Here is a 220,131-nt window from a genome sequence, read left to right as displayed (position 1 = left end):
GTGCAAGATCTGTAAGGGAGGCAATTGAAAGCGGCGGCATAACGTTGGTTCCAACTGGTGACGCGAAAGATTACGGACGGAATCTAACAAACGCTGGATTTGTTGAGACAAATACAACCATGCCAATTGCTGGAGACGTTGTAGTTATACAGGGAATAGATGGGCATCTTTCCGGACACATGGCTATCTATGACGGTAGAATATGGATTTCCGATTTCATTCAAAATGAAAGTCTTTACCCAAATCGGGCTTATCGGCAAATAAAGCCTAAATATAAAATTTACCGTTACCCCTGAGAGAACGCCGATAGCGTGGTTTGAAGGTAGCCGCCTCAGTCTTCAGCCGCCGGTCTGAACTTTCGGACGATCATCTCGAACAGGATGTCCGAAATCCACATGGCTGAAACGCCAACGAGACATGCCGCTGCCTAGACCGCCAAAGCACTCCGCGCATCGTGGCGCCCGCCTGTGGCCGCGTGCCACCGCAACCAGACCGCCTCCAGCCTACTCCGATTTAGCGATCTCTCATGGATGGACTCAACCCCCGATTGGAAGCATTCTGCCCTCCGGGGAGAGAGGGGCGTGGGCAAGGTCTACCGTCACCCTGGCAATCGGTCTAACCAGTGGCGTAAGCACACTGGTGCGAGGCGCTATCGCTGGCGCAGCCTCGCCGGCGTGCCGATGCGGCTCGTTTTCGTGACCGTGGCGGCGATTGCCGCCTACGCGACGCAGTTCGTCATGCAACACGGCGCCGGCCTTCAAGGCACGATATCGAGTTGGACGGAACCGCTCCCCGACCCGATGGATGGTCGCGCCTCTGTCGTCGATGGCGACACGGTCGAGATCGCTGGCCAGCGCATCCGTTTCAATGGCATCGACGCACCAGAGAGCCAGCAGTATTGCGACGACGCTAAGGGCGTCAAATATCCTTGCGGGCGCCGCGCCGCCGATGCGCTGGACGAGTTCCTGGCAGCATCGCGACCGTTGCATTGCAGTTTTGTTAACCGCGATCGGTACGGTCGGCTTGTCGGAAACTGCGATCGCGCGGACGGTCGCAGCGTCCAGCGCTGGCTAGTCGAGCAGGGCCTAGCATTGGACTGGCCGCGCTATTCCAACGGGGCTTTCGCTGCCGAGCAAGGTACAGCCAAGGCCGCGCATCGCGGCGTTTGGCAAGGCCGGTTCGATCAACCTTGGGATTGGCGTGCAGGGCATTCCGACAATCCGCAGCCGGCGATCAGCCAGCCGCTCGGCATCGTGGGCAGTGGGCAGGTCGCACAAAGCTATTCGTGCCAGCCGCGGCGGTATTGTGCGCAGGTCGGCTCGTGCGCCGCGGCGCAGTGGTATCTTCATAATTGCTCGTGGGGCCACAAGCTTGACGCCGATGGAGACGGCAAGGCATGCGAAACGCTCTGCTGATCCAGCCAGAAAGCATGTGAGGGAGGAACAGTTGAAGATCGAGCCCGAAGCGGAATGCAAAACCCTAACTGAGGCTTATGCAAGACTAGGCGCCACGGTCCGCAATCCGCGGCGCACCTGGTCGGCAATCACCGATGATGGAAAAGCTGTGGTGGTGACCCTCTGGACCGACCGATTCCTAGACCTCGAGCAATCCCAGTACAGCACTTTCGGACTTTCTGGGAAGGGATGGATCGACCGGCCGGAGAACCGCCGGCGGGCCAAGCATCTTCAGCATGCGATGTCAAAGCGCGGTGGCCTCTTTCGTTCGATTATCGTGACGTCGAGCGATCGCATGCATAGCAGGATCGTAGCGCGTAGGGTCGGCCCACAAATGCGGGTCACAGAAATTGATGAGGAGACAGGACGTTTCAAAGCAGAGCGAGCCTAGACGGCCGCTCGAATGGGGAAAGGACCAACAATCTATGGCGCGGGAGTAACACCCGTCGGGATCTATATGCTAGGCCAGTCATACCGCGCACATGCCGACGCCTTGGAGTTCGCCCCCTCGCACATTCGGTTGCATTTTTCGGACCACCCACGGCGCCTATTGTACTTCCAGGCGCTTGAGCACTTTCTTCGCGGCTTCCTCAGGCTCAATAGGGTGGATCCGGTTCAAATCCGGGCCTACCAGCACAATTTCACGGCAATGCTGGATTGTGGCAAATCTCATGGTTTGCGCATCTCCGGCGTCGCCGAGGAGTTCATTTGGTCCAGCACTTTCCGGAACGATTATGTGCGGATCCGGTATCTCTTCAATATCGAAGAAGACCTTGACGCCGACACCGACTGGGACGTCGATCCCGAAGACCTTAAGCGGGAGTCGATGAGTGATCTTCGACAAGCGGTGTTCGAGGTTGAAGATTTCTTTGCCAAAGAGATCAATGCGACGGGCCGAGAGGTGATCCTGCCGCCTGAGATTTCTGCTGTCGACCGTTGACGGGCCTCAACGCATCGCCTGCCTAGCCGCGCGGTTCACCGCCCACTGTATTAAGTTCGCTGTCACACACGCCTACTGGAATGAAATCCCGGCGACCATGAGGCTGGTTGCACCAGCGAGTGTGAAGCTGTCGATCGGTGTCCTGCTCAATGCCAAGAGCCGGTAGACAACCAGCGTGCAATTGAAGGCCGTCCCGAAGCGGGGACGATCAGCCCCGGCTTGACCCACTGCGTCGCCGCCCGCTTCATCTCATTTGGCGCCATGCCTTGCGTGGTCCTGAACGCGAGGCCAGAGCCGTTCGCGCATCTCGCGGCTCAAGGTGAGGAACGCAGAGCCGACCTATCGGCCTCGACGCCAAGCAGTTCATATTCGTCGATCGCGTAGCATTTGGCCTTCAGCCCTTTCGGCAGCGGACGAAGTCAGGATTGTGCTGAGATCAACCAGCATAGGGTCAACGAACGGCCAAGGGCTTGGTTTCCCTGCCCGTCCTTGACCCGCCCCGGTTCTTGTTGACGCCAACAATTCGGGCCGCTCCTGCACAGTCTTTAAAGACGCAGCCTCAAACAAGGCTCTGGACTTCTACTCCGTATTTGCTTCAAGTATTTTCTGGGGGGAGAAATCAATGAAAACGATCGCGCTTCTTGTAGGCGCAGCAGTTTGCGTCAGTGGCTGCAGCACGACTGCTAACGTCTCTGACAGCGACCTAACTGCCATGAACACCATAAATCTGTGTCATGCTCTGGCGAGCAGCACTGACGAGCAATATCGAACTCGTGTGGCGGCGCTTCTAGTTCGGCGCGGTGCAACGGCAGAGAAATGCACCAGGCTCATACAAACTGACAACGCTGTAGCAACTGGAATAGCGGTGGCGGCGGTAGGCGGCGCAGCCGCCGCGGCCGCTGCCAACAATGGCTATGGCGGCGGCGGATATTACCGTCCACCTCCGGCCTATGGCGTCGCGTGGGACCAATTCTACGACCAATACTACAATCTCACGTGGCGGTGCCGTGACAAGGGAACCGGGCGGTTCGTGGACGACTATTACTGCAACGGCATGCCCATGTTCGACAGCACATGGCCAGGTTGGTCGGCGTAGGACAGGCTATGGATCGATTCGCGCAATGGCAATCGATCGGCACGCCGGCTTGCGAGCGTGCCGTTGCGGCTTTTGTTCGTGACGGCAGCTTAGTGGCCCATTTCGTGTGCAGCGTAGCGATCGCCTTCCTGAGACTAACCTATTGGGCTGGATTGGGTCGAAACCGGCGCCGATCACAGGCGTCGCGTCGAGCACCCATGTTCCGTCCCGCACAAAAAGCCCGCCACCTTTCGGCAGCGGGCCCAGGTCGAGGAGGTTGCGCTAGGCGTGCGGTCGCGGAGTGGGGGTAGCGCGGTCGGTCTGACGGTGCGCTACTCCGGCGATCCGGCCGGAACTCCCGCCAAGGCTCGACCCATCCTCTGCCGCTGAACGGCCGCATTGCGCCGCATGTCAGACGTTTACGTCTACTCTGTCGGCTCCTGGAAGCCGACATCTCCGTTGACCCGGATTTGTCGGTTGCGGCGTAGGACATGTGTGGCCCAGCTTTCCCCGTTCAGAACCATGGCCGGCTGCTGACGTCCCCAAAACAAAAGTCGCTCTAAACATCCGACAGCTGGCCCATCCGGTCTTCGGTAGCGAGCGTCGCATCACAAGCCTTAGCTGTTCTTATCTTAAGTGACTACATGCTTGCCCACGTAACTTACATTCCGGCGCCAGCTCTTTGGGGCCTACTATCCATGAACAAATGCTCGCAAGCGAGATGGCTGCCGTAGCCGGGGCGGAGGAAAGCGCATGACGTTGCTCAGGGAGCCTCTGCTGCATTTTGCCGTCGTCGGCGCGATCCTGTTTGGCGGCTATTCCTGGCTGAATGACAGGCATGTCGAAACAACGGCCGCGGAGCCGGTCCGTATCGGCGAAGGCGACGTGCGGTGGCTCAAGCAGACCTGGTCGAGCCAATGGCTGCGCGAGCCAACCGCCGATGAACTCAAGGGTCTTGTCGACGATCTGCTGAATGAGAAGGTGATGGCGCGCGAAGCGCAGGAGATGGGCCTCGAGAAGGACGACACCATCATCCGCCGCCGCTTGGCGCAAAAGCTCAAATTCCTTCTCGAGGACACGGCCCAGCTTGCCGAGCCAACCGAAGCGGAACTGCGGCAGTTCTATGCCGCCAACCCTGCACACTTCGAGACGCCCGGAAAACTGTCGTTCCGACAGGTCTACTTCAACCCGGAACATCGCAAGGACGCCGCGGCGGACGCGGCCGCGGCGCTGGGTGCGCTGACAACGAATGTCGAGGACGATTCGACCGAGGGCGACCAGCTGCTGTTCGGCGACAGCTTTGCCGATACTGACGAACAGGCGCTGTCCGGAATGTTCGGTGCCGATTTTGCGCGCGAGGTGTTTGCACTTGAACCGGGCGGGTGGCGCGGTCCGGTGAAATCCGGCTATGGCCTTCATCTGGTCCTCGTCACGCAGCGCACGGCGACCGCGCCGAAGCCCTTCGAGACCGTGAAAGATGCCGTGCTGGCTGAGTGGCGCTCCGCGAAGCAGACCGAACTGAGCAAAGAGTATCTGGTCGAGCTGCGCAACAAGTACGGCGTCGAGCTTGACGACAGTACGAAAGCGGCACTGGGGTCAGGGCCTGCAACGAACGTGGCCGCACAATGAGACGGCCGGCCAAGTGGCCCGAGTTCGTGCGTGGAGGCCGCTCCGCGTTGGAGTGCCTTCGACTGGTCCTGCTGACGGCAGCCATTGCTGCGCTGTTCTGCGAAGCTGCCTACTCCCACGAGGTGCGCCCCGCCTATCTCAGCCTGAAGGAGGAGGCGCCGAACGAGTTCAGCGTTCTGTTCAAAACGCCGATGCAGGGCAATGCGCGACTGGCGCTGTCGGCACTCTTTTCCGGCAAGATCGAGACGGTGACGCCGATCATCTCGCATCCGACCGGGGATGCCATGGTGCAGACCTGGCGCATGCGCACGCTGGAGCCGCTCCCAGGCCAGAACGTTGTGATCGACGGGTTGCAGAACAGCATGACCGACGCGCTGGTCCACGTGGTGTTCGCGAACGGCAACAGCTGGACGGCGCGGCTTACCCCCAGCGAGCCGTCTGCAGCCATCCCGGCGTCGCAGAGCGCCTGGGCGGTGTTCGTCACCTACGTCCGTCACGGCATCGAGCACATCGCCTTCGGCTTCGATCATCTGCTGTTCGTCACCGGGCTGATGCTGATCGTGCGCGACTGGCGCAAGCTGGTGAAAGCGATCACCGCCTTCACCGCTGCTCACTCAATCACCTTGAGCTGCGCCACCCTTGGATGGCTGACGCTGCCGTCGCGGCCGGTGGAGGCGATGATCGCCATCAGCATCGTCATGGTCGCTGCCGAGGTTGTGCGGATGGAGCGCGGGCAGCTCAGCCTGGCCATTGTGAAGCCGTGGATGGTGGCCTTCGTTTTCGGCCTGCTGCACGGCTTCGGCTTTGCCGGCGCGCTGGTCGAGCTCGGCCTGCCGCAGGGCGACATTCCGCTGGCGCTTCTGGCCTTCAATGTCGGCGTCGAGCTCGGGCAACTGGCCTTCATCGCCGTCTTGCTGACCGCGGTTTATTCGGTGATGCGGTTCGTCCTGATCCCGCGGCAGGCGATCGTCGCGTCGGCCTATGCCATCGGGATCATCGCGGCATTCTGGAGCGTCCAGCGGCTGGACGCAATGTTCTTGTAGGAGGAGCAAATGGGACCCGCCGCAAGACTGCCGCGCCGACCTTGCCTGAGGGGCCGGAAACTTGCACGCGCAACCACCGTGGCGCTTGCCGCGTCTTTGATGGCTGCTGCTCCGGTCTCCGAAGGACGCACTTGCGGCTATGATAGTCCGCAAACGGTTTCGCAGGGCTTCCTGAATTGGCTCTATCCGGATTCACTCTACGTCGTCGGCGCGATATCGAGGGAGGTGGCGGCGGGACGGCTGCCGCTGGCGAACTTCGATCAGACCGGACCAGATCTGTTCGGACACAGATTCAAGCTGACGGCAACGACGCTGGAGCAATTCGGCGACATGCTCCGCTCGGCATCGCCGGGCCCCTCCCAGGCTTCGGTCTCTCTGGTCGTCGTTGAGCCGATGCTGTGGACGCGCTTCGATCAGGGTCCTGACGGCTTGCGCACAACGGTTCATGTCTCGGGGGCACAGCCCGGGGATCTGGTCATCGTTGCCGGCGAAGCCGTAATAGCAGAAATCGCGGCACGGCGATTGACCTTCGGCCAGGCTGTTGAGCGCGGCGTGGCGCGTCTCTATGGGCCGGCGTCGCAGATTGCCCGATTCCTGCTCAGTTATTCGGATGTCGGCGCAACCGACAGTGCTGTCGAATTATCTCAGAAACAGGCCGTTCCGCCGGTACGCCCGGCGGCCGGCTCACCCCATTTCGCTCCGGTGCAATCGCACCCGGTTGGCATCGCGCCGGCCGAACTCGGACGCACACCTGACCACACCGAGATTTCATTCCATGAGGGAGAGAGACAATGATCCGGAGACCGCTGACAATTACAGGTCTTGTATTGCTTGCCGTCTGCGCAGGCTCCGTGGCGCGGGCCCAGGATGCCGGCACCTATACCGTCGAGGAAGCGGGACAAGCCATCAAGGCCCGGCCCTACTCACCTTATGCCGGACGCAATTTCCCGACGCGGCCGCTGTTTGGCGACACGCATTTGCACACGGCCCTGTCCTTCGACGCTGGAGCAGCCGGCGCCAGGCTCGGACCGCGTGAGGCCTACAAATTTGCGAAGGGCGAAGAGGTCATTTCCTCGACCGGACAGCCGGCCAGGCTGTCGCGTCCGCTCGACTTCCTGGTCGTCGCGGATCACTCGGACAATATGGGATGGTTCACCGATTTCATGGCCGGAAAGCCGGAGATCCTGCAGAACGCGCAGGCCCGCGAGTGGTATGACATGATACAGTCGGGGCACGCTGGGGAAGCGGCGTGGTCCATCGTCATGACCTTCTCGCAAGGCAAATTTCCGCCTGACATCATCTACCAGCCGGGCAACCCCGCCTATCGGTCGGTGTGGCAGAGCATCATCTCGGCAGCCGAGGAAGCCAACGACCCGGGGCGCTTCACCGCTTTCATCGGGTTCGAATGGACGTCGCTGTCCAAGGGCAACAATCTCCACCGCAACGTCATCTTCCGCGATGGAGCCGAAAAGGCCGGTCTCGTCGAGCCATACACGACGCAACCGCCCGTCGGCAGCAACAACCCGCGCGACCTGTGGAAATGGCTGCGGAACTATCAGGACAAGACCGGCGGCGATGTCCTTGCCATCGCCCACAATGGCAATCTGAGCAATGGCGAGATGTTCCCGATCATCGAGCCGGTCACGGGCAAGGAGATCGATCGCGAATACGCCGAGCAGCGCGCCCAGTGGGAGGTGCTTTACGAGACCACCCAGATGAAGGGCGACGGCGAGAGCCACCCCTTCCTTTCCCCCAATGACGAATTCGCCAATTTCGAGAAATGGGACAAGGGCAATCTTGACCTCAGCGTGAAGAAGACGCCGGACATGCTGGAGTTCGAGTATACGCGCTCGGCGCTCAAGAACGGGCTGAAGCTGGAAGCCAAGCTCGGGGTCAATCCCTACAAGTTCGGCCTGGTCGGCAGCACGGATTCGCACACGGGCCTCTCCACTGCCGACGACGACAACTTTTTCGGGAAGATATCGACCGGCGAGCCAAGCCCGGAACGCTGGTCGCACCCCTTCATGGCGAACCCCAAGCTCGGGCTCAAGATCCTGGGCTGGGAGACAACTGCGTCGGGCTATGCCGCCGTCTGGGCGCAGGAGAACACACGCGCATCGATCTTCGACGCCATGAAACGGCGCGAGACCTATGCCACGACCGGGCCGCGGATGGCAGTTCGGTTCTTCGGCGGTTTCGATTTCGTCGAAGCCGACGCCAATACCCGCAGCCCGGCCATCGCCGGTTACACCAAGGGCGTGCCGATGGGCGGCGACCTCAAGCAGGCGCCAGCGGGCAAGGTGCCGACCTTCCTGGTTGCGGCATTGAAGGATCCGATCGGCGCCAATCTCGACCGCTATCAGATCGTCAAAGGTTGGCTGGACGCCGCCGGCGAGGTGCATGAACAGGTGTACGATGTCGCCTGGTCCGGCGACCGCAAGCCGGGCACCGACGGCAAGCTGCCGCCGGTTGGCGACACGGTCGACGTAGCCAATGCCACATGGACCAACACGATCGGAGCGCCAGAGCTCAGTGCCGTATGGAAGGACCCCAATTTCGATCCGTCCCAGCGGGCTTTCTACTATGGCCGCGTCATTGAGATCCCGACGCCGCGCTGGCCCGCCTATGACGCGAAATACTTTGGCATCAAGATGTCGCCGGATGTGACCATGACCACGCAGGAACGAGCCTACACATCGCCGATCTGGTACACGCCAGCCGGCTAAGGAAAGGCTGATTTGCTTGCGGAAGTCCACGGCAGGCGGATCGTGCGCCGCCTGTAAGCATAGGAAGGCTTAAACACGCGACAAGCTTTCTCCTTCCTCAAAACGACCCTGATCGGCGATCTGGTTGTCGTGTTGCCGGTCTGGCTGGTTGGCTTCGTGCTTATTCGCGGGCGTATGTCGTCTGACACCAGACAGGCAAATTCCGTGGTTGGAGCCGGATCGGGCCGTTCAAGGCGTCGATGTAAGAGGCACGGTTTCTCCTGGCGGGACGCCTTGTGGCAAGGCCGTCGGAACCTCGTGATTCTCTGATTTCCTCTGGTGTCGGTACGCGCGGGAGCCGTCGCGCGTCCGCACGACGGGCGGCGATCCAATTTCTTGCCGTCGAACAATTCCTGAATTGTGCGAAGTTGGACGCGAGGTCAAAGCCCACGGAAATCATGCGGGTCATCCTCAAAGAGACGCGCTAGCGATTGATGTCGTTGAACGCCGATTAAAGGGCATGAAACTAAGCAGAAATATTTGCGCTGACGTTGAAGGCATTCCCCGCAATTGGGAAGGTGCGTCGCCCGGTTACATCGATGCCGATCCATCTGCGCTCAAGCTTTTTGGGCAGCCTCGATGGCCGTTCCGCAGCCGCAGAACGGATCAGGCACTACATCTCCCGGCTTCGCGCTTAGGCCGATTATCCGCTCCAGCAACGCCAGAGGTTTTTGTGTGGTGTAGCCAAGCAGTTCTTGGGCCTGAGAGTTGATCGGGGGCGATATCCGCCCATACGTCACCGAGCGGCATACCTCGCATCTTCGTCGCGATCGGCACCACCTGCGAGGATCAAAAGCGCTGGGATCTGAACGTCCCGGCGCTGATCGAGGCTAAAAGGAATCTGCGTCCGATATTCGCCTTCGTATCGGCCGAGCCGCTGCTCGGCGAGATCCGCGCGCGGGCGGCGCCAATACCGGACGGCTTGCGCTCTTGGTTTCGGCCGCGCGACACGCATTACGATCCGCTGGACCCAGCCCAACATTCGCTTATGCGCATCGATCAGATCATCACCGGCGGCGAATCCGACCAATGCAAGCACCGGGCGCGGCCGAGCAACCCGCAATGGTATAGCTACTTCCGCAACGACTGTGCCGCCAGGGGCACGATCTTCCACCACAAGCAGAACGGCGAATGGGTGTCAGTCAGCGAAGTTTGACAGGGGGCCCACAAAGCCACCCCCGCCCCCCGCCGTCAGGCAGCCGCCCCGGGTCGATCCGCTATCTGACGCACGATTGCAGTCTCGACTAACTTCAGTCCTTGTTCTTGATCATGCCCATGATGCGGGCGCTATGTGCCGAAATCCGCGCTCCTGTCATAGCCGGATGCACATCACCCTCGAAACGCACACACCGCACACAGAGACGTGCTCCGGCCTCGCTCGGCACCTCGGTCACCCAGCCACAGTACCGGCACGAGTAGGGCACGATACCGGGACTCCGCGCGCTGGCGGTCGGCGTCGGCTTGTCGCCTATCATGTCGGCCCCTCAAATTCCTTCTGCAATTCGGATTGGCAGCTTCAGATCGATCAGCCGAGCCTGCAGGAGGGATAGCGTGAGTTCGTCACGTGCATCGACCCATCTGCTATCGTCGTTGGCGACATCACCATCGCGGAATACTAGATGGGGTTCATCGCTCCCGCGCTGGAGCTTTGGGCCGAGGTCCAGCTTCTTCAGCAGGCGGTAGGCCTTGGCAGTCGGACCCGTCTCAAGATCGAACCGGGTCTCCCAGAAAAATCCGTCAACGTCGTCATCGTAATCTCCGGGATCGATCTCGTGTATCTCCCAAATGGCGCGATGTTCGGCCTCAGCCTCGTGTGCGATGCCCTCGCTGATGAAGAACTCCCGCCAGGTTGGCGGCGGGGGCAGAAGGTCCAATGGCCGACAGTCAACAGATAGCCCTGCTCGCCACTGTCATACCAGAACATGGTCTCGGCGACCTGCGCCGGGGACGCGAGCAGGGGCTGGCCGGTCCTACCAACGAACGCTCGCGCGTCCTTGACGAACGCCGCTGTGAGCAGGCTGCCTGCTCCGATCAAAAAACCACGTCGTGAGAGCATAAGAAAACTCCAGAATTCACACACGCATCTGGAGAGAGACCTACTGTTGCCTCGAGAGAGGCCACATCATTGTCACCACCGTTGCCGGTCAAGGCTGGTTGGCGGGGCCGAAGCCCTCTCTGGATGTGGGTTGGCAGTAGCAGAGCCGCTGTCTCAGTGCAACCGACGGTGTCGTGCGCCTCAGCTATTCGGCCTGCTGGTGGGCCCCACAAGCCACTCCCCATCCCCACCTGCCGATGAACCCGGTTGGTGCCGACCGCCATCCGCTGCCGCCTGTGGGGGAGATCGGTTGGAAAGCTGCTGTTCGGCTTTATCTGCAAAACGAGCAGTAGCGTCAGGTGCAGACCTTCGGAACGTACCCCGTAGACGACCGCCTTGCGCCATGAGCGGCCCTTAGGGACAGGCAGCAAATGACCGAAGTGGGGCCGTGTATGGACGGCTCTCCGTTGGCAAGGGATTTTTTGAGGCTTTTGCAGTCGCTGGTTGGTGCGGCCATGTATCCGACCTGTAGGTGCGGCCTTTCATGTGCCGCTGGCCATAATGCCATACGCGCGGCTCAGGTCCCGATCGTAAGCACGCACTCGAGGTGCACGGCCCCAGTGGGTTTTCCTGATCCGGCGGTTTCAACCGGCTTTGTGCATTAGCTCCTGTGCGCCCTTTCCAACCTCGTCGGCGATCGCTCGCCCTGTCTATCCTATGCGAATGTCCGGCTCCCTGTAGCGCCCGCCGTTTGTCATCAATGCCCAAACCATCCGGGCTGTCTTGTTGGCCAGCGCAACCGCTGCAACCTTGGTCGTTCGCCTCGCCATCAACTGCATAAGCCATGGCCTCCTGGTTCCGTTCCGCTCGGCATAGCGGATGACCGCCATAGAACCGACCACGAGCAGCTGTCGCAGGTAGCGATTACCAGCCTTGGAGATGCTGCCGAGCCTCTCCTTGCCTCCGCTCGAGTTCTGCTTTGGAACGAGCCCGATCCAGGCCGATAGACAGCGTCCCGACTTGAACGCATGCGGATCGGCGACGGTCGCTATGAACGCGCTCGCCAGCAGCGGACCGACCCCGGGGATCTCCATCAGCCTGCGCCCGAGTTCGGTCTCTCGCGCATTCGCGCGGACCCGGCGATCGTTTTCGAGGATCTGTTCCTTCACGACCCGGAGCTGTGCCTCCAGCATTCGCAGGCATAGCCGTGCGTCAGCGGGTATTCTAGTGTCGTTTTCGTCATTGATGACCATGAGCAGTTGCTCGATTCCATTCCGCCCGATCGGCGCCACGACCCCGAACTCGGACAGGTGGGATCGCATCGCGTTCGATATCTGCGTGCGCTGGCGGTTGAGCATTAACCGCACCCGGTGCAGCATCATCACGCTTTGCTGCTCGGGCGACTTTACCGGAACGAAGCGCATGGTCGGTCGGGTCACCGCCTCGCAAATGGCCTCTGCATCGGCCGCATCATTCTTCTGACGCTTCAAATAGGGCTTCACATATTGTGCCGGCAGCAGCCGAACATCGTGGCCTCGCGCGATGAGCTCGCGAGCCCAATAGTGCGAGGAGCTGCAGGCCTCGATCCCGACCAGGCATCTTGGTAGCCTCTCGAAGAACCCTAGCACGCGCCCGCGGGTCAGCTTCCTGCGAACGACAACCTCGCCCGCCGCATCCACGCCATGGATTTGAAACACGGACTTCGCGATATCCAGACCAATCGTCATAACGTTGCTCATCATAGCGCTCCTCCATCTCTGATCCCGCGAACATACCCGCAGGGAGGGAGGAGAGCCGTCCACCGCATCAGAAGGGGACGGTCCGGTTCTGGGACGAACTAGCCAGAAAGGTGCCATTTCGCTGGCGCCCATCTTGGCCGCAACGACGTTGCTTGCGATGCCGCAGTGTTGCAGTCCATTTGAATCCGGCGGGCGTGGTAATGCCCATATCGGGTCTCCTGCGACCAATATGGATCATAAGCCGTCCATCAAAGGAATTCTGGATTTGGCCAGCCTGAATTATCTGCTGCGGCCGGATGCAGCGAAATGGTCTTCCCTTGCCCTGCCCAACCGTTCTATTTCGAGCGAATAGCAAAACAGGCTGAACAGAACCAGCAGGACTTCCAACAGCTTGACTGCTCCCTGAATGAAAGAAGGAAATTGATCGAGTTCCGGCACGTGGCGGAAAAAGAAAACCGAAAACAAAGCGCCTCCAAAGAAGAAGCTGACCCGGCTGGCAAACAGGAACAAATGCCTGACTAAGGCATTGCGAAACGGTGCGGGGATCGCAACCCAGCGAAACCTGACCCAGTAGCAGGTCTGTAGAACGAGGGCACCACAAACCACCGCGGACTGCTCGTAGGGACTGATATCCTGTGGTTCTCCCAATTGGGTGATCACTTGCCGGAACATTGGGAAAATCGTCAAAAACAGGAATATCGCCGCGGCCGTCTCAACGACCATTAACAGGGCGTAGCGGACATTATTGCTGATCATACTGGACCATCCCCGGCGGGCGATACTAGCGTCGGCCCTCACCGCGCGATGCAACGGAAACCCAGATGGCTGGTCGATGTGTCGGCCGGCTGAGCCATTCGCGCCGCCGGGCGGTAGCGCCGGCAATAATTCGGGGCGCAAAGATGCGACCCGCCTTTCATCACCTTGCGCGGTATCCTGATCGCTGGCTGCCTGGGATCGAGACTGTCCTCGCGCCTGGCGCCTCGCGGGTTGTCAATCGTGCAGCACGGGCTGTCGATCCGGCTATGCTCCTGGTACCAGTCGGTCGTCCATTGCCAGACATTGCCGGCCATGTCGTGCAGGCCGTAGCCGTTGGCGGGAAACGAACCGACCGGCGCCGTATATTCGAACCCATCATCGAGCGTGTTGCGGTAAGGGAACTCGCCCTGCCAGATATTGGCCATATGCTTGCCGCCCGGCGTCAACTCATCACCCCATGCGAACTCGGCACCCTCGAGCCCGCCACGCGCAGCGAACTCCCATTCGGCCTCGGTCGGCAACTCCTTGCCGGCCCATTTTGCATAGGCTTCGGCATCCTCATAGGCCACATGGACAACAGGGTGGTCGGCAAGCTTCTTGATCGAGCTCGCCGGGCCGCGTGGACGACGCCAATTGGCGCCGCGCACATACACCCACCAATTGTAGTGGTCGCGAAGATCGACCTGTTGCTTAGCCTTGATGAACACCACCGACGAAGGCGCAAGCATGTCCGGCTGCCAACCGGGGTAGTCGTCCGGGTTCGCCGGCCGCTCGGCCGCCGTCACATATCCGGTTTCCTCGACGAAGCGCGCGAAGTCGCGGTTGGTAACGGTGCAAATGTCCATCCAGAAACCGCCCACCGTCACTCGGTGCGCTGGCGCCTCTTCCGGATAATGCTTGTCAGATCCCATGAGGAACGTGCCGCCGGGAATCCAAACCTGGGGTGAACTGACCGGCGTTGAGCCGGCGAGCGTTCTTTCGGTGTCGGCAAGTTTTGTCATGGCTTGTCGCGTCGTCCTTGATGCAATGCCCGTGTGGCCAACTCAGGGCTCGAACGAAAACACTTTAGCCCAGTCTGCCTTCATGTCGACGACCGTCCAACCACCTTTGGCGGCCTCGTCGAGGCCCTTATCGAGCCGGCCAATGGACGACGTCCTGTCGTAGGCCCATTCCCGCTCCGCGTCGGTGTGGTGGACATAGAGGCAGAAGTGGGGGCCGTCCGTGACACAGGTCCATTGCAGCATTGCAAGATCGCCGTCGGAATTGCCGAACGCAGCGATCGGCCGGCGACCGATGAAGGTCTGGATCGCGGCGGCTTTAGCCTCCTTGTCGTCATAGAAGTTGATCTCGGGCAGCTTGATCAGCACCGGCTTGCCGTCGCGCATTTCGAATTTCAGTTTGCCACTGCTGCCGATAACCTGCTCTGGGGGGACGCCATAGGCCTGCTCAGCGAAGACGCGCATGAACTCGACGCCGCCGCCCGAAACGATGAACGTCTTGAACCCGTTGGCGCGGAGATAGGCGAGGAGTTCGACCATCGGCTGGTAGGTCATTTCGGGGAAGGCTTTGCCGGTCTTAGGATGCCTGGCGATGGAGAGCCAGTCTCCTACAATCTTAGCGTATTCATCGGTCGTAAGCCCGGCGACGCTGCTGCCCACAATCGCCATCAGGGCGTGCTCCCCGCCGGCCAGCGCGCCCTTGATGTCGCCCTTGAGCAGCGAAGCGAATGGCTCCTCGGTCTGCCACTCCGGATGCTGCGGCGCCACGGCCTTCACGCGGTCGATGGCGAAGAGGAACTGGAAGTACAAAGGCTGCTCGGACCAGAGCGTGCCGTCGTTGTCGAAGGTGGCGATGCGCTCGGCTGGCGGGACGTACTGCGGGCCGCCCTCCTTGGTTAACTTCGCTACGAAGTCGAGGATCGCCTGCTTCGCAGCGCCATCGTTCCACGACGGAAGCTGGTCCGTTTGAGCCATTGCCGGCGAAGCCGCCAACGTGGCTATTCCCAAACCCGTCAGGGCCATCAGCACGAAGATCGCGTGGGTGAGCCTCATTCAAGCCTCCTCTCGAGGTCGACAGGGAGCCCCACAAGCGGGGTACCCTGTCGCAACTAAGTCGTGCGAAGGCAGTGGCTACCAGGGACCTAATTCCCGGCGCCGCTGGCTCCGTTCTGGAGGGCCTCCAGGAATTGGCTTACGCCAAACGATCCGGACTTCTGGCTTGGCGGATAGTCCTTGAAGGTTGCGAGGAACTCCGCAACGATCGACTGAGCGGGAACCATCGTCCACAGTTTATCGCTCCACCACCGTTCATAGGCTCCCGCTTCGTCTTGGTACTTCTCGAACGGGTCCTCTCTAAGGTTGACCACGTACGGCACATTCTGCGTAACGCGCTTGCCGGTGAACAGATTGCCCTCGATCCAGGCGAACGAGATCTTCCAATCGCCATAGCGCATCGCATTGATGTTGGCCTGATCGTCGAAATAGAAGAATTCTTTGCGCGGCACGTCTTTGGTTTCGCCCTTGAAGAAGGGCATGAAGTTGTAACCGTCGAGATGGGTCTTGAAAGTCTTGTCTCCGACTTTCTCGCCCTTGAGCAGTTTCTCCTTGATATCCGGCGCGCCGGCCCCGGCGAGCAAGGTTGGCAGCCAATCTTCGTGCGACATCGTCGTGTTGACGATCGTGCCGGGTTGAATGACGCCTGGCCAACGGGCCACGCACGGCGCACGGAAGCCCCCCTCCCAGGTGGTGCCCTTCTCGCCGCGGAATGGTTGCGTTCCGCCGTCGGGCCACGAGAAACTCTCTGCGCCGTTGTCGGTAGAGAAGACGACGATCGTGTTGTCCGCGATCCCGAGATCGTCCAGCTTCTTCAGCAGCCGGCCGACCACGTCGTCAAGCTCGGCTATGCCGTCGGCATAGAGGCCGTAGCCGGTCTTGTCCTGCCACTTGGGCGACAGGCGGGTCCAAACATGCATGCGCGTCGTGTTGTGCCAAAGGAAGAACGGCTTCTTGGCGGCTACCGCTCGGTCCATGACGTCCAGCGACCGGGCGAGCAATTCTTCTTCGGCGGTTTCCATTCGCTTGCGCGTCAGAGGGCCGGTGTCCTTGATGACTTGTTTCCCGACGCGACCGAAGCGCGGATCTTCCGTCGGGTCGTCTACATCGGTGGCTTTCACGTCGAGGACTCCGCGCGGACCGAACTTCGCGTGGAACTCGGGGCTCTTCGGATAATCCGGGTCTTCGGGTTCCTCTTCCGAATTCAGATGGTAGAGGTTGCCGAAGAACTCATCGAAGCCGTGCCGGGTCGGCAGGAACTCGTTACGGTCGCCGAGATGGTTCTTGCCAACCTGAGCGGTGGCATAGCCGAGCGGCTTGAGCAGTTCGGCGATGGTTGGGTCCTTGTCCTGCAAACCCTGCTTTGCTCCCGGAAGGCCGACTTTCAACAGTCCGACCCGGAAGGGGCTCTGGCCGGTAATGAACGCAGCCCGCCCGGCGGTGCAGGAATTCTGCGAGTAGTAGTCGGTGAACAGCGCACCCTCCTTGGCAAGCCGGTCAATGTTGGGCGTCGAGCCGCCCATCATGCCACGGTGATAGGCGCTGAGGTTCCATATGCCCACGCCTGGAAGCCTGTCCGCGCCTTCGCCCTAGACTTCGCCGGCAAGCTCGTCATGGGTGTCGCTATCGGCCTTGGCGTCGCCTTTGGTCGCGCTCTAACGGGCTGACCCTCCGTAGGTAAAAAAAGCGTACAGAGTTTCGAATTGAAAGGGCTCGTTCGCCGGTCGTAAAATTCAGGACGTTCCCCATTGCTTTCTAAGGGAGGCTGCGATGAGGTTCACCCCTGCATTGAGGTGGTCGAAGCCTGCGGCGAATGGCACGTCCGCGTCATCGAGGTTGACCGAGAAACGACGCTGACTTTCGAGCTGGAATCTTTCGCTCTCGCCTATGCGGAGGGCCAGCGAATACGCCTGGGGCTTGCCGAGTTCAAACGGGTATAAACTGCCCCTGGTTCAAAAGCCCGCGCCGCTTGCGGGGGCGGAAGCGACATCCACGAGTTTGCGATGCCCTGGGATGAATGATGGTCCCAAAAGCGTTTAATCGTTAGTTCGCCGGGTGCTCCCAAGACTCCGAGCGCCCCAACAATCAAAAACGCATTGGGAAAACAACCATGAAACACCGCCTCATTCCGATAGTGCTAGGCTTGTTCGTAGCCTCCGCTGGCACTGCTTTGGCTGCCAATGTCCACACCGTAACAGGCAAGACAGGTCAGCCCAGCCAAACGATTGGAACCGCTGAAACAGGAAGTGCCACCCCTGGCCACGCCAGTTCTGCTCCGGGCTCAGCCTTCAACCCCGAGGGCAATGCGGGACGCGCTTGATCCCGATCGACTTGGCGTCAGCAATCAGCTTGTGGGTGAGTTCATCGACCGAAATGACATCTGCCTTCGTCGTCTCTGGGACGTTGTTGGCAATCCATTGATCGAGGAAATTGATTCCGCGTGTGCTCATCGAGCCATAAGCTCGTGCCTAGGTTTCAGTTCCGTACCGCTACCGTATTCGGGCGGCCAGGACGCGCGCTTCCCGCATAAGCGATGGCCAATTGTAAGGCCCAAGGAAGGCGATAAGCTCGCGTGCTTGTGCTTCGGTGATGCCTGTTTCTTTAATCAAGCGATGAACTGCAACGTTCTCAGCGCTTGGGGGTATTTCGGCCATTGCTAGGGGCGCAACGTGCCTAGGGGCTTCTAGTTCCGTAGATAAATGACTCGCCAATTGCGCACCGAAGCGTACAATTCGATTGTCGCTCGATCTGCACGGCAACGAGCGCTTGGAAGAGTAGATCACGCTTTCGCCCGACTAGGGAGAAGCGCGATGACCTTTCGTGGCATAGCTGACGAGAAGCAGTTAGCAACACTTACCAAGATTCTGGACGACTATTGCGAGCAAGCTGGCATGGAAGGCTCGCACCCTGCGCGCGAGCATTTGGCACGTCGCCTGATCGCTCTTTTCAGCGGCGGCATCGATAGTCCTGACGATATCAGGATGGCTTTAGACAGCATCGCAAAAGACTGCAAACCAAGCGGCATCCATCCGTAGGGACCGCAAAGTTTGTCGAACGTCTGCGCCCGGATAGCCCGACCTGCTCATCGAGGGTGACACAGGATTTTGCAGGTCGGGCCATTTGCCGGCTGTATTATTGCCGGCGGGGGTGCAAGCGATCCTGCTGCCGAAGCGCCTCGCGGCGCAAGTCGAACTGCTTTACAAATTCGTAAGGTCGAACGGTCACTGCTCTTCCCTGAAATCCTTAAAATGGTTCCAAAACCGGAACCGGAGCTGCAACAAAGGGGCCGGCCGGGCGTTGCGCATCAACAAACCGCGACGAGGAACCGATGATGACGGAAACTTCAAGTATCCTCCTCACCGCTCCCATCGAGCTTGCCGGCGACTGGGGCCGCATGCTGGAGGGCGCGGCAGATCAGGTCGTCGAGCGCATGCGGCATGCATGCCTTGACGGCGTCCGCCTGCTCTCCGACCGCCAGCCGACGCGCCTGCGTGTCGACGAGCACACTTCCGGCACGCCGGCGGTCTGGCTGCATCCCGACGGCAGCAGCATGGCCTGGATCATTGTCGATATCGGCGAGCGCGATTGGTCGAAGCTAACCTACCAGTTCGGACACGAGCTCGGCCACGTGTTTGCTAATAGCTGGCAGCCGGATGCCAAGCCGGCAACGCCCTGCCAGTGGCTCGAGGAAGCGATGGTTGAAGCATTCTCGCTGCGCGGCCTCGGGCGTCTGGCGGAGGACTGGAAGGAGAACCCGCCGTTCACCGGCGACAACGCTTTCGGCGATGCCATTGCCGCGTACCGCGAGAATATCATCCGAGGCTATTCCGCGCTCGCCGGCAGCCAGGGGCTGACGCGCGACGCCGCGGCGTGGTTCGCCGACCATCGCGGCGAGATTGAGATGCCCGCCCTCAATCCGTTCGCCCGGGCGATGTCTGTGACCATCCTTGCCGCATACGACCGCGCGCCGCAGTGCGTCGAGGCGCTCGGCGCACTCAACCGCTGGCCCGGCCGCACGGGTGTGCCGATCGGCGAGTATCTCGGGCGATGGGAGGCGAGTTGCGCCGAATTGGGCGCTTCGCCCAGCTTGCCGATCCACCTGCGTGACCTGCTGCACGTTCCGCAGTGAGGCAAGTAAAGGAATTCCGGCGTTGAATGTGGACCTGAAGCGCCGACCGCAGCGGCCTGCTGCGCCTTGGAGGCGCGCTTTGCTGGACGGGAAGCCGACTACCGGTTCTGGCGCCTTCAAGGAGCTCGACGCGGCAAAAACGGAAGCCCGCCACTGAGGAAGAAATCGATGCTCGCTAAGAGAACCGCGATTGCTCTGCTCTCCTGCCTGGCCATTTCGGGCTGTGGTATGGCCAAAGCTGCGAGGGAAACCGGTCAGACGTTCGACAAGTATGGATGCCTTGCTCGTGCCTTCAAAGGCCAGCCCCCCTGCGAACCTGACAATGCCGCAGCGCCCTGACGGGGGAGGCAGAGCACGGGCCAACGAGGTGTGCCCGGTAATGTTTGCAGCACGATCAAGCTCGGACGCGAAGCACTGGCAATGGCGACATCAACGGAACTGCTTATTTTTAGTCAATCTGCATATATTTAGCACCTTGGTTGGCTTCATGCAGGCGTCACAATGGCGATGAAGATTAGTAACGCCGAAGGGGTTCGATCCTCCCCTTTCGGGGTTCCCAATCGATCCTCCCAAGGCCCGGCTTCAAATTCAAATCGCTCGGACCACCCGGCGAGTCGGCACCGTATTACCGGGAGCCCGGCAAGGGAGCCGAGGACACCTTATGTCACACTAGTGCCACCTCAGACGCCGAAGAAGTAACGACCTTATCGCCTCTTCGGCTTTGGCGTGATCTCCTCGATCCTCACCTTGTCGCCGATCTCCTTCGCCATGGCAAAGGCCCTTTTCTCGAACACGGTTGTCGGCTATCTCTTCCCGCGCCTCGGCAAAGAGCGGCCCGATCAGAAGCCGCCAACTCATATATCGCGCCAAGCCTGTGGACAGTAACCGGCTGTTCCTTGACGGCCAACACCTCGCGCGCTTGGTCTGTTTTCCTCTTTGTGGCTTGGCCATGGAACCAGACTGAGCCGGCTTTCGTTGCTGTAGGGCGAGTCTACCGAGAGAGGGATAAACCGTCCATGAAAACATCCACATATGCAGTCATCGCGCTGCTCGCCAGTGCGCTTTTGGTATCGGCCTGCGCAAACACAATCCGTGGCGCCGGCAAGGATGCTGCCAACACCGTCAACGCTACCCAGAACGCCGGCAAGAGAGTTGCCACCGCCGCGAACTGAGCCTCGCGGTGGTCTGCCCAAGTGAATGGCCGCCATGATTGGGCGGCCCTTTCTTTTTCAGGCCGAAGCGCGTTGTGCTCGCGCTTCACTAATTGCCCTTGGATTTCCCCTTTAGGCGCCGGGACTGCTGTCCGGCGTATAGATCAGGCCGACTTTCCTGCCGCCACACCTGCCGCATTTCAGTTTTCGAACGAGGTCATCTGCCATTGCCGGCGCATCCGGTCCGAACCGATCGCGGAGCTTCACTAGGTCGAGCGACTGGCTATGGTTGCAAGGCGCGTAATGGCAAAACGCCGTCACCGTCATCTTCGCGTCGATCAGTGATTGAAACGTCCAGCCCTTTGCCATCCGGCTGATATAGCCTTCAATCTTCCTCTCGAAAATCCTGGAGCAATGCGTGCGTGCTTAGCGTTCGGTTCCCACGCGTGCTAGTCGACCTCGATAATCTTCCGACCTGGCTTCTTGGCTGCCGGTTGACGACGTTTGACCGGAGCCGTCTTTTCGATAGATGCTTCCACAGAAAGGCGCTGCTCGCGCAGTCGCGCCGTCTTGGCATCTCTCGCTAGACGCTCAGCCTCGATCGTCAGTTTCGATTCGCGATCAGCGCGGTCAATCCGTTCCTTGTCGACGCGTCGTTGGGTCAAGAAAGCCTCCCTTGGCTAACTGACCGATGGAATGCGGCTCATGCTAAAATGTTCCGTGCTTTAGAGCGCCGTGATGAACGGTTGTGTTAGCCAAACCGTTTCACGCCTTTTTCCCTTATTAGCGCTCGCGAATGGATGTATGATCGACTTGACGACATCGGTCGCCGTTAGGGGACCATTCGGTGCATGCGGTCGGCACACGACACATGGCGGGACTGGCAGGCGTGGTAGCCGCGGCTGCAGTGCTGGAGGATGGCTCTGCGTTAGCGCACAGGCCGAATAGCACCTGGACCTATCCGCCGGCCTGCTGCCACGGCGATCCGGTGACGGGAGAATGTGGCCAGATCCCAAGCAGAACCGTCACACCACGACCCGACGGTTATGTCGTCGGCGGCGAGGATGTCGATGTCGAGCATGTCGCCCAGTGATCGAGCAATGGGCGAGGTGCGCAAGGTCGGCAAGCACGGGAACGGCTATGTCGCCAAGCTGGTCAACAACCAGCTCTGGAAGGTCCACGCTGCGGCGATCGGCGAGGCGATGATCACAGCCAAGCTCGCCGGCCTTGAGCCGGAAATTTGGTGGTCGGCCATGAAGGGCGGCGCAGCCGACAGCTTCGTTATGCAGCATGACGTGCCCTCTGTTTTCGCCGGTCATTATGACCCCTCGTTCCCCTTGGCGCTCTGTCTCAAGGATCTGGGCCTGATCGAAGACCTGATGAACGAGACAGGGACGCGCAACGAACTCACCCGCGCGACGCATGATCGGTTCAAGGAAGCGGCTTCGCGCTATGGCAAGGAAGCTGGAGAGATGACCGTATGCAAGGTGATCGAGGATGATGCCGGCGTGGAGCTTCGCGTTGCCGGCAACTGGGTGGCGCCGTGGGAAGTGAAAGTCCCGGAAACCTGAGTCTGGTCGATGCCACATTGGATGGCATCGGCGCATTACTCTCGCGCTGACCGGACGCTGGCGACTGCAGTCGGCCAGGACGCGGAGAGCGACTGGGCATTGGGCGAGCTTTCCAAACTGGGTGTCCACGCCCTACCCATCCGCAGCACGCCGAACAACCGGCTGTCACAGGCGATCGTCATCATCGAGCGCAACGGCAGCCGCACCATCATCAGCGAGCCGTTCGAGCTGGGCGAGGTCGACCTTACGGCCAACCTCGATATCCAGCCCGAGCAGCGCCCGACGTGCCTGCACATCGAGGGCTTCCACTATGAAACGATGACGGCGTCCATAGCTCGTTTTCACCAGGCGGGCTGGAAGGTGAGCCTGCATTCGCCCGGCCTGCCCAAAAGCGCGCGCACGCCTGAGGTCTTTGCGCAGATGGTCAAACAGATCGACCTCACCTTCATCAACGACGTGACGATCAGGGAGATCTACGGCTTCGGCGCGCGCATGGCGTCTATGATCGATGAGGTGCGGCAGGTGCTGTCACGCATCAAACCACGCGGGACGGTCGTGCTCACCTTGGGGGAATTCGGCGCAGTTGTCTTTCCGGCTACGGGCGGACCGCAGATCGAAGTGCCGGCGCTGCCGGTCAACCGGGTGGACGCGACCGGCGCCGGCGACAGCTTCGCCGGCATCTTCCTCAGTCTCTGGCTGCATGGCGCGTCGCAGGAGACGGCCGCCCGCTACGCCGCGACCGGCGCAAGTCTGACGACGACGGTCGAGGGCGCGCAGGGATACATTGCCGACTTTGCCACGCTGAAGGCCGCCGCCGCGGCCAACAACGACGCGGTAGCAAGCTAGATCAATGGCTTACCAGACCCGCGCCACCCAGAAAGCAACAGGCTGACCAGCCAGAATTGGAGAACGTCACCATGACCAAAGCAAAAGTCCTGCTGGTCGGCGAGAGCTGGATGAGCTCGGCGACGCATTACAAAGGCTTCGACCAGTTCGGCAGCGTCACCTTCCATCTCGGCGCGACGCCGCTAGTCAACGCCTTGAAGGACAGCGAATTCGACCTTGACTACATGCCGGCCCACGAGGCCGTCGAAAAGCTGCCCTTCACCATCGGAGGCCTGTCGCAGTACAAGGCGATCATCCTCTCCGACATCGGCGCCAACTCGCTGCTGTTGCATCCCGACGTCTGGCTGCATGGCAAGACGGTGCCCAACCGGCTCAAGCTGCTGCGCGATTGGACGCATGCCGGCGGCGGCCTGGTGATGATCGGCGGCTATTTCTCCTTCCAGGGCATCGACGGCAAGGCGCGCTGGCATCGCACCGCGGTCGAGGAGGCGCTGCCGGTGACCTGCCTCCCTTATGACGATCGGCTCGAAATTCCCGAAGGTTTTCGGCCCGAGATCATCGGCGCCGCGGATCATCCGCTCTTTGCCGGCATAAAGGGCGAATGGCCGATCCTGCTCGGCGCCAATGAGGTCATCGCACGCGATCGCGGCGACGTCGAGATCCTGGCGCGGCTGCCGCAGGACCAGGGCGGCCATCCATTGCTCGTGACCGGGCGTCATGGCGAGGGCCGCACGCTGGTGTGGACATCGGATATCGGCCCGCACTGGCTACCGAACAGCTTTGTCGAATGGCCGGGATATGCGCGCCTTTGGACCAACGTGCTGCGCTGGGTCAGCAAAGCTGCTTGAGCCAATCCATCACCGCCGGAGCAACTGCCATGACGGCACCCTTTCTCGTCGCCAGGAACATCGCCAAGCGCTTCGGCGCGTTGACGGCGCTTGCCGACGTCGACCTTGAAATCCGCTCCGGCGAAGTGCTGGCGCTGCTTGGCGATAATGGCGCTGGCAAGTCGACCTTCATCAAGATCCTGGCCGGCGCTCACCCGCCGAGCGATGGCGAACTCGTCATCGAGGGCAGCCCGGTCGTCTTCTCCTCGCCCAAGGACGCGGCCGCGTCGGGGATCGCGACGATCTTCCAGGAACTGGCGCTGTCCGAAAACCTGTCGATCGCCGAAAACGTCTTTCTCGGGCGAGAATTGAAACGCTCCATTTTTGGCATCCCATTCCTCAAGCGCAAGGAAATGCGCCAGCGCGTCGATGGTCTCCTGCAGGAACTCGACGCCCATATTTCCGATCCTGAAGCTCCGGTCGGCAGCCTGTCCGGCGGTCAGCGCCAGGCCGTCGCCATCTGCCGGGCGCTTAATCTGAACGCCAGGCTGGTGATCATGGATGAGCCCACAGCCGCCCTTGCCGTCGCCGAAACACGCAAGGTGCTGGCGCTGACGCGGCGGCTCGCTGCGCGCGGCTGCGCCGTGGTGCTGATCAGCCATAACATTTCCGAAGTCTTCGAGGTTGCGGACCGCATCGTGGTGTTCCGGCGCGGCCGCAAGGTGGCCGAACGGCTGGCCGCCGAGACCAACCACGAGGAAGTCGTTTCGCTCATAACGGGCGCCCATCCCGACGTGCGGGCGCTCGAAAAAACAACATGAAACGCGCGTCATTCCAGAGAGGATCAAACACAATGCTTTCGCAGTTCAAAAAAGCGCTCGCCGTCTCCGTACTGTCGCTCGCCATTGCCTCGGCCGCGTCCGCCGCCGATAAGCACAGGATAGCCTTCGTGCCGCAGCTGATCGGCATTCCCTATTTCAACGCCATGGAAGCCGGCGGCAACCGCGCCGCCAAGGATCTCGGCGTCGACTTCATCTATTCCGGCCCCGTCGACACCAATCCGGTCGACCAGTTGCAGATCGTCCAGAACCTGATCGACCAGGGCGTCGAGGCGGTCTCGGTCAGCGTGCTCGATGCCTCCAGCATCGCCCCCGTAGTCGAGAGCGCCAAGGCGAAAGGGATAAAGCTGTTCACCAGCGACAGCGATGCGCCCGACAGCGGCCGCGCCGTCTATGTCGCGCAGGCAACCGATGAGGGCCTTGGCACCACAATCATCGACGAACTCGTCAAGCGCGTCGGCGAAGACGCAACAATCGGCATCGTCTCCGGCGAGGCGACGGCGTCCAATCTCAACGCCTGGATCGGCTTCATGCAGAAACAGGCCGCCGCCAAATATCCGAAGCTGAAGCTGCTCGACCCGCAATTCGCCGGCGGCACGGCCGAGCGCGCCGCGCAGATTTCCGGCGACCTGATGGCGGCCAACCCCGACATCAAGGCCATCATCGCCGTTGCCTCCTCGACCTGCCCGGGTGTCGCCCAGGCGATCGAGACCGCCGGGAAAATCGGCTCCGTCATTGGCGCCGGCTATTGCAGCCCCAACACCGCGCGCTCCTACCTGAAGAGCGGTGCCTTCGGCTTCACCGTGCTGTGGGATCCCGAGCAGCTCGGCTATCTCACGGTCTGGGCTGGCAAGCAGCTCATCGACGGCAAGGCTTTCGAGGCCGAAAACAAAATTGCCGGCCTGGAGAAGCCCGCCACCTATGACGCCGCCAAAGGCATCTTGTTGCTCGGGCCGCCAGCTGTCTTCACCAAGGACAATGTCGACAAGTTCAACTTCTGAGCCCTGACGTGAGCGCGGTGCGACAGTCTGGAAACGGTGTCATCTCCATGAACGGGCGGGAGTGGTCTCTGCTTGTCGCCTGTCTGCTGGCGATCGTCGTCTTTGCTGTCGCATCGCCGCACTACGCCACCTCCGGCAATGCGGTCACCGTGCTGCGCAACAGCGCCGAACTGCTTTTGATCGGCCTCGGCATGACCCTGCTGCTCGCCATGGGCGGCATCGATGTGTCGATCGGCATCGTCATGGGTCTGGCGGCCATTGCGATCGGCCGCATGCTCGGCACCGACGGCAATCCGCTGCTGGCGCTTGTCGTCGGCCCGTTGGTCGGCGCGCTGCTCGGCTGTGTGACCGCCGCCGTCGTCGTCCTCGGTCGCGTTCCGGCCATTGTCGGAACGCTCGGCCTGCTCGGCATCTACCGCACCGCCGTGTTCGTGCTGCTTGGCGGGCAATGGCTCTCCGGCCTGCCCTCGACCCTTACCGATCTGCTCGCCGCGAGTGTGCTCGGCATTCCTGTCCCCGCCCTGGTGATCGCTGCAGCCTATTTCACGGTCTGGCTGGCGCTGCGGCGCACCCCCTATGGGCTGCATCTGCTGGCGATCGGCAATTCGGAGGAGAAGGCGCGGCTCTCAGGTATCCCGGTGGTCAAGGTTCGCTTCATGACCTTCGTCGTCAGCGGTATCCTGACCGGCATCGCCGCCACCTTCTACGTCGCAACCTACCGCAATGTCGAAATGAGCATCGGCAGCACGCTGGCGCTTGACGCCATTGCCGCGGTCATCCTCGGCGGCACCAGCATACTGGGCGGCCGCTGCAGCCTGCTCGGCACCGTGCTTGGCGTGCTGCTGCTCAGGATCCTCCAGAACGGCCTGCTTCTGATCGGCATCCCTTCGCTCTGGCAGCCTGTCGTCACCGGCGTTCTCATCATCGGCGTGCTTGGCTTCGAAGCCATTTCCAATCGCCTTCCGCTGACCCGCTTCCAGCGAGCCCGCACATGAAGACGCTGCGCAATCTGCAAGGCCCGGCCCTTACGCTCGCGCTTCTGTGCGGGCTTTGGCTGATCGTCATTGTCGGCTTGGCTGTGCTCAAGCCCGCGGTCTTCAACCTTGGCACCGTCACCACCATCCTCCAGTTCTCGACCATTCTGGCGCTGGTCGGGCTTGGCCAGGGCCTGGTCATCCTCGCCGGCGGCGCCGGCATCGACCTGTCGGTCGGCGGCGCGGTTTCGCTCTCCGCCATCATCGCCATGCTGTCGCTCAAACTGGGTTTGCCGCCGGTGCTGCTGCCGCTAGCTTGCGTCCTGGCCGGCGCACTGCTCGGCGCCCTCAATGGCGTGCTGGTCAACCGGCTCGCGCTTCTGCCCTTCATCGCGACGCTCGGCACCTTCTTCGTCTATTCCGGCACAGCGCTTGCCGTTACCGGGGGTGCGGCTCAATCCGGCGTGCCGGCCTGGCTGCTCGTGTGGGGGCGTGGCGTCGTCATAGGCATCCCCATGCCGTTTCTCACCCTCGCCATCCCCTGCTTTGCGCTCGCCGGCCTGGTGCTGATGTCGACCGCCTGGGGGCGTTGGATCTACGCCATGGGCTTCAATGAACGTTCGGCCAGGCTGGTCGGCATTCCGGTCGATCGCGTCCGCCTCATCCTCTATGCGCTGAGCGGTGCGCTCGCCGGCGCCGCCGGCCTTGTTTCGCTCGCCTGGCTCGGCAGCGGCAGGCCCAATATCGGCCAGAACCTCGAACTGGAATCGCTCACCGCCGCGATGCTTGGCGGCATCGCTATCACCGGCGGGCGCGGCGGCGTCGGCGGCGTGTTCGCGGCCGTGCTGCTTTTGGTCACGCTGAAGACCGGCCTGCTGCAATTGAACATCAACACGGTTTGGCAAGTGGGGATTGTCGGCGCCCTTCTGGTGTTCGTCCTTCTTGCCGACCGGCTTTCCCAACGTTGGAGATCATGATGCCTTCCATGGAAGAGACTATCGCCGCCCGCGTCGAGGCAGCGGCCGATCGTATCGTCGAAACGCTGAGCGATCTCGTCGCCTTCCCCTCGATCGTGAAATCCAATCCGAAGGAGGCCGGGCCGGGTGAGCGTGATTGCCAGCTCTATCTGCAAAAACGCATCGAAGCGCTCGGCTTCACGTCCGATCTCTGGGATCCGGACGGCCCGGCGCTTTATGAAAAATACAAGGGACGTGCCGGCGCCAACAAGGGCAGGACCTTTGACGGCCGGCCCAATCTCGGCGGCGTCCTGAAGGGTACCGGCGGTGGGCGTTCGATCATGCTCACCGGCCATATCGACGTCGTGCCGCCGGGCGCCGCCGGACACTGGGCAACCGATCCGTTCCAGCCCGTGCTGAAAGACGGCTTCCTGCACGGCCGTGGCACCGTCGACATGAAGGGCGGCGTCGCCTGCATGCTGATGGCGGTCGAAATCCTAAGGGAGCTGCAAATCCCCCTTTCCGGAGACATCGTCTTTACCACTGTCGTCGACGAGGAGATCGGCGGCATGGGCTCGCTTGCCATGGTCGACCGCGGCTTTCACGCCGACGCCGGCATCATGACCGAGCCGACGGCAAACAGGATCGCGCCGCTCTGCCACGGCATACTGTGGGGCAGGATCGTCATCGACGGCATAGGTGGGCATGCCGAGCTGACGCCGAATGCCTGGTATTCGAGCGGCCCGGTCGATGCCGTGCAGTTGTGCCGGCAAATCCTCGACGGCATCGACATCCTCAACCGGCGCTGGATGTTCGACCCGAAAAAGAACCATCCGCTGATGGATTTGCCCAACCAGATCATCGTTACTCAGATCAATGCCGGCGAGCACCCCTCCTCCATGGCCGGGCGCGGCGAGATCATCATCGACGCGCAGTACCTGCCGAGCGAGCATGACGAATTCAGGTTGGGCGGCAACGTCAAGCGCGAGATCGAAGAGCATATTGCCCATGTCTGCCAGGCGGACCCTTATCTGCGTCTGCACCCTGCCCGCGTCGAATGGATTCTTGATGCCGACTGCGCCGAAATCCCCTCCGACAGCCCGTTCGTGAGTGTCTTCCAGGAAGCTGTGAAGGACGCCAATCTGTCGCCGGTGCTCAGCGGCTTCGGCGCGCACAGCGACATTGGCCTGCCGACCGGCCTCGGCAACACGCCGACGGTCAACTTCGGCCCGGGCGACCCGGCGCAGGCGCATCAACCCAATGAGCGTGTCTCGGTGCGAGACCTCGTCGATTGCACCAAGGCGATCGCCATTGCCGTCGAAAAGTGGTGCCGCTAGCGAACCTCGCCCCCTTGCTGTCGACGTATTCTTGCACCTGGGAGGGGCTGCAAAACGGCCTTGAGGGCACCCGATCCCATGAAATTCCCCGATGCTTTTTGAATTTCCGGCGATGATCGTCGCATTGGTGGATATGGTACCGATTTGCCAGCCATGGCCTGCTAAGAGTACGTGAAAACAGATCAATAAATCTCTACCCCCCACTACTACCTTTAGACATGATGTCTCACCTCCCAATATCCGTTAAATTCAAGTACGCCGCAGCGTTGCTTGGCATTCAAGCTACCGCTGGACTAAAGGGGCGCGTTATGCACCAAGTCAAAGTCGTTTGCCCTAACTGCCAGATGCCGGGCGCTGGACCACTGAGGATGAACTGCACAAAGTGCGGCGGAACCGGCTTTGTCTACGAGTCGAGAATGGATCCCGGTCCAGCTAGGGGCTTCCTCCGGCTGGTTGTTATTGGCGCCGCTATCATGCTGACCTATTGGTACGTTACCGGCATCACCTACCATGGGTATTAAACCGCTAAGCGCCTTCCGCCTCTGCGCTATCGCCGTTGACGGTCGGGGTGCATTTCCCCTCATGCGCGCGATCCCAGACTGACGCGCGAAAAATCCGCCTGACTTGGGCGGGTTCGCGGCGCATCTCTACACCTTAACGGAGACGCCGAAGCCTGCCCGTGGCGTCATAGCACATCGTCGAGTGAAACAACTTTGCGCTCGTTGGCCCACCAGCGGATTTGATTTGCTTGGTGATCCCCCAACCTTAGGGCAAACTACCTGCCGGGGCTCCAGGAGGAGAAATGAGAGCACGCGCTGCAACGCTCGGGGATCTCGAGGATGTCTTTCGCGGCCTGTCGAAGCGGATGTCGGACGAATACGTCGCTGCCGGCAAGGACAGCAAGATCGCTTACGACAATTTGATGATGAACTTGAAGGAAGGCCGTGCGCATGCGCTTGTCGAGGGCGACAAGACCGTGGCGATCATCGCCTGGCATGAGAACAGCGACGCTGCCAATACGCTGTTCGCCGCACAGGAGGATTTCTTCCGTGCCGCGACCATTCGCTTCTGCAAACGGCATATCAGGCACATCCAGGCACTCGCCGGCAACCTGCCCATCCACTCGCGCAGCTGGCTGCAGGGGTCGGATGTCGCAAGATGGTTTCACCTAATCGGCTATGTCGAGCGCGGCCAGGAGAACGGCGCCACTGTCTTCGAGCTGCCGCCGGCTCGCGGATAGAAATCGCGGTGTCGGGACAGAAGTTTGGCCGCATGCCTTGGCGATCAATGGATACGTTCACATTTCGTCATCTTGGGTCGGAGCAACGAGCAAAGCGACGCGGCGCAGGCCATCAGCGGCTTGAAACGCGCCGCATGAAACTGTGGCGATGCGACGCGTCCTGAGCGATCAGGCTGTCGGCGAGCGACGGCAAGGCGATTCGGCCACGCTACGCACAGTGCGACGTCACGTCCCACCGAAAATCGCCGCACGGATGACCAATCCATGTTCAGCATCATTTTTCCTCCACGAATTCGTTCCATGACAGGATGGTCCACGGCAGCCTTCGGGCAGGTGTGCCCAGGATTATCCGAGATCAAAGACGGCCAAGGGCACGAATCAAAAAAGTCGGCGGCACGCTGCGGCGGAAAGGTGTAGAAGACCGTGCCGAACGCATCGAGGGCAGTGCGATCGGGTTGCGCTCGGCAAGGCTTGATGATTTGTTGCCGCTATACGGAGAACGAGTAATGCGTGAGCCTGCCGGTCAAGACGAATATGGGTCGACCAATCCCTTCGACCCGGACGATCTGCCGACGTTGAATGCGATAGGTCCAAGCATGGGAAGCGGCAACGACTTCGAGAAATATGCGGTTGCCGTGATCATCGTGTTCGGCGCGCTGATCATTGGTGGGTTGATGGCCGCGTCGATGACCTTCGGGCACCGCAATGGGTTCCTGTTTGCACTTGGCGGCGCCACATCGGCCTGGATATCGGGAAACGCGCTGCTGCTCGACCGGCCGCGCATTTACGCGCTGTTTGTCGGCATCGCCGCCTTGTTGCTGATAGCGTCGACCGTCACGCTGATTTCGTGACGGTCCGGCTTGTGAATTAAGACATCAATATCCGAGCGCTTCGCCCGATGCGGCACGGCTGTCGATAGCGCCATTGTAGCGCGCGCCGCCGCCCTTCTCGATCTCCGCCAGGCTCTTGCCACCGACCAGGATGCCCGCAGCCTGGCCCCAGGTCTTATCGCCGAGACCGAGGTGGTAGCCCATGCCGGCCAACAGTTTTTCGGTATCCGGCGACAGGCCGAACGGCTCGATGTAAACAGTGTCGGGGAGCCATTGGTGGTGGATGCGCGGCGCGTCGATCGCCTCCTGGATGTTCATGTCATGGTCGACGACGTTGACGATGGCTTCCAGCGTGATGGTGATGATGCGCGAACCGCCCGGGCTTCCGATGACCATGAACGGCTTGCCGTCCTTGGCCACGACGGTCGGGCTCATCGACGACAGCGGCGTCTTCTTCGGCTGGATGGCATTGGCCTCGCCCTGAACCAGACCATAGAGGTTAGGCACGCCGGGTTTCTGGGTGAAATCGTCCATCTCGTTGTTGAGCAGGATACCGGTGCCGTCGGCGACGACGCCGGCGCCGAACGAGCCGTTCAGCGTATAGGTAACGGCGACCGCATTGCCGTCATTGTCGATGATCGAATAATGCGTCGTCTCCTTGCTCTCGCCAAAGCCCTTCGGCATCAGGTCCTGCGACACGCCGGCCCGGAACGGATCGATCTTGTCGCGAATGTCCTTGGCATAGGCCTTGTCCAACAGTTTCGAAACCGGGTTGTCGACGAAATCGGGATCGCCGAGTGCTGAATTGCGGTCGACATAGGCATAGCGCATCGCCTCGACCATGACATGGACAGTGTCGGCGGAACCGGCGCCGAGATAAGACAACGGATAACCTTCCAGCACGTTGAGGATTTCGCAGATGATGACGCCGCCGGAGCTTGGCGGCGGCGACGATGTGATCTCATAGCCGCGATAGGTACAGGTCACGGGCTTCAGTTCGCGAACCGCATATTGCTCGAAGTCCGGCTTGGCCAGGATACCGCCCTTGGCGCCGCTTGCCTTGACGATGGCGTCGGCAATGGCACCTTTGTAGAAGGCATCAGCGCCTTTCTCGGAAATGGCGGCGAGCGAGGCGGCAAGGTCCGGCTGGACCAGCCGCTCGCCGATGCCATAGGGCTTGCCATCGGGTTTCAGGAAGATGGCGGCAGCCGCGGGATCCTTCGCCAACCTGTCGGCACTGCCGGCAAAGGAGGCGGCGTCGCCCTGATTGAGGATGAATCCATCCTTGGCATAGCTGATCGCCGGCGCCATCAGATCCTGTCTGGACAAGGTGCCGTATTTCTCGCGCGCCATCTCGAAGCCGGCAACGGAACCAGGCACGCCGACCGCGAGATAGCCGTCGAGGCTGGCGCCCTTCACCGGGTTGCCATCCTTGTCGAGATACATGGTCTTGGTCGCCGCCAGCGGCGCCCGTTCGCGAAAGTCGAGGAAGGTCGATTTGCCGTCCTTGAAGCGGATGGTCATGAAGCCGCCGCCGCCGATGTTGCCGGCATTGGGGTAGACGACGGCGAGCGCATAGCCGACGGCGACTGCCGCATCGATCGCATTGCCGCCCTTCTTCAGGATCTCGACACCGACTTCAGACGCCAGATGCTGGGCTGTCACCACCATGCCGTGCTCGCCCTTGGCCGGCGCGGGTGACGCGGCGAAGGCGTTCGTCAAGGGCGCCAGGACGAAGGTGATGGAAAGACTGGCGGCGATCAGTGTTCGACGGTTGAGAGGCATGGCGGTTCTCCGGGCGGGGGGACGCCTAGAAGAACCCCTCGGGATCGCCGAGTCCACCCGTCAATGATGGACCAGACGGATCAATTGAGATGTCAGACAATGCCACCCGAGCCGCCGGCGACCGCCGGGCGTTCCGCGGCCACCTTGGCGCGGTAGCCTGCCGCCCGGTAGGCGGCGACCGGATCGATGGCGCCACCGGTCTTCAACCGCGCCATGGCGAGGATAGGCTCGACATCGGTGCGGTAGGCGGCTTTCAGCGTCTGCGTCGCCATCAGCGCGTCATTGCCGTCCTGATAGACTTCCAGCGCCCTGCGGTCGACCAGCAGCGCCTGCGCATAGGCGCGCTGGACCTCGACCGCCGACAGCATCAGGCTTTCGATAGGGTCGGTGACGTTGTGGCTCTGGTCGAGCATATGGGCCGGGTCAAAACCTTCGGCGCTGGAAAGCTCGGCATCGACCAGTTCGTTGAAGACAAGGAACAGCCGGTAGGGATCGATCGAACCGGCATCGAGGTCGTCGTCGCCATATTTCGAATCGTTGAAATGGAAGCCGCCGAGCTTCTTGAACTGGATCAGCCGCGACACGATCATCTCGATGTTGACGTTGGGCGCGTGGTGACCAAGGTCGACCAGGCAGAACGCTTTGTCGCCCAGTTCCTGCGCGATCATGTAGTTGGTGCCCCAGTCCTGCACGACGGTGGAGTAGAAGGCCGGTTCGTACATCTTGTGCTCGGTGAACAGCTTCCAGCCGTCCGGCAGTCCGGCATAGACCTCTTTCATGGCGTCGAGATAGCGCTCGAAGGCTTTGGCGAAATTGACCTGGCCGGGGAAGTTCGAACCGTCGCCGATCCACACCGTCAGTGCCTTGGAGCCAAGCGTCTTGCCGATCTCGATGCATTCGAGATTGTGCTCGACCGCTTGCCGGCGCGTGCCGGCATCGGCGTGCGACAGCGAGCCGAATTTGTAGGAAAGCGTCTGGCCCTTCGCATCGGAGAAGGTGTTGGAATTCATGGCGTCGAAGCCGAGGCCGAAGCGCGAGGCCGCCTGCTTCAGCCGGTTCGGGTCGGCCTTGTCCCACGGAATGTGCAGGGACACCGTCGGCGTCGCCTGCGTCAATTGCCTGATGACGGCGCAGTCCTCGATCTTGTCGAAAATGTCGCGTGGCTCGCCGGCACCGGGAAAACGAGCAAAGCGGGTGCCGCCGGTGCCGACGCCCCAGGACGGGATCGCCACGGCGAATTTCTCGACCTTATCGCGGATGGCGTCGATGGCGATGCCGCGACGGTCGAGGCGCTCGCCGAGCGAGGCGTAATCACGCTCGAGATCAGCCTTGCGCGCGGCATTGTCCTTGTCGACGAGGTCGGCGGAGATGATGGATTCGGACACTGTTGTTTCCTCCCAGATAGCGTTCGGTCGCCGCTGCCCCTCATCCGCCTGCCGGCACCTTCTCCCCGTATAGAGACGGGAGAAGGGAAGCGCTCCGGCACCGACTCAAACGATTATCGCGTAAAGCTCTGGGCGTTGCCGGCGTCGACATTGATGATGTTGCCGGTCGACTTGGCCGACATGTCGGAGGCGAAGAAATAGATGGCTTCGGCGATGTCCTCGGGAAACACCGAGCGCTTCAGCATCGAGCGCGAGCGGTAATGCTCCTCCAGATCGTCGGTCGACATCTTGTAGGCGGCGGCGCGCTGTTCCTTCCACTCGCCGGTCCAGATCTTCGACCCGCGCAGCACGGCGTCCGGGTTGACTACATTGACCCTGATCTGCGCTTCCGCGCCCTCCAGCGCCAGGCAACGCGCCAGATGGATCTCGGCAGCCTTGGCCGTGCAGTAGGCTGCGGCATTGGGCGAGGCGGCGAGGCCGTTCTTGGAGGCGACGAAGACGATGTTGCCGCCGATCTTCTGCACCCTGAACAGCCGGAATGCCTCCCGCGAGACCAAGAAATAGCCGGTCGACAGGATGTCCATGTTCTTGTTCCACAGCGCCAGCGTGGTCTCCTCGATCGGCGCCGAGGACGCCAGGCCGGCATTCGACACCAGAATGTCGATGCCGCCGAATTCGACCGCGGTCTCGGCGAAGCCCGCGATCACTTGATCCTCCGAGGTGACATTGATCAGCACCGGCCGGACGAAATCCTTGCCGTAGGCCTTGGCCAGTTCGTCATTGGCGCTGGCGAGCGCTGTCTCGTCGATGTCGGCCAGCACGACGCAGGCGCCTTCGCGCAGCAGCCGGTTGGCGGTCGCACGGCCGATGCCGCCGGCGCCACCGGTGACCAGCGCAATCTGACCGGCAAGCGCCTTCGGCTTCGGCATGCGCTGCAGCTTCAGGTCCTCGAGCAGCCAGTATTCGATGTCGAAGGCTTCCTGTGCCGGCAGGCCGACATAGGACGAGACCGTCGAGGCGCCGCGCATGACGTTGATGGCGTTGACGTAGAATTCGCCCGAAATGCGCGCCGTCGCCTTGTCGCCGGCGAAGGTGAACATGCCGACACCAGGCATCAGGTAGACCACTGCGTTGGGATCGCGGATGGCGGGCGAATCCGGATGCTTGCAGCTGTCGTAGTAGGCCTGGTAGCCGACGCGATAGGCGGCGATGTCGTCGGCGAGGCGCGCGATGACGGCATCGACATCGAGATTGGCCGGATCGAATTCGATCACCAGGGGGCGGATCTTGGTGCGCAGGAAATGGTCGGGACATGAGGTGCCGAGTGCGGCCAGCGGGCGCAAATCCCTGGAGTTGACAAATTCGAGCACGGCGGGCTGGTCGTCGAAATGGCCAAGCTTGTGGCTCTTTTCCGAAATCAGGCCGCGAATCCTCGGCATCAGTTTGGCGGCGATGGCGCGACGTTCGGCAGCTTCGAGCGACTTGACCGCTTCACCGCCGAAGATGGCAAGGCCTTCGGAGCGGCGCTCGAACCATTCGATCGCCTGATTGATCACAGAGATCGTCGTCTCGTAGCATTCCCGAGGGGTGTCGCCCCAGGTGAACAGCCCATGGCTTTCCAGGATGACGCCCTTGGCGGCGGGATGTTCGAGGCAGAACTTCTCCAGCCATAGGCCGAGTTCGAAGCCCGGCCGCTTCCACGGCAGCCAGCCGATGGCGTCGCCGAAGATCTCCCTGGTCAGGGCCTTGGAATCCTTCGCGGCGGCGATGGCAATGATCGCGTCGGGATGCATGTGATCGACATAGGGTTTCGGCACGAAGGCATGCAGCGGCGTGTCGATCGAGGCCGCGCGTGGGTTCAGATTGAACGTGCAGTGCGGTAGGAAGCCGACCATCTCGTCTTCATGCGCGAGGCCGCGGTAAAGTCCCTTCAGCGCGCGCAGCTTGTCCATGTAGAGCGTGGCGAAACCATCTGTTTTAATCGAGGCGCTGTCGCCGCCCGAACCCTTGACCCAGAGCACTTCGACGTCCTCGCCGGTGAGCGGATCTTTCTGCCATATCTTCGAGGAAGTGTTGCCGCCGCCATAATTGGTGACGCGTTTATCGGAACCGAGCGTGTTCGAGCGATAGACCAGCCGCTCCGGCTCGCTCATCGATTGGGCCTTTGCCTCGTCCCACAGATTGGCGAGGCGCGCGCCGGTGCGCTTGTCGAGCATGGATGATCCTCCCGAAGGCACGCAAACGGTGCGGCCCATTTGGTCCGAATTTCCACGGAAGCGTCCGACTTGTCAATCACAAACGATCAACATCGAGCATATTGCACTGCACAATGAAATTATATGATTGGAAATGATTGACACTGCGCGGTTTGGGTGCCTAGATGTTTGGGCAGGGAGGAACCATGCACGAAAAAGAGCGCCACAGGATCATTCTGTCCGCCGTCCAGGAAAAGCCTGTGGTGACGGTGCAGGAGATGGTCGACCTGACGGAGTCCTCCGAGGCGACGATCCGGCGCGACATCGCTGCACTCCACGTGCAAAAGCGCCTGCGCCGTGTGCGTGGCGGCGCAGAGGCGATCTCGCCGCCGCAGTTCATCGGCCTTGCCGGCCGGCCCTTTTCCGTCAACGAAACCCTCAACGCCGCGCAGAAACGGGCGATCGCCCGCGAAGCGGTCGAGCTTTGCAAGGACGGCGAACCGATCATCATCAATGGCGGCACCACCACCTTCCAGATGGTGCATTTCCTGACCGGCCGCCGCATGCCGATCTTCACCAATTCGTTCCCGATCGCCGAGCACCTGCTCAAGCATTCCAAGAACACGGTCATGCTCTCGGGCGGCACCATCTACCGCGAACAGAACATCATCCTGTCGCCCTTCGACAATGACGTGACCCGCAATTTCTACGCACGGCGCATGTTCATGGGCGCGCAGGGTCTTGGGCCGCTCGGGCTGATGGAAGGCGACCCGCTGTTGATCCAGGCGGAGCAGAAGCTGATCGACCAGGCCGACGAACTGGTGGTGCTGGTCGATTCCTCGAAATTCCGCAAACGCTCCAGCCTGATCCTGTGCGGCCTGTCGCGTATCGCCACCGTCATCACCGACGACGGCATCGAGGACCGTGAAGCCAAAATGCTCGAGACCGCAGGGGTGGCGCTGATCGTCGCCCGCAAGTCGGCAACCAACAAGGAAGAATCTTCACTGCAGGCCTGAGACCAACTCACGCCCGCAGCGGCGATGGAATGCAACGCTCAAGGGAGGATATTCGATGAGCTTTTTGAAGAAATTGATGGTGACGGCGGCATTCTCGGCCGCCATGTTCGTGAATGCAGCCTACGCGGAAAACGTCAAGATCGCGCTGGTGGTGAAGTCGCTCGGCAACGGCTTCTTCGATGCCGCCAACAAGGGCGCCGAAGAGGCGGCCAAGGAACTCGGCGGTGTCGACATCATCTACACCGGCCCGACCAAGGCGACCGCCGAGGCCCAGATCGAAGTGGTCAATTCGCTGATCGCCCAGAAGGTCAACGCCATCGCCATTTCGGCCAATGACGCCGACGCGCTGGTGCCGGTGCTGAAGAAGGCCATGGAGCGCGGCATCACCGTCATCTCCTGGGATTCGGGCGTCGCCAAGGAAGGCCGCCAGCTTCACCTCAACCCGTCCGACACCGGACTGATCGGCGAGACCATCATCAAGCTTGCCGCCGACTATCTGCCGGAAGGCGGCGACGTCGCCATCCTGTCGGCGTCTTCCACCGCGACCAACCAGAACGCCTGGATCGACGCGGCCAAGAAAATCCTGCCGGAGAAGTTCCCCAAGATCAAACTCGTCGCCACCGTCTATGGCGATGACGATTCGGCCAAGAGCACGGACGAAGCCAAGGGCCTGCTGAAGTCCTACCCGAACCTCAAGGCGATCATCGCACCGACCACCGTCGGTGTTGTTGCCGCCGCCCAGGTGGTCACCGACGAGAACCTGATCGGCAAGGTCAATGTCACCGGTCTCGCGCTGCCGTCCGAGTTCAAGAAGTTCATCGACAACGGCGCCTCGCAGGCGGTTGCGCTGTGGAACCCGATCGACCTCGGCTATTCGGCCGTCTACCTCGCCCATGATCTGGCGGTGAAGAAGGAAGAGGCCAAGCCTGGCGCCACGCTGTCGATCGGCCGCGTCGGCAAGGTCACGCTCGACGACACCAACTCGGCTGCGATGGCTCCGCCCTTCCAGTTCGACAAGAGCAACATCGAGAAGTTCTCCAAGATCTATTGATCTCGGACGCTTGCACCCTCCCCCTTGTGGGGAGGGTCGGCGAGCCGGCTTTGCGCAGCAAAATCGGCGAGACGGGGTGGGGGTGGCGACATCTCCACACACCAGGACCTTGATATGCTAGACAACACCCACCCCGCTCAAATTGTTCGCGACCTTCCCCACAAGGGGGTGGGTGACGCAACCCCTCGCCTGACGCTGTCCGGCGTCTCCAAGAGCTTTCCCGGCGTGCGCGCATTGCACGATGTCAGCCTGTCGCTCTATCCGGGCCAGGTGACGGCGCTGATCGGCGAAAACGGCGCCGGCAAGTCGACGCTGGTCAAGATCATGACCGGTATCTACCAGCCCGATACTGGAACCATCAGCATTGACGGCCAGGCCGTCACTCTGCCCAGCGCGCATGCCGCCTTCGGCTATGGCGTCACCGCCATCCATCAGGAAACCGTGCTGTTCGACGACCTGACAGTGGCTGAAAACATCTTTCTCGGCCACGCGCCGCGCACGCGCTTGGGCACTATCGATTGGCGCACGATGCGCAAAAATGCGCGCGAAGTGCTCGATACAATGCACGCCGGCCATATCGACGCCGATACAAGGCTGAAGGACCTCGGCATCGCCAACAAGCATCTCGTCGCCGTCGCCCGCGCGATGTCGATCGACGCCCAGATCGTCATCATGGACGAGCCGACGGCCGCGCTTTCGATGAAGGAGATCGAGGAGCTTTTCCTGCTCATCGAGTTCCTCAAGAGCGAAGGCAAGGCGATCCTGTTCATCAGCCACAAGTTCGACGAGATCTACCGCATCGCCGACCGCTACACGGTGTTTCGCGATGGCGAGATGGTTGGTGAAGGGTTGATCAAGGATGCCGGCCAGAGCCAGATCGTGCGCATGATGGTCGGTCGCTCCGTCGACCACATCTTTCCGCAGCGCAAGGCCGAGATCGGCGCGCCGGTGCTTTCCGTTTCCGGCTTGTCGCACCCAACCGAATTCAACGACATCGGCTTCGAATTGCACAGGGGCGAGATCCTCGGCTTCTATGGCCTTGTCGGCGCCGGGCGCAGCGAGGTGATGCAGGCGATCTCCGGCATCACCCGCACCACAGGCGGCACGATCACCCTGGAAGGCAAGACGATCGCGCCGAAATCGGCGGCGGATTCGATCGATGCCGGCATCGTCTACGTGCCGGAGGAGCGCGGCAAGCAAGGCGTGGTGATCGGCCTGCCGATCTTCCAGAACGTCTCGCTGCCTTCGCTCAAGCGCACCTCGAAATCCGGCCTGCTGCGGCTGTCGGAGGAGTTCGCGCTCGCCCGCTCCTACACCGAGCGGCTCGACCTGCGCGCCTCCTCGCTCAGCCAGGATGTCGGCACCCTGTCAGGCGGCAACCAGCAGAAGATCGTCATCGCCAAATGGCTGGCGACCGCGCCCAAGGTGATCATCCTTGACGAGCCGACCAAGGGCATCGACATCGGCTCCAAGGCCGCCGTGCACGGCTTCATGGCCGAGCTGGTGGCGCAAGGCCTGTCAGTGATCATGGTGTCGTCCGAATTGCCCGAAATCCTCGGCATGTCCGACCGCGTCGTTGTCATGCGCGAGGGCCTCGTCGCAGCCGTCTACGACAACAAGGAACTGGACGCCGAGACGCTGGTCAGGACGGCAGCGGGGATCGCGGCATGAAAGCCTTTCTCAAATACCGCGAAATCTGGCTGCTCGCAGCAATCATCGTGCTGATCGGACTGATCTCGACACGCTTCCCGGCCTTCGCCGATCCCGGCAATCTGCGCCAGGTGTTCAACGACACCTCGATCCTGATGATCCTGGCGCTCGGCCAGATGGTGGTGATCCTGACCCGGTCGATCGATCTGTCGATGGCGTCCAACCTCTGCTTCACCGGTATGGTGGTGGCGATGCTGAACGCAGCGCACCCGGCAATCCCGATCCCGCTGCTGATCGTCATTGCACTGGCCGTCGGTCTGGTGCTCGGCGCCATCAACGGCCTGCTGGTCTGGCGGCTGAACATCCCCTCGATCGTGGTGACATTGGGCACGCTGACCATCTATCGCGGCGCCACTTTCGTCCTGTCCGGCGGCGCCTGGGTCAATGCCGACAAGATGAGCCCCGACTTCATCGGCTTTCAGCGTGCCGCCTTCCTCGGTATTCCGGTGCTATCGTGGATCGCCATCCTGGTGATCGCGTTGTTCTTCGTCTTGATGACGCGCACGGCGCTCGGCCGCTCGATCTACGCCATCGGCGTCAACCCGACGGCATCGGTCTATGCCGGCATCGATGTCGGCCGGACGAAATTCATCGTCTTCTGCATCTCCGGCATGATCGGCGGCCTTTCCGGCTACCTCTGGATATCACGCTACGTGATCGCCTCGGTCGAAGTCGCCAACGGTTATGAGCTCAACATCATAGCCGCCTGCGTCATCGGCGGCATTTCGATCGCCGGCGGCATCGGCTCGGTCGGCGGCGCGGTGCTCGGCGCGTTGTTTCTCGGCATCATCTCCAACGCGCTGCCGGTCATCAACATCTCGCCCTTCTGGCAAATGGCGATTTCGGGCAGTGCCATCATCCTTGCCGTCGTGCTCAATGCGCGCAGCGAACGCCAGCAGGGCCGCATCATCCTCAGAAAAGTGGAGGCGGCATGACCGAAATCCCTGCCCCGCGCCACATTCCCGACCGGCTCGACAAGCCGCTGAGCTCGGCGATCTTCTCCTGGGAAGCGCTGCTGGTTGTGGTGGCCGTCGCCATCTTCGCCATCAACAGCTTCGCCTCGCCCTATTTCCTTGATCCCTATTCGCTGTCGGATCTCACCTTCAACTTCACCGAGAAGGGTCTGATCGCCTTCGCCATGGCGCTGCTGATCATTTCCGGCGAGATCGACCTGTCGGTCGCCGCCATCATTGCGCTGGCGTCGACCATGATGGGCATGGCGGTGCAGGCCGGCGCCGGCACACCGGTGCTGGTGCTGATCGGCATCGTCGTCGGGCTCGGCTGCGGCGCCTTCAATGGCCTGCTGGTCACAAGGCTGGGATTGCCGTCGATCGTCGTCACCATCGGCACGATGAGCCTGTTTCGCGGTATCGCCTTCATCATCCTCGGCGACCAGGCCTACAAGGGTTACCCTGAAAGCTTTGTCTTCTTCGGTCAGGGCTATGTGTGGTGGGTGGCGTCGTTCGAGCTGGTGCTCTTCCTCATCGCGGCTATCGTCTACTGGCTCGTGCTGCACCGGACGAGTTTCGGCCGCCGCGTCTTTGCCATCGGCAACAATCCGGTCGCGGCGCAGTTTTCCGGCGTGCGCGTCGGCCGGATCAAGTTCATCTTGTTTTGCCTGACCGGGCTGATGTCGGGCATCGCCTCGGTGCTGATCACCTCGCGGCTCGGATCGACGCGGCCGTCGATCGCTCAGGGCTATGAGCTCGAAGTCATCACCATGGTGGTGCTTGGCGGCGTCAGCATCCTGGGCGGCGCCGGCAGCATTTTGGGCGTCGTGCTTGCCGCCTTCATCATGGGACTGGTGACCTTCGGGCTTGGCCTGCTCAACGTGCCCGGCATCGTCATGTCGATCTTCATCGGCCTGCTGTTGATTATCGTCATCGCGCTGCCGATCGTCTGGCGGCGGCTGCGCGGAGGACGATGATGGCTGAGAAATACGCGTTCAAGATGAAGCTCAAGCCGGGCATGAAGGCCGAATACAAGAAGCGTCACGACGATATCTGGCCGTCGCTGGTCGCTCTCCTGAAGCAGGCGGGCATTTCCGATTATTCGATCCACCTCGACGAAGAGACCAACATCCTGTTTGGCGTGCTGTGGCGGCGAGATGGCCATGGCATGGACGACCTGCCGAGGCATCCGGTGATGCAGCGCTGGTGGGCTCACATGGCCGACATCATGGAGACCAAGCCGGACAACGAGCCGGTGGCCGTGCCGCTGGAAACCGTGTTCCACATGGCATGAGCGCGATGCGCCACATCGCCGTCATCGACATCGGCAAGACCAATGCCAAGGTGGCGCTGGTCGATCTCGCGACGTTGAGTGAGGTCGCGCTGCGCCGCATGGCCAATGCGCCGGTGCGGCAGGCGCCCTATCCTCATCACGATGTCGAGGCGTTGTGGGCGTTCATCCTCGACAGCCTTGCCGACATCGACCGCGAACAGCGCATCGACGCCATTTCGATCACCACGCATGGCGCGACGGGCGCGCTGGTCGACGCCGCGGGCGAACTGGTGCTGCCGGTGCTCGACTATGAGTTCGACGGCCCCGACAGGCTGGCAGCGGACTATGATGCGATCCGCCCATCCTTCGCCGAGACCGGCACGCCGCGGCTGCCGCTCGGCCTCAATCTCGGCGCGCAATTCTTCTGGCAGCAGAAAAGCTTCCCGGCGGAGTTCGCCAAGGCCGCCGCGATGCTGATGTATCCGCAGTACTGGGCCTTGCGCCTGACTGGCGTCGCCGCCAACGAGGTGACCTCGCTCGGCTGCCACACCGATCTTTGGAACCCGTGGACAGCCGACTTTTCGTCGCTGGTCGATCGCCTGGGTTGGCGCGAGCTGATGGCGCCGGTGCGGCCAGCCAAAGACCGCCTCGGCCCGATCTTGCCTGCGCTCGCCGCGCGGACCGGGCTCGCTCCGCAGACGCCGGTGTTCTGCGGCCTGCACGATTCCAACGCCTCGCTGCTGCCGCATCTTCTGTCCGACGCGCCACCCTTCTCCGTGGTTTCGACCGGGACCTGGGTCGTGTCGATGGCGGTCGGCGGCAAACAGATCGTGCTGGACGCGGCCCGCGATACGCTGGTCAATGTCAGCGCCTTGGGCGATCCCGTCCCTTCGGCGCGTTTCATGGGTGGCCGCGAATTCTCCCTGCTGACCGAAGGCCAGCCGGACAACTGGACCGAAGCTGATGTCGGCGCCGTGCTGACGCAAAAGACGTTGCTGCTGCCCTCGACCCAGCAAGGGTCGGGGCCGTTCCCGCATCATGCCGCGACATGGCTCAACACCGAAGGCATGAGCAATGGGCAGCGCTTTGCCGCCATCTCGTTCTATCTGGCGCTGATGACGGCGACCTGTCTCGACCTGATCGGCGCCGACGGACCGACCACGGTCGAGGGGCCCTTTGCCCGCAACGGGCTCTTCGTCGGCATGCTGGCGGCCAGCACGGCGCGCGCCGTTGGCGCTTCAGAGGCCGCCACCGGCACCAGCATCGGCGCCGCGTTGCTGGCAACGGACCGGGTAACGGCCCACGGTAAAGGCGAGAGAATGAGGCCGCCGACCGATCCGGCCTGGGCTGATTATGTCAGTGCATGGCGGGCAGCGGTCGAAGCGCAATGCTGATCACAATATCCGCTTGCCGAAGGCCGACATAACGAGGTTGACCGTATCGGTGCCGATCCGCGGCTCTAGATCCGCGGTCAGGCCCGAAACATCCATCGACAACAGCCCGCCGGAGAGCGCGATCGCCTCCATCGCCTGATGGGTTTCCCGTAAGGTGAGGCCACCGGAACCTGCCGCCCAGCCAGCGAATTCGGTGACATCAGGCGAATAGCTGACATGAAAACCCTGCGTGCCCGAGGTGGCGATGCGGATCGCTTCGTGCATCAGGTCGCGCATGCCCATGGCGTCGATGTCGGTCATGGTGAAGGCCGAGACGCGCGAATCCTTGAGCACCCGCGCTTCCGCCGGATCGGCGTGGCGCAGGCCGATGATGACGACATTTTCCGGCGACAGCTGCGGCTGCAGCGCGCCCGCCTTGTGGTCGAGGCCGAGCGCGCGGGCCAGCACCGAGCGTTCCGGCAGATCGATGCCGTCCTCGTCCTCGGGCATCAGGGCGGCGATGGAATCGATCCAGATCAGGCCGAAGGAGTGCGTCGCGCGCGCCGTTGCGGTCAGCGCCTTGTGCGCGATGCGACGGTCGGCACCCGCCGCCAGCCGTATCAGCCCCGATGGCGGCCGCTCGATATCGGCCAGTTCGACGACATCGAAATTCATCGCTTCGAGCCGCGCGCCGGTTCCTTCCCGAGCCAGGATACCGGCGGCGCCCTGTTCCGCCAGTATCGACACCATCTTGCGGCCGGAAAAGTCCTCGACATCGTGCATCGGGGCCTTTTCGACATATTCCGAGGTCATCGCCAGCAGCATGGCGCCATAGCTCATGCGGAAGGCGACGCGGTCGCCGACGGCCGGCGGCGGGTCGGCGTCGGCCACATCCAGCAGCAGATGGTCGCTGGAGGCGCCGAGCACCCGCACCCCCTTGGCGATCGGCGTCAGTCCCTCGACCAGCACGTCCTCGCGGCCGATATTGGCGATGGCGCGCAGCCTGTCGCCCTCGTCGGGGAAGACCGGCTGGTTGCCGAAGGCGTCGTAGCCGGATTGCCCGATCGGCCGTGACGGCTTGAGCTTGACCTCGATGATGTCGCTGGTCAGGCGGCAGGCGTCGGGTTCGAGTTCAGCCCACGGCACATCGCGGAAGGTTTCGACGCCGCCTTGCAGGATCGCCTCGCCGACGCGCAGATTGTTGATGCCGGCCGGCAGCTTGCCTTCGAGCAGCAGCGGCAGCGATGACGAGGCGCCGCCGGAAATCCAGTCGAGGCTTTTGCCGGACAGGCGCTCGGTCTTGTAGGCGTGGGCGACGAGCTGGCCGAGATTTTCCTGCGTCGGCATGATGGCGCCGAAACAGCCGAGATTGGTGCCGATGCCGGCGATCCGCACGCCCTTGAACTGCAAGATCTGCTCGACCGTTGGGATCAGATCGCTCGGCCAGATGCCTTCGCGGAGATCGCCGAGGTCGATCATCAGCATGATGTCGTGGACGCGGCCCATGCGCTCGGCGATGCGTGAAATCTCTCGGATGATGGTCAGTTCCGACTGCAGGCTGATGTCGACGGTGCGCACCACCTCCTCGACACGCGCCATCGGTGGACTGCGCAGCAGCATGATCGGCGCGTTGATGCCGCTGTCACGCAGCCGGCGGATGTTCTCGAAGCGCGATTCGGCGATGCCGGCGACACCACCGCGCAGCATGGCGCGCGCCACTTGCGGCATGCCGCAGGTGCCCTTGGTGACGCCGAACACCTTGATGCCCGACAGCGCGCAACGCTCGACGATCGTGCGCGTGTTGCGCTCGATGCGGCCAAGGTCGATGGCGACTTGCGGTCCCGACATTCCTAGCCTCCGTAGACCAGTCCCTGTGGGTCGATCTCCGGCTTGCGGCCGGCGACGAGATCGGCAAGGAATTTCCCCGAGCCGCAAGCCATGGTCCAGCCGACATGGCCGTGCCCGGTGTCGAGATAGAGGTTCTTGTAGCGCGCCTGGCCGATGACCGGCACGGAGTTGGGCATCATCGGTCGCAGCCCAGCCCAGAGTTCGGCCTTCTTCTCGTCAAAGGCGCCGGGGAAGAGATCCTTGCCTGTTCTGAACATGGCGGCGAAGTCGCTTGGCTTGTGGGTGCGGTCGAAGCCGGTGAATTCCGCGGTTGAGGCGAGCCGCAGCCGGTTACCCAGCCTGGAATAGGCGATCAGCTGGTCCTCGTCGGCGCCGCCCATGGTCGGACCCTTGCTCTCGTCCTCCAGGGGGATCGTCGCCGTATAGCCCTTCACCGGATAGACAGGCAGGTCGATGCCATAGCGGCGGCCGAGCAGGCCGCTCTCCGGTCCCATCGAGATGACCACGGCATCGCCGGCAATCGGACCGGCCGAGGTCATCACCGCACCCACCCGGTCGCCCTCGATGGCGAGGCCCTCGACCGTCGTGCCATAGAGAAATTTCACGCCGAGCTTTTCGGCGGCGTGGGCGGCGAGCTTTTCCACAAACTGCCGGGAATCACCGGTCTGGTCGATCGGCGAATAGACGCCGCCGGCGATCTTTTCCTTCACGCCGGCAAGACCTGGTTCAAGCTCGATCAGTCGGTCGCGGCCGACGATCTCGATCGGCAGGCCATGCTCGGCCAGAAAGCGGTAATTGTCGGTGCCGGTGTCGAGACTGTGCTGCGAGCGAAAGAAATAGAGGATGCCCTTCTTGCGCTCGTCATAGCCGATCCCGGTATCGGCGGAGATGGCGTTGATGCAGTCGCGGGAATAGAGCGCCAGGCGCAGCTTGACCCGGCTGTTGGCGCGCAAGCGCTCTTTCGTGCACTGGCGCAGGAAGCGCAGGCTCCAGGCGAGGAAATAGGGATCGAAGCGCAGCCGCACCTTGATGCCGAGATCATGGTTATAGAGCGCGCGCAGGAATGTCTTCAGCGCCGCCGGCGAGGCCCAGGCGGTGGCGTCGCCCGGCGATACCAGGCCGGCATTCGACTGGCTGGTGCCGCGCGCCGGCGCCGGATGGCGCTCGATCACGGTGACCTCGTGGCCGTCGCTGGCCAGATAGTAGGCGGCCGCCGTACCGACGACGCCGGCTCCAAGCACCGTTATTTTCATACCATCCCCCAAAACTCTTCGCGGCGCAGCGCCCTGCCGCGAATGCCTTCAATAGCGCTTCGCTGGGCGCCTTGCGAGCCCTGGGGAGGACCCGGCTCATCCTCGTGCGGAGTTCTTGCCGGTCAGGATGCGCTCCCAGGCGAGCGCGTCGGCAACGATCTGGTCGAGATCGTCGCGTTGCGGGGTCCAGCCGAGTTCGGCGCGGGCGAGATCCGAATTGGCGACCACTGCCGCGGCATCGCCGGGACGGCGAGCGCCCATCTTGACTTCGAAATCATGGCCAAAGGCGCGGCGCACGCTGTCGATGACCTCGAGCACCGAATAACCATGGCTGTAGCCGCAATTGGCAACGAGACTTGTGCCGCCTTCGCGCAGTCGTTGCAGGGCAAGGCGATGCGCCGCCGCCAGATCGCTGACATGGATATAGTCGCGCATGCAGGTGCCGTCCGGCGTCGGATAATCGGTGCCGAACACCTGCATGAACGGGCGCTTGCCGAGCGCCGTTTCGCAAGCGACCTTGATCAGATGGGTGGCGCCCGGCGTCGACTGGCCGGTACGGCCCTTCGGGTCGGCGCCGGCGACGTTGAAGTAGCGCAGCGCGGTGTAGCGGAGCCCATGCGCGATCGCCGCATCGCGCAGCATCCATTCGCTCATCAGCTTGGACAGGCCATAGGGCGATTCGGGAGCCAGGCGGGCATCTTCGCGCACCGGCTCCAGCCCGGCACCGCCATAGACGGCGGCGGTCGAGGAGAAGATGAAATTGGGCACGCCCTCGCGCACCGCGGTCTCGATCAGCGTGCGCGTCTTGCAGGTGTTGTTCTCGTAGTAGCCGAGCGGATCGGCGACCGATTCCGGGACCACGATGGAGCCGGCAAAATGGATGATCGCGTCGACCTTGTTGTCCCTGATGATCGAGCCAACCAGTTCCCTGTCGGCGACATCGCCGACCACCAGCTTCGCCTCCGGCGCCACTGCCCATTCGAAGCCGGCGGAGAGGCGGTCGAGAACGACCACGCTCTCGCCGGCATCCAGCAACTCCCAGACCATATGACTGCCGATATAGCCGGCACCGCCTGTTACCAAAACCGTCATCCCAGTCCTCGCATCTCAAGATTTATCGGAAACTGTCTCAACCACCGCCTTACTGGAAAGCCTGCCGCATGGCCATTACAACCCTTGGTAACCGGCATCATCGGCATGTGGCATCATGCTGAAACAAAATTGATCCACATCAAGGGAATAGGCCACGATCCGTGGTCGTTAGGAACAGGTCCGGGGCGTGGCATTTTGACCAAAAAGGCCCGGTGGACGACCAATGGGCCAATGATTATGATCCCGCGCAAAATTGGGAAGTCGACATGAACTATCAGCGGTTCTTCGAGGAAGCGATCGACCAGCTCCATGCCGAGCGTCGCTACCGCGTCTTCGCCGACCTCGAGCGCATTGCAGGCAAGTTTCCGCGCGCCATCTGGCGTTCCAATGGGCGCGCCGAGGAAATCACCGTCTGGTGCTCCAACGACTATCTCGGCATGGGCCAGCATCCCGATGTCATCGCCGCGTTCCAGAATGCGGCGGGCAAGATGGGCTCCGGCGCCGGCGGCACCCGCAACATTTCCGGCACCAGCAACCCGCTGGTCGAGCTGGAACTGGAGCTTGCCGACCTGCACGACAAGGAAGCCGCACTCGTCTTCACCTCCGGCTTCGTCTCCAATGAAGCGTCGATCTCGACCATCGCACGGCTTTTGCCCAATTGCCTGATCATTTCGGACGAGCTGAACCACGCTTCGATGATCGAAGGCGTGCGGCGATCGGGTGCGGAAAAGAAGATCTTCCGTCACAATGACGTCGCGCACCTGGAAAGCCTGCTGCAGGCGGCGGGCCGCGAACGCGCCAAGCTGATCGTCTTCGAAAGCGTCTATTCGATGGATGGCGACATCGCGCCGATCAAGCAGATCGTCGAACTCGCCGAGCGCCACAACGCCATGACCTATATCGACGAGGTCCATGCCGTCGGCATGTACGGATCTCGCGGCGGCGGCATCACCGAGCGCGAAGGCCTGGCCGACCGCATCGACATCATCGAAGGCACGCTGGCCAAGGCGTTCGGCACGCTGGGTGGCTATATCACCGGCACCAGTGCCGTCATCGACGCCGTGCGCTCCTATGCGCCGGGCTTCATCTTCACCACGGCCCTGCCGCCGGCGATCGCCGCCGCCGCGACCACCTCGATCCGCCATCTCAAGCGCTCGCAGGCCGAGCGCGACGCGCAGCAGCGGCAGGCGACGCGAACCAAGCAGATCCTCTCGGCCGCCGGCCTGCCGGTGATGGAGTCGCCGACGCATATCGTGCCGCTGCTGGTCGGCGACCCGGAACTCTGCAAGATGGCCAGCGACCGCCTGCTTGGCGTGCACGGCATCTACATCCAGCCGATCAACTATCCGACCGTGCCGCGCGGCACGGAGCGGCTGCGTATCACGCCGACACCGTTCCATTCCGACGCGCTGATCGCCGAACTGCAGGACGCGCTGATCGAGACCTGGGATGCGCTGGGCATACCCTATGGCTCCGCTGGTCGCCCCTCCGTCGCCAAGAGCGACCGGATCATTCCACTGCTGGTGCCCAAGTCAGGCGGCTGAACCCCGTTTGAACCTCGGTCCGACGGCGGCTCAAACAGTCTTCATCCACTTCGCCAGCCGGTGCGCCGCTTCCTCGACCTGGTCGAGGCGGCGGTGGAAGCACAGTCTGAGGAAGGCTTCGCCACCGGGGCCGAAGGCCGTGCCGGGCGCCAGGCCGACATTGGCCCTGTCGACGATGTCGAAAGCGGCGGTGCGTGAATCGGTGATGCCGTCGACCGTGAAGAACAGATAGAACGCCCCTTGCGGCACGGTGAACCGGGCGCGGCCGGTGGCACCGAGAATGCCGCAGACCAGGTCGCGCGCCTTCCTCGCCCGCTCGACCTGTTCGGCAATGAAACCATCCCCCTCATCAAGGGCGGCGACCGCGCCGCGCTGCATGAACTGGGCGACGCCCGAGTTGGAATACTGGATCAGGTTCTCGAACACCTGCTGCAAGGCAGGATGGGTCTTGATCCAGCCAACGCGCCAGCCGGTCATCGCCCAGTTCTTGGAAAAGCTGTTGACGAACAGGATGCGATCCTCAGCCGTCGCGATGTCGAGGAAGGAGGGCGCACGGCCATGGCCGTAGTGGAACAGCGCATAGATCTCGTCGGCGATGATCCAGAGGTTTTTGGCGCGGGCGAGATCGAGGATCGCCTGCAAGGTCTCGTGGTCAGCGGTCCAGCCGGTCGGGTTCGACGGCGTGTTGATGAACAGCGCCTTGGTGCGCGGCGTGATCGCCGCCGCGATCTTCTCGACGTCGCAGGACCAGCCATTGCCGGAGTGATCGAGCGTGACCGCCACCGGAACGGCTCCCGATATCGCCGCGGCAGCGTCGAAATTAGGCCAGGCCGGCGACAGATAGACAACCTCGTCGCCGGCGCCGGCGAGCGCATCGAGCGCCAGCTGGATGGCATGCATGCCAGACCCGGTGACGATGAACTGTTCCTCGGGGAACGTCTTGCCGAAATGCCTGGCATAGTAGCGGGCAAGCGCCTGCCTCAGATCGGGGATGCCCCTTTGCCAAGTGTAGAACGTCTCGCCGCCGGCCAGAGCCTTCGAAGCTGCATCGGTGATGAAGGCCGGCGTCGGCAGGTCGCCCTCACCGGCCCAGAGCGGGATCATGCCCTCGCGCAGGCGGCCGTAATTGACGACGGCGACAATACCGCTTTCGGGCGCCGCACGGGCTTCCGCGCGCAAGCTGTCGATCAAGGTCATGGCGGGTCCGTTCCAATCTCGGGCGTCAATCAGCGCTCCTTACCAGATGCGAAAGCAGAAAACCCCGGCCGCGAACGACCGGGGTTTTGGTCCAGCAAAGCCGCCAGAGAGGTTAGCGCTTGGCGAGCAGATCGCGAATTTCGGTCAGCAGCGCAACGTCGGCGGGCGGCGGCGCGGCAGGTGCCGCAGGCTTCTCGGCCTCAAGCCGCTTGCGCATGCTGTTCACCGCCTTGACCATGAGGAAGATGATGAAGGCAAGGATGAGGAAATTCAGCACCGCGGTGATGAAGCTGCCATAGGCGAAAACAGCGCCTTGCTTTTTGGCGTCCGCCAGCGCGGTGGCGTTGACTGCCGAGGACAGTCCAAAGAAATAGTTGTTGAAGTCCAGTCCGCCGAAGATCGCGCCGACGATCGGCATGATGACGTCGTCGACCAGCGAAGTGACGATCTTGCCAAAGGCCGCGCCGATGATGACGCCGACCGCAAGGTCCATCACATTGCCCTTGGAAATGAATTCCTGGAATTCCTTCAGCATTCGACCCTCCTTGTCGTGACCGGCCGCTCTGCCGTTCCGTCCTTGCGGCATCGACCCGAGGGCAACATAACAAAAACCTGGGGTTGCAACATGGGCAAAAAGGGGAAAGCAACCGGTTTCTCCTTACATGACGGAACCTCGGGCGGAACCTCGGGCAGCGCCTTGGACGTCAGCTTGGTTGCTGTCTGAATGTCGCCACCATGCTTCCAAAGCCGCAATGGACTCGGACGCCAAGCTGTGATTGCGTTCGGACAAGCCGGATAAAAAGGCGGCAAAGGAGGAAATTCCAGGCGTGCAGGGCTTGTTCATCGTCATCATCGCGATCGCCTATGTGACGCTGCTGTTCGCCATCGCCAGCCTGGGCGACCGCCGCTCGGCGATATCCGGGCCGAGCCGGGCGCGGCCGTTCATCTACGCGCTCAGCCTTGCCATCTACTGCACGTCCTGGACCTTCTTCGGCTCGGTTGGCCTCTCCTCAGAGCGCGGTCTTGAATTCCTCGGCATCTATACCGGCCCGGTGCTGGTGTTCGTGTTCGGGTTTCCGCTGCTCAACCGCATCGTGCGGCTGGCCAAGACGGAGAAGATCACCTCGATCGCCGACTTCCTCGGCGCCCGCTATGGCAAGAGCTTCACCGTCTCGGCGATCGCGACGCTGATCGCGACAATCGGCGCGGTGCCATATATCGCGCTGCAGTTGAAGGCGATCTCCGGTTCGGTCAGCCTGATGGTCGAGCATTACACCGGCTCGCCACCCTCCTTCGATCCGTTCGTCAGCGACATCTCGCTGGTCGTCGCCATGCTGCTGGCGCTGTTTGCGGTGCTGTTCGGCACACGCCATGCCGATGCCACCGAACACCAGGACGGGCTGGTGCTGGCAGTTGCGGTCGAGACCGTAGTCAAGCTCGCCGCTTTCCTGGCGATCGGCCTGATGGTCACCTTCCTGATTTTCGGCGGCCCTGGCGACATGTTCGACAAGTTGGCGCAGAACGCACAGGTCCGGCAGGCGATGGGCTACAACACCTCCCTTGCCACCTGGCTGGTGCTGACTTGCCTGAGCGGTTTCGCCATCATCATGCTGCCGAGGCAATTCTACGTCACCATCGTCGAGAACCGCGGCGAGAGCGAATTGCGCACCGCGACATGGGTGTTTCCGCTCTATCTGGTGGCAATCAATTTGTTCGTGCTGCCGATCGCCTTTGCAGGCCTGTCGCTGGTCGGCACCGGGACCAGCAGCGATCTCTATGTGCTGTCGCTGCCTCTGTTCAGCGGCCATGATCTGCTGGCGATGGCAGCCTTCATCGGCGGCCTGTCGGCGGCAACGGCCATGGTGATCGTCGAAAGCGTGGCGTTGTCGATCATGATCTCCAACGACCTCGTCATTCCGCTGTTCGTGCGCCGCCTGCTCAAGACGTCGACCTCCGAGGATGAAGACTGGTCGACGCTGATCCTCAATGTGCGGCGCGGGGCGATCTTCATCCTGCTGTTCATCGCCTTCCTCTACTACCGCGAGAGCACCAACAGCGCGCGGCTGTCGTCGATCGGCCTGATGTCGTTTGCGGCCATTGCCCAGTTCGCGCCCGCGCTGATAGGCGGACTGATCTGGCGTGGCGCCAATGGCCGGGGTGCTGCACTCGGCATGGTCGCCGGCATCCTCGTCTGGGGCTACACGCTGCTGCTTCCATCGCTTGCCGCACCCGACACCGACATCATCGCGCACGGGCTGTTCGGCTTCGAGGCGCTGCGGCCGCAGGCGCTGTTCGGCACAGTCGCCGAACCGCTGAACCACGGCGTGTTGTGGAGCCTGTCGATCAACGCGGTGTTCTTCGTGCTCGGCTCCCTGTCGCGCGCGTCGGTGCCGTTGGAGCGCATCCAGGCGTCGATCTTCGTGCCGCGCGATGCCGGCCCGATGCCCAGCCTGCGCCGCTTCCGCACCGCCATCACCGTCAACGACCTCAAGGACACGATCTCGCGCTATCTCGGCGTCGAGCGCACCGAGCGCTCCTTCCAGTCGTTCGAAAAGACCAATGGCGCCTCGCTGCACGGCAAAGAGCAGGCGAGCATGGACGTCATCCGTTTTTCCGAGCAATTGCTGGCCAGCGCCGTCGGCTCTTCCTCGGCACGGCTGATCCTGTCGCTGCTGTTTCGGCGCCACGACCGCGAATCCAGGGATGCCTTCCGGCTGCTCGACGACGCCACCGAGGCACTGCAGCACAATCGCGACCTCTTGCAGATCGCGCTCGATCAGATGGAGCAAGGCATCACCGTTTTCGACCGCGATTTCCGCCTGATCTGCTGGAACCGCCAGTACCGCGCGCTGTTCGACCTGCCCGACGAGATGGGTCAGGTCGGCGTCTCGCTCGACCGCATCCTGCGCCATCTTGCCGAGCGCGGCGACATTCCATCGGACCAGCGTGTGGCCATGCTCAACCGGCTGACCAGCTTCGTCAGTCCGTGGCAGATGGAGTTGAAGACCAGCGGCCGCATCCTCGAGCTGCGTTCCAACCCGATGCCGGATGGCGGCATTGTCGCCACCTATGCCGACATTTCCGGACGCGTCGAACAGGACCTGGCGCTGAAGCGCGCCAATGAATCGCTGGAGCAGCGCGTCAAGACCCGCACCATCGAGCTGACCCGCGTCAACGAAGAGCTGGCGCAGGCACAGATGCTGGCCGAGGAGGCCAATCTCGGCAAGACACGCTTCCTTGCCGCCGCTGGCCACGACATCCTGCAGCCGCTGAACGCTGCCCGGCTCTATTGCTCGTCGCTGATCGAGAAGGCCGGCAAGGGGCCTGCCGGCAAGGCAGCGGTCAACATCGAATCCTCGCTGGAATCGGTCGAGACCATTCTCGGTGCCGTGCTCGACATCTCCCGCCTCGATGCCGGCGCGATGAAGCCGGACGACACCGCTTTCAACCTTGACGGATTGCTGCGCCAGATCGGTAACGATTTTCGGCCACTGGCTGCCGAAAAGAAACTCGGCCTGACGATCATGCCGTCGTCGCTGACCGTGATGACGGACCGCAACCTGCTGCGCCGCCTGATCCAGAATCTCGTCTCCAATGCCATCAAGTACACGCGGAACGGCCGTGTGCTGGTCGGCGTTCGCCGTCGCGGCGACCTGGCCGAAATCCAGGTGATCGACACCGGTATCGGCATCGCCGGCGACGAACTGAACACCGTCTTTCACGAATTCACCCGGCTGGACGAAGGTGCGCGCGAAGCCGAGGGCCTCGGTCTCGGCCTTTCCATCGTCGATCGTATCGCCCGGGTTTTGCGCCTGGAGATCCGGATCTTTTCCAATCCGGGCAAGGGCACGCGCTTCTCCGTCATCCTGCCGGTCGCCGCCGTGCAGGAGCCACGACGCGAGATCGAAACCAGGGCCCCTGCCCGCGCGACAGCTTCGCTGGCCGGCCTGCATGTGCTCTGCATCGACAACGATGCCCGCATCCTCGAAGGCATGCGGCTCCTGCTCGAGGGCTGGGGCTGCAATGTCGACACGATATCAGGCTCGAGGGATCTGGCGGGTGCCACGATGCACCGCCCGGACATTGTCCTTGCCGACTACCATCTCGACGGTGAAACCGGCCTCGACATCATCGTCAGGCTGCGCGCGATCCATGGCGACGCGCTGCCGGCTGTGCTGGTCACTGCCGACCGCACCAACGAGGTGCGCACGGCCGCGGCCGGGCTCGAGATTCCGGTGATCAACAAGCCACTGAAGCCGGCGGTGCTGCGTTCGATGATGGCCAGGGTCAGGCCGCTGGCATCGGCCGCCGAATGACGATTCCGACGAGACCCGCGTGTCAGCCGGCTGGCTGCAGCGGGTCACTGCCGATCTTGGACAGCAGGATCACTGCCTGGGTGCGGCTGTCGACGCCGAGCTTCTGCAGGATGGCCGAGACATGCGCCTTGATCGTGGCCTCGGAGACGCCGAGCTCATAGGCGATCTGCTTGTTGAGCAGGCCCTCGGCCAGCATGCCGAGCACGCGGGTCTGCTGCGGGGTCAGCGCCTGCAGGCGCTTGATCAGGTCGGAAATCTCGGGATCGCGCTCGACGCCGAGATCGATGCCGACGGGCGCGGCGATGTCGCCGGCAAGCACCGACTGCACGGCGTCGCGGATCTCCTCCATACTGGCCGACTTGGAGATGAAGCCGGAAGCACCGAGATCGAGCGCACGCCTGATGGTCGCCGGATCGTCATGCGCCGAGACCACGACCAGCGGCACCGCCGGATGGATGCCGCGAAGCGAGATCAGGCCGGAAAGGCCGCTGGCGCCCGGCATCGACAGATCTAACAGCACCAGATCGACATCTTCGTTGGCCACGACCAGCGCCTTGGCGCTCTCGAAATCACCGGCCTCGTGGATTGCCGCGACATTGCCTATGCCGGCGAGCGCTTCGCGCAGCGCACCGCGAAACAGCGGGTGGTCGTCGGCGATGACGAAAGAATAGCCTGACGGCAAATGTCCCTCCCCGAATCCCGATGATTTTTTAGCTCTTTCCGGGACCAGTTGGACGATTATGAGGGGCTGCGCGCTGTTTTCAAGCGGCAAAGCCAGCGCGCCGCGTTTTCCCTGTTTCGAGCGCTCAGGTCTTCTGCGAGTTGAGCTGCGCGCCGTTGTCCTTGTCCATATCCTTGACGATGCCCATGAAACCACGCAGGAAACGCTCCATGTAGCTCATCGTCTTGTTGAAATCCTCCTCGCTCGGCAATTGCGATTCGAGGCGGGCGGAGAGCGAATTCTCGAGCTTGGTAACGCGCTCGTCCATCGCCTTCATCGAGGTCTGGAGGCGGTCGACCTCATCCTGGAAAGCGGCGCGTTCGTCAGCCGCCATCTTGCAGACGAGCTGGCCGGAGCGTTCCTCGCAGATCGACATCGCACCGGTCTGCGTATCCATGCGGACAAAGCCGTTATCAGACTTTTCCAGCCGGTAGCGATCGGTTTCTTCCGAATACGCTGAAGCCGCGACCAGCGAAACGAGCGCGGCGGGGATCAAGATGTGCTGCAGACGCATGTTGTCCTCCATGGCCAAAGCCTGATTTATCGCATGTTTGCGCCGGAATTGGGGAAGACCCTTGGCGTGGTCTTTCCCGCGTGGCTGGTTCGGACTATAGCGCAACCATGTCTCAGTTTATCTACAAGATAACCCCGGAAGGGCCTTGGCGCGAGGCCGAAGCCAATGGCCGCTTCACCGGCGCGCAGATCGATGTCGCCGACGGCTTCATCCATTTCTCCACGGCAGGGCAGGTCAGGGAAACCGCGGCGAAGCATTTTGCCGGCCAGACCGGCCTCCTGCTGGTCGCCATCGACGGCTCGCGTCTGGGCGCCGCGCTGAAATACGAGGTCTCGCGCGGCGGCGCGCCGTTTCCGCATCTCTATGGCGTGCTGGACCTGAAAGCCGTCCTTTGGGTCCGACCGCTGCCGCTTGGCGCCGACGGTACCCACCAGTTCCCGGCACTGGAGGCCGAATGAGCGTGCTCGACAGGCTCGGCCAGAAGCTGCTGTTCACATTCGATCCGGAAACCGCTCATGGCATGTCGATCGCAGCGCTGCGATGCGGCCTGCCTGTCGGCGCGCGGACAACGCGCGATGCGCGGCTGAAGGTGACGGTCTGCGGCCTCGATTTCCCCAACCCGCTCGGCATGGCGGCCGGCTATGACAAGAACGCCGAGGTGCCCGATGCGCTGCTTGGGCTCGGCTTCGGCTTTGCCGAGGTCGGCACGGTCACGCCGCTGCCGCAGGCCGGCAACCCGAAACCGCGCATCTTCCGGCTGACGGCGGATGAGGCGGTGATCAACCGGCTGGGCTTCAACAATGAAGGCCACGCGGCCGCCGAAAAGCGCCTCACCGCCCGCAAGGGGCGTCCCGGCATCGTTGGCGTGAATATCGGCGCCAACAAGGACAGCGCCGACCGCATCGGCGACTATGAGCGCGGCGTTACCCGCTTTGCGCCCTATGCCAATTATCTGACGGTCAACATCTCCTCGCCCAACACGCCGGGGCTGCGCAACATGCAGGCGCGCGAGCAGCTCGGCGAGCTTTTGTCACGCGTCATGGCCGCGCGCGCCGCCGCAACGGCGCAGCCGCCAGTCTTCCTCAAGATCGCGCCGGACCTGGTCGAGGCCGAGCTGGAAGACATCGCCGCCGAGGTCACCGAGAAGCGGATCGACGGTGTCATCGTCTCCAACACCACCATCTCCCGGCCAGGGCTGCGCAGTGGCGACGCCGCGCGCGAGACAGGCGGGCTCTCCGGCAGACCACTGTTCGAACGCTCGACCATCGTGCTGGCCAGGATGCGCAAACTGCTCGGGCCAGAGCTTGCCATCATCGGCGTCGGCGGCGTCGATTCGACCGACGCGGCGCTGGAAAAGATCCGAGCCGGCGCCGATCTCGTTCAGCTCTACACCAGCATGATCTATGCCGGCCCCGCACTGCCGGGCCGGATCGTCGCCGGGATGGCACGCTTTGCCGAAACGGGGCGCCTCAGATCCATTCGCGATTTGCGCGACAGCCATCTCGATCAATGGGCGTCGAAACCGCTCAGCTGAACGCCGTCCGCAGTCGCAGCCGCAAAATCGTCAGCAGGCTGAAGCCCCGCGCCAGCAAGAAGACGTGCAACGCCGCCCACAGGCCATGGTTGCCAAAGGCAGGCGCCAAGGTGAGCAACGCGACTACAAAGACCAGGAACGACAGCAGCATCATGTTGCGCATGTCACGCGACCAGGTCGCGCCGATGAAGACGCCATCCATCTGGAATGCCAGCACGCCGCTCAACGCGGTGAACGCTGCCCATGGCAGGTAGATATCGGCCACTGAACGGACCTCCACCGCCGTCGTCACGAGAGCGACCAGATTGGCGCCGGCCAGCAGCAGCAACAGGGTCGCCGCACCCGCCAGCCCGAACCCCCAAAACAAGGTGAGCCGCACTGCCTGCCGGAACGGTGTTGCCGCACGCGCGCCGACGGCACGGCCGGCCAGTTGTTCGGCGGCGGTGGCAAAGCCATCGAGGAAATAACCGGCAACGAGAAAGAAATTCATCAGGACGGCGTTGGCGGCCAGCGTCACCGTGCCGAACTGCGCACCCTGGCGGGTGAACAGTGCGAAGGCGGCCAGCAGCGAGAACGAACGGATCATGATGTCGCGGTTGAGCGACAGCATGCGCAGGAAGGCAGCCATGTCGAGCAGACGGTGGCGTGGCAAGGACGGCGCCGCCCGGAACCGGAGGACCACGATCGCCAGGCCGAGCAGCATGGCAAGGAACTCACCGGCGACGGTAGCCCAGGCGACCCCTGCCACGCCCCAGCCAAGCTTCAATCCAAGCAGGAAGCAGAGCGCGATGTTGATGCCGTTCAGCACCAATTGCAGCATCAGCCCTAGCCCGCCCTCGCCGCGCCCCAGGACATAGCCGAGGATGGCATAGTTGATCAGCGAGAAGGGGGCTGCGAGCATCCTGATGTGGATATAGACGGCCATTGCCTCGCTGACGCGCGGTTCGGCGCCCATGAACTTTTGCCCGGCGATGGCAACCAGCGGCGCAAGTGCGGCGAGCACGATGCCGGCGACAACCGCGATCAGCACGGCGCGCCAGAACACCGCCTGTTCCTCCAGTTCGTCGCCGCGCCCGAAGGCCTGGGCGACGAGGCCGGTGGTACCCGAGCGCAGGAAATTGAAGGTGGTGAAGACGACGTCGAAAACAAGTGCGCCTGCCGCCAGGCCGCCGAGCAAGGCGGCGTCGCCGAACTGGCCGACGACAGCCGTGTCGACCAGGCCGAGCATCGGTGTCGTCAGATAGGCAAGCGTCATCGGCACCGCGATTGCGAGCACGGACCGGTTGGTGACGACAAAGGACCTGGCGTCGGCTGGGATTGCACCCTTGTCCAAAGGATTGCTGCCTTGCTGATTGCGGCTTGATCGAACAGCCGGTGTGCCCCATTTTGCCGGCATCGCGCAATCACCCATCCCGTGACGGCCAACCGAATCCCCTTTCTGGCGCGAGCCCGCCGGACCCAGTTCATGCCCCTGCAGATCGTCCACCATCCCGACTACGACGCCGGCTTCGCCGTCAACCATCGCTTTCCGATGAGCAAATATCCGCTGCTGATGGACGCCTTGCGCGCACGCGGTCTGGCCGGGCCCGACGCGCTCAACATCGCCGAACCGGCGCCGGCATCATGGCTGAAACTTGCCCATGCGGCGGAGTATGTCGACCAGGTCATCAGCTGCTCGGTGCCTGAAAAAATCGAGCGCGAAATCGGTTTTCCGGTTGGCCCACGCGTCTCCTTGCGCGCACAGCTTGCAACCGGCGGCACGGTGCTGGCGGCGCGGCTCGCCTTGCGCCACGGCATCGCCTGCAACACCGCCGGCGGCAGCCATCATGCGCGGCGCGCGCAAGGCGCCGGCTTCTGCACCTTCAACGATGTCGCTGTCGCCGCGCTGGTCCTGCTTGCCGAGGGCGCCGCACAAAACATCCTGGTCGTCGACCTCGACGTACATCAGGGCGACGGGACGGCCGACATTCTCGCGGGCGATCCGCGCGTGTTCAGCTTTTCCATGCATGGCGACCGCAACTACCCCGCGCGCAAGATCGCCTCCGACCTCGATGTCGCGCTGCCCGACGGCACAGGTGACGCTGCCTATATCGAAAGGCTCGCCGCCATTCTGCCGGAACTGTCGGCCCAAGCGCATTGGGACATCGTCTTCTACAATGCCGGCGTCGACGTCCATGCCGAGGACAGGCTTGGACGGCTGTCGCTATCGGATGACGGCTTGCGCGCTCGCGACGACATGGTGATCCGCCATTTTCGCACGCTGGGCATTCCCGTCTGCGGCGTCATCGGTGGCGGTTATTCAACCGATGTGGCAACGCTCGCCGCTCGCCACGCCATCCTGTTCGAGGTGGCGTCAAGCTATATCAGATAATCCTTTTACGCATGATCTTGCCCGAAAACCGGTTCCCACTTTTCGGGATCATGCTCTACTTCCGGTAGCTGGCGATCCTGATCAGGATGAAGGCCGGGACGACGATCGCCGCACCCAGCAAGATGTAGCCGAGAAAGCGATCGATGGCGTGGAAGCCGAGATTCCAGAGATCGGTGAAGAACTTCCGGATGCCATAGAACACGTCCATCGGCGACCAGCCGAAGGCATTCATGACCAGGCCGACGAGGAACGACACCACCAGCAGCTTCAGGATCACCCTGAGCGGCGAGTCGCCGAGAAAGCGCGTCAATGCGGACAAGGCCCGTCTCCCGATTGAGGTGCCCAGACTCGAGGGCGTCGGCCCAGACATACGCACTTGGCTTCCTGGCTTCAAGCCGACAGGTTTGCCTGGATAGCCTAGGCCTTGGGCGAGACAGAGCGCGGCCCTGTCGTGCGAATGATACTGATCGAGCCCATGCCGATTTGCTAAGAATCGGTAAACAGCACCTATCTAATTTGTTGAAAATAAAGCGAAAAATCTTCATTTTTCGATTTCTCGCAATGTGCGTGCAATTTTCGACTGCGAGATAACCCACGTCTTTCAGGCAGAGGTTGCGCGAAAAGATCCGGTCACCCACCACGACTGCCTTGTGTCAGTTTCCGTGACCAGCGCGACCGTTCCCGGCGAGACAAGTGAGCGGGAGCGCGACCGCCCCAATGGTCAGGCTCCCAAGAGATCAACCTGCGTATCTTCGGATGCGCGTGCGTGTTGGAGTAATGCAATGTCCCCCCAAGCAATGATGCTGCTGACGGCAAGTGCGCTTGCCATGTGCCTGAACGGCTCGGCAATGGCTGCCGATCTCGCGCCTGCCTACAACGATCCTCCCGCCTTTCAGTGGAGCGGCGCCTATGTCGGCGTACATGGCGACACGGCATTCACTGGGATGCCGAACCCGTTTGCCGGCAGAAACGGCCTCAGCGGCGGTATCCAGGCCGGCTACAATCAGCAGCTAGGCTCGGGAGTCCTGGGGGCCGAGATCGAAGGCTCCTACCTGGGCGGCGCCGAGCACGACGTCGAGGGCGGCAAGGTCAAGGAAAAGTGGCGCGGTGCCGCCAAGGCCAAAGCCGGCGTGAGCATCGACCAGACGCTGCTGTTCGAAACCGGGAGCGTTGCGCTGACCAAATTCGACAAGGGCGACAAGGTCAGCAGCAGCGACGGATGGAAACTCGGCTATCTCTTCGGCGCCGGTATCGAGCAGGGTTTAGCCGGTGGCCTCTCGACCAAGGTCGAACCTTGCCTGCCAGATCGCGCTTCTGCATGACGGCACAATCCGGATATTGGCCGGGTCCTGGCGCGGCGCGCGCATCCGCATGGAACTGCCGGTTCGGTCGTGACCGTGGCCGCCGGCGGCGGAAAAAGGCGACCGGCCAATGGCCGCGACCGACCCGCTGGCTTATCTGTTTTCTAACCAATTGCCGCTATTCCCAATCGAATAGCGGGAGCAAGGCTTTTGGTGGAAATGGAGAAAAACACCGCGCGACGCGCCGTCATGCTGTCGGTGGTCGTCCCATGCTACAATGAACTGGACGGGGTGGCCGAACTTCATCGACGGGTGACGGCCGCATGCCTGGAACAGGGATCCTCCTATGAGATCGTGCTTGTAATCGACGGCGCGACCGACGGTACACGCGAGGCCATTTTCCAATTGGCGGAAAAGGACGACCATGTCGTCGCCATCGACCTTGCCCGCAACTACGGCCACCAGATCGCGTTGAGCGCGGGGCTCGAATTCTGTCGCGGCCAGCGCATTCTCATTCTCGATGCCGACCTGCAGGATCCGCCTGAACTGCTCGGCGCGATGATGGCGAAGATGAATGAAGGCTTCGATGTCGTTTACGGCCAACGGCAGAGCCGCGACGGGGAAAGCTGGTTCAAGCTCGCCTCCGCCTCGATGTTCTATCGCTTGCTGCGCCGCATGGTCGATGTCGAGATCGCTTCGAATTCAGGGGATTTCCGGCTGATGAGCCGCCGCGCGCTCGACCATCTGAACGCGATGCCCGAACGCTACAGGTTCATTCGCGGCATGGTGAGCTGGATCGGGCTGAAGCAGGTGGCCTTCCCCTATGAACGGCATCGGCGCTTTGCCGGCACCACCCACTATCCCCTGAAGAAGATGGTTCTTCTGGCGGTCGACGCGATGACCAGCTTCTCCATCGCACCCTTGCGGTTCGCCTCGCTACTTGGAATGTTGTTCGGGCTTCTGGGCCTGGTCGTGCTCGGCTACACCCTGGTCGAATGGTCGGTCGGAAACGTGTTGCCCGGCTGGACCAGCCTTGCCGCGATCGTGCTGATTCTTGGCAGCGTCCAGCTGATGGTGCTTGGTATCTTCGGCGAGTATCTCGGGCGCATGTACATGGAGACAAAGCGGCGGCCGCTTTACTTCGTCAACGAGATCGTTTCGCGCAGCCAGGCAGTCGAGGACAAGGATCTGCCCGTCCACCGCCTGCAGGAGATGGCAAAGAGGGCCGCACGTGCTTGAGGCGGAGTTCGACCAGTTTGCACGAGAGTACCAGGAACAGCATGCCGCCAGCATAAGGCTGAGCGGCGAAACCCCGGACTTCTTCGCCAAGTACAAGATCGACGACATCGCCGCGACGCTGCGGCGGGCCGGCGTAAAACCGCGACGGATACTCGACTTCGGCGCCGGTGTCGGCAACTCGCTCGGCCATATGCGCAACGCTTTTCCGGACAGCGAGATCACCTTGCTCGATCCTTCGCGGGAATCGCTCGACATCGCCAGCAAGCGCTTCCCCGGCCAGGCCGCCTTCACGCATTTCGACGGCGAGACAATTCCCTTTGCCGACGGCAGCTTCGACCTGGCTTTCGCGGCCTGCGTCTTCCACCACATTCCCGAGGACCTCCAGGTCGGACTGCTCGCGGAGATTGGCAGGGTGCTGGCCGGTGGCGGCAGCTTCTTTGTTTTCGAGCACAATCCGTGGAACCCGCTGACCACGCACGCGGTGAGAAATTGCGCTTTCGACGAGAACGCGGTTTTGATCAATTCGCACGAGATGCGCAGGCGCATGGCCGAGGCGGGTCTTGCCAACACCCGGATCATCTACCGGATCTTCTTTCCTCGGCTGCTTGCGCGGCTGAGGCCGTTCGAGCGTTTCCTCACCAAGATTCCTGTCGGAGCCCAATATTTTGCGCATGCGGTCAAACCTGCCGTTTGACTATCCGAGGATGCTGCGATTTGGCGTCGTCGGTCTGTTGAACACGGCGCTGGGCTACGCCGTCATTCTGGCCGGACTTGCGTTGGGTTTTGGCGACATCGTCGCCAATGCCACGGGCTTTGGCGCCGGCCTTGTCCTCGGCTTCTTCCTCAACCGCCAATGGACCTTCACCAGCGCCGATGGCTTCCGGTCAGGAACCCTTTTGCGATATGGGGGCGTCTTCCTGGTCGCCTACAGCATCAATCTGGCAGTCGTGATCGCCGCCCGGTCAGCAGGCATCACAGAAAGCCCCCTGGTTCACCTCGCGGGAATCTGCGTCTATTCGGTTGTTTTCTACCTCGGTTCGGCTCACTTCGTGTTTGTCGGGCGCGGAGGTCGCGAAGACGATGAAGCCGACCGGAACCTTCCGATGGCCGGTGGGTCTCGGCGGATGCCGACCAGTCGAAATCCTTGAACCAACTGTCATCGGAAGCGATTAGAGGCGGCGCCATGAACAACGCTCAGGCCAGTGCGGGCGCGGCAACGTACGATCAGCGTATCCAACTGATATTCTGCCTGTTCACCGCCTGTATCATGGCGGCGGTGCTGGCCGCCTTTGCCCCTTCCATCCTGCAGGATCCCGACAGTTGGTGGCAAGTAAAGGTAGGACTGGATCTCCTGGCAAGCCGGACATTTCCGACAGTCGACCCTTATTCCTACACGTTTGCCGGCCAGCCATGGATCGCCAAGGAATGGCTGGGGCAGGTCCTTTTGGCTCTTGCCTACCGGGCGGGAGGCTGGAACGGCGTGGTCACGCTGATCATCGCCATGATTTCCCTGACGGTTTTCCTGATGGGGTGGTTTCTCAGCAGATGGCTGAAGCCGATCCTGTCGATTGCGCTGGCCTTCATTGCAATGGCCCTGATCACCCCGATCTTTACGGGGCGTCCACATATCTTCACTTTCCCGATCATCGTCGTCTGGACGGCGATGCTCTTTCGTGCGGCATGGGAAGAACGGGCGCCACCCTGGTGGCTGCTTGTGCTGGTTGTGTTGTGGGCGAACCTGCACGCCACCTTTACCTTGAGCTTCGTCATAGCAGCTTTCGCCGGTCTCGATCTGCTGACGCGTACAGGTCTCACAAAACCGGCCCTCGTGGCGAAATGGATCGCATTTGGTCTGCTTTGTCCGCTGGTCAGCCTGATCCACCCCTATGGCGTCCAGGCCATCCTGGCGACCTTCGCCGTGGCCTATGGCAACGAGGCGGTGTCGCTGATCGCGGAATGGCGACCGTTCAATGCGCAGGATCTCGTTGTCCAGGAAGTTGCGATGCTGGTGGGGCTGTTCGGGCTGCTGGTGTCACGGTTGCGAATTGGCTGGGCCAAGGCGTTGTTCATCGTCTTCACCTTGCATGCCTTTCTCGCCCATCTGCGTTTCATGTATCTGTTCTTCCTCCTGGTTCCGGTGGTGATCGCGATGGAGGTCGCACAGCAATATCCCTCGCTTTCGGCTACCGCATGGCTGGCTGAAAAGCGCGACGGACTGGAACAATTCTTCGCCAGGCGGTTTTACGCGATCTGCGGCGCGGCAGCTGTTTTGGTCATCGGCGCGGTCGCCATGTTCGGCAGCGTCTACCAGGTCGCGCCGAGCCCGAAGACGTCGGCCAGTGGGGCGCTGGCATTCGCCGAAAGCCATCATCTGTCCGGCAACGTGCTGAATTCCTACAATTTCGGCGGCACGCTGATCTTCCACGGGATCAAGACCTATATCGACGGTCGGACGGACCAGCTGTTCCTCGGTGGTTTCACAAAAGCCGATGACGAGACGGGACACAGCAACGGCAAGCCCCTTCTCGAAGCCCAACTGAAGAAATACGCGATAGGCTGGGCGCTGATTGCAGCCGACGACAGTCGCATTCCCTTCTTCGACCAACTGGGCTGGAAGCGGGCCTATTCGGACGATCATGCGGTGATCTACCTGCCCGGCGCCTGATCCCGCCGCGCCGGCGCGGATCGGCCTCGCCGGCATTCGAACTGGCACATGCCTTGACACTTATGTTGCGGTGCAGCAAAGTTGCACCGCAGAGGATAGGCATGTGAGAGCGACGAGCCGGAATTTTTTGCACGAGCGGGACATCGCCGCATGAGCGGCGTCTTGAACTCGCAGAACCAAAGCTTCCGGCCGCGGCGCGCGAGCCTGTCCGGATGAACTACAGGCGCGACATCGATGGCCTTCGGGCCGTGGCGGTGCTGCCCGTCCTGCTCTTCCACTTCGGCGTCTCCGCCATTCCCGGCGGCTTCACCGGCGTCGACATCTTCTTCGTCATATCGGGATACCTGATCAGCGGCAGCCTGCTCGACGATCTCGAGCGCGGCGAGTTTTCGATCGGTCGCTTCTATTGGCGCCGCGCACGGCGGATCCTGCCGGCGCTGACCTTCGTCATCCTGCTCGCCAGCATTGCCGCCTGGTTCATCCTGCTGCCGTCGGATCTGCACGAATTCAGCTTGAGCGTGATCGCCGCCTCGACCTTCTGGTCGAACATCTATTTCTGGAAGACGACGAACTATTTCTCCATCGACGCCGAACTGCGGCCACTGCTTCACACATGGTCGCTTTCGGTCGAAGAGCAGTATTATATCTTCGCACCGATCCTGCTCTATTTGATCTACCGATATGTCTCGAAGCGCTGGCTGACGGTACTGCTGCCGATCGCCATCGGCAGCTTTGCCGTAGCGGTCATGGCAACCTCGCTGGCGCCGACAGCCGGCTTCTACCTTTTGCCGACGCGCTTCTGGGAACTGGCGCTTGGCGCCATGCTGATGCTGAAGAAGCCGCCGGCGCTTGCCAGCCGGTTGGCGATGGAACTTATCGGCCTCGCCGGCTTTGCCCTGATCGCCTTCGGCTTTCTAACGATTTCGGAGAGCGACCCGTTTCCGGGCTACAATGCCTTGTTCCCCTGCATCGGAACCGCCCTGCTCATCTATGCGGGCCACGATCACCCCGGCGCCGACAGGCCGGCACCTCTTGCGACCCGCGTCCTTCGGTTCGCGCCGCTGGTCTGGGTTGGCCTCATTTCCTATTCGCTCTACCTCGTTCACTGGCCGATAAATTCGTTCGTCCACTATCTCTCGCTGAAGGCCATCGGCGTGCCGACGGTCATCGCGATGATGGTAGCCAGTTTCGCCCTGGCGACATTTTCCTGGAAATATGTCGAGCAGCCGTTTCGCCGGAAACGGGCGTTCACCGCCCCATTGCCGATCTTCGCCTTTTCGGGGGCGGCGATCGTCCTGCTCTGTGTCGGCGGCTTGGCCGGCGCGCTCGGCGGTGGTTTTCCGCAACGGTTCCCGGACTTCTCGACCGAGCCGATCCGGGTCGGCGACTGGCGCAACGGCGTCTGCTTCAACGAAGGGGCCCGCATCGACACCTGGAACCTCGCCGACTGCACCCGCACCCAAGGCTTTGCCACCAACGTGCTTTTGTGGGGCGATTCCTTCGCCGCCCACTATGTTTCGGGACTCGACGCCAACGCCCAGAAAATCCAGGCCAATGTCATCCAGTACACCTATGCCGGCTGCCCGCCCGACCTCACCTATTTTTCCTATGCCCGGCCAAGCTGTACGCTTTTCAACGAACGAGCCTTGTCGATTATCCGCGACGCTAACATCCGGGCGGTGATCCTGAGCGGCCGATGGACCGACTACCAGGTCAGGGGCTTCGATGGCCTGCAAAAAACGATCGATCGGCTTCGCGACATGGGCGTCAAGGTCTATGTCATCGGCCAGTCGCCCGAATTCATCGCCGACGTCCAGAAAATCGCTTTCTTCGCAAGGCGGGAGCATGCCGGGAACACGTCCTGGCCGACTGCCATGGATCCGGGGATCAACAAGCGGGTGCTGCCGTTCGCCAAAGGGGCGACATTCATAGATCCGCTGGCATATCTGTGCGATGCGGCCGGCTGTTCGTACGCAGATGCCGACAGCAAGCAATTTCTCTATTTCGATTATGGTCATTTCTCTTCCGCCGGCGCGACGTTAGCCATCTCGAAGTACTGGCCAAGCTTTGCCGCCGGCAACAAGCTCGCCAGGGCAAGATAGCAATCGCAGGTCGATATGCATCGCCGCAGCCTGCGGTGTAAAAGCCGCTTTGCGATTGCCCGAAGGCCAACCCGCATGGTAACGAGGGATCGCGCGGGTATGATGTAATGGTAGCTTGTCAGCTTCCCAAGCTGAACGCGAGGGTTCGATTCCCTCTACCCGCTCCAGCCAATGGCGCCAGCAACAATTTCAGCGCCCGCCTGTTCGTCGAACACAACCGAGCAGCCTCGTGCAAGCGCAACCGTTGCAAGCGCGTTTGCCACTACGTCATCCGATGAGACGAAATCGCCGGTCAGTACCCGCAATTCTTCCACGCCTTCAGCCATCGACACGAAATTCCCGACCGATCGTTCGTGCTTGCAGGCCTCGACCACGCAAAGCAGGTCGATCATTTCGAAGCTGCGCATGTTCGGTCTCCTGAAGAAATCGTCCGTTGCAGGAATATCAACGCATCGGCAGGAAATAATGTTCCCGCCTTGCTGTTCGCCAGCCCCGAACCCGAAGCCTGGCTGAGCCGTCATCCCACCTCTCGCAGGATGAAGTCGTGCAGCATCTTGGCGGCCGGCGACAGCACACGGTTCTTCACCGTGATCAGGCTGTAGGGTCTGACCTCGATGTCGAATTCGGTCTGGACGACGTCGATGGCGCCGGCCAGCCCATCGGGATTCTGGATGAATTTCGCCACCTGGACCGATACCGGCGCAATCGCATCGGAATGTGCGACCATGACCAGGGTCAAGAGCAGCGAGCTGGTGTTGAGGATACGGTCCGGCAAAGCGATGTTGCGGTTGAGGAAATTGCTCTCCATCGCCTGGCGCAAAGGCGACCCGCCCGACTGGAAAACCCAATCGTAGGCGGCGGTGTCCTCCAGCCGCACTGCCTCGCCCTTGGTGAGCGGATGGCCCCTGCGCACGATCAGGCAGGCCTTCTCGACGCCGATGACGCGCGACTCGAACAGCCGCGGATTGAGATCGTCAGGGATGCGCGCGATGATGAAATCATGGCGCGTGGCGATCAATTCGCGTGCCAGCACGTTGGAGGTCTCGACCTGCATGGTGATCTCGATGCGCGGATAGATACGGCGGATTTCGCGAATCGCCGGCACCGCCAGCTCGATTGCCGGTGCCGTCACAGCGCCGAGGAACACCGAGCCGCCTTTGCCCGCCTTAAGTTCGGAAATTTCGCGGTCGACCTCGCGCATTTCCAGGAGGATCGAGCGCGCGCGCCTGGATAATGCCTTGCCGAAAGGCGTCAAGGTGATGCCGCGCGGCAGCCTTTCGCACAGCTTGACCTCCAGCACGGCCTCCATTTCGCTGATCATGCGCGAAGCCGCCGGCTGAGAAATGTTCATAACTTGGGCTGCCGCGCTCACCCGGCCATGGTCGTCGAGCGCGACGATCATACGCATGTGGCGCAAGCTGAGGCCACTGCGCAGCAAGGTTTCGCCGTCGCCCGGCATCTCTCTGTAACCATTTGAAATCGCAGTCGGATTCCTTAGCGCCGCCATAGCCTCTCCTTGCTTCTGCGCGCAGGCGGCCAGCGGTCGTGCCAGCCGTCTCGCCTCGATAGCATATACCAATATTGATATAGCAATCATCAAAGATCGCATTTGACAGTTATGGCAAAGGATCACAACCTTCGCGCGTTCCGAGACGCGACGGTCGCAGACGAGAAAAATCGTATCGATTGAAATCAGCGCCTCGGGGCCATGGGAGGATACCGGAGATCGATATGACGGCAGCAGTGCCTTGGCGCTTCTGCACGATTGCGCGGCCCGCGACCCCCGGGGTGCCGCGTCCATCAACCAGGGAGAGTTAAGTGAAAATCATCAAGACGTTAGTCGCCGCCTTGGCGGTCAGCATCGCGGCCATGTCGGCCACCGCCTACGCAGCCGACAAAGGCCTCGTCGGCGTGCTGATGCCGACCAAGACCTCGCAGCGCTGGATCAACGACGGAGACGCCGTCAAGTCCCAGCTCGAGGCTCTGGGCTACACCGTCGACCTGCAATATGCGCAGGACGACATTCCAAACCAGCTCAGCCAGCTGGAAAATGAAATCACCAAGGGCCCGAAGGCGCTGATCATCGCCTCGATCGACGGCACCACCCTGTCGGACGCGCTGCAGAAGGCCGCTGACGCCGGCGTCGTCGTCGTCGCCTATGACCGCCTGATCAAAAAGACCGCCAACGTCGATTACTACACGACCTTCGACAATTTCGGCGTCGGCGTCATCCAGGCGAATTCGCTGGTCAAGGGCCTCAAGGAGCGTTTCCCGAACACCAAGCCGTGGAACGTCGAACTGTTCGGCGGCTCGCCCGACGACAACAACGCCTTTTTCTTCTACAATGGCGCGATTTCCGTCCTGCAGCCACTGATCGACGACGGCTCGATCAAGATCAAGTCCGGCCAGACCGGCATGGACAAGGTCGGCACGCTGCGCTGGCTGGCGGCCACCGCTCAGGCCCGCATGGACAATCTGCTTTCGGCCAACTACTCGGACGGCAGCCGCGTCGATGGCGTTCTGTCGCCCTATGACGGCCTGTCGCGTGGTATCACCGCATCGCTGCGCGCTGTCGGCTACGGCACGGACGCTCAGCCCTGGCCGATCGTGACCGGTCAGGACGCCGAGACCGCCTCGGTCAAGCTGATCATCTCGGGCGAGCAGTACTCGACCGTGTTCAAAGACACCCGCGAACTGGCCAAGTCGACCGTTGAGCTCGTCGACAAGGTGCTGTCGGGTGGCAAGCCGGATGCCCTCGACACCAAGACCTACAACAACGACGTCAAGGTCGTTCCCTCGATCCTCTTGACGCCACATGAAGTCGACAAGTCGAACTACCAGGCGCTGGTCGTCGACTCCGGCTACATCAAGGCCGACGAGCTGAAGTAATTCGGTTTCAAATCCAGGGGTCCTGCGCAACGCAGGGCCCCTTTTCGTTCACCAGCAGGCCCGGTATTGTTACCGACCTCGCCGGCAGTGTTTGCCGACCTCTCAGGGAGCGGTAGTCCCAATGGCCTCGACGATTTTGGAGATGCGCGACATCACCAAGACGTTCCCCGGCGTGAAGGCGCTGTCGAACGTCAACCTCAGCGTCGAGGAAGGCGAGATTCATGCCGTGGTCGGCGAGAACGGCGCCGGCAAGTCGACGCTGATGAAGGTGCTCTCGGGCGTCTATGCGTCCGGCACCTATGATGGCGCGATCGTCTACCGTGGCGAGGAATGCCATTTCAAGGGCATTCACGACAGCGAGCACAAGGGCATCGTCATCATTCACCAGGAGCTTGCACTGGTGCCGATGCTGTCGATCGCCGAAAACATTTTCCTTGGCAACGAACACGCCAGATTTGGCATCATCGACTGGAATGCCAACGAGACACGTACCAGCGCCTTGCTGAAGAAGGTGGGCCTCAAGGAGGACCCCAAGACGCTGATCACCAATATCGGCGTCGGCAAGCAGCAGCTGGTCGAGATCGCCAAGGCGCTCAGCAAGGAAGTGCAGTTGCTGATCCTCGACGAGCCGACGGCGAGCCTGTCCGAAAAGGACAGCCAGGCACTGCTGGACCTGCTGCTCGAATTCAAGCGGCAAGGCATCACCTCGATCCTGATCTCGCACAAGCTCAACGAGGTGAACCGGGTCGCCGACAAGGTCACCATCATCCGCGACGGACGGACCATCGAAACACTTGCCAAGAAAGACATTTCGGAGGACCGCATCATCACCTCGATGGTCGGCCGTTCGCTCGACGACCGTTATCCGCCGCGCGAGCCCAAGATCGGCGAGGTCGTGCTCCAGGTGAAGAACTGGTCGGTCTATCACCCAATCCATGCCGAGCGGCAGGTGATCAAGGGCATCGATATCGATGTCCGCAAGGGTGAGGTGGTCGGCATTGCCGGGCTGATGGGCGCCGGACGCACCGAATTCGCCATGAGCCTGTTTGGCCGCTCCTATGGCCGCCGCATCACTGGCGACGTGCTGCTCAAGGGCAAGCCGATCGATGTTTCGTCGGTGAGCAAGGCTGTGGAACACGGCATTGCCTACGTCACCGAGGACCGCAAGACCTACGGTCTCAATCTCATCGATCACATCAAGCACAACATCACGCTGGCCAACCTGCCCGGCGTGTCGCGCCACGCCGTGATCGACGACCTGCGCGAACTTGCCGTCGCCAATGACTACAAGGCCAAGACCAACATCCGCTCGTCCAGCGTCTATCAAATGACCGGCAATCTGTCGGGCGGCAATCAACAGAAGGTGGTGCTGTCGAAATGGCTGTTCGCCAATCCGGAAGTGCTGATCCTCGACGAGCCGACGCGCGGCATCGACGTCGGCGCCAAGTATGAAATCTACACCATCATCGCCCGCCTCGCCTCCGAGGGTAAGGCGATCATCGTCATCTCGTCGGAGATGCCAGAACTGCTCGGCATCACCGACCGCATCTACGTCATGAACGAAGGCCGCATCGTCGGCGAAATGGCGGCGAGCGAAGCCAGCCAGGAAAAGATCATGCGCGCCATCGTTCGGGGAGAAGGAAAAGCATCATGACCACCGAAAGCGCTCCCGCGCCGAAAAGCGGCGTCGCCGAAGATGTGCAGCAGGGGCCGCGTGTGGCCGTCTCGGCGCTGATCACGAATCTGCGCGAATACGGCCTGATCCTGGCGCTGATCGCCATCATGGTGTTCTTCCAGTTCACCACGTCCGGCACGCTCTTCAAGCCGGTGAACCTGAGCAATTTGGTGCAGCAGAACAGCTTCATCATCGTGATGGCGCTGGGTATGCTTCTGGTGATCGTTTCGGGCCATATCGACCTCAGCGTCGGCTCCGTCGCCGGTTTCATCGGCGCGCTGGCGGCAATGATGATGGTCATCTGGCCGCTTGGCCCCCTCAGCAATCCGCTGGTTGTATCGATCATCTGCCTCATCATCGGCGGCGGCATCGGCGCGGCCCAAGGCTACTGGATTGCCTATCACCGAATACCGAGCTTCATCGTGACGCTGGCCGGAATGCTCATCTTCCGCGGCATCTGCCAGGCGCTGCTGGGTGGCGGGTCTTCCGTGGGACCGCTTCCAGATGGCTTCAAGGCGCTCAGTTCCGGCTTCATTCCGGACGTGATCGGCCCCTTGACGCTGATCCCGCCGACGGTGAACGCCGCCGGCAAGACCATCATCGGCAGCGGCCTGACACTGCACATGACGACGATCCTGATTGGCGTCGTCGCCGTGCTCGCCTATGCGTATTTCGGGCTCAAGGCACGGCGCACGCGCGAGCAGCACGGCTACGAAGCCGAGCCTTTCACGCTGTTTGTCATCAAGACCCTGGTGACCAGCGCGCTGGCGCTGTTCCTAGTCTACCAGTTCGCCAGCTACAGGGGCCTGCCAATCGTTCTCATGGTGATGGGCGTGCTGATCGCACTGTTCGTGTTCGTCACCAAACGCATGACGATCGGCCGGCGCATCTACGCAATGGGCGGCAATGCCAAGGCGGCACAGCTATCGGGCATCAAGACCGAGCGACTGACCCTGATGGTGTTCGTCAATATGGGCGTGCTGTCAGCGCTTGGCGGCCTGATCATCGCGGCCCGCCTTGGGCAGGCAGTGCCGGCGGCAGGCCTTGGCAGCGAGCTCGACGTCATCGCCGCGGTGTTCATCGGCGGCGCCTCGGCGATGGGTGGTGTCGGCCAGGTCATCGGCGCGGTGGTCGGCGGCTTCATCATGGGCGTGATGAACAACGGCATGTCGATCATGGGCGTCAATGTCGACTGGCAGCAGGTGGTGAAAGGCCTGGTGCTGCTCGGCGCGGTGGTGTTCGACGTCTACAACAAGAACAAGGGCTGAGGGAACCAGGAAGGCATACGGGTCACATCGCGGCGCTGCCCGGCGGCACGAAAAGAAGTCCCTGAGGGACCAGGCTCGCGAGCGCAATCCGAATGGAGAATTTCACCCGTGGCATGGACGAGGTCCTGGCCGCGCTGGGCAAGGTTTGCCGTCCCGGCAGCCCCTGCCAAGGCAAATGAGAGAGGATTCATCATGCTGATCTCCCAGATTCTCGATGACGCCGAGACCATCCGCGTCGTTGCCCGCAACGGCGGCAAGACCCGGATCATCAATGGTGCGCGCAGCGTCTATTCGCTGGCGATGGAGGCCGCCCGCACCGGCGTCGGGCTCGTCGCGCTGATCGAACGCAAGGGGCTTGGCGAGACAATCGATCTCGATGCCGCCTACAAGAAGGGGCGGCTGCTGTCGCCGATCAACCACCCCGATCCGGCGCACCTGCATCTGACCGGCACCGGACTGACGCATCTCGGCTCGGCCGCGACGCGCGATTCCATGCACAAGAAGCTCGGCGCCGAGGGCGAGGAACAGCTGACCGATTCCATGAAGATGTTCCGCATGGGGCTGGAGGGCGGCAAGCCGGCGAAAGGCCAGATCGGTGTGCAGCCGGAATGGTTCTACAAGGGCAACGGCACGATGGCTGTGGCGCCAGGTGCCGCACTGCTGTCGCCGGCTTTCGCCAAGGACGCCGGCGAAGAGCCGGAAGTGGCCGGCATCTATGTCATCGGCGACGATGGCGCACCGTTCCGTGTCGGCTTCACGTTGTCGAACGAGTTTTCCGACCACGTCACCGAGCGCGTGAACTATCTGTTCCTGGCCCACTCCAAGCTGCGCAACGCCTCGTTCGGGCCGGAAATCCTGATCGGCGACCTGCCGTCCGACATCCGCGGCAGCTCGCGCATCTATCGTGACAACGAGGTGCTGTGGGAAAAGCCGTTCCTGTCAGGCGAAGCGAACATGTCGCACACCATCGCCAATCTCGAACACCACCACTTCAAATATGCGGCTTTCCGCCAGCCAGGCGACGTGCATGTGCACATGTTTGGAACGGCGACGCTGTCCTTTGCCGACGGCATCAAGACCGAGGCTGGCGATGTGTTCGAAATCGAGGCCAAGGATTTTGGCCTGCCGCTGCGCAACCCACTCGAGATCGAGCAGCCGGTGAAGGTGGCGGTGAAGGCGCTTTGACAGCACGACCTCCCCTACGAGTGGGGAGGTCGGCCGTTCGAAGCTCAATAAATATCGAAGTCGAAGTACTTGGCCTGGATCTTCTTGTAGGTCCCGTCGGCAACGATGGCGTCTATTGCCGCATTGAGCTTGTCGCGTAGCGCGGTGTCTTCCAGGCGAACGGCAATGCCGGCCTGGGTCTCCGTGCCCTTGACGTCACCGACCAGCTTGCAGCAGCCGTCGCTTGCCTTCTTCAACCAGTCCACCAGCACGAATTTGTCAGAGATGACGGCATCGAGACGGCCGTTCGTCAGATCGGTGATCGCCTCTTCCTGGGTCGGGTAGAGTTTCGCCTCCGCGCCAGCCTTGCCATAGACATTCTGGGCATAGTCGGCCTGCGTGGTCGAGGCCTGGGCGCCGACCGTCTTGCCGGCAAGGGCCGCCGGTTCGGTCGAGGTGAGTTCGGTATCCTTCGGCGCCACCAGCGCGAGTGGCGTCGTATAGTATTTGTTGGTGAAGGAGACCTGCTTCTTGCGTTCCTCGGTGATGCTCATCGAGGCGATGATGGCATCGAATTTCTTGGCCTGCAGGGCGGGGATGATGCCGTCCCAGTCCTGGGTGACGATCTCGCACTCGACCTTCATCTGCGCACACAGCGCATTGGCGATGTCGATATCGAAGCCGACGACCTTGCCGTCCGGGGTGATGGTGTTGAACGGCGGATAGGCACCCTCGGTGCCGATCTTCAGTTTCTCAGCAGCCTGCGCCGACAGAGAGCCGGCCGCCATCAGCAACACGGCAGCACCTGCTGCCGATATGATCCATTTTGAAATCCGCATTTTCTTGGTTCCCTTGAACGCCGCCAGCTTGGCGACCAGAAAGCCAGCCAAGCATGACGAGCCATCGCAGGCAAGTGTATTGCCCGACGGGAATTGGGTTCAGCGCGCTGGGCGGAAATGCTTGGACAGCTTCAGGCCTTGCGCCTGGTAGTTGGAGCCGAGATCGGTGCCGTAGAGTGCCTGCGGCCGCTTCAGCATATGCTCGTAGACCAGCCGGCCGACGATCTGGCCATGGTCGAGGATGAACGGCACTTCGTGGCTGCGCACTTCGAGCACTGCGCGACTGCCGGTGCCGCCGGACGCCGAATGGCCGAAACCCGGATCGAAGAAGCCGGCATAGTGGACGCGGAACTCGCCGACCAGCGGATCGAACGGCGTCATCTCGGCGGCGTAGAGCGGCGGCACATGCACCGCTTCCTGGCTGACGAGGATGTAGAATTCATCGGGATCGAGCACCAGTTCGCCGGCGCCGCTCTTGTGGATCGGCTCCCAGAAATCGACGACCTCTTGTGCCGCGCGCTTGTCGACATCGACGAGACCGGTGTGATGCTTGCCGCGATAGCCGACCAGGCCGTTCTGATCGCCGTTAAGATCGATCGACAGCGCGATGCCGCCGCCGGAAATGTTCGGCGGCTCGGTTGCGACCAGCATCTCGGCGCGATGCAGGTCATGCAGCTCGGCTTCCGAGAGCAGTGCATTGCCGGTGCGGAAACGGATCTGGGACAGACGCGAACCGGTGCGCACGACGATCGGAAAGGTGCGCGGGCTGACCTCGAGATAGAGCGGGCCGTGATAGCCGGCGGCGATCTTGTCGAACTCGTGTCCGCGATCGGTCATGACGCGGGTGAAGATGTCGAGCCGCCCGGTGGAACTCTTCGGATTGGCCGAGGCCGAAATGTCCGCCGGCAATGCCAGGCTTTCAAGCAAGGGCACGATATACACGCAGCCGGTCTCCAGCACCGCCCCCTCTGCAAGATTGATCTCGTGCAGCTGCAACCGGTCGAGCTTTTCCGAAACCTTGTGGTTGGGACCCGGCAGGAACGAGGCCCGCACCCGCCAGGCCTTGTCGCCGAGGCGCAGATCCAGGCTCGCCGGCTGGATCTGATCGGCATCGAACGCGCGCGCCGACTTCAGCGCGCCGGACCGGAACAGCGCCGAAATGTCCTGATCGGGAAGAATGCCTGTCTGCCGCAAGGCTCCACTCCTAGGCCAGGCGATTCTTGGGGCCAGGCGATTTTCTGTTCGCAGGTTCTTGCCGCAAAACCGTGGAACACTGCTGCGGAACCTGCTTGGTACAAACCTCTTAATCAAGCCGGCAATTGACGCAAGCGTGGCGCGGGTCTAAAGGGTCGTTATCCCGTGGTGATTTGGCCGGTCGGCTTGCAGCCACGTTAAACAAGTCGCTAAAGGACCGTCGGGCCGCAAGGCCGTATGGACCGGTTGCGACTTTCGCGGCCGGTTTTTTTGTGTCTGGAACAAAAGCGATGAGCACCAAGAAGCGTAACTGGAAGCCTCAAACGACACTCGTGCATAGCGGAACCCTGCGTTCCGGTTTCGGCGAAACCTCCGAGGCGATGTACCTCACCCAGGGCTATGTCTACGAAACTGCGCAGGCCGCCGAAGCCCGCTTCAAGGGCGAGGAGCCGGGGTTCATCTACTCGCGCTACGCCAACCCGACCGTCGACATGTTCGAAAAACGCATGTGCGCGCTCGAAGGCGCCGAGGACGCGCGCGCCACCGCATCCGGCATGGCCGCGGTGACGGCCTCGCTGTTGTGCAGCGCCAGGGCCGGCGATCATATCGTGGCAGCACGCGCGCTGTTCGGCTCCTGCCGCTGGGTGGTCGAGACGCTGGCGCCGAAATATGGCATCGAGGCGACGCTGGTCGACGGCACCGACATCGCCAACTGGGAAAAGGCGGTCAAGCCGAACACCAAGCTGTTCTTCCTGGAAAGCCCGACCAACCCGACGCTGGAAGTGGTCGACATCGCCGCGGTTGCCGCGCTTGCCAATTCGATCGGTGCGCGGCTGATCGTCGACAATGTCTTTGCCACACCCCTGCAGCAGAAGCCGCTGCAGCTCGGTGCGCACATCGTCGTCTACTCGGCGACCAAGCATATTGACGGCCAGGGCCGCTGTCTCGGCGGCGTCATCCTGTCGGACAAGAAGTGGATCGACGAGAACCTGCACGACTATTTCCGCCACACCGGCCCCAGCCTGTCGCCGTTCAATGCCTGGACGCTGCTGAAAGGGCTGGAGACGCTGCCGGTGCGCGTGCGCCAGCAGACGGAAAGCGCCAGCAGGATCGCGGATTTCCTGGCCGAGCGGCCCGAAATCGTCCGCGTCATCTATCCCGGCCGCGCCGACCACCCGCAGGCGGCCATCGTCAAGAAGCAGATGTCGGGCGGCTCGACGCTGATCTGCCTGGACGTCAAGGGAGGCAAGCAGGCGGCCTTCGCCTTGCAGAACGCGCTCGACATCGTACTGATCTCCAACAATCTCGGCGATGCCAAGAGCCTGATCACCCATCCGGCGACGACGACGCACAAGAATCTGAGCGACGAAGCGCGTGCCGAACTCGGCATCGGGCCGGGCACGCTCAGGCTGTCGGTCGGCCTGGAGGATACCGACGATCTTCTGGAAGACATCGAACAGGCGCTGAAGTCGGCCAAGTAAAAGGCCTTTGGCCATCAGGCGCCGGACGGCGTCTCTTCCAACTCGGCCGCCTTGGTGCCGATGGTCATCGCGTTGCCGCGCCAGTCGACGGCGCCACCCAGCCAGCCGCGCGCCCACATCGCCGGCAGGATCAGGTCGCGCATCATGATCGCCGCGACCATGCGCGACGACAGGTACCAGCCTTTGGACCAGGCCAGGGCGCATTCAGGAAGGTAGAAGGCCGCCAGCACGGCAATGGCGGTTGCCCAGAGGCTGACGCCCGCGCTTGCCGCCGCCAACAGCGCGAGTGCCAGCGGCACCACTGCCCCGGTCAGGATTTCGGGTGCGAAAAACCATGGGAAAGTGACGCGGCGCAGGCGCGCCCAACGGGCCTGACGCGACCAGATCTCGTCAAAGGTGCGCCGGCCGAGCGGTTGCTCGAAGGGCGCGGCGACGAGATTGACGCGCAGGCCAAGGCCATTGACCAGCTTGGTCGCGGCAGCGTCCTCGGCGATCTCGGCGGCGAGCGCACGGATGCCACCACTGGCGTCGAGCATCGGCTTGTTCCAGAGCATGCTCTTGCCCTGGGCAAAGCCGAGGCCAAGCGCCTCGCCGGCATATTGCCAGCGCGCTTGCAGCGTGTTGAGGAAAGCGCATTCGACCTCGGCCCAGAAGCCAGCGGGCCGCGAGCCTATCGGCGTCGAGCAGACAAGGCCGGTGTCGGGCCGCCATGCAGCCATCAGGTGCTGCACGTAGTCTCTCGGCATCAACACGTTGGAATCGGCCAGGACAACCCAATCGTGGCGCGCTGCCTCCCAACCCTTGACGCAATTGTTGAGTTTCGGATTGGCGCTGATGCGGTCGTCGCCGATCAGCAGCCGCGCCGGCACCTTGGGAGAACGGGCGATGGCGGCACGGATCAGCCTGACCACCGGATCGTCCGCATGGGCGACGCAAAAGACCAGTTCATAGCGAGGCCAGTCGAGCGAGAGGGCGCGCTCCAGCGTCTCCTGCGTGAACGGCTCGACGCCACGCGATGGCACGATAATCGACACCGGCAGCGGCTTGCCGGCCGGCGGCGCGATGGTGCGGTGGCGCTTCAGACGCGAAGCGGCGAGCAGGATGCTGGCGAGGTTTGAAAGGATGAGAGCGATCGAAAGCGAGGCGGCTATGAGGGTGAGTTCCATCGAGACCTGGCCACTCCAGAAAAGACGGCCCGCGTGATGGCCGTTTTCAACAGTTCGACAGAGCGCCGAGTCGCCCGCTTCGTGCACACCACCATTGTCATGTGTCACTTAAATGACATTCTTTGTCGGCACCTGCCTTTCAGGCCGGGCGCGACAAGACGCGCACGTTGACCTGCTCGCCCGGAGCGAGGACAGTTCGACTTGGATTGTTTTGGAGCCGCTTATGTACCGCGCCGTGACGCGCAACATCGAAGTGCAGGTCAGGCCGTTCTATCTGGAGGACCGTTCGGACCCGTCGGAGAACCGCTATGTCTGGGGCTATCAGATAACGATCGACAACCAGTCGGATGAGTTCGTGCAGCTGTTGTCGCGCTATTGGCACATCACCGACGGCACCGGACGGGTCGAGGAGGTGCGCGGTGCCGGCGTCGTCGGCGACCAGCCCGAACTCAATCCCGGCGACAGCTATCAATACACGTCCGGTTGCCCGCTTTCGACACCGTCCGGCATCATGGTCGGGCACTACACGATGCGCAACAAGCGGGGCGAGACGTTCGACATCGCCATCCCCGCCTTCTCGCTGGATCTGCCGGGGACGCGAAGGACGGTGAATTAGCTTCGCCTCACCGGCCGCCAAGCAGCCGGTGAGGCTCGTTCTCTACTGGGCCGCCGCAAATTCCGCCGGATCGAAGTCATATTGCTTCGAGCAGAATTCGCAGGCGACGTGGATGCCGCCGTCTTCGGTGCTGTCCTTGATCTCCTGCGCCGAGAAGCCCTCGAGGATGCCACGGATCTTGTCCCTCGAGCATGAGCACTGGTCGGCGACCGGTACGCCGCCGAAGACGCGCACGCCATGCTCGTGGAACAGCCTGTACAGCAGCCGCTCGGCGCCGATCGTCGGGTCGATCAGTTCGGTCGGCTCGATGGTGCCGAGCAATGCCAGCAGCTCCTGCCAGGAATTGTCGGCCGGATCGTGGATCTCCTCGCGCGGATCGCCATCGCCGCCCGGCAGGTCCGGAACGCGCATGCGCTCGGGCGACTGCGGCAGGAACTGCGCCAGGATGCCACCGGCACGCCACTGCTCGCGAGCGCCGCCGACGCCAGGCGTCAGCAGCTTGGCCACCGAAAGCCTGATATCGGTCGGAATCTGCTCCGACTGGCGGAAATAGGTGCGGGCCGCGTCTTCCAGCGTTTCGCCATCGAGCTGGACGATACCCTGATAGCGCTGCGTGTGAGCACCCTGGTCGATGGTCAGCGCCAGCACGCCGCTGCCGAGCAGCGTCTGCTGAGACGTTTCGCCGGCCGCGACCAGCGCCTCCAGCCGGTCTGCATCGAAGCGGGCATAGGCGCGCAGTGCCGAGGGCGTGGAAAAATCCGCCACCAGCATGTCGACCGGCCCGTCGGTGCGGGTCTGCAGGATGAACTTGCCCTCGAACTTCAGCGAGGTGCCGAGCAGCACCGTCAGCACGCAGGCTTCCGCCAGCAGGCGGGCGACCGGTTCGGGATAGTCGTGACGGCTGAGGATGGCGTCGAGCATCGGCCCGAGCTGGACGGTACGGCCGCGCACATCGAGCGGGCCGACCTCGAAGGGCACGACGTGATCGTCGCCGGCGTAGCCGAATTCGCCGAGTTTGGGGTGATGTTCAGTCACTTGATAGGTTTCCAACATGACAATGCTCCAGGGCGCGGCCATGCCGCCCTGGAGGGCGCATGCTTCGAAACGCGCTTGATTTGCGTGATGCGGCGCAAATAGGCATCACACCCCCAGAGATCAAGCGCCGAGACACCAGGCGAGCACGGCCTTCTGGGCATGGAGGCGGTTCTCGGCCTCGTCGAAGACCACCGAATGCGGCCCGTCAATGACCTCGTCGGTCACTTCCTCGCCGCGGTGCGCCGGCAGGCAGTGCATGAACAGCGCCTCCGGCTTGGCCTTCGCCATCAGCTTGGCATTGACCTGGTAGGGCGAGAACACGTTGTGGCCGCGGGCGCGATGCTCCTGGCCCATCGACACCCAGCAATCGGTGACGACGCAGTCGGCCTGGTCGACGGCTTCCTCGGGCGAGCGGGTGAAGTGCAGCTTGCCACCATGCGCCTGCGACCAGTCGATATGCTTCTGTTCCGGCTCGCTGCCTTCGGGCACGGCGACGTTGAGGTTGAAGCGGAACCGCGCCGAGGCCTCGAGCAGCGAATGCAGCACATTGTTGCCGTCGCCGGTCCAGGCGATGGTCTTGCCGGCAACCGGACCGCGATGCTCCTCGAAGGTCATGATATCGGCCATCAGCTGGCAGGGATGGGTGTCGTCGGTCAGTCCATTGATGACCGGAACGGTGGCATTCTCGGTCAGTTCGAGCAGCCGCTCATGCGAGGTGGTGCGGATCATGATCGCGTCGACGTAGCGCGACAGCACCTTGGCGGTGTCGGCAATGGTCTCGGAGCGGCCGAGCTGCATCTCGGTGCCGGTCAGCATGATGGTTTCGCCGCCGAGCTGGCGCATGCCGACGTCGAAGGACACGCGGGTGCGCGTCGAGGGCTTGTCGAAGATCATCGCCAGCACCTTGCCTTCGAGCGGCCTGGTGCGCTCGCCAGCCTTGAGGCGAGCCTTTCGCACCACCGCATCATCAAGCATGAAGCGCAGATCGCCTTCGGAAACGGCGGAAAGATCGGTGAAATGGCGAACTGACATCAGCAATGGTTCCGGGATTACTTCGCGGCGGCGGCGGCGATCGCCTCCGCCAGGCCCTTGGCGCCGGCGCGGATGCGGCTGAGCGCGTCGTGGATCTCGGCATCGGTGACGGTGAGCGGCGGCAACAGGCGAATGACGTTGTCGCCGGCCGGAACCGCCAGCAGGTGCTGGTCGCGCAATGCCATGTTCACCTTGGTGTTGGGCATGGCGCACTTGAGACCGAGCATCAGCCCGGTGCCCCTGATGTCCTCGATGACCTCGGGAAACTCGTCGGCGACCGCCGCCAGCCCCTGCTTCATCAGCAGCGCCTTGCGCTGGACATCTTCGAGGAAGCCGTCTTCCAGCACCACGTCGAGCACCGCGTTGCCAACCGCCATGGCCAGCGGGTTGCCGCCGAAAGTGGTGCCATGGACGCCGGACGTCATGCCAATGGCCGCTTCATCGGTGGCAAGGCAGGCGCCCATCGGGAAGCCGCCGCCAATGCCCTTGGCGATCGCCATGATGTCGGGGGTGACGCCGGACCATTCATGCGCGAACAGCTTGCCGGTTCGGCCGATGCCGCACTGGACCTCGTCGTAGATCAGCAGCAGGCCGTGCTGTTCGCACAACTGCCTGAGCCGCCTCAGCGATTGCGTCGGCACCGGGCGGATGCCGCCCTCGCCCTGTACCGGTTCGATCAGGATCGCCGCGGTCTCTGGCGTGATCGCTTTTTCGGCCGCGTCGATGTCATCGAAGCCGACCTGGTCGAAGCCCTCGACCTTGGGGCCAAACCCTTCAAGGTACTTGTACTGACCGCCGGCCGCGATGGTCGCCAGCGTGCGGCCATGGAAGGCCCCCTCGAAGGTGATGACGCGGAAGCGTTCGGGATGTCCCTTGACGAAATGGTAGCGCCGCGCCGTCTTGATCGCGCATTCCAGCGCTTCGGCGCCGGAATTGGTGAAGAACACCTTGTCGGCGAAGGTGGCGTCCACCAGCCGCTCGCCGAGCCGGGTTTGCCCCGGAATCTCGTAGAGATTGGAGACATGCCAAAGCTTCGCGGCTTGCTCGGTCAGTGCTGAGACCAGGTGCGGATGGCTGTGACCCAGCGAATTGACGGCGATGCCGCCGGCGAAATCGAGATATCGCTCGCCCTTGTCGGTAACCAGCCAGGTGCCTTCCCCATGGTCGAAGGCCAGGGGTGCGCGAGCAAAGGTCTCGTAAAGCGCCGAACCGCTCATTATATGCGTCTCCGGTACCGGAAAATCAAAAAAGCCGCCAAAGCGGCGGCCTGTGCGGCTTATCGTGTTTTTCGGCCATGAAGTCAACGAAAACGTCGCGTAGTGCCCCGCGGCAAGCCCTCCGACGCAACGCCGGCTCACGAGCGACCGGGCAAGTTGGGGAAAACCTAAAAAACCGATTCGTGTTGCACTTGGGACTCTTGTCACCGAGTCAGCGCATAGAGTAGTTGTAGTCAAGAAATAACTAGATTTCGTGCGGCGGACCTAATCACCAGATATATGTGGTGTCTGCCCCGGCAAATGTTGCCGGGCCGGGAGTGGATTCCGATTGCCGCACGCTTAGCAGGAGCGGTCTCATGAACTGGACTGACGAGCGGGTAGAACTTCTCAGAAAACTGTGGTCCGAGGGTCTGAGCGCAAGCCAGATTGCTGCGCAGCTTGGTGGGGTCAGCCGCAATGCGGTCATTGGAAAGGTGCACCGGCTGAAACTGTCGGGCCGCGGGCGGTCGACCGCCACGCCGGCACGCCAGAAGAAGGCGGCGCAGGGATCGACGGTTCAGAAATCGGTGTCGCGCGCCGCAAGCACGGTCCGTCATGTCACGACATCGATCGGCGCAACGGCATTGCAGACGCAGTTCGACGCCGAACCTGTGGCACGCCACTATATCCGCCCGGTCGAGAATGTCGTGGTGCCGATCTCACGGCATCTGCAGCTCGTCGAGCTGACCGAGCGGACCTGCAAATGGCCGAACGGCGATCCGCTTTCGGAGGACTTCAATTTCTGCGGCAACGAAGCCGCCGAAACCGGCCCCTACTGCAAGTACCACGCCCGCGTGGCGTTCCAGCCGGCATCGGAGCGGCGGCGGAGTCGATAACAGAGAAGGGAATAGGGGAGTAAGGCAATACGGCAGTAGGCGTGCGGAAAGTCGCGCTTGCGAAATGTCATCCTACTGCCCTACTGCCCTACTGCCCTACTGCCCTCTTCTTCACAGCCAGCCATTCTTGCGAAAGCGCCAGTAGAGAAACGAGCAGATCAGCGCGATCGTGGCCAGCACCACCGGGTAGCCATATTCCATCTTCAATTCCGGCATGTCGCTGAAATTCATGCCGTAAATACCGGCGAATGCCGTCGGCACCGCCAAGATGGCGGCCCAGGAGGCTAGCTTCTTGGAGATCGCCGTTTCCTGGCTCTGGCCGACCAGAAGGCTGGCCTCGAAAGCAAACGCCAGCACCTCGCGCAGACTGTCGATCTTTTCCTGCACGGTGCGGATATGGTCGGTCACGTCACGAAACAGCGGATGCATGGCCGTGTGGATCTGTGGCAGGTCGGCACTGGTTAGTCGGCGGCAGACTTCGACAAGCGGAAGTGCCGCATTGCGCAGACGCAAAAGATCGCGGCGCAGCATATAGAGCCGCTCGATGTCGGGACCTGTCATCGGCTTCAGCAGGACCCTGTCCTCGATCAGTTCGACCTCGTCCTCGATCTGCTCGAGCACGGGCATGTAGTTGTCGACGATGAAATCGAGAATGGCGTAGAGGACGAAATCCTCGCCCTTGGCCAGCGAATGCGGGCAGCTTTCCCAATGCTGACGCACGGCGGCATAGGATGTGGACGGGCCATGCCTGACGCTGACGATGTAGCCGCTGCCGACGAACAAATGGGTCTCGCCGAAGGTGACCCGGCCGTCGATCAGCTGCGCGGTGCGGGCGACGATGAACAAGGCGTCGCCATATTGCTCGATCTTCGGCCGCTGGTGCGGGTGCTCGGCGTCCTCGATCGCCAGTTCATGCAGGTGAAACTGCGCCTGGACGCGAAGCAGCAGGTTGCGGTCGGGCTCGAGCAGGCCAATCCAGACGACATGACCGGTTTTTTTTGCCCATTCGCCGGCCTCCTCGATGGGAATGTCGGCGATGCGACGCCCAGCCGTGTAGACGCCGGAAGCGATAATGCCGGAGGTCGGCGCAGGCGCCGGAGTCAGGTTCCGAACATTTTCCATCACAACCTCCCGAAGCAAATCCACGGACGAGGATACAGGAAAGCCTGGAAAGTCTAGCGCAATTCGGATGATGGTTCGAGAGTGCGACCGTTCAATTAACCGGAGGCATCGCGGAAAGGCTGATCTTGTCGGTCTTGTCGCCCTTCGGCCGCTCGGCCGGCATCTGCTCGCCGGTGACGATGTAGTAGATGGTCTCGGCGATGTTGGTGGCGTGATCGCCGATGCGCTCGATGTTCTTGGCGCAAAACAGCAGATGTGTGCACGGCGTGATGTTGCGCGGATCTTCCATCATGTAGGTCAGCAATTCGCGGAACAGCGACGTGTACATGGCGTCGATCTGGTCGTCGCGGTCGCGCACGAAGCCGATCTTGTCGACCGAGCGCGATGCGTAGACGTCGAGCACTTCCTTGAGCTGGGTCAGCGCCAGATTGGCCAGGGCTTCGAGGCCGCGAAACAGGCTGGTCGGCTGGCGTCCGTCGGTGACGGCGCCCACCCGCTTGGCAACGTTCTTGCCGAGGTCGCCGACCCGTTCGAGGTCGGCGGAAATGCGGATGGCGCCGACGATCTCGCGCAGGTCCGTCGCCATCGGCTGGCGCTTGGCGATGATGATGATCGCCTTGTCGTCGATTTCGCGTTGCCCTTCATCGAGCACTGCATCGTCGCGGATGACCTTCTGGGCGAGGCCGGGGTCGGCATTGACGAGGGCGGCAACCGCCTGTTCGACCATACGCTCGGCATGGCCGCCCATCGCCGCGATGCGCTTCGACAGATATTTCAGCTCCTCGTCATAGGCGCTCATGATATGCACGGACTGCATGGCGAAATGCCTTCCCACGGGTGTCTTGTTTTGAGTCGTTTCCTCGAATCCCCGCTGATACGCTAGCCGGATGACAGAAAAAAGAAACGGTCCCGTGGAAAACTAGGGCAGTATCAGTGCGTCGGCAAATGAACCGAGAAGGCAGCGCCCTTGCCGAACTCGGACTTGATCGAAAGCCGGCCATTGTGGCGTGTCAGGATATGCTTGACGATCGACAGACCGAGGCCGGTTCCCTTCTGAGTGCGGCTGGTCTCGACATCGACGCGATAGAAGCGCTCGGTGATGCGCGGAATGTGTTCCTCGGGAATGCCGGGGCCAAAGTCCCTGATGGTCACGTCGATGCCTGGCTCCGAGCCGGGATCGCCGCGCGCGATCGACACCACCACGCGGCCGCCCGACTGCCCGTACTTGCAGGCGTTTTCCAGGAGGTTCTCGAAAACCTGGAAGAGCTCGTCGCGATCCCCCGGCACGTCAAGCGGGCCGTCGGCGTAATCCCGTTCGACGACAACGCTGTTTTCCCTGGCCAGCGGTCCGAGCGAATCGATGACGCTGTCGACCGTCTCGCGCAGGTCGACCTCGGTTCCCGGCTTCAGATAGGGCTTCATCTCGAGCCGCGACAGCGACAACAAATCATCGATCAGGCGCGCCATGCGCCCGGTCTGGCTCTGCATGATCTGCAGGAACTGGTCGCGCGCCGCCGGGTCGTTGCGGGCCGGTCCGCGCAGCGTTTCGATAAAGCCGGAGATCGAGGCGAGCGGCGTGCGCAGTTCGTGGCTGGCATTGGCTATGAAATCGGCGCGCATGCGGTCGATCCTGCGCGCTTCGCTCTGGTCCTTGAACACCAGCACATAAAGATCGGTGCCGTGGCCGACCGAGGAGGCACTCACCCGGTAAGCCCGTTCGACCGGCAGCTTCTCCGTATAGTCGACGACGTCAGAGGCGACATCGCCCGACAGCACGCCGTCCAGCAGAGCCTGCATTTCCGGCGCCCGGAATTTCAACGACAGCGACAGACCGGGCGCGATCCCGCCGAAGGCGGCGAAAGCGGCGGCATTGGCGTGGACGATGGTGGCGGTCCGGTCGAAGATGATCAGCGGATCGGCGACGGCTGCCGCAAGGTATTCGCCGGAGAGCCGTTGCAGGCCGATTGCCTCGATCGCCGCGGCACTCTCGGCCGATTGGCGCGTGCCGGTGACCGGCAGCATTGCCGCTGCAAGCAGCAGCGCCAGCGCCGCAAAGACGACAAAGCCGGATATGGCGGCCAAGGCATATACAGCGAGAACCGCGACGACACCGGCGATCAGCAGCCAGCGGCTGCTCCACAGCCGGACCGCCAGGCCTCGCGCCATGCCACTCTGCTCTGCGTCCAGGTCAGCCATTCGCTCGCGCGCCCGCACCCTTGCCTCGCACCCGGTCGACCGGCGACGGAAACTTCCGCGCGACTGGTCTAACGCATGACCCAGAAAATCGGAATCGATTTTCTGAAAGGATCATGCGCAAAATCAAAAGTGCTGTAGTGGCTCCCAATAGCATGAGTCCGGAAGCAGAAAAGGGTTCGTCTCGATGAAAAAAGCCAAGGAAACTCCCGCCGTGCCGACTTCGGGTCCGCTGAAGATCAGGATCGGCGGCAAGGAGCGGGAGTTCGATATTGAAAATCCCGTACTTCCCGACTGGGTCGAGGACAACAAGCTGACCGCCGGCGGTTACCCCTACGACAAGAAGATGAAAAGCGAGGAGTATGACGACACACTCGAGAAATTGCAGATCGAGCTGGTCAAGGCGCAGGCGTGGCTGCAGTCGACCGGAAAACGGGTGATGGCGCTGTTCGAGGGCCGCGACGCCGCCGGCAAGGGCGGCACGATCTTCGTGCTGCGCCAGTACCTGAACCCTCGTACCGCGCGCAACGTGGCGCTGACCAAGCCGACCCCGACAGAGCAGGGGCAGTGGTACTTCCAGCGCTATGTCGACCATTTTCCGACATCGGGTGAGTTCCTCACCTTCGACCGCTCCTGGTACAACCGCGCCGGCGTCGAGCCGGTGATGGGTTTTTGTACGCCGCAGCAGCACGAGCAGTTTCTCGACGAGACACCGCATTTCGAACGGATGATCGCCAATGAGGGCATCCACTTCTTCAAATTCTGGCTGAACATCGGGCAGGAGACGCAGCTCGAGCGCTTTCACGATCGCCGCTTCAGCCCGCTGAAAAGCTGGAAGTTTTCACCGATCGACGTTGCCGGCATCACCAAGTGGGACGACTACACCAAGGTCCGAGACACCATGTTCGAGCGCACCCACAAAGAATTCGCGCCGTGGATCATCATACGGGCCAATGACAAGCGGCGCGCGCGGCTCGGGGTCATTCGGCGCATCCTCCTATCGCTGCCCTATGACGGGCGCGATCTCGACATCATCGGCAAGGAAGACAAGAAGATCGTTGGCGAAGGGCCGTCGTTTCTGGGAAAGCAAGACTGACGTCTTTTGCGCCGCGCAGCCAGAGGCCGCGCGGCGCGTTCGTCATCGGCGCCTTTCGGTCGGACCGTTCAAGCCACCAGCCGGGCTATGCGCTGCAATCGCCGCAGCGTGGTGTCGTCCTGCAGCGCCTGCTGGAAAAGCGAAATCTCCTGATCGATACGGTCGCACAGCGCGCCGGTGTTGCCCTTGAGCAGGCCGCGCGTCTGCAGCAAGGCGGCGACCGGCTTCTTGACAAGTTGTCTCGCCCGGCCGAGGGCCGCGTCCTCGACGCTGCCGCCCGGCACGATCTCGGCGACGAGGCCGAGCGCCCTGGCATCCTCGGCGCGAAGTGTGTCGCCGAGGCAGAAGAAGCGGAAAGCACCGGCATAGCCGAGTTTCTGCGGCGCCAGGATGCTGGTCGCGGCATCCGGGACCAGGCCGAAATCGACGAACGGCACCCGGAACGTGCTTTGATCGGACGCGATCACCATGTCGCAATGGAACAGGATCGTGCAGCCGACGCCGACGGCATCGCCATCGACGCAGGCAAGGATGGGTTTGGGGAACGTCGCCAGCGTGCGAAACAGATCGGTGACGGCGGCGATCAGTTTCTGGTGCTTGGTGGCGTCGAGGAACTCGGAGAAATCGCCGCCGAGGCAGAAGCAGCCTGACAGGCCGCGCAGCACGACGACGCGCACCTCCTCATTGTCGGCGGCTTCATGGAAGGTCTTTGCCAGGCTTTCATAGGCTCTTCTGTCCAGCACCGGCCGGCCGTCATTCGACGATACGGTGACAATTAGCGTGTGGTTGCGGAGTTCTGGTTGCGGATGGGGGCTCATGACTGTCTCCGATTTCACGACGCACGCCTTTGACCGAGCATGTCGGGGTATCCCCTGGTCAGCACGGGAGCAAAATGATTGCGGCGCGAACGCACCACATCGAGCGTGTGCTCGTTGAACGTAAGCAAGGTGGCTACGACCTGCTGGTTGCCATAGGTGCGCTGATAACCCAGCGGGGTCGCCAGGAAATGCAGTTGCAATGCACGCAGCACCCACATCGGCTCGAACTCGATGATCACCTGGTTGACGTTGCGCTTCAGTCCCCACTCGACGAAGCCAGCGATCAGCTCGGTGCCGACGGTTGACACGCCGCGACGGCCATCGCGGTAACCTGGAGCGACCGCATAGCGGGTCAACTCGTAGATGTTGGGTCCGGAGGGCGGCGTTCCTTCAAAGAGGTCGGTCAGCACCTCGGTCAGCAGATGTCCCCGCGTCGTCGGCAAAAGCCTCTGGTAGCCCGCGACTTCACTGCCCCTTATGACGATTTGATGGACGGCCTCGTCATGATCGAACTGGTCGCATTCGAGCCCGTCGGGGCGCCTGAGGTCCTCCCATCCCATCTCCTCGACGAATATCTTGTAGCGCAAGCGATGGACCGCCTCCCAAAGGTCCGGGCGTTCCATCAATTCTTGGGTTGTGAGAGAAAAAAGCATTCCGTCATCTCCTGGTTTCAGAGGAAGATACGGCCGTGCTTCGATGAGAAAATTGCGTGATCGCGTAGGCTAGAATTGCTAGGCCGGCACGGCCGACCTAACTAATGTAGCCCCGCCTTATCGCTTCGGCGACCGCCTGAACCCGGTTGACGGCACCAAGTTTGCTTTTGGCGTTAAGAAGATGTTTCTCCGAGGTATGTTCGGAGATGCCGAGGATTTGCGATATCTCCCACTCGGACTTGCCGACGGCGGCCCATTGCAGGCATTCGCGTTCGCGCGGCGTCAGTACGATGTGATCGATGGTGTTGCTCGCCATCGTGTGGAGCTGCATGGCGCGGCCGACCGCATAGGTCGACACCAGCGACACCAGGCCGAAATCGGCCGCCGACAATTCGACTGCCTCGCCGCCCAGCGACACCATGACGATCTGACCGTCGAGCGTGATCAGCGGGAAGGCCAGTCCGTCGCGCAACTTGAACGCGCCGGCATCGCCCATCACTTCGCCGCTGCTTTTGTCGATGCGGGCGCCCTGTGAGGCTTCGCGCCACTGGAACGGCGCCTGCAGCTGTTTCATGTGGCTGACGACCGGGTCGTGATCGACATAGTTGCGCGCCACATAGCGCTCCAGCCATTCAACAGGCCAGTCGCACAGAAGCACATGCTGCTTTTGCTGGCCGCTTGGCGTGCCCGGCTGCGGCACGGTTCCCGCCATCAGAGCGGTGAGCCCGAAATCCGACGTTACACCCAGCAACGTTTCGCAGACTGCCGCCGCCGTTCCGGCGTGCTGCAGTTGGTCTATGAATTCCAGCGTGCGATCGAACTGACCCATCGCAACATCAACCCTATGTTGCCTCATGCATTGCGACCAATGATGCGTGCTTCGTTTGCACTTCACCACCGACCACGGATTGCAAACCGCATGTTTCCGGTCGTGGTTCTCACCTTGGTCCCCCAACCAAGGCAGCCACTGCTATTTGCAAACTCCCTAAAGCATATCCTGAAATTGACGCGTTGAAATCAAAAAGCATTGTACCTTTGTCATTTTCGTACCAAAACCTGCCAACACGACTGCGGCGGAGTCTTATCGTGGCGTTCCAGTGGAGGTCTTTGGCTCTTGCGTCGCTGCTGATCGCAGCGCTGTCGGTCGCCGGTACCGCGCGCGCCGCTGAGCCGCAGGTGCCGGTGCTGTGGGATGCAAAGGAGCGGCTGCCGAAACCGGACCTTTCGGCACTGCCCCGGCTGCGCTTCCTGACGACCACGGATTTTCCACCCTTCAATTTCCTTGACGGCTCGGGAAAACTGTCCGGTTTCCATATCGATCTGGCGCGCGCCATCTGCGCCGAGCTGGGTATTGTCGACAAATGCCAGATCCAGGCCCTGCCCTGGGCAGAGCTCGAAGGCGCGCTGCAGAAAGGCGAGGGCGAAGCGATCATCGCCGGCATCGCCGCAACGGCCGAATCGCGCTCGACCTATGCCTTCTCACGCTCTTACCTGCAGTTCCCGGCCCGCTTCGTCACGCAGAAGAGCAAGGATCTAACCGACCCGGTCTTTGACAAATTGCGCGGCAAGCGTGTCGGCGTGCTCGCCGGCTCGGCGCATGAGCGCATGCTGCGCGACTATTTCAACACCGTTCAGATCGTCCCCTTCGACAGGCCGGAAGATCTCTATGCCGATCTCAAGGCCGGCAAGCTCGACGCCGCCTTCGGCGACGGCATGCGGCTGGCCTTCTGGCTGGGCGGATCGGATGCGGCCGGCTGCTGCCGCTTTGCCGGCGGACCGTATCTAGCGCCCGAATACCTGGGTTCTGGCATGGCCATCGCCACCAGGGCGGACGATCCAGCACTGGCCGCCGCGTTCGACTACGCGCTGCAGGAGATCTCGATGAAAGGCACGTTCGCCGAATTCTATCTGCGCTATTTCCCGGTCAGCTTTTTCTAGGCCCCGAAAGGCAGCGCCCTAAGTCAGGGTGCGCAGCCTCGCCTTGGCGGCACGACCGATGGCGGCGACCGTCAAGGTGTCGAGGTCAAGCTGACGCCGGATGAGCTGCAGCACCCGGACTTCCTCCATGCGCATTTCGAGATCGACGGCGGCCACCTCGAAGGCGGCGGCATAGGCGGTGTCGCGCAAGCGCTCGGGCAGCGCCTCGGCAACCCGCGCAAGAACGCCTTCTAGGCCGTCCTTTTCATTCAGCATCTTCTGGCAAGCCTGGGCGACGCCGACCAGCCGGTCGTGGTTGAAATCCTCAAACACCGGCCACGAACGGACGACGTCGCCGATCCGGGCCAGCTCGACATCGGTCATGTCGCGATCGGAAGCCGAGGTGATGACCATCAGGTAGATCAGCGCTTCATGCGGCGTCGGCAACGGCATTCTGTGCTCCTTGAATGGGCTCCGAAGGTAGGAAAGCGGTATCGGCACCGCAAGGAAAAAGCGCTGCACGCGTTGACGCTCCGGCCACGCACGCCTAGAGACCGGTTGAAAACCCCTGCTTCGGGCAACACCGGCGATTTATTTGGAAAACTGTGACATGGCGGGATCAAACATCTTCGATCTCAATCCCGAGCTGCTGGCGGCCGCGACCGAGAGCAAGGCATGGCCGTTCGAGGAAGCCAAGAAGATCATCGGACGCTACAAAGGCACCGACTTTCCTGAAACCATCCTGTTCGAGACCGGGTACGGACCCTCCGGCCTGCCGCATATCGGCACGTTCGGCGAGGTGGCGCGCACGACGATGGTGCGGCACGCCTTCCGCGTCCTGACGCAGGACAAGGTTGCGACCAAGCTGCTGTGCTTTTCCGACGACATGGACGGCATGCGCAAAATCCCCGACAACGTGCCGGATCGCGCAGCGCTGGAGCCACATTTGCACAAGCCGCTGTCGTCGGTGCCCAATCCGTTCGGCGACGATTATGCGAGCTTTGCCGATCACAACAACGCGATGCTTTGCCGCTTCCTGGACACGTTCGGCTTCGACTACGAGTTCGCCAGCGCGACGCAATATTACAAGTCGGGCCGCTTCGACGCGATGCTGCTGCGCGCCGCAGAACGCTATGACCAGATCATGGCGGTGATGCTGCCGACGCTCGGCTCCGAACGGCAGGCCACCTACAGCCCGTTCCTGCCGATTTCGCCGAAAAGTGGCCGCGTGCTTTACGTGCCGATGAAGCATGTAGACGCCAAGGCCGGCACCATTACCTTCGACGATGAAGGCACCGAGACCACTCTTTCGATCACCGGCGGCAGGGTGAAGCTGCAATGGAAGCCGGATTTCGGCATGCGCTGGGCAGCGCTCGGCGTCGATTTCGAAATGTTCGGCAAGGACCACCAGACCAATGCGGTGGTCTATGACCGCATCTGCAACATCCTGGGTGGGCGTGCTCCAGAGCATTTCGTCTATGAGCTGTTCCTCGACGAAAACGGCCAGAAGATCTCGAAGTCGAAGGGCAACGGGCTGACCATCGACGAGTGGCTGACCTATGCGCCGACCGAGAGCCTCGGGCTCTATATGTACCAGCGGCCGCGGCAGGCCAAGAAGCTGTATTTCGATGTCATCCCGAGAGCAGTGGACGAGTATTACACCTTCCTTGCGGCTTACCCGCGGCAGGACTGGAAGGAGCGGCTGGGCAACCCGGTCTGGCATATGCATGACGGCAACCCGCCGGCCATCGACATGCCGGTGCCGTTCTCGCTGCTGCTCAACCTGGTCAGCGCTTCCAACGCGCAGAACAAGGATGTGCTGTGGGGCTTCATTTCGCGTCATACCGCGGGGGTGACGCCTAAGACGCATCCCGAGCTCGACCAGCTGGTCGGCCATGCGATCCGCTATTTCGACGATTTCGTGAAGCCGACGAAGACCTTCCGCCCCGCCGACGAGGTCGAGCGCGCGGCGCTGGCAGCCCTCGACACGGCGCTTGGCGCGCTGCCGACGGACGCCAACGGCGAAGCGATCCAGAACGCTTCGCTCAATGTCGCACGTAGGATCGAACGCTATCAGGATCACTCCAAGCAGAGCCCGGAAGGTGGCCCCGGCGTGTCGGGCGCCTTCTTCCAGATGATCTACCAGGTGCTGATCGGCCAGGAGCGCGGCCCGCGCTTCGGCTCGTTCGCCGCGCTCTATGGCATTGCCGAGACGCGGGCGCTCATTGAGCGGGCGCTGGCTGGTCAGCTGGCTTGAGAACGCCGTCGACCTCTTCCAGGATCGAGCTCGGCGCCTGAGGCGCAGGGCTTGGTGCGGCCGGCATCGCCGGCATGTCGGAAAGGTTCGGCGCCGATCCGAAAATGCCCTTCTTGGCCGTGCGCGCCTTGTCGCCGGCCTCGACATAGGGTCCACCTTTGGCGGCCCGAGCCCAGCCGTTTTCGACCAGCCATTGACCGACATCCTGCTTGCCGATCCGGCATTCGGCGGCGATCAGGTCGCGACCGCCCTCGGGCGGCACGGTGCAGACCACCGCGCGGCCGCGCAGGAAGGCGCGGAACGCCGTTCGCGCCCGGATACCGCACGGCCAGGCTTTGCCGTCATCGCTGCAGGTCTCGTCATGCCTGACGATGTCGATGCCCGACACCGCGACCGAATAGCCCTTGGCCTCGATCAGGCCGGCGGCCTGCGCGACCGGCTGGAACAGCTTTGTCCCGTTCCAGTCGTCGGGCATTTTCGGCCTGGGCGGCACGGCCAGCGCCAGCTTGCTCAACGGCTCGCGCGGCTCGACACGCTCAAGCCCCTCGGCGGGCAGTTCCGGTGGTACGATAATTTCAGGATCGATCGCCCTCGAATGTGACGCCGGCTTTGGCGGCTGCGGAGCGGTTATGGCGGATGTCGCCGGCTCTGCGAGCACGGTCTCGGCGCCCTCCTGCGAGATCGTGTCGGCGCCCGGATCGACCTGATCCACCGTGACTACGCCTGCACTTCCCTTCAGCGTGCGACCGCCAGCGACGACCATTGCCGCCATCGCCGGGACCATCAGAACCGCCAGGACAAGATGAGGGAGCCGCACCAGCCGGACCTACTGGCTTGCCCAGACAATCCGCGCCACCCATTCGACATCGCGCATGGGAATGTCGCGGTCCGGATGATCGGGATTGAGCGAGACCAGTGCAATCGACCTGACGGTCTGGCGCTCGAGCACCTTGGCCATCACTTCGCCGGCGGTGGTCTTGACGACGACACGATCGCCCTTGCGGGTGATGGCGCCCGGCTCGACGATGAGGACGTCGCCATCGCGGTAGAGCGGCAGCATGGAATCACCTTGCACCTGCAGCGCATAGGAGCTCTCCGTCGATTGCGCCGGCAGTTCGACCAGGTCCCAGCCCTGCCCGGCCGGAAAGCCGGCATCATCGAAGAAGCCGCCGGCGCCGGCTTGGGCAAAGCCGAGCAACGGCACCGAGCGCCTGTGGGCTACCCGTGCTTCCTGGGCTGACGCGGCCCTGCCCTCAATCAGGCCGGTGAATTCGTCGAGCGTAGCCCCTGTCGCCTCGATGATCTTGGCAAGCGATTCGGTCGACGGCCAGCGCGGCCGGCCATCCGACGACAGACGTTTCGACTTGTTGAAGGCCGTCGAATCGAGCCCCGCGCGCCGGGCCAGCCCCGAAGCCGACAGCGAATAGCGCTCGGCGAGAGCATCTATGGCAGCCCAGACACGGTCATGCGAGAGCAAGCTCGCTCTCCTCGAAACAGGAAAAAATGCCTCTTCCTGTCTAACGCGCAACCGCCGCCATGTCCACCGGGCGCAGCAGGCGGATTGCCGACAAAACTGTGTGCCGCCGCGACAACGACGCGCGGTTCAGTGATCGGACATCAATGATCGCCGATGAACCTATCCGGCCATCGCCGCCATCGCTCTCGGCAAGCCCTTCCTGAGTTCCTCAGCGTTCATCACCGGGATCATCTCGACGCTGGCATTGAAGGCGAAGAAGAACCGCTCGGCGACATAGGGCATATCCGAACTGTCCTTTACCTCCACCACGAGATAGGCCGTTCGCCGGCCACCGTCGGCGGTGAAATAGGCGGCCTCCGGGTTGAGGTCGGACAAGGTGTGCTCGATGAACTTGGCCATGCTGCCGTTCTTGATCGCCTTGTTGCCTTCCTCGGCCGGGATGGAAACTCTCAGCATCATACGCATGACGATTACGTCCTTCTGCCAACTTTAGGTTAGCAAAAGCTAATTTATCACCGACGGACCGCATGGGAAAGCTGAAGCGCGCCGGCCACGGCTACGTGCCGTGGCCATCATACGCAGACTAAAGGGTGACAAGCGTCCTTTGCGTCTCCGAAGGACGCCCAGCGCTGCCGCCGCACCCAGACATAGATCGGCCCGCGTCAGGCTGCCTGCTTCACGTCACCGGCGTAAGGATTGAAGCGCTCATAAAAGGTTTCGCCCTTCTCGGCCATATCGAGCAACAGCTTGGGCGCCTTGAATTCGGCGCCGTATTTCTTCTGCAGTTTCTTGGCGATCTTGACGAATGCCTTGGCGCCGATGCCGTCGATATAGGACAGCGCACCGCCGGTGTAGGGCGCGAAGCCGAAGGCCAGGATCGAGCCGACATCGGCCTCGCGCGGGTCGGTGACGATGCCCTCTTCCATCACCCGGGCCGCTTCCAGCGCGATGGTGACCAGCAGCCGCTGCTGCAGCTCTTCATAATCGAGCTTCTCGGCAGCAAGCTGCGGATAGAGGTCCTTGAGGCCCGGCCACAGCTTCTTCTTGGCCGGCTTGGCGGGATAGTCGTAAAAACCCTTGCCATTCTTGCGGCCGAAGCGGCCATGGTCGTCGACCATTGTGTTGATCAACGCCATTTGCTTCTGGTCGACTGCGGTGTCGCCGAGATCGCGCATGGTCTGCTTCATGATTTTCTGCGCGAGGTCGATGGCCGTCTCGTCGGTCAGGGCCAGCGGGCCGACCGGCATGCCGGCGGCTTTCGCCGCATTCTCGATCATGGGTGCAGGCACCCCTTCGATCAGCATCTTGTAGGCTTCCGACATGTAGCGCAGCACGCAGCGGTTGACATAGAAGCCGCGCGTGTCGTTGACGACGATCGGCGTCTTCTTGATGGCGCGGACGAAATCGATGGCTGTCGCGAGCGCCTTGTCGCCGGTCTTCTTGCCTAAAATGATCTCGACCAGCATCATCCTGTCGACCGGCGAGAAGAAATGGATGCCGATGAAGTTCTTCGGCCGCGCCGAGTTCTTGGCCAGCGACGAGATCGGGATGGTCGAGGTGTTGGAGGCGAAGATGGCCGAGGCTTTAAGCACCGCTTCCGCCTGCTCGGTGGCGCTCTTCTTGACGGCGGAATCCTCGAACACCGCTTCGACCACCAGGTCGCAGCCGGCAAGGTCGGCATAGTCAGCCGTCGGCGTGATCAGCGACAGAAGTTTGTCCTTCTCCTCGGGCTTTGCACGGCCCTTCTTCACCTGATCCGAGACCAGGCTGTCGGAATGCGCCTTGCCCTTGGCGGCCGACTCCATGTCGCGGTCGAGCAGAACCACCGGAATGCCCGCCTTGGCGGTGACATAAGCAATGCCGGCGCCCATGAAGCCGGCGCCGAGAATGCCGATCTTCTTGAACTTGGTTTCCGGCACGCCGGCCGGGCGACGCGCGCCCTTGTTCAGTTCCTGCAGCGACACGAAAAGCGAGCGGATCATCGCCGCCGCTTCCTGGGTCTGCATGATCTCGGTGAAATAGCGCTGCTCGATGCGCAGGGCCGTGTCGAACGGCACCAGCAGGCCTTCATAGACGCATTTCAAGATCGCGGCGGCAGCTGGATAATTGCCATAGGTCTCGCGGCGCAGGATGGCGATGGCCGGCGGCCACAGATTGAAGCCGGCGGGCGAATAGATCTGCCCACCGGGCAGCTTGAACCCCTTCTCGTCCCACGGCGCCACCGGCTTCAGGCCGTTCCTGATCATCGCCTTGGCGGTGTCGACCAGCTTGGCCGGTTCGGCGATCTCATGGATCAGGCCCATCGACTTGGCCTTCTGCGGCGACAGTGTCTGGCCGGACGTCAGCATCTGCAGCGCCTGTTGCTGATCGGTCAGCCGCGGCACGCGCTGGGTGCCGCCGGCGCCCGGGAAGATGCCGATCTTCACTTCGGGAAGCGCCATCCTGACCTTGTCGCTATCGGCGGCGACACGGCCGTGGCAAGCGAGCGACAATTCGAAGGCGCCGCCCATGCAGGTACCGTTGATCGCCGACACCCACGGCTTGCCCGACGTTTCAAGTTTGCGGAACAGGCCGGTCATAGTGCCGGCCTGGTCGAACAGCGCCTTGGTGGCCTTTTCGACATCCTTGTCCTTTTCAGCGGCGAAAGTGGTCAGCATCTTCTGCAGCAAGGTGATGTCGGCGCCGCCGGAGAAGGTGTCCTTGCCGGAGGTGATCACCGCGCCCTTGATGGCGGCATCACCCGCCACCATGTCGACGATGGCGTTCAGTTCCAGCATCGCCTCTTCGGTGAAGACGTTCATCGAGCGGCCCGGCATGTCCCAGGTGACCAGCGCAATGCCGTCGGCGTCGATGTCGAGGGTGAAATTGGTGTAGCTCATGATTTCTCTCCCCTGTCAGACGCGTTCGATGATCGTTGCGGTGCCCATGCCGGCACCGATGCACAGCGTCACCAGCGCGGTGTTGAGATCGCGGCGCTCGAGTTCGTCCAGCACCGTGCCGAAGATCATCGCGCCGGTGGCGCCGAGCGGATGGCCCATGGCGATGGCGCCGCCATTGACGTTGATCTTGTCGTGCTCGATATCGAAGGCCTGCATGTAGCGCAGCACCACCGAGGCGAAGGCCTCGTTGAGCTCGAACAGGTCGATATCCGACAGCTTCATCTTGGCGCGCTTCAACAGCTTCTCGGTGACGTCGACCGGACCGGTCAGCATCAGCACCGGTTCGGACCCGATGTTAGCGAAGGTGCGGATGCGAGCGCGCGGCTTCAGCCCCATCGCCTTGCCGGCCTTCTTCGAGCCGAGCAGCACGGCGGCGGCGCCATCGACGATGCCGGACGAATTGCCGGCATGGTGGACGTGGTTGACCTCTTCCACCTCGGGGTGCTTCTGCACGGCGACGGCATCGAAACCACCCATTTCGCCGGGCATGACGAAGGACGGGTTGAGCGAGGCCAGCGACTGCATGTCGGTCGACGGACGCATGTGTTCGTCATGGTCGAGGATGGTCAGGCCGTTCTGGTCCTTGATCGGAATGACGGAATTCTTGAAGCGGCCGTCGGCCCAGGATTTGGCCGCGCGCTTCTGGCTCTCGACTGCATAGGCGTCGACGTCGTCGCGCGAGAAGCCGTATTTGGTGGCGATCAGGTCGGCCGAGATGCCTTGCGGCACGAACCAGCCGGGCAGGCCAACGGAAGGATCCATAAACCAGGCGCCGCCAGAGGCGCCCATGCCGACCCGCGACATCGATTCAACGCCGCCAGCGATGACGATGTCATCGGCGCCCTGCGCGATCTTGGCGGCGCCGAAATTGATGGCGTCGAGGCCCGAAGCGCAGAAGCGCGAGATCTGCATGCCAGGCGCCTTGGTGTCGTAGCCAGCCTCGAAAGCGGCGGCGCGCGGAATGACCGAGCCCGCCTCGCCGACCGGATCGACGCAGCCGAAGATAATGTCGTCGACATTGCCGGTGTCGAGCCCGTTGCGATCGCGCAATGCCTCGAGCGTCTTGGCGGCAAGCCGCACCGCCGGCACCTCGTGCAGCGATCCGTCCTTCTTGCCCTTGCCGCGCGGGGTGCGCACAGCATCATAGACATAAGCTTCGGCCATCTTTTTTGCTCCTTGGGTTTATCGAACGGCTTTGGACTGATGCATGTCGATCTCCCAAAAATGGGACCTTTGGACGACATGCATTAGAGCGAGCGTCCGATCAGCAATTTCATGATCTCGTTGGTGCCGCCGTAGATGCGCTGGACGCGGGCGTCGCGGAACATGCGGGCGATCGGGTATTCATTCATGTAGCCATAGCCGCCATGCAATTGAAGGCATTCGTCGACGACTTTTCCCTGCAGGTCGCTGAGCCAGTATTTGGCCATCGACGCCGTCACCGGGTCGAGGCCACCGGCGATGTGGCGGGCGACGCAGTCATTGTAGAAGACCCGGCCGATGGTTGCCTCGGTCTTGAGTTCGGCCAGCTTGAACTGGGTGTTCTGGAAATCGATGATCGCCTTGCCGAACGCCTTGCGTTCCTTCACATAATCGATGGTCAGCGCCAGTGCCCGCTCGATCATGGCAATGGCACTGGTGCCGATCTGTAGCCGCTCCTGCGGCAATTGCTGCATCAGCTGGACAAAACCCTGCCCTTCCTCGTGGCCGAGCAGGTTGGACGTCGGCACGCGCATATCGTTGAAGAACAGCTCCGACGTGTCGTTGGCCTTCAGCCCGATCTTGTCGAGGTTGCGGCCGCGCTGGAAGCCTTTGACCTCATCGGTCTCGACGACGATCAGCGAGGTGCCCTTGGCGCCCTTCTCCGGATCGGTCTTGGTGACGACGATGACGAAGTTGGCAAGCTGGCCATTGGTGATGAAGGTCTTGGAACCGTTGATCTTGTAATGGTTGCCATCCTTCTCGGCCCGCGTCTTGACGCCTTGCAGATCGGAGCCGGCACCTGGCTCGGTCATGGCGATGGCGCCGATCAGCTCGCCGGTCGCCAGCTTCGGCAGCCATTTCTTCTTCTGCTCTTCAGAGCCGTAGTGGAGGATGTAGGGGGCGACGATCGAATTGTGCAGGCCGATGCCGAAACCATCGACACCGACATGGCCTATGGCCTCGATGATGGCGCTCTCATGCGCAAAGGTACCGCCCGAGCCGCCGTATTCCTCCGGCATCGAGGCGCAGAGCAGACCGGCAGCGCCGGCCTTCAACCAGCTCTCGCGGTCGACCATCTCGTTCTTCTCGAATTCGTCGTAGCGCGGCGCGATTTCCTCCGACATGAAGCGGTGCGCCATGTCGTAGAGCATGCCGACCTCATCCGCCGCCCAGGCGGGCTTCGGCAAAGAGAGCACTTCGGCGGGATTTGTCGCCACGATTTCCTCCGCGTATCGACTGACAGGACCGGCGGTGCCGGCGTTCGAGCTTAGAACGCTTCCGCCGGCAGGGCCATCAGCGTGTCGGCACCGCTCGAAATGCGGGCGAGGTGAGCGCCGGTTTCCGGCATGATCCGCTCCATGAAGAAGCGCGCCGTCACAACCTTGTTGTCGTAGAAGGACTGCGAACCGTTGGCCCCCGTCTTGCCAAGCGCCGCCTTGGCCATCTGCGCCCACATGTAGCCCAGCGCCACAAGGCCGAAGAGATGCATGAAATCGGTCGAGGCGGCGCCGGCATTGTCGGGCTTGGCCATGCCGTTCTGCAGCAGCCACATGGTGGCGCCCTGCAGGTCGTTGAGGCCCTTCTTCAGCGCCTTGGTGAACGGCGCCATTTTCTCGTCGGAACGGTTTTCCTCGCAGAATTCGCCGACCTCCTTGAAGAAGGCCTGCACGGCGCGGCCGCCATTCAAGCCGAGCTTGCGGCCGACAAGGTCGAGCGCCTGGATGCCATTGGCGCCTTCATAGATCATGGCGATGCGGGCATCGCGGACGAACTGGCTCATGCCGTGCTCTTCGATGTAGCCGTGACCGCCGAACACCTGCTGTGCCATCACGGCGTGGTCGAACCCCTTGTCGGTGAGCACGCCCTTGACCACCGGCGTCAACAGGCCGGTGTAGTCGTCGGCGGCCTGGCGGTCCTCGTCGTCGCCGGAGCGGTGGGCGACGTCGGACTTGATCGCCGTCCACAGCGCCAGCGCGCGGCCGGCCTCGTTGAAGGCCTTCATGGTCATCAGGCTGCGGCGGATGTCGGGATGGACGATGATCGGGTCGGCCTTCTTGTCCGGTGCCTTCGGCCCCGACAGCGAGCGGCCCTGCAAGCGATCCTTGGCGTAGGCGGCGGCGTTCTGGTAGGCGATCTCCGACAGCGACAGCCCTTGCAGGCCAACGCCAAGGCGCGCCTCGTTCATCATCGTGAACATCGCCTTCAAACCACCATTGGCCTCGCCGAGCAACGTGCCTTCGGCCTCGTCATAGTTCATGACGCAGGTCGAGTTGCCGTGGATGCCCATCTTCTCCTCGATCGAACCGCAGGAGACGGTGTTCCTGTTGCCGGGATTGCCTGATGCGTCGAGCTTGAGCTTTGGCACGATGAACAGCGAGATGCCTTTGACGCCTTCAGGCGCGCCCTCGATGCGGGCCAGCACCAGATGGACGATGTTGTCCGACATGTCGTGCTCGCCGGCCGAGATGAATATCTTCTGGCCTGAAATCTTGTAGGTGCCATCGCCATTCGGCACCGCCTTGGTTCGCAGCAGGCCAAGATCGGTACCGCAATGCGGCTCGGTCAGGTTCATGGTGCCGGTCCAGGCACCCTCAACCATCTTCGGCAGCCATTTGGATTTCTGCTCGTCGGTGCCGTGGGTGATGATCGCCGCGATCGCGCCCTGCGTCAGGCCCGGATACATCATCAGCGACATGTTGGCCGACACCATATATTCGGCAACGGCGGTGTGCACCGCATAGGGCAGGCCCTGGCCGCCGAACTCGACGGGTGCGGCCAGACCCATCCAGCCACCCTCGCGATACTGGCCGAAGGCCTCCTTGAAACCTTTCGGCGTCGTCACCGAGCCGTCGTCATGGCGCACGCAGCCTTCCATGTCGCCGACACGGTTCAGCGGATGCATGACGTTTTCGGCGAGCTTGGCGCCTTCGGCGAGGATAGCCTCCAGTACATCGGGCGTGGCGTCGGCAAATCCGGGAAGGTTCGAATAGCGCTGATAGCCTAGCACCTCGTTGAGCACGAACAGCGTATCCTGGACCGGAGCCCTGTATGTCGGCATGCTTTCCTCCACCCTGCAGACCTGTCCGAATGCCCCCGAAGTCTACCAAGGGTGGCATGCGGACCCATGTTGCGAGCGGGATAGCAAAAATTGACGTTTGCGTAAACGTCAATTTTTTCGATGCGACAAGATTTCCCGCCCACCGCGCGGTGAACGTAGCGGCGAGGCGTTGCACAAGCTAGCGGCGAGAGGCTGCATTGGGCCGCGGCCAAGACGACGAAAAGCCGCGTGGCCCTGCCGCGCGGCTTTGATAGTCAGACAGTCAGCGGATGAATTAGCCCGCGACGCTCGCCTGCGGCGCCGAACGCTCGGCCAGCATTTGGCGCACCGCCGACATCGAGCCGCTCAGCTCGTTAATGGCGTCATCAATCAGCGCCCGCTGCTTCTGCAGCCGGGCAAGCTGCTTTTCCGACTTGTCCAGCGCCAGCCGCAGCTGCTTGGTGTTGGAGCCGGTCGGATCGTAGAGGTCCATCATCTGCTTGACGTCGCGCAGCGAGAACCCAACCTTGCGGCCAAGCAGGATCAGCTTCAGCCGGGCCTTGTCGCGGCGCGTGTAGAGACGGGTCGAACCGTCGCGCTGCGGGTTAAGCAGGCCCTTGTCTTCATAGAAACGCAGCGTGCGCAGCGTCACTCCATATTTCTTGGCCATCTCACCGATGCGGACAAGGTCCTCGCCGGTTTCGACAGACATATTGTTGGTATTGGCCGCGGTCTCGCCGGCCGAGATAAGCTTCATGGTCACTGGCTTTCCCCATCTGGTGGCGTCGCGGTCCTGGACCGTGCGTCGCCTGACTGGAAGCGGGGGCTTGCTTCCGGTCGTGGTTTCAACAAACAAATCGCAAACAGCACGCTCAGGGCGCCTTTTACGTTTACGTCAATTCTATACCGATAGCCGCCTCATGACGCAAGGGCGTTCTGCGCGGCGAGCGTTATGCCGCACCGTGCTGCCGGCATCCGACATCCTTGCAACTTCTTAAGTTTGGTTAACGCGTTGTTTACCACGTTGGGCGAAATGTGGGCGCGTCGGCTACCCGTGGTTATCCTGTATCGAATTTTTCACGGTTTTTCGGAGCGCGGGTGAGAGCCCGGGAAGCTCGTCTTCCACCGCGGCATAGCCGCTGTCGCCTCGTTCCGACAGGGACTTGGGGGAACTGGCCGCGAGCCAGCCAATCTGAAAGACGGACGCACCGATGAACAGCAAGCGGTCCTACCTCGATACACTCAACGCCGGCAGGCAGCGCAGGCCGCAGACCACGCTCGAGCAGTTGAACCGTTCCCTCGAAACGCTGGAGCAGCGGCTGGAGCGTACGCGCGAGGACCCGATGGCACGGCCCGAGCCCCGCCAATACGGGGCCGATGCGCGCTATCCAGCAGCCCAACCCTCTGGCCAACCCTCCAGCCAGCAGCGGTGGTACGAGGATCCGCAGCCGGCGCCGCGCCCGACGAGCCCGCCGCCGCCCGCCGCCGCCTTCGGGCAGAATTGCCAGGCCATCGCCCGCGACATCGATCGCGTGCGTGGCCAGGAGGACGGCGTTGCCATGGTCGGCAAGATCGCCGGCGAGTTGCGCGGCATGCGCGAGGAACTGCGCCACCAGATGACGGCTGGGCTGCAGCGGGAATTCGAAGCGCTGCGCAAGGACATCGAGCGGGCTTTCCAGTCGGGCGCCAGGCCGGGCACCTCGGCCAAGGGCAGCGCCGAACTCGGCCTTGAATTCGAACGGCTCTCCGGCGCCATCCAGACACTGGCCGAGAAGAGCGACGACAGAAGCGTCAACATGCTGCGGCTCGAGCTCGAACAGGTCAAGGCCGCGCTCGACACGCTGGCGCGCGAGGAGAGCGTGCAGAAGGTCGACCGCCGCTGGGACGATTTCGATCGCCGCTGGACGGCCTTCGAGGACCGCGTCGACGCCGATCAGCGCAAGCGCTCCGACGACCCCGGCCTATCAATGCTGACCGACCGGCTGGAGCAGATCAGCAACGCCGTCAACAATCTGCCGGAATCGCTGTCGCTGCGCTCGCTCGAGGAAAAGGTCCGCACGCTTGCCGGCGCCGTCGATCATTTCGCCAGCCAGCAGGACAATCGTGGCAGCGACACGCTTGGCATGATCGACGAGCGGCTGGACGAGATCTCCCGCGCCATCGTCGCCTCGACGGTCGCCGCGCAAGCCAATTCTTTCGACCACGAGGCTTTCGAGCGCATCGAGAAGCGGATCGACTCGCTTGCCCAACAGATCGAGGAAGTCGCGCAGGACCGCCCGGGCAACGCTGTCATGGACCGGCTGAGCACCCTGTCGAGCCGTGTCGACGAGCTCGCCGGCCGCGCCAACCTGCCCGAGCAGGCGATGGAGCGCCTGGCCAAGCAGATCGCGCTCATTGCCGACAAGATCGACCAGGCGCCTGCCATGCCCGACGCCGACTATATCTTCCATGGCCTGGAGCAACGCTTCGACGTGCTGTCGAGCATGATGGAACGTCGCCAGGGCGACGCCATCGAACAGGGCAACATGCTATTCCGCGATCTCGAGCGGCGGCTGGACGAGGTGGCCGACAGGCTGGACCAGCGCATGCCGCATGTCGACAGCGCCGGCATCATGGAAGCCATCGACGCCCGCTTCACCGCGCTGGCTAAGCGCTTGGAAACGCGTGTTCCCGATCCCGCAGGCGAAGCCGCGATCCGCGGCCTGGAAAGCCGGCTCGAAGACATTTCAAGCCGGCTGGACGCATCGGCCGCGCAGGTGGCCGGCATCGATCCGGCGCTGATCCGCAGCCTGGAGGCGCAGGTCGCCGGCCTGTCCGCCCACCTTTCAAGGCCCAGCACGCCGCTGCCGGAATTCGAGGACATCAGCCCGCGTCTCGACGAGATCGAGAAGTCGCTGTCCGGAACCCGCGATTCCATCCTCGGCGCGGCGCGCGAAGCAGCCGAGAACGCGGTGCGTTCGCTGGCCGGTTCGAGCGCCAACACGACAGCCGTTTCCGGCCTCGCCCAGGATCTGAAGACACTCGAAACGCTGACGCGGCGCTCGGACGAGCGCAATTCGAGAACGTTCGAAGCCATCCACGACACGCTGCTCAAGATCGTCGACCGGTTGGGTTCGCTGGAACCCGGCGAACCGGTCGAGGCGGTGAGCGAACTCCTGGATGCGGCTGCGGTCGGACCCGCCGGCCGGCGCGGTGCGCGGCGGTCCAAGATGGCCGTCGAGGCACCGTCAATGGATATCGATCAGCCGATGCCGCTGACCGGGGACATGGCCGATCTCGATGGCCGCGCCGCCGCTATCCTGCGCAATGATCCGGGCATGCGTGGCGACCTGGATACGCGTGGCGACCTGGATATGCGTGGCGGCGTGGGCACGCGCTCACCAGCCGAAGCCGCCGCTGCCGCGGCCCTGGCTGCCCTCAGTTCCGATACCATCGCCGAGAAAAGCGAACAGGCAGGCGGCCGCAAATCGTTGTTCGGCGGGCTGGCACGTGCATTCAGGGGCAAGAAGGAGGCCGACATTCCGCCGCTGGCCGGCTCGGCGCCGATTGCCCCGACACCGAGCGTCGACCTCGACGAACCGCTGGACCCAAAATTGGCCAATCGGCCGCTGGAGCCCGGCTCCGGCGCACCTGACCTCAATGCCATCATGAAGCGCGTGCGCGACGAGCGCGGCCAGCCGGCCAAGCCAAGCGACACCGATGCCGCAAAATCGGATTTCATCGCCGCAGCGCGGCGCGCGGCGCAAGCGGCGGCCGCCGAGGCCGATGCACTGAAGCGCCAGTCGACGATGACCGGACCCGTGAAGGCACTGCGGATCGGCGATCTGCTCAAGGCGCGGCGCAAGCCGATCCTGATGGCGGCCGCCGCGATCATGCTGGCGCTCGCCGGCCTGCAACTGGGAAAGGCCTTCTTCGCCGATCCGGCGCAGGTGGCAAGCAACGACGCCGCGCCGATCGTCGCCTCGCAACCGGTGCAAACCGCCTCGGTCGATGCGGCTAGCCAGCCGAAGGCGGACGTTCAGCCGCAGTCCGTGGAAAGCGCGCCGACCCGTTCCGTCAGACAGGCCGAGCCGTCCGAACCGGCAGCCAAGGATGACATGGCCGCGCAAGGCACGATGGCCACGCCGCCAAGCATCGAGCCTTCGATGGATGCGGCACCGACAGCCCAGCCGGTTCCTGCGCCTGTTGCTTCGGCGACACCCGCCGACGCAAGCCCGACGGCACCCGACATGACAGCTTCGGCTGCTGCGCTCCCGGCTGGTCCGGCCCCGGTCGCCGCGGAAGCGACCGATGCCGATACCGGGCCTGTGACGGCCGAGCCGAACACCGCCAAGGACACCACGGGAGCGGTTCCACCGGCCGACACTTCGCCGGCGGCAGCCACCGCCAAGTTCGACATTCCCACCGACGTCGGCCCGCTCGCCTTGCGCGATGCCGCTGCCGGCGGCGACGCCAAGGCGTTGTTCGAGGTCGGTTCGCGCTACGCCGAGTCGCGTGGCGTCAAGGAAGACATGGCGGCAGCCGCCAAATGGTACGAGAAGTCGGCCGAACTCGGCTTCGCGCCGGCCGAATACCGCATCGGCAATTTCTTCGAGAAGGGCATTGGCGTCGCGCGCGATATCAAGAAGGCGAAGACCTGGTACCAGCTCGCCGCCGAGCAGGGCAACGCCAGCGCCATGCACAACCTGGCCGTGCTGTTCGCCATGGCCGCGGATGGCGTCACCGACAATGAGTCGGCCGCGCACTGGTTCCAGGCGGCGGCAGACGTCGGCGTCAAGGACAGCCAGTTCAACCTCGGCATCCTCGCCGCCAAGGGCGTCGGCATGAAGCAGAACCTCGAGGAATCCTACAAATGGTTCGCGCTCGTCGCCAAGACCGGCGACAAGGATGCGGCGGCCAAGCGTGACGAGATCGCCAATGCGATGCGGCCCGAGCAGCTCGAACGCGCCCGTGCCGCGGCCGAACTGTGGAAGGCCAAGCCGCTGGATGCGGCAGCCAATTCGGTCGACATTCCCGAATCGTGGCAGGACGGCGCGCCGCAGACGACCGCCAGCGTCGACATGAAGAAGGCCGTCGAGAACATCCAACGCATTCTCAACAAGAATGGCTACGATGCAGGCGACGCCGACGGCAGGATGGGCCAGAAGACGAAGACCGCGATCATGGCTTTCCAGACCGACAACAAGCTGCCGGCGACCGGCACGGTCGACGAAAAACTGGTCAAGGCGCTGCTGGCGCGCAAATAACGGCAGATGCGTCGCTTCCACGACGCCCTTGCCACACATTTGCCTGTTAACTGATTGAGATGTTTTTTGTTTCGGCAATGCTGCGTGGTTTGACTTCGTAGCACCTCCGGCGCAAGAACAAACTGGCTTGTCGGGTCAAGATGCCCGCAACGGTTGCATTCACCGACAGGCAAAACTGATCGAGACTGACGGGTGGGCATCTATCTCCCGATCGCGGAAATTTCCGTCAACGTCTTCGTACTGCTGGCCATGGGTGCGGCAGTGGGCTTCCTGTCGGGCATGTTTGGCGTCGGCGGTGGCTTCCTCATCACGCCGCTGCTGATCTTCTACAACATCCCCCCGGCGATCGCCGTCGCCACCGGCGCCAACCAGGTCATCGCCTCCTCCTTCTCCGGCGTCCTTTCGCACATGAAGCGAGGTACGCTCGACTTCAAGCTCGGCGGCGTGCTGCTGGCCGGGGGTATCGTCGGCTCCACCGGTGGTATCTTCGTCTTCGCCTTCCTGCGCAGGCTCGGCCAGCTCGACCTGTTCATCTCGCTGCTTTATGTCGTGCTGCTCGGCACGGTCGGCGGGCTGATGCTGGTCGAAAGCGTCAATGCGCTGCGCGCGACGCGCAGCGGTGCGGCACCGGTGCTGAAAAAATCCGGCCAGCACAACTGGATCCACCGCTTGCCGCTGAAGATGCGGTTCAGGGCCTCGAAACTGTTCGTCAGCGTCATCCCGGTGCTGGGTCTTGGCGCCGGCATCGGCTTCCTGTCGTCGATCATGGGCGTCGGCGGCGGCTTCATCATGGTGCCGGCGCTGATCTATCTGCTGAAAGTGCCGACCAATGTCGTCATCGGCACTTCGCTGTTCCAGATCATCTTCACCTCCGCCTACACGACGCTGGTCCATGCCACCACCAACCAGACGGTCGACGTCGTGCTGGCCTTCCTGTTGATGGCGGGCGGCGTTGCCGGCGCGCAATATGGCGCCAAGGCCGGACAGAGGCTGCGCGGCGAGCAGCTCAGAGCCTTGCTGGCACTGCTGGTGCTGGCGGTGGCGATCCGCCTCGCCATCGACCTCTTCGTAACCCCGCCCAATCTCTACTCGCTGACCGCCACGGGCCTCAACTGATGAGGGGCCCTAAAGCGTTCGCAACCGCCATTGTCCTGTCGTTGCTCGCGGCCGTCGTTCCGGTCAAGGCACAGACACCACCGGTAGAAGGCATCCAGATCGGCCTCTCCACCGACAATGTTTCCATCACCGCCGGCTTTTCCGGCGCCGACCTGACCATTTTCGGCTCGCTGGAAAATCCCGACCCGCTGGTTGCCCGTCAAGGCAGATACGATGTCATCGTCGTGCTCGAGGGTCCGCCGCGCCCGGTCGTGGTGCGCCGCAAGGACCGGGTGCTCGGCGTCTGGGTCAATCTGGAGTCCGAAACCTTCGAGAATGTGCCGATGTCCTATTCAGTGGCGACGACGCGGCCGCTCCAGGACATCACCGAACCGAACAGCTACAAGCAGCTGTCGCTCGGCGCATCCAACCTCTACATGCAGCCGGCCGACGCTGGCGACAACCCGGCGACCATCGAGGAATTCACCGCGGCGCTGCGCAGCCGCAAAACAGCGACCGGCCTCTACAGCGAGAATGTCGGCGGCGTGCAGTTCCTGTCGCAGAACCTGTTCCGCGCCACCGTAAGGCTGGCACCGAATGTTCCGGTCGGCACCCACAAGGCACGCGCCTTCCTGTTCAAGAGCGGCGTGTTCATCAAGGAAAGCTCGGCCCAGCTCGAAATCCGCAAATCCGGTTTCGAGCAGTCGATCTTCCGTGTCGCGCACAATTATTCCTTCCTCTACGGCGTCTTCGCGATATCGCTGGCCATGCTGACGGGCTGGCTCGGTAGGGTGATCTTCCGAAAGGATTAGGCGCCGGATTTCCAAAAAGGGTTTCCCTTTCCGGCGTCATGCGTTAGAGCACGCCCCCGGCCCGACCGGACACGAGTTGCCGCTCCCCAAAGACAAAATCAGGAAACTTGCCATGCGACCAGCATTCGGCGGTATCGACTTTGGCACTTCAAACTCCACCGTTGGCGTGGTCCGCAACGGGCAGCCGCGCCTCGTCGCACTTGAAGATGGGCAGGTCACGCTGCCCAGTGCCGTGTTCTTCAACTTCGAGGACAACCGCACCTGTTTCGGACGCCACGCCATTGCCAACTACACCGACAGCATCGAAGGCCGGCTGATGCGCTCGCTGAAGAGCGTGCTCGGCAGTTCGCTTGCCCACGAGAAGACCCGCATCAAGTCCCGCTCGATCGGCTTCATGGAGATCGTCGGCCTGTTCCTCGGCCACCTCCGCAAAAAACTGGAGGAAGATGCCGGCGGCGTGGTCGAAACGGTGGTGCTCGGCCGCCCGGTGCAATTCGTCGACGACGACCCCGAGGCCGATACAAACGCCCAGGGCGAACTTGAGAAGGCCGCGCGCGCCCAGGGCTTCAAACACATCGCTTTCCAGTTCGAGCCGATCGCGGCGGCGCTCGACTATGAGCAGAAGGTGACGCGCGAGGAACTGGCGCTGATCGTCGACATGGGCGGCGGCACCTCGGACTTTTCGATCGTGCGCGTCTCACCGCAGCGCTCGCGCTCGCTCGACCGCAAGGACGACATCCTGGCCAGCCGCGGCATCCATATCGGCGGCACGGATTTCGACCGGCTGTTGAGCATCGCCCATGTGATGCCGCAGCTCGGCTATCTGACCCCGACCAAGGACGGCAAGCGCAATCTGCCGGCCAGCTACTTCATCGATCTCGCGACATGGCAGCGCATCAACCTGGTCTACACCGCCAAGGCAATGACGCATCTGCGCCAGATCCGCTACGAGGCCGAGCGCGCCGACCTGGTCGACCGCTTCATCCACATTGTCGAGCATCGCTATGGACATGCGCTGGCGGCCCTTGTCGAAAAGGCCAAGATCGAGCTGACCGACAGATCATCGGCTCAGGTGGCGGTGAAGCTGCCGGGGGCGGCGTTCGCCGCCGAAATCACGCGCACCGGGCTGGACGCCACGATTGCAAGGGACATCGAGCGGGTCACCGCAACGGTCGGGCAGACCATCCGCGACGCCCAGGTCAAGCCATCCGACATCACCGCGGTGTTCCTGACCGGCGGGTCGACCGCAATCCCGCTGGCAAGACGAGAGATTCTCTCCTTGGTGCCGCAGGCATCCGTCATCGACGGCGACATGTTCGGCTCGGTCGGGCTTGGCCTGGCGCTCGACGCCCAGCGAAAGTTTGGCTGACACGGCCCACTCACGGGCGGGCGGGCACCGCTTCATCAGCACTGGCGCTGAGATGCACCTTGAGCGCCATCTGGGCAAGGCTCGCCTGCCGGTCGCGGTGGGTGATGATGGCGAAGTCGCGCTTCGGCAGGTCAATAGGCACCGCGCGCAAACTGCCTTCGGCAATCGCGCCGCCGACGACGAGTTCGGAAATGATGGTGGCGCCGGCACCCGCCTCGACCGCCTGGCGGATGGCCTCGTTGCTCGGCAGCACCAGGAATATCTGCAGGTCGGCGAGCGAAATTCCTTCGCGGCGGGCCAGATCCTCCAGCACTTCGCGCGTGCCCGAACCACCCTCGCGGATGATCCAGCGCAGGCCCTTGATGTCGGGCCGGCCTTGCGAGACTTCGGCGATCTCGGGGTGGGCGCTGGCGACGACCAGCATCAACCTGTCGACGTCGACCTTGGCGCGGCGCAGGATGTCGGATTCCGTCCGCCCCTCGACCAGACCGAGATCCGCGGCACCATCGAGGACATTGGCCTCGACCTGCCTGGTGTTGCCGATGGTGACGCTCAACCTGACGGCGGGATAGGCCTCGTGGAAGGAAGCCAGCCGGCGCGGCAGCCAATAGCTGGCGATGGTCTGGCTGGCGGCGATCGAGAGGCTGCCAGTGACCGTCTGCGAGACATGCTCCAGCACGTTGCGCGCAGCGGCTGCCCGCTCCAGCACGGCCTTGGCTTCCGGCAGGAAGCGGTGCCCGGTCTGGGCGAGCTCGATGTTGCGGCCGACCCGGTTGAACAGATGGACGCCATGCTGCTCTTCAAGCGCGCGAATAGCGGCAGACGCGGCCGATTGGGAAATGCCAAGCAGCTCAGCCGCCTTGGTCATGTGGCCACGCTCGGCAACGGCGACGAAAATCCGCAATTGGTCCAGGGTCATGGGCGCATTAAGAACCAATATCGATCGAATTTACAAGAACAACTGATTAGACAGATCGATACCTTTATTCTACGTTTTCGAGTGAAGTTAGAAAAAATTCGCCATCGAATCGCAGAGAACAAAATGATCGGGCGGTTCAGATCCCTGCTTGCCCATTGGACCCGCGGTATCCGGCGGCGGTTGGCCGGTGACCGATACCACCCGGAAGAGCACTATATGCGCGGCCCCGGGCCGAAGACTCGAGCCAAGTCCGCCGGCCGTGCGGGCACCAGCGGATCATGATGCACCGATCGCCGCGCGGCGCAAATTCGGCACCATCGCAACGGCCGCTTGTCGACACCAGAGCGCCCGATGAAGGCGACGGCGTCGACACTTCGCCAAGCATTTCCGACAGCATCGCCAAGACGACCTGCTACATGTGCGCCTGCCGCTGCGGCATCGACGTGCACATCAAGGGCGGCAAGGTCCGCTACATCAACGGCAACAAGGACCATCCGGTCAATCGCGGCGTGATCTGCGGCAAGGGCAGTTCCGGCATCATGCAGCACTACAGCCCGGCCCGGCTGAAGAAGCCGCTGTTGCGGACCGGTCCGCGCGGCTCAGGAGAATTCCGCGAGATCGAGTGGGAAGAAGCGTTTTCGATCGCGACCGAGCGGCTCTCGGCCATTCGCCGGACTGATCCGAAAAAACTCGCCTTCTTCACGGGCCGCGACCAGTCGCAGTCGCTCACCGGCTGGTGGGCAAGCCAGTTCGGCACACCGAACTTCGCCGCCCATGGCGGCTTCTGTTCGGTCAACATGGCGGCCGGCGGCCTCTATACGATCGGCGGGTCGTTCTGGGAGTTCGGCGAACCCGACTGGGACAACACCAGATACTTCATGCTGTTCGGCGTCGCCGAGGACCACGATTCCAACCCGATCAAGATCGGCCTCGGCAAGATCAAGGCGCGCGGTGCCAAGGTGGTTTCGATCAATCCGTGCCGGACAGGCTACAACGCCATTGCCGACGACTGGATCGGCATCCGGCCCGGCACCGATGGCCTGTTCGTGTTCGCCCTCATCCACGAATTGCTGAAGGCCGGGCGCGTCGATCTCGACTATCTCCTGCGGTACACCAATGCGCATTTGCTCGTCATCCAGGAGCCGGGCGCGGCGGATGACGGTCTGTTCGTGCGTGACGCCGGCGGCAATCCGCTGGCTTGGGACAGGGTTGCGAAGAGACCGGTCAGCGCCACCGATACCGAGGCCAAGCCTGCACTGACGGGCAGCTTCACCGTCGACGGTCGCCGCTGCGTGCCGGTGTTCCAGCTCATCGCCGACCGCTATCTCGATGAGAGCTACGCACCCGACGCGGTGGCAGAGCGCTGCGGCATTCCCGCCGACACGATCCGCAGGATCGCCGCCGAACTCGCGCATGTCGCCTTCGAACAGACGATCGAATTGCCGATCGCCTGGACCGACTGGGCCGGGCGCCGGCACGAGACGATCAAGGGGCGGCCAGTGTCGATGCATGCCATGCGCGGCATCTCCGCCCATTCGAACGGCTTTCACACCTGCCGCGCCATCCATCTCTTGCAGGTGCTGCTCGGCACCGTGGATGTCCCCGGCGGCTTCCGCTTCAAGCCGCCCTACCCGAGATCGGCGCCGCCGGGCCCAAAGCCTTTAGGCAAGACCGTCAAGCCGATGACGCCGCTCGACGGCATGCCGCTCGGCTTCGTCTGCGGGCCGGACGACCTTTTGGTCGACGAGGCCGGCATGCCTGTTCGCATCGACAAGGCCTATTCCTGGGATGCACCGCTGGCGGCACATGGCCTCATGCACACCGTTATCCGCAACGCATGGGCCGGCGATCCGTACCCGATCGACACGTTGATGATGTACATGTCGAACATGGCCTGGAATTCCTCGATGAACACCGTCGAGACCATAGCGATGCTGACTGACAGCGGCGAAGCGGGCAATTACAGGATCCCCTTCATCATCTATTCCGACGCCTACTATTCCGAGACGGTGCCGTTCGCCGATCTCGTGCTGCCGGACACAACCTATCTCGAACGTCACGACTGCATCAGCCTGCTCGACCGGCCGATCAGCCATGCCGACGGACCGGGCGACGCCATCCGCCATCCCGTCGTCGAGCCGGATCGCGATGTCAGGCCGTTCCAGTCGGTGCTGATCGAACTCGGCGCGCGGCTTGGCCTGCCGTGCTTCGTCAAGGACGATGGCTCGGCCAGATACCGCGACTATGCCGATTACATCGTCAACCATGAGCGGACGCCCGGCATCGGCCCGCTTGCCGGCTGGCGCGGCAAGGATGGAGCCTCGTTTGGCAAGGGCGAGGCCAATCCGGACCAATTGCAGCGCTACATCGACAATGGCGGCTTCTGGCACCACGATTTCGCCGAGGACCAACGCTACTACAAGATGGCCAACCGCTCCTATCTCGACTTCGCGGTGCAGATGGGTTTCATCCCCAAGGCTGAGCCGGTCGTCTTTCAGCTCTATTGCGAGCCTCTGCAGCGCTTCAGGCTGGCTGCACGCGGCCATGGCCGCGTGGTGCCGCCAGAGGGCGACCGCCAGCGCATCGAGACCTATATGGACCCGCTGCCGTTCTGGTATATGCCCTTCGAGGAAGCGGCCGTCGATTTGCAAGACTATCCGCTGCATGCTCTGACGCAGCGGCCGATGCACATGTATCATTCCTGGGGTTCGCAAAACGCGTGGCTGAGACAAATCACCAGCCAGAACCGGCTGTTCGTGCATCACCGGACCGCCGCTGGTCTCGGCCTTGTCGATGACGACTGGGTGTGGATCGAAAGCATCAACGGCAAGGTCAAGGGACAGATCAAGCTGGTCGACGGGGTGAACGAAACCACGGTCTGGACCTGGAACGCGATCGGCAAGCGGCGCGGCAGTTGGGGGCTAAAGGATGACGCCGCCGAATCCAATCGCGGCTTCCTGCTCAACCACATCATCGGCGACCAGACTTCGGCAGACGCCAACGGCAAACGCTATTCGAACTCCGATCCGGTGACCGGTCAGGCGGCGTGGTTCGACCTGCGCGTGCGCATCGTCAAATGTGCGGCCGAGGAAGCCGGCTTCACCGAGCCGCAATTCGAACGTTTCCAACAACCGCCTGGCTTCGAACCCTCCCCCGACAGACTGACCTTCGGCGCTGAGTTCCGCCGGGCAAGGGAGGCGGCCGAATGACCTGTCTGCCAAGTCAAAGCGGCAAGAAGCTCGGCCTCGTCATCGATCTCGACACCTGCGTCGGCTGCCAGGCCTGCGTCACGGCCTGCAAGGAATGGAACACCGGCGGCCACATGGCGCCGCTGACCGACATCGACCCCTATGGCGGCCATGTCGACGGCGTCTGGTTCAACCGCGTCCACAGCTACGAACACACCACCGACATGGGCGGGCGGACCGTGAACTTCCCGCGCTCCTGCCTGCATTGCGAGACGCCGGCCTGCGTCACGGTCTGCCCGACCGGCGCCTCCTACAAGCGGGCCTCGGACGGCATCGTGCTGATCGACGAGGACAAGTGCATCGGCTGCAAATTGTGCAGTTGGGCCTGCCCTTATGGGGCGCGCGAATTCGATCGTGATGTCGGCGTGATGAAGAAGTGCACGCTGTGCGTCGACCGCATCTACAATGACAATCTGGCCGAGGAAGACCGCGTGCCGGCCTGCGTCGCCGCTTGCCCGACCAGCGCCCGGCATTTCGGCGATCTCGGCGATCCCGCGTCGGCTGTCTCGCAACTGGTGGCGGAGCGTGGCGGCGTCGACCTGATGCCGGAACTCGGCTATCACCCGACCAACAAATATTTGCCGCCACGCGCCCACACCAAGCGCGCCGCATCGGTGGCCGCACCGGCACTCGAAGCGGTGCGGGCCGAAGGGGGCTTCCTGGGCTGGGTCGACCGCATGCTTTCGAACTGACATCCATGCATCCAGCCTCCTCCGTCGTCTTCTTCACCACCGCGACCGGCGCCGGCTATGGGCTGCTGGCGCTGCTTGGGGTGCTCGGAGGCTTCCAGATCATCCCGCCCGATTTCTGGCTGGGCCTCATCGGCATGGGCCTGGGGCTCGGCCTGATCATGGCCGGGCTGCTGTCCTCGACAGGTCATCTCGGCAGACCCGAACGCGCCTGGCGGGCGTTCTCGCAATGGCGCAGCTCATGGCTGTCGCGCGAAGGCGTTGCCTCTGTCATCACCTTCGTTCCGGCGGGCCTGTTCGGCATCGGCTGGGTGTTTTTCGGCCGCAGCGGCGGCTGGGTGACCGTGGCCGGATTGCTGGCGGCCTGTGGTGCGGTCGTCACCGTCTGTACCACCGGCATGATCTATGCGTCGCTGAAGCCGATCGCCCAGTGGCACAGCCGCTTCACGCTGCCCGGCTACCTCATTTTTTCGGCGATGACCGGCAGCGTGCTGTTGAACGCGCTGCTGCAGGGATTTGCTCTCGGCTCGAAGACCCTTCTGGCGGCCTCGGTGTTGTTCAGTCTGCTCGGCTGGGGCTGGAAGCTGGCAACCTGGCGCTACAACGACCGGCTGGAAATCCCAACCAATGCCAACACCGCGACGGGGCTCGCCGGCGGCACGGTACGATCGCTGGAATGGCCGCATACCGAAGAGAATTATCTGCTCAAGGAGATGGGGTTCCGCATCGCGCGCAAGCACAGCGCACGCCTGCGCCAGATCACCCAGGTTCTGGCCTTCGCTTTGCCCATCCTGTTGCTGGCCGCCGTATTTGCCTCGCCGTGGCCCTTCGCGGCGCTGCTGTCGCTGCTCGCGGCCGGCGTCCAGTTCGCCGGCATGCTGGTCGAACGCTGGCTGTTCTTCGCCGAGGCAAAGCACACGGTAACACTCTACTACGGACGCTGACCTCAGCCCGGCCTGAGCATCGAGCGTGAAATCGCAAAAATGCGCTCGGCGCCGAGCATATAGGCCATCAGCGTGTCCAGCCGAAACAGTCCGGCATAGGCGCGATCGAGCACGTTGAGCGAACCGGTATAGGCGCCGAAGGCCGGCATGATCATGCGGCCGCCATCGCCGGCAAAGCAGCGCCGCCGCACCGAACGCCCACGCTGCACGATGCGCGCGCACGGATGCAGATGACCCGCTATCTCGCCTTCGACACGTTCCTTCGATGGCTCATGCCGGAACAACAGCGAGCCTATGGCAAGTTCGCGCACCGTCTCGCCGGGTAGGTCGGCGGGCGCTTCCGGATCGTGATTGCCGGCAACCCAGAACCAGTCGCGGCCTGATATCAGCGCTTCCAGCCGTTCGCGGAAGCTCGCATGCATGCGCTCGGCGCCGCCGCCATCGTGGAAGCTGTCGCCCAGGCTGATGACGATGGATGGCTGGTAGTCAGCGATCACGGCCTGCAGTCTCAGCAACGTCGCGCCGGTGTCGTAAGGCGGGATCAGCGCGCCGCGCCGCGCCAGCGACGAACCCTTTTCGAGATGCAGGTCGGAAACGGCCAGAAGCCGCAGATCCGGAAAATAAAGCACGCCGCGCCGGTCGCAGACCGCACGCTCGCCGGCGATGCCGACAAGGTCGGCCTCGGCGATCAGCGACGTGCGCGCCAGTGAAAAATTCATCTCGAAATCAGTCTCATCTTTGGCCCATCGCCTCCTCGACCAGATCGGCGGCTTCCATGAGCAGGGACTCGTTGGCGCCGCCATTCACCAATTCCTTGCCGATCTCCAGCATGATCGGCACGGCCAGCGGCGATATCTGCTCAAGATGCTTATGCATGATTCGACCGCGGACACGCGAGAGCATCTCGGCAAGTCTGCTGACATCGAGCAGTCCCGCCGATGCATCGATGCGCGTCGCCTGCAGCAGGATGTGGTCCGGCTCGTGGCTGCGCAGCACATCGTAGATCAGGTCGGCCGACACCGTCACCTGGCGGCCGCTCTTCTCTTGCCCGGGAAAACGCTTCTCGATCAGTCCGGCGATGACCGCGCAGGTGCGAAACGTCCGCTTCAGCATCCAACTGTCGTTCAGCCAGGCCTCGAGGTCGTCGCCGAGCATGTCTTCGTCGAACAGGGCGGCCAATGACGGCTTCTTGGCCTTGAACAGCGCCGCCATGTCGTCCAGCGCCCAGACGGCCAGCGAATAGTCGGTGGCGACGAAGCCGAGAGGGCGGGCGTTGGCACGCTCCAACCGCCGCGTCAAAAGCATGCCGAGCGTCTGGTGCGCCAGCCTGCCTTCGAAGGGATAGGCGACCATGTAGTGGCGGTTGCCGCGCGGAAAGGTCTCGACCAGAAGGTCGCCGCGCTTCGGCAGCACCGACTTTTCCTTCTGCAGCCGCAGCCAGTCGGCGACCTGCTCGGGCAGCGCCTGCCAGCGGTTGCTGTCGGCCAGCATGCCGCGCACCTGATCGGCGAGATAGGTCGAGAGCGGAAACTTGCCGCCGGCATAGGACGGCACGATGATGTTGGCGCCGGCGCTGTTGGAGACGACGCATTCGTTCTCGCGGATGCCCTCGAAGCGCAGCACCTTGCCGGCAAACAGGAAATTGTCGCCGGGGCGTAGCGTCTCGGCGAAATACTCCTCGATCTTGCCCAGCACCGGCCCGCCGCGTCCAGCCATGCCACGGCCCTGCCTGACATAGCGGACATTGAGTTCCGGCATTTCGACGATGGTGCCGACATTCAGACGGTATTGCTGGGCGACACGCGGATGCGAGACGCGCCACAGCCCGCCGACCGTCTTTCGAATGCGCGCGTAGCGCTCGTAGTTCTTCAGCGCGTAGCCGCCGGTGGCGACGAAATCGACGACACGGTCGAAGGTCTCGCGTGCCAGCCCGGCATAGGGCGCGGCGCGGCGCACTTCTTCGAACAAATGGTCGGCATCGAAGGGCGCGCCGCAGGCGACGCCCAGCACGTGCTGCGACAGCACGTCGAGCGCGCCGGTGATCAGCGGCGGCGTGTCCTGCGCGCCGAGATAGTTGGCGTCGAGTGCGGCACGGCATTCCAGCACCTCGAAACGGTTGGCCGGAATAAGGATCGCCTTGGACGGCTCGTCCATGCGGTGGTTGGCGCGGCCGATGCGCTGCGCCAGGCGGCTCGCGCCCTTCGGCGCGCCGACATGCACGACCAGGTCGACATCGCCCCAGTCGATGCCGAGATCGAGCGTCGACGTCGCGACGATGGCGCGCAGCGCATTCTCGCCCATCGCCTTCTCGACCCGCCGACGCTGGCCGACATCGAGCGAACCGTGATGCAAGGCAATCGGCAGCGAGTCCTCATTGGCCCGCCACAGTTCCTGGAACAGCAATTCGGCCTGGCTGCGGGTGTTGACGAACAGCAGCGTCGTGCGATGCCTTTTGATCGCCTCGTAGATTTCAGGAATAGCGTATCGGGCCGAATGGCCGGACCACGGCACATGCTGCTCGGAGTCGAGAATGGAGATGTCGGGCTTGGCTCCGCCGGCCACGGTGATCAGGCCGGCCATGGCGCCTGGCGGATTCTGGCCGACCAGCCAACGCCGCAATTCGTCGGGCTCGGCGACCGTAGCCGACAAGCCTATCGTCTGCAGGCCAGGCACGTAGCTGCGCAGCCGCGCCAGGCCGAGCGCCAGCAGATGCCCGCGCTTCGACGTCACCAGCGAGTGCAGCTCGTCGAGCACGACATAGCGCAGATCCTCGAAGAAGCGACGGGCATCGGGCGCCGCGATCAGCAGCGCCAGTTGCTCGGGCGTGGTGAGCAGAATGTCGGGCGGCACCAGTTTCTGGCGCTGACGCTTGTGCGACGGCGTGTCGCCGGTGCGCGTCTCGATGGTTACAGGCAGGCCGATCTCTTCGACCGGCTTGCCGAGATTGCGCTCGATGTCGACCGCCAGCGCCTTCAGCGGCGAGATGTAGAGGGTATGGATGCCGCGATGCGCCTGCCCCGGTTTTCGCCTTGGCCGGTTGGCCAACTCGGTCAGCGAAGGCAGGAACCCGGCCAACGTCTTCCCGGCCCCGGTAGGGGCGATCAACAGCACCGATTGCCCGCTCTGGGCCCTTGCCAGCAATTCGATCTGGTGGGCACGCGGCGACCAGCCTTTCTCGCCGAACCACCTGATGAATGGTTCGGGCAGGGCCACGGTGGCATTCTGTTCGGCAAGGCGAGGCTGCTCTGTCACGCGCCAGAGGTAGCGCGAAGGTGGGCAATCGCCAAGAAAAATCGGAACAAAAGGGGATCGAAGGCCTTAAGGCCGCCGAAACCCGGTCGGGCCGCCATAGAGATAGCCGATGCGGGCGATCGCCTCCTTCAGCCCTTCGCGCGACACCAGCATGGTGTGGCCATTGGCATGGATCATGGTATCGGCGTCGGTCATGACGGCGACATGGCCTTTCCAGAAGACGAGGTCGCCGCGCCGCAACCCGGTGTAATCCGGGCCAGGATCGAGCGGCTCGCCGAGAGTCGCCGCTTGCATGTCGGAATCGCGCAGCACGTCGCTTCCGGTCATGCGCATCGCCAGTTGCACAAGGCCCGAACAGTCGATGCCGAAACCCGAAGCGCCGCCCCACAGATAAGGTGTGCCGAGAAACATCTCGGCCACCGCAACATAGTCGGCGGCCGCATCACCGACAGGCCGCAGATGGCCGGCGATGATCGCCTCGCCGGAAGGCAGGACGGCATAGTGCGTGCCGCGCGTTTCGGCTGCACCCGTCACCGCAACCGTCGATCCCATCGACAATTGTCCGGCGATCGGAAACCGCAGATCCGGCGCGGGGTAAAGGAAAGTGCGCGGCACCGACACGATATGGGTCGCCGCCTGATCCCGCCCGCCCAGCATGGTATCGGCGACGTAACCGACATAACCATCGCGCTCGGCCTGGATCCAGGCCCAGCCTTCGGCGACCTCGAAGACGAGGACATCATCGCCGAACAGGGCTTGGGTGTTGACGCCGGCATCCGGCCGCGGCGCTTTGCGCACATCGGCCACGGACGCGGTGATCCGCGCCGGCCGGCCGGCGACGAAGCGGTCGGCGGCGACCTCGCCCTTCAGCCGCGCATCGGCAAGGTCGGAACGGAAAGCGTGAAGGCGGGCATCCCTGGCGGTCAAATCAGCAACTCTGCTTTATTATGTTGACGCATGATCTTGTCCGAAAAACTGGTTCCCGCTTCTTGCTGCGCTGACCTGCGGTTCGGGATCGTGCTTTAGATGGGCAATTCGTGGGCCTTGGCAATGATACCATCGCCGAAGCGCTCGACAAAGAGCGCGCCCTCGACCGTGCGCCTGATCAGCACATTGCGCTTGTCGAGCTCGTCGCGATGGCGCGACACGAGCTTCAACGCACCCATCGTGTCGAGCGCGCGGGTGATCACCGGCTTGGTGACATTGAGGCGGGCGGCGAGCCCGCGCACCGTGTGCGGCGGCGGATCGAGATAGATGGTGAACAGGATCGCCGTCTGGCGCATGGTCAGGTCCGGCGCGTCGTCGCGCACCTGCGACAGCATCACTTGCTGCCACAGTCGCAAGGCCTGGCTCGGGCGCATGGCAATCGACATCCGAGCAGCATGACGGCAAATTGTTTCGGTTCCGTTTCAGTTTCTGCAATTTGCCGGCTCTGCTTGTCGCTATCAGCCAAAGCGTTTCGAGATGATCCGCTCCAGCGCGCGAATGCCTTGCGCCTCGCCGCCCGCGGGGCCATGCGCACGGTCGGCGGGGTTCCAGGCGAAGATGTCGAAATGCGCCCAGCCGGCGGTCTTTTCGACAAAGCGCTTGAGGAAGAGTGCCGCCGTGATCGAGCCGGCGAAACCGTCGGTGGTGACGTTGTTGATGTCGGCGATCTTCGACGACAGTTTTGCATCGTAAGGCCGCCACAACGGCATGCGCCACAACGGATCCTCGGCCGCGACGGAAGCCGCCACTAGGTCGGACGCCAGTGCTTCGTCGCCGGTATAGAAGGGCGGCAGGTCGGGACCGAGCGCGACACGGGCTGCCCCGGTCAGCGTCGCCATATCGACCAGAAGCTGCGGTTCCTCCTCGTCGGCCAAGGCCAGTGCATCGGCCAGCACCAGCCGCCCCTCCGCGTCCGTGTTGCCGATCTCGACGGTGATGCCCTTGCGGCTCGTCAGCACGTCGCCCGGCCGAAAGGCGTTGCCGGCGATCGAATTCTCGACCGCGGGAATGAGCACGCGCAGACGCACCTTCAGGCCGGCGGCCATGATCATCGAGGCGAGACCAAGCACATTGGCCGCGCCGCCCATGTCCTTCTTCATCAACAGCATGCCGGACGACGGCTTGATGTCGAGACCGCCCGTGTCGAAACAGACGCCCTTGCCGACCAGCGTCACCTTCGGCGCGCCTTGCTGCCCCCATCTCATGTCGATCAGGCGCGGCGCGCCGGTCGACGCGCGACCGACGGCATGGATCATCGGGAAATTCCGATCGAGGAGATCGTCGCCCTTCACCACCGAGATTTCGGCCTCGTGCGCTGCGGCCAGGCTCCGCACCGCCTTCTCCAATTCTTCCGGACCCATGTCGCTGGTCGGCGTGTTGACCAGATCGCGTGTCAGGAAGACGCCATCGGCAATGCGGCGAACGCGCCCGGCATCGACGCCGGCCGGCAATACGAAGCGCAGCGCCTTGCCGGGTTTCTTGCCATAACGGGTAAAGGCATAGCCGCCGAGCACCAGTGCGGTTGCCGCCAACTCCGGCTCGGCCGGCGCGGAGGCGAAATGCCAATCGCCTTCCGGCAAGGCTTTCGACAACGCACCAAGAGCGAGTGCGCCCTCGCCATCGCCGATACCGAATAAGGCGCCGCCGAGGGCTCCCTTTTCGCCGGGCACGACCAGCGTCCTGCCTGCCTCGCCTGAAAAGCCGTTTGCCCTGGCCCAGGCGACCGCGGCAGGTGCAAGACCGGCTGCTTCCAGCCCATCCCTGGCGACCAGATGGACCGGCAGCGCGCCCGGCAGTTTCTTTTCGACGAGTTCGACAGGCATTCGATGTTCTCCGTGCGGCGCCCTTGAGTCGCCATTCTTAACCGTCCGTTAGGGTTAACAGAATATTTCTTCGGGAGGGAAGATGGCCACGCAATGGCCGCGTATGAATGGAGGCCCGGTGCCGATGCCGACCAACCGCACGATCAATGCCACGGGAAAACGGTTCATCACCACGGCGCTCGTGCTGGCGCTCGCGGCCAGTGTCGCCGGTTGCGCAACCGACAAGTTCACCACCGGTTCGATCGGACGCAACAGCGGCAAACCGCTGGAGGCCATGTCGGGCGGGGAACTGCACACTGCAACGGCGGCACTTGGCCAATCCTACGCCAGGAACCCCACCGACAAGCGTATCGCCACCAATTATGCGGCGGCGCTGCAGATGGATGGCGACGCCGACCAGTCGCTCGCCGTGATGCGCAAGCTGGCGATCGCCCTGCCGAAGGATCGCGACGTGCTCGCCTCCTATGGCAAGGCGCTGGCTGCCAATGGCCAGTTCGAGGCCGCACTGGACGCCGTGCGCCGCGCCCAGACACCGGAATATCCCGACTGGAGGCTGGTATCGGCCGAAGCGGCCATTCTCGACCAGATCGGCCAGAAAGACGACGCGCGCCAGCTTTATCGCAAGGCTCTCGAACTAAAGCCGAACGAGCCTTCGGTGCTCTCCAATCTCGGCATGTCCTACGTGCTGGAAGGTGACCTGCGCACCGCCGAAACCTATATGCGCTCCGCCGCGCAGCAGCCGAACGCAGACAGCCGGGTGCGCCAGAACCTGGCGCTGGTCGTCGGCCTGCAGGGCCGTTTCGACGAAGCCGAGAAGATCGCCTCGCAGGAACTCTCGCCCGAACAGGCACAGGCGAACGTCGCCTATCTGCGCCAGATGCTGGCCCAGCAGAACGCCTGGAGCCAGCTCAAGGACCAGGACAAGCCAAAGTCTGCGACCAACTAGATCTCGTCGCGCCGAACTCGCTTTAAGTCTTTGTTGATGCATGTCGTTGGCCCAATACCGCTGCGTTCTTGTGCGACATGCTATGGACGACAATCTGCGACAACCTTGAAATGAAGAAGCCGCGCTACGTTCAGCGCGGCTTCTTCATTTCTGATGCGGGACGAGCCTCGCCTCTATTGCGCTGTCGATGATGGTGCCGAACGATCGCCGAAGATGCCGCGCTGGCTGACCTGAATGCCGGCGGGGCCCAGAATGATCGCGAAAAGCACCGGCAGGAAGAACAGGATCATCGGCACGGTGAGCTTCGGCGGCAAGGCCGCCGCCTTCTTCTCCGCCGCGTTCATGCGCATGTCGCGGCTTTCGGCGGCCAGCACGCGCAGTGCATGCGCCACCGGCGTGCCGTAACGTTCGGCCTGGACGAGTGCCTGCGACACCGACTTGACCGATTCCAGGCCGGTGCGGCTTGCCAGGTTCTCGTAGGCCTGCCTGCGCTCCTGCAGATAGGAAAGCTCGGCGTTGGTGAGGATGAATTCTTCCGCCAGCGCCACCGATTGCGCGCCGATCTCGTCGGCGACCTTGCGCAGGGCCGCTTCCACCGACATGCCCGATTCGACGCAGATCAGCATCAGATCGAGCGCATCCGGCCACGCCATCTGGATCGACTGCTTGCGCTTGGTAGCGCGGTTGTTGACGTAGACGACCGGAGCGTAGAAGCCGCCATAGGCAACGAGGATGCAGACGAACACCCTGATGACCAATGGCTTGTCGGGCAATCCTCCGAGTACGAAGGTGTAGATTGCGCCCAGCGCGAAGCCGACAAAAGGAAGCACGAGACGGAAGAAAAGAAACCGCGTCAGCGGGTTCTGTCCGCGAAAGCCGGCGACCTTGAGTTTCTGCAATGTGCCCTCATCGGCGAGCGCGCGCCTCAGATCCAGCCGGTCGACAATGTTGCGCATACCAACCGACTGTTCCTCGCGCAGGCCCTTGCGACGGCGATCCGCTTCGACGGCAAGCCGGGCGCGCTGCTTGGCACGCAGTTCGTCGCGTTCCAGCGCGACGGTTTTCATGCGTGACTTGAGCTGGTTTCCGCCAAACGCCGGCAGCAAGGTGAAAACGGTCGCAAACACCGCTATGGCGACCAGCATCGCGATCAGGAAGCTCGGATCGGTCAGGGATTTGATGACTTGGTCGGTCATGCCAGCATCCTAGACTTCGAAGTTCATCATCTTGCGCATCACAAAGATGCCGATCGACATCCAGACCGCCGAGCACCCAAGGATCAGGTGTCCAACGTTGGTGACGAACAGCGGCATCAGGTAGTTCGGGCTCGACAGGTAGACGAGAAACGCAACGATGAAAGGCAGCGCACCGATGATGGCGGCGGACGCTTTCGCTTCCATCGACAGTGCCTGGACCTTGGCTTTCATCTTCTTGCGATCGCGAAGCACGCGCGAAAGATTGCCCAGCGCCTCGGATAGGTTGCCGCCAGCCTGCGATTGAATCTGGATGACGATGCCGAAGAAGCTCGCCTCCGTGCAAGGCATGGTTTCGGGCATGCGCAAGGTCGCATCGGGGATCGACAGGCCCATCTGCTGGGAATCGACGATACGACGAAATTCGGTCTTCACCGGTTCGGGAGATTCGTTGGCTATCAGGCGCACCGCGTCGTTCAGCGGCAGGCCGGACTTGACTGCACGCACGATGATATCGAGCGCGTTTGGAAATTCGTTGAGGAATGCCTTTACGCGGCGGGCGCGACGAAACGAGACGAACCAGCGCGGCAGGCCGAGTGCGCCGGCCAGCAGCACGCCCGGCAGAACGAGCCGCGGCGCTCCGGCCACAAAGGCAACCATCGTCAAAGCGAGGCCGCATATGGCGGAGTATATATAGAAGCGCTCGACGGTGATCTTCAGGCCAGCCTGACGGAGTTGGGCTTTCAGCGGTGGTTTCTTGACCCTGCTGTCGTTGGTTTTCTGCTTTGCGTCGAGCTCGTTCAGCGAATCCTGAACCGACTTGCGCCGCTTGACGGCTTCCGCCGCGCGGTCACGCGAGGCCTTGACGACGGAGCGATCAGTCTCGGCGGACTTGATCGTTTCAAGCCGCTTGCCGACCTGTTTCTCGTTGCTGATCCGGGTGAACAGGAATGCATAGGCGACCGCGCCGGCGCTAAAGCCGGCGAGCACGACAAACGCCAGTACTGTGCCGTCAATTCCAAACATTGGCCAGAACCCTCACGCCGTCAGTCAGCGCGTTTCTCCATCGCTTCGAGCGCAGTGGCGAGGCGCTGCTCCTCGCCATAGTAGCGAGCCCGGTCCCAGAAATGCGGACGACCGATGCCGGTCGATACATGCTCTCCCAGCAGCCTGCCATTGGCGTCCTCGCCCTTGATGTTATAGAGGACGATATCCTGCGTGATGATGACGTCGCCCTCCATGCCGATCACCTCGGTGATGTGGGTGATGCGACGCGATCCATCGCGCAGGCGCGCCGCCTGGATGATCACGTCGATGGAGCCGACGACGATTTCGCGCACGGTTTTCTGAGGCAGCGAATAACCGCCCATCGCGATCATGGATTCGATACGGTTCAGGCACTCGCGCGGGCTGTTCGAGTGGATCGTTCCCATCGAACCGTCATGGCCGGTGTTCATCGCCTGCAGAAGGTCGAACACCTCGGGTCCGCGCACTTCGCCGACGATGATGCGCTCGGGACGCATGCGCAGGCAGTTCTTGACCAGGTCACGCATCGTTACCTCACCCTCGCCCTCCAGATTGGGCGGGCGGGTTTCGAGGCGCACGACATGCGGCTGCTGCAATTGCAGCTCGGCCGAGTCCTCGCAGGTGATGACGCGCTCCTCGCGGTCGATATAGTTGGTCAGGCAGTTGAGCAGAGTCGTCTTGCCCGAGCCGGTACCGCCCGAGATGACGATGTTGCAGCGAACACGACTGATGATCTTGAGAACTTCGGCTCCCTGCGGTGAGATGGCGCCGAACCTGACCAGCTGATCCAGGGTCAGCTTGTCCTTCTTGAATTTGCGGATGGTGAGCGTGGCACCGTCGATGGAGAGCGGCGGCGCGATGACGTTGACGCGTGAACCGTCGGGAAGACGCGCGTCGCAGATCGGGCTGGATTCGTCGACACGGCGGCCAACCTGGCTGACGATGCGCTGGCAGATGTTGAGGAGCTGCTGGTTGTCGCGAAAGCGGATGCCGGTCTGTTCGACCTTGCCGTTGACTTCGATGTAGACGTTCTTGGAGCCGTTGACCATGATGTCGGCGATGTCATCGCGCGCCAGCAACGGCTCGAGTGGCCCATAGCCGAGCACATCGTTGCAGATGTCCTCGAGAAGTTCCTCCTGCTCAGCGATCGTCATCGCGAAATTCTTGATCGCGATGATGTCGTTGACGATGTCGCGAATTTCTTCGCGTGCGCTTTCGGGATCAAGCTTGGAGAGCTGCGACAGATCGATGGTGTCGATGAGCGCGGAGAAAACCTGGCTCTTGGTGTCGTAATAGGATTCGCTCTTTTCGCGTTGGACCCGCTTCAGGTCCGGTGCCGATGACGGCGCATCGATTGTGCGGCGCGCCGGCGGCGCGACAGGTGCGCTTGGCGGAGGCGCAGCGGGGCGGGCAAGCACCGCCGTATCCGCAGAACTTACGGCCGCCGGCGCAACCGGGGTCGGTGCCGGCTGGCGAAATTCCGGCGTGAACCGGTTTCCGTCGTCGCTGCCTCTTTTACCAAACATGATCTGCTACCGATTCCACCGCTGAAACGTCATTTCTTGTTGCGCGAGAGCCTGCCAAGCAGATTGCCAAGCCCTGCCTTCTTCTTCGTCTTGATTTCACTGCGCCCAGTCAGCACGTGCGCGATTTCGTTGATCATCGCGACAACCGAGTTCTTGGCATCCATTTCGCCAAGCATGCGCCCGTTGTTGGCGGCATTGCCGAACAGCAACGGATCAAAGCCAATGACCGACATTGGCGTCAGGCCGAGCGGCTCGGTGAAATCGGACGGTGAAATCTCCGGGCGCTTGGGGACGCCGGCCTGGTTGATGATCAGCTTCGGCGGCGGGTCGTTGGGACGAAGCCGCTTCAACATGTCGACCATGTTCTTGGTGTTGCGCAGATTGGCCAGTTCCGGCGTCGCCGTGATGACGATCTCGTCGGCCTTGATCAGCGTGTTCTTGGTCCAGCCCGTCCAGGCATGGGGAATATCGAGCACCAGTAGCGGCACGCTGCGCTGGGCGGTGTCGATGAGCTGCGCGAAGGCTTCGGGATCGAAGTCATAGACCCTTTCGAGCGTCGAAGGGGCTGCCAGCAGCGACAGGTGTTCGGCGCACTGGGTCAGCAGACGGTCGAGATATACTTCATCGATGCGCTCCGGCGAAAACACCGCCTCGGCGATGCCTTGCGCCGGATCCCGGTCGAAATTGATGTTGGCCGTACCGAAAGCGAGGTCGAGATCGGCGACGACCACCTCGGATTTGAACAGGGTGGACATCGCCCAGGCCACATTGTGGGCAATCGTGGAGGAACCGACGCCGCCCTTGGCGCCGACAAAGGCGATCGAGCGGCCGAGCGGCTCGGCTTCCGGATCAATGAAAATCGACGACACCACGCTGACGATGTCAGCCATCGACACAGGTGCGATCACATATTCGGAAATGCCGGAGCGGATGAGCTCGCGATAGAGACCGACATCATTGTAATGACCTATCACCACCACCTTCGAGGTCGGATCGCAATATTCCGAGAGCTGGGCGAGTTGCTCCAGCAATTGCTTCGGCTCGCTGCGCGATTCCAGCAGGATAAGATTGGGCGTCGGCGCCGACTGATAGAATTCGATGGCGGTGGGGACGCCGCCCATATGGACCTTGAGATGCGCCTTCGTCATGCGGCGGTCCTCGCCGGCGCGCTCGACCGGATTTGCAACGCCCTCGGTCTCGCAGAATGCCTGGATCGAGATGCGCGGGATCGGCCGCAATGCCTGCATCGCGGCGATGTCTTGCTGCGAAGTATCGCTGCCATCCACCGGGGCGTCGTAGGCAAGGTTGCTCATGATCATACTCTTTCGCGTGGCCTGTTCTGTCCGAGACGGCGGCTCAGAAATCTACTTCCGAATTGCTAAGGAACTCGCCCGAGATGCCCCTCTGACGGTAGACATCGATCACCGCGCCGCGATTTTCAGCATCGATGTCGGTAGATTTGCGCGGGCCGAGCAGATCGGCCGGGTTGGCCATCTGCGCGGCGAGATTGTTCTGATAGGAGCAGCCGAAGTCGGCATAATGCTTGTTTTCCGAGGTCTCGACCAGGTCAGCTGGCCAGCGTCCGCATTTGTCGGTCTGGGCTCTGACCGAGACAAAGGAGACGCGAACCGGCGAGGAGATCTCGCTCGAGGCGGCCTGATAGGAGGTGACGACGACCCGGTTGCGCTTGACACCGGCGGCGACCGCGAGCCGGGCGAAATCGCGGGCCGCCGCCGTCGCGGCGACCTCGTTGGCCGACCCGCTCGGGACCTGGATCGTCAGCGTCGGGGCGGCACTCTTGTCATAGCTGTCGAGGAAGCCCAGAAGCGTGTCGCGCTGCGATCCGGTCATGCCGCGATCGCCGGCGCCGACAGGCAGGTCGATCTTCTGGTTCTTCTCCGCGATCACGATCGGATGATTGGTACGATAATCATCCGGAATCGCACCGACGGTGACGCTGTCGCGATTGGCGCAGCCGGACAGCAGCGCCGCTACCGCAATTGCCAGGACCGGAACGGCTCGCCCGCAAATCCGCGAACGGCCAAAGCGCATCGTCGTGGCGATGGTGCTTGCCTTCAATGCTGACTGAGACATATCCGCTCCCGCCTATTTGTAGATGAAGCCGACAACGCCATGGTAACGGCCGTTGGGCTTGTCAGTCTGCATGGTGCCGTAGACGCGATTGACCCTGCCAAGGAACATGGCGGCGCCATCGCTGGCAGCGTTGAAATTGTCGTCCGGCTTGGCAAGGTCGTTGCGTGCCACGGGCCGTGCGAGATACGGCGTGATGATGATCACCAGCTCGGTTTCGTTGCGCACGAAATCCCTGCTGCGGAACAGCGCGCCGAGCACCGGAATCTTTGTCAGCCCTGGCAACCCGTTGACGGCTTGCCTGACATCGTCGCGAACCAGGCCGGCGATCATCATGGAGCCGCCCGAGGGCAGTTCAACGGTCGTATCGGCAAGGCGCTTGCGCAGTGACAGGGCATTCATGCCGGGGCTGGTCACGCCACTGGAAAAAGAAACCGACCCTTCCGTTGTCGGCTCGGAAACCGAGGTTCTGACTTTCAGGCTTATGCGGCCGGGAGACAACACCACCGGCTGGAATTCCAGACCGATGCCGTACTCGATCTTGTCGACGCTGTAGGTCTTCAGGCCGGTCTGGTTGTCGGTCGATACATTCTGGGAGACGCCGCTCACCATGTTGTATTCACCACCGACCTTGAAGGTCGCCTTCTCGCCGGACACGGCGGTCAAGGTCGGCTCAGCCAGTGTCTTCATGACGCCGGACTGCTCCATGGCGTTGATATAGGCCTGCAGCCCCGAGGCGCCGATGTTGAAGCCCGAATTCGACAGCTGCTTGCCGAGGCCGGTGAAATTGTCGCTGACCGCGCCGTAGCTGATGCCGTTGCTGCCGCCACTGCCGACCATGTTGACGCCGAGCTGCTTCATCACCGAGCGGCTGACTTCGGCGACCGTCACCTTCAGCGTGACCTGATCGTCGCCGATGATCTGAAGCAGGTTGACGATCTTACTGGTGCGGCGTTCCTGGTCCGGATTGTCGATCTGGACACCGTTCTGCGCCGAACCGCCGGCCGCGGTCTGCGAATATTGTCCCGTGGTCGCTTCACCGCCCGACACGAAGATCGTCGCCAGGTCGACGGCGCGTTTTGCGTCCAGCGGCGTGTCGACCGTCCCTGTCAGGACGACGTTGTCATTCAGCAGTTCCACCTTGATTGCCGACGTTGGAATGAAGCGCTTGATATAGTCTTCAAGGCCGGCAACGTCGCGTTCGACAGCCAGATCCAGGCTGACGATCTGCTCGCCATTCGGACCGAAGACAAAGATGTTCGTCTCGCCGACCGCCTTGCCGAACAGATAGATACGCCTTGCGGTGCGGGTCACCGCATCGGCAACCGCCGGGTTGGCGACGAGAATATCGTAGGCATCGCTCGGCAGGTCGATGACCACCGACTTGTTGAGGCCAAGCTTGACGCGCTGGGTTGCCGTCGATGCAGTGACCTGCGCGTTCTTTGCCTCGACGACGCCTTGCAGATTCGTCCCGATGAGCAGCAGGCTGAATGCCGCGGCTACAATTGCCGGCAGTTTACCACTTAGCCTCATTTCCTTGCCCCCACTTCGGAAACTTCGCCCGACTTGATCAGCCTCACCGTTCCCCTGCGGCCATTGCCGGAAACGAGATAGTCGGCCTCGCCCAGGTTCTTTTCCTGGGTGTCCGCGACCGCCCGCAGCGCCAGGGTCAGGCGATCCGCCATCTGCTGGGCAACGGTGATGATCTCCGCCTGACGCGGTGTCAGTTCCAGCGTGGCTGTCTGGCCCACCCTGGTCTTCTTGCCTTCCTCGTCCTCCTGAATGGTCTGGTCGATTGCCAGGACGCGGATGTTCTTGAGGATGGTTTCAGTGTTGAAACTGGTGGCGCCGCCGCCGCTGGCATCGCCCCTGCGGGTCATGATGACATCGACGAAGTCGTTGGGAAGAATGAAGCCGCCGGCCGACGTGTCGGCCGAGATGGCGGTGGCGACCGCCCGCATGCCGGAAGGCAGGATCGACGACATGAAGCTCTGCCCCTCGCCGATCAGCTTGGAACGCCGCAGAGGCTCTCCGGCGTACATCGCCACGCGGGCAACGGAGCCCTTCAGCTTTTCCAGCGCCTCTGGCTCGGCGGTGCGGGTGATGAAATTCGCGTTGATGCCGTCGGCGGGCCAGGATTGCCAGGCGATGTTTTTCTCGAGCGGACTGCCCATCGGAACGTCGCCCGAAAGCACTAGCACATCCTGCAGCGACACCGCCGGCGCCTGGGGCCCGGAATCGACGACGATCTGGGGCGGCGGTGCCACCATGTTCTTCGCGACATAACCGGCACCACCCGCCGCGGCCACCGCCACGCTCAGAATTATCAATCGCGATGCTGGCATCTGTCCGAACCCTTGCCCTGGCAAACCACGTAGCCAAGCCGGACTTTGCAGCGGCAATCGTCAAAACAAGGTTAATGTAATGCTTACGATCGTGATTAATTTAACGTTTACATAAATTAGCCGGAATGTGGCCTGACCGGCCAAAACGGGCCGTCCCGGCGTTGTCGAAAGCCGGCTGCGACAATGCTGGTGGATAACCGAAATCGGATCGTGTTCAGGTCGCCAGCCTGGTCAGCGCCCAGACCATCAAGGGCGAATCCGGATAGGTCAGCAACCCACCAAGGCCAAGCGCGATGCCGTAGGGAACCCCATTTGACTCTTCGGCGAAATGGCGCAGAAACGGATTTTGGCCGGTAACGGCCGCAAGCAGCGATTTCCGGTAGAGGAGGATGGCGAGCGTCAGCAGGCCGCCGATGATTGTCGAGACCACAAGATATTCGACGAGATGTATATTGAGACCCATCCACATCGCGGAGGCGGCCAGCAGCTTGGCGTCGCCACCACCCATGCCACCCATTGCAAACAGGCCGAACGTCACGGCCAGGACCAGGGCGCCAGTGGCGATATGTCCGCCATAGGCTGCCCATTCCATACCCGTCAGTGGCGCAACCAGCGCGAAAACAACAACAAGCAGCACCGGCACGCGATTGGCGATCGTCATCGACAGCATGTCGGAGATCGCGGCAAACAGCATGCAGAACGGAAACACGACGAAGATCAGGGCTTCAAGCATCGGCGCTATGCCTATTGTCCGATTTCACAGGGCTCAATCTAGCCATGTTCGATTAACGATTGGTGAGGCCCGGAACGAAAAGGCGACTGGTATTGGCAGCGGAATAGAGAAGGGCCGCCACGCGGCAGCCCTTCTACAGAACGTGATCCGAGCGCTCAGCGCTCAGCGCTCAGCTATGCGGAATATTAGCTGCCGCTGCTGTTCAGGGTGTTTCCGATAGCCAGGAACTTGGTGTTGAGTGCATTGCCGAGCGCGCCAGCGCCAGTGATGATGGCGAGCGCGATGAGAGCGGCGATCAGACCATATTCGATAGCGGTCGCGCCGGATTCGTCCTTCACAAAACGTGCGATGAGATTAGACATTCGAGAGCTCCTACTCCACGTGTTACAGCACTTCCGTCAACTTCTGCGTTGGTTGATCGGATACTGGCAATCTAGGGAGAAGCTCTTTCGATCGGCTTAATAAACAGCCTTACCGATTCCTTTCCCGGTTCGAATATATTGCGTGGTTAACCCAGCACTAAATGCCGGCCGGCCCCATCCGTTTGCAGGGGTCGATGGTGGGGAGATCGCGCTCCGCAGGCAATCAAGTTGGCACGCCGCACCCTTCTGCTGGGGTGTCCGCTTAACCGTTGGTTCACCAATCTCGTTCATGTTCCGTTGATCAGTCTGCTTGCGTGGAGCGCCTCAATGGCCCAGCCGAGATCGTCAATCGTGATTGCTGCGCTTCTTGTCGCCGCGAGCTTCGTCGCGCCCGCCATGGCCGGGGCCGGCATCGAGGTCACGATGAACCAGGCCAAGATCGTCAAACTGTCGCGTCCCGCCGATACGATCGTGGTCGGCAATCCGGCAATCGCCGACGCTTCCGTACAGGACGCCTCGACGATCGTGTTGACCGGCAAGGGTTTCGGCGTCACCAATCTGGTCGTGCTCGATACGGACGGCAGCCCGATCGTCGACGAACAGGTTACCGTCGTGCGGCAGGCCGCCTCGTCGGTGCGTATCTATCGCCGTGCAGAAATACAGACCATGTCCTGCACGCCCTATTGCGAAAGCTCCTATAAGAGTGATGCGGAGAAATCCTCCGAGGCTGAGATGAACGGCACCCGATAGGATGGCGCGGTGGAATGCCGTTCAGGTTATCGGCTGGTTAAGACGCCATCGACGACTTTAACGATCATTCAAACCGGGCCTCAATTGGTTTGCGCTAATACGCCTTCCGAGACCGCATAGAGATCGGCAGGATCAGACATGAGCAAGGAATTCGGCTCCGCAGACGAGCACAAAGCGAGACGCCCAAGGTTTTTCGCTCGCTTCCTTCGCGACCGGCGCGGCAGTACGGCAATTGAATTCGGAATCCTTGCAATCCCGTTTGCGCTGCTTGTCTTTGCCATTCTGGAAAGCTGCATCGCATTTGCCGGCCAGGAAGTGTTGTCCAACATCACCGACGATGTCGCGCGCCGCTTGCGCACCGGCCAGTTAAGGGCAGCCGACGTCGCCGGAGACAATTTGAAGAACATGATCTGCAACAAACTGGAGATCATCGTCTCGCAGGATTGTCCCAATCAGCTGGACGTGGATCTTCGCCAATATACGACGTTCGCCGCCGCCGCCGCGGCCGGCTTCAAGATACAGGCTGGCCAAGTCGTCCTGACCAACGGCGGCGCCAACCAGTCCTTTGCCGTTACGGCGGGTGCTGCGGAATCGAAGAACATGCTGCGGGTCTTTTACAAATGGCCGATCATGACCGATCTACTGGCCCAGTCGATGGGCGGCAACAAGACCCTGCATTTCGCGTCGGTAACCTGGCAGAACGAGCCGTTCGACAATTGAGTTCGAGGCGGATGCACGAGCAGTAAAAGAAAGAGGGCAATGGGCATGATGCGTGCGGGGGCACATCTCAAGACTTCAGGAATTTGGCGCACAGCAATTCGATTCGGGTCCGATCGCCGCGGTATCGCGGCAGTCGAGTTCGCCTTGATCATGCCTCTTCTGCTGGCCATGTATTTCATCACCATGGAGGCGTCACAAGCCATCGAGACCAGCAAGAAGGTCAGTCGTCTCGGCAGCATGGTGGCTGATCTCGTCACCCAGCAGACGACAGTCGTCAAGGCGGATATCGACGCCATCATGGCGATCGGCGCCGTCACCCTTCAGCCCTACAACCGCTCGGTCCCGAGCATCACCATCACGGCCATACAGGTCACGACCGACGCAACGCCGCTGGTGCAAGTGGTGTGGTCGCGCAAACTGGTCAATGGCGTCGCCAGCACTGGCCCCACCACCACCACGGTTCCAGCAAAACTCAAGGTCGCCGGCACCTTCCTCATTCGCGTCGACAGCACTCTTGGCTACAAGCCGGTCATCACTTGGTCGGCGGGCAGCCAACAGAAGCTTGGATTGACCACGGCTTTCAACGCCCTGACGATGGGCGAGTCCTACTATCTGCGTCCGCGTAGAAGCGTGACGATCCCTTGCGGCGATTGCTGAACCGGGACCGCTGAGCCGCTCGCAAAACCGCTCCAAAGCCTCGCGTTACTGCCCCGGACCACTGCCCGCGACGAAGCGCACGACAGCGGCGGCCATGTCGTAATCCTTTGGCACCACGATAGCGAAGCCACCGGAATGCTTTGATTCCAGGAGATCGTAGATGTCTGGCGTCATCGACTTGAGGTTGGTGAGGAAGACGGTGAGCCGGCGCTTGGCTTCCGGATCGAGGTCGCTGCGGACGGCGTGGGGACCATATCTCAGCAGGCCTGACGCCCATACGACCTGAAGCGCCGCTGCCGAAAGTCCCGCAGCTTCGAGCCTCGCCTGGGTGCCCGATGCCTGCGCGCCTGAGGCTTGAGTGCCCGATGCTTCCGGCCGGCCGTCGGCAGCGGCCGTTACCCAGCCGAACAGGCTATCGGCCTTGCCATCGAGCAGCATCGTTTCCGCCGCCGCAGCCGACTCGGCATGGACCAGAAATGGTGCATCTTGCGCAATCTTGCGGCCTTCCGCAGTCAACGCCGCCAATGGCAACAGAGAACCGCCGACGCTGTCCGAAGGGGCCATGGCGATGCGATGGCTTTCCATTGCCGCCAGATCAGGCAGCTTGCCGTCGCGCGTCAAGAGAACGGAGCGGATGCCGATCGCGCCGTCAAAATCGACCGGAGCCACAAGCGGCTCGATGCATCCGCAGCGTTGCGACGCCGTCGCGTAGGCGGTCGCCGAATAGATCGCGTATTCGATGCGGGCATTGGCCTGCGCCTCGATCAGCGCGGCATAGTCGCGGGCGACGACAATCTCGACCTTCATCCCCAAGGCCTTGGTATAGGCGTCGGTCAACCGTGCCAGCCCCGGAACGGTGTTGCCGGCGCCTGGCTCGGCAACAATGCCGATGCGGAACGTGCCGATATCATCGCGCCAGTCGGCATGCGCCGGATTGGACCAGAGCGCACCCTGCACCAGCATGAGAGCGGCGTATGCCTTCAGGGTAACCCTCATGACAGAACCGCCGTCTGCTTTCCTTGATCCATGCCCTTGCCCGCCGCATCGTTGCGACATGCCAAAACCGCCACGCACCATGCATGTCGTTGCCCCAAAAGCGCCGCGCACTTTTGGGCGACATGCATTCTCAGTTTATGCGTGTCGTTGCCCCAAAGCCGCGGCGCACTTTTGGGCGACATGCATCGGACTATCACGCCTGGTCGTTGCCGTTTGGTTTCCGAATTGCCAACGAAGTCGCGGAACCCTATGTCTGGGCGTTCAAACTGGCAACAATTCGATGGCGCGCGCTTTCCTCTTCGTTCTGGACTCCTTCGGCATCGGCGGGGCGGCCGACGCCGACCGCTATGGCGACGCAGGTGCCAACACATTCGCGCACATCACGGAAGCCTGTGCCGAAGGCCGCGCGGATCGCGAAGGGCTTCGCAGTGGACCGCTGTTTGTCCCCTACATGGCCTCGCTCGGGCTTGGCAAGGCCGCCGAAACCGCCACGGGACTGGGCTTCGCGAGCAGCGGCACGGATCTGCTCACCACGGCCTTCCACGGCGCGGCGCAAGAGGTTTCGAGCGGCAAGGACACGCCGTCGGGCCATTGGGAAATCGCCGGCCTGCCGGTGCGATTCGACTGGGGCTATTTCCCGGATACGGTTCCCGCCTTTCCGGCGGATCTGACCGAGGCGATCATCCGCGAGGGCAAGGTGCCGGGCATTCTCGGCAACTGTCATGCGCCGGGCACCGAAATCATCGAGCGGTTCGGCGAGGAGCACATCCGTACCGGCAAGCCGATTTGCTACACGTCGGTCGACTCGGTCCTGCAAATTGCCGCGCATGAAACCCATTTCGGCCTCGAGCGGCTTTATGAATTCTGCAAGGTGGTGCGCAGACTGGTTGACCCGCTGAGGATCGGGCGGGTGATTGCACGGCCGTTCGTCGGCGAAACCACCGCGACCTTCGAGCGAACCTACAACCGTCATGATTACGCGGTGCCGCCACCGGAGCCGACCCTGCTCGACCGGCTGACGGCGCGTGGCAGCCGTGTCATCGCGATCGGCAAGATCGGCGACATCTTCGCCCATCGCGGAATTTCGCAAGTGCGCAAGGCGGCGGGCAACATGGCCATGTTCGACGAGGCGCTGGGCGCGATGGATGATGCCGGCGATGGCGACCTCGTCTTCGCCAATTTCGTCGACTTCGACACCGAATTCGGGCATCGCCGCGACGTTGCGGGTTATGCTGCCGCGCTCGAGGCCTTCGACCGGCGGCTCCCGGAGGCATTTGCAAGGCTGCGGCAGGGCGATCTTCTCATCCTGACGGCCGACCATGGCAACGATCCGACCTGGCGCGGGACCGACCATACGCGCGAACGCATTCCGGTGATCGGCACCGGACCGGCTTTCAAGGGCGGTGACATCGGACTGAGAACGACATTCGCCGACATCGGTGAAACCGTGGCGGAGCATCTTGGGCTGGCGGCCGGCCGTTACGGCACGTCTTTCTATGCAGCGATTGGCGGCCATGCCTGAACTGCCCGAGGTCGAAACGGTCCGGCGTGGGCTGCAGCCGGTTCTGGAAGGCGCCACCATCACCCGTGTCGAGGCGCGCCGACCGGATTTGCGCTTTCCATTTCCCGAAAAATTCTCGCAGCGGCTGACCGGCAAGACGATCACCGCGCTCGGCCGCCGGGCCAAATATCTGACGATGGACGTTGAAGGCGGTCCGGTGCTGATCTGCCATCTCGGCATGTCGGGCTCATTCCGCATCGAGACGGCGGATGGCAGCGACATGCCTGGTATCTTCCACCACGACCGCTCGAAGAGCTCCAACCACGACCACGTCGTCTTCCATGTCGTATCCGTGGGCGGCGCCAGTTCGCGCGTGATCTTCAATGATCCGCGCCGCTTCGGCTTCATGTTGTTTGCCGAAGGACCGCCGGATGTCCATCCGATGCTGGCAGGGCTCGGCGTTGAGCCAACCGGCAACACATTGGACGGCCCGCTGCTTGCCTCATTGATGAAAGGGCGGCGATCACCGCTGAAGGCAGCGCTTCTCGACCAGAGACTGATCGCCGGGCTCGGCAACATCTATGTCTCGGAGGCGCTGTGGCGCGCCAGCCTGTCGCCGCTGCGCGAGGCGGGCACGATCGCCAAGCCCGGGAAGAAGGCCCAGGCTCAAAGCGAGCGCCTCGCCGAAGCCATTCGCTCGGTGATATCAGATGCGATCGCGGCCGGCGGATCCTCGCTCAGGGACTATATGCAGGCTGATGGATCGCTGGGCTACTTCCAGCATTCCTTCGCCGTCTACGACCGCGAGGGTGAGCCTTGCTCGAAACCCGGCTGTAGCGGCCACATCGAGCGGATCGTGCAGAGCGGCCGATCGACCTTCTATTGCCGGACGTGTCAGCGGTGAGTTAGAGCAGTTCCAGGAAACGTGCGAGACGGCTTTCCTGGGAAAAGCGCGTAGCGCTTTCCCTAGGGAGTTGCATCAAAACAAGGAGATAGACGGGTTCCGCGTTTCCGTGAAACGATGACCCGCTCTGGACGATGGGCGAGCGAGGAGAAGCAAGTCATGGCCTATGAGACGATCGTCACCGAAGCGCGCGGCAAGGTCGGGTTGATCACGCTGAACAGGCCACAGGCGCTCAACGCGCTGAATTCCCAGATCCTGGCCGAACTGGTGGCAGCCGTGAACGGTTTCGGCGCCGATGCCGGCATCGGCGCCATGGTCATCACCGGTTCCGAAAAAGCCTTCGCCGCCGGCGCCGATATCAAGGAGATGCAGGCAATCTCCTATGTGGATGCGTACTGCCAAGACTTCTTCGTCGGCTGGGAGGAGTTTACGCGGGCGCGGAAGCCGATCATCGCTGCGGTGGCCGGCTATGCGCTGGGCGGCGGCTGCGAGCTGGCGATGATGTGCGACTTCATCATTGCCGCCGACACGGCCAAGTTCGGCCAACCCGAAATCACGCTCGGCGTCATTCCCGGCATGGGCGGGTCGCAACGGCTGACCCGCTTCGTCGGCAAGTCGAAGGCGATGGACATGTGCCTGACCGGGCGGATGATGGATGCAGCCGAAGCCGAGCGTTCGGGCCTGGTGTCGCGGGTCGTACCTGCCGGCGAGCTCGTCGAGGAGGCGCTGAAGGCGGCTGCCAGGATCGCCGACTTCTCACTGCCATCGGTGATGATGGCCAAGGAGGCTGTCAACCGCGCCTTTGAGACAACGCTCGCCGAGGGATTGCGCTTCGAGCGCCGACTGTTTCACTCGCTGTTCGCGCTCGAGGACCAGAAGGAAGGCATGGCGGCCTTCACCGAGAAGCGGAAGCCGAATTTCAGCAACCGCTGACGCCAGTTTGATAGCCGCCAAAAAGAAGGCCAGGCAGCGTTGACGCGCCGGAAAAGCTGAACTATAAGCCGCACCAACCGAGGCGGCCCCGTGGCTGCCCGTTTGTTTTTTGCGCCCTGCGGCATCCCGCATGCGCCGACCAGATCAGAAGAGAGGCATCATGGCCAATACATCCTCGGCCAAAAAGGCAACGCGCAAGATCGCACGCCGCGCGGCGGTCAACAAGAACCGTCGCTCGCGCGTCCGCACCTATATCCGCCAGGTCGAAGAGGCACTTGCCTCCGGCGACAAGGCTGCCGCACAGGCTGCGTTCAAGATCGCGGAGCCGGAATTGATGCGCGCCGCAACCAAGGGCGTGATCCACAAGAACACGGCGTCCCGCAAGGTGTCGCGACTGGCCCAGCGGGTCAAGGTTTTGTCTGCCTGACATCACGTCCTGGACTGACGTTCTGAGAACCCGGCCGATTGTGCCGGGTTTTTTCGTTTGCCGGCAAGCACTTAAAAAGAATGGCCGGAAACAGCCCTTTGGCGGCTCGAAATGCTTTGCCGGCACTGCCATGCAGGTTGATCGCCGGTATCCCTGAAAAGGGTTCACTCGGAAAAAGTCGACACTCAGAAATAATCTATACTTTTCAAATAGTTGCGGACAGTCGTCCACAGCTTGTTCACATCGAGCCGGGGGGATGGGGGACAAGTCGCTGTCAAGCGAATTATTTCATAAAATTTCGTGACGGGCCGGCTTTTTCATATTCGCCGGAAAAGAGTTTGAATCACAATGGCTTTGTTAAAAAGTGCCGTAGCGGCACGCCACTCGAACCCGCCTCCACTAACCAGATTCCTTAAAAATCAGTTAGTCCCGGCCTTGCCCTATCCACAGCGATTTCGGTAATGTCGGTCTATCGAAAGGGACGGGCTCCGGGCCTTAACCCAGCTTGTAACGGCCAGCTTAAATTGGCGGGATTTGCAACGCGGATCAAGTCCGTGGACGGCTTTGGTTTGTCTTTTTCGATACGGTAGGGGACTGGCGTAACTAGACATGGCAGGTAGACGGCGCGCCGGCGCACTTTTCGCCGGATGGTGTCGTATTGCCCAGACATACCCAACGCGGACTGGCTTCCATGGGCCGGCACCGGTTTCCCCCGAATGTTGGCGATGTCATCTGCCGGCGGCGGCAGCAGGCATCGTAGCGAAGACGCAGTTGCCGGGACACGGGTGCAGGGGCGCATCCCCGGTGGAACAGGGTACGGAAAGACAAGGAAGAGACCATGCAGAGCGGCATCGAACGGGAGCTTACGGGCGACCTCCCATTTCCTGGAACTTTGACCGGAGCAAACGACATGGCGGTGTCCAGCGACGCGGAACAGAAGTTCGACCGGGTCAAGACCCAGTTGAAGGCGCGCCTGGGAACTGAAGTCTATTCGAGTTGGTTCGGCCGCATGAAGGTCGCGGAGGCTTCCAAGGGCATCATCCGCATCTCGGTGCCCACCGCTTTCCTGCGCTCATGGATCAACGGTCACTATCTCGACCTCATTTCCGAGTTGTGGAAGCAGGAGGATCCCGATCTCCTCAAGATCGAGATCGTTGTGCGGACGGCGACCCGCCAGGGGCACAGCCATGCCGAGCCGGAAGTGGCGCCTGCGCGAGCCAAGATGACGCGGCAGACGCAGACGGCGCTCGCCGCCGGCACTGTCAGCCCCGGCCGGACTGAGCGCGCACCGGCTCCGCGTCCGGGCACACCGGTCGAGAGCGAGTTCCGGCACAATGTGCTCGGCTCGCCGCTTGATCCGCGCTACACATTCGGCTCCTTCATCGAGGGACCGTCGAACCGTGTGGCCTTCGCCGCCGCCAAGGCAGTTGCGGAATCGCAATCCAGCGCGGTGCGCTTCAACCCGCTTTTCCTTCACGCAACCGTCGGGCTCGGCAAGACACACCTGTTGCAGGCGATCGCCGCGGAATCGCTGAAGCAGAACCCCAAGTCGCGCGTCGTCTATCTCACGGCCGAGTATTTCATGTGGCGCTTTGCCACCGCGATCCGTGACAACAATGCGCTGACGCTCAAGGAACAGCTGCGCGACATCGACCTGCTCATCATCGACGACATGCAGTTCCTGCAGGGCAAGTCGATCCAGCATGAATTCTGCCACCTGATCAACATGTTGCTCGACAGCGCCAAGCAAGTCGTCGTTGCCGCCGACCGGCCGCCGTCGGAATTGGAATCGCTCGAACCGCGGGTCCGGTCGCGCCTCAATGGCGGCGTCGCGCTTGAAATGTCGGCGCCCGATTTCGCCATGCGCCTTGGCATGCTCAACTTGCGCCTTGCCACCGCAAGGGTCGATGACGCATCGCTCAATATTTCGGAGGAGATCCTCAATCACGTCGCCCGCACCGTGACCGGCAGCGGACGCGAGCTGGAAGGGGCGTTCAATCAGCTGCTGTTCCGCCAGTCCTTCGAACCGCAGATCACCATCGACCGGATCGACGAGATCCTCGGCCACATCTATCGCACCGGCGAGCCGAAGCGGGTTCGTATCGAGGACATCCAGCGCATCGTCGCGCGCCACTACAACGTGTCGAAGACCGAGTTGCTGTCCAACCGGCGCACGCGCACCATCGTCAAGCCGCGGCAGGTGGCCATGTACCTGTCGAAGGTGATGACGCCGCGCTCCCTGCCCGAGATCGGACGGCGTTTCGGCGGCCGCGATCACACCACGGTGCTGCACGCCGTTCGCAAGATCGAGGACCTTTCGGGCAACGACAATACGCTGGCGCAGGAACTCGAGCTCCTGAGGCGGTTGATCAACGACCAGGCCTGACCGGTCTGGCGAAGACGAAACCAGAACAGCACCGGAATTCAATGACTTGCCGGTGCGGTCCTGGATTCGTGGTGTCGCCTGGGGGCGATCCGGAATTTGGTTTTGCGACACCGGCTCGCGGACTTCGTGGCCTTTATCCCCAGAAAGCCCGCGTAGCCGGCCTGAACCGGTGTCGCGGGCTTGCGTTTGCTGGTTTTTTCCTGTCAGTTTACGCAGATTCTGAGCCTGTTCAGACCTTTCGCGGGGCGCCGCTCACTGGTGACCCGTCATTCATTCAAGCGAGCCTGTTTCGTCATGCGTGTTATCCTGGAACGGTCAAATCTCCTGAAGTCGCTCAACCACGTCCACCGTGTCGTCGAGCGGCGTAACACCATACCGATCCTGTCCAACGTGCTGCTCAGCGCCGAGGGCGCCAGCCTCGAAATGAAGGCGACCGACCTCGACCTGGAGGTGACGGAAGCGACGCCCGCCAAGGTGGAGCGCGGCGGGGCGACGACGGTTCCGGCACATCTGCTCTACGACATCGTGCGCAAGCTCGCCGACGGCGCCGAGGTGATGCTGAAGACGGACGAGGACGGCAACGCCATGACGGTAACGTCCGGCCGTTCGAGCTTCCGCCTCCAGTGCCTGCCGCAATCCGATTTCCCCGAGCTTTCGGCCGGATCCTTCTCGCATATCTTCCGTCTCGACTCGGTTGCCCTGAAGGGCCTGATCGAGAAGACCCAGTTCGCCATCTCGACCGAAGAGACGCGCTATTATCTGAACGGCATCTACCTGCACACGCACGAGGTCGGCGGCAAGCTGAAGCTGCGCTCGGTGGCGACCGACGGCCACCGCCTGGCACGCGCCGAGATCGACGCGCCGGCGGGTTCCGAGGGCATGCCGGGCATCATCATTCCGCGCAAGACCGTGAGCGAGCTGCAAAAGCTGGTCGACGATCCGGATGTCGCGGTCACCACCGAACTGTCCGACACCAAGATCCGCTTCACCATCGGCAGCGTGGTTTTGACCTCGAAGCTGATCGACGGCACCTTCCCGGACTATCAGCGGGTCATTCCGACCGGTAACGACAAGAGGCTGATCATCGACCGCCAGAGTTTCGCCGCCGCTGTCGATCGCGTCTCTACCATCTCCTCCGAACGCGGCCGCGCGGTGAAGCTTTCGATCAGCGACGGTCAGGTGACGCTTGCGGTCAACAATCCGGATTCAGGCAGCGCCACCGAGGAGCTGGCCGCCGACTATTCGTCCGATCCAATCGAGATCGGCTTCAACGCCAAGTACCTGCTCGACGTTGCCGCGCAGCTGACCGGCACGGAGGCCAAGTTCATGCTGGCCGACGCTGGTTCGCCGACTCTGATCCACGACATGGCCGACGAGACCGCGCTTTACGTGCTGATGCCGATGCGGGTCTAGCCGGCGCGGCGTCACCAATCCGGCCCGCGACTGGACCGGCAGCGAGAATTATGGCTGCGGCGACTTCCAGAGCAATTCCAGGAAAAATATGAAACGGTTTTCCGCCCGGAATTGCGTCAAAACAAAGAGTTAGAGCAGGTCTGCGTTTTCCGTGAAACGACGAACCGCTCTATAGGCGGATAGCGGTTGCCGGCACAGACTCACATAAGTAAGCTTACACTTACTAATTTCCGCAACTATGCGGGGCTGGCGATCGACCTGGCGCCGGGTGCCGTGGTCTTTTCCGGCGATAACGGTGCGGGCAAGACCAATCTTCTCGAAGCGATCTCCTTGCTGACACCGGGACGCGGCTTGCGCCGCGCGCCTTATGCGGATGTCGCGCGCGAAGGCGGCGACGGCGGCTTTGCCCTGCACGCCCGGCTCGATGGGCCCGACGGCCAGGTCGAGATCGGTACGGGCATTTCAGGTGGCGACAGTGCCGGCGAAGGCGGCAGGCGCGTGCGCATCAACGGCGCTTCGGCGCGATCGGCCGAGGAGATGCTGGAGTGGCTGCGCGTGGTGTGGCTGACGCCGGCGATGGACGCCTTGTTCACCGGACCAGCCGCGGATCGCCGGCGCTTTCTCGATCGGCTGGTGCTGGCGATCGATCCCGGCCACGGCCAGCGCGCAATCGACTACGAAAAGGCGATGCGCGGCCGCAATCGGTTGCTTACTGAAGGCTCCCGGGACGACCGCTGGTTCGACGCGATCGAGACACAAATGGCCGAAACCGGTGTGGCGATCGCCGCCGCACGCGCCGAGATGGTGCGCCTGCTGGCCGCGATGATCGACAGGCTGCCCGACACCGGACCGTTTCCGCAGGCCGATATCGGCCTTTCGGGTGAGCTTGAGGCCGAGATTGCCATCGCGCCGGCGGTCGACGTCGAGGAGCGGTTCCGCCGGACGCTTGCCGAAGGTCGTGACCGCGACCGCGCCGCCGGGCGCACGCTCGAGGGACCGCACCGTTCGGATCTGGTGGTTCGGCACCGTCCCAAGTCGATGCCGGCCGAACTTTGCTCGACGGGTGAGCAGAAGGCGCTGCTGGTCGGCATCGTCCTGTCGCACGCCCGGCTAACCGGCGAGATGTCTGGCATGACACCGATCCTGCTGCTCGACGAAATCGCCGCGCATCTGGATGGCGGGCGGCGCGCGGCGCTGTTTTCCATCCTCGAAGACCTGAACTGCCAGGCGTTCATGACCGGAACCGACGCGGCGCTGTTTTCCAGTCTCAAGGGACGTGCGCAATTCCTGACTGTCGACCACGGCACGGTTGGGCCAACGATCTAGATCTTTGTCTACGTATGTCGTGGTCCCAAAACCGCTTCACACTTTTGGGCGACATGCATTGGCTCCTGACAAGGTTTTTCAGCCGCTATATGGTCCGGCAATGACCGCTGCCGCCCTGACCGACGAAGAGATCGAACGCTATGCCCGCCACATCGTGCTGCCCGAGGTCGGCGGCGCCGGCCAGCAGAGGCTGAAGCAGGCGCGGGTGCTGGTGATCGGCGCCGGCGGGCTGGGTGCGCCGGTGCTCGAATATCTTGCCGCCGCCGGCGTAGGCACGCTCGGCGTGATCGACGATGACACCGTTTCGCTTTCCAACCTGCAGCGCCAGGTCATTCACGGCACCGACACCGTCGGCATGCTGAAAACCGATAGCGCCAAGGCGGCAATCGCGCGCATCAATCCCAACACCGCTGTCGAGACCCATACGTTCCGGCTGACCGCGGACAACGCCGCTGCCCTCGTCGCCCGTTATGACATCGTCGTCGACGGTTCCGACAATTTTGAAACCCGCTATACGGTGGCCGACGCCTGCGCGAGCGAGAGGAAACCGCTGGTGCACGCCGCTGTTGGACGCTTCGATGGTTCGGTGACCGTGCTGAAGCCGTTCGAAAACGGCAAGGACGGGGTGCCAAATCCGGGCTATCGCGATCTGTTTCCGGAAGCGCCGCCGCCTGGCCTAGTGCCGTCCTGTGCCGAGGCCGGGGTGCTTGGTGCGCTGACCGGTGTCGTCGGCACGCTGCAGGCGATGGAGGCGATCAAGCTGATCACCGGCATCGGCGAGCCGTTGGTCGGCCGGCTGCTGCTCTATGATGGGCTGGCCGCGCGGTTCGATACGATCCGCTACAAGAGAAGCTGACATCGTGGATCGGACCGAAGTTGTCACCGTCATGAGGATTCCTGCCGATTTCGACCATTGGGACGATATGCTCGCACTGATCATGCACGCGTTCGCCACCATGGACGGTATCATCGACCCGCCCTCCTCGGCGCACCTGCTGACCGCCGAAACCTTGCGCGACAAGGCGCGGCGTGAGACCGGATTCGTGGCGTTCGAGGGGGACAGGATCGTCGGTTGCGTTTTTGCCCTTGAAAGGACGGCGGAATTTTACGTCGGCAAGCTCGCCGTCGCGCCGGATTGTCAGGGCCAAGGCATTGGCCGGCGGCTGATGCTGGCGGTCGAGGATCTTGCCCGCAGCCGCGGCAAGGCTGCGGTCGAACTTCAGACGCGGATCGAGCTGACCGGAAACCATGCCGCCTTTGCCCGCCTCGGCTTTCACGAGACCGAACGGACGGCGCATGAGGGCTACATCAGGCCGACCTCGATCACCATGCGCAAGGTCCTTGCGTAAGCCTGGGCTTTCGTTCGGAGGCTGACGTCAGGTTCTGAGCGGCAGCACGCGATCCGGTGGCCGGTGGCCGTCGACGAATGCGCGGATGTTGATGATGACCCTTTCGCCCATGTCGATGCGGCCTTCGAGCGTTGCCGAGCCCATATGTGGCAGAAGCACGACCTTGCCCTTGGCGGCGAGCTTCAGCAGCTTGCCGTTCAGTGCCGGCTCGTGCTCGTAGACGTCGAGGCCGGCTCCGGCGAGCTTGCCGTCCTGGATCATCTTCACCAGCGCCTCTTCGTCGATGATGTCGCCGCGCGCGGTGTTGACGACATAGGCCGTGGGCTGCAGCAGCGCCAGCCGCCGCGCCGAGAGCAGATGGAAGGTCGCCGGCGTCGATGGGCAATTGACCGAAATGATGTCCATGCGGGCCAGCATCTGGTCGAGGCTTTCCCAATAGGTCGCCTCCAATTCGTCTTCCACGGCCGGCAACACGCGATGGCGGTTGTGGTAGTGGATCGACAGGCCGAAGGCCTTGGCGCGCCTCGCGACCGCGGTGCCGATGCGCCCCATGCCGACAATGCCGAGCCGTTTGCCCCAGATGCGGCGCCCAAGCATCCAGGTCGGCGACCAGCCGGCCCATTTCTTGTCGCCGGTGAGCACGTTGGCGCCTTCCGCCAGCCGCCGCGGCACAGCCAGCATCAGCGCCAGGGTCATGTCGGCGGTGTCCTCGGTCAGCACATTGGGCGTGTTGGTGACGGTGATGCCCTTCTTGGCCGCCGCCGTGACATCGATCTTGTCGACGCCATTGCCGAAATTGGCGATCAGCTTGAGATTGTCGCCGGCCTGGGCGATCAGCGCCGCGTCGATCTGATCGGTCACCGTCGGCACCAGCACGTCGGCTTCCTTGACCGCCGCGACCAGTTCCGGCTGCGTCATCGGCCTGTCCTCGACATTCAGCCGGGCATCGAACAGTTCGCGCATGCGGGTCTCGACCGGATCGGGCAGCTTTCGCGTGATGACCACGAGAGGCTTCTTTTTGCCTACCATTGTTTCCTCGTACCCCGATCTCGTTGAGACCTCTTTAACCAAGACCGGCGAAACTGAAAGCCGGTCGCGGTGCCGATTACCCCATGTAACAAGCGGTGCCGCCGAAGACAAAGAAAAAGGGGCGCCAAGGCAAGCGCCGAAAGGAATGAAAGTGTCTGGTTTCGCGTCGCTTCGCCTGACCCTCAGTGCAGCATTTCTCGGCGCTCTGCTTCATTCTCCGCTTGCCGCGGCGCAGAGTGCGGCAGCACCTGCCCAGAGCGTCGTCACGCTCGGCCCGAGCGGTCTGCCGCTGCCGCGATTCGTCAGCCTGAAATCCGGCCGCGTCAACTCGCGCGTCGGCCCCGGCGCCAACTACTCGGTCGACTGGATGTATATGAAGGCCGGCCTGCCGATGGAGATCATTCAGGAATTCGATACATGGCGCCGCGTGCGCGACGCCGACGGTTCGGAGGGCTGGATCAACCAGTCGCTGCTTTCCGGCCGGCGCACCGCAATCGTCGCCCCGTGGCAGCGCGGCAAGGGCGCCCAGGTGAACCTTCTCAACAGCCCTGAACAGGACGCAAGGGTGGTCGCGATGGTCGAGCCTGGCGTCATGGGCACGATCAAGTCCTGCGACGGCCAGTGGTGCGAAATGACGTTCGAGGGCCACACCGGCTGGCTCGCTCAGTCGCTTGTCTGGGGCGCCTATCCCGGTGAACGGGTCAAGGACTGATCTTTTGACCGTTTGACCACGATCGTTCCGGACCAAAGAGTTCCAAACAGCTGCTTAGACTAGCGGCCGATACGGCCAAGATGCGTGTCCTGAAAGCCGGTTGACAGCTTCAGGCCGTAGCCCAACGCACGATCGATGCCGATGTGGGCGATCCAGATCAATGCAACCGCCGTCGCGGTCGCTTTGCCGGACAGGTGACCGGCCAGCAGCAGCAGCACGGGCACGATCAGGATATGCAAGGCGTTGTAGGCCAGGGCACCGACGCGCGGCCCCGCCAGATAACCGAACATAGACAGGTCAGGCGCCAGGATAAGCAATCCGAAGAGCCACCAGCTTATACCAGTTGAAGCGTAGAAGACGACGGCAGCCACCGCAACGATGGCCCATTCGAGCCGGATTGTCAGGTCGAGGGGTTTCATTCCTGGCGGATCATTCTTGGCTGATCATTCCGGCCCTGCCGTTTATTCGGGCGTCGCCGTTCATTCGCAGCGCTTGGGGCGCAGCCTCACCACGATGTCGACATTGGCGATCTCCATCCCCTCCGGCGGCTCCGGCAGGTTGGCGACCGTCACCGGACCGCTGTCGATGTCGAATATGCGGTTTTCACCTTCGATGTAGAAATGGTGGTGGTCGGAGGTGTTGGTGTCGAAATAGGTCTTCGCGCCCTCGACGGCGAGGATGCGCAACAGGCCCGCCTGGGTGAACTGGTGAAGGGCATTGTAGACGGTGGCCAGCGACACCGGCACGCCGGCCGCGACCGCCTCCTCGTGCAGTTCCTCGGCCGACAGATGGCGGTCGCCCTTGGCGAAAAGCAGATCGGCCAGCGCAATGCGCTGGCGCGTCGGCCTCAGGCCGGCTTCACGGACCCGCTTGTCCACAGCGACATTTTCCTTCCGACCGTCCAGGCCCATCTTCTCGTCGAACCCCACAGTTCCGCCCTAAGACACGCCCAGAATGGCAAAAAAATGAATGTCTGCCGAAACCGGACCCCTGCTGACATATATTCTGTCGCCTGAAAGCGATCAATAGCGCGCATTGACCCGAGCAGACGAGCAGGTTAAGCGCAAACGCCGGTTTCCGGCCTGAAACAGATTGTGTTAGGAAACCAACGACAAGGGCGCCCGATAGCCCGGAACGATGTGGGGACGAAATTGATGGCGGGTTCGAAATCCAGCTACGACTACGACGAATTGCTGGCCTGCGCCCGCGGCGAACTTTTCGGACCGGGCAATGCCCAGCTTCCCTATCCGCCCATGCTGATGTTCGACCGCATCACCGAGATCAGCCAGACAGGCGGCGCCTTCGACAAGGGCTTCATCCGCGCGGAATTCGACATCAAGCCGGACCTGTGGTTCTTTGCCTGCCATTTCATCGGCAATCCGATCATGCCCGGATGCCTCGGCCTCGACGCGATGTGGCAATTGACGGGCTTCTATCTCGGCTGGCTCGGCGAACCCGGCAAGGGAATGGCGTTGTCGACAGGCGAGGTAAAATTCAAGGGCATGGTGACGCCCTCGGTGAAAAAGGTCGAGTACGGGATCGACTTCAAGCGCGTGATGCGCGGCCGGCTGGTACTCGGCATCGCCGATGGCTGGCTGAAGGCGGATGGCGAACCCATATACGCGGCAACGGATTTGAAGGTCGGTCTGTCCAAGCAGTCGGCGGTCGGCTGACCGGCATCACCGGCTGACCCCTGGAAGGAGTTGCGAATGAGACGTGTCGTAGTCACAGGCCTCGGCATCGTGTCGTCGATCGGCAACAATGCCAACGAGGTTCAGACCTCGCTGCATGACGCCAGATCCGGCATCAGCTTCTCCGATTCCTTCGCCGAGCATGGTTTTCGCTGCCATGTCTGGGGAGCGCCGACGCTCGATCCATCCGCCATGATCGATCGTCGTGCAATGCGCTTCCTGTCGAAGGGTGCCGCCTGGAACCACGTCGCCATGGATCAGGCGATCGCGGATGCCGGCCTCAGCGAGAGCGACATCACCAATGAGCGCACCGGCATCGTCATGGGATCGGGCGGACCATCCACCAGCACCATCGTCGAGGCGGCGGAGATCACGCTGAAGAACGGCAGCCCCAAGCGCATCGGTCCGTTCGCGGTGCCGAAAGCGATGTCGTCGACCGCATCGGCAACGCTTGCCACCTGGTTCAAGATCCACGGCGTCAACTACTCGATCTCGTCGGCCTGCTCGACCTCGGCGCATTGCATCGGCAATGGCTACGAACTGATCCAGTGGGGCAAGCAGGACATGGTCTTTGCCGGCGGCCACGAGGACCTCGACTGGACGATGTCCGACCTGTTCGACGCCATGGGCGCCATGTCGTCGAAATTCAACGACCGTGCATCCGCCGCCTCGCGCGCCTATGACGCCAATCGCGACGGCTTCGTCATCGCCGGCGGCGCCGGCGTGCTGGTGCTGGAAGAGCTGGAACATGCCAAGGCGCGCGGCGCCAAGATCTATGCCGAGATCGTCGGTTACGGCGCGACCTCGGACGGCTTCGACATGGTGGCGCCATCCGGCGAAGGCGCGGTCCGCTGCATGCGCCAGGCAATGGCGACGGTTTCCACACCGGTCGACTACATCAACACCCATGGCACGTCGACGCCGGTGGGAGATTCCAAGGAAATGGCCGCGATCCGCGAGGTTTTCGGCCAAGAGATGCCATACATCACGTCGACGAAATCGTTGACCGGCCATTCGCTGGGCGCGGCCGGCGTGCAGGAGTCCATCTACTCGATCCTGATGATGCAGGGCGGTTTTATCGGCGAAAGCGCCCATATCGAGACCCTCGACCCCGAATTCGAGGGCATGCCAATCGTGCGAAAGCGCATCGACAACGCCAAGATCGACACTGTTTTGTCAAATTCGTTCGGCTTCGGTGGCACCAACGCAACGCTCATTTTCCAGCGCTATTCCGCATAAGGCCAGCGTTGTTTTCATAAGGATTGGCGGCCATGGACGGATTGATGAAGGGCAAGCGCGGGCTCGTCATGGGTGTCGCCAACGATCATTCGATCGCCTGGGGCATCGCTCGGAAATTGTCCGAACATGGAGCGGACCTTGCCTTCACCTATCAGGGTGACGCCTTCGGGCGCCGGGTCAAGCCACTCGCCGACAAGCTCGGCGCCTCGCTGGTCGTGCCGTGCGACGTCGAGGACAGCGCTTCGGTCGCCGCCACGTTCGAGACCCTGGGCAATACCTGGGGCGGGCTTGATTTCGTCGTCCACGCCATCGGCTTTTCCGACAAGAACGAACTGAAGGGCCTCTACGCCGACACCAGCCGGGACAATTTCGTCCGCACCATGGTGATCTCCTGCTATTCCTTCACCGAGATCGCCCGCCATGCAGCCGCCTTGATGAAGGACGGCGGATCGATGATCACGCTGACCTATGCGGGCTCGGTCCGTGTCATGCCGAACTACAATGTCATGGGCGTCGCTAAGGCCGGACTTGAGGCCAGTGTGCGTTACCTCGCCAACGACTACGGTCCGCGCGGCATCCGGGTGAACGGCATATCGGCTGGACCGGTGCGCACGCTCGCCGGCGCCGGGATTTCCGATGCGCGCCACATGTTCTCCTACCAGCAGCGCAACTCGCCGCTGCGCCGCACCGTGACCATCGACGAGGTCGGCGGTTCCGCGCTCTACCTGTTGTCCGATTTGTCTTCTGGCGTTACCGGCGAAATCCACTATGTCGATTCCGGCTATCACATCGTTTCAATGCCGACGCTCGATGAATTGAAGCAGACCGATGGCGGGCGAGATTAATACCTAGCTCCCAAAAGTGCGCAGCGGTTTTGGGACGGCGACGCGTATAAAACAAAAGCTTAAGATGCGCCGACGAAATCCGTTTCAACGCGACGCGCTTTAGTCCGCACATGAAATACTTCCGGTCCAATAAAATTGGACGCATTCGCGGAAACTCATTTTAAGGACATATCCGCTAGAAAGCCCTGTACTCTGGGGACCTTTCAATGTCGGCCGTCAGCAACCCGAAGCGAACACCTGTGTTCCGGCTGCTCACCATAGCAAGCTCGGGTATCGGCAGTTTTGTCCTCGGACTCTGGGGCCTGAAGCATGGTCTCAGCGATAGTTTTGCCGGGATATCGGCGGACATGATGGTCGCGATGATGGCCGCCCTGTGCGCACTGGCGGCGTCGGTGGCCGCGATGTCCTTCTTCGCCGGCGTCGATGAATCAGCGGATTTCGTCTTCGAGGAGACCCATTTCGACAAGTTGACCGGCCTGCTGGCACGTCCGGCGATGGTCGGCAAGATCGCCGAGGCGGCATGCGCGACGAGCCGGACCGGCGAGCCGGTGTTCCTCATCGACATCGACATCGATCGGTTCAAGCAGATCAACGACGCCATCGGCTACAGCCAGGGCGACGAGTTGATCCGTGAGTTCACCAAGCGATTGAAGACTTGCCTGCCGCAACGCGCGGTGATCGGACGTATCGGCGCCGGTGAATTCGCAATCCTCCTCCCCGACAATCAGGTGTCAGGGTCACTGGAAAGTGCCATCGAGAGGCTCATCGACGAGATGATGGAGCCCTATGAGCTCAGCACGCACATGCAATCGGTCAGCCTGTCGGTGGGCATCGTGGCGATGCCAAAGGACGGTGTCGATCCCGTCCTCATCCTGCGCCGCTCCAATCTGGCACTGCAGAATGCGCGCGCCAGCGGCCTCGGCAACTGGTCGGTCTTCCACGCAGAAATGGGCAGGGTCGCCGACCATCGCCAGTGGGTCGAATCCGAGTTGAACGTTGCCTTCGAGCGGGGCGACTTCGACCTTCACTACCAGCCGCAGCTCGATCTCCCGACCGGCCGCATCGTCGGCTATGAAGCGCTGATCCGCTGGCGGCATCCCGAACGCGGCATGATCCCGCCGATGGAGTTCATTCCGATCGCCGAGGAAACCGGCATGATCGGTCCGATCGGAGAATGGGTGCTGCGCAAGGCCTGCAGCGACGCGCGCCATCTGCCCGAAGACTGCTTCGTCGCCGTCAACATCTCGCCCGTGCAGTTCATGACCAAGGACTTCGTCGGTATCGTGCGCGACACCATGACCAGCACCGGCATCAAGCCGTCGCGGCTGGAACTGGAAGTGACTGAGACGGCGATGATGCAGGACCGCGACCGCGCCGCCACCATCCTGAAGGAGTTGGCGGACATGGGCATCTCGGTTGCGGTCGACGATTTCGGCACCGGTTATTCCAATCTGAGCTACCTGATCGACTTCTCGTTCGGCAAGCTGAAGATCGATCGCTCGTTCGTCAGCCGCCTCGACACGGACTCCAGCTCCGGCGCAGTCGTTTCGACCATCGTCGGGCTTTCGCGCGCACTTGGCGTCAGCATCATCGCCGAAGGCGTCGAAACCGAAAGCCAGGCGACGCTGCTTAGGGCAGCCGGCTGCGAAGTGGTGCAAGGCTACCTGTTCGGCAGGCCGGCGCCACTCAGGTTCAGGGTCGGTGACGCTCACGTTACCGACGAGACGCGGCGCGTCGCCAATCTGCATTGAACGCGGCGCCGCATCTGCTCTCTCGAGCATGATCTTTTTCGAAAACCGGTTCCCACTTTTCGGGATCAAGCTTTAACGACGCGCGACAAGCACCTTGAACATGCCGTCGCGGGCGAGCTCTGCATGGCTCGAAAAAGCAGCCGACAGCACCAGCTCATAGGGAAGCTGGCGGTTGGCAACCATCAACAGCCGCCCGCCGGGCTTCAGGGCCTTGGCCGCGGCGCGGATCATGCCGGCGCCGATCTCCGGCTCGGCCGCGCGGCTGCGGTGAAAGGGCGGGTTCATGGCGATCGCGTCGTAGCGCTTCTCGACCGGCTCCTTCAGCAGATCAGTCCAGAAGAATTCCCTGGTGATCGACTGGCCAACCCCTGCCAGATTGAGCTTTGCGGCTTCGAGCGAGGCGAAGTCCGCCTCATAGAGGTCGAGCGCCGAGATGCCCGGCGCCCGGGCGGCCATCTCGGCAGCCACATATCCCCAACCGGCGCAGAAATCGGCAACGCTCCCACGCAGGTCATCGGGCAGGTTCTCGACCAGCAATCTCGAGCCTGTATCGATCCGGTCGAACGAAAACATGCCGGGCGCGGTGCGAAACCGGCCTTCAACCAGCAGAGCGGGATTGGCGGCGCGCAGGTTTTGCGCAGCGGCCAAATCGGCAGGACGGCGAAACCAGAAGGCAATGCCGTGATACTTCGGCAGATGCCCCTTGAGCGGCACCAGTTCGCCGACGCGCTTGCGCAGGCTGGCGATACCGTCGTCCTTGCCGCCCGCAACGACGATAGTGCCGCCAGGCGCCACCCGCTCGAGCGCCTCGGCGAGGCGCAATTCGTTCAGGCCGCGATGCCGGCCGGCAAGCACAAGTGCCATGTCGAAGCCACCACCTTCGGCCTGCGCGGTGACGATGAGCCCAGACGCCTGCAACGCGCGAAAATGCGGCCGGAAGCCCTGTACCAGGCGAAGCTCGGCCTCGAAGCCTTCGGGGCAGCGAAAGCCCGGTTCAGCGCCGAGAAACAAGGCGCGATCGCCCTTTCCCGGCAAAGGAACAGCCTCGGCCTCGAAGGGATGAAAAAGCGTCTTCAGCGGCTCGGCGGACATTGTTCGATCTCGAAACGAGGCCTGTCTTGACAATCTGAGGATGAAAAGACGGGCTGAGAATGAAAAGACGGGCTGAAAATGAAAACGGGCGCGACATAAGCCGCGCCCGCTTCGATTTACGATTTCAGGCCAATCAGGCGGCGTTTTCTTCGCCTTCGGTCTTCTTGTCGCGGGCGAGTTCCTTGCCGGTGGCCTGGTCGACGACCTTCATCGACAGGCGGACCTTGCCGCGCTCGTCGAAGCCCATCAGCTTGACCCAGACCTTGTCGCCTTCCTTGACGACGTCCGAGGTCTTGGCGACCCGGTCGTTGGCAAGCTGCGAGATGTGGACGAGACCGTCACGCGGACCGAAGAAGTTGACGAAAGCGCCGAAGTCGGCGGTCTTGACGACCGTACCTTCGTAGATCTCGCCGACTTCCGGCTCCGCGACGATGGTGTGAATCCACTTCTTCGCCGCCTCGATCTCCTTGGCGTTCGACGAAGCGATCTTGACCGTGCCGTCGTCCTCGATGTTGATCTTGGCGCCGGTCTTTTCGACGATCTCGCGGATGACCTTGCCGCCCGAGCCGATAACGTCGCGGATCTTGTCGGTCGGGATGTGCATGACTTCGATGCGCGGCGCGAACTCACCGAGTTCCGAACGAGCGCCGGAGAGCGCGTGGCCCATTTCGCCGAGGATATGCAGGCGGCCGTCCTTGGCCTGGCCAAGCGCGATCTGCATGATCTCCTCGGTGATGCCGTCGATCTTGATGTCCATCTGCAGCGAGGTGATGCCGTTGGCGGTGCCGGCGACCTTGAAGTCCATGTCGCCGAGGTGATCCTCGTCGCCAAGGATGTCGGAGAGAACGGCGAAACGCTCGCCTTCCTTGATCAGGCCCATCGCGATACCGGCAACTGGCTTGGCCAGCGGCACGCCGGCATCCATCAGCGCCAGCGAGGTGCCGCAGACGGTCGCCATCGACGACGAGCCGTTGGACTCGGTGATCTCCGAAACGACGCGCAGCGTGTAGGGGAACTGGTCAGCGCTCGGCAGCATCGGGCGGATGGCGCGCCAGGCGAGCTTGCCATGGCCGATCTCGCGGCGGCCCGGCGAACCCATGCGGCCGGTTTCACCGACGGAGTAGGGAGGGAAGTTGTAGTGAAGGAGGAACTTCTCCTTGTACATGCCGGTCAGCGAATCGACATACTGCTCGTCCTCGCCGGTGCCGAGCGTGGCAACGACCAGCGCCTGGGTCTCGCCGCGGGTGAACAGCGCCGAACCGTGGGTGCGCGGCAGGACGCCGACTTCGGAGACGATCTTGCGGACCGTCTTGAGGTCGCGGCCATCGATGCGCGAGCCGGTGTCGAGGATGTTCCAGCGCACGACCTTGGCCTGGAGTTCCTTGAACACGGCGCCGATCTGCTCGGACGTGTACTTGGCGTCTTCGCCTTCAGCCGGAGCAAACGCGGCCTTGACCTTCGCCTTGACGGCGTCGACGGCGGCGTAGCGCTTCTGCTTGTCGATGTTCTTGTAGGCATCGCGAAGCTCGCCTTCGACGATCTTCAGCATTTCGGCTTCGAGCGCGGAATAGTCCGGCGCGGTGAAGTCGCGCGGCTCCTTGGCGGCGACTTCGGCCAGCTTGATGATGGCGTCGATGACCGGCTGGAAGCCCTTGTGGCCGAACATGACGGCGCCGAGCATCAGCTCTTCGCCAAGTTCCTTGGCTTCGGACTCGACCATCAGAACGGCGTCGGTGGTGCCGGCGACGACGAGGTCGAGCTTGGATTCCTGCATCTCGTCGACATGCGGGTTGAGCACGTATTCGCCGTTGATGTAGCCGACGCGAGCGCCGCCGATCGGACCCATGAAGGGAACGCCCGAAAGGGTCAGGGCCGCCGAGGTGGCGACGATCGACAGAATGTCGGGATCGTTCTCGAGATCATGCTGGACGACGGTGACGACGATCTGGGTGTCGTTCTTGTAGCCGGCGGCGAAAAGCGGGCGGATCGGGCGGTCGATGAGGCGGGAAACCAGCGTTTCTTTTTCGCTCGGACGGCCTTCGCGCTTGAAATAGCCGCCTGGGATCTTGCCGGCGGCGTAGGTCTTTTCCTGGTAGTTGACGGTCAGCGGGAAGAAATCGAGACCTGGCTTCGGCTCCTTCATCGAAACGACGGTGGCGAGAACCTTGGTCTCGCCGTATGTCGCGAGCACCGCGCCGTCGGCCTGGCGCGCGATCTTGCCGGTTTCGAGGATGAGCGGACGACCGCCCCATTCGATTTCCACTTTGTGGTGATTGAACATATCTTGTCCTTAATAAGCGGAAAGGGCCGCGCCGTTTCACGGTGCGCGGATGCCCTTTCCCTGGCTTCCTTTCTCGGGCAGCCACGGGCAAGACAACGGGAAGCTCGGGTGATTTCAGCGCGGCGAGCGCGCGAGCGTCCTGCAATCCTGCCCCATGACCGTCCATGGGCGGTTTCGAGTGGCCCTCTGCACGCTCGAAACCGGGTCTGGCCAGTCGATACGACTGGCAGAATGCGCGACCGGCGGGCCCTCCGAAGAAAGCCCGCCGGTCAATTCGTCAACGGCGCAGACCGAGCTTCTCGATCAGCGTCTGGTAGCGCGCGTCGTCCTTGCGCTTGAGATAATCAAGCAGGCTGCGGCGCTGGGAGACGAGAGCGAGCAGACCACGGCGGGAATGGTTATCCTTCTTGTGGTCTTTGAAATGGTCGGTCAGGTTCTTGATGCGCTCGGAAAGGATGGCCACCTGGACTTCCGGAGACCCGGTATCGCCCTTGGCGGTTGCGAATTCACCCATCAATTCCTGTTTGCGCTCGGCAGTAATCGACATCGTGTTTTTCCTTATCTGTTTGAGGAAACGGGTCGCCCTCAGCCGGGATGTCGTCCAGCAGGGGCCGGTGCAAGCAAAGCTTCATAGCGCTATGCTGCGGCGCGTATAGTGCAATTCCCGAGAAAACACCAGCCCAATTCACAAGCCGGCTTTTCAGCCCAAAATGACAGGTTTTATCCTTGTTATAGCCATTTCTTCCATTTGAAGAAGGCGATCAGCCCAAACGCGACAAGCGCCATGAACAGCAACGATGCCGGATAGCCATAATAGGCTTTCAGCTCCGGCATGTTCCAGGGCGAAGACTCCGGATCGAAATTCATGCCCCAGATGCCGACCAGGAAGGTGAGCGGCATGAAGATGACCGAGACGATGGTGAGGTAGCTGATGACGTCGTTGGTGCGCGCCTGGCTCAGCGACAGATGCATCTCGATCAGGCCGGTCAGCATGTCGCGCTGGGTTTCGACCAGTTCGATCAGCCTGAGCGAATGGTCGAGCGTGTCGTTGAGAAAGATCTTGGTCTCACCCTTCACATAGGGCACGTCGTTGCGGATCAGCGTTGCCAGCGCATCGCGCATCGGCCACAGCACCCCCTTCAGCACATTGGCATCGCGCCGCAATTCATGCAGCTGCCGCATCTGATGCTTGTGCGTCGTGTGCAGCATTTCGTCCTCGATGCCGTCGACCATGTCGCCTGCGGCCTCGATCGGCGGGAAATAGCTGTCGACGACAGCGTCGATCAGCGCGTAGGCGAGGTAGTCGGCGCCGCGCGCGCGCAACCGGTTGGGCGCCGAGCTCTCGATGCGCTTGCGCACCGGATTGAACGGATCGCCTTCACGCTCCTGGAAGGTGACGACGAAGTTGTTGCCGAAGAAGACGGCGATCTGCTCGTAGCGGTGCGACGTGACATCATCAATCATCCTGACGACGACGAAGGCATGATCCTCGAAGAAGTCGACCTTCGGCCGCTGGCCGGTGTTGACGACGTCCTCCAACGCCAGCGGATGCAGGCTGAAAATGCGGCCGATCTCCTCAATCAGCGGAATGTTGGCGAGGCCGGTGCAGTCGAGCCAGATGACCGGCCATTTGTCGCAATGGGTGTTCAGGTCGTCGATGCTGGCATTTTCGATGGTCTTGAATTTCTGCGGCGAGATGAGGGTCAGCCGCAGTTCCGAGCGCCGCGCCGCCGGATCGGCGATCAGCGTGCCAGGCGACGCCCCGACCGGCGGCCGCCGCGTCTTCACCGGCGCCCGCTTTTTCACCGCCTCGGCCTTTTCCATATGCCCCTCGAGCGTAAAGTCGACCTGAAGTTAGAACCTCGTTTTGTCGCAATTCCGGACGGAAAACCGCTCTCGCTTTTCCTGGAATAACCTTGGCCGTCAGCCGGCAAAGACCCGCTTGGGCTTGAACATGCCTTGCTCGATGGCACCGATGGCGACCAGCTTGCCGCGCGCCGTCGCGCAGGCTTCTTCGGCTTCCACCGGTGCGTCGCGGCCGCGGATGATGACCGGATTGCCGAGGCGGATTTTCGTCGCCGCGTCGTCGCTGATGGCGACCTGCGGCAGGCAGTCAAGGGCAGCGGATGTATCCACCAGAAGGGCGTCGATGGCGTCGAAGTCGATCGGCGCTGCCACCTCGTCAGCGGCTTCAACCGTGTCAGCGGCATCTGTCGCGTCCGGGTCGTCTTCACCCGGCACGCCGAAACGGGCGGCCTCCAGTTCTGCGATGGTGACGAAGTCCTCCGGCGTGAACGGCTCGACCTCGACCCGGCGCAGTTCGGAAATATGGCCGAAACAGCCGAGATCGCGGCCCATATCGCGGGCCAGCGAGCGCACATAGGTGCCCTTGCCGCATTCGACTTCGAAAACAGTATGGTCGGCATCGTGCTCGACAATATCGAGCCGGCCGATCTCGACCTCTCGTGCGGGTATGTCGACCGTCGCGCCGTCACGGGCCAGATCATAGGCGCGCTCGCCTGATATCTTGATGGCCGAGAATTGCGGCGGCGTCTGCATGATGACGCCGGTGTATTTCGGCAGCAGCGCAAGCACCTCGGCTTCCGCCGGACGCAGGTCCGAGTTCTTCGTCACCGGACCCTCGAGATCATCGGTCGAACGCTCCTGCCCCCAGGCAACGGTGAAGCGATAGATCTTGGCGCCGTCCTGCACGTAAGGCACGGTCTTGGTGGCTTCGCCAAGCGCGATCGGCAGCATGCCGGACGCTAGCGGATCGAGCGTGCCGGCGTGGCCGGCCTTTTCCGCCTGGAACAGCCATTTGATCTTGGAGACGGCTTCGGTCGAACCCATGCCGACCGGCTTGTCCAGGACCAGCCAGCCCGAGATCGGCCGGCCCTTCTTCTTGCCGCGACGCGCCACTATTCGGTGTCCTTGTTGTCGTCTTTGTCCTGGCCTTCGGAACCCAGATCGCGCGCCACTTCGGGCGACTTCAAGAGATCGTTGATCCTGGCGAAATTGTCGAAGGAGGTGTCGAGCTTGAAACGGAACTCCGGCATAAACTTCATCTGCCGCAGCGCGCCGGAGACACGGCCACGCACGAACTTCGCATGCTTGTTCAGCGCCTCCACCACCGCATCGGTATCCTTGGCGCCGAGCGGCGAGACGAAAGCGGTAGCGACCTTCAGGTCGGGCGACATGCGCACTTCCGAAACCGAAACCACGGTGTTCTCGATCAGCGGATCGATGATCTCGCCGCGCTGCAAGGTTTCGGACAAGGCATGGCGCACTTGTTCGGCGACGCGCAGCATGCGCTGGGATGGGCTGGATGTGGTTGGACGGGGCATTTTTCTCGATCCTGAAAGCGTGAGGCGCGGGATGGAACCGTGCCGCATGTCTCATATGGTCATTCTCAATAGGACCTGCTCAATAGACTTGGGGGCGGCGGTCTTTCGACCACCGCCCGGTATCGACAAGTCACTCGAACTCAGAGCGTACGGGTCACCATCTCGACGCGGAAGCACTCGATGATGTCGCCGACGCGCATGTCCTCGTAGTTCTGGAAGGCCATGCCGCACTCCTGGCCGCCGGGAACTTCCGCAACCTCGTCCTTGAAGCGCTTCAGGGTCTTCAGCGTGCCTTCGTGGATGACGACGTTGTCGCGGATCAGACGCACGCCCGCACCACGCTCGACCTTGCCTTCGGTGACACGGCAGCCGGCGATCTTGCCGACCTTGGTGATGTCGAAGATTTCGAGGATCTGCGCATTGCCGATGAAGGTCTCGCGACGCTCCGGCGACAGCAGACCCGACAGAGCCGCCTTCACGTCATCCACAAGGTTGTAGATGATCGAGTAATAGCGGATTTCGATGCCCGCGGCAGCGGCGGCAGCACGTGCCTGGACGTTGGCACGAACGTTGAAGCCGATGATCGCCGCACCCGAAGTCTCCGCCAGCGACACGTCGCTTTCGGTGATGGCACCGGCGCCGGCATGGACGATGCGCGCACGCACTTCGTCGGTGCCGAGCTTGTCGAGCGCCGCGTTGATCGCTTCGATCGAGCCCTGCACGTCGCCCTTGATGACCAACGGGAATTCCTTCAGCCCGCTCGTCTGCAACTGCGACATCATCTGCTCGAGCGAGCCGCGCTGACCGGCATGCTTGGCAACCGCCTTCTCGCGCGCCAGACGCTGGCGATATTCGGTGATCTCGCGGGCACGGGCTTCGTTGTTGACCACGGCGAAGCGGTCGCCGGCCTGCGGGGTTCCCTGCAGGCCAAGCACTTCGACGGGCATCGCCGGCGGTGCTTCCTTGATCTGCCCGCCACGATCGTTGACCAGCGCGCGCACCCGGCCCCATTCGTTGCCGGCGACAAGGATGTCGCCCGGCATCAGCGTGCCGGTCTGCACCAGCACGGTGGCGACGGGGCCACGGCCCTTGTCGAGTTGGGCCTCGATGACAACACCCTCGGCGGTACGGTCCGGATTGGCCTTGAGGTCGAGGATTTCGGCCTGCAGCAGGATCGCCTCGAGCAGCTTGTCGAGATTGGTGCCCTTGGTCGCCGACACTTCGACGTCCAGCACTTCACCGCCCATGGATTCGACGAAGACCTCATGGCGCAGCAGTTCGGAGCGCACCTTCTGCGGATCGGCATCATGCTTGTCGATCTTGTTGATCGCCACGATGATCGGAACGCCGGCCGCCTTGGCGTGGCTGATCGATTCGATCGTCTGCGGCATGACGCTGTCGTCGGCCGCAACCACCAGGATGGCGATGTCGGTCGCCTGGGCGCCACGAGCACGCATCGCCGTGAAGGCGGCGTGGCCGGGCGTGTCGATGAACGTGATCTTGTGACCGTTCTTCTCGACCTGGTAGGCGCCGATATGCTGGGTGATGCCACCGGCTTCGCCGGAGACGACATTGGCATTGCGGATGGCGTCGAGCAGCGAGGTCTTGCCGTGATCGACGTGGCCCATGATCGTCACGACGGGCGGACGCGTCACCAGGTCCTCGACATTGTCGGCGATGTTGAACAGGCCTTCCTCGATGTCGGACTCGGCGACGCGGCGGACGGTGTGGCCGAATTCGGTGGCAACCAGCTCCGCCGTATCGGCGTCGATGACGTCGCCCGGCTTCAGGATCTGGCCCTGCTTCATGAAGAACTTGACCAGATCGACCGCACGCTCGGACATGCGTTGCGCAAGTTCCTGGATGGTGATGGTCTCTGGCAAGATCACTTCGCGCATAACTTTCTCGCGCGGCTCATTGTGCATCGCGCGCTTGAATTTTTCCTGGCGGCGGCGCATCGACGACAGCGAACGGGCCCGCGCGTCCTCATCGGACAATGCGGAATTCAGCGTCAGCTTGCCACGACGGCGATCTTCCTCGGCCTTGGTCGGCTTGGCCGGACGCGCCACTTCAGGCGTGACCGGACGGCGCACCGGCGCGCCAGCGCCAATCCGCTTCGGCTTGACCTCTTCCTCGTCGTCGACCGTTGCCAGTTCCGCGGCCAGCGGCGCGCGGCGACGTGCCTCTTCCTCGGCGCGACGGCGGGACTCTGCCTCAGTCTGCAACCGCGCCTCTTCCTCAGCCTGGCGGCGCGCGGATTCTTCGCGTTCGCGCTTGCGGCGCTCTTCGTCCTCGGCGCGGCGCTTGGCGTCCTCGGCAGCGCGCTGTCGGTCCTCGACCTCGCGTACCTTCGAGCCTTCGAGCGCCCTGCGGCGCGCTTCCATTTCACTGCGCGACAGTTCGTTCAGCACCATGCCGCTGCGCTCGACCGGAGGCGGCGGTGGCGCCTTCGGCGCTTCCTGTACGACGGGTGCGGCCACAACCGCCGGCTTCGGTATGAAGACGGGGGCGGCAACCGGCTCCGGCTTGTCGCCGGGCATCGAGAACTTGCGCTTCTTGGTTTCGACGACGACCTGCTTGGTGCGGCCGTGCGAGAAGTTCTGGCGCACAGTGCCCTGTTCCATACCGGGGCGCTTTAGCGTCAAGGTCTTCTTCGGCGTCACACTCAGCGTATTGTCGTCACCCGATTTCGTATCGCTCATTCCATATCCTCTGCGGCATCATCTTCGTCAGCAACAGCCGCAAGCATTGCCAGATCGTCCGGGGAACCGCCCCGATACCGGTCGAGCGCAACCATGCGCTTCTGGACCGCCCTGCCCGCGTCTCCCGCGAGAACGGCAGCATGTATCACATTTGTACCCCCCAATGCCAAGCTCAACTCGGCCTCGGAGAAAAGTTTGTAGGCAAGGATAGCGGGCCCGCCGAGATGGACTGTCGCCCGTCGCGCCTGGCTGATCTTGCGCACGCCGTCGTCGGACGCCTCGGTCGCATGGAGCACGAAAAGCGCCAATCCGCCGCGCACCGCGCTCTCGACCTTGGTGGCTCCAAGAGAAATCGCGCCTGCCTTGCGAGCAAGCCCAAGCATGCCCAGAGCGGATTTGGAAAGCAGCCCGTCGACCATGCCGCCAAGATCGGGCGGCACGACCACCTGTGCCTTGAAGGCGCGGGCAAAAAGGTTCTTTGCCGCCGCCTTGTCGATATGTAGGCGGTCGGCGGTCACCCAGCAACCACGGCCGGGCAGATTTCTCTTGATGTCGGGAACGACGGCCGAATCCGGGCCGACGACGAACCGGATCAATTCATCCGGTTCGGCCTGCCTGCGGGTGACGATGCAGGTGCGATCGTTCATCTCGTCCAAGGGCGGGTTCGGTGCGATGCGGTTTCACCTCACGCACCAACGGCTTCGTCAGCCGTTTCTTCTTCGGCTGCAAGCTCGTCTTCGGTGATCCAACCAGCCTTCAGGCGGGCGGCCAGAACCATCTGTTCGGCATCGGCGCGTGTCACGCCATGACTGGCCAGCACGCCCGGATACACTTTCGTCTCGCCGTCCTTGCGTTCCTTCCAGCCGGTCAGGTCGTCGGCGGCATAGCCGGCGAAATCCTCGATCGTCTTCACGCCGTCCTCGCCAAGCGTCACCATCATGGCGGTGGTGACGCCGGGGATTTCGCGCAATTCGTCGGAGACGCCGAGCGCCTTGCGCTTGTCGTCGTGCTCGGCTTCGATCTTCTCCAGATACTCGCGGGCGCGGGTCTGGATTTCCGAAGCGGTGTCTTCGTCGAAGCCATCGATCGAGGCGATTTCGCCGGAATCGACATAGGCGACTTCCTCGACGCTGGTGAAGCCTTCGGAGGCCAGCACCTGGCCGACCATCTCGTCGACGTCGAGGGCTTCCATGAACAGCGACGAACGCTCGACGAATTCCTTCTGGCGACGCTCGGATTCTTCGGCCTCGGTCAGGATGTCGATGTCCCAGCCGGTCAACTGCGAAGCGAGCCGCACGTTCTGGCCGCGGCGGCCGATGGCCAGCGACAGCTGGTCGTCGGGAACCACGACTTCGATGCGTTCGGCATCCTCGTCGAGCACGACCTTGGCGACTTCCGCCGGCTGCAGCGCGTTGACGATGAAGGACGCGGCCGAAGGCGACCACGGAATGATGTCGATCTTCTCGCCCTGCAATTCGCCAACGACGGCCTGGACGCGGCTGCCGCGCATGCCGACGCAGGCGCCGACCGGATCGATCGAAGAATCACGCGAGATGACGGCGATCTTGGCGCGAGAACCGGGGTCGCGGGCGACCGACTTGATTTCGATGATGCCGTCATAGATTTCCGGCACTTCCATGGTGAAGAGCTTGGCCATGAACTGCGGATGGGTGCGCGACAGGAATATCTGCGGGCCGCGCTGCTCGCGGCGCACGTCGTAGACATAGGCGCGGACGCGGTCGCCATATTTGTAGTTTTCGCGCGGGATCAGTTCGTCGCGACGGATGATCGCCTCGCCACGGCCGAGATCGACGATGACGTTGCCATATTCGACACGCTTGACGGTGCCGTTGACGATTTCGCCGATGCGGTCCTTGTATTCATCATACTGGCGGTCGCGTTCGGCCTCACGCACCTTCTGCACGATGACCTGCTTGGCCGACTGGGCGGCAATGCGGCCGAAATCCATCGGCGGCAGCTGTTCGGCGATGAAGTCGCCGAGCTGGGCGTCGGGGTTGCGCTCGCGCGCCGAGGAAATGGCGATCTGGGTGGCGTAGTCGTCGACCTTCTCGACCACTTCCATCAGCCGCTGCAGCTTCATCTCGCCGGTGTTCGGGTTGATGTCGGCGCGGATGTTGGTCTCCTGGCCGTAACGCGAACGCGCCGCCTTCTGGATCGCATCGGCCATGGCGGCGATGACGATTGACTTGTCGATCGACTTTTCGCGCGCGACCGCATCGGCGATCTGCAGCAGTTCAAGCCTGTTGGCGCTTACAACCATCGTTTTTCTCCCGAGCCTGTTCGCCGGACCTTTGCGCCCGGCAGCTCAATCATAGTTCCTGTTCGGTTTCGTTTTCCGCGCCGGCATCCGCACCCTCGGGCGCATCATCGTCCGGTTCGCCGCGGCGTTTCTTGGCTTCCTTGCGCGCCCTGTTGTCTTTCGACAGGGCATCGCGAATGAGATCGTCGGTCAGGATCAGGCGCGTTTCGGAAATCGCGTCATAGGGGACCCGCACCGTCGGCTCCTCGCCATAGGCGGCCTTTTCGCGCTCGATCAGCACATCGTTGTCACCGGCCTCGACGATCTTGCCCTTGAACCGCTTGCGGTCGGCGACGATGATCGACGTCTCCATCTTGACCAGATGGCCGGTCCAGGTCGCGAAATCCGATTTGCGGACCAGCGGCCGGTCGATGCCGGGCGAAGAGACTTCGAGGTGATAGGCCTTTTCGATCGGATCATCGACGTCGAGGGCCGGCGACACCGCGCGGCTGACCTCTTCGCAGTCCTCGACGGTCATGGTGCCGTCCTCGCGCTCGGCCATGATCTGCAGCGTCAGCCCGTTCTGGCCCGACAGATGCACCCGCACGAGGCGGAAGCCGATGCCGCGCAGAACCGGCTGGACGATCAGCGCGATGCGCGCATCGATGCCGCTTTCGCGGATGATGCGGTCGTCGCCTTCGCTTGCCGTTGCAGTCATTCGATCCCTGTCGTTCTACCCGAAGCTACCGGCAGGTAATAAAAAAGAGCGGGACCGGGTGGACCCACTCTTCGTCATACCGACCAAGAATTTGAGGCTGATATAACCGATCATGGCCGCTGTTTCAAGCCCGCCGTATCGGCACGGACAAAAGCCGTGGCAACGACAGTGTTGCGCCAGACGCATGGCCTCCATGCGGCAGTACCCCTGTGAGCCTCAACGCTGCATCACCATCTATGTTGCATCGCACAAAGATGACGACACGTCACAGCAGCGAAAGGATACGACCATGACCAACCGCAAGATTCTATCCGCCATAGGCCATCTCTTCACGACATTTGGCAGTGCAGTCGCTGCGTCGCGTTCCGTGGAAGTCGGCCGCAGGCCACGCGCGGACGACCTGCGCAAGCTCGGCATGGATCCGGCTGTCTTCAACAGGATCGGCCGTTTCTAAGGGTTTGGCGGGCTGACGACGCACGCGCTTGCCGCCGGCGAACCCCGGAGGCCGCGTGCGATCGGCCTGCTTACCTCCTGATGAAGGTAAGATAGGCGGGCCGCCGGCCCTCACGAACAGCCTTCGCCTCGTAACGGGTACCCGGCCAGCCATCGTAGGGCCGATGCCAATCCGCCGCCTCCGAAGCCTGCCACGCGAATGCACCATGCGCCCGACAGTGCAGCAAGGTCCAGTTCACATAGGTGTCGATATCGGAGGCAAAGCGGAATTTTGAACCCGGCTTCAGCACGCGCGCGAAACGGTCGAGATTGATCGGGCTGACGAAACGGCGCTTCCAGTGCTTCTTCTTCGGCCACGGATCCGGATAGAGAAGGTCGATGCCGGCGAGCGAGGCTTGCGGCAGCCAGTCGAGCAGCCGGGTGGCGTCGTCGTCATAGACCTTGAGATTGGCAAGCGGCTTTTCCCTCACCGCCATCATCATCTTGGCCATGCCGTTGACGAAGGGCTCGACGCCGATAAAGCCAATCGATGGCGCCTCGGTGGCGCGATGCAAGAGATGTTCGCCGCCGCCGAAGCCGATTTCGAGACGAACCGCCGAAACATCCGCTTCAAACAGGGTGCTGAGATCTGCCGGAGGTTCACCCGTCAGATCGAGCCGATACGTGCCAAAGCCGCTTTCCAGTGCGGCCGCCTGCTGCGGACGCATGGTCTTGCCGCGCCGGCGACCGAAGAAGGCTTCGGTCGCGCGGCTTGGTCTGTCCTTCGGGTCCATGGCAGGACTTTGCGGCGCCGCTGTCAGGCGGCGACCGCGTCCTTGAGCGCCTTGGCGAGATCGGTCTTTTCCCAGGAGAAGGACCCATCGCGGCCGGCTTTGCGGCCAAAATGGCCGTAGGACGACGTCTTGGCGTAGATCGGCTTGTTGAGATCGAGATGGCGGCGGATGCCTGACGGCGACAGATCCATCACCGTGCGCAGCGCCTCTTCAAGCTTGGCCTCGTCGACCTTGCCGGTGCCGTGCAGGTCGACATAGACCGACAGCGGCTGGGCGACGCCGATGGCGTAGGAAAGCTGAATGGTGCAGCGGTCGGCGAGTTTCGCCGCCACGACGTTCTTGGCGAGGTAGCGCGCCGCATAGGCAGCGGAACGATCGACCTTGGTGGTGTCCTTGCCCGAGAAAGCGCCGCCGCCATGCGGTGCGGCACCGCCATAGGTGTCGACGATGATCTTGCGGCCAGTCAGCCCGGCGTCGCCATCCGGCCCGCCAATGACGAACTTGCCGGTCGGGTTGATGTACCACATGCAGTTGTCGGCGATCTTGAGCTCGCCCAGCGCCTCGCGGATATAGGGTTCGACGACCTTGCGGACCTTCTTCGAATCCCAGCTCGCATCGAGGTGCTGTGTCGACAGCACGATCTGCGTCGCCTCGGCGGCCTTGCCGTCGACATAGCGGACAGTGACCTGGCTCTTGGCGTCCGGACCGAGCCTGCCGGCTTCACCGCTGCCTTCGTGGCGGGCGGCGGCTAGCAGTTCGAGGATCTTGTGGCTGTAGTAGATCGGCGCCGGCATCAGATCCGGCGTCTCGCGGCAGGCATAGCCGAACATGATGCCCTGATCGCCGGCACCTTCCTCGCCCTGGCGGTCGGACGCATTGTCGACACCCTGGCCGATATCGGGCGACTGACCGTGCAGCAGGACCTCGATTTTCGCGTTCTTCCAGTGGAAGCCGGCCTGCTCATAGCCGATTTCACGGATCGCCTTGCGGGCTACCGACTTGAACTTCGCCGGATTGACCACCGGGTGGCCGGCGGCATCCTTGAGGATGTTGCCTTCCTTGTCCTTCTTCAGCAGCGTCTCGGGGACGCGCACCTCACCGGCGATGACGACGCGGTTGGTGGTGGCCAGCGTCTCGCAGGCGACACGGACTTTCCATGGGTCCATGCCGGTCTTCTTGGCTTCGCGATAGACCAGATCGACGATCTCGTCGGAGATCCGGTCGCAGACTTTGTCGGGATGGCCCTCGGCAACGGATTCCGAGGTAAAGAAGTAATTCTGCCGCGTCACGGGTGTCCCCTCTTGAAAAAACGATCGGCAGGCTGCCGATTTTGGCGCGCCACGTGTTAGCGGGGTGGAGCGCCGCTCGTCAAGCGGTGCTGCCGTTCTGGCATGAATGTCGATGCAGTTATCTTGTGCCACCGGCGGCAGGTTGCCGCCGGTCCAAACGGGATTGCGGATCAGTCGAGATCGTCCGTGGAGAGCGATTTGACCAAGTCAATGATCCTGCGGCGCACCTTGGCATCGGCAATCTTGACGAAGGCGCGGTTAAGCTGAAGGCCTTCAGGACTGCCGCAGAATTCGACGGCGAAAGCCATCGACGTGTCTTCGGCAAAGCCACGGCCGTGCGCGGCCTCCTGGCCGGGCGCATCCTCGAAAAAGAAGGCGACTGGCACACCGAGAATCGACGCTATCGCCTGCAGGCGGCTGGCGCCGACGCGGTTGGTGCCCTTTTCATATTTCTGAATCTGTTGAAATGTGATGCCGAGATTCTCGCCCAGTTTCTCCTGGCTCATTCCGAGCATATTGCGGCGAAGCCGGATGCGACTGCCAACATGGATGTCGATCGGATTCGGTTTCTTCTTGTTGTCTTCTGTCATTTTTTCCTCGCCGAATTTTTTCGGCTTTCTCTATTTTTTCTTTGCCCAAACGACGCCGGCGGCAACTGCCCCAACAGAACGATCCACCGACTTCGAGAAAATTTCAGGCGCTTACAGTATGAGTTTCTAATGTGTGGGCTGTCAATTCACCCGTAGCCTTTGCCTTACGTTCAACAATGCGGCGGCGATGGCAAACAGCAACATGATCAGCATTCCGTTAATGCGTCTCTGGCCGGCGGATATGAACGCCTGTCCGGAAATCGGCACGCGTGCATCGATGGCGCCGCGCGCATTGATCGCCAGCGCATCGACGACGCGCCCGCGCGTATCGACGACGGCCGAGATACCGTTGTTGGCAGCACGCAACAATGGCAATCCATTCTCCACCGCACGGATCTGGGCCTGCCTGAAATGCTGATACGGACCCGGCGTGTGACCGAACCACGCATCATTGGTAACGTTCACAATAAGCTGCGCTGACGTAGCGTCAACTGCCACCAGATCGGGAAAGATCACCTCATAACAGATAAATGGCAGCGCACGGATGCCGTCAGGCAAAGTGATGGCGTGCCGCTCGTTGCCCGCCGCAAATGTCATCGGCCCGGCAACCAGTTGCTCGATGCCGAAACGCTCAAGCAGATCGGCAAAAGGCAGGTATTCGCCGAACGGCACCAGATGAACCTTGTCGACGGCGTCGGCGATTTCACCCTTGTCGTCGATCGCCACCACGGAGTTGTAGTAGCGGCTGTCGGCATTCGCCGCCGAGCCGCCTTCCTCGCGGACGACGCCGGCGATCAGCATCTGGCCGGGACCGAGCATGTCGCCCAGCGCCGTCAATGCGTCCGGACGCTCGGTGAAGAGGAACGGCACCGAGGTCTCCGGCCACAGGATCAATTGCGGCTTTTCATGACCGGGGTCCGGCGCCTTGGCCGACAGGCCCATCAAAGTTGCGAAGATGCGGTCGCGCACCGAGGCATCCCACTTTTCCGACAGATCCACGGCCGGCTGGACGATGCGGACATCCAGGCTGTGCGTTGCCGGCTTTTCGGGAGTGGCAAGCCTGACATAGCCGAAACCGATATGGGCGGCGGCGAGGACGGCAAACAGTGCCGCGCCGAGGCGCAGATGCCGGCGCGCCACCAGCAGCGCCGGCAATGCGAAGACGAACACAGCGAGCGCGTTCATGCCGATCATGCCGGTCACCGAGACGCTCTGCATCAGCAAGGGCACGGGCATGGCCGCATAGCCGATCGCATTCCACGGAAAACCGGTGAACAGGAAGTCGCGCAGCCACTCCGCCAGCCCAAAACCAAAAGCAAGGGCGGCAATGCGGCCGATATCGCTGCTCCACAGCAGTCGGGCAACCATTGCCGCAAAGCCGTAGAAAAAGGCGAGTGCGAAGGGAATGCCGACCACCGCGAAGGGAAGCGCCCAGGCAAAGCTGTCAGCCTCGACCAGCAGTGCCGAGCCAATCCACCAGAGGCCGGCTAGGAAATAGCCGAAGCCGAACCACCAGCCGACGGCGAAGGCAGGCCGCAGGCGACGAAACAGGCTGCCGGAGGCTTCGCCGGTGGCGCCATCGATCAGCCAGACCAGCAAGGGAAACGAGATGAAACAGGCAGCGAAGAAATCGTAAGGGGCCTGTCCAAGCACGGCAAACGCCCCGGCGAGAAACGCCACCAGCGCGCGCCGCCAACCCCAAAGCAGAATTATCCGGCCGGCCAGGCGCTCCATGCAAACTTCCGAGTCGCGCGAATCAGGAAGCAAGATTTAACAGGCTGCGGTCCGCGCTCCAAACGCCGGATGGCTGGCTGCGATGCAAGCTCCGCCTACCGGTGCCAGCCGTCGATGCGCACGCCGCCCAGCCGTTCGGCCTCTTCACGCGAAACAGCTCGAATGGTCTGGGTGAAGGTCCAGACATGGCCTTCGGGATCACGTGCCCGATACTGCCGTTCGCCGTAGAACTGGTCGGCAGGCTCCTGGATGATCTCGGCGCCGTTTGCCCTGGCGTGCTCACAATGGGCGTCTAGGCCGTCCTTCAGCCGCACATAGACTGATTGGGTATTCTTGCCGGAGACGGAACAGGGGCTGGCGACGTAATCGGTCCATTGGGAATCGACGATGATGTAGCCGTCGCCGAACCGCATCTCGGAGTGGACGAGCCTTCCATCGGCGTCGCTGACCACCATGCTGCGCTCGAAGCCGAAGGCCGTTTCCAGCCAGTCCAGAGCGGCGCGAGGGTCCCTGTAGAACACCCCGGACCCCAAGGTGGAATGCTTGAAGGGGTCCTCGACCGTCATCCGCGAGCGCTTATGTCCTTGTTTTGTCGCATGATGTTCGTCCGAAAAGTCTGCAACTTTTCGGCATCGTGCTTTGGTGCTGTCGCATGATGTTTATCCGAAAAAGTCTGCAACTTTTCGGCATCATGCTTAAGCCTGCTCGGTGCGTGCGGCGCGCCGGCGGCGCTCGCCCTTCTGGCTCTGCACGATGCGCACGCGCTTGACGCGGCGCGGATCGGCATCAAGGACGTGGAATTCGAAGCCGGGGATGGCCTGCACCACCTCGCCGCGCGCCGGCACGCGGCCAAGCGTGTTGAAGATCATGCCGCCGATGGTGTCGACATATTCGCCATGTTCGCCGGCGGCGAAATCCTCGCCGATCATTTTGGCGACGTCGTCGATCTCGGCCTTGCCGTCGACGATGAAGACGCCGTCGCCGCTCTGGGTGATCATCGGCTCATCGTCGTCATGCTCGTCCTCGATGTCGCCGACCACCATCTCGACGATGTCTTCCAGAGAGGCAAGGCCATCGGTGCCGCCATACTCGTCGATGACCAGCGCCATCTGCGTGCGTGTCGTCTGCATGCGGCCCATCAGGTCGGAGGCAAGCATCGACGGCGGCACGAACAACACCTGGCGGATCAGGTTGAGGTCGCCAATGGTGCGGGCTAGGTCGACCTGCGTGAGGTCGAGAACCGTAGCGGCAGGAGTTTTCCGTGTCGAGCGGCCCTTCTTGACGCGCGCGATCTTGGTGATGTGGGCCAGCACGTCGCGAATGTGCACCATGCCGCGCGGATCATCGAGCGTCTCGGAATAGACCGGCATGCGCGAATGGCCGGACTGCTCGAAGGTGCCCAGCAGATCGCCGAGCGTCGTCGTGATCTCGACCGCCTCGATGTCGGCGCGCGGCACCATGACGTCCTCGACGCGCACCTCGCGCAAACGCAGGATGTTGTTGAGCATGGCGCGTTCGCCGGGCGAGAAGGCGCCGGCGTCGCTCGCCGTTTCGGCAAGCGCCCCGGCGATTTCCTCACGCAGGCTGGTTCCGTTGCGCTGCCGGAACAGGCCCAGCACACGGTCGAACAGGGAGGGGCCGGCTGGCGATGTTTCGCTGGCAACGCTGCCGGTAACGGTACTCGGACTTGATCCCTCTTCCGACGTATCGGAAGCCTTGTTCGCACTGCCGGCGTCGGGGCGGGCGGCAGTCTCTGGTTTGTCGTTCATCGTCGTCCGGTCAATTGGTCAGACGTAGTTACGCGTAGGGATCGGGAATGGCAAGCCTTGCGAGCGCTGCGCGCTCGATGGCCTCCATCGCCTCGGCCTCGGCGTCGGTCTCGTGGTCATAGCCCAAAAGGTGCAGCAGGCCATGGACCACGAGATGAGTGATATGGTTCTCGACAGGCTTGTCTTCCAGTGCCGCTTCACGCGCGACCGTCTCGGCGGCGAGCACGATGTCACCTAGCATTGGCGGCAATGGAGCGCCTTGCACGAGCGGAAAAGCTGGGAAAGACAAGACGTTGGTCGGTTTGTCCTTGCCGCGCCAGCCGGCGTTGAGGGTCCGGATATGGGCGTCGTCGGAAAAAACGAGGCTGAGTTCGGAACGGCCCGACACGCCGGTTTCGGCAAAAGCAGCCGCGGCAGCGCGATCGACCAGCCGTGTCAGGCTTGCCTCATCGGGCCAATTGCCCGCCTCGACTGATATATCAATTTCGACGGGGACCGGACGCGCCCCGTCGCCGGATATGTTGTCCTCAGGCATGAGGCCGCATCGTCACATCAATTCTCGGCGCCGAGGCCGCGCGCCAGTTTGGCATCCCGGTCATACGCCCTGACGATTTCCGCCACCAGCGGATGACGGACGACGTCGCCATCGTTGAAGCGCACGGTTACCGCGCCGGCCACGCCATCCAGCACGCGCAAGGCTTCGACCAGGCCCGATTTCGTGTTCGAGGGCAGGTCGATCTGCGTCGGATCGCCGGTGACGATCATGCGCGAGTTCTCGCCGAGACGGGTCAGGAACATCTTCATCTGCATCGGCGTGGTGTTCTGCGCTTCGTCGAGGATGACGGCGGCATGCGCCAGCGTGCGGCCGCGCATGAAGGCGAGCGGCGCGATCTCGATCACTTCCGCGGCAATGGCGCGCTCGACTTTGTCGGCGGGCATCATGTCGTAAAGCGCATCATAGAGAGGGCGCAGATAGGGATCGACCTTCTCCTTCATGTCGCCCGGCAGGAAGCCCAGCCGTTCGCCGGCCTCCACGGCCGGCCGCGACAGGATGATGCGTTCGACCATGCCGCGCTCAAGCAGCATCGCGGCATGCGCCACTGCCAGATAGGTCTTGCCGGTCCCGGCCGGGCCGATGCCGAACACCAGTTCCGACCGCTCCAGCGCGCGCATATAGGCGTCCTGGTTGAGCGAGCGGGCATAGATCGTCTTCTTGCGGGTGGCGATCTGGGCGGCGGAGACCTTCCCCTTGCGTTCCAACGTCGGCAAGGTCAGCTGATCGTCGGCGGCAATCGCCATGCGCACGGCGCCGTCGACGTCGGACTGGCCGATGTCGACGCCCTTCTGGAGAATGCCGTAGAGATTGTCCAAAGCCCGGCGGGCCTGCTCGGCGGCCGACGCCGAGCCCTTGATCGTCAGCTGGTTGCCGCGCGAGCGGATGTCGACGCCGAGCTTCTGCTCGAGCCTGGCCAGGTTCTCGTCGAACTGACCGTAAAGGGCGCTGGCAAGCTTGTTGTTGTCGAAAGTCAGAACGATGTGCGCCATGTCAGAAGCCCCAGACGCCGGTGCCGGGGGCAGGCTCTTCACTTCTGCAGCGCTCAACCGTCTCTCCTCATCTGCCGAGACCCTCAGGCCAATTCGGCGAACAGGCTGTTGTAGCCCGTCTTCGTGATTCGCACCTGGATAATGTCACCGATTTCGCCGGCCTTTTCATCAACAATAACGGGCTGCAGCCAAGGTGAGCGGCCGACCTTCTGGCCGGCCTGGCGGCCGGGCTTCTCGATCAGCGTGTCGATGGTGCTGCCGACGAGGCTTGCGCCGAAATCCTGCTGCTGCTTCAGAAGCAAGGCCTGCAGCCGCTGCAGGCGCTCATCCTTCACCATTTCCGGCACATGGTCAGCCATCTCGGCGCCCGGCGTGCCGGGACGCGGCGAATATTTGAACGAGAAAGCCGAGGCATAGTTCACCTGGCGCACCAGTTCCATGGTCGCCTCGAAATCCGCCTCGGTCTCGCCGGGGAAACCGACGATGAAGTCGCCGGAAAGCGCGATATCCGGTCGCGCGGCACGAATGCGGTCGAGCAGCGTCAGATAATCCTTCGCGGTGTGCCTGCGGTTCATCGCCTTGAGGATGCGGTTGGACCCGGATTGTACCGGCAGGTGCAGATAGGGCATCAACGCCGGCAGATCACGATGGGCTGATATCAGTTCATCGTCCATGTCGCGCGGGTGGCTGGTGGTGTAGCGCAGCCGCGCCAGCCCTGGGATTTCGGCCAGCCTGAGCAGCAGGCGGCCAAGGCCCCATTCCTCGCCGTTTTCGCCCTGGCCATGCCAGGCATTGACGTTCTGGCCAAGCAGCGTCACCTCGCGCACGCCGGCTTCGGCCAGACGGTGCGCCTCGGCAACGATCTGCGCCACCGGCCGCGACACTTCGGAGCCCCTGGTGTAGGGCACGACGCAGAAGGTGCAGAACTTGTCGCAGCCTTCCTGGACGGTGAGGAACGCGGTGACGCCGCGCTTGATGACCTCGGCGCGTTTGGGCTGCGGCAGATACTCGAACTTGTCCTCGATGGCGTAGTCGGTCTCGACGATCTTTTCGCCGCCGCGCACCCGCGCCAACACGTCGGGCAGCCGGTGATAGGTCTGCGGGCCGATGACCAGATCGACGGCCGGCGAACGGCGGATGATCTCGGCCCCTTCGGCCTGCGCCACGCAGCCGGCGACGCCGACCAGCATCTCGCGGCCTGCCACGGCGCGTTCTGCCTTCATATCGCGGATACGGCCGAGCTCGGAATAGACCTTTTCGGCCGCCTTCTCCCTGATATGGCAGGTGTTGAGCAGCACCAGATCGGCCTCGCCGATGGCATCGGTGGCGGCATAGCCGTCGGCGGCCAGCGCATCGGCCATGCGCTGTGAATCATAGACGTTCATCTGGCAGCCATAGGTCTTGATGAAGACCTTCCTGGTGGCTGCCGCCGGCACGGCCATCGCTTCGGCCGCGGCGTCAATGTCGTCACGCTCTATCGTGTTCAAGTCCATCCGGCGGCTTCTAACGCCTTTCGATGACAAAAAACAGACGATTCTCCGCCACGGCCGTCACGCACAGACTGGCGCACCCATCACCAGTCTATCGGCTCGGGCGCGGATCGGCGAGTGCCGCCTGCATCATCGCGCGCACCTGGCTTTCCATCAGCTTCGACGTTTCCTTGCGGTTCGAGCCCTTGGAAAAGGCGATCGGTTCGCCGAAATGCACCTCGACGTCGAGTGCCCCCTCCTTCAGCAACACCTTGAGATGCGGCATCAGGTCTTCATCGCCGATCCAGGCGGCAAGCGGCCGGTGCCGACGGCCGAGCGGCACGCCGTGCAGGCGCGTGTAGGCGATCGCCACCGGCTGGATGAAGACCTGTTCGGCCGCGCCTTCTGAAATCGCCATCGAGGCGGCGCCGAACAGCGTGCTCTTGAAGGGCAGGACGATGTTGCCGTCGCCGGTCGATCCCTCGGCGAACAGCACCATGGCGTCGCCCTTGGCCATGCGGCTGGCGATCTCGCTTGCCTGGTCGCCGGACGAACGCTTGCGCTCGCGCTCGATGAAAACGGTGCGCTGCAGCTTCGACAGCATGCCGATCAGCGGCCAGCCTTCCATATCGGCTCTGGCGATGAACTTCACATCGACCATGGAGCCGAGCACCATGATGTCGGTCCACGAGATGTGGTTGGACGCGACCAGCAGTGGACGTTTGTCGGACAGCGCGCCCTTGACATGGATGCGCATGCCCAGCGCCCGGACGATCAGCCTGTGCCAGATTTTCAGGATGAAGGTTTCCGGCCACCAGCCGGTCTTCATCGACAGGATCTGCAACGGCACCAGGACCAGCGAACCGGCGGTGACGAGGCCCAGCGACAGGAAAATCCTGATTTTTGCGATCATACAGTCCCGGCCCTGCCGTTACAGCGCCGCGCGTCCTTTTTTGGAAGCGCTAACCCTTGGATTTGGCGCCTCTGGCTAGCGAAGATCGCGGCGCATGACAAGCGCCCCGGTCGGTCCATGCTCGGACGACCTGTAGTAATTGGGGCGTTTGCCGACTTCGCGGAAGCCCAGTCGCCGGTAGAGAGCGATCGCAGCGACGTTGGTCTCGTCGACCTCGAGGAACAGCGCTTCGGCGCGCTGAGCGTGCAGTTCGCGCAGCACCGCATCCATCAACTGCCAGCCCAGTCCCTGCCGGCGGTGCGAGCGCGCCACCGCGACGGTCAGGATCTCGCCCTCACCGGCCGCCAGCCTGGCCAGCACGAAGCCGACCGGCGGCTTGGCGCCCTGCCCGGTCTCGCGCGCGGCATAGCCGAACACGGTATCCTGTTCGAGCAAGGCGGCGAATTCGCCGTCGGTCCAGGGGCGGACAAAATCCTCGCGATGCAGCAGCGAGACCGCCGGGCTGTCGGTGATCCTCAGCGGCTCGAGCGCATAGTCCCGGCGGCGTGGTTGGAGAAAAGGTATGCGCATTAGTTTTGTTGCCTTGATAGTATGAACCCGGCCTGCGGCTTGGCGTCCGCACCACGCAAATAGAGCGGTTTCGGCCTTTCGCCCGCGCCCTTGCCGGCCGCCAGGCGAGCGTATGTGAGAATGTCGGCGGTGGCCGTCTCGGGGCCGACATCGAAGGCGCGCCCTGCTGAGGCAGCGATTTGCACAGCCGCGGTGCCGGCGAGCACCGAAGCGCTTTCCGTCGCCATGGCCACGGCACTCGCCAGTGTGGTCACAGCCGGACCGTAAGTCAAAACTGACATTTGATCGAAAAGGGCGGCATGGAGTTCCTCGCGGCCGGCGTCGAGCGCCGCCAGCACGGCGCGGCCAGGAAATGTCCCGGCTGCCTCGGCGGCCAGCGCCTCCAGCGTCGTCACCCCAATCGCCGGAACCTTCAGCGCCAGCGCCAGGCCGCGTGCGGTCGACACGCCGACGCGCAGGCCGGTGAAGGAGCCGGGACCGACAGAGACGGCGATGGCGTCGAGACCGGCATAGTCGGTTGCGCCTGCCTTCAGCGCTTCAGCGATGGCGGCCATCAGGTGCTCGGCATGGCCCTTGCCGAGATCGAGCACCGAGCGGCCAAGCTCCTGCTTCGCCTCGGTGTCATAGACGCAAGCGGCGCAGAGGTTGGCGGCACAGTCGATGGCAAGCAATTTCATGAAACGACCGGTTCGAGAAACAATTCCCTGTGCCCGCCACGGCCCGCCACCGCAAGGGGATAGTGCATAATTTGTTAAGCGGCTTCGTTTCGGCCCGGCAGAAAAGTAGCTACGCAGCCTGTTCGATGCGCAGCATATGATTGTCCCAGACATAGTCCGGTTCGGAGCGTGTCGCACCGCTGCCCTCGATGATTTCGCCGGCGCCTGTAGTCGCCATGAAGCTGGTTCCGTCGGGCGCCACGCCGCAGACCTCGACCAGCGCGTTGTTCGAGACGATCCTGCCGCTCGCCGCGTCGATCACCACAAGCGAATTGCCCTCCGGCGAAGAGACGGCAACGGTGCCGGCAAGCGGATTGGCGGCGACCGAGCCGATATAGTTGCGGAAACCGGACAGGACGTCCTGCGGCATGTCGAGCAGTTGCAACTCCTTGCCACGCACGGCGCGGCCGACCAGAAGCGGCCGATTGGTGCCCGGCCCCCGGTACTGGCAGCCGAACCAGACGGTGCCGGACCGGTCGGTGTCCATATGGCGGATCGACAGCTGGTGCAGTGCCGCCGGCAGTTCGTGCTTCTCGATGAGGTCTCCGGTGACGCGGTCGATCAGCACATAGGACGGCTTCATGGTGGCGATGTTGAGCTCGGTGCGGCCATAGTCCGGATGGGTCTCGATGCCGCCATTGGCAACAGCAATCGTCTTGCCGTCGCCCAGGAGCAGAAGCTCGTGCGGACCCATGCCATAGGTCGGGAATTCGCCGATGCGGCTGAATTTCGCCCGCGCATCGTAGATGCCGACTACACCGGCGGCATTGTCGAAATCATTCTCGGTTGCATAGAGCAAAGCGCCGTCGGGCGAGAACACGCCATGGCCGAAGAAATGCCGGCCGGTGATGCTAGTGATGGTCAGCGGCTTCTCGCGGCCCGAATGATCGAAGACCACGGCGAAAGTGCCCGGCTGGCGAGCGAAGACCACGGAGCGCTTCGAGACCGGATCGAAAGTGACGTCGTGGCCGCGATCGGGCAGGTCGATCGCATGCAGGAGCTTGCCGGCCTCGGACAGGACGGCCGCGCCGTAACTGCCGTCGCGCTTGACAAAGGCGGTAGCGAAGACGGTGTCGGCCGCCAGTGTCGTTGCCCAAGCCGACGGCGCCATCGCGGCGGCAAAACCAATGCCTGCGGCCCGGAGGAAATCGCGGCGGTCGATCAGCGGCGTACGCATGCTCAGTCTCCGTCGAGCGACGAGAAGCCGGCGGTCAGGCCGAATTCGGCGGTCAGCCTGGTGCCGATCAGGGTCGACAGGCTGGAGGTGATCAGCGCGAAATGATCGAGCTTTTCGCGCAACGCCGGATCGGCAAGTGCCTTGTCGATCGGACCGCTGACCGCCTTGGCAGTGGCGACACCATTGACCAGCTGGATGTGGATCGATTCCGCCATCCAGCGCGCGTCGGGCGGCAGTGCGTCGCCGAGCTTCGAGGCCTGGAACAGATCGTCTATTCCCGACAGATTGGCTGCCAGCGAATTGGTGGTGCTCCGCGACCGCCAGTAGATTGCCTGCCTGGGCTTGTCCGCATCCGGCTTGCCGCCGAAAAAGCCCTTCAGGCGCACATCGCGCACCATTTCCAGTTCATTGATGAAAACACCGACCAGTTCGGTCACCGCTTCGTTGCCGTCGCGATAAAGCGCGTTCTGCGGCCCCGGATTGGCCCAAAGGGCGGCAAAGCCGTCCGGCTTGTTCCAGGCGGCGCTAACCTCGCCGGCCATGGTTTCGATGTTGCCGGCAACCGCCGCGCCATAAGCGCAGCGATAGGGATCGGCCTTGCCCGTCAACGCCTCGGCGCCATCGCCGTAGAGGACGAATTCCAGCGCGCCCAAGCCCTGCATTGCGACGCTCTTGCCGGCCAGCTGTGCCGGATCGGTTGCTGTCGGGTCCTTGTCGGACAGCGCCGCCTGCACCTGCTTCAGGCCGATGCTCTTGCGGTCCGGCCAGAACAGCATGCGCTCCAGCCGGTTGTTCTCCTTGATCGGCCCGAACCCGATGATCTCGGCTGACGACCAGGCATCGACCGTCGCCGAAAACTGGGCCCGAGCCGCATCGAGGTCTTCTTGAGAGGGCGCGGTGCAGAGCGTGTGCATTGCCTTGGTTAAATGGCCGGCGTGGTCGTGCAGGCCGGCATAGGCCGGGCGGACAAAGCCGTCGACCGCCCGCTGGATGATTTCGGAGGCTTTCACAGCCGCCGACGCCGGGGCGACGCCCACCAGAGCCAGCGGCAAAACGAGAACCAGTACAGAGCGCTTGAGCATCACAGTGACTCCAGGAATTTGAGCAGTGCATCGCGGTCGGCAGCGTTGGCGGCGGCAAAGCGATCGCGCGTCTTCTGCGCCTCGCCGCCATGCCACAGGATCGCCTCGGTCAGGCTGCGCGCGCGCCCGTCATGCAGGAAGAAGGAATTGCCGTTGACCGTTTCGGTGAGACCAATGCCCCACAGTGGCGGGGTGCGCCACTCTTTGCCTGTCGCTTCGCCCACGGCCTGGCCGTCGGCCAGATCCGGCCCCATGTCGTGCAGCAGGAAGTCGGAATAAGGCCAGATCAACTGGAAGGCCTGCGCCTGGTTGGGCGTGCCGCGTCGGGTGACGAATTTCGGCGTGTGGCAGGCAATGCAGCCTGTCTCGTAGAAGATTTTCTTGCCGGCGAGCACCTGCGGTGTGTCGAGGTCGCGGCGTGCCGGCACCGCCAGGTTCTGCGAATAGAAGGTGACGAGATCCATCACCGGCGCCGGTGCCTCGACCGGGCCGAGGCGCTGCTGCACGCCATTCGGCATGGTCAGGCATTTTTCCTGTGCGGTGGTGCAGTCGCCCCAATGTTTCGGCTCTTCAGGCGTCGAGATGCCGATGTCGCCGGCAAAGGCATCCGCCGCCTGCTGGCGGATCGAGGCGGTCTGCGCCTTCCAGCCGAAACGGCCAAGCGTCAGCTCCCCGCTCTGGCCGTCGCGCACGATGTTGGGCCTGCCGGAAATGCCGTCACCGTTCCGGTCGTCCGGGTCGGCATTGGCAAGGATATCCGCCGGTGCGATCTCCTCGATCAGGCCAAGGCCGATCATCGGCGGCGTCAGGCGCGGCGATAGCGTGGTGCGCGGATCAAGCGGCCCATAGCCGGAATCGATGACCGAATAGCTGGGTTTGCGCAGCGAAATCACCGTGCCGTCCGCCAGCGTCACCGGCCGTTCCTGATAGTCGACATGCATCCTGCCTTCGCCGCGCAGGCCTGGCACGGCCAGCTCCTGTAATTGCGAGCCGTAGACAGGGTCGGGAAGGTTAGGCAGCCGGTGATCGGCAAGCGCTGCCTTCTCTTCCGCGCTGCTCGCCTCGCGGGCCAGCCGCAGGAACATCGAGGTGGTGCCGACGTCGCCTTGCGGCGGACGGCCGCGGCCATCCTTCAGATGGCAATTCTGGCAGGCGCGTTCATTGAACAGCGGACCGAGCCCGTCCGAAGCCTGCGTCGAGGATGGCGACGACACCCAGTTCTTGCGGAACAGGGCGTTGCCGAGCTTGAATGTGCCCTCTTCCTCGAAGGTGATGTTGGCTGAGGATTGGGAGAAGGAATCGCGGCTGACGTCCTTCCTGGACGTGCCGGCGCCACCTTGCATCCGTTCGAACTGCTCGGGCTTGGAAAAATCCGACGTCGGCCTGGTGGTGGCTGTGACGCGCGCCTGATCCTTCGGATTGAGGTCGGTGCGCGTGGTGCCGAGGCCGGCGGGCTGAAGGTCGCCGGCAATCGCTGAAGAGGTGAGCGCCACCACGAGGACGACACAGCGCCCACGCGCCGATCCGGCTGGCGTTTTGTGACGAGGCGGCGAGCCATTGGCCCGCCGCAAGCGGCGCACGAATTCTAGCAGGCGCCGCATTCCCGCATGTCCTTAGTCCGCCTCGTCCGCCGATGCGGCGTTGAGCTGGCCGTATTTTTCCTCGCCGATCGAAGCAAGCAGGTCGAGCTGCGTCTCGAGGAAGTCGATGTGACCTTCCTCGTCGGACAGCAATTCCTCAAACAGCTTCATCGACACGTAATCGCCCGCTTCCTCGCAGATCTCACGCGAGCGCTTGTAGGCGGTACGCGCGTCATATTCGCCGGCAAGGTCGGATTCGAGCACTTCCTTGACGTTCTGCCCGATGCGCAACGGCGCCACGGACTGCAGGTTCGGATGGCCTTCGAGGAAGATGATGCGGGCCACGAGCCGGTCGGCATGGTGCATCTCCTCGATCGATTCCGCCCGCTCCTTCTTTGCCAGTTTGGCGTATCCCCAGTCCTCCAGCAGACGGAAATGTACCCAATACTGGTTGACGGCTCCCAGCTCCAGAAAAAGAGCCTCGTTAAGCCGCTCGATGATCTGCGGTTCGCCTTTCATGGATCCTGCTCCCATATTGGACGCGCAGGCCTCTGACGCGGTCCAGGTGTGAAACGATGTCGACGCCGCTCGCCTCCGAGCGGGCGTGGTAATTTTCGGTGACCCGAATGATCGTTTCGACCACATTTGGGAAGCAGCCGCAACAGCGGCCGCGCTTCTGCATGGTGTGATAGACCTTCGCCGGCACGATCAATTGCCAGGGATCCTGATCCAGCAGCCCGATGATCGTCTGCTCGATTTCCCTCTCGGTGATGATGTTGCAATGGCATATCAGCATTTGGCGGCTCAGATGGCTGACGGCGCCTCCCGCGCCGTGTGGCTTGATTTCTTACCATGGCCTATTTCGAAGCCGGGTGTCAGGCTTCGGATCAGGCCATGGCCTGTCGGCGGTTACTTGAACACCTTGTCCGGCGCGTCGAGACTGTCGGAACCCTCGAAGGCGATGGCATTGAGCTTCAGGGTGCCGACGGCGCGTTCGATCGACTTGGTCTGGTCGATCAGCGCGTCGATCGCCGCCTGCACGGTGGCGTTGCCTTCGGTGTTTCCCTCGGCGATCTGCTGGTCGTAGGCCTCGCCGGCCAGTGCCCGCGCCTTGATCGCCTCCATCTTGGCAACGGTGACATCGAGCTTGCCCGACAGCTCCTTGTCGATCGCCGGATCGGCCGCCTTCACCATATCGGCCACCGAAGGTCCCGAAACGACGGTTCCGTCGAGCCTGGTATAGCTGGCGTGGTAGGCGGCGCGAATGCCGATGGCGTCGTAGAGATGGGAGTTGTAGGTGTTGTCGGAAAAGCAGTCATGCTCCTCCTCGGGATCATGCAGCAGCAGGCCGAGCTTCATGCGTTCGCCGGCCAGTTCACCGTAGGACAGCGAGCCCATGCCGGTGAAGATGATCGAGATGGCGGTGTTCGGCTCGCCGTCGACGAGGTTCTTGCGGGCGGCACCGTCTTCCTTCCAGTCGTTGACCATATTCTGCAGGTCGGAGACCAGAAGGTCGCTCGCCGACTTCAGATATTGCGCGCGGCGGTCGCAATTGCCGCCGGTGCAGTTTTTGAGGTCATAGTCGGTGTACGGGCGCTCGCCGGCCCCCGGGCCGGTGCCGTGCAGGTCCTGGCCCCAGAGCAGGAACTCGATGGCGTGATAGCCGGTGGCGACATTGGCCTCGATGCCGCCGGCCTGCTGCAGCGTGCCGGAGAGGAATTCCGGCGTCAGGTTCGTGGCATCGACCTTCTTGCCGTTGATCTCGATCTCCTTGTTGGCGATCACATTGGCGGTATAGAGCGAATTTGCGTCCGATTCCGTGCCATAGCTCTTGGCGACATAGTCGATCAGCCCTTCGTCGAGCGGCCAGGAATTCACCTCGCCTTCCCAATCATCGACGATCTTGTTGCCGAACCGGTAGACTTCTGTCTGCTGGTAGGGAACGCGCGCTGCCTTCCAGGCGTCACGGGCGGCGTTGAGGGTTTCCACCGATGGTTTGGCAAGCAGGGCGTCGACCGCCTTGTCGAGCGCCTGCGCCGTGGTCAGCGAATCCTCGTATTTGGCGAGCCCGATATCGGCATAGGTCTTGATGACCGCCTTCGCATCGGTTGCCGCCTTGGCCGGCAGCACGAACACAGCCGCCGTCAGCAGGGCGGTGGCGCCGATCGCGGCGAGCCTGCTGCCATACCGTGCCGATATCATCGCTCTCATGACTGTCATCTCCTCAGGAATTCACTGAAATATGGGCGCGGCAACAGGCGGCCTGCACAAGTCAGGCAGGGCAACGCCATCCGGCAAAAAAATGGCCACGACAAGACGTGGTCTGCGGAAGAAAGACACCGAAATGCCTCCAATCGAAAGGGTTCAAGGCCCAGACATCAAAGGGATGCGCCATTGCGCGAGCCTCCATAAAGCTTCGACGTTGGTGGAAGTCAATGAAAATCGACAGGAAAAGCCAATTGAAACAATAGTTTAGAATTATTCTAAACTACGACAGTCAACTTTATGCCCGGGTCTTGCCGACGAACGCTGCGATTGACAGCCGCCATTCCGGGTGCGACCCGCAAAAGCTCTCTTGCGGCGGTGCCAGACAATTGCCACTTGGCGGGACATCCTAGAATTGGACAGGGATTGGAATGCGATGAAGAACGGTGTGGTCATTGTCGGCGCGGGTCATGCGGGCGTGCAAGCGGCCGCAAGTCTGCGCGAGGAGGGTTATGACGGACCGGTGATCCTCGTCAGTGACGAGAACGAATTGCCGTACCACAAGCCGCCGCTGTCGAAGACCTTCATCAAGGACGCCGAGGCCAAGCCGCAGCCGCTGCGCGGCGAGGCCTTCTACACCGGCAGCGCCATTGACTACCGGCCCGGGGTCAGGATCGAGAGTATCGACGCTCCCCGTCGTAGCCTGGACGTTGCCGGTGGTGGCGCGCTTGCCTTCGATCACCTCATCCTGGCGACCGGCTCGCGCCCGCGCACCCTGCCGCTGGCCGGTTCAGAGCTTTCCGGCGTGCTGTCGCTGCGCTCGCTGGCTGATGCGCGGCTGATCCGCGAGTTGAGCGCACAGAGCGACGATGTCGTTATCCTCGGCGGCGGCTTCATCGGTCTGGAGATCGCCGCCACGCTGCGGGCGGCCGGCCGCACGGTGACGGTGGTCGAAGCGGTCGACCGGCTGCTCGGCCGCGCCGTGGCGCCGGTCGTGGCGAGCCATGTCCGCCAAAGGCTGGAAGCGATCGGTGTGCGCATCCTCACCGGCACCTCGATTGCAAGGCTCGAAGGCGAAAACGGCCATGTCTCGGCCGCGATCACCTCAACCGGTGAAAGGCTGCCAGCACGCATGGTCATCGTCGGCATCGGCGCCGTGCCGAATGTCGAGCTGGCGCAGGAAGCCGGCCTCGCTGTCGCCAACGGCATCCGCGTCGATCACCAGATGCGCAGCTCGGCGCCAGAAATCCTCGCCATTGGCGATGCCGCCTCTTACCGGCACTGGTTCACCGGCGGCGACGTGCGACTGGAATCGGTGCAGAACGCCACCGACCAGGCGCGGCTCGCCGCACGCACCGTTACCGGCCATGCGGACGCCTATTCGGCGGTGCCGTGGTTCTGGTCCGACATCGGCGACATGAAGCTGCAGATGGTCGGCCTGACCGCCGGCGGCGACAGCCATGTCGTGCTGGGCGACCTGCCCGACAACAAGTTCTCGATCTACCACTATGCCGGAGACCGGCTGCTCGGCATCGAATCGGTCAACCGGCCCGGCGACCACATGCTTGGCCGCAAAATGCTCGGCGCCGGCTTCTCGCCGACGCCGCAGACAATTGCGGCAGGCCCCGAAGGCCTGAAGGCGGCGCTGGCCGCCTTCCTTGAGGGTGAACCAGCCAGAGCGGCTGGATAATTCCGGCCCTTCAGGCCGACGCGCCGTCGATCAGGCAGCGCAGACTTCGCGGATCGAGCTTTCCAGAATGTCAAGCGCCTCGTTCATGACGCCGTCCTGGATGGTGATCGGCGCCAGGAAGCGGATGACGTTGCCATAGACGCCGCACGTCAGCAGGATCAGCCCCTTGTCGAGCGCCTTCAGCCTGATCGCGTTGGCGATCTCGGCCGACGGCAGGCCTTTCTTGACGTCGTTGAACTCGACGGCGTTCATGAAACCGAGGCCTCTGATATCGACGATCTCGGGCACGTCGTCACGGATCGACTGCAGCCGCTGCTTCAACCGTGCACCCAGCGTGTTGGCACGGTCGCAAAGCTTCTCGTCTTCGATCACGTCGAGCACGGCATGCGCGGCGGCGACACCGATCGGGCTGCCGCCATAGGTGCCGCCGAGCCCGCCGGGGCCGGGTGCATCCATGATCTCTGCACGGCCGGTGACCGCGGCCAGCGGGAAGCCGCCGGCCAGGCTTTTAGCCATGGTGGTGATGTCGGCCGCCACCTCATGGTGATCCATGGCAAACATCTTGCCGGTCCGGGCAAAGCCGGTCTGCACTTCGTCGGCAATCAAAAGCATGCCGTGCTGGTCGCAGACCTTGCGCAGCGCGGTCAGGAACTCACGCGGCGCGTCGTAGAAGCCACCCTCGCCCTGCACCGGCTCGATGATGATGGCGGCGACGCGGGCCGGATCGACATCGGCCTTGAACAACCGGTCGAGTGCGGCCAGCGAATCGGCGATCGACACGCCATGAAGCGGCACCGGGAACGGCGCGTGGTAGACATCGCCCGGCATGGCGCCGAAGCCGACCTTGTAGGGCACGACCTTGCCGGTCAGCGCCATGCCCATGAAGGTGCGGCCGTGGAAGCCGCCGGCGAAGGCGATGACCGCCTGGCGGCCGGTGGCGTTGCGGGCGATCTTGATGGCGTTCTCGACCGCCTCGGCGCCGGTGGTGACGAAGATCGTCTTCTTCTCGAACTTGCCGGGCAGCATGCCGTTCAGCCGTTCGGCCAAGCGCACATAGCTCTCATAGGGCACCACCTGGTGGCAGGTGTGGGTGAAGCGGTCGAGCTGCGCCTTGACCGCCTCGATCACCTTCGGATGGCGATGACCGGTGTTGACGACGGCGATGCCCGACGAGAAGTCGATGTAGCGGCGGCCCTCGACATCCCAGATCTCCGAGTTTTCAGCCCGGTCCGCGTAGATTTGCGTGGTCATGCCGACGCCGCGCGAGATGGACTGGTTCTTGCGTTCGGAAATGGCTGAATTCTTCATGGGATCCCTCATCGGGCCGGCGCCCGTTCTTGTTTGATGTCGCTGACACGTCTTCTGACCTTATTTCACGTTTTCCTCAAGTCGGCACCGTCGACAGGCGATTGGGCCTGCCGCCGGGCGCCGCCTTGACCAGTCGACCGATGCGCGTACGAGAGAGGTTCCCTTTTCATCGGGATCGATTATCTTTGGACGGCCCGCGAGGCTCCGCGGAGGGAGCGTCCTACGCAGGCAGGGGAAGCCATGAGCAGGAACGCGAAATCGTCCGCCTTGCAACCATTGCTCCCAAGCCCTTTGCCGTACCGAAACACCTCAATCCTTGCCTGCGCGATGGCGAGCCTGCTGCTGGCCGGCTGCCAGAAGCAGGAGGCAGCCGAACACAGGCTGCCGGTGATGGTGCGCACCGAGACAGTTGCGATCGCAGACTTTTCGCCAAGGACCTCGCTGACCGGCGTGATCGCGGCGCGCACGCTGAACAATCTGTCGTTCCGGGTGGGTGGCCGCGTCGCCGAGCGGCTGGTCGATGTCGGCCAGCATGTCGATCAAGGTGCTGTGCTCGCCCGCATCGATCCGCAGGAGCAGGAATCCGATTTGCGCTCGGCACAGGCCGATCTTGACGCCGCGCAGGCACAGCTGACCCAGTCCGCCGCCGCCTTCGAGCGGCAGAAGACGCTGCTTGCCCAGGGTTTTACGACCAGGCGCGACTATGACGCCGCCGATCAGGCGCTGAAGGTGGCGCAAGGTAGTGTCGATGCCGCACGGAGCGCACTCACCAACGCCCAGCAGAACCTGTCCTACACCGAGCTCAAGGCGGGTGCCGCCGGCGTCATCACCGCCCGCCAGGTCGAAACCGGACAGGTGGTGCAGGCGGCGCAGACCGTCTTCACCGTCGCCGAGGACGGCGATCGCGACGCGGTGTTCAATGTCCAGGAAACATTGGTTGCCAAAACACCGCCATCGCCGACGGTGACGATCACGCTGTTGTCCGACCCGCAGGTGAAGGCCGTGGGCAAGGTGCGCGAAGTCTCGCCAGCGGTGGATCCGGCTTCGGGCTCGATCCGGGTCAAGGTCGCCATTCCCGACACGCCCGCCGGTATGCCACTGGGCGCGGCTGTCATCGGCTCGGTCAGCGCCAGTCCGACGAAGGCTATCCTGTTGCCCTGGCAGGCGCTGACCTCCACTGCCGGCAAACCGGCTGTCTGGATCGTCGACCCCTCGACCAAGGCGGTTGTGACGGCGCCGGTCGAGGTGCTGGCATTCGAATCGGGCACGGTCGTCATCGCCAGCGGGCTGAACGCAGGCCAAAGTGTCGTTACGGCAGGCGGGCAGTTGCTCAGTCCCGGGCAAACGGTCGAGATATCGGGAGCGGGCCAATGAGAAGGCTGCCGCACCTCATGCTTGGCCTGTTTGCACTTGGCACGCTCGTGTCCTGCTCGAAGTCCGAGGAAAAGCCGCCCGAGATCATCCGGCCGGTGCTGTCGATAGTCATCGAGCCGCGCACCACCCAGACCTTCGGCTTTGCCGGCTCGGTCGAGCCGCAGGTCAGTGCCGACCTCGCCTTCCGCCTGCTTGGCCGGGTTGTGTCGCGCGACGTCAATGTCGGCGACATCGTCAGCAAGGGCACGACGATCGCCGCGCTCGACCCGACCGCACTGGAGCTGGCCGTCCAGGCCGCCAAGGCGGAACTCTCCAATACCGAGGCGCAGTTCGCCAACGCCGCAGGCAGCGAGGAACGCCAGCGCCAGCTGCTTGCCGCCGCCAACACCACGCAGGCGGCCTTCGATGCGGCGGAGCAGGCGAGGAAAGCGGCGGAGGCCGGCGTCGAACGGGCCAAGGCCTCACTTGCCAAATCGCAGGAGCAGCTTGGCTACGCGCGGCTGTTCTCGGATTTCGACGGCGTTGTCACCGCCACCGGCGCCGAGGTCGGCCAGACGGTCTCGCCTGGCCAGACGGTCGTCACGGTGGCGCGCTCGGACCTGCGCGAGGCGGTGGTCGACATTCCCGACCAGTTGATCGGTGACCTCACGGCCGGCACGCCATTCCAGGTCATCCTGCAATCGCAGCCGACGATCCAGACCGAGGCCAAGCTGCGCGAGATCGCGCCGCAGGCCGAAGGCTCGACCCGCACGCGGCGCGTGCGGCTGACGCTCACCGATCCGCCGCGAGCCTTCCGACTCGGCTCGACAGTGACGGCGACCCGCGTAACCAAGGTTACGCCGACGATAGAATTGCCCATGTCAGCACTGTTTGAAGGCGACGGCGTCGACAAGGTCTGGATCGTCGATGCGCAGACATCGAGCGTTAACGCCAAAGAAATCAAGGTCGCCGCAAAGGGCGCCGCTACCTTCACCGTCGCCGAAGGGCTGGAAGCCGGTATGCGCGTCGTCACAGCCGGCGTCCACAGCCTGAGCGAAGGCCAGAAGGTCAGAGTGCCAGAGGGCGGCGTCTGATGAAGGGCTTCAATCTCTCCGACTGGGCGCTCAGCCACCGCTCCATGGTCTGGTACTTCATGCTGGTGTTCGTGGTGGCCGGCATCTTCTCCTACCTCAATCTCGGTCGTGAGGAAGATCCCAACTTCACCATCAAGACGATGATCATCCAGGCCAACTGGCCGGGCGCGTCGGTCAAGGAGACCGGGCAGCAGGTGACCGACCGCATAGAGAAGAAGCTCGAGGAGCTCGACAGCCTCGATTTCACCAGATCCGTCACCACCGCCGGCCAGACCGTCATCTTCGTCAACCTGAAGGACACCACCAAGGCGCGCGATGTCGTGCCGAACTGGATTCAGGTCCGCAACATGGTCAACGACATCCGGACGCAGTTTCCGCAAGGCGTGCAGGGGCCGTTCTTCAACGACCGCTTTGGCGATGTCTTCGGAAACATCTACGCCTTCACGTCGGACGGGCTGACGCCGCGCCAGCTGCGCGACTATGTCGAGGACGTCCGCACCAAAATCCTGACCGTGCCGAATGCCGGCAAGGTCGATCTCGTCGGCGCGCAGGACGAGGCGATCTATCTCGAATTCTCGACCCGCCAGATCGCCGCCCTTGGCCTCAACCAGCAAGCGATCATTGCCAGCCTGCAAGCGCAGAACGCGATCACGCCGTCCGGTGTCATCGAGTCCGGACCGGAGCGCATCAGCGTGCGCGTCGGTGGCCAGTTCACGTCCGAAGAGAGTCTGCGTGCCATCAATCTGCGCGTCAACGACCGCTTCTTCCGGCTCAGCGATGTGGCGACGATCACGCGCGGCTATGTCGATCCGCCGACGGCGCTGTTCCGCTTCAATGGCCAGGACGCTATCGCGCTCGCCATCGGCATGAAGCCCAACGCCAATCTGCTGCAGTTCGGCGAGGCGCTGCACACGGAGATGAACAGGGTGCTGGCCGACCTGCCTGTCGGCGTCGGTGTGCATCTGGTCGCGGACCAGCCGGTCATCGTCGAGGAGGCCGTCTCGGGCTTCACGCGCGCGCTGTTCGAGGCGGTCGCCATCGTGCTGGCGGTGTCCTTCATCAGCCTCGGCATGCGCGCCGGCTTCGTCGTGGCGCTGTCGATCCCGCTGGTGCTGGCCATCACCTTCACGGTCATGGCCTATCTCGGCATCTCGCTGCAGCGCATCTCGCTGGGGGCGCTGATCATCGCGCTCGGTCTCCTGGTCGACGACGCGATGATCGCGGTCGAAATGATGGTGGCGCGGCTTGAGGTCGGCGACAATCTGCGCAAAGCGGCGACTTACGTCTACACATCGACTGCCTTCCCAATGCTGACCGGTACGCTGGTGACGGTCGCCGGCTTTATCCCGATCGGCCTCAACAACAGCGCCGCCGGCGAATACACCTTCACCCTGTTCGTCGTCATCGCGGTATCGCTTCTGGTATCATGGATCGTAGCCGTGCTGTTTGCACCTCTACTCGGCGTCACAATTCTTCCGGCGACGATGAAGACGAAGCACCACGACCAGCCGGGTCGCTTCACGTCACTGTTCCGGCGCGTGCTTATCGGCTCTGTGCGGTATCACTGGCTGACCATCATCGCCACGGTGCTGTTGTTTGCCGGCTCGATAGCCGGCTTCGGCCTAGTCCAGCAGCAGTTCTTTCCGCCTTCCGACCGGCCGGAGCTGATCGTCGACTGGAACCTGCCGCAAAACTCGTCGATCACAGAGACCCGGGACCAGATCGAGCGTTTCGAAGGGCGCGCGCTGGCCGGCAACCCCGACATCGATCATTTCAGCTCCTATATCGGCCAGGGCGCGGTGCGCTTCCTGCTCGCCTTCGACGTGCAACCGGCCAATCCGTACTTCGGCCAGACCGTCATCGTCACCAAGAGCATCGAGGCGCGCAACCGGCTGAAGCCGCAACTGGAGAAGCTGCTGCGCGAGGAGTTCGTCGGCACCGATGCCTTCGTCAAGCCGCTCGAACTGGGGCCGCCGGTCGGCCGCCCGGTGCAGTACCGCGTCGGCGGTCCCGACATCCAGACGGTGCGCGGCTTGGCGCAGCAATTCGCCGGCCTCATCTCGACCAATCCGAAGCTTGCCGCGCCAACCTTCGACTGGAACGAGCCCCAGCGTGTGCTGAGGGTCGACGTGCTGCAGGACAAGGCGCGCCAGCTCGGCATCACCTCCTCCGATATCGCCAGCGCACTGAACAGCACGGTCGGCGGCGACACCATCACGCAGGTGCGCGACGCCACCTATCTGATCAACGTCGTGGCGCGCTCACGCGATGCCGAACGCGGCTCGATCAGCACGTTGCAGAACATGCAGTTGCCGACCGGCACCGGCGAGGCGATCCCGCTCGCGGCGGTGGCCAACTTCCGCTACGAGCTGGAGCAGCCGACGGTGTGGCGGCGTAACCGCATTCCGACGATCACCGTGCGCGCCGGATTGGTCGGCGACACGCTGCCGGCGACCGTGGTCAACGAACTGAGGCCAGCCGTCGATACCTTTATCGCCAAGCTGCCGCCGGGCTATTCGGTCGAGACCGCAGGCTCGGTCGAGGAAAGCGCTAAAAGTCAGGGACCAATCGCCGCGGTCGTGCCGCTGATGCTGTTCGTCATGGCGACCATCCTGATGGTGCAGCTGCAGAGCTTCCAGCGCCTGTTCCTGGTCGTTGCTGTCGCCCCGCTCGGCCTGATCGGCGTGGTGGCCGCACTGGTGCCTAGCGGCGCGCCGCTCGGCTTCGTCGCCATCCTCGGCGTGCTGGCGCTGATCGGCATCCTGATCCGCAACTCGGTCATCCTGATCGTGCAGATCGAGGACCTCGTCAACGAAGGCAAGGACCGCTGGGCGGCGGTGATCGAGGCGACCGAGCACCGCATGCGGCCGATTGCGCTGACGGCAGCGGCCGCGAGTCTCGCTCTGATTCCGATCGCACGTGAGGTGTTCTGGGGACCGATGGCCTATGCCATGATGGGCGGCATCATCGCCGGCACCGCGATCACGCTGTTGTTCCTGCCGGCGCTTTATGTGACGTGGTTCAGGATCAAGGAGCCGAAGCAGGGATTGGGGAGCGAGGGCGCGCACGGGGACACGGTGCCGGAAGGCGGGGCAGCCTGAGGGCAAATTGCGAGTAGTGTCGCGTTCTTTCACGCCCCCCTCTGTCCTGCCGGACATCTCCCCCTCAAGGGGGGAGATTGGCGGTTTCAGTTGCCTCGCCAACCTTCCGCCGTTTGTAATTGGCGAAGCGGTTGCGCGAGTAATCTCCCCCTCAAGGGGGAGATGGCCGGCAGGCCAGAGGGGGGCGCGACGGAACTCGACGTGGAAAGATCAGCTACGCCCGCACAAACCCTTCGCTCGCCCTGAGCAGATTGCGCGTATAATCCTTCGTCACACGCCGCTCGACAAGGTCGTCCGCGCTCAGATTCTCCACCGCCTCGCCACTTTGCATCACCATCAGCCGCCCGCACATATGGGTGATGATGGCGAGGTCGTGGCTGACCATCAGAAAGGTCAACTTGCGCCGCCGGCGGACCTCTTCCAAAAGGTTGAGCACCTCCGCCTGTACCGAGGCATCGAGTGCCGAGGTCGGCTCGTCGAGCAGCAGGATCGACGGTTCGAGGATAAGCGCACGTGCGATCGCCACGCGCTGACGCTGGCCGCCCGACAATTGATGCGAGTAGCGGAAGCGAAAACCGTTACCGAGGCCAACCTCGTCGAGCGCCCGCTGGATGCGCTTTTCGCCGTCGGCAAAACCATGGATGGCGAGCGGTTCCTGCAGCAGGCGATCGACGGTCTGGCGCGGGTGCAGCGAGCCGTACGGATCCTGGAAGACCATCTGCACTTCGCGGTAAAAGGCCTTGTCGCGGCGAGTACCAAGTTTTTTGCCGTTGACGGTGATGCTCCCCGACGCAACCGGCGCTAGGCCGGCGATGGCTCGCAGCAGCGTCGATTTGCCGGAGCCGGATTCGCCGACCAGGCCGAAGGATTCGCCCGGCTGCACGTCGAGGCTGACACCTTTCAGCGCGTGAAAGCGGTCGAAGATCACTCCCAGCCTGTCGACGGCAATCGCTGCTGTCATGCCGCCCACTCCGGCTTGCGGTCGAGCACCGGCAGCGGGTGACGGTCAGCGCCGATCTTGGGCATGCAGTTGAGCAGGCCGCGCGTGTAGGGATGCTGGGCGCGGCCGAGTTCGGACGCCTTGAGCTGTTCGACCACCTTGCCGGCATACATGACGATGACACGGTCGCAGAAGGACGAAACCAGACGCAAATCGTGCGAGATAAAGATCAGCCCCATGCCGCGCTCGCTGACCAGCCGGTCGAGAATGCCGAGCACATCGAGCTGCACGGTGACGTCGAGCGCCGAGGTTGGCTCGTCGGCGATCATCATTTCCGGCCCGGCGATCAGCATCATGGCGATCATGGCGCGCTGGCCCATGCCGCCTGACACTTCATGCGGATGCAGGTCGAAGACGCGGGCCGGGTCGCGGATCTGCACCGCTTCCAGCATCGCCAGCGCGCGGTCACGCGCCTCGGCCTTGCCGACCTTTTCATGGGTGCGCAGCGTCTCGACGATCTGGCGGCCGATGCTCATCACCGGATCGAGCGAATATTTCGGATCCTGCAGGATCATGGCGATGCGTTTTCCGCGCAACGCGCGGCGTTCGCGTGGCGAGACGCTGAGCAGGTCGATGCCGTCGAAGGCAAGCTTGTTCGCCGATATCCGGGCCTGCGGCGGCGTCAGCCCCATGATGGCGCGGCCGGTCTGCGATTTGCCCGAGCCGGACTCGCCGACAATGCCGAGCCGTTCGCGGCCGAGCGAGAAGGTGACGCCACGCACCGCCTCGACCAGCCCGGTGCGGGTCGGGAAGGTGACGCGCAAATCCTCGACGTCGAGAAGCGTGCTCATTGGTCACCACTGCGCGGATCGAGTGCGTCTCGCAGGCCATCGCCAAGCAGGTTGAAGCCAAGGCTGACGATCAGGATGGCAAAGCCCGGCGCACCGGCCACCCACCACTGGTCGAGCACGAAGCGGCGGCCCGACGCGATCATGGTGCCCCATTCGGGCAGCGGCGGCTGCGCGCCGAGGCCAAGGAAGCCGAGACCGGCGGCGGTCAGGATGATGCCGGCCATGTCGAGCGTCACCCGGACGATCAGCGAGGAGATGCAGAGCGGCATGATGTGGCGCAGCACGATGCGGAAGGGCGAGGCGCCCATCAATTGCACCGCCTTGATGTAGTCGGAATTGCGCACGGTCAGCGTTTCCGCGCGCGCAATTCGAGCGTATGGCGGCCACGAGGTGATGGCGATGGCGAGCACCGCATTCTCGATGCCGGGACCCAGGGCCGCAACAAAGGCCAACGCCAGGATCAGCTTTGGGAAAGCGAGGAAGATGTCGGTGATGCGCATCAGGATCGCATCGGTCCAGCCGCCGGCATAGCCGGCGACGGTGCCGACCAAGAGGCCGATCGGTGCGGCGATGATGGCAACCAGGATGACCACGTAGAGCGTCCAGCGCGAGCCGTAGAGGATGCGCGAGAGGATGTCGCGGCCGAGATCGTCGGTCCCGAACCAGTGCTCGGCGCTCGGCGGCAGCAGGCGCGAGCCCTTGAGGTCGCCGAATGTCGGCGAGTAGGGCGCCAGCACGCCGGCAGTGGCGGCAACGACCAGCAAGGCAATAATGATGAGCAGGCCGAGAAACGCCAGCCGGTTGGCGGAAAAGCGCCGCCACGCCACATAGGCGCGGCCGAGCCTTGCCTGCATGCGCGACGCCGGGCGCTCGCTGAGCAGCCAGTCGCGACGGGTCTGGATGGCGTCGGCGCTCATGCGGACTTCGTCCTCGGATCGAGCACGCGGTAGAGCAGATCGGAGAGCAGGTTGATGGCGATGAAGACCGAGCCTATGACGATGGTGCCGCCGAGCACTGCATTCATGTCGGCGTTCTGCAGCGAATTGGTGATGTAGAGGCCGATACCCGGCCACGAGAACACGGTCTCGGTCAGCACCGAGCCTTCGAGCAGCCCGGCATAGGAGAGCGCAATCACCGTCACCATCGGCACCGCTGCGTTGCGCAGCGCATGGCCCCAGATGATGCGGGTTTCCGACAGGCCCTTGGCGCGGGCCGCGACGATGTATTCCTGGGCGAGCTCGTTGAGCATGAACGAGCGTGTCATGCGGCTGATATAGGCGAGCGAGAAATAGCCGAGCAGCGAGGCCGGCAGGATGATGTGGCGGAAGGCGTCATAGAAGACGTCCCACTGCCCCTGCCACAGGGAATCCAGGAGATAGAAGCCGGTGATCGGCGCGAAGGTGTATTCGTAGACGACGTCGAGCCGGGCCGGAAACGCCACCCATTGCAGCTTGGCGTAGAACAGCACCAGCGCCAGCAGCCCAAGCCAGAAGATCGGCACGGAATAACCGATGAGGCCAATGATGCGCACGATCTGGTCGATGAGACTGCCACGCCTGACCGCGGCCAGCACGCCAAGTGGCACGCCGAACAATGCACCGATCAGCGTTCCCAGCGTCGCCAGTTCCGTCGTTGCCGGAAGGGCGCGGCGAATGTCGGTCATGACCGGATTGGTGGTCAGCACCGAGGTGCCGAAATCACCGTGTAGCGCGCTTCTCACATAGATGTAGAACTGCTCCACCAACGGCAGGTCGAGGCCCATCTCGCGGCGCGTGCGCTCGACGACATTGGCCGGCGCCCGATCGCCGAGCACCGCCAGCACCGGGTCGATCGGGATGACGCGGCCGATGAAGAAGGTGACCGCGAGCAGACCAAGATAGGTCGTGATCGCGATGACCAGGAAACGGCCGAGCGATGATGCAAGGGCGACGGCGCGGGCGCTGCGGCGCCCGCCCTCGTTTTCAATCGCGCTCATGCGGCGCGTCCGTCGGCGTTATTCCTTGGAAACCGGCCCGACGAAGTTGCTGTCGAAGCTCGGACCGAGCGCGAAGCCCTTGAGGTTCTTGCGCAGGCCCGCCACTTCCAGCTGCTGGTGGATGACGACGAAGGGGCTGGTGTCGAGGATCTTCTTCTCGAGATCCTTGTACATATCGGCGCGCTTGCCCGCATCCTTCTCGAGCAGCGCTGCTTCCGTCTGCTTGGTCAGGTCCGGAATGTCCCAGGCGTTGCGCCAGGCAAGCGTATGGGACTTGCCGGTATCCGAATTGTCCGGGTTCGAGGCAAAGGTCTGGGCGTTGGAGTTCGGATCGAAATAATCCTGGCCCCACTGGCCGATATAGATGTCGTGGTTACGGGCGCGGTACTTGGTCAGCGTCTGCTTGCCGTCGCCCGGAATGATCTCCAGCTTGATGCCGGCCTGGCCGAGCGTCTGCTGGATCGATTCCGCCATGCCGGTGGTCGGCTGGCCGGTGCGTACATCCATGGTTACGCTGAAGCCGTCGGGCAGACCGGCCTTGGCGAGCAATTCCTTGGCCTTGGCAACGTCGAGCTTGAACGGATTCTCGTCGAGTTCACCCAGCACGCCTTTCGGCAGGAAGGTCTGATGGATCTCGCCGATACCCTTGAGGATGGTCGAGCCCAAGGCATCATAGTCGACCAGATACTTGAACGCCTGGCGCACCTCGGGTTTGGCGAGGTTCGGGTTCTTCTGGTTGAGGCTGATGTAGTAGACCGTACCTTTTGGCGCGCTGGTCGATGTGAGATCGGCGTTCTTGGCAATGGCGTCGAGGTCGTTGGGCTCGAGGTTGCGGGCAACGTCGATGTCGCCGGCTTCGAGCGCCAGGCGCTGGGCCGAGCTTTCCTTCATGTTTCGATAGATGACGCGGGCAAGCTTGGCCTTTTCGCCGAAGTAATTGTCGTTGCGCTCCATGACGACGGCTTCGTTGGCGCGCCATTCGCGCAGCTTGAAGACGCCGGAGCCGGCGTAGCCGGTTTTCAGCCAGGCATTGCCGAAATCATTGTCCCATTTGTAGTCGGCACTCGGCGTGACCGCGGCGACATGTTCCTTGACCAGCTTGGCATCGACCACCGAAGCAACGGTTGCCGACAGGCAGTTCAAGACGAAGCTCGGTGCATAGGCCTTGTCGACTACGAACTGGAAGGTGGTGTCGTCGACCGCCTTGGCCTTCTCGGTGACGTTGTCCCCACTGATGCCGAACTGGCCGATGATGAAGGCCGGGCTCTTGTCCAGCTTGACGGCGCGCTCGAAGGAGTAGGCGACATCGGCCGCGGTGATCGGATTGCCCGAGGCGAATTTCAGGCCCGGCTTGAGCTTGAACGTGTAGGTCAGGCCGTCGTCGGAAACGGTCCAGCTTTCGGCGAGGTCGCCCTTGACCTTCGAGGTGTCGCTGAGGTCGAGACGGACGAGCAGATCATAGGTGTTGCCGGTGACCTCGGCGGTCGACAACTCGAACGCCTCGCCCGGATCCATGGAGATGATGTCGTCGATCGCGAAACCTTCGACCAGGGTGTCGGCGGGGGTGACCGCGCCCGCTGGCGCGCCGGCCAGAAGCAGCGCGGACATGGCGGCACCCGCGAGCAGGATGCGCGAGCGTAGAGCAAACTTTTCCATCATCATTGTGATTGTTCCCTGTTTTGTTGACCTGAGTTCCCGGCTCAGGATTGCAGTATTCTTTTCAGGGCCGACAATGGCCCTCTGCCCACTTACCGTCGTGGTTTTTGTCCAATTGGTCAACACCATATCCGGCGGCATTCTGGCCCGCAACGAGCATTTGCAAGACAGCGTATTGGACCAGAATGGGCTGGGGCGAGTCGATGCATGCGCCGGCTAATTGATGCCGCCACAATCGGGAAAAATCTGCTAAATATCGGAGCTACTTCAGCGCCGCGACCAGATCGGCATCAGGAAAACAGGTGGCGGCGCGGCCGTTCCTGGCTTGCCACTTGCCGATCGACCGGCGGGTCTTGAAGCCGGGCAGCCCGTCGGCGCTGCCGACATCATAGCCCTTGGCCTCCAGCGCCCGCTGCAAGGCGGCGATGTCCGACCGGTAGAGCCCGCCGACCGCGCCCCAGCTGCCGGCAAAATTGCTGTCGCCATGGGCGATGCGATCGGCGCCGTGGCCGATGAACAGCGCGTAGAGGTCGCTGGTGTTGTATTCCTTCAGCACGTAGAAATTGGGGGTGGCGATGAAGGCCGGCCCGCTGCGCCCGGCCGGCATCAGCAGGAAGCCTTCGGCTTTCAGCTCGCTCGCCGGAAACGGCTTGCCGCCAACGCGCTTGATGCCCATGTCAGCCCATTGCGAAATTGTCTTGCCCTGGTCCGGACCCTCCAGCGAACAGGAGACCGTCTCCGGGACGGTCACCTCAAAGCCCCAGCCACGCCCCCTCACCCAGCCATAGTGGACGAGGTAGTTGGCGATCGAGGCCAGCACGTCCGGCGTCGAATTCCATATGTCGACACGGCCATCGCCGTCGAAATCGACGGCATGCTTCAGGAACGAAGTCGGCATGAATTGCGGCTGGCCGAGCGCGCCGGCCCAGGATGACTTCATTGCGCCGACCGGGGCCAGGCCGCGCTCGACGATTTCCAGTGCGGCCAAAAGCTCCGTGCGAAAGAATTCCTTCTTGGTCGACATGAACGCCTTGGTGCCCAGCACCTCGAAGGCATCATAGGGCATTTTCGCCGCGCCGAAGCCGGTTTCACGGCCCCAGATCGCCAGCAGCACTTCGCCCGGCACGCCATAGCGCTTTTCGATGGCGGCCAGCGTGCGGGCATTGGTCGCTTCGCGCGCCCGACCGCCGGCCGTCACCGCACCGATGGTCTTCTCGGCGAAATAGGCGCCGGGTGAGCCGAATTCGGCCTGATGCTGTTTCTGCGGCGTGGTCGCCTTTTCGCCCGGCTTCACTAGGTCGGGCAGCTTCAGATTGGGCTTGATGCCATCGAAAGCGGCGTCGAAGGTTTTTTTGGAAATGCCTTTCGCCTTCGCTTCCGGCCACAGGTCGTTCTGCAGCCAGGCGCGGAATTGGTCGTCGATTTTTGCAGCGGAGGCGGGGGCAGCCAACAGACCAAAAAGTGCTGCCAAGAAGACAGCAATTGCCAACCTTCGAGGTCGGCGTTCCTTCGTACCGGTGGGTCGGCGTGCAATCGCCTGAAGAAAACCGCTCATCACAGACTCTTCTCCGCCAATTGCGTCAAAACGCCGTCCGCGAGCGAAGTGCGGCAGCCAGCGTGCCCTCGTCGAGATAGTCGAGCTCGCCGCCGACCGGCACGCCATGCGCGAGGCGTGTCACCTTGATGTCGAAGCCGGACAGCTGATCTGTGAGGTAGTGCGCGGTGGTCTGACCCTCGACCGTCGCGTTGACGGCGAGGATGATCTCCATGACCTCGCCGCCGGCGACGCGGTCGATCAGCGAGCGGATGTTGAGCTGGTCGGGGCCGATACCGTCGAGCGGCGACAGCGTGCCGCCGAGCACGTGGTAGCGCACATTCATCGCTGCCGCCCGCTCCAGCGCCCATAGGTCGGAAACGTCCTCGACGACGATGATGGTGCCGGCGTCACGGCGCGGATCGGTGCAGATCATGCATGGGTCCGACGTATCGACATTGCCGCAGGTCGAGCAGATGCGCACCTTGTCGGCAGCCTCGGCCATGGCTGCGGCGAGCGGCGACAACAGCTGCTCCTTCTTCTTGATCAGATGCAGTGCCGCACGCCTGGCCGAACGGGGCCCCAGCCCCGGCACCTTGGCCAGGAGCTGGATCAGGCGTTCGATCTCCGGACCGGCGATTCGCTTGGACATCGCTCTGATCTAGGATTTTTCAGTGCGTTTTGGAACATCCCGCGTCTGCATGACCCGCCATATTGTCCTGGCGGGCCATGGAGTACGTATCAGTTGACCTCGAGCGGGCGGCTCTGGCTGGCGATCATCGCGCCGATGGCGTCAGTGTTCTCCGGCGTTGACTGGAATCCCATCGACGCCTCTTGCGGCGCGTTCGCAACCGAGGAAATGACCGGCTTGGCCAGAGTTCCGCCAAAACGGGCGGCATCCGGTTCCTCCATCGGTTCTTGCATCGCCACCACCGTCGGCTCGGCCGAGGTGCGCAGGGGTTTCGCGGTCGGCACCACGGCGGCGGTCACAAAGGTCTGTTGGGCAGGCGCGGATCGGATGGTTGCCGGCTTGGCCGGACGCACCGGCTCGGCGGAAGCGACAAGCGTCACTGGTGCTACCGGCTTCACGGGCGCCGCCGAGGCAATGGCGACCTGCGGCTCATCCGGCAGCGGCTGCCAATTGCGGCCACGCTTCTCGTAGAAGGCATTGCCGCCGGCAACCATGGTGTAATGCATGTTCTTGTAAGGGAAACGCAGCCCGGCGGTGTGGAAATACATCGTGTTCTTCAGCTTGCCCTTGCGCTCGCCCTTGAGCACGGCGTCGGCGGCTTCCTCGACATCGGGCATGGCCCGCGAATTCATCGGCCGGGTCATGACGCCAGGCGCGAACTGCCCGGGCTCGCCCACCACCTCGCAGATAGTGCTGCCGTGGTTGCCGGAGCGCAGCCGGTTCATCACCACCGTGCCGACGGCGATCATGCCGTCACGGCTCGACCGGTTGGACTCGAAGAACATCGCCCGTTCCAGGCATTCCCTGTCCTTTGGCGTGTGACTGTAAGATCGGGAACTCAGGAAACTCGGGGTGATGGCGTCGGTCAGGCTGGCGACGGACATGCCGTGCGAGGTGGTCTGGCTGCAGGCAGCCAAAAACAAGGGTGAAATGACGGCGCCGAGCAACAGCGGCGTCTTCCATCGCATGGAAATCAAAAGGTAACCCTCACTTCGATGCCCGCCCCCAGGCTGCGGCAAGAATGAGACACTTTCAGGCAAAATGATGGCTAAAACGTTATTAGCGAGGCACTGTTGCCAAACTGGCACAGTTGCATGGCTTTATTCTGTCAACGCGCCGCAGCCATCGAGACCGGCTGACCAGGTTCGACCTCTTCGATTTTCTCCGAAAACAGGCCGCGCCTGAGGAAGAGCGCCAGTGCGTTCCTGGCCGTCGGCGCGATCTTTCCCGGCCAGTCGCTTTCGATGAATTCGGCCTTGGTGAAGTCTGGATTTGTCTCGCAGGCCGCCTCCAGGAATTCGGCGATCTCGAGCACGATCACACGCTCGTCCTTTGACAGTGCCGACGCGCCGGCCTCGATAGACGGGCGATGAACGTAATCCTCGAACAGGTCGAAGTAGCCCCTGATGCCGACAAGATCGACGCCGGCGTCGCAATCGGCCAGGATTTCCAGGATCTCGTAGATCCTGCTGCGAACACGCTGCTCGATCAGTCTTTCGGAGGGCTCTTCGATCATGGGCGTAGCGCCACCGAACGTTAGAAGGGCAGTTTCATTCCTGGCGGGATCGGCAGGCCGGCGGTCAGCGCCTTGGTCTTCTCCTGCATGATCTGCTCGACCTTGGTCTTGGCGTCGTTGTGGGCGGCGAGCACCAGGTCCTCTAGGATCTCGACATCATCCTCCTTGAACAGGGAGCGATCGATCTTCAGCGACTTCATCTCGAATTTTCCGGTCAGCGTCACGTTGACCAGGCCGCCGCCGGCCTGGCCGGATGCTTCCAGCGTGGCGATCTCGTCCTGCATGGCCTGGAACTTGGCCTGCATTTCCTTCGCCTTGCCCATCAGGCCGAGAAGATCTTTCATGGTCGCGTCCTTTGCGGATTCGTGGCTCTTGTCAGGTTTCGTCGTCGTCCGCTGGCGGCTCGACCGGCACTTCGGCCTCGGTCGTATCGGCTTCCGGCGAGTCGGGAATGCGCACGTCGATGATCTTGGCGCCGGGGAACCGCGCCAGAATGGCGGCGACCGTAGGATCGCTCTTGGCATCGAGGAAGGCGGTCTCGCGCTTGGTCGATTCCATTTCGGCGAGCGTCTGGCCGCCCTCTTCCTTCGACAGCGAGACCAGCCAGCTGCGGCCGGTCCAGGCGCGCAGTTTCGTCGTCAGGTCGTTGAGCAGCATCTTGGGCGCATCAGCGGTCAGACCGACGTCGATGCGGCCGGGCTCGATGCGAACGAGACGGATACAGCTCTTGACTAGCACCTTGAAGGCGATGTCACGCTGCGCGTCGGCAAGAGCAATGATGTCGGCCAGCGATTTCAGCGGAACCTGCGGCGTCTCCAGGACCGGTTGCGGGGGCGCGACGAAAGCGGCGGGCGCGGGCGTGACCTCGACCAGCCGCATGGTCTGCGCGCCGCCTGGCGCGGATGGCATGCGGGTCTGTGCAACCGCGCTGGCGCTGCCACCATTGCCGGAACCCGTGGGCGCGCCGTTGGGGCGCGACGCGCCATTTGGAACCGGCGCTGAGCCCTCAAGCGATCTCAAGGCCTCGTCCAGGGTCGGCAGGTCGGCGGCGTGGGCCAGCCGGATCAGCACCATCTCGGCGGCGCTCACCGGCCGGTTGGAGGACTGCACCTCCGGGATGCCCTTGAGCAGCATCTGCCAGGTCCGCGACAGCACCCTGACCGACAGCGTCCTGGCGAAATCCGCGCCGCGTTGCCGCTCGTCCTGCGACAGCGCAGCGTCGTCGACGGCCGACGGCACGAAACGCAGCCGGGTGACGAGGTGGTTGAACTCGGCAAGATCGGTGAGCACGGCAGCCGGATCGGCGCCGGTGTCGTACTGTGCGCGGAATTCCCCAAGAGCGGCGGCCACATCACCCTTCATCACATGTTCGAACAGGTCGACGATGCGGGCACGGTCGGCCAGCCCCAGCATCGCCCGCACCGCGTCGGCGCTGACCGAGCCCGCGCCATGGGCGATCGCCTGGTCGAGGATGGAGAGCGAATCACGGGCCGACCCTTCGGCAGCGCGTGCGATCATTGCCAGCGCGTCGTCGTCGACCGAAATGCCTTCCTTGACTGAGATCGAGGAGAGGTGTGCGACCAGCGCGCCGGCATCGATGCGCCTGAGGTCGAAGCGCTGGCAGCGCGACAGGACGGTGATCGGAACCTTGCGGATTTCGGTGGTGGCGAAGATGAATTTGACGTGCGGCGGCGGCTCTTCCAGCGTCTTCAGCAGGCCGTTGAAGGCCTGCGTGGAAAGCATGTGCACTTCGTCGATGATGTAGACCTTGTAGCGGGCCGAGACCGGCGCATAGCGCACGCGCTCGATGATATCCCTGATGTCGTCGATGCCGGTGTGCGAAGCGGCATCCATCTCGATGACGTCGACATGGCGGCCTTCCATGATCGCCTGGCAATGCTCGCCCAGCACGGCAAGGTCGACCGAAGGCTGGTCGACGGTCGGAGTTTTATAGTTCAGGGCCCGCGCCAGTATGCGCGCCGTCGTGGTCTTGCCGACACCGCGCACGCCCGTCAGCATCCAGGCCTGGGCAATGCGGCCGGTGGCAAAGGCGTTGGTGAGGGTGCGCACCATCGGCTCCTGGCCGACCAGCTCGGAGAAGTTCGAAGGACGGTACTTGCGCGCCAGCACCCGATAGGCAGCGGCCTTGTCCGTTCCCGAATTTCCGGCTTCGCTCATTCGCCCGTAAAGCTCCAAAGGGCCACGCCCGAAGGCGGCCTATTTCTGCGCATAGTCTCGCCCGCGCAGCAATGCGTCGTCAATGTCGCGAGAGGAGCCGATGAGGTGGGAGGCTGGAACAATGACCCGTTCCGGGCTCGTTAGGGCTGCTTCCTTCCGGACCTGACCCGGTTGGCGAGTGGATCGTCCACCACCAACCTCCCGCTGTCCATATCGGCAATTCGGCGATGAAATGCAAGTGCGCAGGCGAATCGGCATCACGAACCGCTGGGGATCAATGATTCGCTTGCAGCCCTGTTGCAGCCGCTCTAGCGTTTGTGAGTTTGAGGAAACCAAGAAAAGCAAGGGAAACGCCGATGCTGCCGGGCCTTAAGGCCGGATTCACGCTGGATGCCCGGCTGGAGGCGGACAGCGAACAGTTGATGTGGCTTGGGCTGTGCGAATTGCGGGTGATGAACGACCGGCGCTGGCCATGGCTGCTGCTGGTGCCGCAGCGGCCTGGCGCGGAAGAAATCCACGACATGACGCCGCTCGACCAGGCAATGCTGACCTTCGAGACCAATATGGTGGCGCAGGCGCTGAAGAAGGCAACCGGCTGCACCAAGATCAACACCGGCGCGCTCGGCAACATCGTGCGCCAACTGCACATCCATGTCGTCGCGCGTTCAGAGGGCGATCCCGGCTGGCCAGGCCCGGTGTGGGGACACGGCCTGCGCGAGCCCTATCAGCGTTCCGACCTGCGCCGGTTTGCCCAAACGATAAGGGCGGCGCTATAAGCCTTCCCCGTGTCCATCCCAAAGCATCAGAGTCCGCATGAGCTTCCGCCTGTTTGACGCGCCGCTGCGCGAGCCGAGCCAGTTCGTCGGCTTTGCCGGCAACATCATCGACCGGCAATCCGAAAACCGTGTCGACGATTCCGTCGACAAGGCGCTGGCCGATCCGACGACGCGGCTGCTTCTGATGAATGGCGGCCGGCTCTATCTGAAGCTCGGGGGCAACGGTGGCCTCGACCCCTGGTTCGGCGCCGCCGAGAGCGAGCCGTTCAAGGTTTCCTTCGCCCACGGCGTCCTGCTCGGCTTTTCCGACCTGGGACCCATCTTGGCGATACCGGCCGGCGTCGAGGCCGAACATTTGCCCGAGACCGTCAAGGCGATCGACTACCGCTCGGTCTACATGCAAGGGCTGATCGATGAGGCGGCCGCCGGCGCGATGGCGCAAGGCGCTGCCCTGCTCGCCTGGCATGCAAGCCATCGCTTCTGCAGCAAATGCGGCACCGAATCACAGATGCGGGCCGGCGGCTACAAACGGCATTGCCCAAATTGCGGCACGGAGCACTTTCCGCGCACCGACCCGGTGGCGATCATGCTGACGGCGACGCGGGAGAAATGCCTGCTCGGGCGCGGTCGGCATTTCGGACCGGGTATGTATTCGGCCCTTGCCGGCTTCATCGAACCGGGCGAGACGATCGAAGCCGCGGTGCGCCGCGAAACGCTGGAAGAGGCTGGGATCCGGCTCGGCCGCGTCGTCTATCACGCCAGCCAGCCCTGGCCGTTTCCCTATTCGCTGATGATCGGCTGCTTCGGCGAGCCGCTCAACGACGACATCCAGGCCGACCTCAACGAGCTTGAAGACTGCCGCTGGTTTGCCCGCGACGAGGTGCGCTTGATGCTGACCAGGGAACATCCGGGCGATCTGGTCACGCCACCGAAAGGCGCCATTGCGCATCACCTCATCCGCGCCTGGGTGGACAGCGAGTAATGGCAGCCAATACCGAAAGACATTGCAGGAGCAGAAAATGATCCGTCACACCGTCGTCTTCACGCTGAAGCACCCGCCGCATTCGCTGGAGGAGAAGAGGTTCCTGGTCGACGCCAAGAAAATCCTGTCGGCGATAAAAGGCGTCACGCATTTCGAGCAAATGCGGCAGGTCAGCCCCAAGAACGACTACCGCTTCGGCTTCTCGATGGAGTTCGCCGACCAGGCCGCCTACACCAGATACAACGACCATCCGGACCACGTCGCCTTCGTGCGTGACCGCTGGGTGCCGGAAGTCGAGACCTTCATGGAGATCGACTACGTGCCGCTGGGTGCGGTGATTTAGTCAGCCACCTTCCACTGCTCGCGTGACTCGCTGGCCGGATAGACGCCCAGGATCCGCACCTCGCGGGAGAAGAAGCGAAGCTCGTCCAGCGCCAGCTTGACCAGCGGATCGTCGGGATGGCCCTCGATGTCGGCGTAAAACAGCGTCGCGGTGAACGCCCCCAACTGGTAGCTCTCCAGCTTGGTCATGTTGATGCCGTTGGTGGCGAAACCGCCCATTGCCTTGTAGAGCGCGGCCGGCACGTTGCGGACGCGGAAGATGAATGTCGTCATCATCTTGGTGTCGGCCGATGGACGTTCGGCCCATTGCTTGTTCTTGGTCAGAACGACAAAGCGGGTGACGTTGGAATCGGTGTCCTCGACATTCTCCTCAATGATGTCGAGCCCGTAGAGCTCTGCCGCGAGCGCCGGGGCGAGCGACGCCATGGTGCGGTCCTTGACCTCCGAAACCAGCTTCGCAGAACCCGCCGTGTCGCCGGCGACCACTGGCTTCCAGCCATTCTTGCGGATGTATTTGCGGCACTGGCCAAGCGCGTGGATGTGGCTGTGCACGGTCTTGATCTCGTTGCGTTTGACGCCGGGCAGCACCATCAGCTGGAAATGGATTGGCAGGAAATATTCGCCGACGATGTGCAGCCTTGATTCCGGCAACAGATGGTGGATGTCGGCGACGCGCCCGGCGATGGTGTTCTCGATCGGGATCATGGCGAGGTCGGCCTTGCCCGTCTCGACCGCGTTGAACGCATCCTCGAAGGTTGGGCACGGCAACGGATCCATCGAGGGATAGACGTTGCGGCTGGCGGTGTCGGAATTGGCGCCCGGCTCGCCCTGGAAGGATATTCTGTTGGTCTTTTCAGGCATGCCCAAGTACTCGGTTCAAAGTGTCTCTGTTCGAAGGGATGGTTCAGTGTGAAAGGATGGTTCTGGCGCGTTCGAGGTCTTGCGGCGTGTCGACGCCAAGCGGCAATGAACGCACGATCTCGGCATCGATGCGCATACCGGCTTCCAGTGCCCGCAGCTGTTCCAGCCGTTCGCGCCGTTCGAGCGGCGACGGCTTCAGCGCCACGAAGCGCTCGAGTGCTGCGCGCCGATAGGCGTAGAGGCCGACATGGTGGTACAGCGCGCCCTCGCCCCATGGTGCGGTGGCGCGGGTGAAATAGAGCGCCCTCAGCCTGGTGCCGGAGAGCGGCGAGCCGACGATCTTGACGACGTTGGGATTGGTCTTTTCCTCGTCGCGGACGATCTCGACGCCGAGCGTGGCGATATCCACCGCCCTGTCCTCGAACGGCCTGAGCGACGCGGCGATGATTTCCGGATCGATTGTCGGCAAATCGCCTTGCACATTGACGATCGTTTCGACCTTGCGTTCGGGATCAAGCGCAACCAAGGCCTCGTGGATGCGATCGGAGCCGGATTCGTGATCCATGCGCGTCATCACGGCCTCGAAACCATGCGCGCGCACCGCTTCCGCCACGCTTTGCGTGTCGGTCGCCACCACGACCCGGCCGAGGCCGGCCTCGGCCGCGCGGCGGGCAACATGGACGATCATCGGCGCGCCGGCGATGTCGGCCAGCGGCTTGCCCGGCAGGCGGGTCGAGGCCATGCGGGCCGGGATCAGGATCAGCGTGGACATGCGCGTTGCACGGCGTCTCAAAAGGGGAAGGGAAAAGTGGCAAAAGGTCTCACTGGAAGCGCCCTTATAGGTGTTGCAACGCCGGAGCAAAAGACCTAGTTTCCGCCCGATTTGACCGCCTTAGCAGGGTGGGTCACGATACCGACGGACGGAGTGGACGGATCGGTCCGCCGGAAAAGGGAGCAAGGGGCGTATGGATTCCAACGAAGTCAACAAGCTGCTCGCCGGATTGCTCGGAACTGTTTTCGTGGTCTTCTCGGTTGGCCTTGTGTCCGATGCGCTGTTTGCCTCGCCGGCGCCGGAAAAGCCCGGCTTCGCCATCGAAGCCACCGAGCCCGCCGAAGGCGGCCCGGCCGCTCCGGCTGCCGAAGCCAAGCCGATTGCCGACCTTCTGGCGACCGCCAATGTCGAAGCGGGCGCTGCCGTGTTCAAGAAGTGCCAGGCCTGCCATTCCGGTGAAAAGGGCGGCCCCAACAAGGTCGGCCCCGATCTGTGGGATCTCATCGACCGTCCAGTTGGCGAGCATGAAGGCTTTGCCTATTCGGCCGGCATGAAGGAATTCTCCAAGGGCGGCACCGAGAAGTGGACCTATGACAACATCAACCACTTCATCACCTCGCCGAAGAAATTCGTGAAGGGCACGGCCATGGGCTTTGCCGGCCTGCCCAAGGACGAGGACCGCGCCAACGTCATCGCCTATCTGCGCACGCTGTCCGACAATCCCAAGCCGCTGCCGGCGCCAGGGGCCGCAGCCGACGCAACGGCACCCGCCAAGCCTGCCGAAGCAGCCGCCCCGGCCAAGCCGGCCGAGGGTGCTGCTCCCGCCAAGCCGGCGGCTCCGGCCGCGCCAGCCCCCGCCGCCCCGGCTCCAGCCGCTCCGGCACCGGCGCCTGCCCAATAAACAAATTGTAACCTCAACGATCTTGAAAAAGCCGGGTTCAGCCCGGCTTTTTTGTTAGCAAGATCGCATATGCAGCGACAAAGCCGCGCATTGCGGTTTTCACGAGCGGCAAATCAACTAGATTGCCTTTCTGGGATGGACACGCAGCGCGAAGAGGACAGTGCATGACGGTGGGCCGAACGCTTCTCAAATCGTTGCTGGCGGCAGCCCTGCTGGCGGCAGGATTGCAAGCGACACAAGCCGACGAATGGCGCACCACCTCCTCGCTGATCGGCGAGTCCAAATACGGCGACAATTTCCAGCACTACGACTACGTCAACCCGAACGCGCCCAAGGGAGGCACGCTGAATTCGGTGGTGCCCGGCACCTATGACAGCTTCAACCCCTATATCGTCCAGGGATCGCCGGCCGCCGGACTGGTCGGATTCGGCGGGGGCCTGCTCTATGACACTCTGATGGAGCAGGCGACCGACGAAGGCAGCACCAGCCATCCGCTGATCGCCGAAGCCTACAAATATCCGGCCGACTATTCCTCCGCGACCTACCGGCTCGACCCGCGCGCCAAATGGCATGACGGCCATCCGATCACCGTCGACGACGTGATCTGGTCGTTCCAGGTGCTGAAGGCGAACAGCCCGCAATACAGCCGCTATTTCGAGAACGTCACCGATGCGGTCGCCGTCTCCGACCGCGAGGTCGAGTTCCATTTCAACCAGAAGGGCAACCGGGAACTGCCGAAGATCATCGGTGACCTTGCCGTGCTGCCGAAACACTGGTGGGAAGGCACCGATGCCAACGGCAAGAAGCGCGACGTGACCAAGCCGACGCTGGAAATTCCGCTCGGTTCGGCCGCCTACAAGATCGCCAGTTTCAAGCCCGGCTCGGAAATCATCTGGCAGCGCGTGCCCGACTACTGGGCAGCCAAACTGCCGGTGAAGATCGGCCGCGAGAATTTCGACACGCGACGCTACACCTATATACTCGACGACAACGCCGCCTGGCTGGCCTTCACCAAGGGTGGGCTGGAGGACATCAACCGCGAATACAGCTCGCGCAAATGGGCAACGGCTTACAATTTTCCAGCATTCAAAGCCGGTGATGTCGTCAAGAAGGACTTCCAGACCCAGGCGCCACAAGCGATGCAGGGTTTCGTCCTCAACCAGCGGCGGCCGCTGTTCCAGGACCGGCTGGTGCGTGAAGCGCTGACCATCCCGTTCGATTTCGAGAGCATGAACCGCACGCTGTTCTTCGGCTTCAACACCCGCACATCAAGCTATTTCCAGGGCACCGAACTGGCATCGAGCGGATTGCCGCAAGGCAAGGAGCTGGAAATCCTGGAAAAATATCGCGACAAGCTGCCGCCCGAACTCTTCACCCAGGAATTCAAGCTGCCGGTCTACGATTCCCCGCAAGCGGAACGAAAGTACCTGAAACAGGCGGTTGATCTGTTCGCCAAGGCCGGCTGGGTGATCAAGGGCGGCAAGATGGTCAATGCCAAGACCGGAGCGCCGTTCAAGTTCGAAATTCTCGGCTGGAACGACACCGACCAGGTGATCGCCAGCCCCTATATCGACAATCTGCGCAAGATCGGTGTCGACGCCACGCTGCGCATCATCGACCAGACGCAGTACATCAACCGCGTCAACAATTTCGATTTCGATGTCGTCACGGGGCTTCTCCAGCAGTCGGATTCGCCAGGCAACGAGCAACGCGACTTCTGGACTTCGAAAGCCGCCAATGCACCGGGTTCGCGCAATCTGATGGGCATCAAGGATCCGATCATCGACGCGCTGGTCGACCGCATCATCTTCGCCACCGATCGCGACGACCTTGTCGCCGCCACCCACGCGCTCGACCGTATCCTGTTGTGGAACTTCTACGTCGTGCCGCAATATCACCGGTCCGCCGTCTGGCTGGCCTATTGGGACAAGTTCGGCTTTCCAGACAAGCAGCCCGCCTATGTCGGCGCCGACATCGATTCCTGGTGGATCGACCCCGATAAGGAAAAGGCGCTGGCGGCCAAGTACAAGGGCGGCAATTGATGGCGGTCCTTGCCCGCCGCGATTTTCTGGCATTGGGCGGTGCTGCCGCCGCCGCCGCCCTGCTGCCTGGCCGCACCTTTGCCGCCGTCCCGACTGGCGTAAAACTGCACGGCCTGTCGGCTTTCGGTGATCTCAAATACAAGCTGGACTTCCCGCATTTCGACTATGTCAATCCGGACGCGCCCAAGGGCGGCCAGATGAACTTCGCGCCACCGAACGCCACCTTGAATCAGAGCTTCCTGACTTTCAACACCTTGAATTCCCTGGTGTTGAAAGGAGATTCACCGCCGCGAACGGAGCTTTGTTTCGATTCTCTGATGGCAAGCGCGCTCGATGAGCCGGATGCGGTCTATGGCCTGCTTGCCGAGTCCGTCACCTTGTCGCAAGACCGCAATGGCTTCCGTTTCAGCCTACGACCACAAGCCCGCTTCAACGACGGTTCGCCGCTGACCGCTGAAGACGTTGCCTTCGCGTTGAAGCTTTACAAAGACCAAGGCCATCCAAACCTTTCCAAGGCGCTGCGGTATATGACGGAAGCGGTCGCGGTCGATCCCACCACTCTTGACCTGACCTTCAACGGCAAGCAGTCGCCGCAGAACATCCTTGCGATCGTGGCAATGCCGATCGTGTCCAAGGCCTTTTATACGGCCAATCATTTCGATGCCTCGACGATGACACCGCCGCTCGGCTCGGGGCCTTACAAGATAGGGCGCGTGGCAGCGGGGCAGACTGTCGAATATGACCGCGTCGCCGACTATTGGGGTCGCGATCTTCCCGTGAACCGTGGCCTCTACAATTTCGACCGCATCCGCATCGACTTCTATCTTGATCGGCAGGCGGCTTTTGAAGCCTTCAAGAAAGGCGACACGCATTTTCGCGAGGAATTCACCGCGCGGGTATGGGCGACCGGATACGACTTTCCGGCGCTGCAGGATGGCAAGATCGTCAAACGGGAATTTCCCGGTGAGAAGACGCCAGACATGCAGGGCGTGGCGTTGAATCAACGTCGTACGCAATTTCGCGACGAGCGGGTACGGCGGGCGATCGCCAGATGCTTCGATTTCGAATGGATGAAGCGGGCCCTGTTTTACGGTTCCTACGAGCGCTCTCAATCGAACTTCGAACGGTCGGATTATAAGGCCGAAGGTCTGCCCTCGCCTGGCGAATTGGCCCTGCTGGAACCGTTCCGAGCCGAGTTGCCACCAGAGGTCTTTGGCGAAGCCGTGACGCAGCCTCTGTCCGACGGCTCGGGCCATGACCGCAAGCTGCTGGGCGAGGCTTCGAGATTGCTTGCGCAAGCCGGCTGGAAACGTGCGGGCAGTTTCGTCGTCAACGACAAGGGTGAGCGTCTGCAGGTTGAAATGCTGGCAGAGGATGACGGCATCGTTCGCATCTTCACCCCATGGTCCGAGAATATGAAGGCGATCGGGATCGACGCCTCGATCCGGCAAATCGATTCAGCACAATATGAACAGCGGCACAGTGATTTCGACTTCGATCTTACCGTGCTGCATTGGTCGATCGGAGCGACGCCGACTGAAGACGGCCTGGAGATGCTCTATGATTCCCGAATGGCGAAAACGCCGGGGCAACGCAACTATCCGGGCACGGAAAGCAAGGTCATCGACGCGCTGATCGTGGCAGCCGGCAAGGCGCAAAGCCGAAACGAACTCGTCACCGCGCTCAGGGCGCTCGACCGGGTCTTGCGCGCACGGCTAGACTGGATTCCAACATACTATCTGGCGAATCACCGCGTCGCCTATTGGGACATGTTCGACTTCGTCGAGCAAAAGCCCGATTTCGGCTTTCCGGTCGAGACGCTGTGGTGGTTCGATAAGGGCAAGGCGGCAAAAATTGGCAAAGGCTGAGATGTTCGCTCAAGCAGGGCAAAAGACCTGATGGGCGCTTATATCCTGCGCCGCATCCTGTTGATGATCCCGACCCTGTTCGGCATCATGGCGATATCCTTCGCCGTCATCCAGTTCGCGCCGGGCGGCCCGGTCGAGCAGGTCATCGCCCGGCTGACCAACCAGGGCGGCAGCGATCGCCTCGGCGGCGGCGGTGGCGACGCGGTCGGTGGCGCCAATGTCGATGTCGCCGGTGATGTCAGCTCAAAATATCGCGGCGCCCAAGGCCTCGATCCGGAATTCATCAAGAAGCTGGAGAAGCAGTTCGGCTTCGACAAGCCGCCGCTCGAGCGCTTCGGCATGATGTTGTGGAATTATGCGCGCTTCGATTTCGGCGACAGCTATTTCCGCGATATTTCGGTGCTCAACCTGATCCTGGAAAAAATGCCGGTGTCGATCTCGATCGGGCTGTGGATCACGCTTCTGTCCTACCTAATTTCGATCCCGCTCGGCATCCGCAAGGCGGTCAAGGACGGCACGCCCTTCGACGTCTGGACCAGCGGCGTCGTCATTGTCGGCTATGCCATTCCGGGCTTCCTGTTCGGCATCATGCTGATGGTGCTGTTTGCCGGCGGGTCGTTCTGGGACTGGTTTCCGCTGCGCGGCCTCACCTCCGACAATTGGGACCAGCTATCCTGGTCCGGCAAGATCATCGACTATTTCTGGCACATGACCTTGCCGCTGACGGCGCTGGTGCTGTCGGCCTTCGCCACCACGACGCTGTTGACCAAGAATTCCTTCCTGGAAGAGATCCGCAAGCAGTATGTGGTGACGGCGCGCGCCAAGGGCCTGTCGGAGCGGCAGGTGCTCTACGGCCACGTCTTCCGCAACGCCATGCTGATCGTGATCGCCGGTTTTCCGGGCGCCTTTATCTCGGCCTTCTTCACCGGCTCGCTGCTGATCGAGAACATCTTTTCCCTCGATGGCCTCGGCCTGCTCGGCTTCCGGTCGGTGGTCGAGCGCGACTATCCGGTGGTGTTCGCCAATCTCTACATCTTCTCGCTGCTCGGGCTGTTCGTCGGATTGCTGTCCGACCTGCTCTACACCTGGGTCGATCCGCGCATCGATTTCGAGCGGAGAGACGTCTGATGTCGGACACCACCGCAACCACGGAGGCCGCACCGGAGCGGATCGTGCGGCCGTGGCTGTCGCCGCTCAACAAGCGCCGCCTGCAGAACTTCAGAGCAAACCGGCGCGGCTACTGGTCGCTGTGGATATTCCTCGTCCTCTTCGTGCTGTCGCTGTTTGCCGAATTCATCGCCAACGACAAGCCGATCATCGCCTCCTACAAGGGCGAAATCCTGTTTCCGGTGCTGGTCGCCTACCCCGAGGAAAAGTTCGGCGGCTTCTACGCGGTCACCGACTATCGCGACCCGGTCATCCAGGACGAGATCAACGCCCATGGCTGGATGATCTGGCCGCCGGTCCGCTACTCCTACCAGACCGTCAACAACGCCATTCCGGAAGCGGCACCGGCCAAGCCGTCCTGGCGATATGACGCCAAGGCGCGCTGCAGCCAGTATCCGCAAGGGGCGGCCGATCCGGCCTGCATCGTCGGCAACTGGAACTGGCTCGGCACCGACGACCAGGCGCGCGACGTGCTGGCGCGCGTCATCTACGGCTTCCGCATTTCGGTGCTGTTCGGCCTGATCCTGACCGCCGGCTCGGCCCTGATCGGCGTCGCGGCCGGCGCCGTGCAAGGTTATTTCGGCGGCTGGACCGATCTCCTGTTCCAGCGTTTCATCGAAATCTGGTCGGCGATCCCGGTGCTCTATCTCCTGCTCATCGTCGCCGCCATCCTGCCGCCGGGCTTCTTCATCCTGCTCGGCCTGATGCTATTGTTCTCCTGGGTGGCGCTGGTCGGCGTGGTGCGGGCCGAGTTCCTGCGCGCCCGCAATTTCGAATATGTCAACGCGGCGCGCGCGCTCGGCGTACCCAACCGCACCATCATGTTCCGGCATTTGCTGCCCAACGCCATGGTGGCGACATTGACCTTCATGCCCTTCCTGCTCTCGGGCTCGATCTCGACGCTGACCTCGCTCGACTACCTCGGCTTCGGCCTGCCGCCAGGATCCGCCTCGCTCGGTGAGTTGCTGAAGCAGGCGCAGCGCAACCTCAATGCGCCGTGGCTAGGCATTTCCGGCTTCGTCGTCATCTCGCTGATGCTGTCGCTGCTGGTCTTTGTCGGCGAGGCGACGCGCGACGCCTTCGATCCACGCAAGACGTTCAAATGAGCGAAGCACCCCTGCTCAGCGTACAGGACCTCAGCGTCGCCTTTGCCCAAGGCGGACAGCAGTCGCTGGCCGTCGACCATATCTCGTTCGACATCGCCAAGGGCGAGACGGTGGCGCTGGTCGGCGAATCCGGCTCCGGCAAATCGGTGTCGGCGCTGTCGGTGCTGAAGCTGTTGCCCTATCCCAGCGCCAGCCATCCCTCGGGAAAGATCCTGTTCCAGGGCGCCGACCTGCTTGCCATGAGCGAGAAGCAGTTGCGGCAGGTGCGCGGCAACAAGATCACCATGATCTTCCAGGAGCCGATGACCTCACTCAATCCGCTGCACACGATCGAGCAGCAGATCGTCGAAATCCTGAAACTGCATCAGGGCATGGCCGACCGCCCGGCCAAGGCCCGCACGCTGGCCCTGCTCAACGAGGTCGGCATCCGCGATCCGCAAAAGCGCCTCGATGCCTATCCGCACCAGCTGTCCGGCGGCCAGCGTCAGCGCGTGATGATCGCCATGGCGCTGGCCAACGAACCGGAACTGCTGATCGCCGACGAGCCGACGACGGCACTCGACGTCACCGTGCAGGCGCAGATCCTCGAGCTGCTGGCCGGGCTGAAAAGCCGCAAAGGCATGTCGATGCTGTTTATCACCCATGACCTCGGCATCGTGCGCAAGATTGCCGACCGGGTCTGCGTCATGACCAAGGGCAAGATCGTCGAGACCGGCCCGACCAAGGACATCTTCGCCAATCCGCAACACCCCTATACGCGCCATCTGCTGGCCGCCGAGCCGAAGGGCAAGCCGCCGGCCGCCAACGCGGCAGCCAAGCCTGTCATGACCGGCAAGGACATCAAGGTCTGGTTTCCGATCAAGCAGGGCTTCTTCCGGCGCACCGTCGACAATGTGAAAGCGGTCGACGGCATCGATGTCACCGTGCGTGCCGGGCAGACGCTCGGCGTGGTCGGCGAATCCGGCTCCGGCAAGACGACGCTCGGCCTGGCGCTGGCGCGGATGATCTCGTCGACCGGGAGCATCCAGTTCAACGGACGCGACATCAACCAGCTCTCCTTCAACGCCATGCGGCCGCTGCGGCGCGAATTGCAGATCGTCTTCCAGGACCCGTTCGGCTCGCTCAGCCCGCGCATGTCGATCGCCGAGATCATCGAGGAAGGCCTGAAGATCCACGAACCGAAACTGTCGCCCGACCAGCGCGACGCACGCGTCGCCGACGTGCTGAAGGAAGTGGGGCTCGATCCCGCTACCCGCAACCGCTACCCGCACGAGTTTTCCGGCGGCCAGCGCCAGCGTGTCGCCATCGCGCGCGCCATGGTGCTCAACCCGCGCTTCGTGATGCTGGACGAGCCGACATCGGCGCTCGACATGAGCGTGCAGGCGCAGGTCGTCGACCTGTTGCGCAGCCTGCAGGCCAAGCACGACCTCGCCTATCTTTTCATCAGTCACGACCTCAAAGTCATCCGGGCGCTGGCCAACGACGTCATCGTCATGCGCAATGGCAGGATCGTCGAAGCCGGCCCTTCCGAACAGATTTTTGGAAATCCACAAACCGACTATACTCGGGCGCTGATCTCGGCCGCCTTCAAGATAGAGACGGCGCCGGTCGGCATCGTCAGCGAATAGCCTGGACAACGGGCACGCATAACAGGGAAACTCCATTGATGGAAAAAGGCCGCATCCTGCTTGCCGTCACCGGTTTTCATCCGCAGCGCTGGCGCGAGCTCTTGTCGGCCGAGCGCGAGGTGGTGCTGGAGCCGGACGGCGCCAGCGACCCGTCGATCACCTATGCGGTGGTGTGGAAGCAGAAGCCGAACATCCTGGCATCGCTGCCCAATCTGCGCGCCATCTTCTCGATCGGTGCCGGCGTCGACCATATCTTCGCCGACCCGGGCCTGCCGGATGTGCCGATCGTCAAGGTCGTCGCCGACAACCTCACCCAGTACATGACCGAATATGTCGTCTGGCGGGTGCTCGACCATCATCGCCACGGCCTGCTCTACCGGTCGCAGCAGCCAAAAAAGATCTGGCACGAGCCGCAGCAGCGGCCGGCCAACGACATTTCGGTCGGCATCATGGGCCTCGGCAATCTCGGCCGCGCCGCCGCCTCGGTGCTTTTGTCGCTCGGCTTTGCCGTCAATGGCTGGTCACGCAGCGAGCGGCCGATGAAAGGCGTAGCGACCTACTCCGGCGAGGCGGGACTGATCCCCTTCCTCAAGGCGACCGATATTCTGGTGGTGCTTTTGCCGCTGACCCCGGACACGCATGGCATCATCAATTACGGCGTGCTGAAGGAACTGAGGAAGCGCAACGGCCTCGGCGGCTCGGTGCTGATCAATGCCGGTCGCGGCCGCCTGCAGAAGGACGCCGACATCGTGCGGGCACTGGATGACGGCACGCTGAAGGAGGCGAGCCTCGATGTGTTCGAAGTCGAACCGCTGCCGAAGACCAGTCCGCTGTGGGGACATCCGAAAGTGTTCGTGACGCCGCATTCGGCGGCGACCTCCGATCCTGTCCACCTGGCCCCGATCATGCTGCGCCAGATGGACGCTTTCGAACGCGGCGAAAAGCTCGACAATCTGGTCGACCGTAAAGCGGGGTATTAAGCAATTCCTGGAAATGCGTGAAACGGTTTTCCCGGGAAAAGCGGGTGGCGTTTTCCCTCAGGGAATTGCATCAAAGAATAGAGAGCGGCGCCTGCCCGATCCTAGCCAGGCAGCAGTTTCTTCTGCTGGTCTGGCTTGCCGCAATCGCGACGATCGATCGACCGGTTCATGGCATCCATCTGGCCGGTCGCCTTGTCGGCATCTTGCTTGGCCTTGGAGCGCACATCCGGCATGAACGGGCCGAAGCCCATCGCCGGATTGGAGAAGGCCGGCTTCGCCTTCGTCGACAAATTGTGTTGCTGTGCCAGCGCGTTGCGCTGCGCCAGCAGCTGGCCGCAGGGCACGCTGTCATACTGCAGGGAGGACTGGATGTCGGCGTCCTGCCTCTCGGCCATCGAACTGCCCGCGCAGCCGGCGGTCACCAGGCAAGATGCCAAGACAATCATGTTCCAGCGCATCGACTCTGCTCCTCCTGATATCCCGCCTTGATGCGACCAGATCGCAAATATCAGACGCGCATGCAAATCAGACTTTTTCGCAGCACGGATTATCTGCGGGCGCGACTGGAGGAGATCGCAGCCTCGTCCCCCGGTAGCTTGCCTGCCACAACGACCAACCCGTTGACGGGTTCCCGGCGGTCCTGCCGGATCACGGTCGTTTCCAGCGACAGGATCGAAAACCCGTTGGCAGCCAGGATTTCACGCACATAATGTTCCGAATGCGCGTAGCGGCGCGATGGCAGCAACACAAAATCGCCATTGCCAATCAGGCTCTCGACGGAAAAGGCGAACAGGCCATCGCCGGCAAGCAAGCCGGCAACCGTCTTCACCACGCCGTCGAGCGCGCCGACATAGATGAAGACATCGGCCACCGCCACCAGATCGGCTTTCGGGCCGGCATAGGAAAAATCCCGCAGATCGGCCTTGCCGAGGAAATCGTAGACGCCCTTGGCCCGCGCCTGCTTCAGCATCCTGGCCGAAATGTCATATCCCTCCAGCCGATCGGCGATGGGCCGCAGCCTCTGCCCCATGAGCCCGGTGCCGCAGCCGAGATCGAGCGCCAGCGGGAAGCGGCCCGGCCTTGTCGACCGGATGGCCTGATCGAGCAATTCGGGCAGCCGATACCCCAGCCTGTCGACCAGTGATTCCTCGAAGCTGTCGGCATAGTGGTCGAACAGCGTCTCGACGAAGGCGCTGGGCAGCGAGCCGGTCTCCGGCGCCCTGCCGATCAATTGCAGGTTCAGTGCGGCACCTTGACGATCCGTCGGATCGAGTTGCAGCGACATCGTCCATGCCTGCGCGGCGAGGTCCGGCGCACCGGCAGCCTGCTGCATCTCGCCGAGGCGAAACCAGCCCATCGCCCATTGCGGCTTCAGTTCCAGGGCACCGAGCAGCAATTCCGCCGCCGCGGCATGATCGCCGTCCGCATGCAGCATCTCGGCATAATCGGCACGGCGATCGGCGTTCAAGTCGCCGGACGAGGCCTGAAGCGGTTTCATGGCAATGGGTCCTGGGCGATGATCCTGTCGGCGGATGGAAGCCGGCGGTGCTGTATGCGGGAGTCAGCAGTCACATACAACAGGCTTCCCGCAGCGGAATTATATCCTATCTTGGGGATCATGCGCGCCTCAGACCTGCTCCATCCCCGGCCCGAGGGCCTCTATTGCCCACCAGGTGATTTCTTCATCGACCCGGTGCGGCCGGTGAACCGGGCGCTGATCACGCATGGCCATTCCGATCATGCACGTTCCGGCCACCGTTCGGTGCTGGCCACACAGCAGACGCTCGACATCATGGGCCTGCGCTATGGCGAGGATTTTGCCGACACAACGCAAGCAGCTCAGCTCGGCGAGACGATTGTCCTCGATGGTGTCAGCATCAGCTTCCATCCCGCCGGCCATGTGCTTGGCTCGGCGCAGATCGCCGTCGAGCACCAGGGCACGCGCATCGTCGCTTCCGGCGACTACAAGCGGCAGAAAGACGCGACCTGCGCGCCGTTCGAGCCGATCGCGTGCGATGTGTTCATCACCGAGGCGACTTTCGGCCTGCCGGTGTTTCGCCATCCACCCGACACGGAAGAGATCGCCCGCCTGCTGAAATCGGCGACGCAGTTTCCCGAACGCTCGCATCTGGTCGGCGCCTATGCGCTGGGAAAGGCGCAGCGGGTGATGCGGCTGCTGCGCGACGCCGGCTACGACCGGCCGATCTACATCCATGGCGCGCTGGCCAGACTCAGCGGATATTACCAGAGCCAGGGCATCGAGCTCGGAACGCTCGAACCGGCAACGGTGGAGGGCGGCAAGCAAGATTTCGCGGGCGCCATCGTGGTCGGTCCGCCTTCGGCTTTCGCCGACCGCTGGGCGCGGCGCTTTCCCGATCCGATCTCGTGCTTCGCCTCGGGCTGGATGCGCATCCGCCAACGCGCCAAGCAAGGCGGCGTCGAACTGCCGCTGATCATATCAGACCACGCCGACTGGGACGAACTGACCGCCACCATCAAGGAGACCGGAGCCGAGGAAATCTGGGTGACGCATGGC

At 62.7% G+C, this 220,131-nt stretch carries 200 protein-coding genes, 1 tRNA gene, 1 other RNA gene, 2 pseudogenes and 2 riboswitches (1 of these 206 only partly in view); of the genes and pseudogenes, 95 read left to right on the top strand and 109 right to left on the bottom strand.

Annotation, left to right across the window (positions count from 1 at the left end):
• The 9 genes from AC1D08_RS04755 to AC1D08_RS04715 form a co-directional block, all read left to right on the top strand.
• Window positions 1–296 (top strand): CHAP domain-containing protein (locus tag AC1D08_RS04755; protein ID WP_477422627.1); only part of this gene is annotated, 296 nt, incomplete at its 5' end.
• 399 nt (window positions 297–695) lie between these two features.
• A complete protein-coding gene (locus AC1D08_RS04750; protein ID WP_477422625.1) occupies window positions 696–1,415 on the top strand; it encodes a thermonuclease family protein in 720 nt (239 codons plus the stop codon).
• Window positions 1,416–1,446: 31 nt separating this feature from the next.
• Complete coding sequence (locus tag AC1D08_RS04745; RefSeq protein ID WP_457155139.1) at window positions 1,447–1,845, top strand: hypothetical protein; 399 nt, start codon at window positions 1,447–1,449, stop codon at window positions 1,843–1,845.
• A 159-nt stretch (window positions 1,846–2,004) separates the two neighbouring features.
• Window positions 2,005–2,394 carry a hypothetical protein gene (locus AC1D08_RS04740; protein ID WP_457155138.1) on the top strand — a complete coding sequence of 130 codons (390 nt, stop codon included), beginning with the start codon at window positions 2,005–2,007 and terminating at the stop codon, window positions 2,392–2,394.
• Between the two features lie 622 nt (window positions 2,395–3,016).
• Window positions 3,017–3,490 (top strand): hypothetical protein, encoded by a 474-nt coding sequence (locus tag AC1D08_RS04735; protein ID WP_477422623.1) that lies wholly within the window; start codon window positions 3,017–3,019, stop codon window positions 3,488–3,490.
• Window positions 3,491–4,222: 732 nt separating this feature from the next.
• Complete coding sequence (locus tag AC1D08_RS04730) at window positions 4,223–5,098, top strand: peptidyl-prolyl cis-trans isomerase (RefSeq protein ID WP_477422621.1); 876 nt, start codon at window positions 4,223–4,225, stop codon at window positions 5,096–5,098.
• Window positions 5,099–5,145: 47 nt separating this feature from the next.
• A complete protein-coding gene (locus tag AC1D08_RS04725; RefSeq protein ID WP_457154827.1) occupies window positions 5,146–6,141 on the top strand; it encodes a HupE/UreJ family protein in 996 nt (331 codons plus the stop codon).
• A 9-nt stretch (window positions 6,142–6,150) separates the two neighbouring features.
• Complete coding sequence (locus tag AC1D08_RS04720) at window positions 6,151–6,936, top strand: hypothetical protein (protein WP_477422619.1); 786 nt, start codon at window positions 6,151–6,153, stop codon at window positions 6,934–6,936.
• Window positions 6,933–8,867, top strand: a complete 1,935-nt coding sequence (locus tag AC1D08_RS04715; RefSeq protein ID WP_477422617.1) for a DUF3604 domain-containing protein — start codon at window positions 6,933–6,935, stop codon at window positions 8,865–8,867. The genes AC1D08_RS04720 and AC1D08_RS04715 overlap by 4 nt, the downstream gene beginning before the upstream one ends.
• Window positions 8,868–9,463: 596 nt before the next feature.
• Here AC1D08_RS04715 and AC1D08_RS04710 read toward each other — a convergent pair.
• Window positions 9,464–9,646 carry a DNA methyltransferase gene (locus tag AC1D08_RS04710; RefSeq protein ID WP_457154240.1) on the bottom strand — a complete coding sequence of 61 codons (183 nt, stop codon included), beginning with the start codon at window positions 9,644–9,646 and terminating at the stop codon, window positions 9,464–9,466.
• On the opposite strand from AC1D08_RS04710, the gene AC1D08_RS04705 reads away from it, so the two are divergent.
• Window positions 9,628–10,062, top strand: coding sequence for a DUF5131 family protein (locus AC1D08_RS04705; RefSeq protein ID WP_457154242.1), 435 nt, complete (start codon window positions 9,628–9,630; stop codon window positions 10,060–10,062). The genes AC1D08_RS04710 and AC1D08_RS04705 overlap by 19 nt on opposite strands.
• A 328-nt stretch (window positions 10,063–10,390) precedes the next feature.
• Here the strand turns inward: AC1D08_RS04705 and AC1D08_RS04700 are convergent, their stop codons facing one another.
• On the bottom strand, window positions 10,391–10,780 hold the full coding sequence (locus AC1D08_RS04700) for a hypothetical protein (RefSeq protein ID WP_477422615.1): 390 nt from the start codon (window positions 10,778–10,780) through the stop codon (window positions 10,391–10,393).
• On the opposite strand from AC1D08_RS04700, the gene AC1D08_RS04695 reads away from it, so the two are divergent.
• Window positions 10,780–10,956, top strand: a complete 177-nt coding sequence (locus tag AC1D08_RS04695) for a hypothetical protein (protein ID WP_457154238.1) — start codon at window positions 10,780–10,782, stop codon at window positions 10,954–10,956. The two genes, AC1D08_RS04700 and AC1D08_RS04695, sit on opposite strands and share 1 nt — an antisense overlap.
• Before the next feature lie 38 nt (window positions 10,957–10,994).
• Window positions 10,995–11,094, bottom strand: a riboswitch (SAM-I-IV-variant riboswitch).
• Between the two features lie 557 nt (window positions 11,095–11,651).
• On the opposite strand, the gene AC1D08_RS04690 is transcribed toward AC1D08_RS04695, so the two are convergent.
• The 6 genes and pseudogenes from AC1D08_RS04690 to AC1D08_RS04665 form a co-directional block, all read right to left on the bottom strand.
• A complete protein-coding gene (locus tag AC1D08_RS04690) occupies window positions 11,652–12,680 on the bottom strand; it encodes an IS110 family RNA-guided transposase (protein ID WP_477344236.1) in 1,029 nt (342 codons plus the stop codon).
• A gap of 279 nt (window positions 12,681–12,959) precedes the next feature.
• On the bottom strand, window positions 12,960–13,436 hold the full coding sequence (locus tag AC1D08_RS04685; protein WP_457155020.1) for a hypothetical protein: 477 nt from the start codon (window positions 13,434–13,436) through the stop codon (window positions 12,960–12,962).
• Between the two features lie 38 nt (window positions 13,437–13,474).
• Window positions 13,475–14,437: a formylglycine-generating enzyme family protein gene (locus AC1D08_RS04680; protein ID WP_477422612.1), complete on the bottom strand. Its 963-nt coding sequence runs from the start codon at window positions 14,435–14,437 to the stop codon at window positions 13,475–13,477.
• A gap of 42 nt (window positions 14,438–14,479) precedes the next feature.
• Window positions 14,480–15,457: an HAD family hydrolase gene (locus tag AC1D08_RS04675; protein WP_477422643.1), complete on the bottom strand. Its 978-nt coding sequence runs from the start codon at window positions 15,455–15,457 to the stop codon at window positions 14,480–14,482.
• A 119-nt stretch (window positions 15,458–15,576) separates the two neighbouring features.
• Window positions 15,577–17,049 (bottom strand): annotated as a pseudogene (locus AC1D08_RS04670) (arylsulfatase); the annotation flags it as partial.
• Window positions 17,050–17,799: 750 nt separating this feature from the next.
• Window positions 17,800–17,937: pseudogene (locus AC1D08_RS04665) on the bottom strand (DUF768 domain-containing protein); the annotation flags it as partial.
• A gap of 360 nt (window positions 17,938–18,297) precedes the next feature.
• On the opposite strand from AC1D08_RS04665, the gene AC1D08_RS04660 reads away from it, so the two are divergent.
• The 3 genes from AC1D08_RS04660 (at window position 18,298) to AC1D08_RS04650 (ending at window position 20,788) form a co-directional block, all read left to right on the top strand.
• Entirely contained in the window at window positions 18,298–18,522 is a 225-nt protein-coding gene (locus AC1D08_RS04660) for a hypothetical protein (RefSeq protein WP_477422611.1), read from the top strand.
• Window positions 18,523–18,815: 293 nt separating this feature from the next.
• On the top strand, window positions 18,816–19,616 hold the full coding sequence (locus AC1D08_RS04655) for a hypothetical protein (RefSeq protein ID WP_477422609.1): 801 nt from the start codon (window positions 18,816–18,818) through the stop codon (window positions 19,614–19,616).
• A gap of 1,016 nt (window positions 19,617–20,632) precedes the next feature.
• Entirely contained in the window at window positions 20,633–20,788 is a 156-nt protein-coding gene (locus AC1D08_RS04650; RefSeq protein WP_457154839.1) for an entericidin domain-containing protein, read from the top strand.
• 111 nt (window positions 20,789–20,899) lie between these two features.
• Here AC1D08_RS04650 and AC1D08_RS04645 read toward each other — a convergent pair whose 3' ends face one another.
• Together AC1D08_RS04645 and AC1D08_RS04640 are read right to left on the bottom strand one after the other, a co-directional pair.
• A complete protein-coding gene (locus AC1D08_RS04645; RefSeq protein WP_457151013.1) occupies window positions 20,900–21,136 on the bottom strand; it encodes a hypothetical protein in 237 nt (78 codons plus the stop codon).
• A gap of 80 nt (window positions 21,137–21,216) precedes the next feature.
• Entirely contained in the window at window positions 21,217–21,432 is a 216-nt protein-coding gene (locus tag AC1D08_RS04640) for a hypothetical protein (protein ID WP_477224900.1), read from the bottom strand.
• 206 nt (window positions 21,433–21,638) lie between these two features.
• Between AC1D08_RS04640 and AC1D08_RS04635 the strand changes: the two genes are divergently transcribed.
• The 11 genes from AC1D08_RS04635 to AC1D08_RS04585 all read left to right on the top strand — a co-directional run bounded on the left by AC1D08_RS04635 (window position 21,639) and on the right by AC1D08_RS04585 (window position 31,209).
• Window positions 21,639–21,860 (top strand): hypothetical protein, encoded by a 222-nt coding sequence (locus tag AC1D08_RS04635; RefSeq protein ID WP_457151012.1) that lies wholly within the window; start codon window positions 21,639–21,641, stop codon window positions 21,858–21,860.
• Window positions 21,847–22,338 carry an NAD-binding protein gene (locus AC1D08_RS04630; protein ID WP_457151011.1) on the top strand — a complete coding sequence of 164 codons (492 nt, stop codon included), beginning with the start codon at window positions 21,847–21,849 and terminating at the stop codon, window positions 22,336–22,338. The genes AC1D08_RS04635 and AC1D08_RS04630 overlap by 14 nt, the downstream gene beginning before the upstream one ends.
• 9 nt (window positions 22,339–22,347) lie before the next feature.
• A complete protein-coding gene (locus tag AC1D08_RS04625) occupies window positions 22,348–23,184 on the top strand; it encodes a carbohydrate kinase family protein (protein WP_457151010.1) in 837 nt (278 codons plus the stop codon).
• 71 nt (window positions 23,185–23,255) lie between these two features.
• The gene (locus AC1D08_RS04620; protein ID WP_457151009.1) at window positions 23,256–24,032 is read left to right on the top strand and encodes a glutamine amidotransferase; all 777 of its coding nucleotides are present in this window, start codon (window positions 23,256–23,258) and stop codon (window positions 24,030–24,032) included.
• Between the two features lie 29 nt (window positions 24,033–24,061).
• Window positions 24,062–24,832 carry an ATP-binding cassette domain-containing protein gene (locus tag AC1D08_RS04615; RefSeq protein WP_457151008.1) on the top strand — a complete coding sequence of 257 codons (771 nt, stop codon included), beginning with the start codon at window positions 24,062–24,064 and terminating at the stop codon, window positions 24,830–24,832.
• 32 nt (window positions 24,833–24,864) lie between these two features.
• Window positions 24,865–25,851 carry an autoinducer 2 ABC transporter substrate-binding protein gene (locus AC1D08_RS04610; protein ID WP_457151007.1) on the top strand — a complete coding sequence of 329 codons (987 nt, stop codon included), beginning with the start codon at window positions 24,865–24,867 and terminating at the stop codon, window positions 25,849–25,851.
• A gap of 47 nt (window positions 25,852–25,898) precedes the next feature.
• Window positions 25,899–26,846 (top strand): ABC transporter permease, encoded by a 948-nt coding sequence (locus AC1D08_RS04605; protein WP_477225395.1) that lies wholly within the window; start codon window positions 25,899–25,901, stop codon window positions 26,844–26,846.
• Window positions 26,843–27,802 (top strand): ABC transporter permease, encoded by a 960-nt coding sequence (locus AC1D08_RS04600; protein ID WP_457151005.1) that lies wholly within the window; start codon window positions 26,843–26,845, stop codon window positions 27,800–27,802. The genes AC1D08_RS04605 and AC1D08_RS04600 overlap by 4 nt, the downstream gene beginning before the upstream one ends.
• Entirely contained in the window at window positions 27,802–29,118 is a 1,317-nt protein-coding gene (locus AC1D08_RS04595) for a M20 family metallopeptidase (RefSeq protein WP_477225394.1), read from the top strand. The genes AC1D08_RS04600 and AC1D08_RS04595 overlap by 1 nt, the downstream gene beginning before the upstream one ends.
• 802 nt (window positions 29,119–29,920) lie before the next feature.
• Window positions 29,921–30,358, top strand: coding sequence for a hypothetical protein (locus AC1D08_RS04590; RefSeq protein WP_095082202.1), 438 nt, complete (start codon window positions 29,921–29,923; stop codon window positions 30,356–30,358).
• Window positions 30,359–30,954: 596 nt separating this feature from the next.
• Window positions 30,955–31,209: a hypothetical protein gene (locus AC1D08_RS04585; protein WP_206073701.1), complete on the top strand. Its 255-nt coding sequence runs from the start codon at window positions 30,955–30,957 to the stop codon at window positions 31,207–31,209.
• 24 nt (window positions 31,210–31,233) lie between these two features.
• Here the strand turns inward: AC1D08_RS04585 and ggt are convergent, their stop codons facing one another.
• The 3 genes from ggt to AC1D08_RS04570 form a co-directional block, all read right to left on the bottom strand.
• Complete coding sequence (gene ggt, locus AC1D08_RS04580; RefSeq protein ID WP_477422606.1) at window positions 31,234–32,973, bottom strand: gamma-glutamyltransferase; 1,740 nt, start codon at window positions 32,971–32,973, stop codon at window positions 31,234–31,236.
• A gap of 92 nt (window positions 32,974–33,065) precedes the next feature.
• Window positions 33,066–34,358, bottom strand: coding sequence for an L-rhamnose catabolism isomerase (gene rhaI / locus AC1D08_RS04575; RefSeq protein WP_457151002.1), 1,293 nt, complete (start codon window positions 34,356–34,358; stop codon window positions 33,066–33,068).
• Window positions 34,359–34,471: 113 nt separating this feature from the next.
• Window positions 34,472–36,574 carry a bifunctional rhamnulose-1-phosphate aldolase/short-chain dehydrogenase gene (locus AC1D08_RS04570; RefSeq protein WP_477422604.1) on the bottom strand — a complete coding sequence of 701 codons (2,103 nt, stop codon included), beginning with the start codon at window positions 36,572–36,574 and terminating at the stop codon, window positions 34,472–34,474.
• Between the two features lie 185 nt (window positions 36,575–36,759).
• On the opposite strand from AC1D08_RS04570, the gene AC1D08_RS04565 reads away from it, so the two are divergent.
• From AC1D08_RS04565 to AC1D08_RS04535, 7 genes are all read left to right on the top strand, one after another.
• Entirely contained in the window at window positions 36,760–37,569 is an 810-nt protein-coding gene (locus tag AC1D08_RS04565) for a DeoR/GlpR family DNA-binding transcription regulator (RefSeq protein WP_457151000.1), read from the top strand.
• A 55-nt stretch (window positions 37,570–37,624) separates the two neighbouring features.
• A complete protein-coding gene (gene rhaS, locus AC1D08_RS04560) occupies window positions 37,625–38,620 on the top strand; it encodes a rhamnose ABC transporter substrate-binding protein (RefSeq protein ID WP_457150999.1) in 996 nt (331 codons plus the stop codon).
• A 114-nt stretch (window positions 38,621–38,734) separates the two neighbouring features.
• Window positions 38,735–40,291, top strand: coding sequence for a sugar ABC transporter ATP-binding protein (locus AC1D08_RS04555; protein ID WP_477422602.1), 1,557 nt, complete (start codon window positions 38,735–38,737; stop codon window positions 40,289–40,291).
• Window positions 40,288–41,265: an ABC transporter permease gene (locus AC1D08_RS04550; RefSeq protein WP_457150997.1), complete on the top strand. Its 978-nt coding sequence runs from the start codon at window positions 40,288–40,290 to the stop codon at window positions 41,263–41,265. The genes AC1D08_RS04555 and AC1D08_RS04550 overlap by 4 nt, the downstream gene beginning before the upstream one ends.
• Window positions 41,262–42,257, top strand: coding sequence for an ABC transporter permease (locus AC1D08_RS04545; protein WP_477422600.1), 996 nt, complete (start codon window positions 41,262–41,264; stop codon window positions 42,255–42,257). The genes AC1D08_RS04550 and AC1D08_RS04545 overlap by 4 nt, the downstream gene beginning before the upstream one ends.
• Window positions 42,257–42,574, top strand: a complete 318-nt coding sequence (gene rhaM / locus AC1D08_RS04540) for an L-rhamnose mutarotase (RefSeq protein WP_457152895.1) — start codon at window positions 42,257–42,259, stop codon at window positions 42,572–42,574. Before AC1D08_RS04545 ends, rhaM begins: the two co-directional genes overlap by 1 nt.
• Window positions 42,571–43,947: an FGGY-family carbohydrate kinase gene (locus AC1D08_RS04535; protein WP_457152894.1), complete on the top strand. Its 1,377-nt coding sequence runs from the start codon at window positions 42,571–42,573 to the stop codon at window positions 43,945–43,947. The genes rhaM and AC1D08_RS04535 overlap by 4 nt, the downstream gene beginning before the upstream one ends.
• On the opposite strand, the gene AC1D08_RS04530 is transcribed toward AC1D08_RS04535, so the two are convergent.
• From AC1D08_RS04530 to galE, 3 genes are all read right to left on the bottom strand, one after another.
• A complete protein-coding gene (locus tag AC1D08_RS04530; protein WP_457152893.1) occupies window positions 43,948–45,774 on the bottom strand; it encodes an alanine racemase in 1,827 nt (608 codons plus the stop codon). It abuts the gene before it with no gap.
• A 2-nt stretch (window positions 45,775–45,776) separates the two neighbouring features.
• Window positions 45,777–47,027 carry a D-amino acid dehydrogenase gene (locus AC1D08_RS04525; RefSeq protein ID WP_457152892.1) on the bottom strand — a complete coding sequence of 417 codons (1,251 nt, stop codon included), beginning with the start codon at window positions 47,025–47,027 and terminating at the stop codon, window positions 45,777–45,779.
• Window positions 47,028–47,123: 96 nt separating this feature from the next.
• Window positions 47,124–48,119: a UDP-glucose 4-epimerase GalE gene (gene galE / locus AC1D08_RS04520; protein ID WP_477422598.1), complete on the bottom strand. Its 996-nt coding sequence runs from the start codon at window positions 48,117–48,119 to the stop codon at window positions 47,124–47,126.
• Window positions 48,120–48,385: 266 nt separating this feature from the next.
• Here galE and hemA point away from each other — a divergent pair, with 266 nt between their 5' ends.
• Window positions 48,386–49,663 (top strand): 5-aminolevulinate synthase, encoded by a 1,278-nt coding sequence (hemA, locus tag AC1D08_RS04515; RefSeq protein ID WP_457152890.1) that lies wholly within the window; start codon window positions 48,386–48,388, stop codon window positions 49,661–49,663.
• Between the two features lie 30 nt (window positions 49,664–49,693).
• On the opposite strand, the gene AC1D08_RS04510 is transcribed toward hemA, so the two are convergent.
• Both AC1D08_RS04510 and mscL read right to left on the bottom strand, forming a co-directional pair.
• The gene (locus AC1D08_RS04510) at window positions 49,694–50,860 is read right to left on the bottom strand and encodes a pyridoxal phosphate-dependent aminotransferase (RefSeq protein WP_477398958.1); all 1,167 of its coding nucleotides are present in this window, start codon (window positions 50,858–50,860) and stop codon (window positions 49,694–49,696) included.
• Between the two features lie 112 nt (window positions 50,861–50,972).
• The gene (gene mscL, locus AC1D08_RS04505) at window positions 50,973–51,395 is read right to left on the bottom strand and encodes a large conductance mechanosensitive channel protein MscL (RefSeq protein WP_477422596.1); all 423 of its coding nucleotides are present in this window, start codon (window positions 51,393–51,395) and stop codon (window positions 50,973–50,975) included.
• 292 nt (window positions 51,396–51,687) lie between these two features.
• Here mscL and AC1D08_RS04500 point away from each other — a divergent pair, with 292 nt between their 5' ends.
• Window positions 51,688–55,176 (top strand): PAS domain-containing hybrid sensor histidine kinase/response regulator, encoded by a 3,489-nt coding sequence (locus AC1D08_RS04500; RefSeq protein WP_457154283.1) that lies wholly within the window; start codon window positions 51,688–51,690, stop codon window positions 55,174–55,176.
• 22 nt (window positions 55,177–55,198) lie between these two features.
• On the opposite strand, the gene AC1D08_RS04495 is transcribed toward AC1D08_RS04500, so the two are convergent.
• Window positions 55,199–55,858, bottom strand: a complete 660-nt coding sequence (locus AC1D08_RS04495; RefSeq protein ID WP_095082229.1) for a response regulator transcription factor — start codon at window positions 55,856–55,858, stop codon at window positions 55,199–55,201.
• Between the two features lie 124 nt (window positions 55,859–55,982).
• On the bottom strand, window positions 55,983–56,411 hold the full coding sequence (locus AC1D08_RS04490; RefSeq protein WP_477422593.1) for a hypothetical protein: 429 nt from the start codon (window positions 56,409–56,411) through the stop codon (window positions 55,983–55,985).
• Window positions 56,412–56,518: 107 nt separating this feature from the next.
• Here AC1D08_RS04490 and AC1D08_RS04485 point away from each other — a divergent pair, with 107 nt between their 5' ends.
• On the top strand, window positions 56,519–56,869 hold the full coding sequence (locus AC1D08_RS04485; protein WP_457153266.1) for a DUF952 domain-containing protein: 351 nt from the start codon (window positions 56,519–56,521) through the stop codon (window positions 56,867–56,869).
• A complete protein-coding gene (locus AC1D08_RS04480) occupies window positions 56,866–57,945 on the top strand; it encodes a quinone-dependent dihydroorotate dehydrogenase (RefSeq protein WP_457153265.1) in 1,080 nt (359 codons plus the stop codon). Before AC1D08_RS04485 ends, AC1D08_RS04480 begins: the two co-directional genes overlap by 4 nt.
• Here the strand turns inward: AC1D08_RS04480 and AC1D08_RS04475 are convergent.
• A complete protein-coding gene (locus AC1D08_RS04475; protein ID WP_457153264.1) occupies window positions 57,938–59,278 on the bottom strand; it encodes an MATE family efflux transporter in 1,341 nt (446 codons plus the stop codon). The genes AC1D08_RS04480 and AC1D08_RS04475 overlap by 8 nt on opposite strands.
• A gap of 132 nt (window positions 59,279–59,410) precedes the next feature.
• On the opposite strand from AC1D08_RS04475, the gene AC1D08_RS04470 reads away from it, so the two are divergent.
• A complete protein-coding gene (locus AC1D08_RS04470; RefSeq protein WP_457153263.1) occupies window positions 59,411–60,316 on the top strand; it encodes a histone deacetylase family protein in 906 nt (301 codons plus the stop codon).
• Window positions 60,317–60,371: 55 nt separating this feature from the next.
• Here AC1D08_RS04470 and AC1D08_RS04465 read toward each other — a convergent pair whose 3' ends face one another.
• Window positions 60,372–60,635 (bottom strand): DUF6460 domain-containing protein, encoded by a 264-nt coding sequence (locus tag AC1D08_RS04465; RefSeq protein WP_457153262.1) that lies wholly within the window; start codon window positions 60,633–60,635, stop codon window positions 60,372–60,374.
• 463 nt (window positions 60,636–61,098) lie between these two features.
• On the opposite strand from AC1D08_RS04465, the gene AC1D08_RS04460 reads away from it, so the two are divergent.
• The 7 genes from AC1D08_RS04460 to AC1D08_RS04430 all read left to right on the top strand — a co-directional run bounded on the left by AC1D08_RS04460 (window position 61,099) and on the right by AC1D08_RS04430 (window position 67,790).
• On the top strand, window positions 61,099–61,638 hold the full coding sequence (locus AC1D08_RS04460; protein ID WP_457153261.1) for an outer membrane protein: 540 nt from the start codon (window positions 61,099–61,101) through the stop codon (window positions 61,636–61,638).
• Between the two features lie 198 nt (window positions 61,639–61,836).
• Window positions 61,837–62,856 carry a glycosyltransferase family 2 protein gene (locus AC1D08_RS04455; protein WP_457153268.1) on the top strand — a complete coding sequence of 340 codons (1,020 nt, stop codon included), beginning with the start codon at window positions 61,837–61,839 and terminating at the stop codon, window positions 62,854–62,856.
• The gene (locus AC1D08_RS04450) at window positions 62,849–63,550 is read left to right on the top strand and encodes a class I SAM-dependent methyltransferase (protein WP_457153260.1); all 702 of its coding nucleotides are present in this window, start codon (window positions 62,849–62,851) and stop codon (window positions 63,548–63,550) included. The genes AC1D08_RS04455 and AC1D08_RS04450 overlap by 8 nt, the downstream gene beginning before the upstream one ends.
• Window positions 63,528–64,004: a GtrA family protein gene (locus AC1D08_RS04445; RefSeq protein WP_477225374.1), complete on the top strand. Its 477-nt coding sequence runs from the start codon at window positions 63,528–63,530 to the stop codon at window positions 64,002–64,004. The genes AC1D08_RS04450 and AC1D08_RS04445 overlap by 23 nt, the downstream gene beginning before the upstream one ends.
• A gap of 35 nt (window positions 64,005–64,039) precedes the next feature.
• Entirely contained in the window at window positions 64,040–65,521 is a 1,482-nt protein-coding gene (locus AC1D08_RS04440) for a hypothetical protein (protein WP_457154197.1), read from the top strand.
• 212 nt (window positions 65,522–65,733) lie between these two features.
• Entirely contained in the window at window positions 65,734–67,623 is a 1,890-nt protein-coding gene (locus AC1D08_RS04435; protein ID WP_477225372.1) for an acyltransferase family protein, read from the top strand.
• 93 nt (window positions 67,624–67,716) lie between these two features.
• Window positions 67,717–67,790 (top strand) — tRNA-Gly (locus tag AC1D08_RS04430).
• Here AC1D08_RS04430 and AC1D08_RS04425 read toward each other — a convergent pair.
• Window positions 67,779–68,030 carry a hypothetical protein gene (locus tag AC1D08_RS04425; protein ID WP_457154195.1) on the bottom strand — a complete coding sequence of 84 codons (252 nt, stop codon included), beginning with the start codon at window positions 68,028–68,030 and terminating at the stop codon, window positions 67,779–67,781. The genes AC1D08_RS04430 and AC1D08_RS04425 overlap by 12 nt on opposite strands.
• A gap of 110 nt (window positions 68,031–68,140) precedes the next feature.
• Window positions 68,141–69,130: a LysR family transcriptional regulator gene (locus AC1D08_RS04420; RefSeq protein ID WP_477225371.1), complete on the bottom strand. Its 990-nt coding sequence runs from the start codon at window positions 69,128–69,130 to the stop codon at window positions 68,141–68,143.
• 311 nt (window positions 69,131–69,441) lie between these two features.
• On the opposite strand from AC1D08_RS04420, the gene chvE reads away from it, so the two are divergent.
• The 4 genes from chvE (at window position 69,442) to araD1 (ending at window position 74,640) form a co-directional block, all read left to right on the top strand.
• Window positions 69,442–70,512, top strand: coding sequence for a multiple monosaccharide ABC transporter substrate-binding protein (gene chvE / locus AC1D08_RS04415; RefSeq protein ID WP_184877702.1), 1,071 nt, complete (start codon window positions 69,442–69,444; stop codon window positions 70,510–70,512).
• Between the two features lie 121 nt (window positions 70,513–70,633).
• Complete coding sequence (gene mmsA / locus AC1D08_RS04410) at window positions 70,634–72,166, top strand: multiple monosaccharide ABC transporter ATP-binding protein (protein WP_477225370.1); 1,533 nt, start codon at window positions 70,634–70,636, stop codon at window positions 72,164–72,166.
• Window positions 72,163–73,455 (top strand): multiple monosaccharide ABC transporter permease, encoded by a 1,293-nt coding sequence (mmsB, locus tag AC1D08_RS04405; RefSeq protein WP_095082262.1) that lies wholly within the window; start codon window positions 72,163–72,165, stop codon window positions 73,453–73,455. Before mmsA ends, mmsB begins: the two co-directional genes overlap by 4 nt.
• A 192-nt stretch (window positions 73,456–73,647) precedes the next feature.
• Complete coding sequence (gene araD1 / locus AC1D08_RS04400) at window positions 73,648–74,640, top strand: AraD1 family protein (protein WP_457152065.1); 993 nt, start codon at window positions 73,648–73,650, stop codon at window positions 74,638–74,640.
• Between the two features lie 44 nt (window positions 74,641–74,684).
• Here araD1 and AC1D08_RS04395 read toward each other — a convergent pair whose 3' ends face one another.
• Window positions 74,685–75,458, bottom strand: a complete 774-nt coding sequence (locus AC1D08_RS04395) for an ABC transporter substrate-binding protein (RefSeq protein WP_095084265.1) — start codon at window positions 75,456–75,458, stop codon at window positions 74,685–74,687.
• A gap of 99 nt (window positions 75,459–75,557) precedes the next feature.
• Window positions 75,558–76,652: a 2'-deoxycytidine 5'-triphosphate deaminase gene (locus AC1D08_RS04390; RefSeq protein ID WP_457152064.1), complete on the bottom strand. Its 1,095-nt coding sequence runs from the start codon at window positions 76,650–76,652 to the stop codon at window positions 75,558–75,560.
• A gap of 155 nt (window positions 76,653–76,807) precedes the next feature.
• A riboswitch (SAM riboswitch) is annotated at window positions 76,808–76,885 on the top strand.
• 57 nt (window positions 76,886–76,942) lie between these two features.
• Between AC1D08_RS04390 and AC1D08_RS04385 the strand changes: the two genes are divergently transcribed.
• Window positions 76,943–78,133 carry an O-succinylhomoserine sulfhydrylase gene (locus tag AC1D08_RS04385; protein ID WP_457152063.1) on the top strand — a complete coding sequence of 397 codons (1,191 nt, stop codon included), beginning with the start codon at window positions 76,943–76,945 and terminating at the stop codon, window positions 78,131–78,133.
• 14 nt (window positions 78,134–78,147) lie between these two features.
• Here the strand turns inward: AC1D08_RS04385 and AC1D08_RS04380 are convergent, their stop codons facing one another.
• A complete protein-coding gene (locus AC1D08_RS04380) occupies window positions 78,148–79,299 on the bottom strand; it encodes a ceramide glucosyltransferase (RefSeq protein WP_457152062.1) in 1,152 nt (383 codons plus the stop codon).
• A 223-nt stretch (window positions 79,300–79,522) separates the two neighbouring features.
• Here AC1D08_RS04380 and apaG point away from each other — a divergent pair, with 223 nt between their 5' ends.
• Entirely contained in the window at window positions 79,523–79,915 is a 393-nt protein-coding gene (gene apaG / locus AC1D08_RS04375) for a Co2+/Mg2+ efflux protein ApaG (RefSeq protein ID WP_091579771.1), read from the top strand.
• Between the two features lie 42 nt (window positions 79,916–79,957).
• Here the strand turns inward: apaG and AC1D08_RS04370 are convergent, their stop codons facing one another.
• The 3 genes from AC1D08_RS04370 to AC1D08_RS04360 all read right to left on the bottom strand — a co-directional run bounded on the left by AC1D08_RS04370 (window position 79,958) and on the right by AC1D08_RS04360 (window position 83,199).
• The gene (locus AC1D08_RS04370) at window positions 79,958–80,992 is read right to left on the bottom strand and encodes an Hsp33 family molecular chaperone (RefSeq protein ID WP_457152061.1); all 1,035 of its coding nucleotides are present in this window, start codon (window positions 80,990–80,992) and stop codon (window positions 79,958–79,960) included.
• Between the two features lie 78 nt (window positions 80,993–81,070).
• A complete protein-coding gene (gene argF, locus AC1D08_RS04365; RefSeq protein ID WP_457152060.1) occupies window positions 81,071–81,982 on the bottom strand; it encodes an ornithine carbamoyltransferase in 912 nt (303 codons plus the stop codon).
• A gap of 17 nt (window positions 81,983–81,999) precedes the next feature.
• A complete protein-coding gene (locus AC1D08_RS04360; protein WP_457152059.1) occupies window positions 82,000–83,199 on the bottom strand; it encodes an aspartate aminotransferase family protein in 1,200 nt (399 codons plus the stop codon).
• 356 nt (window positions 83,200–83,555) lie between these two features.
• Between AC1D08_RS04360 and AC1D08_RS04355 the strand changes: the two genes are divergently transcribed.
• A complete protein-coding gene (locus AC1D08_RS04355) occupies window positions 83,556–84,074 on the top strand; it encodes a GcrA family cell cycle regulator (protein ID WP_457152058.1) in 519 nt (172 codons plus the stop codon).
• A 111-nt stretch (window positions 84,075–84,185) separates the two neighbouring features.
• Here the strand turns inward: AC1D08_RS04355 and AC1D08_RS04350 are convergent, their stop codons facing one another.
• The 3 genes from AC1D08_RS04350 to AC1D08_RS04340 form a co-directional block, all read right to left on the bottom strand.
• Window positions 84,186–85,196 carry a magnesium and cobalt transport protein CorA gene (locus AC1D08_RS04350; protein WP_477422589.1) on the bottom strand — a complete coding sequence of 337 codons (1,011 nt, stop codon included), beginning with the start codon at window positions 85,194–85,196 and terminating at the stop codon, window positions 84,186–84,188.
• Window positions 85,197–85,287: 91 nt separating this feature from the next.
• Window positions 85,288–86,013: a phosphate signaling complex protein PhoU gene (gene phoU / locus AC1D08_RS04345; protein WP_457151620.1), complete on the bottom strand. Its 726-nt coding sequence runs from the start codon at window positions 86,011–86,013 to the stop codon at window positions 85,288–85,290.
• A 113-nt stretch (window positions 86,014–86,126) separates the two neighbouring features.
• Window positions 86,127–87,392, bottom strand: a complete 1,266-nt coding sequence (locus AC1D08_RS04340; protein ID WP_457151619.1) for a sensor histidine kinase — start codon at window positions 87,390–87,392, stop codon at window positions 86,127–86,129.
• 184 nt (window positions 87,393–87,576) lie between these two features.
• Here AC1D08_RS04340 and ppk2 point away from each other — a divergent pair, with 184 nt between their 5' ends.
• The gene (ppk2, locus tag AC1D08_RS04335; protein ID WP_457151618.1) at window positions 87,577–88,485 is read left to right on the top strand and encodes a polyphosphate kinase 2; all 909 of its coding nucleotides are present in this window, start codon (window positions 87,577–87,579) and stop codon (window positions 88,483–88,485) included.
• Window positions 88,486–88,553: 68 nt separating this feature from the next.
• On the opposite strand, the gene AC1D08_RS04330 is transcribed toward ppk2, so the two are convergent.
• From AC1D08_RS04330 to AC1D08_RS04320, 3 genes are all read right to left on the bottom strand, one after another.
• The gene (locus tag AC1D08_RS04330; protein ID WP_457151617.1) at window positions 88,554–89,303 is read right to left on the bottom strand and encodes an enoyl-CoA hydratase-related protein; all 750 of its coding nucleotides are present in this window, start codon (window positions 89,301–89,303) and stop codon (window positions 88,554–88,556) included.
• A gap of 14 nt (window positions 89,304–89,317) precedes the next feature.
• Window positions 89,318–89,956: an acyl-homoserine-lactone synthase gene (locus AC1D08_RS04325; RefSeq protein WP_095082315.1), complete on the bottom strand. Its 639-nt coding sequence runs from the start codon at window positions 89,954–89,956 to the stop codon at window positions 89,318–89,320.
• Window positions 89,957–90,053: 97 nt separating this feature from the next.
• On the bottom strand, window positions 90,054–90,785 hold the full coding sequence (locus AC1D08_RS04320; protein WP_095082317.1) for a helix-turn-helix transcriptional regulator: 732 nt from the start codon (window positions 90,783–90,785) through the stop codon (window positions 90,054–90,056).
• A 257-nt stretch (window positions 90,786–91,042) separates the two neighbouring features.
• On the opposite strand from AC1D08_RS04320, the gene AC1D08_RS04315 reads away from it, so the two are divergent.
• The gene (locus tag AC1D08_RS04315) at window positions 91,043–91,894 is read left to right on the top strand and encodes a transporter substrate-binding domain-containing protein (protein ID WP_457151616.1); all 852 of its coding nucleotides are present in this window, start codon (window positions 91,043–91,045) and stop codon (window positions 91,892–91,894) included.
• Window positions 91,895–91,912: 18 nt separating this feature from the next.
• On the opposite strand, the gene AC1D08_RS04310 is transcribed toward AC1D08_RS04315, so the two are convergent.
• Window positions 91,913–92,326: a tellurite resistance TerB family protein gene (locus tag AC1D08_RS04310; RefSeq protein ID WP_167392009.1), complete on the bottom strand. Its 414-nt coding sequence runs from the start codon at window positions 92,324–92,326 to the stop codon at window positions 91,913–91,915.
• A gap of 157 nt (window positions 92,327–92,483) precedes the next feature.
• Between AC1D08_RS04310 and AC1D08_RS04305 the strand changes: the two genes are divergently transcribed.
• On the top strand, window positions 92,484–94,130 hold the full coding sequence (locus AC1D08_RS04305; protein ID WP_477422587.1) for a lysine--tRNA ligase: 1,647 nt from the start codon (window positions 92,484–92,486) through the stop codon (window positions 94,128–94,130).
• On the opposite strand, the gene AC1D08_RS04300 is transcribed toward AC1D08_RS04305, so the two are convergent.
• The 8 genes from AC1D08_RS04300 to AC1D08_RS04265 all read right to left on the bottom strand — a co-directional run bounded on the left by AC1D08_RS04300 (window position 94,096) and on the right by AC1D08_RS04265 (window position 103,543).
• Complete coding sequence (locus AC1D08_RS04300) at window positions 94,096–94,947, bottom strand: thermonuclease family protein (RefSeq protein ID WP_457151614.1); 852 nt, start codon at window positions 94,945–94,947, stop codon at window positions 94,096–94,098. The two genes, AC1D08_RS04305 and AC1D08_RS04300, sit on opposite strands and share 35 nt — an antisense overlap.
• Window positions 94,948–94,956: 9 nt before the next feature.
• Window positions 94,957–95,607: a S24 family peptidase gene (locus tag AC1D08_RS04295; RefSeq protein ID WP_095082323.1), complete on the bottom strand. Its 651-nt coding sequence runs from the start codon at window positions 95,605–95,607 to the stop codon at window positions 94,957–94,959.
• 159 nt (window positions 95,608–95,766) lie between these two features.
• On the bottom strand, window positions 95,767–96,072 hold the full coding sequence (locus AC1D08_RS04290; RefSeq protein WP_095082325.1) for a DUF3303 family protein: 306 nt from the start codon (window positions 96,070–96,072) through the stop codon (window positions 95,767–95,769).
• 197 nt (window positions 96,073–96,269) lie between these two features.
• Window positions 96,270–98,486 carry a 3-hydroxyacyl-CoA dehydrogenase NAD-binding domain-containing protein gene (locus AC1D08_RS04285; RefSeq protein WP_457151613.1) on the bottom strand — a complete coding sequence of 739 codons (2,217 nt, stop codon included), beginning with the start codon at window positions 98,484–98,486 and terminating at the stop codon, window positions 96,270–96,272.
• A 15-nt stretch (window positions 98,487–98,501) separates the two neighbouring features.
• Window positions 98,502–99,710, bottom strand: a complete 1,209-nt coding sequence (locus tag AC1D08_RS04280; protein WP_457151612.1) for an acetyl-CoA C-acetyltransferase — start codon at window positions 99,708–99,710, stop codon at window positions 98,502–98,504.
• A gap of 83 nt (window positions 99,711–99,793) precedes the next feature.
• Window positions 99,794–100,966, bottom strand: coding sequence for an acyl-CoA dehydrogenase family protein (locus tag AC1D08_RS04275; protein ID WP_457151611.1), 1,173 nt, complete (start codon window positions 100,964–100,966; stop codon window positions 99,794–99,796).
• Window positions 100,967–101,016: 50 nt separating this feature from the next.
• Window positions 101,017–102,807: an acyl-CoA dehydrogenase gene (locus tag AC1D08_RS04270; RefSeq protein ID WP_477422584.1), complete on the bottom strand. Its 1,791-nt coding sequence runs from the start codon at window positions 102,805–102,807 to the stop codon at window positions 101,017–101,019.
• Window positions 102,808–103,081: 274 nt separating this feature from the next.
• Window positions 103,082–103,543 (bottom strand): MerR family transcriptional regulator, encoded by a 462-nt coding sequence (locus tag AC1D08_RS04265; RefSeq protein ID WP_095082335.1) that lies wholly within the window; start codon window positions 103,541–103,543, stop codon window positions 103,082–103,084.
• A gap of 454 nt (window positions 103,544–103,997) precedes the next feature.
• Between AC1D08_RS04265 and AC1D08_RS04260 the strand changes: the two genes are divergently transcribed.
• The 4 genes from AC1D08_RS04260 (at window position 103,998) to AC1D08_RS04245 (ending at window position 111,308) form a co-directional block, all read left to right on the top strand.
• Window positions 103,998–108,032 (top strand): peptidoglycan-binding protein, encoded by a 4,035-nt coding sequence (locus AC1D08_RS04260; protein ID WP_457153817.1) that lies wholly within the window; start codon window positions 103,998–104,000, stop codon window positions 108,030–108,032.
• Window positions 108,033–108,224: 192 nt separating this feature from the next.
• Window positions 108,225–109,148 (top strand): sulfite exporter TauE/SafE family protein, encoded by a 924-nt coding sequence (locus AC1D08_RS04255; protein WP_095082339.1) that lies wholly within the window; start codon window positions 108,225–108,227, stop codon window positions 109,146–109,148.
• A complete protein-coding gene (locus tag AC1D08_RS04250) occupies window positions 109,148–109,939 on the top strand; it encodes a TIGR02186 family protein (protein WP_457151523.1) in 792 nt (263 codons plus the stop codon). The genes AC1D08_RS04255 and AC1D08_RS04250 overlap by 1 nt, the downstream gene beginning before the upstream one ends.
• 112 nt (window positions 109,940–110,051) lie before the next feature.
• Window positions 110,052–111,308 (top strand): Hsp70 family protein, encoded by a 1,257-nt coding sequence (locus tag AC1D08_RS04245; RefSeq protein ID WP_457151524.1) that lies wholly within the window; start codon window positions 110,052–110,054, stop codon window positions 111,306–111,308.
• Between the two features lie 10 nt (window positions 111,309–111,318).
• Here AC1D08_RS04245 and AC1D08_RS04240 read toward each other — a convergent pair whose 3' ends face one another.
• On the bottom strand, window positions 111,319–112,227 hold the full coding sequence (locus AC1D08_RS04240) for a LysR substrate-binding domain-containing protein (RefSeq protein ID WP_457151525.1): 909 nt from the start codon (window positions 112,225–112,227) through the stop codon (window positions 111,319–111,321).
• A 278-nt stretch (window positions 112,228–112,505) separates the two neighbouring features.
• Between AC1D08_RS04240 and AC1D08_RS04235 the strand changes: the two genes are divergently transcribed.
• The 3 genes from AC1D08_RS04235 to AC1D08_RS04225 are packed head-to-tail and all read left to right on the top strand — an operon-like array spanning window position 112,506 to window position 117,108.
• A complete protein-coding gene (locus AC1D08_RS04235; RefSeq protein WP_477422582.1) occupies window positions 112,506–115,436 on the top strand; it encodes a molybdopterin oxidoreductase family protein in 2,931 nt (976 codons plus the stop codon).
• On the top strand, window positions 115,433–116,167 hold the full coding sequence (locus AC1D08_RS04230) for a 4Fe-4S dicluster domain-containing protein (protein WP_477393451.1): 735 nt from the start codon (window positions 115,433–115,435) through the stop codon (window positions 116,165–116,167). The genes AC1D08_RS04235 and AC1D08_RS04230 overlap by 4 nt, the downstream gene beginning before the upstream one ends.
• A gap of 5 nt (window positions 116,168–116,172) precedes the next feature.
• Window positions 116,173–117,108, top strand: coding sequence for a dimethyl sulfoxide reductase anchor subunit family protein (locus AC1D08_RS04225; protein WP_457151528.1), 936 nt, complete (start codon window positions 116,173–116,175; stop codon window positions 117,106–117,108).
• 2 nt (window positions 117,109–117,110) lie between these two features.
• Here the strand turns inward: AC1D08_RS04225 and pdeM are convergent, their stop codons facing one another.
• The 5 genes from pdeM to AC1D08_RS04200 all read right to left on the bottom strand — a co-directional run bounded on the left by pdeM (window position 117,111) and on the right by AC1D08_RS04200 (window position 123,170).
• Entirely contained in the window at window positions 117,111–117,827 is a 717-nt protein-coding gene (gene pdeM, locus AC1D08_RS04220; protein WP_457151529.1) for a ligase-associated DNA damage response endonuclease PdeM, read from the bottom strand.
• Window positions 117,828–117,840: 13 nt separating this feature from the next.
• Window positions 117,841–120,360, bottom strand: coding sequence for a ligase-associated DNA damage response DEXH box helicase (locus AC1D08_RS04215; protein ID WP_457151530.1), 2,520 nt, complete (start codon window positions 120,358–120,360; stop codon window positions 117,841–117,843).
• 66 nt (window positions 120,361–120,426) lie between these two features.
• Window positions 120,427–121,287, bottom strand: coding sequence for a C40 family peptidase (locus AC1D08_RS04210; RefSeq protein ID WP_477422579.1), 861 nt, complete (start codon window positions 121,285–121,287; stop codon window positions 120,427–120,429).
• A 95-nt stretch (window positions 121,288–121,382) separates the two neighbouring features.
• Window positions 121,383–121,733 carry a MarR family winged helix-turn-helix transcriptional regulator gene (locus AC1D08_RS04205; protein WP_056588405.1) on the bottom strand — a complete coding sequence of 117 codons (351 nt, stop codon included), beginning with the start codon at window positions 121,731–121,733 and terminating at the stop codon, window positions 121,383–121,385.
• Window positions 121,734–121,805: 72 nt separating this feature from the next.
• The gene (locus tag AC1D08_RS04200; RefSeq protein WP_457151532.1) at window positions 121,806–123,170 is read right to left on the bottom strand and encodes a leucyl aminopeptidase family protein; all 1,365 of its coding nucleotides are present in this window, start codon (window positions 123,168–123,170) and stop codon (window positions 121,806–121,808) included.
• Window positions 123,171–123,294: 124 nt separating this feature from the next.
• Here AC1D08_RS04200 and AC1D08_RS04195 point away from each other — a divergent pair, with 124 nt between their 5' ends.
• Window positions 123,295–124,116, top strand: a complete 822-nt coding sequence (locus AC1D08_RS04195; RefSeq protein ID WP_457151535.1) for a tetratricopeptide repeat protein — start codon at window positions 123,295–123,297, stop codon at window positions 124,114–124,116.
• A gap of 173 nt (window positions 124,117–124,289) precedes the next feature.
• Here the strand turns inward: AC1D08_RS04195 and AC1D08_RS04190 are convergent, their stop codons facing one another.
• The 9 genes from AC1D08_RS04190 to AC1D08_RS04150 form a co-directional block, all read right to left on the bottom strand.
• Window positions 124,290–125,312: a type II secretion system F family protein gene (locus AC1D08_RS04190; protein WP_457151533.1), complete on the bottom strand. Its 1,023-nt coding sequence runs from the start codon at window positions 125,310–125,312 to the stop codon at window positions 124,290–124,292.
• Window positions 125,313–125,321: 9 nt separating this feature from the next.
• Window positions 125,322–126,335: a type II secretion system F family protein gene (locus tag AC1D08_RS04185; RefSeq protein ID WP_477225345.1), complete on the bottom strand. Its 1,014-nt coding sequence runs from the start codon at window positions 126,333–126,335 to the stop codon at window positions 125,322–125,324.
• A gap of 20 nt (window positions 126,336–126,355) precedes the next feature.
• Window positions 126,356–127,861 carry a CpaF family protein gene (locus AC1D08_RS04180; RefSeq protein WP_477225344.1) on the bottom strand — a complete coding sequence of 502 codons (1,506 nt, stop codon included), beginning with the start codon at window positions 127,859–127,861 and terminating at the stop codon, window positions 126,356–126,358.
• A 29-nt stretch (window positions 127,862–127,890) separates the two neighbouring features.
• Entirely contained in the window at window positions 127,891–129,174 is a 1,284-nt protein-coding gene (locus AC1D08_RS04175; RefSeq protein ID WP_457153295.1) for a CpaE/TadZ family protein, read from the bottom strand.
• Window positions 129,175–129,217: 43 nt separating this feature from the next.
• Window positions 129,218–129,955: a CpaD family pilus assembly protein gene (locus AC1D08_RS04170; RefSeq protein WP_457153294.1), complete on the bottom strand. Its 738-nt coding sequence runs from the start codon at window positions 129,953–129,955 to the stop codon at window positions 129,218–129,220.
• Between the two features lie 12 nt (window positions 129,956–129,967).
• Window positions 129,968–131,485 (bottom strand): type II and III secretion system protein family protein, encoded by a 1,518-nt coding sequence (locus AC1D08_RS04165; protein WP_095082367.1) that lies wholly within the window; start codon window positions 131,483–131,485, stop codon window positions 129,968–129,970.
• Window positions 131,482–132,297 carry a Flp pilus assembly protein CpaB gene (cpaB, locus tag AC1D08_RS04160; RefSeq protein WP_457153293.1) on the bottom strand — a complete coding sequence of 272 codons (816 nt, stop codon included), beginning with the start codon at window positions 132,295–132,297 and terminating at the stop codon, window positions 131,482–131,484. The genes AC1D08_RS04165 and cpaB overlap by 4 nt, the downstream gene beginning before the upstream one ends.
• A 214-nt stretch (window positions 132,298–132,511) precedes the next feature.
• Window positions 132,512–133,030 (bottom strand): A24 family peptidase, encoded by a 519-nt coding sequence (locus tag AC1D08_RS04155; protein ID WP_095082371.1) that lies wholly within the window; start codon window positions 133,028–133,030, stop codon window positions 132,512–132,514.
• A gap of 185 nt (window positions 133,031–133,215) precedes the next feature.
• Window positions 133,216–133,392, bottom strand: coding sequence for a Flp family type IVb pilin (locus AC1D08_RS04150; protein WP_184877599.1), 177 nt, complete (start codon window positions 133,390–133,392; stop codon window positions 133,216–133,218).
• 327 nt (window positions 133,393–133,719) lie between these two features.
• Between AC1D08_RS04150 and AC1D08_RS04145 the strand changes: the two genes are divergently transcribed.
• The 3 genes from AC1D08_RS04145 (at window position 133,720) to AC1D08_RS04135 (ending at window position 135,519) form a co-directional block, all read left to right on the top strand.
• Window positions 133,720–134,142, top strand: coding sequence for a pilus assembly protein N-terminal domain-containing protein (locus tag AC1D08_RS04145; RefSeq protein ID WP_095082375.1), 423 nt, complete (start codon window positions 133,720–133,722; stop codon window positions 134,140–134,142).
• Between the two features lie 138 nt (window positions 134,143–134,280).
• The gene (locus AC1D08_RS04140; RefSeq protein WP_477225343.1) at window positions 134,281–134,862 is read left to right on the top strand and encodes a TadE/TadG family type IV pilus assembly protein; all 582 of its coding nucleotides are present in this window, start codon (window positions 134,281–134,283) and stop codon (window positions 134,860–134,862) included.
• 45 nt (window positions 134,863–134,907) lie between these two features.
• Entirely contained in the window at window positions 134,908–135,519 is a 612-nt protein-coding gene (locus AC1D08_RS04135) for a TadE/TadG family type IV pilus assembly protein (RefSeq protein ID WP_477225581.1), read from the top strand.
• Between the two features lie 45 nt (window positions 135,520–135,564).
• Here the strand turns inward: AC1D08_RS04135 and AC1D08_RS04130 are convergent, their stop codons facing one another.
• Window positions 135,565–136,515 carry a phosphate/phosphite/phosphonate ABC transporter substrate-binding protein gene (locus AC1D08_RS04130; RefSeq protein ID WP_457153983.1) on the bottom strand — a complete coding sequence of 317 codons (951 nt, stop codon included), beginning with the start codon at window positions 136,513–136,515 and terminating at the stop codon, window positions 135,565–135,567.
• 280 nt (window positions 136,516–136,795) lie between these two features.
• Here AC1D08_RS04130 and AC1D08_RS04125 point away from each other — a divergent pair, with 280 nt between their 5' ends.
• The 9 genes from AC1D08_RS04125 (at window position 136,796) to AC1D08_RS04085 (ending at window position 146,754) form a co-directional block, all read left to right on the top strand.
• Entirely contained in the window at window positions 136,796–138,037 is a 1,242-nt protein-coding gene (locus AC1D08_RS04125; RefSeq protein WP_457153984.1) for a phosphopentomutase, read from the top strand.
• Window positions 138,030–138,920, top strand: coding sequence for a bifunctional DNA-formamidopyrimidine glycosylase/DNA-(apurinic or apyrimidinic site) lyase (mutM, locus tag AC1D08_RS04120; RefSeq protein WP_477225342.1), 891 nt, complete (start codon window positions 138,030–138,032; stop codon window positions 138,918–138,920). The genes AC1D08_RS04125 and mutM overlap by 8 nt, the downstream gene beginning before the upstream one ends.
• A 159-nt stretch (window positions 138,921–139,079) precedes the next feature.
• Window positions 139,080–139,853, top strand: a complete 774-nt coding sequence (locus AC1D08_RS04115) for an enoyl-CoA hydratase (RefSeq protein ID WP_457153986.1) — start codon at window positions 139,080–139,082, stop codon at window positions 139,851–139,853.
• Window positions 139,854–140,013: 160 nt separating this feature from the next.
• Window positions 140,014–140,280 carry a 30S ribosomal protein S20 gene (rpsT, locus tag AC1D08_RS04110; RefSeq protein ID WP_095084274.1) on the top strand — a complete coding sequence of 89 codons (267 nt, stop codon included), beginning with the start codon at window positions 140,014–140,016 and terminating at the stop codon, window positions 140,278–140,280.
• 838 nt (window positions 140,281–141,118) lie between these two features.
• A complete protein-coding gene (gene dnaA, locus AC1D08_RS04105; RefSeq protein ID WP_095082383.1) occupies window positions 141,119–142,666 on the top strand; it encodes a chromosomal replication initiator protein DnaA in 1,548 nt (515 codons plus the stop codon).
• A 294-nt stretch (window positions 142,667–142,960) separates the two neighbouring features.
• Window positions 142,961–144,079 carry a DNA polymerase III subunit beta gene (gene dnaN, locus AC1D08_RS04100; protein WP_095082385.1) on the top strand — a complete coding sequence of 373 codons (1,119 nt, stop codon included), beginning with the start codon at window positions 142,961–142,963 and terminating at the stop codon, window positions 144,077–144,079.
• A gap of 186 nt (window positions 144,080–144,265) precedes the next feature.
• Window positions 144,266–145,405, top strand: a complete 1,140-nt coding sequence (recF, locus tag AC1D08_RS04095; RefSeq protein ID WP_095082387.1) for a DNA replication/repair protein RecF — start codon at window positions 144,266–144,268, stop codon at window positions 145,403–145,405.
• 100 nt (window positions 145,406–145,505) lie between these two features.
• Entirely contained in the window at window positions 145,506–146,261 is a 756-nt protein-coding gene (locus AC1D08_RS04090) for a molybdopterin-synthase adenylyltransferase MoeB (protein ID WP_457152864.1), read from the top strand.
• 31 nt (window positions 146,262–146,292) lie between these two features.
• On the top strand, window positions 146,293–146,754 hold the full coding sequence (locus tag AC1D08_RS04085; protein ID WP_457152865.1) for a GNAT family N-acetyltransferase: 462 nt from the start codon (window positions 146,293–146,295) through the stop codon (window positions 146,752–146,754).
• Between the two features lie 27 nt (window positions 146,755–146,781).
• On the opposite strand, the gene AC1D08_RS04080 is transcribed toward AC1D08_RS04085, so the two are convergent.
• Window positions 146,782–147,783: a 2-hydroxyacid dehydrogenase gene (locus AC1D08_RS04080; protein ID WP_457152863.1), complete on the bottom strand. Its 1,002-nt coding sequence runs from the start codon at window positions 147,781–147,783 to the stop codon at window positions 146,782–146,784.
• A 151-nt stretch (window positions 147,784–147,934) separates the two neighbouring features.
• Between AC1D08_RS04080 and AC1D08_RS04075 the strand changes: the two genes are divergently transcribed.
• Window positions 147,935–148,495, top strand: coding sequence for an SH3 domain-containing protein (locus AC1D08_RS04075; RefSeq protein ID WP_095084275.1), 561 nt, complete (start codon window positions 147,935–147,937; stop codon window positions 148,493–148,495).
• A 59-nt stretch (window positions 148,496–148,554) separates the two neighbouring features.
• On the opposite strand, the gene AC1D08_RS04070 is transcribed toward AC1D08_RS04075, so the two are convergent.
• Together AC1D08_RS04070 and irrA are read right to left on the bottom strand one after the other, a co-directional pair.
• Window positions 148,555–148,914, bottom strand: a complete 360-nt coding sequence (locus AC1D08_RS04070; protein ID WP_457152862.1) for a DUF4260 domain-containing protein — start codon at window positions 148,912–148,914, stop codon at window positions 148,555–148,557.
• Between the two features lie 60 nt (window positions 148,915–148,974).
• Entirely contained in the window at window positions 148,975–149,406 is a 432-nt protein-coding gene (gene irrA / locus AC1D08_RS04065) for an iron response transcriptional regulator IrrA (protein WP_167458528.1), read from the bottom strand.
• A 243-nt stretch (window positions 149,407–149,649) separates the two neighbouring features.
• Between irrA and fabA the strand changes: the two genes are divergently transcribed.
• The 4 genes from fabA to AC1D08_RS04045 all read left to right on the top strand — a co-directional run bounded on the left by fabA (window position 149,650) and on the right by AC1D08_RS04045 (window position 154,021).
• On the top strand, window positions 149,650–150,168 hold the full coding sequence (fabA, locus tag AC1D08_RS04060; RefSeq protein WP_095082399.1) for a 3-hydroxyacyl-[acyl-carrier-protein] dehydratase FabA: 519 nt from the start codon (window positions 149,650–149,652) through the stop codon (window positions 150,166–150,168).
• 36 nt (window positions 150,169–150,204) lie between these two features.
• Window positions 150,205–151,425, top strand: a complete 1,221-nt coding sequence (gene fabB, locus AC1D08_RS04055; protein WP_457153191.1) for a beta-ketoacyl-ACP synthase I — start codon at window positions 150,205–150,207, stop codon at window positions 151,423–151,425.
• 32 nt (window positions 151,426–151,457) lie between these two features.
• Window positions 151,458–152,270 (top strand): enoyl-ACP reductase FabI, encoded by an 813-nt coding sequence (fabI, locus tag AC1D08_RS04050; protein WP_457153192.1) that lies wholly within the window; start codon window positions 151,458–151,460, stop codon window positions 152,268–152,270.
• A 206-nt stretch (window positions 152,271–152,476) separates the two neighbouring features.
• Window positions 152,477–154,021: a putative bifunctional diguanylate cyclase/phosphodiesterase gene (locus AC1D08_RS04045; RefSeq protein ID WP_457153193.1), complete on the top strand. Its 1,545-nt coding sequence runs from the start codon at window positions 152,477–152,479 to the stop codon at window positions 154,019–154,021.
• A 72-nt stretch (window positions 154,022–154,093) separates the two neighbouring features.
• Here the strand turns inward: AC1D08_RS04045 and AC1D08_RS04040 are convergent, their stop codons facing one another.
• The 10 genes from AC1D08_RS04040 to rimP all read right to left on the bottom strand — a co-directional run bounded on the left by AC1D08_RS04040 (window position 154,094) and on the right by rimP (window position 166,418).
• The gene (locus AC1D08_RS04040) at window positions 154,094–155,113 is read right to left on the bottom strand and encodes a class I SAM-dependent methyltransferase (protein ID WP_457153194.1); all 1,020 of its coding nucleotides are present in this window, start codon (window positions 155,111–155,113) and stop codon (window positions 154,094–154,096) included.
• Window positions 155,114–155,246: 133 nt separating this feature from the next.
• Window positions 155,247–157,394: a polyribonucleotide nucleotidyltransferase gene (gene pnp, locus AC1D08_RS04035; RefSeq protein WP_095082409.1), complete on the bottom strand. Its 2,148-nt coding sequence runs from the start codon at window positions 157,392–157,394 to the stop codon at window positions 155,247–155,249.
• Between the two features lie 277 nt (window positions 157,395–157,671).
• A complete protein-coding gene (gene rpsO / locus AC1D08_RS04030; RefSeq protein WP_269470859.1) occupies window positions 157,672–157,983 on the bottom strand; it encodes a 30S ribosomal protein S15 in 312 nt (103 codons plus the stop codon).
• A 140-nt stretch (window positions 157,984–158,123) separates the two neighbouring features.
• Window positions 158,124–159,218 (bottom strand): magnesium/cobalt transporter CorA, encoded by a 1,095-nt coding sequence (gene corA / locus AC1D08_RS04025; protein WP_477422577.1) that lies wholly within the window; start codon window positions 159,216–159,218, stop codon window positions 158,124–158,126.
• Window positions 159,219–159,317: 99 nt separating this feature from the next.
• Complete coding sequence (gene truB, locus AC1D08_RS04020; protein WP_457151728.1) at window positions 159,318–160,313, bottom strand: tRNA pseudouridine(55) synthase TruB; 996 nt, start codon at window positions 160,311–160,313, stop codon at window positions 159,318–159,320.
• Entirely contained in the window at window positions 160,313–160,738 is a 426-nt protein-coding gene (gene rbfA, locus AC1D08_RS04015; RefSeq protein WP_095082415.1) for a 30S ribosome-binding factor RbfA, read from the bottom strand. Before rbfA ends, truB begins: the two co-directional genes overlap by 1 nt.
• 140 nt (window positions 160,739–160,878) lie before the next feature.
• Window positions 160,879–163,440: a translation initiation factor IF-2 gene (gene infB, locus AC1D08_RS04010; protein WP_457151727.1), complete on the bottom strand. Its 2,562-nt coding sequence runs from the start codon at window positions 163,438–163,440 to the stop codon at window positions 160,879–160,881.
• Window positions 163,437–164,087: an RNA-binding protein gene (locus AC1D08_RS04005; protein ID WP_457151726.1), complete on the bottom strand. Its 651-nt coding sequence runs from the start codon at window positions 164,085–164,087 to the stop codon at window positions 163,437–163,439. The genes infB and AC1D08_RS04005 overlap by 4 nt, the downstream gene beginning before the upstream one ends.
• A gap of 38 nt (window positions 164,088–164,125) precedes the next feature.
• Window positions 164,126–165,721, bottom strand: a complete 1,596-nt coding sequence (nusA, locus tag AC1D08_RS04000) for a transcription termination factor NusA (RefSeq protein WP_095082421.1) — start codon at window positions 165,719–165,721, stop codon at window positions 164,126–164,128.
• Window positions 165,722–165,770: 49 nt separating this feature from the next.
• Window positions 165,771–166,418 (bottom strand): ribosome maturation factor RimP, encoded by a 648-nt coding sequence (rimP, locus tag AC1D08_RS03995; RefSeq protein ID WP_095082423.1) that lies wholly within the window; start codon window positions 166,416–166,418, stop codon window positions 165,771–165,773.
• Between the two features lie 289 nt (window positions 166,419–166,707).
• Here rimP and AC1D08_RS03990 point away from each other — a divergent pair, with 289 nt between their 5' ends.
• Window positions 166,708–166,872, top strand: coding sequence for a hypothetical protein (locus tag AC1D08_RS03990; protein WP_457151725.1), 165 nt, complete (start codon window positions 166,708–166,710; stop codon window positions 166,870–166,872).
• Between the two features lie 70 nt (window positions 166,873–166,942).
• On the opposite strand, the gene trmB is transcribed toward AC1D08_RS03990, so the two are convergent.
• The 18 genes from trmB to AC1D08_RS03900 all read right to left on the bottom strand — a co-directional run bounded on the left by trmB (window position 166,943) and on the right by AC1D08_RS03900 (window position 184,280).
• Complete coding sequence (trmB, locus tag AC1D08_RS03985; RefSeq protein WP_457151724.1) at window positions 166,943–167,644, bottom strand: tRNA (guanine(46)-N(7))-methyltransferase TrmB; 702 nt, start codon at window positions 167,642–167,644, stop codon at window positions 166,943–166,945.
• 23 nt (window positions 167,645–167,667) lie between these two features.
• Window positions 167,668–168,933, bottom strand: coding sequence for a methionine adenosyltransferase (gene metK, locus AC1D08_RS03980; RefSeq protein ID WP_457151723.1), 1,266 nt, complete (start codon window positions 168,931–168,933; stop codon window positions 167,668–167,670).
• Between the two features lie 170 nt (window positions 168,934–169,103).
• Complete coding sequence (locus tag AC1D08_RS03975; protein WP_457151722.1) at window positions 169,104–169,523, bottom strand: helix-turn-helix domain-containing protein; 420 nt, start codon at window positions 169,521–169,523, stop codon at window positions 169,104–169,106.
• 141 nt (window positions 169,524–169,664) lie between these two features.
• Entirely contained in the window at window positions 169,665–171,257 is a 1,593-nt protein-coding gene (gene lnt, locus AC1D08_RS03970) for an apolipoprotein N-acyltransferase (RefSeq protein WP_457151721.1), read from the bottom strand.
• 95 nt (window positions 171,258–171,352) lie between these two features.
• Window positions 171,353–171,823 (bottom strand): VOC family protein, encoded by a 471-nt coding sequence (locus AC1D08_RS03965; protein WP_457151720.1) that lies wholly within the window; start codon window positions 171,821–171,823, stop codon window positions 171,353–171,355.
• Between the two features lie 129 nt (window positions 171,824–171,952).
• On the bottom strand, window positions 171,953–173,026 hold the full coding sequence (locus tag AC1D08_RS03960; RefSeq protein WP_095082435.1) for a hemolysin family protein: 1,074 nt from the start codon (window positions 173,024–173,026) through the stop codon (window positions 171,953–171,955).
• A 28-nt stretch (window positions 173,027–173,054) separates the two neighbouring features.
• Entirely contained in the window at window positions 173,055–173,561 is a 507-nt protein-coding gene (gene ybeY, locus AC1D08_RS03955) for an rRNA maturation RNase YbeY (RefSeq protein ID WP_457151719.1), read from the bottom strand.
• A 17-nt stretch (window positions 173,562–173,578) separates the two neighbouring features.
• Complete coding sequence (locus tag AC1D08_RS03950) at window positions 173,579–174,571, bottom strand: PhoH family protein (RefSeq protein WP_023758127.1); 993 nt, start codon at window positions 174,569–174,571, stop codon at window positions 173,579–173,581.
• A gap of 83 nt (window positions 174,572–174,654) precedes the next feature.
• Entirely contained in the window at window positions 174,655–176,064 is a 1,410-nt protein-coding gene (miaB, locus tag AC1D08_RS03945) for a tRNA (N6-isopentenyl adenosine(37)-C2)-methylthiotransferase MiaB (RefSeq protein ID WP_477422573.1), read from the bottom strand.
• Window positions 176,065–176,152: 88 nt separating this feature from the next.
• On the bottom strand, window positions 176,153–176,953 hold the full coding sequence (gene olsA / locus AC1D08_RS03940) for a lyso-ornithine lipid O-acyltransferase (RefSeq protein ID WP_457152886.1): 801 nt from the start codon (window positions 176,951–176,953) through the stop codon (window positions 176,153–176,155).
• 75 nt (window positions 176,954–177,028) lie between these two features.
• A complete protein-coding gene (gene rimI / locus AC1D08_RS03935) occupies window positions 177,029–177,523 on the bottom strand; it encodes a ribosomal protein S18-alanine N-acetyltransferase (protein WP_095082444.1) in 495 nt (164 codons plus the stop codon).
• Window positions 177,523–178,200, bottom strand: a complete 678-nt coding sequence (gene tsaB / locus AC1D08_RS03930) for a tRNA (adenosine(37)-N6)-threonylcarbamoyltransferase complex dimerization subunit type 1 TsaB (protein WP_457152885.1) — start codon at window positions 178,198–178,200, stop codon at window positions 177,523–177,525. Before tsaB ends, rimI begins: the two co-directional genes overlap by 1 nt.
• Window positions 178,201–178,309: 109 nt before the next feature.
• Window positions 178,310–179,416 (bottom strand): DUF1513 domain-containing protein, encoded by a 1,107-nt coding sequence (locus tag AC1D08_RS03925; protein WP_457152884.1) that lies wholly within the window; start codon window positions 179,414–179,416, stop codon window positions 178,310–178,312.
• 2 nt (window positions 179,417–179,418) lie between these two features.
• The gene (locus tag AC1D08_RS03920; protein WP_457152883.1) at window positions 179,419–180,498 is read right to left on the bottom strand and encodes an imelysin family protein; all 1,080 of its coding nucleotides are present in this window, start codon (window positions 180,496–180,498) and stop codon (window positions 179,419–179,421) included.
• Window positions 180,498–182,099, bottom strand: coding sequence for a di-heme oxidoreductase family protein (locus AC1D08_RS03915; protein WP_477422570.1), 1,602 nt, complete (start codon window positions 182,097–182,099; stop codon window positions 180,498–180,500). The genes AC1D08_RS03920 and AC1D08_RS03915 overlap by 1 nt, the downstream gene beginning before the upstream one ends.
• A 12-nt stretch (window positions 182,100–182,111) precedes the next feature.
• The gene (gene bfr / locus AC1D08_RS03910; protein WP_095082450.1) at window positions 182,112–182,597 is read right to left on the bottom strand and encodes a bacterioferritin; all 486 of its coding nucleotides are present in this window, start codon (window positions 182,595–182,597) and stop codon (window positions 182,112–182,114) included.
• Window positions 182,563–182,874, bottom strand: coding sequence for a (2Fe-2S)-binding protein (locus AC1D08_RS03905; protein ID WP_457152880.1), 312 nt, complete (start codon window positions 182,872–182,874; stop codon window positions 182,563–182,565). The genes bfr and AC1D08_RS03905 overlap by 35 nt, the downstream gene beginning before the upstream one ends.
• A 113-nt stretch (window positions 182,875–182,987) precedes the next feature.
• Window positions 182,988–184,280: an imelysin family protein gene (locus AC1D08_RS03900; RefSeq protein ID WP_457152888.1), complete on the bottom strand. Its 1,293-nt coding sequence runs from the start codon at window positions 184,278–184,280 to the stop codon at window positions 182,988–182,990.
• Window positions 184,281–184,719: 439 nt separating this feature from the next.
• Between AC1D08_RS03900 and AC1D08_RS03895 the strand changes: the two genes are divergently transcribed.
• Window positions 184,720–185,973 (top strand): NAD(P)/FAD-dependent oxidoreductase, encoded by a 1,254-nt coding sequence (locus tag AC1D08_RS03895; protein WP_457151576.1) that lies wholly within the window; start codon window positions 184,720–184,722, stop codon window positions 185,971–185,973.
• A 30-nt stretch (window positions 185,974–186,003) separates the two neighbouring features.
• Here AC1D08_RS03895 and AC1D08_RS03890 read toward each other — a convergent pair whose 3' ends face one another.
• Window positions 186,004–187,281 (bottom strand): 4-aminobutyrate--2-oxoglutarate transaminase, encoded by a 1,278-nt coding sequence (locus AC1D08_RS03890; RefSeq protein ID WP_457151577.1) that lies wholly within the window; start codon window positions 187,279–187,281, stop codon window positions 186,004–186,006.
• 327 nt (window positions 187,282–187,608) lie between these two features.
• Between AC1D08_RS03890 and AC1D08_RS03885 the strand changes: the two genes are divergently transcribed.
• From AC1D08_RS03885 to AC1D08_RS03875, 3 genes are read left to right on the top strand one after another with little or no spacing between them, the layout of a single operon-like run.
• Entirely contained in the window at window positions 187,609–188,655 is a 1,047-nt protein-coding gene (locus AC1D08_RS03885; RefSeq protein ID WP_457151578.1) for an efflux RND transporter periplasmic adaptor subunit, read from the top strand.
• Window positions 188,652–189,728: an efflux RND transporter periplasmic adaptor subunit gene (locus tag AC1D08_RS03880; RefSeq protein WP_457151579.1), complete on the top strand. Its 1,077-nt coding sequence runs from the start codon at window positions 188,652–188,654 to the stop codon at window positions 189,726–189,728. Before AC1D08_RS03885 ends, AC1D08_RS03880 begins: the two co-directional genes overlap by 4 nt.
• Complete coding sequence (locus AC1D08_RS03875) at window positions 189,728–192,829, top strand: efflux RND transporter permease subunit (RefSeq protein WP_457151580.1); 3,102 nt, start codon at window positions 189,728–189,730, stop codon at window positions 192,827–192,829. Before AC1D08_RS03880 ends, AC1D08_RS03875 begins: the two co-directional genes overlap by 1 nt.
• A 214-nt stretch (window positions 192,830–193,043) precedes the next feature.
• Here AC1D08_RS03875 and AC1D08_RS03870 read toward each other — a convergent pair whose 3' ends face one another.
• From AC1D08_RS03870 to ffs, 12 genes are all read right to left on the bottom strand, one after another.
• The gene (locus tag AC1D08_RS03870; RefSeq protein WP_457151581.1) at window positions 193,044–193,790 is read right to left on the bottom strand and encodes an ABC transporter ATP-binding protein; all 747 of its coding nucleotides are present in this window, start codon (window positions 193,788–193,790) and stop codon (window positions 193,044–193,046) included.
• Window positions 193,787–194,620, bottom strand: coding sequence for an ABC transporter ATP-binding protein (locus AC1D08_RS03865; protein WP_095082464.1), 834 nt, complete (start codon window positions 194,618–194,620; stop codon window positions 193,787–193,789). The genes AC1D08_RS03870 and AC1D08_RS03865 overlap by 4 nt, the downstream gene beginning before the upstream one ends.
• Entirely contained in the window at window positions 194,617–195,537 is a 921-nt protein-coding gene (nikC, locus tag AC1D08_RS03860; RefSeq protein WP_457151582.1) for a nickel transporter permease, read from the bottom strand. Before nikC ends, AC1D08_RS03865 begins: the two co-directional genes overlap by 4 nt.
• Complete coding sequence (locus AC1D08_RS03855) at window positions 195,534–196,595, bottom strand: ABC transporter permease (protein WP_477422567.1); 1,062 nt, start codon at window positions 196,593–196,595, stop codon at window positions 195,534–195,536. Before AC1D08_RS03855 ends, nikC begins: the two co-directional genes overlap by 4 nt.
• A gap of 18 nt (window positions 196,596–196,613) precedes the next feature.
• Entirely contained in the window at window positions 196,614–198,257 is a 1,644-nt protein-coding gene (locus AC1D08_RS03850; protein WP_477305039.1) for an ABC transporter substrate-binding protein, read from the bottom strand.
• A gap of 256 nt (window positions 198,258–198,513) precedes the next feature.
• Window positions 198,514–199,806 carry a lytic murein transglycosylase gene (locus AC1D08_RS03845; protein WP_457151585.1) on the bottom strand — a complete coding sequence of 431 codons (1,293 nt, stop codon included), beginning with the start codon at window positions 199,804–199,806 and terminating at the stop codon, window positions 198,514–198,516.
• A 25-nt stretch (window positions 199,807–199,831) separates the two neighbouring features.
• Window positions 199,832–200,437 (bottom strand): recombination mediator RecR, encoded by a 606-nt coding sequence (gene recR / locus AC1D08_RS03840; RefSeq protein WP_457151586.1) that lies wholly within the window; start codon window positions 200,435–200,437, stop codon window positions 199,832–199,834.
• Window positions 200,438–200,526: 89 nt separating this feature from the next.
• Complete coding sequence (locus tag AC1D08_RS03835; RefSeq protein ID WP_457151587.1) at window positions 200,527–201,453, bottom strand: cell wall hydrolase; 927 nt, start codon at window positions 201,451–201,453, stop codon at window positions 200,527–200,529.
• Between the two features lie 131 nt (window positions 201,454–201,584).
• Window positions 201,585–201,992 (bottom strand): hypothetical protein, encoded by a 408-nt coding sequence (locus AC1D08_RS03830; RefSeq protein WP_457151588.1) that lies wholly within the window; start codon window positions 201,990–201,992, stop codon window positions 201,585–201,587.
• Window positions 201,993–202,012: 20 nt separating this feature from the next.
• Window positions 202,013–202,336: a YbaB/EbfC family nucleoid-associated protein gene (locus AC1D08_RS03825; RefSeq protein WP_477225316.1), complete on the bottom strand. Its 324-nt coding sequence runs from the start codon at window positions 202,334–202,336 to the stop codon at window positions 202,013–202,015.
• A 31-nt stretch (window positions 202,337–202,367) separates the two neighbouring features.
• A complete protein-coding gene (locus AC1D08_RS03820; protein WP_457153606.1) occupies window positions 202,368–204,170 on the bottom strand; it encodes a DNA polymerase III subunit gamma/tau in 1,803 nt (600 codons plus the stop codon).
• A 105-nt stretch (window positions 204,171–204,275) separates the two neighbouring features.
• Window positions 204,276–204,372: signal recognition particle sRNA small type (gene ffs, locus AC1D08_RS03815), an RNA gene on the bottom strand.
• A 154-nt stretch (window positions 204,373–204,526) separates the two neighbouring features.
• Between ffs and AC1D08_RS03810 the strand changes: the two genes are divergently transcribed.
• From AC1D08_RS03810 to AC1D08_RS03800, 3 genes are read left to right on the top strand one after another with little or no spacing between them, the layout of a single operon-like run.
• The gene (locus tag AC1D08_RS03810; protein ID WP_184877469.1) at window positions 204,527–204,946 is read left to right on the top strand and encodes an HIT family protein; all 420 of its coding nucleotides are present in this window, start codon (window positions 204,527–204,529) and stop codon (window positions 204,944–204,946) included.
• A gap of 37 nt (window positions 204,947–204,983) precedes the next feature.
• Window positions 204,984–205,928, top strand: a complete 945-nt coding sequence (gene nudC, locus AC1D08_RS03805; RefSeq protein WP_457153607.1) for an NAD(+) diphosphatase — start codon at window positions 204,984–204,986, stop codon at window positions 205,926–205,928.
• Window positions 205,929–205,965: 37 nt separating this feature from the next.
• The gene (locus AC1D08_RS03800; RefSeq protein WP_457153608.1) at window positions 205,966–206,271 is read left to right on the top strand and encodes a Dabb family protein; all 306 of its coding nucleotides are present in this window, start codon (window positions 205,966–205,968) and stop codon (window positions 206,269–206,271) included.
• Here AC1D08_RS03800 and AC1D08_RS03795 read toward each other — a convergent pair.
• Window positions 206,268–207,131, bottom strand: coding sequence for a prephenate dehydratase (locus AC1D08_RS03795; RefSeq protein WP_457153609.1), 864 nt, complete (start codon window positions 207,129–207,131; stop codon window positions 206,268–206,270). The genes AC1D08_RS03800 and AC1D08_RS03795 overlap by 4 nt on opposite strands.
• A 43-nt stretch (window positions 207,132–207,174) precedes the next feature.
• Window positions 207,175–207,903 (bottom strand): 3-deoxy-manno-octulosonate cytidylyltransferase, encoded by a 729-nt coding sequence (locus AC1D08_RS03790; protein WP_095082492.1) that lies wholly within the window; start codon window positions 207,901–207,903, stop codon window positions 207,175–207,177.
• Window positions 207,904–208,096: 193 nt separating this feature from the next.
• On the opposite strand from AC1D08_RS03790, the gene AC1D08_RS03785 reads away from it, so the two are divergent.
• From AC1D08_RS03785 to AC1D08_RS03755, 7 genes are all read left to right on the top strand, one after another.
• Window positions 208,097–208,804, top strand: a complete 708-nt coding sequence (locus AC1D08_RS03785; protein ID WP_095082494.1) for a c-type cytochrome — start codon at window positions 208,097–208,099, stop codon at window positions 208,802–208,804.
• Between the two features lie 164 nt (window positions 208,805–208,968).
• Entirely contained in the window at window positions 208,969–210,846 is a 1,878-nt protein-coding gene (locus tag AC1D08_RS03780) for an extracellular solute-binding protein (protein ID WP_477422565.1), read from the top strand.
• Window positions 210,846–212,714 carry an extracellular solute-binding protein gene (locus tag AC1D08_RS03775; protein WP_477422563.1) on the top strand — a complete coding sequence of 623 codons (1,869 nt, stop codon included), beginning with the start codon at window positions 210,846–210,848 and terminating at the stop codon, window positions 212,712–212,714. The genes AC1D08_RS03780 and AC1D08_RS03775 overlap by 1 nt, the downstream gene beginning before the upstream one ends.
• A 30-nt stretch (window positions 212,715–212,744) precedes the next feature.
• Complete coding sequence (locus AC1D08_RS03770) at window positions 212,745–213,842, top strand: microcin C ABC transporter permease YejB (RefSeq protein ID WP_095082500.1); 1,098 nt, start codon at window positions 212,745–212,747, stop codon at window positions 213,840–213,842.
• Window positions 213,842–214,987 carry an ABC transporter permease gene (locus tag AC1D08_RS03765; protein WP_457154404.1) on the top strand — a complete coding sequence of 382 codons (1,146 nt, stop codon included), beginning with the start codon at window positions 213,842–213,844 and terminating at the stop codon, window positions 214,985–214,987. The genes AC1D08_RS03770 and AC1D08_RS03765 overlap by 1 nt, the downstream gene beginning before the upstream one ends.
• Complete coding sequence (locus AC1D08_RS03760) at window positions 214,984–216,615, top strand: ABC transporter ATP-binding protein (RefSeq protein WP_477305024.1); 1,632 nt, start codon at window positions 214,984–214,986, stop codon at window positions 216,613–216,615. The genes AC1D08_RS03765 and AC1D08_RS03760 overlap by 4 nt, the downstream gene beginning before the upstream one ends.
• A gap of 38 nt (window positions 216,616–216,653) precedes the next feature.
• Window positions 216,654–217,595, top strand: coding sequence for a 2-hydroxyacid dehydrogenase (locus AC1D08_RS03755; protein WP_457153209.1), 942 nt, complete (start codon window positions 216,654–216,656; stop codon window positions 217,593–217,595).
• 101 nt (window positions 217,596–217,696) lie between these two features.
• On the opposite strand, the gene AC1D08_RS03750 is transcribed toward AC1D08_RS03755, so the two are convergent.
• Together AC1D08_RS03750 and AC1D08_RS03745 are read right to left on the bottom strand one after the other, a co-directional pair.
• The gene (locus tag AC1D08_RS03750; RefSeq protein WP_457153208.1) at window positions 217,697–218,053 is read right to left on the bottom strand and encodes a hypothetical protein; all 357 of its coding nucleotides are present in this window, start codon (window positions 218,051–218,053) and stop codon (window positions 217,697–217,699) included.
• Window positions 218,054–218,142: 89 nt separating this feature from the next.
• Window positions 218,143–219,093: a class I SAM-dependent DNA methyltransferase gene (locus tag AC1D08_RS03745; protein ID WP_457153207.1), complete on the bottom strand. Its 951-nt coding sequence runs from the start codon at window positions 219,091–219,093 to the stop codon at window positions 218,143–218,145.
• Window positions 219,094–219,213: 120 nt separating this feature from the next.
• On the opposite strand from AC1D08_RS03745, the gene AC1D08_RS03740 reads away from it, so the two are divergent.
• On the top strand, window positions 219,214–220,131 hold the 5' portion of the coding sequence (locus AC1D08_RS03740; protein ID WP_457153206.1) for a ligase-associated DNA damage response exonuclease. 90 nt of this gene lie beyond the right edge of the window; the window shows 918 of its 1,008 coding nt (coding positions 1–918); the start codon lies at window positions 219,214–219,216; its stop codon lies beyond the right edge, outside the window.

The sequence above is a fragment of the Mesorhizobium sp. P2_E6 genome (assembly GCF_056403835.1).
This window is presented reverse-complemented; position numbering and strand designations above follow the sequence as displayed.

Coding starts and splice junctions, on each gene's coding strand:
- AC1D08_RS04735 (WP_477422623.1), top strand. CDS start 3,017: ATGAAAACGATCGCGCTTCTTGTAGGCGCAGCAGTTTGCGTCAGTGGC.
- AC1D08_RS04730 (WP_477422621.1), top strand. CDS start 4,223: ATGACGTTGCTCAGGGAGCCTCTGCTGCATTTTGCCGTCGTCGGCGCG.
- AC1D08_RS04720 (WP_477422619.1), top strand. CDS start 6,151: ATGGGACCCGCCGCAAGACTGCCGCGCCGACCTTGCCTGAGGGGCCGG.
- AC1D08_RS04715 (WP_477422617.1), top strand. CDS start 6,933: ATGATCCGGAGACCGCTGACAATTACAGGTCTTGTATTGCTTGCCGTC.
- AC1D08_RS04695 (WP_457154238.1), top strand. CDS start 10,780: ATGGCCGACAGTCAACAGATAGCCCTGCTCGCCACTGTCATACCAGAA.
- AC1D08_RS04690 (WP_477344236.1), bottom strand. CDS start 12,680: ATGAGCAACGTTATGACGATTGGTCTGGATATCGCGAAGTCCGTGTTT.
- AC1D08_RS04685 (WP_457155020.1), bottom strand. CDS start 13,436: ATGATCAGCAATAATGTCCGCTACGCCCTGTTAATGGTCGTTGAGACG.
- AC1D08_RS04680 (WP_477422612.1), bottom strand. CDS start 14,437: ATGACAAAACTTGCCGACACCGAAAGAACGCTCGCCGGCTCAACGCCG.
- AC1D08_RS04675 (WP_477422643.1), bottom strand. CDS start 15,457: ATGGCCCTGACGGGTTTGGGAATAGCCACGTTGGCGGCTTCGCCGGCA.
- AC1D08_RS04660 (WP_477422611.1), top strand. CDS start 18,298: ATGACCTTTCGTGGCATAGCTGACGAGAAGCAGTTAGCAACACTTACC.
- AC1D08_RS04655 (WP_477422609.1), top strand. CDS start 18,816: ATGATGACGGAAACTTCAAGTATCCTCCTCACCGCTCCCATCGAGCTT.
- AC1D08_RS04650 (WP_457154839.1), top strand. CDS start 20,633: ATGAAAACATCCACATATGCAGTCATCGCGCTGCTCGCCAGTGCGCTT.
- AC1D08_RS04645 (WP_457151013.1), bottom strand. CDS start 21,136: ATGGCAAAGGGCTGGACGTTTCAATCACTGATCGACGCGAAGATGACG.
- AC1D08_RS04635 (WP_457151012.1), top strand. CDS start 21,639: ATGGCGGGACTGGCAGGCGTGGTAGCCGCGGCTGCAGTGCTGGAGGAT.
- AC1D08_RS04630 (WP_457151011.1), top strand. CDS start 21,847: ATGTCGCCCAGTGATCGAGCAATGGGCGAGGTGCGCAAGGTCGGCAAG.
- AC1D08_RS04625 (WP_457151010.1), top strand. CDS start 22,348: ATGCCACATTGGATGGCATCGGCGCATTACTCTCGCGCTGACCGGACG.
- AC1D08_RS04620 (WP_457151009.1), top strand. CDS start 23,256: ATGACCAAAGCAAAAGTCCTGCTGGTCGGCGAGAGCTGGATGAGCTCG.
- AC1D08_RS04615 (WP_457151008.1), top strand. CDS start 24,062: ATGACGGCACCCTTTCTCGTCGCCAGGAACATCGCCAAGCGCTTCGGC.
- AC1D08_RS04610 (WP_457151007.1), top strand. CDS start 24,865: ATGCTTTCGCAGTTCAAAAAAGCGCTCGCCGTCTCCGTACTGTCGCTC.
- AC1D08_RS04605 (WP_477225395.1), top strand. CDS start 25,899: ATGAACGGGCGGGAGTGGTCTCTGCTTGTCGCCTGTCTGCTGGCGATC.
- AC1D08_RS04600 (WP_457151005.1), top strand. CDS start 26,843: ATGAAGACGCTGCGCAATCTGCAAGGCCCGGCCCTTACGCTCGCGCTT.
- AC1D08_RS04595 (WP_477225394.1), top strand. CDS start 27,802: ATGCCTTCCATGGAAGAGACTATCGCCGCCCGCGTCGAGGCAGCGGCC.
- AC1D08_RS04590 (WP_095082202.1), top strand. CDS start 29,921: ATGAGAGCACGCGCTGCAACGCTCGGGGATCTCGAGGATGTCTTTCGC.
- AC1D08_RS04585 (WP_206073701.1), top strand. CDS start 30,955: ATGGGAAGCGGCAACGACTTCGAGAAATATGCGGTTGCCGTGATCATC.
- ggt (WP_477422606.1), bottom strand. CDS start 32,973: ATGCCTCTCAACCGTCGAACACTGATCGCCGCCAGTCTTTCCATCACC.
- AC1D08_RS04570 (WP_477422604.1), bottom strand. CDS start 36,574: ATGCTCGACAAGCGCACCGGCGCGCGCCTCGCCAATCTGTGGGACGAG.
- AC1D08_RS04565 (WP_457151000.1), top strand. CDS start 36,760: ATGCACGAAAAAGAGCGCCACAGGATCATTCTGTCCGCCGTCCAGGAA.
- rhaS (WP_457150999.1), top strand. CDS start 37,625: ATGAGCTTTTTGAAGAAATTGATGGTGACGGCGGCATTCTCGGCCGCC.
- AC1D08_RS04555 (WP_477422602.1), top strand. CDS start 38,735: ATGCTAGACAACACCCACCCCGCTCAAATTGTTCGCGACCTTCCCCAC.
- AC1D08_RS04550 (WP_457150997.1), top strand. CDS start 40,288: ATGAAAGCCTTTCTCAAATACCGCGAAATCTGGCTGCTCGCAGCAATC.
- AC1D08_RS04545 (WP_477422600.1), top strand. CDS start 41,262: ATGACCGAAATCCCTGCCCCGCGCCACATTCCCGACCGGCTCGACAAG.
- rhaM (WP_457152895.1), top strand. CDS start 42,257: ATGGCTGAGAAATACGCGTTCAAGATGAAGCTCAAGCCGGGCATGAAG.
- AC1D08_RS04535 (WP_457152894.1), top strand. CDS start 42,571: ATGAGCGCGATGCGCCACATCGCCGTCATCGACATCGGCAAGACCAAT.
- AC1D08_RS04530 (WP_457152893.1), bottom strand. CDS start 45,774: ATGTCGGGACCGCAAGTCGCCATCGACCTTGGCCGCATCGAGCGCAAC.
- AC1D08_RS04525 (WP_457152892.1), bottom strand. CDS start 47,027: ATGAAAATAACGGTGCTTGGAGCCGGCGTCGTCGGTACGGCGGCCGCC.
- galE (WP_477422598.1), bottom strand. CDS start 48,119: ATGACGGTTTTGGTAACAGGCGGTGCCGGCTATATCGGCAGTCATATG.
- hemA (WP_457152890.1), top strand. CDS start 48,386: ATGAACTATCAGCGGTTCTTCGAGGAAGCGATCGACCAGCTCCATGCC.
- AC1D08_RS04510 (WP_477398958.1), bottom strand. CDS start 50,860: ATGACCTTGATCGACAGCTTGCGCGCGGAAGCCCGTGCGGCGCCCGAA.
- mscL (WP_477422596.1), bottom strand. CDS start 51,395: ATGCTGAAGGAATTCCAGGAATTCATTTCCAAGGGCAATGTGATGGAC.
- AC1D08_RS04490 (WP_477422593.1), bottom strand. CDS start 56,411: ATGCGTCTGCAGCACATCTTGATCCCCGCCGCGCTCGTTTCGCTGGTC.
- AC1D08_RS04485 (WP_457153266.1), top strand. CDS start 56,519: ATGTCTCAGTTTATCTACAAGATAACCCCGGAAGGGCCTTGGCGCGAG.
- AC1D08_RS04480 (WP_457153265.1), top strand. CDS start 56,866: ATGAGCGTGCTCGACAGGCTCGGCCAGAAGCTGCTGTTCACATTCGAT.
- AC1D08_RS04470 (WP_457153263.1), top strand. CDS start 59,411: ATGCCCCTGCAGATCGTCCACCATCCCGACTACGACGCCGGCTTCGCC.
- AC1D08_RS04460 (WP_457153261.1), top strand. CDS start 61,099: ATGTCCCCCCAAGCAATGATGCTGCTGACGGCAAGTGCGCTTGCCATG.
- AC1D08_RS04455 (WP_457153268.1), top strand. CDS start 61,837: ATGGAGAAAAACACCGCGCGACGCGCCGTCATGCTGTCGGTGGTCGTC.
- AC1D08_RS04445 (WP_477225374.1), top strand. CDS start 63,528: ATGCGGTCAAACCTGCCGTTTGACTATCCGAGGATGCTGCGATTTGGC.
- AC1D08_RS04440 (WP_457154197.1), top strand. CDS start 64,040: ATGAACAACGCTCAGGCCAGTGCGGGCGCGGCAACGTACGATCAGCGT.
- AC1D08_RS04435 (WP_477225372.1), top strand. CDS start 65,734: ATGAACTACAGGCGCGACATCGATGGCCTTCGGGCCGTGGCGGTGCTG.
- AC1D08_RS04425 (WP_457154195.1), bottom strand. CDS start 68,030: ATGCGCAGCTTCGAAATGATCGACCTGCTTTGCGTGGTCGAGGCCTGC.
- AC1D08_RS04420 (WP_477225371.1), bottom strand. CDS start 69,130: ATGGCGGCGCTAAGGAATCCGACTGCGATTTCAAATGGTTACAGAGAG.
- mmsA (WP_477225370.1), top strand. CDS start 70,634: ATGGCCTCGACGATTTTGGAGATGCGCGACATCACCAAGACGTTCCCC.
- mmsB (WP_095082262.1), top strand. CDS start 72,163: ATGACCACCGAAAGCGCTCCCGCGCCGAAAAGCGGCGTCGCCGAAGAT.
- araD1 (WP_457152065.1), top strand. CDS start 73,648: ATGCTGATCTCCCAGATTCTCGATGACGCCGAGACCATCCGCGTCGTT.
- AC1D08_RS04395 (WP_095084265.1), bottom strand. CDS start 75,458: ATGCGGATTTCAAAATGGATCATATCGGCAGCAGGTGCTGCCGTGTTG.
- AC1D08_RS04385 (WP_457152063.1), top strand. CDS start 76,943: ATGAGCACCAAGAAGCGTAACTGGAAGCCTCAAACGACACTCGTGCAT.
- AC1D08_RS04380 (WP_457152062.1), bottom strand. CDS start 79,299: ATGGAACTCACCCTCATAGCCGCCTCGCTTTCGATCGCTCTCATCCTT.
- apaG (WP_091579771.1), top strand. CDS start 79,523: ATGTACCGCGCCGTGACGCGCAACATCGAAGTGCAGGTCAGGCCGTTC.
- AC1D08_RS04370 (WP_457152061.1), bottom strand. CDS start 80,992: ATGGCCGCGCCCTGGAGCATTGTCATGTTGGAAACCTATCAAGTGACT.
- argF (WP_457152060.1), bottom strand. CDS start 81,982: ATGTCAGTTCGCCATTTCACCGATCTTTCCGCCGTTTCCGAAGGCGAT.
- AC1D08_RS04360 (WP_457152059.1), bottom strand. CDS start 83,199: ATGAGCGGTTCGGCGCTTTACGAGACCTTTGCTCGCGCACCCCTGGCC.
- AC1D08_RS04355 (WP_457152058.1), top strand. CDS start 83,556: ATGAACTGGACTGACGAGCGGGTAGAACTTCTCAGAAAACTGTGGTCC.
- AC1D08_RS04350 (WP_477422589.1), bottom strand. CDS start 85,196: ATGGAAAATGTTCGGAACCTGACTCCGGCGCCTGCGCCGACCTCCGGC.
- phoU (WP_457151620.1), bottom strand. CDS start 86,013: ATGCAGTCCGTGCATATCATGAGCGCCTATGACGAGGAGCTGAAATAT.
- AC1D08_RS04340 (WP_457151619.1), bottom strand. CDS start 87,392: ATGGCTGACCTGGACGCAGAGCAGAGTGGCATGGCGCGAGGCCTGGCG.
- ppk2 (WP_457151618.1), top strand. CDS start 87,577: ATGAAAAAAGCCAAGGAAACTCCCGCCGTGCCGACTTCGGGTCCGCTG.
- AC1D08_RS04330 (WP_457151617.1), bottom strand. CDS start 89,303: ATGAGCCCCCATCCGCAACCAGAACTCCGCAACCACACGCTAATTGTC.
- AC1D08_RS04325 (WP_095082315.1), bottom strand. CDS start 89,956: ATGCTTTTTTCTCTCACAACCCAAGAATTGATGGAACGCCCGGACCTT.
- AC1D08_RS04320 (WP_095082317.1), bottom strand. CDS start 90,785: ATGGGTCAGTTCGATCGCACGCTGGAATTCATAGACCAACTGCAGCAC.
- AC1D08_RS04310 (WP_167392009.1), bottom strand. CDS start 92,326: ATGCCGTTGCCGACGCCGCATGAAGCGCTGATCTACCTGATGGTCATC.
- AC1D08_RS04305 (WP_477422587.1), top strand. CDS start 92,484: ATGGCGGGATCAAACATCTTCGATCTCAATCCCGAGCTGCTGGCGGCC.
- AC1D08_RS04290 (WP_095082325.1), bottom strand. CDS start 96,072: ATGCGTATGATGCTGAGAGTTTCCATCCCGGCCGAGGAAGGCAACAAG.
- AC1D08_RS04285 (WP_457151613.1), bottom strand. CDS start 98,486: ATGAGCTACACCAATTTCACCCTCGACATCGACGCCGACGGCATTGCG.
- AC1D08_RS04280 (WP_457151612.1), bottom strand. CDS start 99,710: ATGGCCGAAGCTTATGTCTATGATGCTGTGCGCACCCCGCGCGGCAAG.
- AC1D08_RS04270 (WP_477422584.1), bottom strand. CDS start 102,807: ATGCCGACATACAGGGCTCCGGTCCAGGATACGCTGTTCGTGCTCAAC.
- AC1D08_RS04265 (WP_095082335.1), bottom strand. CDS start 103,543: ATGAAGCTTATCTCGGCCGGCGAGACCGCGGCCAATACCAACAATATG.
- AC1D08_RS04260 (WP_457153817.1), top strand. CDS start 103,998: ATGAACAGCAAGCGGTCCTACCTCGATACACTCAACGCCGGCAGGCAG.
- AC1D08_RS04250 (WP_457151523.1), top strand. CDS start 109,148: ATGAGGGGCCCTAAAGCGTTCGCAACCGCCATTGTCCTGTCGTTGCTC.
- AC1D08_RS04245 (WP_457151524.1), top strand. CDS start 110,052: ATGCGACCAGCATTCGGCGGTATCGACTTTGGCACTTCAAACTCCACC.
- AC1D08_RS04240 (WP_457151525.1), bottom strand. CDS start 112,227: ATGACCCTGGACCAATTGCGGATTTTCGTCGCCGTTGCCGAGCGTGGC.
- AC1D08_RS04235 (WP_477422582.1), top strand. CDS start 112,506: ATGATGCACCGATCGCCGCGCGGCGCAAATTCGGCACCATCGCAACGG.
- AC1D08_RS04230 (WP_477393451.1), top strand. CDS start 115,433: ATGACCTGTCTGCCAAGTCAAAGCGGCAAGAAGCTCGGCCTCGTCATC.
- AC1D08_RS04225 (WP_457151528.1), top strand. CDS start 116,173: ATGCATCCAGCCTCCTCCGTCGTCTTCTTCACCACCGCGACCGGCGCC.
- pdeM (WP_457151529.1), bottom strand. CDS start 117,827: ATGAATTTTTCACTGGCGCGCACGTCGCTGATCGCCGAGGCCGACCTT.
- AC1D08_RS04205 (WP_056588405.1), bottom strand. CDS start 121,733: ATGTCGATTGCCATGCGCCCGAGCCAGGCCTTGCGACTGTGGCAGCAA.
- AC1D08_RS04200 (WP_457151532.1), bottom strand. CDS start 123,170: ATGCCTGTCGAACTCGTCGAAAAGAAACTGCCGGGCGCGCTGCCGGTC.
- AC1D08_RS04195 (WP_457151535.1), top strand. CDS start 123,295: ATGCCGACCAACCGCACGATCAATGCCACGGGAAAACGGTTCATCACC.
- AC1D08_RS04190 (WP_457151533.1), bottom strand. CDS start 125,312: ATGACCGACCAAGTCATCAAATCCCTGACCGATCCGAGCTTCCTGATC.
- AC1D08_RS04185 (WP_477225345.1), bottom strand. CDS start 126,335: ATGTTTGGAATTGACGGCACAGTACTGGCGTTTGTCGTGCTCGCCGGC.
- AC1D08_RS04180 (WP_477225344.1), bottom strand. CDS start 127,861: ATGTTTGGTAAAAGAGGCAGCGACGACGGAAACCGGTTCACGCCGGAA.
- AC1D08_RS04175 (WP_457153295.1), bottom strand. CDS start 129,174: ATGAGCAACCTTGCCTACGACGCCCCGGTGGATGGCAGCGATACTTCG.
- AC1D08_RS04170 (WP_457153294.1), bottom strand. CDS start 129,955: ATGTCTCAGTCAGCATTGAAGGCAAGCACCATCGCCACGACGATGCGC.
- AC1D08_RS04165 (WP_095082367.1), bottom strand. CDS start 131,485: ATGAGGCTAAGTGGTAAACTGCCGGCAATTGTAGCCGCGGCATTCAGC.
- cpaB (WP_457153293.1), bottom strand. CDS start 132,297: ATGCCAGCATCGCGATTGATAATTCTGAGCGTGGCGGTGGCCGCGGCG.
- AC1D08_RS04155 (WP_095082371.1), bottom strand. CDS start 133,030: ATGCTTGAAGCCCTGATCTTCGTCGTGTTTCCGTTCTGCATGCTGTTT.
- AC1D08_RS04150 (WP_184877599.1), bottom strand. CDS start 133,392: ATGTCTAATCTCATCGCACGTTTTGTGAAGGACGAATCCGGCGCGACC.
- AC1D08_RS04145 (WP_095082375.1), top strand. CDS start 133,720: ATGGCCCAGCCGAGATCGTCAATCGTGATTGCTGCGCTTCTTGTCGCC.
- AC1D08_RS04140 (WP_477225343.1), top strand. CDS start 134,281: ATGAGCAAGGAATTCGGCTCCGCAGACGAGCACAAAGCGAGACGCCCA.
- AC1D08_RS04135 (WP_477225581.1), top strand. CDS start 134,908: ATGATGCGTGCGGGGGCACATCTCAAGACTTCAGGAATTTGGCGCACA.
- AC1D08_RS04130 (WP_457153983.1), bottom strand. CDS start 136,515: ATGAGGGTTACCCTGAAGGCATACGCCGCTCTCATGCTGGTGCAGGGT.
- AC1D08_RS04125 (WP_457153984.1), top strand. CDS start 136,796: ATGGCGCGCGCTTTCCTCTTCGTTCTGGACTCCTTCGGCATCGGCGGG.
- mutM (WP_477225342.1), top strand. CDS start 138,030: ATGCCTGAACTGCCCGAGGTCGAAACGGTCCGGCGTGGGCTGCAGCCG.
- AC1D08_RS04115 (WP_457153986.1), top strand. CDS start 139,080: ATGGCCTATGAGACGATCGTCACCGAAGCGCGCGGCAAGGTCGGGTTG.
- rpsT (WP_095084274.1), top strand. CDS start 140,014: ATGGCCAATACATCCTCGGCCAAAAAGGCAACGCGCAAGATCGCACGC.
- dnaA (WP_095082383.1), top strand. CDS start 141,119: ATGCAGAGCGGCATCGAACGGGAGCTTACGGGCGACCTCCCATTTCCT.
- dnaN (WP_095082385.1), top strand. CDS start 142,961: ATGCGTGTTATCCTGGAACGGTCAAATCTCCTGAAGTCGCTCAACCAC.
- AC1D08_RS04090 (WP_457152864.1), top strand. CDS start 145,506: ATGACCGCTGCCGCCCTGACCGACGAAGAGATCGAACGCTATGCCCGC.
- AC1D08_RS04085 (WP_457152865.1), top strand. CDS start 146,293: ATGAGGATTCCTGCCGATTTCGACCATTGGGACGATATGCTCGCACTG.
- AC1D08_RS04080 (WP_457152863.1), bottom strand. CDS start 147,783: ATGGTAGGCAAAAAGAAGCCTCTCGTGGTCATCACGCGAAAGCTGCCC.
- AC1D08_RS04070 (WP_457152862.1), bottom strand. CDS start 148,914: ATGAAACCCCTCGACCTGACAATCCGGCTCGAATGGGCCATCGTTGCG.
- irrA (WP_167458528.1), bottom strand. CDS start 149,406: ATGGGCCTGGACGGTCGGAAGGAAAATGTCGCTGTGGACAAGCGGGTC.
- fabA (WP_095082399.1), top strand. CDS start 149,650: ATGGCGGGTTCGAAATCCAGCTACGACTACGACGAATTGCTGGCCTGC.
- fabB (WP_457153191.1), top strand. CDS start 150,205: ATGAGACGTGTCGTAGTCACAGGCCTCGGCATCGTGTCGTCGATCGGC.
- fabI (WP_457153192.1), top strand. CDS start 151,458: ATGGACGGATTGATGAAGGGCAAGCGCGGGCTCGTCATGGGTGTCGCC.
- AC1D08_RS04045 (WP_457153193.1), top strand. CDS start 152,477: ATGTCGGCCGTCAGCAACCCGAAGCGAACACCTGTGTTCCGGCTGCTC.
- AC1D08_RS04040 (WP_457153194.1), bottom strand. CDS start 155,113: ATGTCCGCCGAGCCGCTGAAGACGCTTTTTCATCCCTTCGAGGCCGAG.
- pnp (WP_095082409.1), bottom strand. CDS start 157,394: ATGTTCAATCACCACAAAGTGGAAATCGAATGGGGCGGTCGTCCGCTC.
- corA (WP_477422577.1), bottom strand. CDS start 159,218: ATGGAAAAGGCCGAGGCGGTGAAAAAGCGGGCGCCGGTGAAGACGCGG.
- rbfA (WP_095082415.1), bottom strand. CDS start 160,738: ATGCCCCGTCCAACCACATCCAGCCCATCCCAGCGCATGCTGCGCGTC.
- infB (WP_457151727.1), bottom strand. CDS start 163,440: ATGAGCGATACGAAATCGGGTGACGACAATACGCTGAGTGTGACGCCG.
- AC1D08_RS04005 (WP_457151726.1), bottom strand. CDS start 164,087: ATGAACGATCGCACCTGCATCGTCACCCGCAGGCAGGCCGAACCGGAT.
- nusA (WP_095082421.1), bottom strand. CDS start 165,721: ATGGTTGTAAGCGCCAACAGGCTTGAACTGCTGCAGATCGCCGATGCG.
- rimP (WP_095082423.1), bottom strand. CDS start 166,418: ATGACTGCAACGGCAAGCGAAGGCGACGACCGCATCATCCGCGAAAGC.
- AC1D08_RS03990 (WP_457151725.1), top strand. CDS start 166,708: ATGACCAACCGCAAGATTCTATCCGCCATAGGCCATCTCTTCACGACA.
- trmB (WP_457151724.1), bottom strand. CDS start 167,644: ATGGACCCGAAGGACAGACCAAGCCGCGCGACCGAAGCCTTCTTCGGT.
- AC1D08_RS03975 (WP_457151722.1), bottom strand. CDS start 169,523: ATGACAGAAGACAACAAGAAGAAACCGAATCCGATCGACATCCATGTT.
- lnt (WP_457151721.1), bottom strand. CDS start 171,257: ATGGAGCGCCTGGCCGGCCGGATAATTCTGCTTTGGGGTTGGCGGCGC.
- AC1D08_RS03965 (WP_457151720.1), bottom strand. CDS start 171,823: ATGACGGTCGAGGACCCCTTCAAGCATTCCACCTTGGGGTCCGGGGTG.
- AC1D08_RS03960 (WP_095082435.1), bottom strand. CDS start 173,026: ATGAACGACAAACCAGAGACTGCCGCCCGCCCCGACGCCGGCAGTGCG.
- ybeY (WP_457151719.1), bottom strand. CDS start 173,561: ATGCCTGAGGACAACATATCCGGCGACGGGGCGCGTCCGGTCCCCGTC.
- AC1D08_RS03950 (WP_023758127.1), bottom strand. CDS start 174,571: ATGGCGCACATCGTTCTGACTTTCGACAACAACAAGCTTGCCAGCGCC.
- miaB (WP_477422573.1), bottom strand. CDS start 176,064: ATGGACTTGAACACGATAGAGCGTGACGACATTGACGCCGCGGCCGAA.
- olsA (WP_457152886.1), bottom strand. CDS start 176,953: ATGATCGCAAAAATCAGGATTTTCCTGTCGCTGGGCCTCGTCACCGCC.
- rimI (WP_095082444.1), bottom strand. CDS start 177,523: ATGCGCATACCTTTTCTCCAACCACGCCGCCGGGACTATGCGCTCGAG.
- tsaB (WP_457152885.1), bottom strand. CDS start 178,200: ATGAAATTGCTTGCCATCGACTGTGCCGCCAACCTCTGCGCCGCTTGC.
- AC1D08_RS03925 (WP_457152884.1), bottom strand. CDS start 179,416: ATGCGTACGCCGCTGATCGACCGCCGCGATTTCCTCCGGGCCGCAGGC.
- AC1D08_RS03920 (WP_457152883.1), bottom strand. CDS start 180,498: ATGCTCAAGCGCTCTGTACTGGTTCTCGTTTTGCCGCTGGCTCTGGTG.
- AC1D08_RS03915 (WP_477422570.1), bottom strand. CDS start 182,099: ATGCGGCGCCTGCTAGAATTCGTGCGCCGCTTGCGGCGGGCCAATGGC.
- bfr (WP_095082450.1), bottom strand. CDS start 182,597: ATGAAAGGCGAACCGCAGATCATCGAGCGGCTTAACGAGGCTCTTTTT.
- AC1D08_RS03905 (WP_457152880.1), bottom strand. CDS start 182,874: ATGCTGATATGCCATTGCAACATCATCACCGAGAGGGAAATCGAGCAG.
- AC1D08_RS03900 (WP_457152888.1), bottom strand. CDS start 184,280: ATGATATCGGCACGGTATGGCAGCAGGCTCGCCGCGATCGGCGCCACC.
- AC1D08_RS03895 (WP_457151576.1), top strand. CDS start 184,720: ATGAAGAACGGTGTGGTCATTGTCGGCGCGGGTCATGCGGGCGTGCAA.
- AC1D08_RS03890 (WP_457151577.1), bottom strand. CDS start 187,281: ATGAAGAATTCAGCCATTTCCGAACGCAAGAACCAGTCCATCTCGCGC.
- AC1D08_RS03885 (WP_457151578.1), top strand. CDS start 187,609: ATGGCGAGCCTGCTGCTGGCCGGCTGCCAGAAGCAGGAGGCAGCCGAA.
- AC1D08_RS03880 (WP_457151579.1), top strand. CDS start 188,652: ATGAGAAGGCTGCCGCACCTCATGCTTGGCCTGTTTGCACTTGGCACG.
- AC1D08_RS03875 (WP_457151580.1), top strand. CDS start 189,728: ATGAAGGGCTTCAATCTCTCCGACTGGGCGCTCAGCCACCGCTCCATG.
- AC1D08_RS03870 (WP_457151581.1), bottom strand. CDS start 193,790: ATGACAGCAGCGATTGCCGTCGACAGGCTGGGAGTGATCTTCGACCGC.
- AC1D08_RS03865 (WP_095082464.1), bottom strand. CDS start 194,620: ATGAGCACGCTTCTCGACGTCGAGGATTTGCGCGTCACCTTCCCGACC.
- nikC (WP_457151582.1), bottom strand. CDS start 195,537: ATGAGCGCCGACGCCATCCAGACCCGTCGCGACTGGCTGCTCAGCGAG.
- AC1D08_RS03855 (WP_477422567.1), bottom strand. CDS start 196,595: ATGAGCGCGATTGAAAACGAGGGCGGGCGCCGCAGCGCCCGCGCCGTC.
- AC1D08_RS03850 (WP_477305039.1), bottom strand. CDS start 198,257: ATGATGATGGAAAAGTTTGCTCTACGCTCGCGCATCCTGCTCGCGGGT.
- AC1D08_RS03845 (WP_457151585.1), bottom strand. CDS start 199,806: ATGAGCGGTTTTCTTCAGGCGATTGCACGCCGACCCACCGGTACGAAG.
- recR (WP_457151586.1), bottom strand. CDS start 200,437: ATGTCCAAGCGAATCGCCGGTCCGGAGATCGAACGCCTGATCCAGCTC.
- AC1D08_RS03830 (WP_457151588.1), bottom strand. CDS start 201,992: ATGATCGAAGAGCCCTCCGAAAGACTGATCGAGCAGCGTGTTCGCAGC.
- AC1D08_RS03825 (WP_477225316.1), bottom strand. CDS start 202,336: ATGAAAGATCTTCTCGGCCTGATGGGCAAGGCGAAGGAAATGCAGGCC.
- AC1D08_RS03820 (WP_457153606.1), bottom strand. CDS start 204,170: ATGAGCGAAGCCGGAAATTCGGGAACGGACAAGGCCGCTGCCTATCGG.
- AC1D08_RS03810 (WP_184877469.1), top strand. CDS start 204,527: ATGCTGCCGGGCCTTAAGGCCGGATTCACGCTGGATGCCCGGCTGGAG.
- nudC (WP_457153607.1), top strand. CDS start 204,984: ATGAGCTTCCGCCTGTTTGACGCGCCGCTGCGCGAGCCGAGCCAGTTC.
- AC1D08_RS03800 (WP_457153608.1), top strand. CDS start 205,966: ATGATCCGTCACACCGTCGTCTTCACGCTGAAGCACCCGCCGCATTCG.
- AC1D08_RS03795 (WP_457153609.1), bottom strand. CDS start 207,131: ATGCCTGAAAAGACCAACAGAATATCCTTCCAGGGCGAGCCGGGCGCC.
- AC1D08_RS03790 (WP_095082492.1), bottom strand. CDS start 207,903: ATGTCCACGCTGATCCTGATCCCGGCCCGCATGGCCTCGACCCGCCTG.
- AC1D08_RS03785 (WP_095082494.1), top strand. CDS start 208,097: ATGGATTCCAACGAAGTCAACAAGCTGCTCGCCGGATTGCTCGGAACT.
- AC1D08_RS03780 (WP_477422565.1), top strand. CDS start 208,969: ATGACGGTGGGCCGAACGCTTCTCAAATCGTTGCTGGCGGCAGCCCTG.
- AC1D08_RS03775 (WP_477422563.1), top strand. CDS start 210,846: ATGGCGGTCCTTGCCCGCCGCGATTTTCTGGCATTGGGCGGTGCTGCC.
- AC1D08_RS03770 (WP_095082500.1), top strand. CDS start 212,745: ATGGGCGCTTATATCCTGCGCCGCATCCTGTTGATGATCCCGACCCTG.
- AC1D08_RS03765 (WP_457154404.1), top strand. CDS start 213,842: ATGTCGGACACCACCGCAACCACGGAGGCCGCACCGGAGCGGATCGTG.
- AC1D08_RS03760 (WP_477305024.1), top strand. CDS start 214,984: ATGAGCGAAGCACCCCTGCTCAGCGTACAGGACCTCAGCGTCGCCTTT.
- AC1D08_RS03755 (WP_457153209.1), top strand. CDS start 216,654: ATGGAAAAAGGCCGCATCCTGCTTGCCGTCACCGGTTTTCATCCGCAG.
- AC1D08_RS03750 (WP_457153208.1), bottom strand. CDS start 218,053: ATGCGCTGGAACATGATTGTCTTGGCATCTTGCCTGGTGACCGCCGGC.
- AC1D08_RS03745 (WP_457153207.1), bottom strand. CDS start 219,093: ATGAAACCGCTTCAGGCCTCGTCCGGCGACTTGAACGCCGATCGCCGT.